The organism is Roseateles sp. (assembly GCF_039595295.1).
GTDB lineage: Bacteria > Pseudomonadota > Gammaproteobacteria > Burkholderiales > Burkholderiaceae_C > Roseateles.
The window spans coordinates 1-198,845 of record NZ_JBCNLU010000007.1 but is presented as its reverse complement, the minus strand read 5'-3'; the positions used below and the strand labels follow the sequence as shown (position 1 = coordinate 198,845).

Sequence of the window (198,845 nt, the reverse complement as noted above, 5' to 3'; positions counted from 1 at the left end):
CGGGACCTCAGGCCGATCAGGCCAGCAAGCCACGGGGCTGACATGACCCGTGCGCCTGCGCTCCGATAGACGCCACGCTTCCCCCCCGGCATTTCACGAAGCCCGCCCGACCAGCGGGCTTCTTTTTTTTTGGCGCGCCGCATGGCTGCGGCGTCTCTGTTTCGTGCGTGCCCGTGTCCGATCAGTGTCCGAAGTGTCCGCGGACACATTTCTCCGAATCGCTCAGATGCTCGATTCCATCGGGGTTCTGGGTGATCGATGGTCCGAGTTCATCCGTTCGTCGTCAGCCGGCGCAGTTCACGCCGTCACCCCGCGCATTCGTCGCGAGCGCCTCGCAATCGCGGGCCTGATTGCCGAAACTGATCTCACTGACACACGCAAGCCCTTCAAGGAGATCGACATGAGCACCACCACCGTTCGCCGCTCCGGCACCTCTTCCCCGCGCATCGGCATGAGCCGCGGCGCCAGCTTCAAGGCCTTCGCCTTCGGTATCGGCGCGACGCTCGCGCTGGCCCTGAGCATGGTCCACATTCAGGAGCAGCGCGAGCTGCGCGCCTCCGTCATCACGCTGGATCCGGTGGTCATCACCGTCAAGCGCGAACAGCTGCCGACCGTCTACATCACCGGTCGCCGCGACACCTCCGCCGACGGCCAGCAGTTGGCCGCCGCGCAGCTGGCCGCCACGCAGGTGGCGTGCACGACCCAGCTCTGCTGAGCTCCCGCGCTTGCGCTGTCTCAGCGGCGCTGCGTCGGCCTCGGCCGAACGGAGCGCCAACGAAAACGCCCGGCATTGCCGGGCGTTTTCTCTTGTGGGGACAGAACTTGTTGCGGCTGGACCGGTCGATCCCGTCTCAATCGCCATTCAGCACTTCCAGGATGGCCTCGCCATAGGCTTCGAGCTTCTTTGCGCCGATGCCGCTGATGCCGGACATCTCGTCCAGCGACGCCGGATGCACGCGGGCGAGCTCGGCCAGCGTCACGTTCTGCAGGATGACGTAAGCCGGCAGCCCGTGCGACTTCGCCACGCCGGAGCGCCAGGCCTTGAGCTGGTCGAAGCGCACTTGCGCCTCGTGATCCAGGTCCGCCTCCACCGCCGAACCGCGCGAGGGTTTGGACCCCGACGCGCCCGAGCCCGAACGTGAGCTGCGCGAGCGCCGCGTCGGCGCGCTCGCCTGGCGCATCGACAGCTGCACCTCGCCGCGCAGCACCGCGCGCGCCGACTCGGCCAGCGACAGCGTGTTGAACTCGCCCTCGGCGACGACGTAGCCCAGCGCGATCAGCTGCCGGACCACCGCGCGCCATTGCGCCTCACCCAGCGCCGCGCCCACGCCCCAGGTCGACAGCTGGTCGTGCGCGTACTGGCGGACCTTGTCGGTCTCCTTGCCGCGCAGCACGTCGATCAGATGACCGGCGCCGAAGCCGTAGCCATGGCTCTTGTGGAAGCGGTAGATGCAGGACAGCGCCATCTGCGCCGCCTGCGTCGCGTCCCAGGTCGCGGGCGGATTCAGGCAGTTGTCGCAGTTGCCGCAGGGCTTGCTCTCTTCGCCGAAGTAGGTCAGCAGCCGCACCCGGCGACAGTCGATGGCTTCGGCCAGCGCCAGCAGCGCGTCGAGCTTGCCGCGCTGCACCTGCTTGAACTCCTCCGTCGACGGGCTCTCGTCGATCATGCGGCGCTGGTTCACCACGTCGGCCAGGCCGTAGGCCATCCAGGCCTGGGCGGGCTCGCCGTCACGGCCGGCGCGGCCGGTCTCCTGGTAGTAGCCTTCGATGTTCTTGGGCAGGTCCAGATGGGCGACGAAGCGCACGTCCGGCTTGTCGATGCCCATGCCGAAGGCGACGGTGGCGCACATGACGATGCCGTCCTCGCGCAGGAAGCGGTCCTGATGCCGGCGCCGCACATCGGAGTCCATGCCCGCGTGATACGCCAGGGCGTTGATGCCTTCGCCACGCAGCCACTCGGCGGTCTCCTCGACCTTCTTGCGGCTCTGGCAATAGACGACGCCGGCTTCGTCCTCGTGCTCGTCCTGGATGAAGCGCAGCAGCTGCTCGCGCGGCTTGTCCTTCTCGACGATCAGGTACCGGATGTTGGGCCGGTCGAAGGACGCGATGAAGACGCGCGCCTCTTCGAGCTGCAGGCGCTCGATGATGTCGGCGCGGGTGATGTCGTCGGCAGTGGCGGTCAGCGCGATGCGCGGGATGTCGGGGAAGCGCTCGTGCAGCAGGCTCAGCGACAGATATTCGCTGCGGAAGTCGTGGCCCCACTGGCTCACGCAATGCGCCTCGTCGATGGCGAACAGCGCCAGCTTGCCGCGCTCGTACAGCGATTGCAGCTGGGCCAGGAAGCGCGGCGTGTTGACGCGTTCCGGCGCCGCGTAGAGCAGGGACAGCCGGCCGGCGAGCATCTCGCGCTCGATGTGCTGGGCTTCCTCGAGCGACTGCGAGGAGTTGAGGAAGGCCGCGGCGACGCCGGCTTCCTCGAGCGCGCCGACCTGGTCGTGCATCAGGGCGATGAGCGGACTGACGACCACGGTGACGCCATGGCCGGCGCGTTGGCGGGCGATGGCGGGGATCTGGTAACAGAGCGACTTGCCGCCGCCGGTGGGCATGAGCACCAGCGCGTCGCCGCCCTCGGTGACGTGGTCCACGATCGCGGCCTGCTGGCCGCGGAAGGCGCTGTAACCGAACACCTCTTGCAGGATGTCGAGCGGAACGGGATGATGGTTGGGCGACTTCATGGAGCCCCGGATTGTCCCGCACATCTCGGGGCCGGATTTTTGGCCGGGCGCGCGTGGCGCGTGGCGGTCTCCCTCCAACGCGGGATGAGCCACCGGACTGTTCATGATCGCTGCGCCGCTGCCTGTCGACGAGAACGCGCGCCTGGCCACCCTGCGGGTGCTGCAGGTGCTGGACACCAATCCGGAGGAGCGCTTCGATCGCATCACCCGGATGGTGAGACGGCTGTTCCAGGTCCCGATCGCGCTGGTGAGCCTGATCGACGCGGACCGACAGTGGTTCAAGTCGGCGCAGGGCCTGGACCTGCGCGAGACGCCGCGCGACATCAGCTTCTGCGGTCACGCCATCATGTCGGACGACCTGCTGATCGTGCCGGACGCCAGCGCCGACGCGCGCTTCGCCGACAACCCGCTGGTGACCGGCGATCTGCATCTGCGCTTCTACGCCGGCTGCCCGGTGCGGGCGCCCAGCGGCCATCGGTTGGGAACGTTGTGCCTGATCGACCGCAGCGCGCGCGGCTTCGATCCGGATGATCAGGCGACGCTGCGCGACCTGGCCTACATGGTGGAGCAGCAGTTCGCCGCGCTCTACATGGCGATGGTGGACGAGCTCACCGGCCTGGCCAATCGGCGCGGCTTCGAATCGCAGGCGGGTCACGTGCTGGCGCTGTGCCTGCGCAACCGCTGGCCGGCGACCTTGCTGTACTTCGACCTGGACCGCTTCAAATCGATCAACGACCGCTACGGCCATGCGGAGGGCGACTGGGCGCTGAAGTCCTTCGCGGAGATCCTGCGCTACTGCCTGCGGGCGTCGGACGTGATCGCGCGGCCGGGCGGGGATGAATTCGTCGTGCTGCTCAGCGGCACCGAAACCGCGAATCAGGAGCCCGCGCTCGCGCGGGTGCGGCAGCAGGTGGATGCGCTCAACCTGCGCGCGCAGCGGGGCTATGCGCTGGACTTCAGCGTGGGCTCGGCCGCGATGGCGGCGGACCGGCCGCTGACCTTGGAAGAGCTGATGCAGCAGGCCGACGCGGCCATGTACGCCAACAAGCAGGCGCGGCGCCGGATGGGGTGAGCGGGGCGGGACGCGGGCCGGGCCCGCGCCGGGGAGAAGTCAGTCCTTAGCGGGTTTCCGCCAACCGGATGGCCGATCCAAGGCAATGTGCGATCGGAGGTCAGGCGGCATAATCCGCCCCCTGCGCCGCCGAAATCGGGACCGGAAACGGGCGATTGGCGGCGCGCGATTCCCCTCTCCGAACCAACCACACGCAAGCGGACGGCAACCAATCATGGCCTCGGTCAATAAAGTCATCATCCTCGGCAATCTGGGCCGTGACCCTGAACTGCGTTACACGCCCAGCGGCAGCGCGGTGTGCAACGTCAGCATCGCGACGACCCGCAACTGGAAGAGCCGCGAAGGCGGCGAGCGCCAGGAAGAGACCGAATGGCACCGCGTGGTGTTCTACGACCGCCTGGCCGAGATCGCTGGCGAGTATCTGAAGAAGGGCCGTCCGGTCTACGTCGAAGGCCGTCTGAAGACGCGCAAGTGGCAGGACAAGGAAGGCAAGGACAACTACACCACTGAGATCATTGCCGAGCAGATGCAGCTGCTGGGCGGCCGCGACGGCGGCGATGACATGGGTGGTGGCGGCGGTGGCGGCGGCTACAGCCGCGAGCGCTCGGCCGAGCGCAGCGGTGGTGGCGGTGGCGGCAGCGGCCGTGACAGCGGCGACTTCGACGCCCCGCGCGCGCCGGCTCCCCGCGCCCCGGCCTCCCGCCAAGCTCCCGCGCCGAAGCCCGCGACCGGATTCGACGACATGGATGACGACATTCCGTTCTGATCAATAGCGATCCCGGCTGCGCCGGGATCGGATGATCCAAATGAAAAGGCCCGCTAGCGTCGACGCTGCGGGCCTTTTTGCATTTCTGCTCTGCTGAGCAGACGATGTCAGTCCTTCTTCTTCGTCTTCTGATCGCTTGCAGAGCCGCTCGTGCCTCGCTGTGACGGATAGGTCAGCGTGGCGACTCGTGCCGCTTCCTTCATGGTCTGGCGAAGTTCTTGCGCCTCCTTCTTTCCGGCGGCGATCTGTCCCATGAACAAGGTCTGTTGTTGGTTCATAGAGGGCTCCTGTCTAACTTTTCTCTCAGGGGGGGGATCTCGTCGATGGCAAATGCCTCGGCGTAGGTATAAGTGAAGACGAAGCGCTTGATCCTCGGCGTGGCCGACTGCTCATCCAACGGCCGGATCTTACCGTCGACGGTTTTGCGTCCGTCGAGCGCCTCGAAGAAATCGAGGTATCGGCGCGGCGCCACGCCGACAAACGCGCGAAAGTTTGTGCTCGTCGGTGAGGGTTCGACGGGTTCAACGCTGATCGAGTCGCCGAAGAGATCCTGAGCGCGACTCTTCTCATAGGGCTCAATGAAGACAACCTCTTTGATCCCGGATGCGACGATGTGTCTCGCGCAAATGTGGCAAGGGAACGTAGTGCAAAACAGGCGACCATCCTGGAGCCTGACACCGGCACGAGCGGCCTGAGAGATCGCGGCCATCTCCGCATGCACGGCGCGGCCAAACTCGATCACGTCGAATACTTGGGAGTCCTTCAGGTAGGCGCCGTTCTTGAAGAGCGCTTCGTCGCTGAGATCCTCACTCGACTTGAGCATCGTCTCGCTGGAGAGGAGTCCCTTGTCCTTCAATCGATCAAAGATGTCCTTGACGATCTCGCGTTTGACGCCGACGTTCGAGTCGAAGCCGCGTTCGTAATCTCGGTCCACCGACTCATCGCCAGCCCAGTAGAGGCCACCTCCGAACCTCGGCACTTCATTGCAGCCTGTCGTCAGAAGTTCGCCATCGTTCGAGACGATCGCGGCGCCAACTTGCCTCGAGAGATCGAGCGATCGAAGTGCGGCAGCCTTCGCGAAGAACATGGCCTGCTCATCTCGGGAGGGAGAGATGTACGGGTTCCCGAACGTGAGTTGCGCCAACCGTCGCAGATTCTTTTCAAGCTCGGGGCGGGATTCGCTGGTCACGAAGAAGTCCGCCAGAGGAAAGGTCTTGCCGACCTTCTGGCCCAGCTTCTTCCCTTCCTCGTCGTGGTCGATCGATATCAGCTCTGCGGCGTACTCGTCCGCGCGAGACTTGTCGCTCGATAGCGTCGACGCAATTGCCTTCTTAAGAAAATGCGTTCGCCATGACCGCGACGCGTAGACCGAAATGAGCGTGAAGGCCTTGCCGTAGACCTGGCGAAACAGGTCCACCTCTTCCGGGCGCTTGAACGAGCGCACCAAGTACGCTGTGCGCTGGGCTGGCTTGCGAACTCCGCCGGATCGAGAGATGCGTGCCCGCCGGATGTCTGCGATCGCCAAGCGAGCGACGATCTCTGCCTGCTGGGTGTCCTATCTGAGCGCGGTTCCTCGGGCCATGAGCGTCTTGGTGCGGACGTACGCGTTCTCGAAAGATGTCGAGGTCCCAAGGTAAGTCGAGATCAGATCGCTGAGACGGATCTCTTCGCAGTCATATCCGAACGATCTCAACTGGGACCGAAGCACGTCGCAGACCTTGTTCAGGTCGATTCCCGTCGGTCCCACAAAACCAAAGACGAGCTCGATGTTTGTCTCATCCGGCGTTGCGGGCAGGTCCTCGATCTCGCTACTCGATGGTGATCGCTTCGTCTTTGAGCGAAGCGACTTTCGAACGGGTCGATTGGTCTTGGCCATAGCCTTCCCTGTCTGTCGCTCATCGGGAACAGCGGGCGTGGCGACATGTTGTGCAGCGTTCGGCATTCAGTGTCCTCGCTTGGGTACGCAATGGATCGCGTGTTAACCCTCGAGCCAAGCCTCGGCTTGGCGTGTCGACGGACGCCTATTCTTCGTGCCTCCTCAGCTCTTGCGATAGCTTGCTGTACACGCCCCTGTCGCGATTCCTGTGGCGAAGAGTTGGTCCGCTGACTCGAAGGTATGAGTGCTGCATTCGCGGCGAACTTTTGAATGCCAACATCCTTCCTGCCGATCAAGCTAGGTCTTCGAAGCGCAGCGAGATATGAACGCCAATCAGCAACACGACGATGCGGCGCGGTGGGAGGCGACTTCGCCTACCTCCCCACGCCCCTCACAAACCCCGCCACGAACTCCACCACCCCCTCGGTGAGCACCGGCTCCCTGTACGCCGGCACGTCGCCCTTCTTCCCGTCCTTGAGCGCGTGGTTCATTCCCGGGAACACGCGCAGCAGCGCGTCGGGCTTGGCCTGCTTCAGGCGCTCGCCCTCCTCGGGCAGAACCTGGATGTCGTTGCCGCCTTGCACGATGGCCACGGGGATCTTGAGCTTGGCGATCTCCGCCACCGGCACCACCCGTCCCGCGGAGATCAGGTACGGCTGCACGCTCGCGCGGAACAGCCCTTGCAGGCCACCGAACTGCGGCACCTCGGTCGTCGTCTCGCCGCGCTTGAGCGACTCGAGCACCTTCTGTGTCTGCGCCCACACCGGCGGCACCGGCTCCAGCTGCCGCTTGAGCTGACGCTCCAGTGTCGTGACCAGATCGTCCGCCGGTCCCTCCAGCGACACGAACGCGTCCACCGGCTTGGCCTGCGCCACCAGCATGCCCAGCGCGCTGCCCTCGCTGTGGCCGATTACCGCCACGCGGCGGAAGCGTCCATCCCGGCGGATCCAATCGACCCAGGCCGCCGCGTCCTCGCTGAAGTCGGTGAAGCGCAGCTTCTCTTCGTTGAGCAGCAGATTCGCGCTCTCGCCGATGCCGCGCTTGTCGTAGCGCACGCTTGCGATGCCGGCGCGCGCCAAGCCCTCGGCCACCAGCCGCAGCGTGTCCGTCTTGAATCCGGGCGAGTTGCCGTTGCGGTCCGTCGGCCCCGAGCCCGCGACCAGCAGCGCCACCCAGCGGCCGTCGAAGTTCGACGGCTCCAGCAGCGTGCCGCGCAGGACGAAGTCGCCGCGGTCCACGCTGACGGGGGTCTCCTTGCCGACGGGAGCCGACAGCACCGGCGAGGACGCCGTCGCGCTCGCGGTCGATGGAGCGGATGCGGTGGGATTGGATACCGGCTCGACGGCGAGGGCCGTCGTGGTGAGGGCGGTTCCTGCGATCACGGCGATCGCAGCGATCCCCGCGAGGATGGCGCTTCGATTCCGTGCGCGCTTCGTGTATGGATGCTTGTCGTTCATGGCCTTCTCCCTGTGAAGCCGGCCATGCTATCGCCGGCCCTCCCGGGCCGGCGTCAAGCTTTCATCAAGAAGAGGGTCAGGGCTTGCCAGGCCCGCAGGCCGACAAGGCAGCCGGCCGACGGGCGCTCAGACCTTCTTGTCCGGCCGCACATCCATCACGACCAGCCCGATCAGCAGCGCCAGCGGCAGCAGCAGGGACCAGAAGCTCCAGCCCATGTAGGCCACGCCGCCCGCCAGCGCGCCTGCGCCGAAGGCGACCACCGGCCAGATGAAGCGCTTGAGCCGATCCTTGATGTCCGGCCCCGCCGCGCCGCGCAGCACATCGACCGTGTCGATCACCACCTGCGTGACGTTGCCGGTCATGACCGTCGTCGGCGTCAGCGCCGGCCAGGCCAGCCGGCCCGCCGCGTTCTGCACGCCCATCGCCGCCGTCATCAGCAAGCCCGTCGCCATCGCCCACGGCGCGCGCGGTCCTAGGTCGACGATGCCCAGGCTCGCCGCCAGGGCCGCCGTCAGGAACACCGCCTGCGTGATCAGCAGCGGCCGGCTCGCCACGGTGCCGGTGCGCTCGCAGCGCAGCGCGATCAGCCGCGCCAGCGCCACCGATGCGATGAAGGTCGGGAAGACCAGCAGCTTGAGCAGCACATGGCCCGTGCTGGGCCGGCTCAGCTCCGCGCCGATCAGTACGAAGTTGCCCGTCACATGGGCCGTGAATAGGCCGAACAGCGCGACGAAGCCCACCGTGTCCACGTATCCCCCGATGAAGCCCAGGGCCAGGCTGGCCCACAGCAGTCGCTTCGCGCCCGTCATTCCACGTCCTTTCGTTCCAGCACCGCCAGCCGCGCCGCCATCGCCAGCGCGCAGATCAGGCCGAGGTGCTCCAGGAAGGCGTTCTTCGCCATGAAGCGCGCCTGTCCTTCCATGTGCCAGAAATCATTGGCCACCAGCATCGCCACCAGCGTCAACACGCCCAGCGCGCCGGCCGCCAGCCAGACCTGCCGATTCACGATCAGCAGCAGCGAGGCCACGATCTCCACCGCGATCGCCAGCACCGCCCACAGCACGGCCGGCTGCAAGCCGAAGTGGGCCTGCTCGGCCACCGCGCCGTTGAAGTCCAGCAGCTTGTCCAGCCCGCCGATCAGGTAGGCCGAGGCCAGCCCAACCCGCAGCGCCAGCGCGAAGGCCGGCCACTGCAAGATGGCCCGCACCCAGCGCGGCGCGGCGGTGTTCGCCGCCGTCCGCAGAGGTCGCACGGCGCTCATCTCAGACCGCCCAGCAGGCGCAACCCAGCGCGCCCCAGAAGCTCTTCAGGTCCGAGGCCGGCACCGACGAGGCCCAGGCGTTCGCATGCGCATGGCCGTGCACGCCGCAAGACGTGTCGCAGCAGGCGACGCGCTGCATCGCCGCTTGCAGCGGCTTGCCCTCCGCGCCCCAGGCGCCGTAGCCGCCGAAGCGGCGCACCGGCGACCAATCCGGCATTGCCGGCGGCGGCGCCGATTCGTCCAGCGGCGCGAAGTCGCCCGCGCCCCACACGACCTTGCCGCCGACCACGGTCAGCAGCGCGCTCATGTCGGCGATCTCCGATTCCGGGCAGCCGAAGAAGTCGCGGTCCGGCACGATCAGGTCGGCCAGCTGGCCCGCGACGATCTGGCCCTTGTTGCCCTGCTCGTTCGAGAACCAGGTGACGTTCTCCGTCCACATGCGCAGCGCTGTCTCGCGGTCCAGGCAGTTGCGCTGCGGCGTGACCTGCAGCCCGCCGACCGTGCGGCCGGTGATCATCCAGGACAGCGACACCCACGGGTTGTACGAGGCCACCCGCGTCGCGTCGGTGCCGGCGGAGACCTTCATGCCGCGCTTGAGCATCTCGGCCACGGGGGGCGTCGCCTCGGCGGCGCGCGCGCCGTAGCGCTCGACGAAATACTCACCCTGATAGGCCATGCGGTGCTGCACCGCGACGCCGCCGCCCAGCGCGGCGATGCGGTCCATCGAGCGCGTCGAGATCGTCTCCGCGTGGTCGAAGAACCAGTTCAGGCCGTCGATCGGCGTGTCCTGATGCACCTTCTCGAAGACATCCAGCGCGCGCGAGATCGTCTCGTCATAGGTCGCATGCATGCGCCAGGGCCAGCGGTTCTGCGCCAGGATGCGCACCACGTCCTCGAGTTCGCCTTCCATCTGCTCCGGCATGTCCGGCCGCGGCTGGCGGAAGTCCTCGAAGTCGGCGGCGGAGAAGACCAGCATCTCGCCCGCGCCGTTGTGGCGGAAGTAGTCGTCGCCCTGCTTGTACTTCACCGACTGGGCCCAGTTGACGAAGTCCTCCTTCTCCTTGCCCGCCTTCTGGGTGAACAGGTTGTAGGCCAGACGGATCGTCAGCTGCCCGGCGTCGGACAGCTTCTGGATGATCTCGTAATCGTCGGGATAGTTCTGGAAGCCGCCGCCCGCGTCGATAGCGCCGGTGACGCCCAGGCGGTTGAGCTCGCGCATGAAGTGGCGCGTGCTGTTGAGCTGGTACTCGGGCGGGAGCTTGGGACCCTTGGCCAGCGTCGCGTACAGGATCGCGGCGTTGGGCTTGGCCAGCAGCAGGCCGGTGGGATTGCCGGCACTGTCGCGCAGGATCTGGCCGCCAGGGGGCTCCGGCGTGTTGCGGTCGTAGCCGACGGCGCGCAGCGCGGCACCGTTGAGCAGCGCCCGGTCGTAGAGATGCAGGATGAAGACGGGCGTGTCCGGCGCGACGGCGTTGAGCTCGTCGATCGTGGGCAGCCGCTTCTCGGCGAACTGGTGCTCGGTGAAGCCGCCCACCACGCGCACCCACTGAGGCGCCGGCGTGATGTCGACCTGCGCCTTGAGCATGGACATCGCGTCGGCCAGGCTGCGCACGCCGTCCCAGCGCAGCTCCATGTTGAAGTTCAGCCCGCCGCGGATGATGTGCAGGTGGTTGTCGATCAGGCCCGGCAGCACGCCGCGGCCCTTCAGGTCGATGCGGCGCGTGCCGGCGCCGGCCAGCGCGAGGATCTCGTTGTTGGCGCCGACCTTCAGGAAGCGCCCGTCCTTGATGGCGACGGCCTCGGCCTGCGGACGCGAGCGGTCCAGCGTGGTGAAGCGGCCGTTGAAGAGGACGAGATCGGGCGTGGCCGGGGATTGGCGTTCAGACATCTTTGGTCTCCACAGGGGCCGCCGCAGCGGGGGTGTTCGTCGAGGTCGCCGTCGTGGCCGTCGCCGTGGCGGTGGCCGAGCTCGCGGGACCGGTGCCGGCCTCGTTGCAGCCGGGCATGCGGCCGAACATGTGCGGCCGCACCTTCTGTTCCAGCCAGCTCACATGCGCGGGCGTGGCGTTGTCGCGGTGCATCCACTGGCGCACCAGGCCGGGGATCTGTTCCCCGGCGAGGATGCCCAGCAGGCCCACCAGCGCGATCACCGGCGGGGCCGGCGATCGCACGTTGAAGACGCCGTAGAGGACGCCGACAAGCAGGCCGACGGCGGCCGACAAGACGTATGCATTCATGATGGCCGCCTCGCTGCGATCAGCCCTCGTGGGCGTTGAACATGGTCTTGGCGTAATTGATGCCGATGCCGTACGAGCCGCCGACCTTCTTGGCAATGCCGGTGGTCATGTCGTAGGTGCCGGTGCGGGCCCAGTCACGCTGCAGCTCGAGCAGGTACTGCAGCGAGGTCATCGGCTGCGCGCCGGCCTGGACCATGCGCTCGACCGCGCGATTGTGGGCCTCGACCGAGACGTCGCCGCAGGCGTCGGTGATCACGTAGACCTCGAAGCCCTGGTCGATGGCCGACAGCGCCGGACCCACGATGCAGACGCTGGTCCACAGGCCGGCCAGCACGATGCGCTTCTTGCCGATGCGGTTGATCTCGTCGATGACGGCCTGGTCTTCCCAGGTGTTCATCGAGGTGCGGTCCAGCAGCTTCTGGCCGGGGAAGGGGGCGGTGACTTCCTCGAACATCGGGCCGGAGAAGCTCTTCTCGGCGACCGTGGTCAGGATGGTCGACACGCCGAAACCGGCGGCGGCCTGCGACACCAGCGAGGCGTGGGTGCGCAGGTCGTTGGCGCTGATCGAGTGCGTGGCGAAGGCCATCTGCGACTGGAAGTCGATCATGACCAGGGTGTGGTCGGTGGGGTTCAGCAGCTTGGCGCCGGGAACGGCCTTGGCGGTGATGGACATGGGGATCTCCAGGAAATGTCGCTATCGGAAGAGAAAGGGGCCGCGGGCGGCCCCTGATCGGCGCGGCGGGCGATCAGCCCTTGGCGAAGGCCAGCAGGTCGGCGTTGAGCTGGTCCTTGGCCGTGGCGGCCAGGCCGTGGCTGCCGCCCGGGTAGACCTTGAGCTTGGCGTTGGGCACCAGCTTGACCGACAGCTCGGCGGAGTTGCCGATGGGGACGATCTGGTCGTCGTCGCCGTGGATGATCAGCGTGGGCACGTTGATCTTCTTCAGGTCTTCGGTGAAGTCGGTTTCCGAGAACTGCTTGATGCAGTCGAACTGCGACTTCAGCGAGCCCTGCATCCCCTGCAGCCAGAAGCTGTCGCGCATGCCTTGCGAGACCTTGGCGTTCGGGCGGTTGGCGCCGAAGAAGGGCGTGGTCAGGTCCTTGTAGAACTGCGAGCGGTCGGCCGTGACGCCGGCGCGGATGCCGTCGAAGACGTCCTTGGGCAGGCCGTTGGGGTAGGCGGCGGACTTCATCATGGTCGGCGGCACGGCGCCGACCAGCACGACCTTGGCGACGCGCTTGGTGCCGTGGCGGCCGACGTAGCGGGCGACTTCGCCGCCGCCGGTGGAGTGGCCCACCAGGATGGCGTTCTTCACGTCCAGCTTGTCCAGCACCGCGGCCAGGTCGTCGGCGTAGGTGTCCATGTCGTTGCCGTTCCAGCTCTGGCTGGAGCGGCCGTGGCCGCGGCGGTCATGGGCGATGACGCGCAAGCCGTGCTGGCCCAGGAACAGCATCTGGTCTTCCCAGGCGTCCGCGCTGAGCGGCCAGCCGTGGGAGAAGACGACGGGTTGGCCGGTGCCCCAGTCCTTGAAGTAGATCTGGGTGCCGTCCTTGGTGGTGACGTAGCTCATCGGGGCTCCTGGTAGAGAGTGTTGGGGGTGGTGGGAGGAAGAGGGCGTGGCCGCCTCGGCGGCGCCGCCCAGCGCGAACGGCATGGCCGACGCGAGCGCGAGCTGGCCGCCGAGGGCCAGCACGTCGCGGCGCGTCGGGTCGGCCGGGGGAGTCTTGGTTGAGGTCATGAGGGTCTCCGAGGGATCCCTTGAATCCTAGGAATCGACCCGCCGCGGCGACAGCCGCGTAAGGCGCAAGACGCTCTCTCCCGTCGGAGGCAGAGCCCCGTTACCCGGTCGTCACAGATCCGCCACGGGCGCCCGGGCGAGCGCGCCGTGACCCGTGTTCATCGCGTCCGCCGGCCGGCGTCGGCTCACAGCCGCAGCAGGCCGCGTCGCAGCGCCAGCACCACGGCATGCGTGCGGTCGCGCGCGTCGAGCTTGGCGAGGATGGTCTTCACGCGGGCCTTGATCGTGTCCTCGGACAGCGACAGCACGCCGCCGATCTCGCGATTGCTCAGGCCCTGGGCGATCTGCTCCAGCACGTCGACCTCGCGCGTGGACAGGGTCTCGCGGCCGGCGTGGGCGGCGATCTCCTGGGCGATCTCGTTGGGGATCCAGCGGTTGCCGCGATGCACGGCGCGGATCGCGTCCAGCAGCTCGGTGCGCAGCTGGGTCTTGAGCAGATAGCCGGCGGCGCCGAGCTTGAGCGCCTCGTAGGCCTGGGCGTCGGCTTTGAATGTCGTCAGCACGATCACGCGGGCGGTGGGGCTGAGCGTGCGCAGCCGGCCCAGCGCCTCCAGACCGTCCATGCCGGGCATCTGGATGTCCATCAGCGTCACGTCCGGGCGCAGCCGGTCGTAGATCTGCAGACCCTGCCAGCCATTGCCGGCTTCGCCGACGGCCACCATGTCGGGCTGGTCGGCGATCACCGCGGCGATGCCTTCGCGCATCAGCGGATGGTCGTCGACGGTGAGCACGCGGATCTGCTCGAGGTTGGCGGCGTAGGGAACCATGGCGCGCCGATCATAGGGGTGGGTCCCGCGGAAAGTCCCCGTTGAGGGGGGCGACTACCCTTTCGGGTAGAGGGACTCGACTCGACCGGGGCTTCCGCCGTACGGCAGCGGTCTCGATGATCCGCGGCAGTTCAACGCAGGGAGTCAGAGATGTCCGTGACCGAGCGCTCGAATGCCCTCGCCTTCGCCGCCGCCCCCGGGAGCGCCGGCCTGGCGGCCGTCATGTCGGAGGCCGTCGTGATCCACCGCAACCCGCTGCTGCGCACGGGCCTCGTCACGGCGCTGTCGCCCTTCTTCCGGGCGCGCGACGGCGCGGAGAACGCCCCGGCGCAGACGCCGCCGATGCCTGCGCCGGAGCGCCCGCCGCTGATCGTGGCCGACCACGATGGGGCGCTTGCCGCGCTGGCCGCTGCCGCGACGCAGCCGCGCCGGGTCGGCACGGCGACGGCGCATTGGCTGGTGATCGGCGCGGTGTCGCACGGCGGGCGGGTGCGTGAGGCGATGTCCGCGGGCGTGCTGGGCTATGTGCACGCGGCCTGCTCGGTGGAGGAGCTGCGGGATGCGGCGCGCGCGGTCGCGGCGGGTCGGCGGTATCTGTGCCGCACGGCCGCGGGGCTGATCGCCGAGGGCTGGCTCGGTGATGACCTGACCCCGCGTGAGCACGACGTGCTGCGCATGCTGTGCACCGGTTTGGACAACAAGTCCATCGGCCAGCGGCTGGGCGTGGCGCCGGGGACGGTCAAGACCCATGTGAAGACGCTGCTGCAGAAGCTGGGCGCTCGCAGCCGGACGCAGGCGGCGACGGAGGCGCTGCGGCGCGGGCTGATCGAGGGCTCGGCGATGGACGATCCCTGTCCGCTGCCGGTGGCGGCGTGACCGGCCCCCCGTGAAGTCCCGGGGGGCGAGGGCAAATGGCGCTCCCTAGAATTTGCGCGCGGTCGCTGTCCGGCCGTTCACGAGGGAAGAGATATGAAGAAGTTCGCCGCGCTGAGCGCGCTGTGCCTGTCCTTGACCGCCGCGCTGCCGGCCTTCGCCGATCCCGCGCCGGTGCCTGACGCCGTCCAGGCGCAGACCCTGCGCGATGCCGTGCGCGCCGACCGCAAGGCGGTGGTGCTGAAGGCCATGCAGCTGGACGAAGCCCAGACCAAGCGATTCCTGCCGATCTACGCCGCCTACGAGCGCGAGCTGCAGGCGCTGAACCGCCAGTTCACCCGCATGTCGGTGGAATTCGTGTCGGTCGGCGACAAGCCCACCAACGCGCAATCGAAGTATTTCTCGCGCGGCTACTTGGGCTACGTGGACGCGGAGCAGAAGCTCTACAAGAAGTACCACCCACGCGTGGTCAAGGCGGTCGGTGAAGTGGGCGCGGCTCACTTCCTGTCGGTGGAGCGCCGCATCCGCGCGCTGCAGGATTACGACCTCTGGATCTGAGAGTCCGCCAAGACCGCTGCCGGCGCTAGCGGCCTGCTCGCGCTCTCTTACTCCCTCTCCCGCAGGGCGGGAGAAGGTGGGAGAGAGGGTGGGAGCGTGGCAGTACGCCAGACCCCGAAGACCCTCTCCCCCGCCCTCTCCCACTTCGTGGGCGAGGGAGTCCGACTTCAGCCGCTCGTGAGGGCGGCGCGGTCGGGCAGATCGGCCAGATCGACCTGCTCCGGTCGGGTCGGATTCGGGCAGATCAGATCCAACCCAAGTCGATCGCGCGCAGGACTGCCTGCGTGCGGTCGCGCACGCCCATCTTCGCGAACACCGCGGAGCAGTGGTTCTTGATGACGCCCTCGCTGTTGCCCAGCAGGGCGGCGATCTCGGTGTTGCTGCGGCCGCTGGCGACCAGGCGCAGCACCTGCAGCTCCTTCGGGCTGAGCGGCTCGGGCTCGGGCGTCGCGGAGAACGCGCGCTCCACCGGCGCGCGTTCCATGCGCTCGGTCAGCAAGGGCCGCAGCGCGGTCGATCCGCCCACCACGTCCCGTAGCGCCTGCACCAGCGTGTCCGGGCTGATCGCCTTGAGCAGGAAGCCCCGCGCGCCCGCCCGCACGGCCTCGTCGAACGCGGTGGTGTCGTCGAAGGTGGTCAGCAGCACCACCGGAATCTTCAGCGCCCGCGCCGCCAGCGCCCGGATCAGCCCGATCCCGTCCAGCCGCGGCATCCGCATGTCCGACAGGATCACGTCGGGCTGCTCGCGCGCCAGCAACTCCAGCGCCTCCGCGCCGTCGGACGCCTCGCCGATCAGGCGGATGTCCTCATGCAGCGCCAGCAGGCCCTTCAGACCCTCGCGCACCAGTTGCTGGTCTTCCACCAGCAGCAGCTTGATCGTGTTGTCGCTCATCTCGTCTCCTTGACGGACGCCTCGCGGCGCCGCCGAATGATCGGCGCCCTCATGCGCGCCGGGGGCAGTTCAGTTCGATCAGAAAGCCGGGGTGATGCCGCAGCACCTGCATCGTCCCGCCCAGTTCGGCCATGCGTTCCTGCATGCCCTTCAAGCCGTTGCCCTCGCGCAGCTTGCGCGTGCCGCGGCCATTGTCGTCAACCCGCACCTGGACCTGCGCGCCGTTTTCCGCCACGCCGCCTTGGTCGTCCACCGCCTGCAGGCTGACCCGAACCCGCGTCGCGCCGGCATGGCGCACCGCGTTGGTCACCGCCTCCTGCACGCAGCGCAGCAGCGCATGCGCGCAGCGCGGGGTCAGGTCTTGTGCCACCGGATCCAGCGCCAGCTCGATCTGCGTGCTGGCGATACCTTCCGCCAGCGTGCGCAGCGCCGCCTCCAGATTGATGCGCTGGCTGTCGCGCTCGCGCGAGACGGCCGCCCGCACCTCCGCCAGCAGCCCGGCCGCGCCCAGCTTGGCCTTCTCCACCGCCTGCGCGGCGCCGGACTCGTCGTGCCGCTGCAGCAGCGCCTCGCTCAGCTGCAAATGCAGATTGAGCGCGGTCAGGTGGTGGCCCATCACATCGTGCAGCTCGCGCGCCATGTGCATGCGCTCGGCATAGCGCAGCTGCTCCAGTTGCAGGCGTTCGCCGCTGTTCTTCTCGGCGAGCATGGCCTGGAACCAGCGTCGGCGCTCGGCCTCGGCCGCGGCCAGCCGGCCCAGGCCGAACGCCATCCCATGCAGCGCGACCATCGAGATCGCCAGCCCCAGCGTGTTCAGCCAGGCGGGCATGTCGGGCTGGATCTGTTCCAGCCGTTGGGCCTCGCTGGGCAGCAGCCAGTACAGCGCGACGTTGATGACCACCTGCGCCAGCGCGAAGACGAAAGCGCGCCGCACGTTCAGCAGCAGCGCCGCCAGCACGGTCACCAGGAAGGGCAGACCCGGCGTGACCAGCAGTGCCAGCAGATTCAACAGCAGCACGCGGGCGAGCGCGTCACGTGGCGGCTGGTCCAGGTGTTGCTGCCTGGCCAAGCGCCAGAAGTGCCAGGCGAAGAGCATCACCAGGCCCAGGCAGACCAGGACGAAGGGCGCGTCGTGCGTGTCGCCGCCGGTGCGGCGGTACAGGCTGGCGAGCACGCCGTCGTAGGGCTCGGTGGGATTGCCCATCAGGCCCCAGACCGCCGAGGCCAGTTCCAGCAGGCAGATCGCCAGCGCGGCGATGCGCAGCACGAAGGCCGGCTGGGCGATGCGGGCTAACAGGCGATCCAAGGCGGGAGGTCCAGGCGGATGACGACGGTCACAGGAAATCGGCCAGCAAATCCTATGACTTGCTAGCCGCAATGTGTGCATTGTCATGGCCCGCCCGCCCTCGACGACATCGGATGCGACGAGTACCCCAAAAGCGGGGATGAGTTGCAGGCCCGCCGTGCTGGCTATCCGCCCTCAAGAAGGGGCGGATTCCGCGATGGGTGGCGGTGCGCGGTCTGGCGGGACGCGATCAGGCGATCGCTTCGGAGATCACGCCGCCGCCCAGGCAGACCTCGCCGTCGTAGAGGACGGCGCTCTGTCCCGGCGTGACGGCCCATTGCGCCTGCGGGAAGTCCAGGCGGATGGTGCCGCTACCAGGCGTGAGGGCGCAGGCCGCGTCGGCCTGGCGGTAGCGGGTCTTGGCGCCGTAGCCGCCGAAATCGGGCGGCGTGTCGGTCCAGCTCAGGTCTTGCGCGACCACGCTGCGGCTGAGCAGCAGCGGGTGGTCGTGGCCCTGGACGACGACCAGGGTGTTGGTCTCCAGGTCCTTGCGGGCGACGAACCAGGGCTCGTGCGCGCCGCCGCCGCGTGGGGCGCCCTTCTCCTTGATGCCGCCGATGCCCAGGCCCTGGCGCTGGCCCAGCGTGTAGAACGAGAGGCCCACGTGCTCGCCCAGCTTGCGGCCGCGCTCGTCCTTGATGGGGCCGGGCTGATGGGAGAGGTAGCGGTTGAGGAACTCGCGGAAGGGGCGCTCGCCGATGAAGCAGATGCCGGTGGAGTCCTTCTTCTTGGCGTTGGGCAGGCCGATCTCCTCGGCGATGCGGCGCACCTCGGTCTTGGGCAGGTCGCCGACCGGGAAGACGGTTTTCTGCAGCTGGGCCTGGTTCAGGCGGTGCAAGAAGTAGCTCTGGTCTTTGAGCGGATCGAGGCCCTTGAGCAGCTGCGTGCGGCCGGCGACGTCGCGAACCCGGGCGTAATGGCCGGTGGCGATCTTCTCGGCGCCCAGGCGCATGGCGTGGTCGAGGAAGGCCTTGAACTTGATCTCGGCGTTGCAGAGCACGTCGGGATTGGGCGTGCGGCCGGCCTGGTACTCGCGCAGGAACTCGGCGAAGACGCGGTCCTTGTACTCGGCGGCGAAGTTGACGTGCTCGATCTCGATGCCGATGACGTCGGCCACCGCGGCGGCATCAACGAAGTCGATGTTGGAGGAGCAGTACTCGCTGTCGTCGTCGTCTTCCCAGTTCTTCATGAAGATGCCGACGACCTCATGGCCGGCCTGCTTGAGCAGCCAGGCGGAAACGGCGGAGTCGACGCCGCCGGACAGGCCGACGACGAGGCGTTGCTTGGGGCCGCCAGCAAGGGCGCCCGGAGGGAGGGACGACGGGGACATGGGGCGGGATTGTCCCAAAGGATGGCAAGACCTGTCCGGCGCGGGGCGACCGGTGCCCGGATGGGGGGCACACGCACGGGTGCCGCCGGGACGGGGAGTGATCGGGCGATCGGACCGTGGGCGCGGAGCGCGCGGCGTGTGCGGGATGGCTGACACGGGTTTACGCGTAGGCGCACATCGGCTGGCAGCAACGCCGACTGCCGGACGACCGGGGTCGGAAGAGACACTGCTTCCATCAGGGAGTAGCCGTCATGAACGTTGTCATCGTCGAAGGGTCGATCACGATCCGGATGCAGTTGCAGGCCTTGCTGGCGCGCGAACCGCGCTTGCATGTGGTGGGGGAAGCGGCGGATGAGCCGTCCGCGATCGAGGTGATCTCGCGGACCCAGCCGGACGTGGTGCTGATGGACCTGGCCCTGCAGCCTGGCAGCGGTCTGCGGGTGCTGCGGGCGGTGCGTCAGCTGGGCGTGGGCGCCCGGGTGGTGGTGCTGAGCAACAGCTATTACGAGGAGATGCGGCGCGCCTGCGCGGAGCACGGCATCTCGGGCTTCTTCGACAAGAGCCGTCAGGCCGAGCAGGCGCTGGAGCTGCTGCGGAGCTGGCTGCCGCCACTGTCCTGGGACGAGGGCGAGCGGCAGGCGGCGGTGGACGGGCTGGATGTGAAGCCGCAGATTCACGAGGCGTTCGATGAGCTGGCCGATCTGGCCTGCGATATCAGCGGCAGCGGGATGGCGGCGATCGGGCTGTTGGATCACGAGGATCACCGGCTGATCGGGGTGTCCGGGCTGGGGATGCGGGTGCTGCCGCGGGATCGGGGGTTCTGCTCGCACGTGGTGCAGCAGGGGCCGCTGATCGAGGTGCCGGACACCTGGCATGACGCGCGGTTCTCGGATCACCCGCTGGTGCAGGGGGCGCCGTATGTGCGCTTCTATGCGGCGGTGCCGCTGGCGCTGGCCAGTGGGGAGGTGGTGGGCAGCCTGTGCGTGATGGACCGCTTGCCGCGCCGGCTGCGGGAGCGTCAGCGCGAGGCGCTGGTAACGCTGGCCCGCTGCGCGGTCAATGAGCTGGAGACGCTGCGGCGCCTGCCCCGGCGCGCGGAACAGGCGATGAGCGCGGCGATGACGCTCTGAGCGAGGGCGACGGAACGCGTCGTCCCGAGTCGGATCGCGCGTCGCATCACACGACTTGAACCGCGCGTCGAATCACGAGTTGAATCACGCGTGGAATCACGAGACAGGCCCTGCGGGGCCTGTTCGCGTTTCTGGGCGCTTGCCCGGGATCAATTCGGCCAGGCGGCCGGCGCGTAGAGCGAGGGATGGCTGACGAGCGCCTCGAGCGGCAGTCGGCGGCCGGCGGCGTGGTCCTCGACGCATTGCAGGACCAGGGGGCTGCGATGGCGGTCGCGGGAGGCGCGGATTTCGTCGAGCGTCATCCAGAGGGTGCGCTGGATGGGTTCGTCAAAGGGTTGGCCGGGGATCTGCTCGCCGACGGAGCCGGTGAAGGCGAGGCGGACGTAGGTGACGTCGTCGCCGCGGTCGGGGCGCAGGAAGCGGGACATGTAGACGCCGAGGAAGGCGTCCGGCGTGAAGGGCCGGGCGGTTTCCTCGAGGACTTCGCGCAGGACGGCGTCGATGGGGGATTCGGCCTGTTCGAGGTGGCCGGCGGGATTGTTGAGCAGCAATCCGTCGCGGGTGAGCTCCTCGACCAGCAGATAGCGGCCGTCCTGCTCGATCACGGCGGCGACGGTGACGCTGGGCTTGAATCGTTCGGTCATGGTCCTTCCTGATGGGGGGCTCGTGTCGCCGCCGGAGGGCGGGATCGGCCACCTCGATGTGGGGTCGGGGCCGCATTGTGAGGGGGTTGGGTGACGAACCGAGCCGGAAGCCCACCTTTGTTTGCGATGGGTGTCCCGCCAAGGGGGGAGCTGGCGAGTCGCTGTGGTGGATGCGAGCTAGTGGCTGTTCGGTTTGTAGCCGGAAGACTTCGCGGTTTTCAACTGACGCGAAGCGAGCCCACGAAACATGGCCAACTCCAAACCCCTGCGGCAGATCGCCGCACAACAAGCGAATGCCGCGAAGCAGCAGCCGGTGAAACGTCCGGAGGACATGGACGAGCAGGTCGTCCCGGCGGAAGGCGCCGAAGCTTCCGCACAGCCGGTCGCCGAGGCGCCTCCGGTGGCCGAGACCTCGGGCGGCTCTTCGGGGAGCGGCCCTTCCTACGGCCTGGTCGGTGCCGGCGCGCTCGGCGCGCTGGGCTTGATCGCCGCAGTGGCGGGCGGTGGCGGCGGCGGCAAGTCGGGAGGCACGACCCCACCGGTAGCCGAAATCCCGAAGCCGGATCAGCCGAAGCCCCAAGAACCCAAACCCGAGGAGCCGAAGCCAGTCGAGCCCAAACCCGAAGGGCCGAAGACCGAGCAACCCCAACCGGTTGAGACGAAGCCCGAAGAGCCGAAGACCGAGCAGCCCCAACCCAAACTGCCCAAGCCTGAAGACCAAGGGCAAAAAGCCTTCCCAATCAAAACCCTCAGTGCCGCTCTTTCTGAGGATTCCGGTCAAAGCAACAGCGACAGATTCACAAAATATGCCAGCCTAACCGTTGATGGTCTTTCGGAAGGCTCGCTGCTGTGGTTTAGCACAGATGGGGGCAACAATTGGCGCGCGACCTCTGGGAGGAGAATTTACGACAGCGAATTCAGCGGAGATGGCCCTAAGAAGGTCTTGTTGGCTGAGAAAGGCCCCGCAGATGAGATCCTCGGAACAGGGGAGTTTGAGTTTGTGCTCGACCGGACGGCTCCGAAGAGTCCTGGAATTCATTTCTTTACTCATTACCTCGATCAAGTGCGCAGCAGCTACGAGGAGAAGATTGAGTTCTCGCTTGAGGAGGGCGCTCGATGGAGCCTGGCAGATGAAGTCTTCAATTTCCAAGAAGGAGGTCCGAATGATGCGGTGGGCAAGGTGAAAGGACCGATTTTTTACTTCTCGCAGACGGACGTGGCCGGAAATACTGCCGAATGGAAAGTGGCGAATCGGATCGCAGTTGGAGTGGATGAAGGTGCGGCCACGTTAACGAAGGACTCAAAACTTTTTGTCATTGGAGTTTATGGCAACGCGATCGGAGAATACTCGTTGGATGGAGGTAACAGCTGGATGGCTGTTGGGAATGAAATCCTGGGGTCTTCCTTTAGCGGGCCAGCTGGCCAAAAATCTGTCCATGTTCGATACACTGATGGAAATGTCACCTCCGAAGTGCAGTACGACTTCAAATGGGCCGGGGATCCAGTTGTCGCTACGAGTTCTGCGATTGATCCCTTGACTCTTCATCTCGCCGCGCCTCCAGTACTTTGATCGACATAAAGAAGAAAACCCCGGCAAGCCGGGGTTTTCTTCTTTATGCGCCTGAGCGATCAGCGCCGACCCGGACCGTGGTCGTCATCCCGGTCCTTGTCACGACCGTGTCCATGCCCGCGACCGCGGTCATGATCCCGATCCGGGCCGCGTCCAGGGCCACGGTCATCCCAATCCCGGCGCCCATCGGGACGCCAGCGGTATTCCGTATGCTCCTCGCGATAGCGCGGTGCGTACACGTCGCGATACCAGTCGTCCCTCACGAAATAAACCGGCCGCCCGCACGCGTTGTACCGCCCGCAATGCTTGGCCCAATTCTTCTGATGCCCCGGCGGCACCCGCAGATACACCGCCGGCAGCGGGCGTGCCACCCGCTCCACCAGAATGGGCCGCTCATAAACCACCTGGGGCCGCACATTCCCGATATCGATCGTCCCGTAGAACCCCGGTTCCCCGATGGTCACCGACACGCCCACATCCGCCGCGCGCGACGCCATCGGCGCCAGCGCGGCCGCAGCCAACGCACTGCTGAGAAGCATCTTCTTGATCATGGTCTGACTCCTTGTCGAACCCTCATTTAACGCCATCGTCACCGCTACCGACGACTGCTGTTCACCACTCGAAACAGCATTGCCTCGAGGTTGCCGCTTGGTGAAAACCCCTGTCTCGTGCGGGTCTCGCCCCGCCCGCCTCAGCGGCTAAGCTCCGCCCGACCCTGATTCAGAGCGAGGGAATCCAGATGCTGATCGGAGTGCCGCAGGAAACCGCGGCGGGGGAGGCGCGCGTGGCCGCGACGCCGGAGACCGTCAAGAAGCTGGTGGCGCAAGGGCATGCCTTGCGCGTTCAGCAATCCGCAGGCCTGAACGCCAGCGTGACCGACGAGGCCTACGCCGCCGCAGGCGCCGAAATCGTCCCGCGCGAGCAAGCCTTCGCCGCCGAGCTCGTGCTCAAGGTCCGCGCGCCCGACGCGCAGGAACTCACGCTGCTCAAGCCCGGCACCGTCCTGGTCGGCATGCTCAACCCCTTTGATCGCGACGGCCTGCAGCGCCTGGCCGACGCCCGCCTCACCGCCTTCGCGCTCGAGGCCGCGCCCCGCACCACCCGCGCGCAGAGCATGGACGTGCTCTCCAGCCAGGCCAACCTGGCCGGCTACAAGGCCGTCATGCTGGCCGCCTTCCATTACCAACGCCTGTTCCCCATGCTCATGACCGCCGCCGGCACCATCAAGGCGGCCCGCGTCGTCGTGCTGGGCGTGGGCGTCGCCGGCCTGCAGGCGATCGCGACCGCCAAGCGCCTGGGCGCGGTGATCGAGGCCTCCGATGTCCGGCCCTCGGTGAAGGAGCAGGTCGAATCCCTGGGCGCCAAGTTCATCGACGTGGCCTTCGAGACCGATGAGGAACGCCAAGCCGCCGAGGGCGTCGGCGGTTACGCCCGCCCAATGCCGCCCAGTTGGCTGCAGCGTCAGCAGCTGGAAGTCGCCAAGCGCGTCGCGCAGGCGGACGTCGTCATCACCACCGCGCTCATCCCCGGCCGCCCCGCGCCGGTGCTGGTCACCGAGGAGATGGTCCGCGCGATGAAACCCGGCTCCGTCATCGTCGACATCGCCGCCCCGGCCGGCGGCAACTGCCCGCTGACCGAGCCCGGCCAGACCGTGCGCAAGCACGGCGTCACGCTGGTGGGCGAGACCAACCTGCCCTCGCTGGTCGCCGCCGACGCCTCCGCCCTCTACGCCCGCAACCTGCTCGACTTCCTCAAGCTGGTGCTGACGAAGGAGGCCGGCTTCGCCCTGCCCGCCGACGACGACATCGTCACCGCCTGCCTCGTCGCCCACGAGGGCCAGGTCTTGCGCAAGGCCTGATGGCCAAGGAGCTCTGAGCATGGACGCCGTCTCCCACACCCTCATCAACCTGACCATCTTCGTGCTGGCCATCTACGTCGGCTACCACGTCGTCTGGACCGTCACGCCCGCGCTGCACACGCCGCTGATGGCCGTCACCAACGCCATCTCCGCCATCGTCATCGTCGGCGCGATGCTCGCCGCGGCGCTCACCGAGACCCCGCTCGGCAAGATCATGGGCACCTTCGCCGTCGCGCTCGCGGCGGTCAACGTCTTCGGCGGCTTCCTCGTGACCCGCCGCATGCTGGAGATGTTCAAGAAGAAGGAGCGCAAGCCCTCGGCCACCGCTTCCGCCACCGACGCCTCCGCGGCCAAGACGAAGGACTGACCGATGTCGATGAACCTCGTCGCGCTGCTGTACCTCGTCGCCAGCGTCTGCTTCATCCAGGCGCTCAAGGGCCTGTCGCATCCGACCACCTCCATCCGCGGCAACGTCTTCGGCATGGTCGGCATGACCATCGCCGTGCTCACCACCGGCGCGCTCATCCTCAAGCTGGCCGGCGGCCAGACCTTGGGCCTGGGCTACGTGCTGGGCGGGCTGGTCGTGGGCGGCGGCATCGGCGCATTCATGGCCCAGCGCGTGGAGATGACCAAGATGCCGGAGCTGGTCGCCTTCATGCACAGCATGATCGGCCTGGCCGCCGTGTGCATCGCCGTCGCCGCCGTCGCCGAGCCCCATGCCTTCGGCATCGCCGCGCACGGTGAGCCCATCCCGGGCGGCAACCGCATCGAGCTGGCGCTGGGCTGCTTCATCGGCGCGGTGACCTTCTCCGGCTCGGTGATCGCCTTCGGCAAGCTCAGCGGCAAGTACAAGTTCCGACTCTTCCAGGGCGCGCCGGTGACCTTCGCCGGCCAGCATTGGCTGAACCTGGCGCTGGGCCTGGGCGCCGCCTTCTTCATCTTCGGCTTCTGGCATTCGCAGAGCTGGACCGACTTCCTCCTCATCACCGCGCTGGGCTTCGCGCTGGGCGTGCTGCTGATCATCCCGATCGGCGGCGCCGACATGCCGGTGGTCGTGTCCATGCTCAACAGCTATTCCGGATGGGCGGCGGCGGGCATCGGCTTCTCGCTCAACAACAGCATGCTGATCATTGCGGGATCGCTGGTGGGCAGCTCGGGCGCGATTCTGAGCTACATCATGTGCAAGGCCATGAACCGGTCCTTCTTCAATGTGATCCTGGGCGGCTTCGGTGCCGAGGGCGCCACCACCGCCGCGTCCGCGCAGCAGCGCAACGTCAAGAGCGGCAGCGCCGACGACGCCGCCTTCATCCTGGGCAACGCCGAGAGCGTCATCATCGTTCCCGGCTACGGCCTGGCCGTCGCCCGAGCTCAGCACGCGGTCAAGGAACTGGCGCAGAAGCTGATCGAGCGCGGCGTGACCGTGCGCTACGCCATTCATCCGGTCGCCGGCCGCATGCCCGGTCACATGAACGTGCTGCTGGCCGAGGCCGAGGTTCCTTACGACCAGGTTCACGAGATGGAGGACATCAACGCCGAGTTCGGCCAGACCGACGTGGCCATCATCCTGGGCGCCAACGACGTCGTGAACCCCGCCGCGCTGCAGAAGGGCAGCGCCATCTACGGCATGCCCATCCTGGAGGCCTACAAGGCGCGCACGGTGATCGTGAACAAGCGCTCCATGGCGGCCGGCTACGCGGGCCTGGACAACGAGCTCTTCTACATGGACAAGACCATGATGGTCTTCGGTGATGCGAAGAAGGTGGTGGAGGACATGGTCAAGGCAGTCGAATGACCCCGATTGGCGGGGCGGCATGTTCTGATGTCGGTCCCGCATGGCCGACCCGATGCCGCCTTCCAGTCATCCAAGCAGGTGCACCACACATTCGAGTGGGAGACGCGATGAGGATGCACTAGCGGCGGTCGGTGCGTCGTCGCGATGACATGAACAGACTGTCGGGCTTGCAAGTTCCTGGTCATCCACCATGTCTCACAGCAACGCCTTGTCAGCCCTCACGCGGGAACCGTCACCCACGAAGAGCCATATTCCCCCCGAAACAGCGACCCCGGCCACCACCGAGCCTTCCTCGCGTTCCACGCGCCGACGCCGAACGGAAGAAGAAGACGTTCCCCCCGTCGACGACGCTGGCGGCGCCGACGACGATCGTTCCAGTCCCTTGCTGGCCAGCGGCCTGGGGCTGCTGGGCATCGCCGGCGCGGCGACGGGCACGGTGATCGTCGCGGCGGGCGGCTCGGGCGATTCAAAGCCGCCCGGCGGCGAGACGCCCCCGACGGAGCAGCGGCCCAAAGCCGACGACATCAAGCCTGATCCGCCCAAGCCCGAGCAGCCAAAGCCGGAGCCAACGACGCCCGAAGCGCCCAAATCTGAGCAATCCAAGCCTGAAGCGCCCAAGCTCGAGCAACCGAAGCTCGAAGAGCCAAGACCTGAGGCGCCCAAGCCCCAGCCGACTGACCCCGGCACGACCAAACCAGAGAAACCCAAAGCAGAGGACCCCAAACCGGAGGAGCCAAAGCCCGATACCGACGCACCGGACGCGCCGATCCTCACGCTGGCTGCCGACACCGGTGCCAGCGACGGGGACCGCGTCACTTCGCGCGCGACTGTGCGCGTCGGCGGACTCGAGGGCGGCGCGCGCTGGATCTACAGCATCGACGGCGGTTCGACCTGGCAGGACGGCACGGGCCACGAGATCCCCGCCGAGCGCTTCGGCGCCGACGGCCGCAAGGAGGCGCTGGTGCGGCAGATCGATGCCGCCGGCAACTACGGCCCCACCGCGCAATTGCGCTTCGATCTGGACACCCAGGCACCCGACCACGCGCTGCTCGCCACGACCAGCGGCAGTGCGCTGCTCGGCCGTGACGACGCCCTGCTCGTGACGGGTCTCGAAGCCGGCGCCGCCCACAGCTACAGCATTGACGGGGGCACGACCTGGCACCAGGCCGACAAACCCAAGCTCTCGGCGCTCAGCCTCGGCGGCGAAGGAGAACGCGTGGTCCTGGTCCGACAGACCGACCTGGCCGGCAACGTCGGGCCCGAGCTCTCGCGCACGCTCACGCTGGACCTGACGCCACCCAAGTCGCTGTGGGTCCGCCTGCCCGACGATCCGCTGGTCAGCGTGGATGCGCTTCAGGCCGGCGATGGCGTGGCCTTCACCAAGCCGGGCACGATCTACGTCGGCGTCGTCGACCAAGGCGCTCACGCCGAGTACAGCTGGAACGGTGTCGACTGGAAGCCTGCCGCGTCGTTGGAGGCCATCCCGACCTCCGCTCAGCCGGGCGACGGGCGGCACGGCCTCTTCATGCGCGTCACCGATGCCGCCGGCAACGAGACGCGTAGCGTCCGTGAGTTCACCATCGACGGCGTCGCGCCCGTGGCGCCGCGCCTGGCGCTGGTCCACGACACCGGCATCAGCGGTACCGATCGCATCACCGGCGACGGCAGCCTGCGCATCCTCGGCCTGGAGCCGGGCGCGAGGTGGGAGCTGACGTCGAATCGGCACGGCAACATCGCGCTCATCGGCACGGGGGACGTCATCCCGCAGTCGCTGTACGACTTCACAAGCCGGAAGGATGTGGTGGCGTTGCTTCGACAGATCGACGAGGCCGGCAATTACAGCCCGCAAACGCGCTTCGAGTTCACGCTCGATCCGGTCGCCGCCGCAGGAGGCGCGGTCTTCCAACTCTGAGTGCCGGGCGTCCGCCATCGCCCGCGGCAGGGGCGCCACGGTCGCCGCTCCCCTCGGCCCGAGTGGTTGCCGCGCGCCGGACCCATCGCATAGCATCGACCGCCGCCGGCCCGGCGCCCGTCCAGGCGGGCCCCGGGCCGGCATCCTGTTGCGCTGCGGGGAGTGCGTCGCTTGGCCGTCTTGATGCCGTCGAGGGAAAACCGCGCCGACTCGCCGGCCGGCCGGCTCCGGCGGCTGGTGCTGCTGGTCGCCTTGCCGCTGCTGCTGCTGGGCGCGGTGCACCTGCTGTCTCAGCAGTACGGCACCGTGCTGCCGCCGCAGGTGCTGCGCTTGTCGGAAGCGCGGCTGCTGAAGGGCGACGCCCTAGAACCCGCCGCCATGCCCGGTGCCATGCCCACCGACGCCGCGTCGGTCGGCACGCGCCGATCGCTCCCCTTGCAGATCAATGAAACGGAGGCGCCCGGCGCGCTCTGGTTGGTGATGGACTTCGAGCTGCGCGCAGGCGCGGCGACGCCTTTCTGGCTGGTGATCCAGCACCGGCCTGCGGCCGCGCTCTATCTGGACGGCCAGCTGATCGCCAATTCCGGACTCGGCAGCGGCTATGCCACCGAGGACGAGGACGACATCGCCCAGCGCGGGCTGTTGCTCGCGGGCCGGCGCCTGCAGGTCAGCATCCCGCCGTCGCTGCTGCAGGCCGGGCCGCATCGGCTCAGCGTGCGCCTGGCCCGTCCCGGCTTCGAAGGCGCCGGCCTGTCCGCGCCGCTGATCGGTCCCGCCTCGGAGATGCGCGCGCTGCAGGAGGGGCGGCGCTTCTGGCAGGTGCTGCGCGTGAGCACGGCTCTCGCTGGTCTCGTCATCGGCGCCTTCATGCTGATGGTCTGGCTGGCGCTGCGGCAGGAATGGCTTTATGGGGTTACCGGTCTCTTCTGCCTGTGCACCGCGCTGCTGCTCTCGCCCTATCTGCTCAACGGCGCCCTGCTGCCCGCGCCCTGGTGGCGGGTGACGCTGGACATCGCCGATGTCGTCAGCAAGGCGCTGCTGATGTTCCTGGTGGTGCGGCTGTTCGGCATTGCCGCGCGCTGGCCGATGCGGCTGTTCATCGGCTATCTGGCGCTGGGCGTGGTGATCGACGGCTGGGCCGCCTTCGCGGGCTGGAGCTGGACCGACTTCACGCATCCCTGGCCCTGGTGGGCGCTGGGCAGCCGCGCGCTGGTGCTGGCCGTGACCGCCGCGCTGGCCGTGCGGGCGGCGCTCGCGTCGGGGCGCCGCGCGCTGGCGGTCGGTGCCGTGGCGGTCGCGCTGTCGGGCTGGCTCTGGGGCTACGTGAGCTGGTTCGCGTTGGTCGCGTCGCGGCAGATGGGCGTCGTGGACGTGAACGTGATCGGCCACGCGGTGCTGATCGCCATCGCCGGCGTGGCCTTGCAGCGGCGCTTCGTCGGCTCGCTGCGCGATCAGGCGATGGCGCGGGTGCGGCTGGAGCAGGCGCTCGACGCCCGCACCCGCGAACTCCAGTCCCGCTGGGAGCAGCTGCAGGACAGCGAGCGCCAGCGCACCGCCGCGCAGGAGCGCGAGCGTCTGCTGCAGGAGATGCACGACGGCCTGGGCTCGCAGCTGGTGACCGCGCGGCTGTGCGCGGAACGCGGCGTGGCCTCGGAATCGCTGGTGGGCTTGCTCGACGACTGCATCCGCGAGATGCGGCTGACGGTCGATGCGCTGGCCGTCACCGATGGCGACCTGACGCTGCTGCTGGCCAATCTGCGTCACCGCATGGGGCCGCGATTGCAGGACGCGGGTCTGGAGCTGGACTGGCAGTTGGCCGACGTGCCGCTGGTGCCGGCGCTGCGCGGCGTCGGCGGACGCGAGCTGATCCGCATCGTGCAGGAGGCGCTCAGCAACGTGATCCATCACGCGGGCGCGACGCGGGTGCGCTTCGAGACCCGCGTCGTGGAGGGCGGGGCCGCAGTGATGCTGCTGATCGCGGACAACGGCCGAGGCCTGGATCCGGCTCGCCGGCCGGGCAACGGCTTGCGCGGCATGCGCCGCAGAGCCGGCCAGCTCGGCGCCCGCATCGACTGGCGCACGCCGCGGGATGACGGGCGCCATGACGGGGGGCATGACCGGGCCATGGCCGGGACCGAGATGGTCCTGATCCTGCCTCTGCGCTGAATCGGTGGCCGATCGCCTTCGAATCGCCGCCGAATCGACTTTTACCCGATGCGTTCTGGAGTCATCTCTCCACTTTGTGCGCTCTATCGAATCCCCTGATGGGGGGCGCATGGCGATCGGCGAGAATCCGCGCCGATACCTTGGAGACAAAACAATGGAGAAAAGCTGGCTGAAGCACTATTCGGCAGGGGTGCCCGCCGCGATCGATGCGGACGTTTACCCCTCGCTGGTGGAGCTGATGGAAACCGCCTTCAAGCAGTTTCCCGAGCGCGCGGCCTACAAGATGCTGGGCCGCTCCGTCAGCTTCGCGCAGATCGACGAAGCCTCGCGCGCGCTGGCCGCTTACCTGCAAGGGCTGGGACTGGAGAAGGGGGACCGCGTCGCCCTGATGATGCCCAACGTCCCGCAATACCCGGTCGCTGTCGCCGCCGTGCTGCGCGCGGGCTTCGTGGTGGTCAACGTCAATCCGCTGTACACGCCGCGCGAGCTGGAACACCAGCTCAAGGACTCTGGCGCCAAGGCCATCGTCATCATCGAGAACTTTGCCGCCACGCTGCAGCAGGTGCTCGCCAGCGTGCCGACCAAGCACATCGTGCTGGCCGCGATGGGCGACATGATGGGCTTCGCCAAGGGCCTGGTCATCAACTACGTGGTGCGCAAGGTCAAGAAGCTGGTGCCGGCCTTCGAGCTGCCCGGCGCCGTGCGATTCAACGACGCCGTGTCCAAGGGCCGCTCGCAGCAGTACAAGCGCCCGCAGACCGGTCCCAGCGACATTGCGGTGCTGCAGTACACCGGCGGCACCACCGGCGTGTCCAAGGGCGCGGTGCTGCTGCACCGCAACCTGGTGGCCAACACGCTGCAGTGCGAGGCCTGGTACCAGCCGGCGCTCAAGAAGATCCCGGCCGGCGAGCAGCTCATGAGCGTCTGCGCGCTGCCGCTGTATCACATCTTCGGATTCACCACGAATCTGATGCTGTCGATGCGCGTGGGCGGCTGCAACGTGCTCATCCCCAATCCGCGCGATCTGCCCGCCGTGTTCAAGGAGCTGAGCCACCACAAGGTGCACAGCTTCCCGGCGGTGAACACGCTCTTCATGGCGATGGCGCATCACGCGCAGTTCAGCACGGTGGACTGGAGCGGGCTGGTGATCTCGGTCGGCGGCGGCATGGCCGTGCAGCAGGCCACGGCCAAACTGTGGCTGGAGAAGACCGGCTGCCCGATCGTCGAGGGCTACGGCCTGTCCGAGACCTCGCCGGTCGCCTGCTGCAACCCGACCGACAGCACCGCCTACACGGGCTCGATCGGGCTGCCGCTGCCCAACACCGAAGTGAAGCTGCTGGACGACGACGGCAACGAAGTCCCGGCGGGCAATCCCGGCGAGATCGCGATCCGCGGTCCGCAGGTGATGGCCGGCTACTGGCAGCGTCCGGACGAAACCGCCAAGGTCATGACGCCGGACGGCTTCTTCCGCACCGGCGACGTCGGCACGGTGGACGAGCGCGGCTTCTTCCGCATCGTCGATCGCAAGAAGGACATGATCCTGGTGAGCGGATTCAACGTCTATCCGAATGAGATCGAGGACGTGCTGACGCTGATGCCGGGCGTGCTGGAATGCGCCGCGGTGGGCGTGCCGGACGAGAAGGCGGGCGAGACGGTCAAGGTCGTCATCGTGCGCAAGAACCCCGCGCTGACCGAGGCCGACGTGAAGGCCTATTGCGAGGCCAACCTGACCGGCTACAAGCGCCCGCGCATCATCGAGTTCCGCAATGAGCTGCCCAAGACGCCGGTGGGCAAGGTCCTGCGGCGTGAATTGCGCGACAAGAAGTAGGCTTTCGTCGCCCTGGCCCGGGAATGTTCCCGGGCGCATCGCGCCCATCCAGGCCTAAGCTCCGCTTCCTCAGGGGGAGGCAGGAGGCAAGGCCGTGCTCGAAGAACGCTACGAAAAGACCGAGGCCGGAAGGGCGGAGATCAAGTCGCGCGCGCTGGTGCAGGCCCGCGTGGCGCGCAATCTGCTGCTGGTGATCGACGCCGGTAAATCCGGTGGCGATTGGCTGGGCCTGGTGCAGGGCGCCACGCCCGCGGATCTGGAGCTGCTGGTGCAATACCAGCTGGTGCGAGCCACCGCTGGCGCGCCGCCTTCGCGACCGATGGGCTCGATGGCGACGCCGTCGCGGCTCGCGGGCGCGCCGACCACGACGCTGGACTTCTCGCAGCTCTACACGGCGCTGTCGGCCTTCGCCAAGGCGCAGGGACTGCTCAAGGGCTACAAGCTGACGCTGGAGGTCGAGCAGTGCGCCGACCTGCAGCAGCTGCAGACGCTGGCGCTGGACATCGTCGACCGCGTGCGGGCCAGCAAGGGCGACGCCGCCGCGCACGAGCTGCGTGCGACACTGGGCTTTCACTGACCTTCGACACCCGGGTTGAACGCGGGCGCGAAGGTCGCGGTCCGTTCGTCATCCATCGTCGGGGGAATTCACATGTCCACGTCCTATCGCGTCGCGGTGCTGGTCGGCAGCCTGCGCAAGGGGTCCTTCAATCGCAAGCTGGCGCTCGCCCTGGCCAAGTTGGCACCGGCCGAGCTGCAGCTGCAGATCGTCGAGATCGGCGATCTGCCTTTCTACAACGAGGATGAGGCCGCCGCGCCGCCGGCCGCCTGGACCCGGTTCCGCGAGGCCATCAAGGGCTCGGACGCGGTGCTGTTCGTCAGCCCCGAATACAACCGCTCGATTCCCGGCGCGCTGAAGAACGCGCTGGACGTGGGCTCGCGCCCCTACGGCCACAACGCTTTCGACGGCAAGCCGGCCGCGGTGTTCACGCTGTCGCCGGGCGCGCTGGGCGGCTTCGGCGCCAACCACCATCTGCGCCAGGTGCTGGCTTGCCTGAACACGCCGCTGCTGCCGTCGCCGGAGGTCTATCTGGGCGGCGCGGGCGAGATGTTCACCGCCGAGGGCGGCATCGCCAAGCCCGAGACCGAAGCCTTCCTGCGCAAGGTGCTGACCGCGTTCGCGAGCTGGGTGCGCAAGCACAAGGAGTGAAGCTTGGCGGTTCGACTGTTTGTGGAGGTGGCGCTGGCCACCTCGGGCGAGGATGCCGAGCTGGCGCTTCCGCCGGGCGCGGCGCGGCACGTGCAGGTGCTGCGGCTGCAGCCGGGAGAGGCGGTCACGCTGTTCGACGGCAGCGGCGAGGAATGGACCGCCGAGGTCACGGCCATGGGCCGCAGCGAGGTGCGGGTCGCGCTGAAGTCGCGCCAGGCGGTGGACCGCGAGTTGCGACGCGCGGTGACGCTGGCGGTGGTGATGCCGGCCAATGATCGGATGGACGGGATCGTCGAGAAGGCTTGCGAGCTGGGCGCGGTGGCGATCCAGCCGCTGATGAGCGAGCGCTCGGTGCTACGGCTCAGCGGCGAGCGGGCGGAGAAGAAGCGCGCGCACTGGCAGGGCGTGGCGATCGCGGCCGCCGAGCAATGCGGGCGGGCGAAGCCGTTGCAGGTCGCGGCGGTGAAGACGCTGAGCGCGTGGTTGGGGGAGCTTGATGCCGAGTCTCCGACCGATGGCGGCGAGCAGCGCTGGTTGTTGAGCCCGGTCGCCGCGCAGCCCCTGTCGGCGCTGACGGCATCGGCCGGCGATGCGGGACGCATCGTGGTCCTCAGCGGGCCCGAGGGCGGCCTCAGCGAGGCCGAGGAGCAATCCGCCCGCGCTCGCGGCTTCAGCGCCGCGAAGCTCGGCCCGAGGATCTTGCGAGCGGATACGGCGCCGTTGGCAGTGTTGGGGTGGTTGGCGCTGAGCGAGCCTCATTGACGCCACACCTACGCTCTCGGATCTCAGCCTGCCATTCATCGAAGAACTCGTTGGCAGGCCGGCCACGGCCGTTCTTCGAGTCTTCGATGCTCTGATCGAGCATGGCCTTGAAGGCGGAAAGCTGCTCATGCAGCAGATCCCCTGGGCGACTCGCGGTCTTGTCATTCACGGGGAACTCCTCGTTCGAAGTGGAGTAGCAACGGATCGGTATCGCGTGACGTGTGCAGGACACGCACCACGTGAACGACGTGTTGGGTGACATCGGCGATGTAGAAGATCTGACACGGCTTGTGAACGCGTCTGCGCAGGCCGCTTGTCGCGTACTGCGGGACCACACGGAACGATTCCGCCATCGTGGACAGCCCGAAGATCTTCCGCATCAGCTCGTGAACGAAGCTGCGCGCGCGTCTTGGGTTATGTCTGCGAATGTAGGCCGCGATGTCGTCGAGATCTGCCGATGCCTCGGTCAGGAGGCTGACTCGCATGCCGGTCGGCTACCTAAGGTCCGGGTACTTCTGGAACAAGCGCTCGAAGGCGTCTTCGGCGGGAACCCCGCCTCCGGCCTTGATTTCCGCGAGGCCGCGTTCAATGGACGCATCAAACGCCATCACTTGCGCCTCGCGCCACTCCCTCAACTCCTCACTCTCCCGCAGCACTTGCGCACGCGACGAGTACTTTCCGCTCTCGATCAGATTCAGCACGACGGTCTCCAATTCAGGTCCCAGGTCTGCATGAATCATCTCGGCCCTCCCATCGGAAAGAAATCGCATCGTCGGGGGTGACCCCATCCCCTACAAGGAGGGGCGGGTTGTTCGAAGTTACTCGTCCTTGTCAGCGCTCGGCTTGCGCGCGGAGCCCGCCACCAGATCGAAGCGGAACAGCCGGCATTCGATCGGCCCGTTCCACATCGGGATGCGGCGCGATTCCTTGAGTCGCATCTTGCTGGGGAGCTTCATCTCCGGGCACAGCAGCCAGGCCGTCCAGCCCGCCGAGTGCTGCGTGTACGCGCGCTTCCAGTGCGCAGACAGGCGCGGGAAGAAGTCGTCGCCCGCATCACGCTCTTCCGACAGCGCGCCCGCGTCCAGGCGGTGCGAGCCCGCCTTGCCGCGCACCTCGATCCGCTCCCCATATGGAGGGTTGAGCATCAGCGTGCCCGGCACGTCCTCGGGAAGCTGAGGAGCCGGGCGCTCCAGCGCGTCGCCGCCGTTGAACTGGATGTACTGCGCCACGCCCGCGCGCTCGGCATTGCGGCGCGCGAAGTCAACCATGCGGAAGGAGACGTCGCTGGCGTAGATCGGGACTTCGGGGGCGCGCTCGGCGGCGCGGGCTTCGTCCTTCATCGCGCGCCAGGCCGCGAGATGCGATTGGAAGGGCCGCAGCTTCTCGAACGCGAAGCGGCGCTGGATGCCGGGAGCGATGTTGGCGGCGATGGTCGCCGCCTCGACAGGGATGGTGCCCGAGCCGCAGCACGGGTCCAGCAGCGCGCCGCCCTCCTCACGCGTGCCCTTCCAGCCCGCGGCTGCGAGCATCGCGGCGGCCAGCGTTTCCTTCAGCGGCGCGTCGCCCTTGTCCTCGCGCCAGCCGCGCTTGAACAGCGACTCGCCGGAGCTGTCGACGTAGACGGTCGCCAGGAACTCGGTCAGGTGCAGCTGCAGCGGCAGGTCCGGCCAGCGCGTGTCGACGCTGGGGCGCTCGCCGCTGGCTTCGCGCAGCACGTCGCAGACGGCGTCCTTCACTCGCAGGGTCGCGAAATTCAGGCTGTGCAGCGGGGAGCGCTGCGCCGTCGTGTCCACGCGCAGCGTCTGGCGCGGGGTGATCCATTGCGTCCAGTCGACGGTGCGCGTGATGGCGTAGATGTCGTCCTCGTGGCGGTACTCCTGACGGGCGACCTCGATCAGCACGCGCTGCGCGAGGCGGCTGTGCAGGTTCAGGCGCAACACCGCTTCCAGCGTGCCGTACAGGCCGACGCCGCCGCGGAAAGCCTTCGGGCCTTCCAGGCACTCGCGTGGGCTCAGGATGTCGCGGACCTCGTCCTCCAGCCAGTCTTCGACGCCGGCGGCGCAGGGCAGGAACAGGTGATAGGCGGACTCGGACATCGTGGATAAGGGTGGAGCGGGCGTGGAGCGGGCGCTGAGGCGCCCGGGAGGCGAGGGACGATTGTCCCACTGCAAGAAATCAGCGCGTCTTGCGCAGATTCGCCGGGGCGAGCTTGAGCGCCTCGCGGTACTTCGCGACCGTGCGGCGCGCCACGGTGATGCCCTGCTCGCCCAGCATCGTCGACAGCTGGCTGTCCGACAGCGGGCTGGCCGTGTCCTCGGCTGCGATGAACTGCTTGATCAGCGCCCGCACCGCCGTGCTCGACGCATTGCCACCGGCCTCCGTCGAGAGGCTGGATCCGAAGAAGTACTTCAGCTCGAATGTGCCCCACGGCGTCGCCATGTACTTGGCCGTGGTCACCCGCGAAATCGTCGATTCGTGCAACCCCAGCTCATCGGCGATTTCGCGCAGCACCAGCGGCTTCATCGCCAGCTCACCATGCGTGAAGAAGCCGCGCTGGCGCTCGACGATGGCCTCGCTGACGCGCTGGATGGTGTCGAAGCGCTGCTGGATGTTCTTGATGAACCAGCGCGCCTCCTGCAGCTGACCCCCCAGCGGCGAGTTGCTGACGCCGCCGCGCGTGGCCCGCAGCGCCTGCGCGTACAGGTCGTTGATGCGCAGCTTGGGCAGCACGTCCGGATTGATCATCACGCGGAAGTTGCGGCCCGCCCTCTGCACGATCACGTCGGGCACCACCGGCCGGTTCTCGCTGCGCGCGTAGCGGCGGCCGGGCTTGGGCTCCAGACCGGCGATCAGCGATTGCGACCCGCGCAGCAGCTCCTCGTCCGCGCCCGTCAGCGACATCATCCGGCGCCAGTCGCGCTTGGCCAGCAGCTCCAGATGGCGGCGGCAGATCACGATGGCCAGGGCCTGCTCGGGCGATCGCGGCAGCGTGCGCAGCTGCAACTCCAGGCATTCGCCCAGGTCGCGCGCGCCGACGCCGGCGGGCTCCATCGACTGCAGCCACTTGAGCGCCACCTTGAAACGATCCAGCAACTCCTCGCGCTGCTCCTCGTCGGCCTCCTCGCCGAGGATGGCGGCGACCAGCTCCTCGAGCGGGTCCTCCAGATAGCCGTCGTCATTGAGCGACTCGATCAGCGCCAGCAGCGCGGCGCGGTCCAGCGCGTTCAGATTCATGCCCGGCATCTGCGCGCGCAGCACGTCCTGCAGCGATTCATCCGGGGCTTCGGTGTCGGGGCGTTCGTCGTCGTCGCCGCTGGGCGCGGCACTGGACGGGGTCTCGCGGATGCCGTCGAAGTCGTCGCCCTCGGTGCCGTTCTCCCAGTCGTCGCGCTCGGTGGTGCCGAACTCCTCGGCCCGCATCTCGTCGCCGGCCGGCGCCTCGCTGATCGACGATTCCGAATCGCTCTGCGCGACGCGCTCCTCGCGTTCCTCGCGCTCGGTCAGACGTTCCTGCGTGGGCGCCGCGAGCGGGGCGTCGAACTCCTCGTCCGTCTCCAGCAGCGGATTGCTCGCGAGCATCTGCTCCACCTCCTGGTGGAGCTCCAGCGTCGACAGCTGCAGCAGACGGATGGACTGCTGCAGCTGAGGCGTCAGCGCAAGATGCTGGGACAGGCGTACCTGTAGCGTCGGCCTCATGTCGACTCCCGGCCCTTACATCTTGAAGTGTTCGCCGAGGTAGACCCTGCGCACGTCCTGATGCTCGACGATGTGCTGGGGCGTGCCTTCGGCGAGCACCGCCCCCTCGCTGATGATGTAGGCCCGGTCACAGATGCCCAGCGTCTCGCGGACGTTGTGATCGGTGATCAGCACGCCGATGCCGCGCTGCTTCAGGAAGCGGATGATCCGCTGGATCTCCAGCACCGCGATCGGGTCCACGCCGGCGAAAGGCTCGTCCAGCAGGATGAAGCGCGGCTGCGTCGCCAGCGCCCGCGCGATCTCGACGCGGCGGCGCTCGCCGCCCGACAGCGCCGGGGCCGGCGTGTCGCGCAGCTTCTCGATGGAGAGCTCGTTGAGCAGCTTGTCCAGCTCCGCGTTGATGCGCGACGCCGGCCAGGCCTTGCCGTTCTGGTCCAGCTGCAGCTCCAGCACGGCGCGGATGTTCTCCTCGACGTTGAGCTTGCGGAAGATGGACGCTTCCTGAGGCAGGTAGCTCAGCCCCAGGCGCGAGCGCTGATGGATGGGCAGGTCCTGGACCGGGCGGCCGTCGATCTGGATCTCGCCGGCGTCGGCGCGGACCAGGCCCACGATCATGTAGAAGCTGGTCGTCTTGCCGGCGCCGTTGGGGCCCAGCAGACCGATGACCTCGCCGCTGTGCAGGTCCAGGTGGACGTCCTTGACGACCTTGCGCACGCCGTAAGACTTCTGCAGCCCCCAGGCCTGCAGGCGGCTGGCGGCGGTGTTCACGCGGGCTTGGCTCATTGCTTGGGCTGACGCGGCGACAGGTTGATGCTGGGCCGCAGCGGCAGCGGCGCGCTGCTCGCGGGGGCCGGCTCGACGGCCTCGTTGCGGGGCACCAGCACCACGCGGCCGCGGCCGCTCGGGTGCGGGGATCCTGCGCCGGTCTCGACCTGCAGGCGCTCGGTGCGGTTGTCGTAGTTCAGCGCCGCGCCGGACAGCGCCTGACGCAGCTGGTCGCCCTGCATCACCCGCGCCTCGGCATTGCCCATGAGGCGGATGGTGTCGGTGCGGGTGTCGTATTCGATCTGGTCGGCGCGGCCCTCGATGCGCTCGCCCGGGGTGTCGCGGTCCTGGCGGAACTGCACCTGCTTGCCGGTCGCGCCGTTGGCGTAGGCCTGGTAATAGCCGTCGGCCGTCTCCTGGACGTCCATGCGCTCGGCCCGCAGCACCAGCGAGCCCTTGGTCATGATCACGTTGCCGTTGAACTCGGAGCGCTGCTTGACCTTGTCGATCGCGCCCTCCCGGTCGAAGACCAGGTTCAGCGGCTTGGTGCGGTCATCCTTGGCCGCCTGCGCCATGGGGGCGAGCAGGCCCAGCGCGAGGGCGCTGCACAGCAGAAGGGGGCGACGAAGCGGCATGGGGGGATCCTGACGGCACAAAACTTGCAGGCCATTCTAGCCACGGCTCCCCCGTGGTGCAGGAGGTCCCCCCGCGCCAACGGGGGACAGGCTTCGCACTTGTGGAAAGTTGCCTTCCGTGCTGGCCCCTCAGGCTGCCGCCGTCTCCGCCGCGCCCTGATACCCGCGGGGGATCGCGCCCAGCAGGCGGCGGGTGTACTCCTCCTTCGGGGCGGCCAGCAGCGCGCGGGCGTCGTTCTGCTCGACCACGTCGCCGTGCTGCATCACCAGCACCTCGTCGGAGATGAACTTCACCACCGCCAGATCGTGGCTGATGAAGATGTAGCTCAGCCCGAACTCGTCCTGCAGGTCCTTGAGCAGGTTCAGCACCTGCGCCTGCACCGACACGTCCAGCGCCGACACCGCCTCGTCCAGCACCAGCACTTCCGGCTTGAGCGTCAGGCAGCGCGCGATCGCGATGCGCTGTCGCTGGCCGCCGGAGAACTCGTGCGGGTACTTGTGCAGCGCGCTCTCGTCCAGGCCGACCTTCTTGAGCAGCGCGCTGGCCGTGGCCAGGCGCTCGTCATGGTCCTTGCCGATGCCGTGGATCTCCATCGGCTGCAGCAGCGTCTGCGCGATGGTGAAGCGCGGATTCAGCGAGGCATACGGGTTCTGGAACACCACCTGGATGCGGCGGCGCATGCGCTGCCAATCCGGGCCGCTCATCTTGAGCAGGTCCTTGCCCTCGAAGAGCACCTCGCCGCCGGTGGGCTCGTGCAGGCGCAGCAGCGTCAGGCCCATGGTCGTCTTGCCCGAGCCTGACTCGCCCACCACGCCCAGCGTGTGGCCCTTGCGCAGCTGGAAGTCCACGCCCTTGACGGCCTTGAACTCGGTCTTGCTGAACAGGCCCGACTTGAAGAAGAAGCTCTTCTTGAGGCCCTTGGCCTCCAGGATCACCGGCGCGTCCGGGTCCTTGGCCTTGCCGGTGCCCTGCGCGCCGCGACCGGCGATGTGGTCGTCGATGACCATCAGCCGCGCCGGGTTCTCGTCGATCGAGGGGCGGCAGGCCAGCAGCGCCTTGGTGTAGGCGTCCCGCGGCTTGTGGAAGATGTCGGCCACCGGGGCCTGCTCGCGGATCTCGCCATGGCGCATGACCACGACGCGATCGGCGATCTCGCCCACCACGCCCAGGTCGTGCGAGATGAACAGCATGCTCATCCTGTGCGTGTCTTTGAGCTTGGCCAGCAGCTCCATCACCTGGCGCTGGATCGTGACGTCCAGCGCGGTGGTGGGCTCGTCGGCGATCAGCAGCTTGGGATTGCAGGCCAGCGCCACCGCGATCATCACGCGCTGCTGCTGGCCGCCGGACATCTCGTGCGGATAGCTCTTCAGGCGGCGCTTGGGATCCGGGATGCCGACTTCATTGAGCAGCTCCTCGGCGCGCACCAGCGCCTGACGGCGGGTCATGCCCAGGTGCTTGATCAGCGGCTCCATGATCTGGTCCGCGACCGGGAACACCGGGTTCAGCGAGCTCATCGGATCCTGGAACACGCAGGCGATCTCGCGCCCGCGCACCGACTGCAGCTCGCGCAACGAGGTCTTCAGCAGGTCACGGCCCTGGAACAGGATCTGCCCGGTCCGCTCGGCGTTGTCGGGCAGCAGGTTGAGGATGGACATCGCGGTCACGCTCTTGCCCGAGCCCGACTCGCCCACCAGCGCCACCGTTCCGTTTTCCGGGATGTCGAAGCTGACGCCCTTGACGGCCAGCTGCCGCTGCATGACGCCGTTCGTCTTGCCCATGCGGAAGGCGACCTTCAGGTCTTGAATGCTCAACAGCATGACTTACTCCAGACCGCGCAGTTTCGGATCGAGCGCATCGCGCAGCGCATCCGTGAAGAGGGCGAATGCGGTGACGAACACCGCCATGAAACCGGTCACCGCGGCCAGCTGCCACCAGTAGCCGAGGATCAGCTCGCTCTGGGCCTCGGCCAGCATCGTGCCCCAGGAGACCTGGTCCACGCTCACGCCCAGACCGAGGTAGGACAGGATCACTTCGCTCTTGATGAAGCTCACCACGTGCAGCGACAGCTGCACCAACGCCACGTGCGACACGTTGGGCAGGATGTGCTTGAACATGCGCGAGCTCTTGCTCGCGCCGATGGCCTCGGCGCTGCGCACGTACTCGCGCACCGAATGCTTCATGAACTCGGCGCGCACCAGGCGGTAGATGCCGGTCCAGCCCGCCAGGCCCAGGATCATCACCACCGGCATCACGCCGCGGCCGAAGACCACCGCGAAGGCGAAGATCAGCAGGATGTTGGGCATCGCCGTGAAGACGTTGTAGACCCACTCCAGGAAGTCGCCGACCTTGCCGCCGTAGAAGCCTGACAGCGCGCCCAGCACGGTGCCGATCACCGTCGCCACCAGCGCGGCCAGCAGGCCCACCATGATGGAAATCTCCGCGCCCTTGATGGCCTTGGCCAGCACGTCGCGGCCCAGACGGTCGCCGCCGAAGGGCAGCGTTTCGGCGCGCGGCGCCTCGTCGGTCTTGTACTGCTTGGCCTTCTCGGCCCACTCGGCGTACTTGGGCGCGAGCGGGTCGATGTCGCTCAGGTCGACGTTGGGACCCTTGGGCTGGGCGATCGCGCCCGAGGCCTCGGCCGGCATCGGACCGATGAAGGTCGGCGGCGCGTTGGGCACGCCGGTCTCCTTCTGCCAGTTGCCCGCCACCAGGCCCAGGCCCGCGGCGAGCACCAGCAGCAGCGACAGAATCACCACCACCATCGCGCCCATGCCGACCTTGTCGGCGCGCAGGCGGCGCCACGACGCGGCCCACACGCCTTGCGAGCGCTTGGGCTTCGCGGCGACCCCGGTTTGATTTGCCATCACTGCGCTCATTTCAGGACCACCCGCGGATCGACCAGCTTGTAGAGGATGTCGGTGACCAGGTTGACCACCATGGTCAGCGCCGCGATGTAGATCGCGAAGGCCTGGATCACCGGATAGTCGTTGCGGTTGACCGCCAGCAGGATCTCGCGGCCCAGGCCCGGGATCGAGAAGAACACCTCCAGGAGGAAGGAGCCGACGAACACGCCGGGCAGCGCCACGGAGATGTTGGTCATGATCGGGATCATCGCGTTGCGCAGCACGTGCTTGAGCAGGATGGTCTTCTCGGTCAGGCCCTTGGCGCGCGCGGTGCGCACGTACTCATGGCCGATCTCGTCCAGGAAGAAGGTGCGGTACAGCCGGGTGTAGGGGGACAGCGCCACGGCCACCGCGACGAACACCGGCAGCGGCGCATAGGTCGTCAGGTTGGTCCACAGCGAGTCGCTCCAGCCCTGCACCGGGAACCAGCCCAGGCGGAAGGCGAAGACGTACTGGAAGACGATCACGTAGACCAGCAGCGAGATGGACACCGCCACCGTCGTCACGATCATCACGGTGCGGTCGGTCAGGCTGCCGCGCATGTAGGCCACGGCCAGCGCGAAGGGGATGGCCAGCAGCACTTCCAGCACCAGGATCGGCAGCATCACCGTCAGCGTGGCGGGCATGCGGGTGGCGAAGAGGTGCGAGACGGACTCGTTGGTCGCCCAGCTCTTGCCCCAGTCGAAAGTCACGATCTGCTGCAGGAAGATCAGCAGCTGCTCCCAGACCGGCTTGTTCAAGCCGAGCTGATCTCGGATCGCCTCGATCTGATCGGCGCTGGCGTTCATGCCGCCGAGAACCTCGGCGGGATCGCCGCCGAACCACTTGAAGAGGAAGAACACCAGCAGCACGACGCCCAACAAGGTTGGGACCATCTGCCACAGGCGCCTGATGAGGTATGCCGCCATTGCCGCGGTACTCCGGTCAAGCGTCGCCATGTCCTCGCGAGCGCGAAGTCGGTCGACAGAGAAAAGCAAAACCCCGGACGCTCATGACGGCCGGGGCCTTGGGGTGCGAAAACACGCGGGAGTCTACGTGAGCGCTCCCTGGGGCCGCACCGGCATTTGCCCTGAATCCATCGAAGAAAACTGATGAAGCATGCCGGTCGCACCGGGGATTTGGTCCGCAGTGCGCCCCATCGCGCCGAGGACCGCCGAGCCTCCGGGTTGCCGGCATGGTCAGCGCACGCGGCGACCCCTAGACTGACGCGCTTTCTCGTTTGGCTTCTCTCCGAGGACAGCATCTTGATCCGACGCGGCATGGCCGGGGCAATCGCCCGGGCGCTCTCTCTTTCCGTCATCTCCGCCGCCATGGCCATGGGCACGGGCGTCGCGGTCGCCGCGGACGCGCCCGCCGACGCGACCCAGGCCGCGCCCAAGGTGCTGCGCTACGCGATCCGCGTGGCGGAGACCGGCTTCGATCCGGCACAGGTCACCGACCTGTACTCGCGCAATGTGACGGCGGGCATCTTCGACTCGCCGCTGCGCTACGGCTTTCTGGCGCGTCCCTATCGCCTGGAGCCGGCCGTCACCGACGGGATGCCGGAAGTCAGCGATGACGCGCGCCGCTTCGTCTTCAAGCTGCGCCCCGGCATCTACTTCGCCGACGACGCCGCGTTCAAGGGCAAGAAGCGCGAGCTGGTCGCCGAGGACCTGATCTACACGATCAAGCGCCACTACGATCCGCGCGTGAAGAGCGGTCACCTGTACCGCTTCGAGGGCGCCAAGATCCTGGGCCTGGGCGAAGTCCGCGCCGAGTCGATGAAGAACAAGACGCCCTTCGACTACGACCGTCCGGTCGAGGGCCTGCGCGCGTTGGACCGCTACACGGTCGAGATCCGCGTGGCCAACAGCGATCCGCGCTTCCTGCTGCACTTCGCCGATCCGATGGTGGGCATCATGGCGCGCGAGGTCGTCGAGACCTACGGCGACAAGATCATGGAGCACCCGGTGGGCACGGGCGCCTGGCGCCTGGGCGAATGGCGCCGGTCCTCGCGCATCGTGCTGGAAAAGAACCCCAACTTCCGCGACGAGCGCTATCACGAGCAGCCGCCCGCCGGCGCCGCGCCTGAGCTGGTCGAGGCCGCGCGCCGCTTCCAGGGCCGCAAGCTGCCGATGATCGACCGCGTCGAGATCGCGGTGATCGAGGAGAACCAGCCGCGCTGGCTGGCCTTCGTGCGCAAGGAGTTCGACCTGCTGGACGATCTGCCGGCGGAGTTCGCGCCCATCGGCATGCCGCAGAACCGCATCGCGCCCAACCTGGCCAAGGAAGGCGTGCGCGCCGTGCGCTACGAGCGCGCCGACGTGGCGATCTCCTACTTCAACATGGAAGACCCGGTGGTCGGCGGCTACACGCCGGAGAAGATCGCGCTGCGCCGCGCGATCAGCCTGGGCGTCAACCTGGACCAGGAGATCCGTCTGCCGCGCCGCGGTCAGGCCATCCCCGCGCAGGGCATCATTTCCCCGGGCGTGACCGGCTACGACAAGGCCTTCAAGTCGGAGATGAGCCAGTTCGACCGCGCCCGCGCCAAGGCGCTGCTGGACCTGTACGGCTATGTCGACAAGGACGGCGACGGCTGGCGCGATCAGCCGGACGGCTCGCCGCTGGTGATCGATTACTCGACCCAGCCCGACGGCGCGAACCGCCAGCTGGCCGAGCTGTGGCAGAAGAACATGGATGCGCTGAACATCCGCATCAAGTTCAAGATCGCCAAGTGGCCCGAGAACCTCAAGTCCGCCAACGCCGGCAAGCTCATGATGTGGGGCATGGGCTGGAGCGCCGACGTCCCGGACGGCGAGAACTTCCTGGGCCTGGGCTACGTCGGCAGCAAGGGCCAGTCCAACAAGGCGCGCTTCGATCTGCCCGAGTACAACGCCCTGTACCGCCAGCAGCACGGCATGCCCGACGGCCCCGAGCGACTCGCGGTGATCGACAAGATGCAGCGCCTCTTGATCGCCTACATGCCCTACAAGGTCCATGTGCACCGCATCTTCACCGACATGACGCAGGCCTGGGTGACCGGCTACGACAAGAACCTGTACCAGCGCGATTTCTATTCCTACGTCGACATCGACACGGACGCGCTGGCCAAGGCCCATCTCAAGTCCAAGTAAGCGAAGACCCGAGATCCCCAGAGATCCCCCGAGAGCCCCATGACCCAGCCGCGCGCGACGCCCGTCCCTTCGATCCTCCGTCGCGCGCTGCTCGCGTCCGCCCTGGGCGCGGTCCCGGCGCTGTCCGCGATGACGCCGCTCGCGGCTTTCGCGGCCGGTGCAGCGAGCGGGGCCTCATCGCCGGACGCCTCGAAGGCATCGGCCCTGCCGGCTGGCGCGTCCGCCTCGGCGAGCGTGGCCTCGACCTCGCCCAAGGTGCTGCGCTACGCCTTCCGCGTCGCGGAGACCGGCTTCGATCCGGCCAAGATCAGCGATCTGTACTCGCGCATGGTCACGCCCCACATCTTCGAGGGGCTCTACACCTACGACCATCTGGCGCGGCCCGCGAAGATGAAGCCGCTGACCGCCGCCGCGCTGCCGGAGGTGTCCGAGGACTACAAGCGGTGGACCGTCAAGCTGCGGCCCGGCATCTACTTCTCGGACGACGCTGCGTTCAAGGGCAAGCGGCGCGAGCTGACCGCCGAGGACTACGTCTACTCGATCAAGCGCTTCGCCGATCCGGCGGTGGCCTCGCCGGCCTGGAGCGAGATCGAGGAGCTGGAGCTCATCGGCCTGAACGAGTACCGCGACCAGGTCCGCAAGAGCGGCAAGCCCTTCGACTACGACAAGCCCGTCGAGGGCCTGCGCGCGCTGGACCGCTACACGCTGCAGTTCCACTCGCGGGCGACGCGGCCGCGCCTGATGGAGGTCTTCGCGCAGGGCGACCTGTACGGCGCCGTGGCGCGCGAGGTGATGGAGGCCTATCCGGGCGACTCCATGGCGCATCCGGTGGGCACGGGGCCCTTCGTGCTCAAGCAGTGGCGTCGCAGCTCGCTGATCGTGCTGGAGCGCAACCCCGGCTATCGCGACCGCTTCTACGACCAGGAGGTCGACCCCGCGCCGGACGACGTCGAGGGCCAGGCGCTCAAGCAGCGCTTCAAGGGCCGGCGCCTGCCCATGATCGACCGCGTCGAGGTCGGCATCATCCAGGAGAACCAGCCGCGCTGGCTGTCCTTCCTGGGCGGCGAGTACGACCTGATCGAACGCACGCCCGAGGACTTCATCAACCAGGCCATGCCCAACGGCAAGCTCGCGCCGAATCTGGAGAAGCGCGGCATGCACGCGTACCGGACGGTGGCGTCGGACGTGCTCTTCACCGTCTTCAACATGGAGGATCCGGTGATCGGCGGCTACACGGTGGACAAGATCGCGCTGCGCCGCGCGATCTCGCTGGCCATCGACGTGGAGCGCGAACTGCGCCTGGTGCGCCGCGGTCAGGCCATGCCGGCGCAGTCGCTCTACATGCCGGGGACCACCGGCTTCGATCCCAAGTTCAAGAGCGAGATGAGCCTGTACGACCCGGCGCGCGCCAAGGCGCTGCTGGATCTGTACGGCTATGTCGACAAGGACGGCGACGGTTGGCGCGAGCAGCCCGACGGCAAGCCGCTGGTGCTGGAAAGCCTGACCACGCCCGAGCAGTTCCAGCGCCAGATCGACGAGATCGTGCAGAAGAACCTCGCGGCCATCGGCGTGCGGCTGGTGTTCAAGACGGCGCAGTGGCCGGAGAACCTCAAGGCGCTGCGCGCCGGCAAGTACCAGATCTGGTCGCTGGCGACCTCGGCCTCCAAGCCCGACAGCCAGGACTCCCTGGCACGCATGTACAGCGGCCAGATCGGCGCTCAGAACTACGCGCGCTTCCGTCTCCCCGCGCTGGACAAGCTCTACGACGAGGCCTCGCATCTGCCCGACGGCCCCGAGCGGCAGCACCTGTTCGACGAGTCCTCGCGCTACGCGGCGGCCTACATGCCCTACAAGTACCGCGGCCATCGCTTCATCACCGACATCGCGCAGCCGCAGTTGATCGGCTACCGGCGCACGGTGTTCTGGCAGAACTGGTGGGAGTACGTGGACATCGATCCGACCTTGGCGAAGGCTGCGCATTGAACACACGCCGCGCCCTCCTCGCCGCCGCGCTGGCCGTGGGCGCCGCCGCGGCAGTCGCCCAGCCAGCGACCCCGGCGGCACCGGCGCCGCCCGAGAAGGTCCTGCGCTACGCTTTCCTGGTCGCGGAGACCGGCTTCGATCCGGCGCAGCTGAGCGATCTGTACTCGCGCATCGTCACCGCCCACATCTTCGACGCGCTCTACAACTACGACTACCTGGCGCGGCCCTTCAAGCTCAAGCCCAACACGGCCGCGGCGATGCCGGAGGTCTCGGAGGACTTCCGCACCTGGACGGTCCGCCTCAAGCCCGGCACCTACTTCGCCGATGACGCGGCCTTCAAGGGCCGGCGGCGCGAGCTGGTGGCCGAGGACTACGTCTACGCGCTCAAGCGCTTCTACGACCCGGCGGTGAAGAGCCCGCTGTACTCGACCTTCCGCCAGGAGGGCCTCCTGGGCCTGCAGGCGCTACGCGACGACGCGCTCAAGCACAAGCGCCCGTTCGACTACGACAAGCCGGTCGAGGGCGTGCGTGCGCTGGACCGCTACACCCTGCAGTTCAAGCTGGAGGGGCCGCGGCCGCGCTTCCTCTACAACCTCGCCAGCGGTGACACCTACGGCGCGGTGGCGCGCGAGGTGGTCGAGCACTATGGGGACCGCATCATGGAGCACCCTGTCGGCACGGGGCCCTTCATGCTGGACCGCTGGCGGCGCAGCTCGTTGATCCGGCTGGTGCGCAACCCCGGCTTCCGCGAGGTGGTCTACGAGGCGCAGCCCAACGCCGACGACGCCGAGGGTCAGGCCTTGCTCGCGCGATTCAAGGGCCGGCGGCTGCCGATGATCGACGCGGTCGAGATCAGCATCATCGAGGAGGGCCAGCCGCGCTGGCTGTCCTTCCTGAACCGCGAGTTCGACCTGATGTTCGGCCTGCCCGAGGAGTACGCGGAGGTGGTGGTGCCGCACGGGCATCTCGCGCCCAACCTGGAGAAGCAGGGCATGCGGCTGGCGCGCTCGCTGGCCAGCGACCGGACCATGTACTACTTCAACATGGAGGATCCGCTGGTCGGCGGCTACACGCCGGAGAAGGTCGCGCTGCGCCGCGCGATCGGCCTGGCGACGGACATCCCCACCGAGATCGCCTCCACGCGCAAGCATCAGGCGATTCCGGCGCAGTCGGTGGTGTCGCCGATGGCCTGGGGCTACGACGAGCACTTCAAGAGCGAGAACAGCGACTTCGACCTGCCGCGCGCCAAGGCCTTGCTCGACACCTACGGCTATGTCGACAAGGACGGCGACGGCTGGCGCGACCAGCCCGACGGCAAGCCGTTGGTGCTGGAGATCGCGTCCTCGCCGGACTCGCGCACCAAGCCCTACGACGAACTGTGGAAGCGCGACATGGACAAGCTGGGCCTGCGCATCCGCATCCGCACGGCGCAGTGGCCGGAGAACCTGAAGTCGGCGCGCGCCGGGCAGCTCATGATCTGGCAGCTGGGCTTCAACAACACGACGCCGGATGCGCAGATCGGTCTGGAGCTGATGTACGGCCCGGCCTCGGGCGGACAGAACCTCGGGCGCTTCAAGCTCGAGCGCTACGACGAGATCTACCGCCGCATGCTGGTGCTGCCCGACGGCCCTGAGCGCGAGGCCCTGCTGCGCGAGGCGCAGAAGCTGCTGACCGCCTACATGCCGCAGAAGTTTCGGGTGCACCGCATCCTCAACGACCTCGCCCAGCCCTGGCTGATCGGCTACCGCCGCCCCTACTTCAACCAGATTTTCTGGTCCTACGTCGACATCGACACGGCGAAGCAGCCCCAACGCTGAGCCCCGCATCCCTCATCGCCTTCGCGCAGGGCGCCCCAATGGCCCCCTCGCCCCAGAATCATCCCTTAGCCCTAAATCATCCCGTCGCCTCCGAATAGCTCCCTCGCCCCCGGGAGGGGGAGAGGGCGGGGGAGAGGGGGCGTTTCCCGGTCGCCTCCGTGACGGCGCGCTGCCCCCCCAGCGGCTATCGTCAAGCCTCCCCGACAAGGAGCCTCGCATGACCCCGCCCCCGCAGATCGATCACTACCTGCGCTTCCTGCGCGAGCAACGCGGCCTGGTCTTCGAGGACTTCCCTGCGCTGTGGCGCTGGTCGGTGACCGAGGTCGACGCCTTCTGGCGCAGCATCTGGGACCACTTCGACGTCCGCTCCGACACCCCGTTCGACGGCGCCCTCTGTGAGGAGCGCATGCCTGGCGCGGTGTGGTTCCGCGGCGCCACGCTGAACGTCGCCTCGCAAGCCCTTCGCCACGCCGACGCCGCGCACGCCGCCGGCCATCCTGCGATTGTCCACGCCGACGAATCCATGCTCGCGCGCGGCGAGCTCGGCGAGCTGACCTGGCCCGAGCTGCGACGCCAGGTCGGCGCGCTGGCTGCTTCCTTGCACGACCTGGGCGTGCGACGCGGCGACCGCGTCGTTGCCTATCTCCCGAACGTGCCGGCCACCGCGGTCGCCTTCCTGGCCGTCGCCAGCCTGGGCGCGGTGTGGTCGGTCTGCTCGCCCGACATGGGCCCGGTGGCCGTGCTGGACCGTTTCCGCCAGATCGAACCCAAGGTCCTGATCGCCGCCGACGGTGTGCGTTACGCCGGCCAATCCATCGATCGCCTGGGCATGCTCACGCAGCTGCTCGACGAGTTGCCGACGGTGCGCGACGTCGTCCTGCTCGGCAATCTGAACGCCTCAGCCGATCCTTCAGTGCTCGCGGCCTCCACCCGTCGCGCCCACCGCTGGTCCGATCTCATCGCCCACGCCGCGCCGCGCGCCCCCGAGGCCGTCCCCTTCGACCATCCGCTCTGGATCGTCTACTCCAGCGGCACGACCGGCCTGCCCAAGCCCATCGTCCACGGTCATGGCGGCGTGATGCTGGAGATGCTCAAGGGCGGCATCCACAACAACGTCGGCGCGACGGTGGATACGGGGGACCGCTTCCACTGGTACAGCTCCACGGGCTGGATCATGTGGAACTGCCAGGTCGGCGCGCTGATGGGCGGGACCACCATCTGTCTCTTCGACGGCAGCCCCGCCGGTCCCAAGGACGCGCCGGACTGGAGCACGCTATGGCGCTTCGCGGCCTTGTCCGGAGCGACCTTCTTCGGCGCTGGCGCCGCGTTCTACGCGAGCTGCCTCAAGGCCGACGTCCAGCCGATGAAGCACGGCGACTTGAGCCGCCTGCGCGCGATCGGCAGCACCGGCAGCCCGCTGGCGGACGAGAGCTATGACTGGATCTGGGCGAACTGCCCGCGCCCGGACGGCAAGCCGATCTGGATCTGCATCATCAGCGGCGGGACCGACTTCGCCGGCGCTTTCCTCACCGGGCTGATCACCGAGCCGCTGGTGCGCGGCCAGATGCAGGTGCGCAGTCTGGGTGCGGCGGTCCACGCCTTCTCCGAGGCCGATGAGCACGGGCAAGGCCGGCCGCTGGTCGACGAGGTCGGCGAGCTGGTCTGCACCCGGCCGATGCCGTCGATGCCCTTGTACTTCTGGGGCGACAAGGACAACGATCGCTACCTGTCCAGCTACTTCGACATGTACCGCGGCCCGAACGGAGAAGGGATCTGGCGCCACGGGGATTGGCTGCGCATCACGCCCACAGGCGGTGGGATCATCTACGGCCGCTCGGACGCGACGATCAACCGCCACGGCATCCGCATGGGCACGGCGGAGCTCTACCGCGCGGTGGAGACGCATCCGGAGGTCCTGGACAGCCTGGTCGTCGACCTGGAGTACCTCGGCCGTCCGAGCTGCCTGCTGCTCTTCGTGCACCTGCGCGAGGGCCTCGCGATGGACGACGCGCTGCAACGCCGGCTGCGGGAGTCGATCAAGAAGGCCTTGTCGGCGCGCCATGTGCCGGACGAAATCCATCAGGTCGAGGCCATCCCGCGCACGCTCTCGGGCAAGAAGATGGAGTTGCCGATCAAGAAGCTGCTGCTCGGCGCCGCCGCCGAGCAGGTCATGAAGCGCGATGCGATGGCGAATGCGGATGCGGTGGCTTGGTATCAGCGGTTCGCAGAAGGGCGGAGCTGACAGCGAAGCCTTTGATAGGCGTGCGTGACGATTGGACGATCGCACAGCGCCAAGATCTCTTGGGCAAGCTGCAACTGCTCTTCCAGCGCATCCGGCGGCAGCCGTCCCTTGATTCGGTAGTCCGCCATCGTTCGATGCCCTCGTTGCTTCTCCAGCTGTCCGCCGAGGTGTCGCGACTCATTGGCCGTGGCGGCATCGCAGGCGTGATGAGGATGCTTCAAGCGAGCGATCAGTCGCTCATGCGAGCCGTGAAGCTGCCCGTGGTCGCCGCGCCCAGGAAGCGCCTGCTCCCAATCGAGGCATCGGTGATACGCGGCGTAGTACGCGCGGCCGATCGCCGCCCGGCGCTTCACCTCCGAACTGCTTGCCGAGAGACTCATGGCAAGTCGCAGAAGATCGTTGCTGTTGATGGCTATGCTGTTCTCCGAGGCCGGTGTGGATCAAGCGTCCTCGACGTCAAGGACGCCGCGGACCGCGCTTGCGCAGGCTGATCGAGAAGGCTTCGTGGCGCAGATCGCGACTCGCGAGCATGTGCAGGTAGCGTTCGTGCCAGTCATTGGCATCCTCGCGACACAGGTCGAGATGGAGCACGTACGAGATCGTCGACACATCCTCATAGCGCAGCACGCACAGCCAAGGATGCCCGCACAGACGCAGCTGATGCAGGTGCAGGAACTCGGCGGTGGCCCGGAGCACCTTCAGCGGGTGCTCCGCCGTCAGCTCGAAGTCCGCGAGCACATCTTCCAGGTCGTGCGGAACGGCATCCCAGATGCCATCCTCGCACCGGGCCTCCGGCGCCATCGCCGCTGCGTCGCCGAAGACCTCTCCTGGAAAGCGCAACGCACGGACCAGAGCGTGCAGGTCTGAGTTGTCCGTATCGCCAGAGTCTTCGAGCTCCAATCGACGCCGATCCGGCGACGCGTGATTGATGCTGATGTCGATGGTCATGTTCATTCCTTGTTTCCCAGGCCCCACGGCCCGAAGCCCAAAGTCTCGGCAAAGAGATCACGCCTGTAACTCCTCCGAAATGCGGTCCTGATGGGGGAACTGATCCAGGGAGGTCAGTCCCCCCGCAGAGACTGATCAAGGTCATTGCGGACATTGCCAGCGAGCCGCGGCACGCCGCGCCGAATCAGCTCGTCACATCCCTCACCACTCTCGCCACATCCAGCGTTACATGACGCTCCCGCGGCGGTTTGGCGACGCGCCCCGCCTTCCGGCGACCTCCCCCCTCAGATGGAGGTCTGCGCCCGCCTCTGACACCGACCGTTCACCGGACTGTCACCCGGCCCTCCGACCATCCGCCGCGTCCGTCGCCCACCTCGTCTAGCAAGGCCTGACCCCGCGTGATCCCACGCGACCGCGACACCGTTCCGACGATTTTCTGGAGACCTCCTCATGCGCAAGCTCATCGCTCGCCCTGTCCGTTCCACTCGTGCCCTTGGCCTGGCCCGTCTGGCCGGCGCCGTCCTGCTGCCGCTCACGCTGGCCCTGGCCGCCCCGTTCGCGTCCGCCACCGTCGTCACCTTCGACGACCTCAAGGACGACGGCACCCTGCCGACCAATTACGCTGGCCTGGACTGGTCCGCCAGCTCCTGGTTCCAGTTCGCGGGCGAGCAGTCGCCCTACACCGCCCATTCCGGCGACCGCCGCGCCACGCTGGGCTTCGACGGCTCCAGCGCCACCAGCGCCATCGGCTTCCTCAGCCCCAGCACCTTCCAGGGCGCCTGGTTCGCGGGCTTCCAAGGCGTGAACGTCGCCATCGACATGTACTTCGCCGGCAGTCTGGTCGCCTCGACGCTGAGCCTGGGTCTGAGCGACGTGCCCACCTTCCTGGACAGCGGCTACGCCGGCTTGGTCGACCGCATCGTTTTCCGCAGCAACGATCCGGCCTTCTTCATCATGGACGACCTGACCTTCGCCGCCGCCGTTCCCGAGCCGGCCTCCGGCGCGCTCGCCCTGGGCGGCCTGGCCGTCGCCGCGCTGATCGTGCGCCGCCGCAAGGCCGGCGCCTCGCCTTCCACCGCCATCGCCGCCTGAGGAGCACCGCCATGACGCAACAGCATCCGCCCCGCCGCCAGTTCCTCCGCGCCGTCGCCACCGCGGCCGGCGCCACCGCCGCGATGACCAGCTTCCCGCCGGCCATCGCCCGCGCGCTGTCCATCAAGGCGGCGGTGCGCACCGGCACGATCCAGGACGTCGAGCACATCGTCATCCTGACCCAGGAGAACCGCTCCTTCGACCACTACTTCGGCACGATGAACGGGGTGCGCGGTTTCGGCGATCCCTTCCCGGCGCCGGTGGCCGACTCGACCAACATCAAGGGCCGCAACGTGTGGGTCCAGCCCACGGTCAACAACGCCGCGCCCGGCGCCATCGCCCCGTTCCACCTGAACACCGCGCAGAACTTCGCCTTCATGCGCGTGTCGGGCACGCCGCACTCGTGGACCGACGCGCAGGCCGCCTGGGACCACGGCCGCATGAACAACTGGCCCAAGGCCAAGCAGAACCATTCGATGGGCCACTTCAAGGAGCAGGATCTGCCCTTCCAGTTCGCCCTGGCCAATGCGTTCACGCTCTGCGACGCCTATCACTGCGCGACGCAGACCGGCACCAACACCAACCGCCTGTTCATCTGGACCGGCACCAACGATCCGCTGCGCAAGGGCAACGGCCCGTCTACGGACAACAGCCACGATTCCTTCAACTCGAATCCGGCCACCGACTACACCTGGACCACTTATCCCGAGCGCCTGCAGGCCGCCGGCATCAGCTGGCAGGTCTACGAGAACATGAGCGACAACTTCACCGACAACCCGTTGGCCGGGTTCAAGGTGTTCCGCGACGCGTGGTACGGGCGCGCGGGCTTCTCGCAGGTGCTGAAAGATCGCGGGGTGTCCACGCGCGATCTGGACATGCTGCGCGACGACGTCATCAACAACCGCCTGCCGGCCGTGTCCTGGATCGTCGCCACCGCCGAGGGCTCCGAGCACCCCGGCCCGTCCAGCCCGGCGCAGGGCGCGGACTACACCTCGCGCGTGCTGGACGCGCTGACGTCCAACCCCGAGGTCTGGAGCAAGACCGTCCTGTTCATCAACTTCGACGAGAACGACGGATTCTTCGACCACATGCCGCCGCCCGCCGCGCCGTCCTACGTCAGCTGGAATGCCGACCCGGCGCAGGCCGTGCTGGCGGGCGCCTCGACGGTGGACTTCACCGGCGAGCACTGCGAGATCCTGAACGGCGCCTCGGCCACCTATCTGCATCGTCCCTACGGGATGGGCCCGCGCGTGCCCATGTACGTGGTGTCGCCGTGGAGCAAGGGCGGCTGGGTCAACTCGCAGGTGGCGGACCACACCTCGGTGCTGCGCTTCATCGAAGCCCGATTCGGCATCATGGAGCCCAACATCAGCGCCTGGCGCCGCGCGGTCGCCGGCGATCTGACCTCGTGCTTCAACTTCGCGGATCCGGAGGACAGCGAGTTCTTCTCCAAGCTGCCCACCACCGTCGCGCTGGCCAACAAGGCGCGCGCGCTGCCCGGCACGACCACGCCGCCGGCGCCGACCGCGCTGCAGCTGCCCACGCAGAACAGCGGCGTGCGGCCGGCCCGCGCGCTGCCCTACGACCTGCAGGCGACCGCGGCGCTGGCCGCGGGCGCCGGTCCCAACGCGACCGCCGTCGCGGTGAGCTTCCAGAACACCGGCCGCGCCGCCGCCGTCTTCCACGTCTATGACCGACTGCGCCTGGGCGACATCCCGCGCCGCTACACGGTCGGGGCGGGCAAGGAGATCACCGGCAGCTTCGCGCCGTCGGCCACCGGCGCCTACGACCTGTGGGTGCTGGGTCCCAACGGCTTCCATCGCCACTTCGCCGGCAATGCGCGGCGCGTCGCGGCGGCCGGTCAGCCCAACCCGGACGTCATCGTCAAGGCCAGCCCGTCCACCGGCGAGCTGCTGGTGACGCTGGTCAACACCGGCCCCGTCGCGGCGAGCTTCAGCGTCGCGCACAACAAGTACCAGAGCACCGCGTCGACGACGGTCAGCGTGCCCGCGCGCAGCCGCAGCGAGCTGCGTCTTTCCATCGCGGCCAGCGCGTTCTGGTACGACGTGTCGGTGCGGGTGAACGGTCAGGCGGACTTCCTGCGCCGCTTCGCCGGCCACGTGGAGACCGGCGCGCCGTCGATCAGCGATCCGGCGATGGAAGGCCTGGCGCGCGCGGATCAATACCGCGTGCAGGGCTGAGGCCGTACGGCCTGCGAAGGGCGGGATCGCTGCTTGCCCGATGGGGGCCTCCCCATGACAACCCGGAGGTCCTCATGCCGGTTCTGCGATCCCGTTCCTCTTCCCGTTTCGCCGCGTCCGTCGCGGCGCTGTCTTGCGCCCTGGGCGGGGCTGCGTTCGCGCAGACCGGCGGCGTCCCGCACGACGCTGCCGGCTTCACGGAATACGTCGCCGCCCAACTGCGGCAGCAGCTCGGCGGCGAGACCGTCGCGGTGCGTGAGCCGCTGGTGCTGGGCATCGCGGCGCAGCGCACGAAGCTGGACAAGCTCTACGCGGGCTGCGAGTCCAATCGCGGCAACTGCGCCGACGACGTCAACGCCTTCGTGAAGAGCACCGCCGAGCAATTCCGCGCCTCGACGATTCCGGCCACGCGCGAGTCCTTGCGGCTGGCGGTGCGCACGGCCGCCTCGGTGCAGCAGGCGCAGCGCGACAACCGCGGCGACAGCACGACCTATCGGCCGCGGCCCTTCGTCGGTCCGCTGGTGACGGTGCCGGTCTTCGACACCACGCGCGCGACGCGGCTGATCAGCGAGCAGGATTACAAGACGCTGGGGCTGTCGGTGGACCAGGCGCGCGAGCAGGCGCGCAAGAACACCTACAACGCGCTGCCGCAGGTGCTGCAGACGGCCAAGCCCGCGCCCTCGGGCGAGGTGGGCCGGCTGGACGGCCCGGTGCCCCAGCCCAGCCGCTTGATCTTCATCGACGACTGGAAGCCGCTGGCCGACGCGCAGAACGGCGTGCTCATCGTCGCGGCGCCGGACAACGGCACGGTGCTCTATATCGGCGAGGACACGCCCGCCGCGCGCGACGCGCTGCGCGCGCAGGTGCGCGAGGTGATGGGCAAGTCCGCCAATCCGCTGACGGACGTGCTGCTGCGATGGCAGCCGTCGGGGTGGGTGGTGGTGCAGTGACCGTCTCCCCGCGCGCCGGGTCGACTTGAGTCGACGCCCGCGACGCGTCACACCCGAAGCGCCTGCTGACGCCGGCCCCGTGACACCTGTCCCGGGGCCGGTTGTCCTTCCGCACTTGACCCGATCCGTCCAAGTGTATTACTGTATGCATACACGTTGCCGGTGAGGCGACGCAACGAGGCGACGCGGCGGCGCGACGATGGACAACGATCTGCTCTTCAACATCAATCCGGGCTCGGCCGAGCCCATCTACCGGCAGCTGGTGGACCAGCTGCGCCGGCGCATCGCCAGCGGGCAACTGGTGGCCGGTCAGGAGATCCCGTCGGCACGCGAGTTGGCGCAGGCGCTGGCGGTGAATCCGATGACGATCTCCAAGGCCTTCGGGCTGATGGAGGCGGAAGGACTCGTTGAGCGTCGCCGCGGCCTGCCCATGGTGGTGGCCGCGCAGCATCAGAAGGCCATGAAGACGCGATCGCGGGTGGAGCTGCTGCGGCCCACGCTGGAGAAGGCCGCCGCCGAGGCGCGCCAGCTGGAGTTGCCTGCCGATCAGGCACTGGCGCTGTTCGAGGCGCTGTTGGAGGAACAGGGAGTGAAGCGATGAGCATGACGAACACCTTCGGCGCCACGAGCGCCACGAGCGCCACGAGCACCGTGAGCACCACGCACCAGGCCGCAGCGCACACGGAGCACGACGCGCTCTCCGCGCTCAGCGCGCCGCCGGTGCGAGCGACCGGGCTGCGGGTCGACTACAAGGGCCAACCGGGGGTGCTGGCCGGGCTGGACTGGACGCTGGAGCCGGGGCAGGTGGTCGGACTGCTGGGTCGCAACGGCGCCGGCAAGACGACGCTGTTGGAGACCCTGCTCGGCCTGCGCGAGCCGCAGGCCGGTGAGGTGCGCCTGTTCGGCCAGCCGGCGCTCACGCCCGACGACGCGCTGCGGGCGCGGCTGGGCTACGTGCCGCAGCACGCGGCGCTCTTCGAGGAGTTCAATGTCGGCGACCTGCTGCGCTACTTCCGCAGCTTCTATCCGCGTTGGAACGACGCCAAGGTCGACGGCCTGATGTCGCGCTGGGACATTCCACGGGACCGGCGCATCGCCGCGCTGTCGCAAGGCCAGCAGCAGCGCCTGTCCATCGTCCGCGCTCTGGCGCATGAGCCCGACCTGCTGGTGCTGGACGAGCCCGTCGCCAGCCTGGACCCCGCCGGCCGGCGCGACTTCCTGCGCGAGCTGGTCGACCAGGTGCTGGACCGCGGCACGACGGTGGTGTTCTCGACCCACATCCTGTCGGACCTGGAGCGGGTCGCTTTCAACCTGGCTTTCCTCAGCCAGGGCCGCATCGCGCTGCAGGCGCCGCAGGACGCGCTGTCGGAGGAAGTCCGGCTGCTCGCGGGTGCAGCCGCCGCGCTGGACGCCGCGGTCGCCGCGCACGGGGGCCAGGTCTTGCGCCGACGCGAGTCCGGCGGCCAGCAGCGCTGGCTGGTGCGCTTCCAGGGAGAGACGATGCCGGCGAACGACGCGATCGTGCGATGCGAGCGGCTGAGCCTGGAGGACCTGTTCCTGGAGCTGACGCAATGAGCGCCGCGACGCAGGCTCACGGCGGCTTGCCGCTGCCCGGCGTCAGCGGCCACGGCGCCATCCTTCGGGCGCTGGGGCGCTCGCTGCGCGGGATCTGGTGGCTGGCGCTGCCGCCGCTGGCCGTGGGGGCGATCGGGTCGATCCGCTCGTCGTCGGCGGCGCTGACCGCCTTCAGCGTCGCGGCGGCGGTCGCGCTGCAATTCGCCTGGTGGGTGCTGGCCAGCGGGCTGACCTGGCAGAACCATCCGCTGACGGCGCGGCTGGTGCCCTCGCATGTGCGTCAGCTGCGCGAGACGGCGGTGGGCCTGTTCATCGCGATGGCCGCGCTGTGCGGGCTGCTGATGTCGGCGCTGAACGGCGACGTCTGGGGCTGGATGCCGATTTTCGGGGTGGTGATGCTGGTCTTCGCGATGGCGCTGCGCTGGCCGGTGCTGTGGTTCTTTGTCTGGATCGTGCCGTCGCTGCTCTATGCGCAGATCAAGGACACCGTGCCTTGGCGCATGCTGCTGGGCGCGCTGACCGACTGGCACGCGCATCAGCCGCTGTCGATGGCAGCGGTGCTGATGCTGGCGATGAGCGCGCTGATGTGGCGCATGTTCCAGGAGGGCGGCCAGGCGCATGTCCGCACCTGGGAGGCGAATCGCCGCATGCGAGAGCGCCTGGCCAATGCCGGCGGCTCGCGCGCGATGTCGGTGCCGGGCAGCTGGGGCGATCGCTTGGGCCGATTCTTCAACTGGGGTCTGCCGGTCTGGCGCGAGCACCTGCTGCGCACCGCCAAGCCGACGCCGGCCAGCGTTGCCGCGCGCGCCGAGCTCGGTGTCCTGCGCGGGCTGCACTGGACCGCGCTGGGCGGCATGGTGGCCATCATGTACGGGGCCTTGCTGCTGGCGGGCGTGATCATGCGGCTCTGGCTCGGGTGGGACCGTGGCGCGCAGTTCCTGCACGGCGCGCTGCCGGGCGTGAGCTTCGGCCTGATGTGCTCGCTGATCGGGCCGGCGATGGGCGTGGCCGGCGCGCAGCACCGCATGCGGCGTGAGCAGGCCTTGCTGCTGCTGGTGCCCGGCATGCCGCGCGGCGAGGCGATGAACCGCATCCTCGCGCCGCGCCTGCTGCGCAACTTCCTGATCGCCTGGGGCCTGGGCGTGGCGGCGATGTCCTCGATGGTGCTGATGGTGCGCGGCGGTGCCGCGGATCTGCCGCTGATGGGTGTGCATTTCGCGGCGGTGTCGCTGCCCTTCGGCGTGCTGCTGTGGCAGGACTGGGCCAGCAAGCCCGCCCCGTCCTCGACCCGGGTGACGCTGCTGGTCCTGGTCGTGATGCTGCCGATGGGGCTGAGCCTGCTGCTGTGCGCGGTGACGGGGCTCTCGCCCTGGTGGGTGCTGGCGGGCTCGGTCGTGCTGACGTCGGGGCTGGTGGCTTGGCGCTGGCGCGCGGTGTGCCGCATGCCGCCGTTCTGGCCGGCGGGACGCAAGGCCTGACCCCGGCGCTGGGCCTTGCGCGGGCCTGCGTCCGCTCAGCTCAGCTCAGCTCAGCTCAGATCGGGAGCTCGGTGTAGTAGCGGCCGCCGTGGAAGATCAGCGGCTGCGCCTGCTCGACGCGGGTGACGGCCTCGACCTCGCCGACGAAGATGACGTGGTCGCCCTCCTCGTACTGGCTGCGGTTGGCGCACTCGAAGACTGCGGCGCAACCCTCCAGCACCGGCGCGCCGCCGCAGCCCTCGTGGAAGCGCACACCGGCGAAGCGGTCGATGTCGCGGGTGGCGAAGCGCTGGGCGAGTTCCTTTTGATCCGCCGCCAGGATGTGGATCGCATAGTGCGAGCCACGGCTGAACACAGGCATCGAGCCCGCCCGGCGCGCCAGGCTCCACAGCACCAGCGGCGGCGACAGGGACACCGAGTTGAACGAGTTGGCGGTCAGCCCGACCAAGGTGCCGTCCTCGGCGCGAGCGGTCACGATGGTGACGCCGGTGGCGAACAGGCCCAGCGCGGCCCGGAACTGTTGCGGATCGAGCGGAGAGGTCGCGCAGGCCGGGGACGGCGTGATCACGGGCGACGGGACAGGCGACTTGGGCGGCTGGGACATGATGCGCGGTATTGTCGCCTCCCTAGAATGCCGACATGGTTGACGCTGACTTCCCCTCCGATCCCATGCATGCCGATCTCGAAGACACGGCCCATCCGTCTTATGCGCTGAGCGCGTCCTTCGGCTTCGGCCGCTGCGATTGCCACGCCGATGCGCCGCGCAGCGCCGGAAGGCGCCTGTTCACCGGCCTGCTGGGCGTGGGCGGCGCGATGGCGCTGGTCCCGGCCTGGGCGCAGGAGGGTGTGAACGTCGGCAAGCAGAGCGCCTTCACCAAGCTGGTCTCCGCCGAGCAGGTCGAGGCCGGCGCGCTGCAGGAGTACACGCGCATGATGCGCGAGGCGCAGCGCCAGAACGCGCTGGCGCCCGCCAACCACCCGCAGGTGGTCCGGCTGCGCGCGATCGCGCAGCGCATCATTCCGTTCGCCGCGCCGTGGAACGCCCGCGCGCAGCAGTGGCGCTGGGAAGTGAACCTGCTGCTCTCCCGCGAGCTGAACGCCTTCTGCATGCCCGGCGGCAAGATCGCTTTTTACTCGGGCATCCTGCAGCAGCTGCAGCTGAGCGACGACGAGGTCGCGATGATCATGGGCCATGAGGTCGCGCACGCACTGCGCGAGCATGCCCGCGAGCGCATGGGCAAGTCGGCTGCGACCAACGGCGCAATCGAACTGGGCGCGGCGCTGTTCGGGCTGGGCAATCTGGGACGGGGCGTCGCCAATATCGGGGGCCAGTTGTTGAAGCTGACCTTCAGCCGCGAGGACGAGAGCGAGGCCGATCTGGTCGGCATGGAGCTGGCCGCGCGCGCCGGCTACAACCCGCGGGCCGGCATCTCGCTGTGGCAGAAGATGGGACAGGCGAGCAAGGGCGCGCCGCCGCAGTTCCTGTCCACCCACCCGGCCGGTCCGACCCGCATCCGAGACATCGAGCGTACGCTGCCGCGCGTCGAGGGGCTTTACGAGCGCGCGCCGAAGCCGTCGCAACGTTTCGAGCCGATGGCCGCGCCGCGGCGCTGATGCCGCCCGCGAGCGATGACCGCTCGCGTCCGTCAGCGTGCCGATCGTCGGGAACCCCGATGGCATCGGCCCTCCCGGCAGTAGCCGTGGCGCGCCGTCCCCCCTACATTTAGGCCCGTGGCGCCGCGATTGCCTTCGGCCAGTGGTCCACGATCACGCCTCGTGCAGTCGGGAGGCCCAGATGTCGAAGAAGGTCCAGTCCAGCAGCAGCGACGCGTCGGCATCGCGGCCCGATGACGTCGCGCAGGTCGGCGCGGCGCTCGATTTCGCGTCCGACGCGGTCATCCTGCTGCGCCACGACTGGCGCATCGCCTACGTCAACGTCGCGTTCGAGCGCGGCTGCGGCCATTCGCGCGAGACCCTGCTGGGCCGCGAGTACTGGACCGTCTTCCCCCACCTGCTGAACACGCGCTTCGAGACGGAGGCCAAGGCGGCGATGGCCGGCGGCGCGACCCATGTCTACGAGGAGTTCAGCCCACGGGTGAATCGCTGGTTCGAGTGCCGCGCCTATCCCTGCGCCAGCGGGCTGCTGATCCTGTTCATCGACGTGACGGTGCGCAAGTCCGACGAGCTCACCCGCGTCGACCTTGAGGAGAACCTGGTGCGCATCCAGCGCATGGAGTCGTTGGGGACCTTGGCCGGCGGCGTGGCGCACGACTTCAACAACATCCTGGCGGCCATCCTCGGCCACGCGGGGATGATGCTGGAGGCGCTGCCCAAGGACTCGCCGCTGTGCGAGCACATGCGGCAGATCAAGCGCGCCGGCGACCGCGCGCGCGAGATCGTGCAGCGCATCCTGGTCTACGCGCGCGGCGGGGCGCACGAGGTCTCCCAGCATCAACTGCGGCCGCTGGTCGAGGACAGCATCGGCTTGTTGCGCTCGACGCTGCCGGCGACGGTGCGGCTCACGGTGGACTTGAGCGGTGAGGGCTGCGTCGCGACGGTGGATCCGTCGGAGGTGCAACAGATGGTGCTCAACCTGTGCACCAACGCCTGGCAGGCGATGGTGGGGGGACGCGGGCACGTGCATGTCGCGCTGCGGGCGGTGCAATTCGACGTGCCGCATGCCTTCACCATCGGCCGCGTCGCGCCGACGAGCTATGCGGAGCTCAGCGTGCGCGACGACGGCCAGGGCATGCCGGCGGAAGTAGTGAAACGGCTGTTCGAGCCCTTCTTCACGACCAAGCCGCGCGGTCAGGGCACGGGTCTGGGGCTGCACATCGTCAACGGCATCGTGCATGCGCATGGCGGCGCGATCGACGTGCAGTCTGCGCCGGGAAAAGGGACGCTGTTCACCGTCTACCTGCCCGTGGTGGACGAGGCGGCGCCGTTGGATTCGGCGGCGCTGGCCAAGGTGGCCGAGCCCGGCGACGGAGAGCAGCTGATCTACGTCGACGACGATCCCATCGTGCTGATGATGGTGGAGGCGCTGCTCAAGAAGGCGGGTTACGACCTGCGGACCTATGCCGAGCCGCGCGATTGCCTCGACGACATCGAGGCCGGGCGCGTCACCGTGCAGCTTCTGGTGACCGATTTCTCCATGCCGGGGATGAACGGGCTGGAACTGGCCAAGGCCGTGCGTGCGGTCCTGCCGCGCGTGCCGGTGATCATCACGACGGGCTACATCTCCGATGAGCTCACGATCGAGGCCGATCGCATGGGCTCGGTGGCGGTGCTGCAGAAGGAGCGCAGCTTCGAGGAGCTGGTCGAGCTCGCCGCCCGGGCGCTGCGCGGGTTTCCGGAATCGCGCTTCCTGGACAGCGGCTTGGCGCCCTTGTGAGCGGGGCGCTCAGCCCCAGCGGCCGCCGACGAAGGGATTGCTGCGTCGTTCCTCGCCGAAGGAACTCTCCGGGCCGTGGCCGGGGATGAACACGGTGTCGTCGCCCATGGGCCAGAGGCGCTCGTTGATCGAGCGGATCAGCGTGTCGTGATCGCCGCCGGGGAAATCGGTGCGGCCGATGCTGCCGGCGAAGAGCACGTCGCCGACGAAGCAGCGCTGCGCGCTCGCCGAGTGGAAGACCACGTGGCCGGGCGTGTGCCCGGGGCAGTGGCGCACGGCCAGCGTCTCGTGGCCGATCTGGACGCTGTCGCCGTCCTCGAGCCAGCGGGTGGGGCTGAACATCTCCGCCGGCGGGAAGCCGAACATCGCGGCCTGCTGCGGCAGCGCGGTGATCCAGAACTGATCGCCCTGGTGCGGGCCGACGATGGGCAGGCCCTGCTCGCGCGCGAGCTGGCCGGTGCCGCCGGCGTGGTCGATGTGGGCGTGGGTCAGCCAGATCGCCTTGAGCGTCAACCCCAGTCGCGCGACCTCGGCCAGCAGACGCGGCACCTCGCCGCCCGGATCGATGACGGCGGCGTCCTTCGTGACGTCGCACCAGACGAGGGAGCAGTTCTGCTGGAAGGGGGTGACGGGGACGGTGTGGTAGCGGAGCGGCATGGGGCTGATTGCGGACGATTTCTGCGAGCTGGATTGTCAGCGCTCCTGCGTGCGACATGGCGCTTTGGCATCAGCGCGCTTACCACCTGGGGTGAGCAACATGCCGAGACTCCTCGGGGCTCTCTTGCGGATGGGCGGCAGTCTTCACTCGCTCTGCCAAGACAAGGTCGGCACCGAGGACGTTCAGCACCTTCAACAGCTTGCCGGAACAGGCAGCAGCTGCGTTTCTCTCCAAAGCGGAATAGGTCTGTTGAGTTACGCCAAGGCGCGACGCCACTTCGCGTTGGGTGAGCCCGGCCTGCCTGCGAAAGGCTTTCAAGAGGATTGAAAACTGACCGGAAGTGCGAACGGTGAAATGCGTCATACAGGTTAGGAGCTGTTCTTTGGGTTTACTGCATTTGGTCTGTTATCAGGCTAGCAACCAGGCCGCGTGAATGCAAAGACAAGAACTTGCCTGAACCGAAGGGTCTACGTCCCCATCCCATTCATGAGGCCTCCCCCTCGCCCGATCGGGCGAGCACAGCCGCCCCGGCCTGACGGACAGTGAACGGATCGATCGCCCTCGCGATCGCTCTCCGCTCTCACCGCCAAGGATCCGCCATGACCCGTCCGATCAGCCACGCCAGCGGCGCGCCCGTCGTCGACAACCTCAACATCCAGACCGCAGGCCCACGCGGCCCCGCGCTCCTGCAGGACGTCTGGCTGCTGGAGAAGCTCGCCCACTTCGACCGCGAGGTCATCCCCGAACGCCGCATGCATGCCAAGGGATCGGGCGCCTATGGCCGCTTCAGGGTGACGCACGACATCACGCGCTACACGCGGGCCAAGCTGTTCTCGCAAGTCGGCAAGACGACCGATGTGTTCCTGCGCTTCTCCACGGTGGCCGGCGAGCGCGGCGCGGCCGATGCCGAGCGCGACATCCGCGGCTTCGCCGTCAAGTTCTATACCGAGGATGGCAACTGGGACCTGGTGGGCAACAACACGCCGGTCTTCTTCCTGCGCGATCCGCTGCGCTTCCCCGACCTGAATCACGCGGTCAAGCGCGACCCCCGCACCAACCTGCGCAGCGCGCAGAACAACTGGGATTTCTGGACCCTGCTGCCCGAGGCCCTCCATCAGGTCACCATCGTCATGAGCGATCGCGGCCTGCCCGACGGCTACCGCCACATGAACGGCTTCGGCAGCCACACCTTCAGCTTCATCAATGCGGCCAACGAGCGGCATTGGGTGAAGTTCAGCTTCAAGACGAAGCAGGGCATCCGCAACCTGAGCGACGAGGCCGCCGGTCAGCTCATCGCCGGGGATCGGGAGAGTGCGCAGCGCGATCTCTTCGACGCCATCGAGCGCGGCGACTTCCCGCGCTGGACGCTCTACGTGCAGGTGCTGAGCGAGGCGCAGGCCCGCGCGCTCCCCTACAACCCCTTCGACCTGACCAAGGTCTGGCTGCACGAGGACGCGCCGCTGATCGAGGTCGGCGAGCTGGAGCTCAACCGCAATCCCGAGAACTACTTCGCCGAGGTGGAGCAGGCGGCGTTCTCGCCGGCGCAGGTGGTGCCGGGAATCGGCTTCTCGCCGGACAAGATGCTGCAGGCCCGGCTGTTCAGTTACGGCGACGCGCAGCGCTACCGGCTGGGCGTGAATCATCACCAGATCCCGGTCAATGCGCCCAAGTGCCCTTTCCACAGCTATCACCGCGACGGCGCCATGCGCGTGGACGGCAACGCCGGCGGCGTGCCGGCCATCGTGCCCAACAGCCGCGGCGACTGGGCCGACCACCCGCAGCTGCACGAGCCGCCGCTGGCCATCGACGGCGCGGCCGCGCATTGGGACCATCGCCTCGATGACGACTACTTCAGCCAGCCGGGGCGGCTGTTCCAGCTGATGAGCGAGGCGCAGCGGCAGGTGCTTTTCGAGAACACCGCCCGCGCCATCCACGGCGCGAGCGACGAGGTGCGGGAGCGCCACATCGGCAACTGCACGCAGGCGGATCCGGCCTATGGCGCGGGCGTGAGGCGGGCGATCGAGGCGCTGCTGGAGGCGCGCGCCAACCGGGTCTGAAGGGCGAGTCGCCGGCTCATGGACGACGCGTTTGTATGACTGTGTGTCGACAGGCGCGGGCCATACAGGCTCATGCGAACGGACGGGTGGATGACAAATGCCGGATACCTCCGAGGCATCAAATTCATTCCACGCAATCACCACCTGTTCAAGGAGCTTCTCATGTCCAAGTCCCTGTCCACCGCCCTGTTCTCCGCCACGCTGATCGCCGCCGCGCTCGGCGCCGTCGCGATGCCCGCCGCGGCGCAGTCCGCGCCGACCTCGCACCCCGTCGTCACCCGCGCGCAAGTCCTGGCCGACCTGCAGATCTATCGCGAATCCGGCCTGGCCGAGGCGGATCGCCCGGAAGGCCTCAGCTTCGAGAACGGCCGCCGCGCGCAGGCGCAGGCCCGCTACGACGCGCTGAAGGCGTCGCCGCGATTCGCGATGCTGGTGGCCCAGTACGCGGCGCAGGAGGGAAAGGGCGCCAAGGGCGCGGCCAATGAGGATGTGGCGGCGCGTTGATCCCAGCGGCCTCGCGGTTCCCGCAAAGAGAAATGCCCGGCTCGTGCCGGGCATTCTTCGTTTGGGCCTCCGATCGGTGGCTCAGCGATTCAGCGATTCAGCGGATCTGCCGATCAGCCGCTTGTCCGATCAGGGGCGACCGGTCGATCAATAGTGCACCACGCTCCGAATCGACTTGCCTTCATGCATCAGGTCGAAGGCCTCGTTGATGTCGGTGAGCGGCATGGTGTGGGTGACGAAGGGCGCGAGCTGGATGTCGCCGCGCATCGCGTCCTCGACCATGCCCGGCAGCTGCGAGCGGCCCTTCACGCCGCCGAAGGCCGTGCCCTTCCAGCTGCGGCCCGTCACCAGCTGGAACGGACGCGTCGAGATCTCCTGGCCCGAGCCCGCCACGCCGATGACGATGGACTGGCCCCAGCCGCGGTGCGCGCACTCCAGCGCGGCGCGCATCACGTTGACGTTGCCGATGCATTCGAAGGTGTGGTCCACGCCCCAGGTCGTCATCTCGACGATGACCTGCTGGATCGGCTTGTCGTGATCCTTGGGGTTCACGAAGTCCGTCGCGCCGAAGACCTTGGCCAGCTCGAACTTGGACGGGTTGGTGTCGATCGCGATGATGCGGCCGGCCTTGGCGAGCTTCGCCCCCTGGATCACCGCCAAGCCGATGCCGCCCAGACCGAAGACCGCGACGCTGTCGCCCGGCTGTACCTTGGCGGTGTTCTTCACCGCGCCCAAGCCGGTCGTCACACCGCAGCCCAGCAGGCAGACCTGCTCGGGGTTGGCGTCCGGATTGATCTTGGCGAGCGAGACCTCGGCCACCACGGTGTACTCGCTGAAGGTCGAGCAGCCCATGTAGTGATAGATGGGTTGGCCGTTGTAGCTGAAGCGCGTGGTGCCGTCAGGCATCACGCCCTTGCCCTGCGTGGCGCGCACGGCCACGCACAGGTTGGTCTTGCCGGACTTGCAGAACAGGCACTCGCCGCATTCGGCGGTGTAGAGCGGGATCACGTGGTCGCCGGGCTTGACGCTGGTGACGCCCTCGCCGACCTCGACGACGATGCCCGCGCCCTCATGGCCGAGCACCGCCGGGAACAGGCCCTCGGGATCGTCGCCGCTGAGCGTGAACGCGTCGGTGTGGCACACACCGGTGTGGGTGATCTTCACCAGCACCTCGCCCTTGCGGGGCGGGGCGACGTCGATCTCGACGATCTGCAATGGCTTTCCGGCTTCGAAGGCGACGGCGGCACGGGACTTCATGGGGGGACTCCTTGTGACGGGGCTCGTGTGCGAGCGTGTGACGGTGATGGAATGAAGCGAGGGCTACTTCAGATAGGTGCGCACGAGCGCGGTCATGTCCTGCGCGAGCCGGGCGGACCGACCCTCCTCATCCGCGACGGCGCCGAGCTCCTCCTGAATGTAGGACTCCAGGATCTCGGACATCAAGCCGTTGACGGCTCCCCGGATCGCGGCGATCTGCACCAGCACCGGCGCGCAGTCGGCGCCGTCCTCGAGCGCGCGCTGCAGCGCCTCGGTCTGGCCCAGGATGCGCTTCACGCGGGTGAGCGCCTTCTTCTTGGCCTGCGGGGAATGGGGCATGGCGGATACCGGCTGGGGGTATGAGGGAAGGGGCGGAGTGTATACCCCGTGGGGGTATGGGGCCAACCCTCATTCCCGAAGCGTGTGCGCGGGTCAGAGCAGCTGGGTGAGGTGCGCGGCGTTGCGCTCGGCGATGGCGCGGAAGGCGGCGCTGATGCGGGTGTCGTTGGCGGCGGAGCGCCAGAAGGCGACGGCCGCGATGGCGGCTGCGCCCCAGGACGTCACGTCCGCGGGCATCGGCAGCTTGGGGCGGAAGTCGCGCGGCGGTAGCTCCATGCCGCGCATCGGGGCGTAGACCATCGGTAGCATGTCGTAGATCGGCGCGGGCGCGAAGCCGATCGAGCCGTCGGCCCGCGTGACCGGGCGCAGCGACAGATTGCCGTCGTGCATGTCGGTGTTGGCGATCAGCTCGCCGAAGTGCCATGCGTGTTGGATGAGGGCCAGGTCTTGTGCGCGCAGCCAGCCGAGTGCTTGGAGCGGCCTAGCCGCTTCATGCCATGGGCGGCCGGCGCTGCCCACCATCGTCGCGTTGAGCGTGAACCACGAGATCAGCGGCGATCGGCCCAGGACGCCGTGTCGGTCGAATCGATCGACCTCCAGGAAGGTGCGGCCGCCGTGCTGGTGGATGCGCGAAGCCGCGGCGGGGATGTCCAGATGCGCGCTCAGGATGCGGCCGGCGAGGTGCTCGCAGATGAGGAGGTCGGACCAGCGGCGCGTGCCGGGCGCGTCGTCCGAGCCGGAGAACTTCACGATCACATGCTGATGCGTGCCATCGGCGAGCTGGCGGAGTGCAGTGAACTTCGGGAATTCGCCGCCTGCGGAGGAGTCGGGCAGGCCATCCATCATCACGAGCGACGCCTTGGTGGGAAAGGCCGAATCGAGCGCGTCGTCGGGCACGGCCTCGGGACCATGCGCGGTGATACGACGGAGGCGATCGAGCCATCGGCGGCAGGCGGGCTCTCCGACCAGCAGGTTGCCGGGTGTGTCGTCGCCCAGCAGCGTCATCACATGGAGCGCGTCATCGTCAGACCAAGCCGTCGGATCGTTCCCGACCTGCAGCATCGGTGCGTAGTGCTTGGCGAGGTTTCTGCCGAGGAATCCCTGGGGACGCATGTCTTGCATCGGATAGGGCAGGCCTTCGAACCAGCCATCGCGCATGGCCACGTCCATGGGCCACGCGAAGGCGTCGAGATAGCGCATGGCCGAGCCCTCCGGGTACACGAGGTCGAGGCGCGCCACGTCGCGGAGATTGCCGGACGGGTCGATCTCGAAGACAGGGAGTGATGAGCCGGCGCCGCGTAGCGGCCGGCGAGCGGCGTAGGTCCTCCGGCGCGCCTGCCCGCGAACGATCAGGGATTCGCTCGCGGCCCGTACGGCCCGCGACAATGTCGGTCGACTGATGCCGAGGAGCTCGGCCAAGCGTCCAGCCCGCAGGGGGGCGTGGGTGCGAAGGCGATGTTCGAGGTCGATGGGCATGAAACGATTCTGGGCGCGCCTGTCAATCGCGGCGCCGCGCAGATATCGGCCGGTGCTTTCCGGGGATGAAACGATTGTTGAAACGAAGGTGATGAAAATCGAAACCGACACGACCCCAGATCCCATCCCGCGAGAGGCGCGCTTGGAGATCCAGACGCGGCTTCAGGCCGCTCAGACGGAGCACGAATTACCGGAGCATGGCCAAGACCAATTTCCGTGGCTATCTCCAAGCGGAGCGAGTGCCTCTGAAGAAGTACTTCTACGTGTTGCGACCCTTGCTGTCGGTCCGCTGGCTGGAGCGAGAGCGGGAACCCGCGCCGATCGAGTTCCAAAGACTGCTTCATACCGTCGACGACGAGCCGGGGCTGTTTTCTGCCATCGACGACTTGTTGGAACTCAAGCGCAGGACGCCGGAACTCGGCCTGTCGCCCCAAGTCGAGCCAATCCAGCGCTTCATCGAACGCGAGCTGTCTCGGCTTGAGGGTGTCGCGCCCGTCCGCGCGGCGCGGACAGAGGTCGAGCCCTTGCTGTCGGCGCTGTTCCGGGATCTGCTTCGGGAGACCTGGGGCTGAGGGAGCAGCGCTCAGCGCGTCTCCACCCCCAGCAACTTCCCCAGCCCGTTCAGATCGATGGGCTTGGCGAAGTAGTGGTCGAAGAACTCGTCGTCATCGTCCTGCGGGCCGCGGTTGAAACCCTCGCCGCTGACCGCCACGATCACCACTTGCTGGCCGTAAGCGCTCCGCACCCGGCGCGCAAACTCGCGGCCGTCCATGCCTGGCATGTTGATGTCGGTGATCAGCACCTGCGGTGACCAAGTGTCCAGGAGATCGAGCGCGTCCTGCGCGCTGCGGCAACCCCGCACCTCGCACCCCCACGCGTCCAGCAGTGCGGTCAGGAACTCCAGCGAGTCGGCGTGGTCTTCGACGAGAAGCGCCTGAAGGCGGTCGGGGGACATGGCGGGCGGCATGAGGTCGGGGCAGGGGAAACCCCGCCACCGGCTTCCCGGATGGCGTGGTGCTCGCAACGCATTCGGCAAACGGGATGCCTGAAACTCCGGCCATCCCCGTCCCTGTCCCAGGGGCCCGGCTCAGCCCAGGTAATGCCCCATCCGCTTGCGCTTGGTCTCGAGGTAGCGCTCATTGTGCGGGTTGGCCGGGATCAGCAGCGGCACCAGCGCCTCGACCTCGATCCCGCCCTGCACCAGCGCGTCGCGCTTCTGCGGGTTGTTCGTGATCAGCCGGACGCTCTGCACGCCCAGCATGCACAGGATGTCGATGGCGTCGGCGTAATCGCGCGCGTCCTCGGCATGGCCCAGCTGCAAGTTGGCATCGATGGTGTCCACGCCGGCTTCCTGCAACGCATAGGCGCGCAGCTTCTCCACCAGGCCGATGCCTCGCCCCTCATGACCCCGCATGTAGATGACGATGCCGCCCTCATCCTTGAGCAACGCCAGCGCCTCCTGCAGCTGCGGACCGCAGTCGCAGCGCAGGGACTGGAACACGTCGCCGGTCAGGCACTCGCTGTGCACGCGCAGCAAGCCGCCGCGCGCCTGCAGCGGTCCGACCGACAGCACCAGATGTTCCGAGCCCGTCGTCGGGCTGCGGAAGGCGCGGGCCTGAAAATCTCCCAGGCTAGACGGCAGATGCACCACTTCCCAATCGGTCGCCCCTTGCGTCCCTAGCGGGATCTTCTCGCAGTGATTCACAGCCATCTCCAGAATGCGTCACGGGCGTCCGGCTCGGATCGCCCGCCAAGTCATGTCCTCAAACCGTGCGATCCGCGCCCTTGTTCATGCGAGGCGCGCGCCGCAAGGGCGCCAATTTAACCGGTCTCAGGGTTAACGCGCTGTCACCCATTGGAGAGGCCTCTCGGTCGCAGGGGCCTGGGCATGCACAATCGTCCGCACCCAACCCGCCCGCAGGGACGCCCATGACCGCTCTCCCGCCCGCCGCGCCCACCCCGACGCTGCCCCGTCCACGCTTCGACGAATTCCCTCGCTACGAGGCCTTGACGCAGTTGCTGTTCGGCTACGCGGAAGCCTGCCCCAACCTGGTCTCGGTGCGCTCCATCGGCCAGAGCTTCGAGGGCCGCGAGATCTGGGTCGTCATCCTGACCAACACCGCCACGGGCGCGGACGTCGACAAGCCGGCGTTCTGGGTCGACGGCAACATTCACGCCGCCGAGCTCACCGCCTGCACCACCGCGCTGTATTACCTGCACGACCTGGTCAGCAAGTACGGCAGCGATCCGCAGGCCACGCATCTGCTGGACACCCGCACGATCTATCTGGTCCCGCGCCTGAACCCCGACGGCGCCGAGCTGGCGCTGGCGGACCGGCCGCGCCACATCCGCTCGTCGACGCGCCCCTATCCTTTCGACGAGGAGCCGGTCGAGGGCCTGAGCGTCGAGGACATCGATGGTGACGGCCGCATTCTGACGATGCGCGTCCCCGACCCGCACGGCGGCTTCAAGAAACACGCCGCCGATCCGCGCCTGATGGTGCCGCGCGAGCCTGGCGAGTTCGGCGGCGAGTACTACCGCCTGATGCCCGAGGGTCTGGTCATCAACCACGACGGGCTGACCGTCAAGGTCAACAAGGACAGCGAAGGCCTGGACCTGAACCGCAATTTCCCGGCCGGCTGGCGGCAGGAGTTCGAGCAGGTCGGCGCCGGCCCCTATCCCACCAGCGAGCCCGAGGTGCGGGCGATGGTGGATTTCATGATCGGCCATCCCAACATCGGCGCGGCGATCAGCTTCCACACCCACAGCGGTGTGATCCTGCGCCCCTGCGGCACGCGCGGCGACGACGACATGGCGCCCGAGGACCTGTGGACCTTCAAGCGCTTCTCAAAGTTGGGCGAGCAGCACACCGGCTACCCGTCGGTGAGCATCTGGCACGAGTTCAAGTACCACCCCAAGGAAGTCATCACCGGCACGCAGGACTGGGTCTATGAGCACCTGGGCGCGCTGTTCTGGGTAGTGGAGCTGTGGTCCCCGAACAAGGAAGCGGGGATCGAGGGCTACAAGTGGATCGACTGGTTCCGCGATCACCCGGTCGAGGACGACCTCAAGCTGCTCAAGTGGAGCGACGAGCATTGCGGCGGCAACGCGCATGTGGCGTGGACGGCGTTCAAGCATCCGCAGCTGGGCGAGGTGGAGATCGGCGGCTGGGACAAGATGAACTACTGGCGCAACCCGCCGCCGCATCTGCGTGAGCGCGAAGCGGCGCGTTTCCCGGCCTGGATGAATCAGATCGCGCTGAGCCTGCCCAAGCTGGAGCTGCTGCGCACGGAGGTGCGGGCGCTCGGGCCGGATACGTGGCGGGTGCGGATGGCGGTGGGCAACAGCGGTTGGCTGCCGGCCTACGTGACCAAGCAGGCACTGGCGCGGGACCAGGTGCGCGGGGTGATGTTCGAGATCTTCCTGCCGGTGGATCCGGAGGTGGGGCTGATCAGCGGCAAGCCGCGGATGGAAGGGCCTCAGCTGGAAGGCCATGCGCCGAAGCAGACGCAGCTGGCCTTCCTGCCGGAGCGGGACATCACCGGGGATCGCGCGTATGGGGAGTGGGTGGTGCGAGCGCCGCAGGGGACTCGGCTGAGCTTGGTCGCGTGGGCGGATCGGGCGGGGACGGTGCGGACGGAGGTGACGTTGGATTGAGAGACAGAAGACCCTCTCCCCCGCCCTCTCCCGCAAGCGGGAGAGGGAGCAAGAGAGGAGCAGGGGCTCAATCGAGCTGCGACAGATCCCGCACCGCGCCCTTGTCCGCCGACATCACCAGCTTCGCATAAGCCTTCAGCGCCGCCGAGACCTTGCGCGGCCGCGGCTGCTCAGGCTTCCAGCCCTTCGCATCCTGCTCCGCGCGACGGCGCGCCAACTCCTCATCCGACACCAGCACGTCGATGGTCCGATTCGGAATGTCGATGCGGATCCGATCCCCATTGCGGACCAACCCGATCGCGCCTCCCGCCGCCGCTTCCGGCGAGCAGTGTCCGATCGACAGCCCCGAGGTCCCGCCCGAGAACCGGCCGTCCGTCAGCAGCGCGCAGGCCTTGCCCAGGCCCTTGGACTTGATGTAGCTCGTCGGGTACAGCATCTCCTGCATGCCCGGCCCGCCCTTCGGCCCTTCATAGCGCACCACGACCACATCCCCGGCCTTGACCTTGTCGGCCAGGATGTTCTCGACCGCCTCGTCCTGCGACTCGGTCACATGCGCATTGCCTTCGAAGACCAGGATGCTGTCGTCCACGCCCGCGGTCTTCACCACGCAGCCGTTGCGCGCGATGTTGCCGGTCAGCACGGCCAGCCCGCCTTCTTTCGAGAACGCGTGGTCATACGAGCGGATGCAGCCCTCTGCCCGATCCAGATCCAGCGACGGCCAGCGCGTGTCTTGGCTGAACGCGACCTGCGTGGGGATGCCGGCCGGGCCGGCCATGTAGAACTTGCGCACCGCCTCGTCTTGCGTGCGGACGATGTCCCACTGGTCCAGCGCGTCCTTCAGCGACGGCGCATGCACCGTCGGCACATCCGTGTGCAGCTTGCCCGCGCGGTCCAGCTCGCCCAGGATGGCCATGATGCCGCCGGCGCGGTGCACGTCCTCGATGTGGTACTTGTTCGTGTTGGGCGCGACCTTGCACAGCTGAGGGACGACGCGCGACAGGCGGTCGATGTCCTCCATCGTGAAGTCGATCTCCGCCTCCAGCGCGATCGCCAGCAGGTGCAGGATGGTGTTGGTCGAGCCGCCCATCGCGATGTCCAGCGTCATCGCGTTCTCGAAGGCCTTGAAGCCGACGGCGCGCGGGAGGATGCGTTCCTCGTCCTGCTCGTAATAGCGCCGGGCCAGATCGACGATCAGATGACCGGCGCGCTTGAACAGCTGCTCGCGGTCGGCGTGCGTCGCTACCACCGTGCCGTTGCCTGGCAGCGACAAGCCCAGCGCCTCGGTCAGGCAGTTCATCGAGTTGGCGGTGAACATGCCCGAGCAGGAGCCGCAGGTCGGGCAGGCGGAACGCTCGATCTCGGCGACGTCCGCATCCGAGTACTTCGGATCGGCCGCCGCGACCATGGCGTCGATCAGGTCCAGCTTCTTGATCTCGATCTTCTGCGTGACCGGGTTGGCCAGGCGCGTCTTGCCGGCCTCCATCGGGCCGCCCGAGACGAAGACCACCGGAATGTTCAGCCGCATCGCGGCCATCAGCATCCCCGGGGTGATCTTGTCGCAGTTGGAGATGCACACCATCGCGTCGGCGCAGTGGGCGTTGACCATGTACTCGACCGAGTCCGCGATGATGTCGCGGCTGGGCAGCGAATACAGCATGCCGTCATGACCCATCGCGATGCCGTCGTCGACGGCGATGGTGTTGAATTCCTTGGCGACGCCGCCGGCGGCCTCGATCTCGCGGGCAACCAGCTGGCCCAGGTCTTTCAGGTGGACGTGGCCGGGCACGAACTGCGTGAACGAGTTGACCACCGCAATGATGGGTTTGGAGAAGTCGTCATCTTTCATGCCGGTGGCGCGCCACAGCGAGCGCGCGCCCGCCATGTTGCGGCCGGAGGTGGAGGTCTTGGAACGATATGCGGGCATCTTGATCTCGGACTGATCGATGGAAGGGGCGTGTCGGTGATGTCGTCGGGCCTGGGAGTAGAGGCCCCTTCTCAAGCCCTCGCGTACAACCTCTTGAGCGGCGCTGCGGGCGGACAGACGTCGATTATTCCCCAGGCCCCTTCGCCCGTGGCGCTGCGGGCCTTCGCAATGAAAAAAGGGCGATGCATCGCTGCATCGCCCTGTGCGCCTTCCGGCATCGGGGGTATCGGGTGTCGCTCAGGAGCTCCCGGAAGGCACCCGGCGTCTGGTCAGGACGCCGTAACCGGTCATCGGTCGATCAGAACTGGTAGGCCAGGCCCACGCCCAGACGGTCGGTCTTCTTGTTGAAGCCGTTGGCGTCAGGCATGTTGTTGAAGCGGGTGGCCTCGGCGCGCAGCGACACGTTCTTGGTCAGCGCGTAGTCCACGCCCACGCCCAGCTTCAGGCCGGTCTTGTGCTCGCTGCCCAGGCCGCTGTCGAACTTGCGGTCGGCGTAGGCGATACCGACCTTGCCGTACACGCCGAAGCCGGCGCCCAGCGGCGCGCGGGCCACGCCGTCCAGGGAGTAGACCTTGTTCTTGGCGTTGATGCCGTTGAAGTGGATCTTGCCCAGGTCGGTGTAATTCGCTTCGACCGCGAAGTTGTCGTTGAACTTGTAGCCACCGAAGATGCTGTAGCTGTCGGCGCTGCGCTTCTGGTCGTTGCCGTCCACGCGCTGCGAGGACTTGCCCACGTCACCGCCGATGTAATACGGGGTGTCGGCGGCCTTGGCCAGACCCGAGCCCAGGGTCAGAGCCAGCGCGGCGGCGGCCAGGAGGGCGGTGCGATTGTTCTTGGTCATTCGAAACTCCTTCAAGAGGTTGTCGTCCGTCGGGCTCGGCGATCACCGTGACCGCTGCTTCGTTCGACATGGAGCTCATTGTGGGAAATCGGTTCCCTCGCGTCTGTGGACGGAGTGCAGGCCTTCTGTGACGGTCCATGACAGCCGGACCCGGCCCGCTTGACGCAGCTTCACACGGGCCAGTACAGCAGCAGGCGCGCGCCGCCCAGACGCGGCGCCTCCCCCAGGCGCGCATGACCGCCGTGCGCATGCGCGACGTGACGCACGATCGCCAGCCCCAGCCCGAAGCCGCGCGTGCCCCGGCCCTTGCGCTCGAGTCGCTTGAAGGGCTCGAACGCCGCCTCGCGCAGCGCCGGCGGCACGCCCTCGCCGTCGTCGTCGATGGCCAGCCACAGCTGACCGGCCTCGACCCAGGACGACAACGTGATCCGGCCCTTCGCATAGCGCGCCGCATTGCGCAGCCCGTTGCGGATGGCATAGGGGAGCAGGCGCTCGTCGAAGGGCAGCGCGGCGGGAAGCCGCAAGTCCGTGTCCAGCGCCTTGCCGTCGAGCAGCGGCGCCAGCGAACGCGCCTCGCGCGCCAGCATGTCGCCGAGGTCGCCCTGCGCCAGATGCGGCTGCAGCGCGCCCATGTCCAGCCGCGCCAGCGTCAGGCTGGCGTCGACCAGCTCGTCGAGCTCGTCGATGTCGCGCTCGCAGGCCTGCACCATGCGCTCGCGCTCGGCGCGATCGTCCTCGTCGACCAGCGCGTCGATCGCGAAGCGCAGCCGCGCCAGCGGCGTGCGCAGCTCATGCGAGACCGCGCCGGTGAGCTCGCGCTGCGTCGCCATCGCCGCCGCCAGTCGTTCCAGCATGGCCCGCGTCGCCGCCACCACCGGTGCGAACAGCCGACTCTTGAGCGCCGGCAGCTCCGTGTCCAGCCGGCCCGCGCTGAGCCGTTCCGCCGCGCGCTGCAGCCCGCGCAGATCTCGCCACAGCGGTCGCAGCTGCCACCAGGCCAGGATCGCCACCGCGAGCGCCAGCACCACCGCCACGCCCAGCTGCGCGGCCAGTTCCTTGGGCAGCTCGCCGCCGCGCTTGGAGTCGAGCGGCCCGAGCAGCAGCAGCTGATCGGGCTCGCCCGGCAGCGCCGCGTAGATGCGCCGGTTGAAGCCGGTGACGAGGATCTCGCCGCGCGCGAGCCGATGACGCTGATCGACGCCGAGCTTGGCCAGATCGGTGCGGATCAGGCGGACCGGATAGTCGAACTGCGCGTCGAGCTCCTGCACCCGCTCGCGCCGGGCGGAGGGATCGAGCGGCGAGAGATCGCGCACCAGCAGATCGACGGTGCCGCGCATGAAGTTGCGCACGTAGTCATCGGTGACCTCGGAGGCGCCGATCAGCACGAGGCTCTCGACCAGCAGCGCCAGCGCGAGCACCCCCAGCCCCAATCCCAGCGCCATCCGCAGCAGCGAGGCGCGCAGCGACAGGGCGGCCATCAGTCGATCGCGAACAGATAGCCCTGGCCGCGGACCGTCTTGATGCGGGCCGGGGCCTGCGCGTCATCGCCGATCTTCTTGCGCAGGCGCGAGATGCGCGCGTCGATGGCGCGATCCAGCCCGTCGAACTCCAGGCCGCGCAGGCCTTGCATGATGTCGTCGCGGCTGACGACCTGGCCGGCGCGATGGGCCAGGAAGTTCAGCAGCTCGTACTCGGCAGTGGTCAACGGCACCGGCTCGCCGTTGACGCGCAGCTCGCGCGATTGCGGCAGCAGTGTCAGCGGACCGAAGTGCAGGGTCTCGCCGACCGGCTGCGCGGCGGGCAGCGCGTCGCGGCGCAGCAGCGCCTTGATGCGCGCCAGCAGCACGCGGGGGGCGACCGGTTTGGTGATGTAGTCGTCGGCGCCGCCCTCGAGGCCGAGCACCTGATCGATGTCGTCGTCGCGCGCGGTCAGCATCACGATGCGGCCGGCGAAATCGCGGCGCGTATCGCGCAGCACGTCGAAGCCGTCCTTGCCGGGCAGATGGCCGTCGAGCAGCACCAGATCGAAGCTCTCCTGGCGCATCAGCGCCTCGCCGGCCAGGCCGTCGCCGCAGTGGGTGACGACGTAGTTGGCCTTCTCCAGCGCGTCCGCGACCAGTTGCGCCAAGCGGTCGTCGTCCTCGATGAGCAGGATGCGGGCGGCCGCCGGCTGTGCAGAAATGTCCATCCCACGAGCATAGGCGAGGCGCCCGGGAGCTGCCTTCAGGGATTCTTAAGCGCGCCCACGCACGCGCGTGTCACCCGCCTCCAGGCGAGGTCCGGAGGGGTCACCCGCGATTGGCGGGGATCTCCAGCCGCCAGCCCAGCGGCGTGCGCACCGCCCGCAGCGTCGGGTCGTCCCCCAGCGGTCGCCACCTGCGGGCCAGATGGTCGAAGGCCTCGGGCGACAGGTCGGTGCGCGAGGCCATCACCCGCTCCAACGTCTGCGGCGTGACGCAGGCGGTCAACGCCGGTCGCGCCGGCCCTTCGAGCGCTGCCCGCCAGCGCAGCCGCAAGGCGGCGAGGTCCTCCGCGTCCGAGCGCGGCGCCGGATCGTGCCAGCTGTAGACGCGGGACGGGCCCTCGTGCGCGTCGGTCTGCTGGATGCCGTCGTCATTCATGCCGATGGCCAGCAGGACGCGGCCCGAGGCGTGGTTCTCGGGCGAGGTGGTGCCCAGCAGATCGCGCAGGCCCAGCACCTGGCGGCAGTAGTCGAAAGTGCCGGACGCCGCCTCCCGCGCGTAGCCGTGGCCCCAGAAGCGCTCCGGGAAGCCGTAGCCGATGTCGGGATGGTCCAGACCCTCGCGCTTGATGACGCCGGCCAGGCCGACCAGTTCGCCGTCCTCCAGCCGCTCCACCGCCCAGAAGCCGTAGCCCAGCAACCAGTAGCGCGCCTCCAGCCGCTCGCGGATCCAGGCCGCGGCCTGCTCGTCGCTGCGCACCTGCGCGTCGTAGATGTTGGCGATCCAGGCCGGCTCGTTGAGCAGACCGCGCACGAAGGGCGCATCCTGCACACCGAACCAGCGCAGGCGCAGCCGCGCCGTCCTGAGCACTTCCATCGATCCCGGCCTCCCGCGGGGTCCTCGTCCGCGTGGGTGGGACAATACCGCACCCCGGCGGCCCGCCCGCCCGTCATCCCCAAGCCCGGACCCTTCATGAAATTCATGCAGAAACTGCAGGCCGCCGAGCGCCTGAACGACTCGCTGCTGTGCGTCGGCCTGGACCCCGACCCGGCCAAGTTACCCGCCCCGTGGAAGGGCGACGCCGGCCGCATCTACGACTTCTGCGCCGCCATCGTCGATGCGACCAAGGATCTGGTCAGCTCGTTCAAGCCGCAGATCGCCTACTTCGCCGCGCACCGTGCCGAGGACCAGCTCGAGCAGCTGATGGCCCACATCAAGCGCAACGCCCCGCACGTGCCGGTGATCCTGGACGCCAAGCGCGGCGACATCGGCGCCACCGCCGAGCAGTACGCTCGCGAGGCCTTCGAGCGCTACCAGGCTGACGCGGTCACGCTGTCCCCCTTCATGGGCCGCGACAGCGTCGAGCCCTACCTGCGCTATCCCGACAAGGGCGCCTTCCTGCTGTGCCGCACCTCCAATCCCGGCGGCGACGACTGGCAGATGCAACGCCTGGCCGACGTCCCGGGACAGCCGCGCCTGTTCGAGCACCTGGCGGCCATCGCCCAGGGCGACTGGAACACCAACGGCCAGCTGGGCCTGGTGGTCGGCGCGACCTATCCGAAGGAAATCGAGCGTGTACGCGAGCTCGCCCCCACGTTGCCCCTGCTGATCCCGGGCGTGGGCGCCCAGGGCGGCGACGCCGCCTCGACGGTGGCTGCGGGCTGGCGCAAAGGTGCCGGCACGGTCATCGTCAACTCCTCGCGCGCGGTGCTGTACGCCTCCTCGGGCGAGGACTTCGCCGCCGCGGCCCGCCAAGTCGCCCTGGCGACCCGCGACTCGCTGCGCCCGGTCGGCGGTCTGTGAGGTTCGCGCCGGGGGCTCTTCCGGCCGCCAATTAATTGGCAGAAACCCCGAACGCCTGTCGGGAGGCATGCGTTTCGGGTTTCCTCGACCCTTCAGAACGGCCACCGCTCGCCGAGACTGTGCGTAACCGGACGTTGCACGCCGGGCCCGTGGCGCGAGCGCCATGTCGGCCTCGGCGTCCGCGACGCCAAGGAACGACAACAACGTTCAGTTGGGCACATCAGAGTGAGCAAGCTTTCCCAGGACGATCTGAGCAGTCTGGTGGGGCAGGAGCTGTCGCCAGGCGACCGCCTGCCTCCGGGCCTGCAATGGCGCGCGGCGCGGCTGTTCATCGCCGCGTGCGTGGTGCTGTGCGCCGTCAGCGGCTTCCTGCTCGCGCTCAGCGCCTCGGCCGCCGAGCCGCTGGGCGGCTGGCTGCCGCCGCTGACCGCGCTGGTCGGCACCGTGTCGGGGCTCGCGCTGCTGTGGCGCCTGCCCTCCGAGCGCGGACCCGCGGGCGTGATGCTCATGATGTGCGTGTCCATCGCGCTGGCGCTGACGGTGGCGGTGTCGCGCCAGCTGGGGCTGAGCTCCAGCAGCCTGGGCATCATCGCGCTGATGGTCGCGCTGGGCACCGGCATGGTCGGCCTGGGCGCCGGGCTGTCGCTGTTCGGCCTGGGCCTGGCGGCGCTGGGCGCGCTGGCGACGGCGGAGCTCAGCGGCTGGGTGCAGATCGGCCATTCCACCGCCGGCCTCACCGGGCGGCTGCTGACGCAGCTGATGCTGCTGATCTCCGGCCTGGTCGTGGGTTTGGGCACGGCCAAGCTCATCCGCCGCGCGATGCAGGAGGTCAACGAGCGCCATGCCCGCTTCCGCCACCTGCTCAACATGGCGGCGGACTGGTATTGGGAGATGGACCGCCAGTTCCGCTTCACGCATCTGGCCGAGCACAACCCCGGTTCCTCCGGCCTGTCCGCGTCCGAGCGCCTGGGCCGCGCGCCCTGGGAGATCGAGCACCTGGGCCTCTCGGACGAGGACCTGGACGCCCACCGCGCCGACCTGGAATCGCACCGCCCCTTCCGCGGCCTGGTGATGCGCCGCGCCGGCGAGGACGGCGTGCTGCGCTACGTCTCCATCAGCGGCGAGCCGCGTTTCGACGCCAAGGGCAACTTCCGCGGCTACTGGGGCGTGGGCCGCGACGTCACCGACGAGGTCCAGACCGAGCAGGCCATGCTGGCCACCGAGACCCGCTATCGCGAGCTGTTCCGGCGCTCGCCCTCGCCGCTGGTGCTGCACCGCTGGGGCCGGGTGATGGACGCCAATCCGGCGGCGATGGCGATGTTCGGCTACACGCAGCGCTCGTCGATGATCGGCCAGGACCTCTTCTCGCATTACGAGCCGGGCGACGAGGAGCGCGCCCGTCAGCGCGCCGCCAAGATGGAGGCCATGCCGGTCGGCGCGATGCTGCCGATGACGGAATTCCGGCTGCGCACGCTGTCGCGCCGCCGCCGCCTGGTGCAGGCCACCAGCGTGCGCGTCGATGCCGCCAGCGGCGCCGCCACGCTGTCCTTCTTCATCGACCAGACCGAGACCTCGCGCGCGCAGGACGCGCTGCGGCGCTCGGAGGCGCTGCTGTCGCACCTGTTCGCGACCAGCCCCGACGTGGTCACGCTGACCGAGACCGCCAGCGGCCGCTACGTGATGGTCAACAAGACCTTCGAGGAGATGAGCGGTTACGGCGCCGACGAGGTGCTGGGCCGCAGCACCGAGGAGGTCGGCATCTGGCAGGACCAGTCCGACCGGCAGCGCCTGATCGACGCGCTGCGCCTGCACGGCCGCGTCAGCGACATGCCGGCGACCTTCATCAACCGCGCCGGCCAGCCCATCCCGATGCTGCTGTCGGCGGCGCCCTTCGTGATGGACGGGATGTCCTATCTGGTCGTGAACTCGCGCGACGTCTCGGACAGCGAGCGCACCCGGCTGGTCCATGCGGCGATCCTGGAGAACGCCTCCATCGGCATCGCGCTGACGCGCGACGCGCGCTTCGTGCAGGCCAACCGGCTGGTCGAGGAGATGTTCGGCTGGCCCGCGGGCGAGCTGATCGGGCAGGCGGGCAGCGTGGTCTGGCCGGGTGTCGAGGAGTACGAGGCGGTCGGCCGCGAGCTGGGGCCGCGTCTGGCCGCGGGCGAGCAGGTCGAGGTGGAGCGCCTGATGCGGCGCCGCGACGGCAGCCGTTTCCTGTGCCGGATCCTGGCGCGCGCGGTGGACCCGAATCACCCCAGCCGCGGCGGCACGATCTGGATCATGGAAGACGTGACCGAGCGACGTCGCGTCGAGGCGGCGCTGGCGCAGGCCAAGGACGAGGCGCAGGCGGCCAACCGGGCCAAGAGCGCCTTCCTGGCCAACATCAGCCACGAGATCCGAACGCCGCTGAACGGTCTGGTCGGTCTGGCGCGGCTGCTGCAGCAGCCCGACCTGGGCGACGACACGCGGCGGCATTATCTGGACCAGATGCTGGACAGCGCGGAGAGCCTGTCGGGCCTGATGTCCGACATCCTGGACCTGTCGAAGATCGAGGCCGGCCGGCTGACGCTGGAGACCGTGCCCTTCGCGCTGCGCGACATGCTGGCGACGATGCGCATGGGCTATCTGACGCTGGCGCAGGCGCGCGGGCTGGGCTTCAGCATCGACGTCGAGGACGAAGTGCCGGCCTGGGTGGTGGGCGATCCGGTGCGAACGCGCCAGATCCTGAGCAACTACCTGAGCAACGCGCTGAAGTTCACCGAGCAGGGCGCGGTCGCGGTGCGGGTGCGCCGGCAGGACGAGCGGCATCTGCGCATCGAGGTCAGCGACACCGGCCCGGGCATCGCCGAGGCCATGCACGAGCGGCTGTTCCAGCCCTTCACGCAGGCGGACGAATCGACCACGCGGCGCTACGGCGGCACGGGCCTGGGCCTGTCGATCTGCCGGGAGTTGGCGACGCTGATGGGCGGCGCGGTGGGCGTGGAGAGTCGGCCCGGCGCGGGCGCGACCTTCTGGGCCGAGCTGCCGCTGCCGGCGGCACCGACGCCGACGCCGCTGGGCGCGCAGCGCCGCGCGCCGGCACAGGAGGCTGGGCTGACGGGACGCCGGGTGCTGATGGTCGAGGACAACCCGGTGAACATGATGATCGCCGTGGCGATGCTGGAGCAATGGGGCGCGGAGGTCTCGCAGGCCAGCGACGGCAGCCAGGCGGTGGAGGCGGTGCATGCCGCGGCCAGCATGGGCAAGCCCTTCGACGCGGTGCTGATGGACGTGCAGATGCCGGTCATGAGCGGCCACGAGGCGACGCGTCAGCTGCGCCAGCGCTACGACCAGCAGCAGCTGCCGATCGTGGCCTTGACGGCCGCGGCGCTGGTCCAGGAGCGCGACGAGGCCCTGGCGGCCGGGATGAACGAATTCCTGACCAAGCCCATCGACGCGCAGCGGCTGCGGCAGGTGCTGGAGCGGTTGACGGCGGATTGACGACGGACGGATGGGGGCCGGTCCGGCGTTTCGGCCTCACCGCACGCTCAAGCTCGCCGCCTTCCACTCCGCCGTCTGCCAGCGCTGAAACGCGCCCAGCATCGCAGGTTCCGCGGCTTGGCGGCGGGCCTCCAGCGTGTCCAGATCCACCAGCTCGAAGGCCTTGCGATAGCGGCCTTCGGCGCGCGACTCGCGGGCGACCAGCAGCTCCTTGCCGCCGGGCACGAAGCCGGCGAACTCCGCATAGCCCAGGCCCGGTTGCGCCGGCGCCGGCGGCAGCACCGACAAGGTCCAGCCCTTGGCGCCGCGGCGCAGCAGCCACAGCTCGCGCCAGCCGTCGGCGGGGACCGAGGCGATCGCGATCGCGTTGCCCTCGCGATTGGCGCGCGCGGAGGCCGCGCTCACCAGACCCCATGCGCAGCGACGCAGCAGCGGCACGGTCGTCGTGCTGATCACGCCTGTCGCACCCGGCGTAGCCGACGTGAGCGTCACGCAGGTCTCGCCCGGTTCACCGGGTTGAACGTCCAGCTTCAGCGCGCCGAAGCTCTGCGTCATCGGGCCCGACGGCAGTGCCGCCCAGCGCATCGCGTTGCCGCGCATGGCCGCGTCGTTGTAGGCCGGCTGATCGTCCTCCGAGAGCTCCGCCGGGACGATCCGGGTGAAGGCCTCCAGCGCGCGTCGCGAGGCCGCGGACGACGCATCGACCTGCAAGCTCGCCGGCATCTCGGCGCCCATCGCCGCACGCCGCGCCCGGATGAAGGCCAGGCTGCTCCACACGCCCGTTTGCCGCATCAGCACGCGGTTGCGCCAGTGCGGGGCGAGCACGGGATCTTTCAGATCCACCTTGTCCAGCACGTCGGCGCGCCACTGGTCCCAGGCCTCGCGGCGCGGCGGCGGCGCGGCCGGATCGACGCAGTCCTGTCGCGTCAGTGCGAGCGCGGCCCGGGCCTTCTGCTCCGGTGTCGAGGCCGGCATCGCCAGCACGCGCCGGAACGCCGCGCCGTCGTAGCAGAGCTGCACCGCGCCCGAGTCGCGCTCCAGCGTGACGAAGCGCAGCCCGTAGCGCGCGGCGACGTCGAGTTGCGCGGCGATCTGCGCATCGGCGGCGGCCGAGGCCGGCGTCGGCGCGACATCGGTGCGCGGCTGCGCGCGCGAGGCGCGATCGGCGAGGCGCTCCGCCAGCGTGCCCATGGCGTCGAGCGCCTCGGCGCCGGTGGCGGCATTCATCTGGTCGGCGCTGGCGGCCTGCACATAGGCCGCCGCCAACCCGATGCCGAGCGACTCCCCGCCCGACTGCTGCCGCACCACCCGCAACGCGGCGAGCAGCGCGTCGGGCTGCGCGGCCGCGCCGGTCAGCGGCAGCAGAGCGCTCTTGCGGACGAAGCCACCGCGCTCACGGCGGTAGTCGTAGACCTGGAAATGATCGGGGCGCTCGCCGCGGATCTCCAGCGCCTCGCCGCGCCACAGCTGGGACTGGGCGGGCGCCGAGTCCTTGGCCGCCGCGCGCATCGCGACGTTGTCCCAGAGCACGATCGCCGTGCGTGAACCCGCCGAGGCCTCATCGGGCGCCGCACGCTTGATCGGCGGCTTGGGTGCCGAACCGTCGCTCGCGCCGACGACCAGCGGAGCGGCGGGGGGCGGCGGCGTCGCCGCATCGGCGGAATGGACGCACATCAGTTGAACGGCGACGGCGGCGATGGCGGCGGCCATCACGAGCTTCAGGCGGCGCATGTCGGACCTCCTCGGGCGCATGGACGGATGCTTGGACGGGTGCATGGACAGGGCCATGTCGTGGCGGGTGGCGCTCATCGCGCGCCGGCGCCTTGCGGCACCGCCTCGCCCTCGCCCTGCGGTTTGTCCGCGGGGGCGTCACGCCCGCCCAGCAGCGTCTTGCCGATGAACCCGCCATCCGCCGGCGGCGGCGCGATGATCACCTGCACCTTGTCCGACAGCTTGTCCGCCATCGCCTTCTGGATCAGCAGCGGATGGCGGCTCAGCAGCGCGCCCTCGGCGGCCATCTGCTCCACCGCGACCTTGCCGATGCGCGTCTGCCGATAGGCCTCGGCATCGGCCAGCTTCTCGCGCGCCTTGGCCTCGCCGTCGGCCTCGATGCCGCGCGCCTGCGCATTGCCCTCGGCCATCCGCACGCGGGCGACGCGCTCGGCCTCGGCCTCCAGCTGGCGCTGCTCGACCTGGCGCTGCTTGAACGGCAGCACATGCTTCATCGCCTCCTCCTGGCCCTTGGCGGCGATGACCTGCTCGCGCGCGGCGGCCTCGGCGGCGGTCTCGCGGCGCACCTTGTCGGCGGCCGCCTCGAGCTCCGTCTGCTTGACCTGCTTCTCCTTGAGCTCCAGCGTGTAGCGCATCTTCTCGCTGGCCAGGCCCTCGGACAGCAGGCGCTCCAGGCCCTGGCGGTACTCCATGGGCAGGTCCACGTTGCCGATCTCCAGCCCGCGCAGCACGATGCCGTCGGCGGCCAGCTTGCGGCGCAGCTCGCCCTCCAGCGCCGCCTGGATCGGGCCGCGCTGCGTGGAGAAGATCTCCCGTACCGTGTGCGTCGCGATCTGGCGATAGACGATGCCCTGCAAGGCCGGGGCGATCACCTCGCCCTCGATGTCCTCCGGCAGCGAGGCCGCCAGCTGCGGCAGCCGCGTCGCGTCCACGGCCCAGCGCACCGTCAGGTCCAGACCCAGCGACAGGCCCTCGACCGATTGCAGCGGCGCCTCGCCGTTGGCGCGGGCGAAGCGGGTCGGGTGGTAGCTGCGGTCGCGCAGCGGCAGATCGCGCACGTCGTGCAGACCGGGCAGGGCCAGCATCGAGCCGGAATGCGCGATCGACTGGCCGCCGGTCAGCGCGTTGGTCCGCAGGCTGACCTCGCCGCGCGGCACCTCATGGATCGGAGGATGCGCCACCAGCAGCGCCACCGCGCCAGCCACGGCCGTCAGACCTGCCAGCCACGGCAGCGCGCGCACCAGCCCGGAGCCGGCGCGGCGCATGGGTGCGCCGAAGTCGGTGCCGCCGCGCGAGCCGCTACCGTTGCCGGCGCCATCGGCGTTGGCGTCCACGTTGGCGGTGGCGCGACGCGAGAAGCCGGGCAGCCGAGCCCTCAGCCGGGCGGCGGCATCGCGGATCGATTGCAGGCGGTCGTTCATGAGGTCCTCCGGGAGTCCCGTGATCGGGTGTTGCGATGGCACGCATGGTCCGGCGCCAGGGCCGGAAGCCTCAATGCGGGCGGAGGTGCCTCCCTTCACGGTCCGGAAGAAAGCTTCCGGCCGAAGTCGCGGCCCAGGCGCGGCAATGCCGCGCGGGCTGTCCATAATCCGGCGCCATGGTCACCCCCGGAAACAAGGTCGCCGTCATCGAGGACGACCGCCCCACCAGCGAGCTGCTCGCCGGCTGGATCCGCGCCGCGCGCCCCGAACTGCAGGTCGACCAGTGGTTCGACCGCGATGCCGCCGAGGCAGCCCTGGCGCGCGAGCCCTACGAGATGGTCGTGCTCGACATCGAGCTCGGCCGCGAGCGCCATGCCGGCGTCGCGCTGATCAACGCGATCAACAAACTGAACGCGGGCACGCCGGTGCTGGTGGTGTCGGCCATGCCCGCCGCCATCTATCGCGGGATCATGAAGGCGCTGGACGCCTGGGACTACCTGCAGAAGACCGCCTTCGACGAGGCCGAGTTCATCGACACCTTCCTGGACATCCTGCGCGCCGCACGCGCCCGCGCCCCGGCCGCGCCGGCGGCGCCCGCCGCGGAGGCGCTGCAGCTGGACCCGCTGTGGCAGCGCAGCCCGCTGTGGAAGGGGCAGCGCATCAACCTGCCGCTGACCGCGCAGCGCATCCTCGCCACGCTGCATCAGCGCGCGCCGCAAGTCGTGTCCTATGAGGAGCTCTATGACGTCGTGAAGAGCGGCCGGACCCGCGACAACGTGCGCAAGCACGTTTCCACGCTGCGCGAGGCGATCAAGGAGGTCGATCCCGACTTCGACGCGATCGAGAACGTGCCGATGCGCGGCTTCCGCTGGACCGGCCCGCAATGAGCGCCACCGGCCCCGCGAGGCCCGTTCCATGAGACTGGGCCCGGTCGAGCTGCCCGCGCTGGCCGTGCCGCGGCTGGGGCCGGCGGCGTTCCGGCGCCGCGCGGTCGTGCACCTGGCTTTTCTCCTGCTGGCGCTGGCGACGGTCGGCCTGGTGGCCACCGTGCTCACTGACCAGAAGCAGCGCGCCTACCAGCGCTACGCGCAGGGCTTCCGCCAGTCGCTGGCCGAGATCGTCCTGCAGCTGCGTCATCCCAGCGGCCAGCTGGCGCTGCTCAACCCGACGATGACGACGGGCGACCGCGCCGGCCAGGCGCCGGTGCTGCTGCCCTTCGCCGCTATCGACTTCGACGACCAGAACAAGGCCCAGCGCGCCGTCGAGATGGCCGGCTGCGGCCTGCGCTGGCCCGACGGCGCCAGCCTGTGCGCCGCCGTCGGCGCGAACGCCTATGCGGGCGGCTTCCTCTACCTGGTCGGCAGCCTGGAGAGCGGCCCGCTGATCGGCCGCGAGCACGGCGCGCTGGCGCTCTCCGGCGTGCACCGCATGCGGGTCACGCTGACGATGCGCGGCCAGACGCAGACCTGGATCGCGCCCTTCGAGGGCATGGCCGCGCGCGACGGCGCGCAGCGCGGCCGGCTCACCGGTTTCGTCGGCGCGGGCCCGCAGTTGCCCGGCAAGGCGCGGCCCTCGCGCGAGTTCCGCGGCTGGCTCTGGCGCGAGGGACCTTGCGTCGAATCGACCAGCGGCCCCGAGTGCACCCGGCATGCGTTCTATTCGGTGCGACTGCCGGTGGAGGCTTTCCAGGAGGCGCTGTTCGAGCGCGCGCCGCCGGTCTGGCCGCCCGCCGATCTGGATCAGACGCGGGTGCGGGTGGAGCTGCTTGGCCCCGCGCCCGAGGGCGAGCCGGCGCCGGTGCTCTTCGACAGCACGCGGCCGGGCGCGTCGCTGGCGCTGTCGCTGGATCGCATCGGCGCGGCGCTGCAGCCGGGCGAGACCTTGCGCATCGAGAAGACCGGCCCGCGGCCGCAGGTCATCGCCGAGCGGCGCGGACCGGAGCTCTCCGAGCGCGCGCTGCCCTGGTTGATCCACGTGATCCGGCGCCTGCCGGTCGAGGGCGTGGGCGCGGATCGGGGCGAGGTGGAGGTGCGCTGGCTCACCGCCTCGGACGAGGTCGCGACGCCTCGCGGGCGTTATCGGCTGGAGCTGCGCGGCGATCTGCGCAGCCTGGATCGGCAGCTCGCGCTGGAGGCCCGGCCGCTGGCGATGCTGGCGGGCGCGATGCTGGCGGCGATCGCGGCGGCCTGGCTGATGGTGGAGCTGGGATTGATCCGCGGCATCGCGGCGCTGACCAAGCGGGCGGCGGCGGTCTCCTACAACATGCAGGATCCGCGCGCCGATCAGCGGCTGGGCGAGCTGGACGTGGCCGACCTGCGCGGCGGCGACGAGCTGGGCATTCTGGCGGGCTCGCTGGCCGACGCGCTGCAGCGGGTCAAGGACGGCCTGCGCCGCGAGCAGCTGCGCGCCGAACGCGAGCGCGAGATGTGGCATGCGGTGGGCCACGAGATCATGTCGCCGCTGCAGTCGCTGATGGTGCTGCACGGCGGCGCCGACGATCCCAGCCACCGCTACGTGCAGCGCATGCAGCAGGCGGTGAAGGTGCTCTACGGGAGCGCGCCGCCGAGCGAGGCGCTCGCGTCCGCGGACCTGCATCCCGAGGCGCTGGATCTGGCGGCCTTCTGCCGCGAGGTCGCCGCCAACGCGCATTACGCGGGGATCGACGAGGTCCGTTTCGAGTCCGCCTTGCCGGAGCCGCTGATGGTGCGCGCCGAGGCCTATGCGCTGGAGGACGCGGTGACGCACGTGCTGCGCAATGCCGATCGCTACCGACCCGTGGGAACGCCCATTGCTCTGACGTTGGAGGCGGGCGAGCCGGGCGAGGTGCTGCTGCGCATCCGCAACCAGGGGCCGCGCATCGATCCCGCGATGCTGGACAAGATCTTCGAGTACGGCGTCTCGGATGCCGCGCCGCAGCCCTCGGGCGAGCGCCGCGGGCAGGGGCTGTTCGTCGCCCGCAGTTACCTGGCCAAGATGGACGGCGCGATCCGGGCATTCAACCTGCCGGACGGGGTGGTCTTCGAGCTCACGTTGCGGCGCCTGCCCGCGTGAGGCCTCCGACCCTTCGCCGTTTCAGATCCAAGGAGTGGTCCTCATGCCGATGAATCCCCATTACGCGCTGACCGAGCCCATCCGCGATGCCGTGGACACGCTGTCGCGCGAGCGGCCGGTGCTGGTCGAGTTCGGCGCGCCGTGGTGCCCGCATTGCATCAACGCGCAGCCGCTTCTGGAGCAGGCCTTCGAGGGTCGGCACGAGAACGTGCAGCACATCAAGGTCGAGGACGGGAAGGGTCAGGCACTGGGCCGCTCGTTCAAGGTCAAGCTGTGGCCGACGCTGATCTTCCTGCGCGACGGTGTGGAGGTGGAGCGCCTGGTCAGGCCCACCGGCGCCGAGGACATCCGCGCCGCGTTGAGACGCGTGGACGGGGATTGATCGACAATCCCGCCCCATGATTCAAGCCCATGTGCTGCTGCCCAAGGATGGGCAGCCTGAACTGCTTTTCGTGCTGTTGCACGGCGCCGGCGCGGACGGTTTGCAGATGCGACCGCTGGCCGAGGCGCTGCATCGGCAGTACCCGCGCGCGGCGCTGGTGCTGCCGGATGCGCCGGATGTCTTCGATGCGATTCCGGGCGGGGGCGCGGGCTTCCAGTGGTACTCGGAGCAGGGGGATGACGCGGCGCGCGCGGCCGGGCTGACGGAGGCGTTGCCGGCGGTCGTCGAGCTGATCCGCTACTGGGCGGAGCGGCTGGAGCTGTCGTGGGAGCGGGTCGCGTTGGGCGGGTTCTCGCAGGGGGCGATCCTGGCGCTGGAGGCGCTTCAGCAGGAGGAGCAGCTGGCGGGTCGGGTGCTGGCCTTTGGCGGCGCGTATGCGTACTGGCCGCAGCATGCGCCCAAGGATGTGAGCATCCATCTGCTGCATGGGAAGAATGACGAGGAGCTGCCGTATGTGCCGCTGCTGAATGCGGCGCGGGAGCTGATGGGGCTGGGGGCGGACATCACGGCGGATGTGATGCCCGATATCGGCCATGAGCTGCATCCGGCGCTCATCGAGCGCGCGATGGAGCAGCTAAGGACCTTCATCCCCGCGCGCCTGTGGCGCGAGGCGGTGGTGGCGGCGGCGGAGCAGGAGAAGGCGCCGAAGCATTGAGGCGCTGGGTCGGTCGCGGGGGACCCTCTCCCCCACCCTCTCCCGCAAGCGGGCGAGGGAGCTGCCACCGCTCAGGCCTAGTCTTCGGTTGAAGTCGGTGAGCCCTCTTGCCCCCTCTCCCGCTTGCGGGAGAGGGCTGGGGAGAGGGTCTTCGGACGCCCTCAAATCCGCTTCGCCAGCTCCTCCGCCTTCCCCGTGTAATTCCCCGGCGTCATCGCCAGCAGCCGCTGCTTCTCCGCCTCCGGCAGCTCCAGTCCCTGGATGAACTGCTGAATCGATTCCCGCGTGATCGTCTTGCCGCGAGTCAGCTCCTTCAAGCGCTCATACGGGTTGGGCAGCGCGTAGCGGCGCATCACCGTCTGGATCGGCTCGGCCAGCACTTCCCACGACGAATCCAGATCCGCGTCCAGCGCGTCCTGGTTGAGCTCCAGCTTGTCCAAGCCCTTGCTGAGCGAGTCATACCCCAGCAGCGCATAGCCCAGCGCCACGCCCATGTTGCGCAGCACCGTCGAGTCGGTCAGGTCACGCTGCCAGCGCGAGATGGGGAGCTTCTGGCTCAGGTGCGTCAGCACCGCGTTGGCCAGGCCGAAGTTGCCTTCCGCGTTCTCGAAGTCGATGGGGTTGACCTTGTGCGGCATCGTCGACGAGCCGATCTCGCCCGCCTTGGTCTTCTGCTTGAAGTAGCCCAGCGACACATAGCCCCACACGTCACGCGACCAGTCCACCAGGATGGTGTTGGCGCGGGTCACCGCGTCGAACAGCTCGGCCATGTAGTCGTGCGGCTCGATCTGGATCGTGTACGGGTTGAACGTCAGGCCCAGCTGCTGCTCGATGACCGATTGGCTGAAGGCTTCCCAGTCCTGCTCGGGGTAGGCCGACAGGTGGGCGTTGTAATTGCCGACCGCGCCGTTCATCTTGGCCAGCAGCTTCACCTCCGCGATCACCGTGCGCGCGCGGCGCAGGCGCGACACGACGTTGGCGATCTCCTTGCCCACCGTGGTCGGGCTGGCGGTCTGGCCGTGGGTGCGGCTCAGCATCGGATTCGCGGCCATGGTCTTGGCCATGTCGCCCAGCTTGGCGATGACGCGATCCAGCGCGGGCAGGATGACCTCGTCGCGCGCGGCCTTGAGCATCAGGCCGTGGCTGGTGTTGTTGATGTCCTCGCTGGTGCAGGCGAAGTGCACGAACTCGCCGGCCTTCTCCAGTTCCGGCTTGCCCGCGAACTGCTTCTTGATCCAGTACTCGACCGCCTTGACGTCGTGGTTCGTGGTCTTCTCGATGTCCTTGATCGCCTGCGCGTCGGCCTCGGAGAAGTTGGCCACCAGGGCGCGCAGGAACTCGCGCGAGGCGGTCGGCAGCGGCTGCAGCTCGGCCAGGCCGGCGTCGGACAGGGCGATGAACCACTCGATCTCGACCTGCACGCGGCGGTGCATCAGACCGAACTCGGACAGCAGCGGGCGCAGCGCGGCCATGCGCGACGCATAGCGGCCATCCAGAGGCGACAGGGCGGAGAGAGCGGAGAGGTTCATGGCGCGCTGCGGCCAGGGATCCGGCCGGGACAGGGGTGGGACAAACCCGGGGATTCTACAGAGGGGGTCACAATAGCCCCGCTTCGAAGTTGTCAGAGGGAAGGCTGAGGGAAGGCATGAAGGACAAGAACCATCGCCGCGCGACCGGACGCATCACGATCCGCGCCGCCGCGACGAGCACCGCCGCCGCTTTGGCGATGCTGACGCTGCTGGCCGGCTGCAAGCCCGCCGCCCAGTCCCCGCAGCCGCTGGCCCCGACCGCGGCGGCCTCCGCCAGCCCCTCGGTCAGCGCGACGCTGCTCAAGCAGAGCGACGAGGTGCTGGGCCGTTACCGCCAGATGATCGTGCTGATGGATGGCGAGGCCGCGCTCAAGCCGGCCGAGCGCGAGGCGGTGCACGCCGTCGGCCTGATGCTCTTCCACGACATGCAGGAGAGCGTCACCGCGCTGGGCGACACCGCCTCGGGCATCGCCCGGAGCGCCGATCCCTCGGGCATCGCCGCGATCTCCGAGCTGCTCGACCGCATCGAGGGCGAGCCCGCGTGGTTCGACGCCGACCGGCTCGCGTTCAAGGAATTCCTGACGCTGCTGTCGCAGCAGTTCTCGACCTCGCAGAGCCTGGCCGGGCTCAAGCTGGCCAAGCGCGCCGGCGAGGACCTCACCGTGCTGGCCGACATCGAGCAGACCTACGAGCAGGAGCTGCGCGACACCTTCGGCCGTTTCGCGCAGCGCGGCATCGTGCCCAAGCGGGAGAAGTGGTCCGACTACGTCGCCAAGCTCAAGAGCCTGTACGGTCGCGACCGCATCCTCAAGGACTACGCGACCATCCTGCCCGACCTGCAGGCGCGTCCGACGGTGACCGAGGTCGCCGTGCCCGCCACGACCGCGGCCTCTGGCGCCACGCGCGGTCCGAGCAAGGAGGAGCGCGAGTTCTTCGGCCGTCAGCTGCCGCCCAAGACCGTGCTGCTGACCTTCGACGACGGCCCGCATCCGCGCTACACCGACGAGATCCTGGAGATCCTCAAGCGCTATCAGGCGCCGGCGGTGTTCTTCGAGCTGGGCCGCAACCTGGGCACGGTGGACGCCAAGGGAAAGATCAAGCCGGGCCCCGGCACGCAGGTCGCGCAGCGCGTGCTCGCCGCCGGCCATCCGATCGCGAACCACAGCTTCAGCCACGGCGTGATGTCCAAGTTCGAGCTGGACAAGGTCACGCAGGAAGCCTCGTCGACCGAGGCGTTGCTCGATGCGGCCGGCCGTAGCGGCCAGGCGCTGTTCCGCTTCCCCTACGGCGCGCGCAACGACGCGGCGCTGGGTGCGATCGAGGCGCTCAAGCTGCGCTCGATGATGTGGAACGTGGACTCGCTGGACTGGTCGGATCCGATTCCGAAATCCATCGCGGCGCGCGTGCTGGGCGAGCTCGGCAAGCAGCAGCGCGGCATCGTGCTCTTCCACGACATCCACGCCCGCACCGTCGAGGCGTTGCCGCTGGTGCTGGACCAGCTCAAGGCCGAGGGCTACCGCTTCGCGGCCTGGAAAGACGGCAAGATCGTGCCGGTCGATCCGCCCGCCGCCGATGCGGCCGCGCCCGATCTGGCCGGCGCGAATCTCTATCGCGAGAGCTATGCGCTGGTGATCGGCATCGACCAGTACAAGAGCTGGCCGCGCCTGCAGCATGCGGTGCGCGACGCGCGCGCCATCCAGGACACGCTGCAGACGCAGTTCGGCTTCAAGCCGGAGAACGTCACCGCGCTCACCGACGGCGAGGCCACGCGCGCCAACATCCTGCGCGCGCTCAATGCGATGGCGCGGCGCGGCGGCGACAACAAGCTCAAGCGCGACGACCGCGTCTTCGTCTTCTTCGCCGGTCACGGCAGCACGCGCAAGCTGCCCAGCGGGCGCGACGTCGGCTACATCATCCCGGTCGACGCCGGCACCGACGATCTGCAGACCGACGCGATCGCGATGCCGCAGCTGCAGGAGCTGGGCGAGGCGCTTCCCGCCAAGCACGCCTTCTTCGTCATCGACGCCTGCTACTCGGGCCTGGGCCTGACGCGCGGCGGCGCGCCGGGTGGCAACAACTTCGTGCGCGACAACGCGCGGCGCATGGGCCGCCAGATGATGACGGCCGGCGGCGCCGACCAGCAGGTCGCCGACGACGGCCCGGGTGGTCATTCGGTGTTCACCTGGACGCTGCTGCAGGCGCTGTCGGGCAAGGCCGATCTGAACGGGGACGGCCTCATCACCGCGACCGAGCTGGCGGCCTACGTCGCGCCGGCGGTCTCGGCCATCGCGCATCAGACGCCGGCCTTCGGCAGCTTGCCGGGCAGCGAGGGCGGCGAGTTCATCTTCGAGCTGGCCTCGGCGCAGGAGCAGGCCTTGAGCGGCGACAGCAACCAGCTCGACGCCAAGGCGAGCGCGCTGGCCAAGCAGGCCGACGCCGCGCGCGACGCGCAGCTGCAGCCCGTCGCGGCCGCCTCGGCGCCGAGCGGTGCGCCGCCCGCGAGCGCGACCGCGGTGCAAGTGACCTTGAAGAACCTGGACGGCACCGACACGGCCATCGCCACCAGTGCCGCACCGGCGCCGGTATCGGCGCGCATCGCGGCGCAGCGCGCCAACGATCGTGGGCTGCAGCTCTACAAGGAACGGCGTTACGACGAGGCCGAGGCCGCCTTCACCGAGGCTTTGAAGTTGCAGCCCAAGTTTGCGCTCGCCGCCAACAACCTGGGCTTCATCTACTACAAGCGCGACAAGCCGACCGAGGCTGCGCGCTGGTACCGCAAGGCCATCGAGATGGACGGCAGCCGCGCGCTCGCGCACCTGAACCTGGGCGACGCCTTGCTGCGAGCCGGCGAAGACGCGCAAGCGCAGGCGGCATACCGGACCTTCATCGAGCTCTCGCCGAAGCACCCGCGCGCCCCTGAACTGAAGGCCTGGATCGAGCATCCCGAGTCGACCAAGAAGCCCGAGCCGGCGCGGTAAGACGGAGGTGCCGATTCCACCCGCTCCCGCAGGTGGAATCGGCGAAGTCCGCCAATGTGTCGGTGTATGGGGGAAGGGTTTTCGCGGCGAAGCCGGGAAAACCTTTCTCCCATGCGGACCCAGAGAGAGGGCAGGTGGAATCGGCGAAGTCCGCCAATGTGTCGGTGTATGGGGGAAGGGTTTTCGCGGCGACGCCGGGAAAATCTTTCTCCCATGCGGACCCAGAGAGAGAGAGCAGGTGGAATCGGGCGATCAGCGCAAACGCGTCGAAGCACGCGCCAGGAGAGACCCGGAGAGCGGGCAGGTGGAATCGTCGACGTCCACCGAGCCGGGTTGTCCCTGATGCCGGGGTCAGGCGCTTGCTGCTTAATCCGGCCTTCCCTGCTCGGTTGACGTTTGGTTACCGCTCTTTGAGATGTTGTCCCTGGCTTCCGATGGCGTTGCACCGCGCCTGGTACGTGTGCATCAGATCGACCCGCTTGCTTGGGCGCCGTTGCTGGCGGCCAGCGAGGCCGAGGGCTGGCGGATGCTCCGCCGCCTGATGGATGAATGGCGCAGCGGCGCCAACCGCTACGAGCAGCCGGGCGAATCCTTGTGGGCGTGGTTCGACGATCACGGCCAGGTGATCGCCGTCGGCGGCCTCAACATCGAGCCGCCTCCCGGCCGACCCGGCACCGCGCGCATGCGGCGCTTCTACGTGCATCCCTCGTGGCGGGCTCACGGCCTCGCCAAGCGTCTCGTGAACGCGGTGCTCGCCAGCGCGCAGGGCCACTTCAATCGCCTGCACGTGAACTGCGAGAGCCCTGAATCCGCCGCGTTCTGGACGCATTGCGGCTTTGCTCCCGTTTCAAGCGCAGAGCAGGCCGAGCGCCCGGCCCGCTACACCCACGTGCGACTGCTGCCGCAGTACCAGGCGGCTTGATCGGCCGACGTCACCGGGCTTTCCGGTGAGGCCCGAGGTCCGCGCTCTCAGAGCACCGGCGACTCGCCGATCTTCACCGTGAACTGCATGGTGGGGCTCAAGGCGAGCAGACGCTTCTCCAGGCTGTCCAAGGGGACGGCCACGTTGTCGATCTCGACACGATCCTGGGCATCCAGTTGAATCGACAACTTCGTCACGTCCGTTGTGCTCAGCGCCGCGCCGGTGAGCTTGAGCGTGTTGGCCTGGCCGTTCTCCAGCCAGAACTGTTCGACGTGCTTCACCGCGCCGGAGAACTGGCTCAGGTCCAGCGTTGCCTGGTTCGAGACGTAGAGCGTGTCGTGGCCGTCCAGGCCGTCGATGCGCCGCAGATCCGTTTCTCCGGAATAGGTCAGCACGTCGTTCTGCGCAGAGCCCACCAGGCTTTGCGGCAAGGGGACGCTGTTGTCCTTGGCCAGATAGACGAGGAACTCATTGAACGTCACCTGCTGGTGAAACCTGCCGTTGTTCGCGCCCTCGTGCGAGGCGATGCGCCACGTCGATCCCGAGGAGAATCCATCGGGCAGGGAACTGTCCCAGGCGACCGCCCGTCCGTCCACATGGATGACCTGTTTGGCGTCCGTGTGATTGAGCGCCTCGGTCCCCGCCGTCTTGTTGTCGGCGTGCGCTTCGAAGACCAACTGGCGGGACGCCTTGAGCAGAGGATCACGCACATCGGGTCGCCATGCCAGGCGTTCTCTCCCGCTGTCCCCGTTCACGTCGAAAGTGACGCGCGCTCCTTCGGGGTAATGAACGCTCAGGCGTTCGTCCTCCGAGCCACCCAGGTTAAACAGGGTGCCTTCTCTCGGTCCTTCGGACTGGACCTTGGCGTAGATCATCGTGCTACGCCATCCGTCACCGGCTTCCCCCGTCGCCGCCATGGTGTTGAGAAAGCCGTTGGAGCCCGTGTTGAAGCTGATGGCCGGGGAGCCATCACTCCGCTTGACCAACTGGCCCTCGGTCACGATCATCCCTTGCCCGCCGGGAGCCTTCGCCTCCAGGTCTCCTTGAGCGTTGCCCGACTGGTCGTACCAGCGCGTGACGTAGCCATGGTTCGATTTCTCGCGTCCCACGAAATCCAGCAGCGCCTCGCGATCAAGCCGTCCGTGGGCATCGAAACCGATGTCGCGCTCCGTGTTGTCTGAAGAGCGACGGACGCGGATCGCCGGACGGTCGCTCTCGTTGTTGAGGTCGCGCAGGCCATAGGCGGCCTTCAGACGGGTGACGTCGACCTCGTGGATCGTCCCTCGCCCGGCGGCGCGGTCCAGCGTTCCGCCCGCGGGATCATGCAGCTGGACGGCGACCTGCTCGTCCGTCTCGCGCAGATGATCGCCATTGACCGAAAGATGGATGAACCGCTGCGACTCGCCGGGCTTGAACGACACCACGCCCGTCCACGGGCCGGAGAGTTCCTCCATGGTGACCGTGCTCTGATCGGGCTGCAAGGTGTAGCGCACCGTACCCGTGCCGCTCAGGTCGCCGCCGCGCTGGACGAGGAACACCAGCTCTCGGCTCCCTGTCACGGCCTCGATGACGTGGGCATCCGAGATGGCGTATGTCGTTGGGTCGGGCGTCACCGGGGCGACGGGCCGGGTGGGCGTGACCGATTCTGGCTCCACCGTCTTGGTCGGCTCCACCGTCTTCGTCGGCTCCACCGTCTTCGTCGGCTCCACCGGCTTGGTGCGGGGCACCGGCTGAGGCGCGTTGCCGCTCGATCCCAAGGCGACCGCCCCGATCAGCCCCGCGACGCCCAGACCCAGCACCGGCATCGCCGTGCCCGAACTGCTCGGTGGCGGCGCGGATCCGGCGGCGTCCGTGGGCGAGGCGTCGGACTGCGCACCCGCCTCCGCGTCATTCATCGGGGGGATGTGGCTGTCGTCGACGTCATCCGTCGCGGCGTTACCGACCTCCGGCCGAGCAACCTCGGAGGCGGCGTCCGCAGGGGCGGCGTCCGCGGGGGCGAGCGCGCGTCGGCGGAAAGAGGGGGCGTCACGATGGGCCGGCTGATGTGTCAGTCGATTCGTCGGCGAGGCGAGGGAGAGAGGGCTACGCATGAACGTCGTTCTCGAGGAGTCAATGAACCCCCGTACTGTCCCGGGCGAGCGCGTCTCTTGGAACTGCCGCCATGCGCAGACTGGCCGCGGCGGACCGGCCGATGCCAGTCAGCCTTGCGGCCTTCTGGGTAGGCCGGGTCCCGGTCCCGAACGGGAGCTGCCGCTTTCGCACCAGCGTGCGAGAGACAGAGGACCAAGTCCAGGCGTCGGCAATCCCCGTTCCGAGGGCCCTCCGATGCGTTGCATCGGCGACGCGGTCGCCCGGGGTCCACTCGTTAGAATCGCCGCTCAGAAACCCGAGGCCCTCGCTCTGTCCTCGTTCCGGATACGAATGAAACTCATCGGTTCCCTCACCAGCCCCTACGTCCGCAAGGTCCGCATCGTCATGGCGGAAAAAAAGCTCGACTACCAGTTCGAGCTGGAGGACGTCTGGGGCAGCGACAACATCCTCAAGATGAACCCGCTCGGCAAGGTCCCGTGCCTGGTGATGGAAGGCCAGGACTCGATCACCGGCGCGGTCTTCGACTCGCGGGTGATCGTCGAGTACGTGGACACGCTGTCCCCCGTGGGCCGCCTGATCCCCGATCGCGGCCGCGAGCGCTGCGAGGTGCGCACCTGGGAAGCGCTGGCCGACGGCCTGATCGACGCCTGCGTCGCCGCGCGTCTGGAACGCACCTGGTCCGGCCGAAAGGACGGCGAGCGCTCCGAAGCCTGGATCGAGCGCCAGATGGCCAAGGTCCACGCGTCGCTGCAGGCGATGGCCCACGGCCTGGGCGAGAAGACCTGGTGCTCGGGCAACCACTTCACCCTGGCCGACGTCTCGCTGGGCTGCGCGCTGGGCTACGTGGATTTCCGCTTCCCCGACATCGACTGGCGCTCGGCCTCCCCCAACCTGGCGCGCCACTTCGACAAGCTCATGACTCGCGCGAGCTTCCAGGACACGGTCCCGCCGGCCAACGCATGAGCCCATCCCCCATTGGGGGCAGACCGCGATGGACGAGGCCCTCTTCGGAGGGCTTCGCCGTTTCCGGGTGCCACAATCGCCCGGTCCCGGCGCGAGGATCCGTGCCGGTCCCATGTTCCTGAAGGGAGGATTGGATGGGCGTGAAGCGAGCGTTGGCGCCGATCGGGCGCTTTTTCGGCAAGCTGTGGTGGTTCGTCGACGGCACCCGTCGCGTGGTGCTGAACCTGCTGTTCCTGTTGATCGTCATCGCCCTGGTATGGGCGGCGACCCGCGGCGGCAAGCCGCTCAAGGACAAGACCACGCTGGTGCTGGACATCCAGGGCGAGGTGGTCGAGCAGTTCGCCGGTTCCGCGCGGGACCAGGCGCTGGCGCAGCTCAAGGGCGAGGACCGCGCCCAGACGCGACTGCGCGACGTGCTGCGCGCGCTGGACGCCGCGGCCAAGGACGACAAGATCACGCAGGTGCTGCTGGACCTGGATCAGCTCGGCGCGGCCACGCCCGCCTCGCTGCATGAGATCGAAACCGCGATCGTGCGCTTCAAGCAGTCCAAGAAGCCCGTCATCGCCTACGCCAATGCGTACAGCCAGCGCGCGTACTACATCGCCGCGCAGGCCGATCAGGTCTACGTCCATCCCATGGGCGAGGTCATGATCGAGGGCTACGGCCGCTATCGCAACTACTACAAGGACGCGCTGGACCGCGTGGGCATCACCGCGCACGTGCTGCGCGTGGGCACCTACAAGAACGCCGTCGAACCCTACTTCGCCAACGAGCCGTCCAAGGCCACCTTGGAGGCGGACCGCTATCTCTACGACGCGCTCTGGGCCACCTATCAGACCAGCGTGGAGACGGCGCGCAAGCTGCCCAAGGGCTCGATCGCGAAGGCGATCGACGAGCTGCCGCAGCGCCTGGCGGCGGTCGGCGGCAACGCCGGCAAGTTCGTGCTCGCCGAGAAGCTGGTCGACGGCCTGAAGACGCAGGACGAGGTCGAGGCGCTGCTGGAGAAGCAGGGTGCCAAGGACGAGAAGCACCTGCGCGCGATCCGCCTGGGCGCCTATGTCGCCCAGTTGCCCGCCAAGCTGCCCAAGCCGGAAGGCCAGATCGGCGTGATCGTGGCCGAGGGCGAGATCGTCGACGGCAACGCCGCGCCGGGCAAGATCGGCGGCGAGTCCATGTCCCGCCTGATCAAGCAGGCCCGCGAGGACGACAAGATCAAGGCCCTCGTGCTGCGCGTGAATTCGCCGGGCGGCAGCGCCTTCGCCTCCGAGCTGGTGCGCCGCGAGCTCGAGCTCACCCGCGCCGTGGGCAAGCCGGTGGTGGTCTCCATGGGCGGCGTGGCCGCGTCGGGGGGCTACTGGATCTCGATGTCCTCGGATGAAGTCATCGCCGATCCCTCGACGATCACGGGCTCCATCGGCGTGTTCGGCGTGCTGCCCACCGGCGAGAAGCTGATGGAGAAGCTCTCCATCCACAACGGCGGCTACACCACGACTTGGCTGGCCAACGGCTACGACCCGCGTCGTCCGCTGGATCCGCGCTTGGCGCAGGTGGTGCAGTCCTCGGTCGAGAACATCTACGCCGAATTCACCGGCAAGGCCGCGCAGGCGCGCAAGAAGACGCCGCAGGAGATCGACGCCGTCGGCCAGGGCCGGGTGTGGACCGGCGCGCAGGCGCTGGAGCGCGGCCTGATCGATCGCAACGGCCTGCTGGCCGACGCGATCGCCAGCGCCGCCAAGCGCGCCAAGCTGAGCGACGACCCGACCGTGCGCTACGTCGAACCCGAGCGCAGCACCGTCGACCGCCTGCTGAGCAGCGTGGGCGACGCGGCGGCGCCGTCGCTGCGCGGCATGGTGCTGCATGCGATGGGCGGCATCCCGTCCATTCCGGCACCGCTGCGCGAGGCGCAGGCCGATCTGAGCTGGCTGTCCGATCAGGCGCAGGCGGGCCCGGCCGGCTCGCGTCCGCCGGTGCGGGCGATGGTGCACTGCCTGTGCACGGCCCCGTAGCTATACTCGCGACTCATGGCGCCGATTTGTCCGGCTTGCGGGCGCCCAAGAAATGCAGCTAAAGAGGGACACCCGATCCACGGATCGAGACCCGGTGTTCCGCTTCAAGCAGCGGCGCCGGGTTTTGTTTTTTCTGGATGCGATCGAGGTGTTCCATGGGTTCTGTCGGTGAGGTCACACCGCAGCGGCTGCTGTTCGAGGAGCCGCTGACGCTGCGCAGCGGCGCCCGCATTGCCGGGTATGAGTTGATGGTCGAAACCTACGGCCGTCTGAACGAGGACAAGTCCAACGCGGTGCTGGTGTGCCACGCGCTCAACGCGAGTCATCACGTCGCGGGCACGCATGCCGGTGTCGACAAGAGCGAGGGTTGGTGGGACAACCTGGTCGGTCCGGGCAAGCCGCTGGACACGGACCGCTTCTTCGTCATCGGCGTGAACAACCTGGGCTCGTGCTTCGGCTCGACCGGGCCGATGCATCAGAACCCCGACACCGGTCGCGTCTACGGCTCGGACTTCCCGGTCGTCACCGTGCATGACTGGGTGGACGCGCAGGCGCGGGTGCTGGACCGCTTCGGCATCCGGCGTCTGGCGGCGGTGCTGGGCGGATCGCTGGGGGGGATGCAGGCGCTGGACTGGTCGCTGCGCTACCCCGAGCGCATGGGGCATTGCATCGCGGTGGCGACGGCGCCCAATCTGTCGGCGCAGAACATCGCGTTCAACGAGGTGGCGCGTCGCGCCATCATCACCGACCCCGAGTTCCACGACGGCTTCTTCTACGAGCACGGCGTGGTGCCGCGCCGCGGCCTGCGGGTGGCGCGGATGATCGGCCACATCACCTACCTGAGCGACGACGTGATGGAGGAGAAGTTCGGCCGCCAGATGCGCGCGACCGAGCTGGGCTATTCGACCTCGGACATCGAGTTCCAGATCGAGAGCTACCTGCGCTATCAGGGCGACAAGTTCAGCGAGTACTTCGACGCCAACACCTATCTGCTGATCACGCGGGCGCTGGACTACTTCGATCCGGCGCGCGACCACGGCGGCGATCTGAGCCGCACCTTCGCCAGCGCGCTGTGCAAATTCCTGGTGGTGAGCTTCACGACCGACTGGCGCTTCTCGCCGGCGCGCTCGCGCGAGATCGTCAAGGCCTTGCTGGACAACAAGCGCGACGTCTCCTACGCGGAGATCGACGCGCCGCACGGCCATGACGCCTTCCTGCTGGAGGACCCGCGCTATCACGGCGTGCTGCGCGCCTACTTCGAGCGCATCGCGGCGGAGTTCGAGCGCCCGCTGGGGGCCGCGATCGCGCAGTCCCATCGCCTGACGGGGGTGGCGGTATGAGCGACCTCAAGGTGATGGAGATGATCGCCGAGCTGGTTCCTGTGGGCTCGCGGGTGCTGGACCTGGGCTGCGGCAAGGGCGAGCTGCTGGCGCATCTGCAGGCGACCAAGGGCTGCACCGGCTACGGCGTGGAACTGGACGACGCGAACGTGCTCGCTTGCGCGCAGCGCGGCGTCAACGTGATCCAACTGAACTTGGAGGAGGGGCTGGCGATCTTCGAGGACCAGAGCTTCGATGTCGTGCTGCAGCTGGAGACCTTGCAGAACCTGCGCAACACGGAAGCGATGCTGCGCGAGACCGCGCGCGTCGGCCGCATGGGCGTGGTGAGTTTCCCCAACTTCGCGCACTGGCCGAATCGCTTGCAGATCCTGGCGGGCCGCATGCCGGTGACGCGCGTGCTGCCCTACCAGTGGTACGACACCCCCAACATCCGGGTGGGGACCTATGCCGACTTCCAGGTGCTGGCCCGCAAGTGCGGCCTGCGCGTGCTTGACAGCTTCGGCGTGCAGGATGGACGGCAGGTCCGCGTGATGCCCAACTTGATGTCGAGCATGGCGGTGTTCAAGTTTGACAGGGATTGAAGGCCTGGACGACGCTTGCCCTGCGAGCGTCGTCGTCAAGGTCCCGCGTGTCTATGACTGGTTTTTGGAGCGACTGGCAAGAACGTCAGTTTTCGTAGCGTCCCAGCCTCACCATGGTCTGCCCACCGCGCCCGGCGCGGCGCGACGGCATGATCAGCACGCAGTCGTCATGGGGCGTCAGCCATTGATGGCCGTCGTCTTCCGCCAGCGGCGTGCCGGCCTTGGGGAGGACCATGAGGTGATGCGTCGGCATCAGGAAGCGGAAACGCGGCGAGCGCGCTGTCACCCCCTCGCCCACGCGCACCAGCCGCTGCCGCGCCGGCGCCGCCACGCGCAAGCGCGCAAGCGCCCAGCCCGCATCCACCATCCCCAGCTGCAGCAGGAAGCGCAGCGTCACGTCGACCGCCATGTCGGCGGAGGCGCGCTCCCAGTGCGCGCCGCATTCGACCAGCACCGCCTTGCGCGGGCTCGCCGGATCGGAGAAGTCGCCCCGGTCGATCAGCCGCAGACCCGCCGCGTGGCCGGTGTCGACCAGCAGCGTCTCGGGCTGGCCCAGCGCGCGCGCCAGCGGCACGCTCTTGTCGGTCATGCCGCAGATGGTCAGCGCCGGCGCGCCCGCCTCCTGCATCGAGTGCAGATCCAGCAGCGCATCCGCCGAGTCGATGAAGGGCGCCAGCACCCGCGCCCGCCGCAGCTCCACCGAATCGCGCGGCCCGCGCAGCACGTCCTCGGCCCAGACGCGGTTCATGTCCTCGTCGACGCAGCGCGTGGCGAAAGGATCCTTGGGATCGAAGCGGCGGAAGGCCTCGACATTGGCGAAGGCCAGGATCAGGCGGCCGCGCGTCGGCCGCAGGCGCTGCGACAGCAGCTCGTCCAGCGCGATCGCGCCGCACAGCTCGTTCCCATGCGTGAGCGCCAGCACCATCGCCGTCGGCCCGGGCCGGCCGGCGTCGAGCACATGGACGAAGGGGACGCCGCTGCCGCCGTCGCGCCAGCGCTCGATGTCGGGCGGGGCCAGTTCCAGCGCGGAGACGTCGGCGTCCGAGGACGCGGGCGGGGCGGACCCGGAGTCCGGGGACGGCAGCGTGGCGGTCATGGCGGCCGATCCTACACTTCGCCCCCATGAAGACTCTGTCCGGCCATGACGGCCTGCCCCTGCACTGGCGCGAGTGGGGCGCCGATCTGTCGCTCCCGACCCGCGGCACCGTGTTGATCGTCCACGGCCTGGGCGAGCACATCGGCCGCTATGAACACGTGGCCCAGCGCCTGAACGACTGGGGCTGGCATGCGGCCGGCTTCGACCAGCGCGGCCATGGCGCCTCCGGCGGCCCGCGCGGCGACATCCCCGCCCACGACAGCCTGCTGCGCGACCTCGCCGCCGCCATCGACGGCCTGCGGGCCGACGACCGCAAGGGCCGCGGCCCGCTGGTGCTGCTCGGCCACAGCATGGGGGGCGCGATCGCCGCCCGCTTCGTTGCCGGCGCGCTGGAGCAGGCCTCGTGGTCGCGCCCGGTCGATGGACTGGTGCTCAGCTCCCCGGCGTTGGATGCAGGCCTGTCGGCCTTCCAGCGCGGCTTGCTGGGCGCGACGCTGCCGCTGGTGCCGCATCTGGCGGTGGGCAACGGGCTGAACCCGTCCTGGGTCTCGCGCAGCCCCGAGGTCGTCCAGGCCTACAAGGACGACCCGCTGGTGCACAACCGCATCACGCCCACGCTGGCCAAGATGATCGCCAGCTTCGGCCCTGAAACCCTGCCCTTCGTCGAGCGCTGGGCCACGCCCACGCTGCTGATGTGGGCCGAGGCCGACCGCTGCGTCAACCCTGCCGGCAGCGCGGCTTTCGCGCGCAGGGCGGCCGGCAACGGCGCGGTGCAGGCCGTCGGCTTCCCCGGGCTCTTCCACGAGATCCTGAACGAGCCCGAGCGCGAACAGGTCTTCGCCCGGCTGCGCCCCTGGCTGGGCGCGCGCTCCTAGAATCGACCGATCCGCCCCCTTTCCAGCCCCTTTCCGTCCGCCGTGGCCGCTCCCGTGCCGCCGGACTCGACATCAGCGGCGCACCCGCCGCGCAGGAGACCCGCATGAACGCACGTGACCCGTCGTTGCCGCTGCACAAGGATGAGATCGATGCCCTCGGCACCTTCGCCGGCAAGGTCTGGGACGAGCAGATCGTCCCCGCACTGACCGACTACATCGCCATCCCCGCCAAGAGCCCCATGTTCGACGCGGACTGGGCGTCCAACGGCTACATCGAGCGCGTCATCCGCGACGCCGCCCAGTGGGTCGAGAGCAAGAAGATCCCCGGCCTGAAGCTGGAGGTCATCCGCCTGGAAGGCCGCACCCCGGTCATCTTCTTCGAGCTGCCCGCGACCAAGGCCGACAGCACCGACACCGTCGTCCTCTACGGCCATCTGGACAAGCAGCCCGAGTTCAACGGCTGGCGCGCCGACCTGGGCCCCTGGACGCCCAAGTACGAGGACGGCAAGCTCTACGGCCGCGGCGGCGCCGACGACGGCTACGCGATCTACGCCTCGATCACCGCGCTGATGGCGCTGGACCAGCAGGGCATCGCCCGCCCGCGCTGCGTCGGCCTGATCGAGACCTGCGAGGAATCCGGCAGCTACGACCTGCCCGCCTACATCGACCTGCTCAAGCCGCGCCTGGGCAACGTGTCGCTGGTGGTGTGCCTGGACTCCGGCGCCGGCGATTACGACCGGCTCTGGATGACCACCTCGCTGCGCGGCATGGTCTCGGGCGTGCTCAAGGTCGAGGTGCTGACCGAGGGCATCCACTCGGGCGACGCTTCCGGGGTGGTGCCGTCCTCGTTCCGCATCCTGCGCCAGGTGCTGGACCGGCTGGAGGACTCCAAGACCGGCCGCCTGCTGCCCGAGTCCTTCCATTGCGACATTCCCGGCGTGCGTCTGGAGCAGGCGCAGGCCACCGCCGCGATCCTGAAGGAAGAGGTCTACAAGCGCCTGCCCTGGGCCTGCGGCGGCGACGGCGGCCCGGTCCTGCCGGTGACCTCGGATCCGGTCGAGGTACTGCTGAACCGCACTTGGCGCCCGACGCTGTCGGTCACCGGCGTGGACGGCTTCCCCGAGCTGAAGAACGCCGGCAATGTGCTGCGCCCCTACACGGCCTTCAAGTTGTCCCTGCGCCTGCCGCCGCTGATCGACGGCAACGAGGCGGCGCTCAAGCTCAAGGCGCTGCTCGAGGACAACGCCCCGTACAACGCCAAGGTCAGCTTCGTGCCGGACGGCCGCGCCGGGGCCTTCGGCGCGACCGGCTGGAACACGCCCGAGCTGTCCCCGTGGCTGAGCGCCGCGCTGGAGCAGGCCAGTCAGGCCCACTTCGGCCAGCCGGTGGGCTATATCGGCCAGGGCGGCACGATTCCGCTGATGAGCATGCTGCAGAAGGGCTTCCCGGCGGCGCAGATGATGGTCTGCGGCGTGCTGGGTCCCAAGAGCAACGCCCACGGACCCAACGAGTTCCTGCACGTGCCCTACGGCAAGCGCCTGACCGCCGCGGTCGCGCAGGTCGTCGCCGCGCACCCCTGAAGCCGGTCCCCGGCGCATCGCGAAGTCATACAGAGGCGGCTTGGCTCGCGGGACCTGGTCCCGCGGCACCCGCCCGGAGGAGACGGGATGGATCAGGTCAAGGCGATGCGGGTCTTCACCCGCGTGATCGACGAGGGCAGCCTCGCCGGCGCCGCGCGGGCCCTGGATCTGGCGCCGGCCGTGGTGACGCGGCTGGTGGCGGATCTGGAGGAACATCTCGGCGCCCGATTGATCAACCGCACGACGCGCCGGCTCTCGCTGACCGATGTGGGCGAGTCCTATCTGGAGCGCTGCCGCCGCATCCTCAGCGACATCGAGGAAGCCGAGGCCCTGGCCTCCGCGGCGACCAACGAGCCGCGCGGCAGCCTGCGTGTGCTGATTCCCCCGGCCATCGCCATCCACCAGCTGGCGCGCCACATGGTGCGCTTCCATGCGATGTATCCGCTGGTCAGCGTGGAGCTGGTCGCGCCCGGCCCGGTGGACACGCTGGACGAGAGCTTCGACATCACCGTCATCTCCACGCGCAGCCCGCTGCAGGGCGACTTCATCGCCCGCAAGCTGGCGCGCACCGAGGTCATCATGTGCGCGGCGCCCGAGTACCTGGCGCGGCGCGGCCGCCCGCAGCATCCGTCGGAGCTCAAGCAGCACGACCTGATGCTGCCGCCCATCCACGAGCTGTCGCGGGGCGTGACCTTCGAGCGCTGCGGCGCCGACGGGCTCACGGCGGAGAGCTTCTTCGCCATCCCGTCCCGGCCGGTGATGACCACCACCTCGACCGACACGAAATACGCTTGCGCCCTGCACGGGCTGGGCATCGCGGGGCTCCCGTCCTTCGTCGTCGGCGACGCGCTGATGGAAGGGGCGCTGGAACGCGTGCTGTCGCAGTGGCGCATCTACAGCTACTCGCTCTGGGCGGCGATGCCGACGCGCAAGTTCGTCCCGGCGCGCACCCGCGCCTTCATGGATTTCCTGCTGGAGATCTTCGGCGGCAAGGACGAGGACCCCTGGCTGGCCGCTGCCGGCTGCCCGAGCTATCGCGCGGCGCAGGACCTGCTGGCCGCGCAAGTCGCCAAGGACGCGAAAGACGCCAGCGTGCCGTATGCGCCGCTTACCTCAACGTGAAGCCGGTTTGGAGGAACTGGGGCTGCAGATCCTCGATCAGGCGCAGCAGCGGCGACAGCTCGACGTAGCGCGTCGCCGTCTTCACCACGTAGGCGTAGAAGCGCGGCAGGTCCTCGGCGTACTGGGGCTTGCCGTCCCGGTGCTTGAGCCGGCAGAAGATGCCCAGGATCTTGAGCTGCCGCTGCAGCACCGTCCATTCCAGCCGACGCCAGAACAGGCCGAAGTCCAGCGCCATCTCGTGCGGGTCCTCGCCGCTGGGGTCGGCCGGATCCATGCCGAACAGGCCCGCCTTGCGCGCGCCCTCCCAGTAGCGCACCGCCCAGTCCAGCTCTTCCGCTTCGTCCCAGGAAATGAAGGCGTCCCGCAGCAGCGAGGCGATGTCGTAGGTGATGGGGCCCATCACCGCATCCTGGAAGTCGATGACGCCCGGATTCCCGCCGGCCACACCTTGCGGGACGACCAGCAGATTGCGCGGCATGTAGTCGCGATGCATGGGCACCCGCGGCTGCGCGGCGATGTTGGCCGCCAGCAGCGTCACCGTGCGGTCCCAGTAGCCGCGCTGCTTCTCGTCCCACTGCTTGCCGTGGTGGGCCTGGACGCACCAGTCCACGAAGATCTGCAGCTCCCGGCGCACGAAGGCCTCGTCGAAGGGCGGGAGCGCGCCCTCGGCACGCGCCGCCGGGCAGGTCTGCCAGCGCAGCAGCGATTCGGTGGCGTCGCGCATCAGCGTATTGGCCGCGGCCAGGTCGCCGTCGCGCTGCGCGCGCAGCAGGGTGTCCAGATAGGACTGCTCGCCCAGGTCCTCCATCAGCGCGAATCCCGACGCGGCGTCGTGCGCCAGCAGTGCCGGCACATGCAGACCGCAGCCGGCCATCAGCGCGCCGACCTTGACGAAGGGCGTCAGCTGGTTCGGCTGGGCCGGATCGTCCATCACGATCAGGCTGCGGCCGTCCGCGCAGGCGATGCGCAGGTAGCGCCGGAAGCCGGCGTCGCTGCTGGCGGCGCTCAGCGTTTCGGGGCGCAGACCGTGGGGCGCCACCAGCGGGGCCAGCCAGTGGTCGAAGCGGGCGGCGCGATCGATATCGGGCCAGAGCGCCGGAGCGGCATGCGGAGCGGGAGCGGTCGTCATCGGGCGCGGGGCGGAGAAGCACAAGGGCCGCTGCTGGAGCGGCCCCGGGGAATGGTGGACGAGGCGGAGTCGACGGTCCTGCCGGCGTGCGAGCCTCGTGGATAATGATTCTACAAACCCCGGGCAGCGCGGCGCGATCCACGCGCGGCCGCCTGACTTCTGACGACGCTGCCCGCCTGATGCGCCACCCGGTTCCCCGCCCCCGTCCGCTGACCCTGACCGCCGCGCTCGCGGTCGCGCTGCCCGCTTTCGCGGCGCAGGCGCAGGAGACTTCCGGCGAGCCGCTGGTGCTCAAGCCTGCCAAGCAGCTGCACCAGGCCCGCCGCGAGGGCACCCGCCCGGCCATGGCGCTCAGCGCCGACCGCATCACCAGCATCCTTGACCAGACGTCCACCGCCGAGGGGGACGTGCAGCTGCGCTACGGCAACATGCTGCTGAAGTCCAAGACGCTGAACTACGACTACCCGCGCGACCTCGCCACCGCCGAGGGCGATGTCGAGCTCCACCAGAACGGCGCCGTGCTGCGCGGTCCCAAGCTGGAGCTCTTCGTCGACCGCTTCGAGGGCCAGCTCGAGAGCCCCACGTATTTCTTCGCGACCACCGGCGGTAGCGGCAGTGCCAAGGCGCTGCACTTCCTCGGCGACCAGCGCATGCGGGCCGACGACGCCACGTACTCGACCTGCCCGGTGTCGGAAGCAGGCGAGCGCAAGCGCGATTGGGAACTGGTCACCAGCAGCCTTAAGCTGGACTTCGACACCGGCGAGGGCGTCGCCACGAACGCGGTGGTGCGCTTCCTGGGCGTGCCCATCCTGGCTGCCCCCTCGCTGAGCTTCCCGCTGGGCGATCAGCCCAAGTCCGGCTTCCTTCCGCCCAACGTCAACGTCGACAACCGCAGCGGCTTCGAGTACGGCCAACCGTTCTACTGGAGCATCGCGCCCAACCGCGACGCGACCATCAGCCCCTTCATCATGACCCGCCGCGGCGCGGGCGTGGACAGCGAGTTCCGCTATCTGGAGCCCGGCCACCGCGGCACGGTCAGCTACGCGCTGCTGCCGCACGACCGGGTGACGGGGCGCTCGCGCTGGGATCTGCGGCTGAAGAACAGCGGCGACATCACGCCCGACTGGCGCTACGACGTCAACACCGAGCGCGTGTCCGACAACGACTACTGGAAGGACATGCGCAACCGCATGGACAGCCAGACGCCGCGCCTGCTGTCGACGGACCTGCGCACCCAGCGCGACTTCAATTTCAACTGGGGCGACCTGCAGACCTACGCCCGCGTCCAGCACTGGCAGCCGCTGCAGGTGCAGGAGACGCAGGACCAGTTCCTGGCCCCGTACCAGCGCTCCCCGCAGATCGGCATGCGGCTGCAGACCGGCGCGGACGAGTCGGTCCTGGCCGGCTATCTCCCGACCGGCCGCCGCGCGCGGCTGGAGGGCGGCGTCGAGGTCGAGTACAACCGCTTCGACCTGCCCGGCGGCAAGCTGGGCACGCAGACGCAAACCGGCGAACGCGTCCACCTGCTGGGCCACGTCAGCCTGCCCATGAGCGGCGCGGCCTGGTGGCTGATTCCCAAGCTCTCGCTGAACTCGGCCAGCTACAAGGTCGACGAGCCGCTGGACGCGTCGGGCCGGCGCTCGATCTCGCGCTCCATCCCGACTTTCAGCATCGACCACGGCTGGATCCTGGAGCGCAACACCACGCTCTTCGGGCAGGCCATGCGCCAGACGCTGGAGCCGCGCGTGCTCTACGTCAACACGCCCTTCCGCGACCAGAGCGCGATGCCCAATTTCGATTCGGCGCCGCGCGACTACAACTTCGATTCGGTCTTCGCGGAGAACCAGTTCTCCGGCGTGGACCGCGTCAGCGACGCGCACATGATCGCCTTCGGCGCGACCACGCGCTGGATCGAGGACGAGCGCGGCGAGGAACAGCTGCGCCTGGGCATGGTCCAGCGCTACCTGCTGCGCAACCAGCGCATCACGCCGGACGGCACCCCGCAGACGCACCGGCTCTCGGACGTGGTGCTGCTGGCCTCGGCGCACTTGAACCAGGCCTGGTGGACCGACAGCACGCTGCAGCTGAACTCGTCCGACGGCACCGTCGAGCGGACCGTGCTGCGCCTGCGTTACTCGCCCGGCCCGTTCCGGACGGTGAGCGCTTCGTATCGCCTCGCGCGCGGGCAGAGCGAGCAGGTCGAGCTGGCCTGGCAATGGCCGCTGTTCGGCCCGGACCGCAAGGCCATCAGCGGCGGCGCGGGCTGCGCCGGCGCCTGGTACGGCGCGGGCCGGCTGCAGTACAGCATGCGCGACAAGCGCTTCACCGATTCGGTCATCGGCGCCGAGTACGACTCCGGCTGCTGGATCCTGCGCATCGGCGCGGAACGCCAGGCCACCGGTCGCGCCGAGACCAACACCCGTCTGATCCTCCAGCTGGAGCTGGTCGGCCTGTCCCCGCTCGGATCCAACGCCCTGAAAGTGTTGAGAGACAATATTCCGGGTTACCGTTCGCTGAGCTCCGAGCGCTCGGCTTTTGGCACATATGACTGAATTGCGTTCGATGCGACATCTCAAGCCGGTGGCGGCCACCCTGATCCTCTTGTCCGCGGCCCTGGCCGGCACGGTGTCCCGAGCGCAGACGGCAGCCGCCGCCGCGGCGGCCGCTGCGGCCAAGCCGGCGGCGTCCGCGCCCGCGCAGCCCGCGCGTCCGGCCGTCGAGCAGCGCCAGCTCAAGCCCGGCGACTACATCGCCGCGGTGGTCAACTCCGACATCGTGGCCGCCTCGGAAGTCATCCAGCGCACCGAGCGCATGCGTGACGAGGCCCGCCGCCGCGGCGAGAACGTCACCAACGAGCTGCTGCACAAGCAGGCGCTGGACAGCCTGATCGACGAGCGCGCCATCGTCACCTGGGCGCGTGAGAACGGCCCGCGCGTGGACGAGCCCGAGCTCGATCGCGTGGTGGCCAACGTCGCGACGCAGAACAAGCTGACGATGGACGAACTGCGCAAGCGCTTGGCCGCCGACGGCATCGACTTCAAGCGCTTCCGCGAGAACCTGCGCGACCAGATGCTGAGCGAGCGGGTGCGCGAGCGCGAAGTGCAGAACCGCATCCGCATCACCGACGGCGACATCGACAAGTACCTGGACGACCGCAAGGCGGCGCTGCAGGGCCGCGAGCAGCTCAACATCGCCCAGATCCTGGTGCCGGTGGCCGAAGGCGCCGGTCCGGTGCTGGAAGCCGAACGCCGCGCCCGCGCCGAGGCCGCCCTGGCCCGCGTCAAGGCGGGCGAGGACTTCGCCAAGGTCGCCAAGGAGTTCTCCGAGGACGCCAACAAGGACCGCGGCGGCGAGATCGGCCTGCGCTCGGCCGACAAGCTGCCGGACGTCTTCGTCGAGGCGGTCAAGGGCCTGAAGAAGGGGGAGCTGCGTCCCGAGCTGCTGCGCAGCGCGGCCGGCTTCCACATCATGAAGCTGCTGGACCGCGAGACCGGCACGGCCTCGATCAACGTGGTCGTGCAGACCCACGCCCGCCACATCCTGCTGCGCCCCTCCGAGCAGCTGAGCCCCGAGCAGGCCGCCCGCCGCCTGAGCGAGTTCAAGCGCCAGATCGAAGCCGGCCGCGCCAGCTTCGAGCAACTGGCCCGTCTGAACTCCGAGGATGGCAGCGCCCAAGAGGGTGGCGATCTGGGCTGGGTGTCGCCGGGCGGCTTCGTGCCGGAGTTCGAGGAGGCGATGGACGCGCTCCCGCTCAAGGGCATCTCGAATCCGGTCCCGTCGCGTTTCGGCATCCATCTGATCCAGGTGCTGGAGCGCCGCGATGTGGTGCTGGACACCAAGCAGCTGCGCGAGCAGGCGCGCAGCGCCCTGCGCGAGCGCAAGTACGACGAGGCCTACAACGAGTGGATGAAGGAACTGCGCGCGCGCGCCTTCATCGAGACCCGCGAGTGGCTGGACTGATCACGCGGACCGGGCAGTACACATGGGACACGTCGCGCGCAAGCGCTTTGGCCAGCATTTCCTGACCGACAAGGTCATCATCGACGGGATCATCGACGCGATCGCGCCCGGTGAAGACCAGTCCATGGTGGAGATCGGGCCCGGTCTGGGCGCGATGACGCTGCCGCTGCTGCAGCGGCTTCCGGCGTCCAGCCAGCCGCTGACGGTGATCGAGCTGGATCGCGACCTGGCGGCCCGCATGCGCAAGCGCGGCGACGTCACGGTGGTCGAATCCGACGTGCTGAAGGTCGACTTCGCGGCGCTGGCCGCAGAGCGCGGCCGCAAGCTCAAGGTCGTGGGCAATCTGCCCTACAACATCTCGTCTCCGATCCTTTTCCACCTGCTGGGCTTCGTCGACCATGTCGTCGACCAGACCTTCATGCTGCAGAAGGAAGTCGTCGACCGCATGGCGGCCGGCCCCGGCGGCAAGGAGTACGGTCGCCTCAGCGTGATGCTGCAATGGCGCTACGACGTGGAGGCGCTGTTCGACGTGCCGCCCGAGGCTTTCGATCCACCCCCTCGGGTGGACTCGGCCATCGTGCGCATGGTCCCGCGTCGCGATCCGCCCCAGCTCGACGAAGCGCTGTTCAGCGAAATGGTTCAGTCGGCCTTCTCGCAGCGCCGCAAGCTGCTGCGGCATTCGCTGGGGCGCTGGCTGGAGGCTCGCGGCTTCCAGGGCCAGTTCGACCTGCAGCGTCGCGCCGAGGAAGTGCCGGTCGAGGAATTCGTGGCGCTGGCTCAGGCGCTCTGAGCTTCTTGCGACAGCAAACGCCCAGCAAAAAGGCCTTCCGTTTCCGGAAGGCCTTTTCTCTTCTCAACGAGAGAACCGGTCGCGATCCTCAGGAGATCCTCAGGCGGCGCTGAGCCACATTGAGGTGTCGAACGCGCTGCACATCATCGGCATGTTCATGCCGAAGTTGGGGTTCGGATTCGCTTTGGTGCTCTTGATCACCGGCTTCGCTTCGGGGGTCACTTCAGTCGCCCGCTCCCAGGACGCTTGGTCCTGAGAGCGGGCTACTGAAAAGAATAGAAGCACCTGAATGAGATCTTCCGCTCGCCCCAGAAATCGGCGGCCTCGCGGAAGACGTCGAGCAGCTGCTCGCGCGCCTCGCGGTCGAAGCGGGCATGGTCGGGGATCTGGTCCAGCACGACGACGAAGCCCGGCTGCGCGCCCGACTTGTGGACCAAGTCGGTCATGCAGTCAAACAGCGCGTCCATGCTTTTCCCGAAATGCGCCGGGAACAGGAAGCTGCTGGCGAGCAATTCCAACACGTCCTGTTTCGTCTCCGCCGATGACAGGTTGGCGTACAGGAAATGCTGGCCGGCATCCTGAGCGGCCTGCATCAAGTCCTCTACCCGGTAGGCTCTGATCGCCTGCACGATGTTGGGACGGACTGTCTGCAAAAGCATGGTCGCGTTCCTCCTTGATGGTCACAGATACGGTGGCGCCGCCGGTTCACGGGTCCGACCGCGCAAGCGAATCAGATCGTGGTCGTCGGTGTCGATTCAAGCCTCGGGATTCAGAGCTCGTCGAGCGGACGACCTGCGGTCGGGGCGGCTCGGAACGGGTGTCGCGGGGGGCTGGATCCTCACCGTGTGAGGACGGAGCGGCCCGTGAAAGCACGGGTTAACCCTGAATCCTGAAGCCAAGATGGTACAGAAACGGCCCCGAATGCTCAAGCCGGGGTCTGCCACAATGCTCAAAAATGCGGCATTGTTAGCATGTGCACACATTCACTGTGAGCCTATTAAACTGGAGCGATCATCAGGCGGAAATCCACTGGTGAGCCACTACAAACTTTTTCTATAGGCGTAAGCGGGGGTCGGGCATTGGGCGCCCGAATCGGCGAGTGTACGCGCAGAAACGCCCTCGTCCGGGCGGGAGCGAGGGCGTTTGGCGAGGCCCGCGATCAGGCCGATCGGCCCGGGATCAGCGCGCGGCGTTGGCGTCCGCGACCGTCAACGCGGTCATGTTGACGATGCGTCGCACCGTGGCCGAGGCCGTCAGCACGTGCACCGGCTTGGCCGCGCCCAGCAGGACCGGACCGATGGCGATGCCGCCGCCGGCCGCCGTCTTCAGCAGGTTGTAGCTGATGTTGGCCGCGTCGATGTTGGGCATCACCAGCAGGTTGGCTTCGCCGGACAGGGTGCTGTTGGGCATCAGCTGAGCGCGCAGGTTGGGATCCAGCGCGGTGTCGCCGTGCATCTCGCCGTCGACTTCCAGCCAGGGGGCCGTGTCGCGGATCAGCGCCAGCGCGTCGCGCATCTTGACCGCGGACGGGCAGTTGCTCGATCCGAAGTTGCTGTGCGACAGCAGCGCTGCCTTGGGGCGCAGGCCGAAGCGCATCATTTCCTCGGCGGCCATGATGGTGATCTCGGCCAGTTGCTCGGCGTTGGGGTCGTAGTTGACGTGGGTGTCGACCAGCATGACCTGGCGACCCGGCAGGATCAGCCCGTTCATGCAGGCGAAGTTCTTGACGCCGGGGCGCTTGCCGATGACCTGGTCGATGTACTGCAGGTGCATCGCGGTGTTGCCCCAGGTGCCGCAGAGCATCCCGTCCACTTCGCCCTTGTGCAGCAGCATGGAGCTGATGAGCGTCAGGCGGCGGCGCATCTCGATCTTGGCCAGCTGCTGGGTCACGCCCTTGCGCTCGGTCATGGCCAGATAGGTCTGCCAGTAGTCGCGGTAGCGCTGGTCGAACTCGGTGTTCACGACGTCGTAGTCGCGACCTTCCTGCAGGCGCAGGCCGAAGCGCTCGCAGCGCTGGGCGATGACTTGCGGGCGGCCGATCAGGGTGGGGCGGGCGACGCCCTCGTCGACCACGATCTGCACCGCGCGCAGCACGCGCTCTTCCTCGCCCTCGGCATAGGCGACGCGCTTGTGCAGCGCGCGCTTGGCGATCTGGAAGATGGGCTTCATCGTCGTGCCGGAGGCGTAGACGAAGCTCTGCAGCTTCTCCAGATAGGCCGGCATGTCCTGGATCGGACGCAGCGCCACGCCCGAGGCCTCCGCCGCCAGCGCCACCGCCGGCGCGATCTTCATCATCAGGCGCGGGTCGAAGGGCTTGGGGATCAGGTACTCGGGTCCGAAGCTCAGGTTGGCGCCGGCGTAGGCGGCGGCGACCACTTCGCTCTGCTCGGCCTGCGCCAGCTCGGCGATGGCGTGCACCGCGGCGATCTCCATCTCGTCATTGATGGTCGTGGCGCCGCAGTCCAGCGCGCCGCGGAAGATGTAAGGGAAGCACAGGACGTTGTTGACCTGGTTCGGGTAGTCCGTCCGGCCGGTGGCCATCAGCGCGTCGTCGCGGATGGCGTGCACGTCCTCGGGCTGGATTTCCGGATTCGGATTGGCCAGGGCGAAGATGATGGGATGGGCGGCCATGGTCGCGACCATGTCCTGCTTGAGCACCCCGCCCGCCGACAGGCCCAGGAAGATGTCCGCGCCGTTGATCACCTCGCGCAGGCTGCGCAGCTCGGTGGGCTGCGCGTACGCGGCCTTGTCCGGATCCATCAGCTCGGTGCGGCCCTCGTAGACCACGCCGGCCAGGTCGGTCACCCAGATGTTGGACTTGGGCAGCCCCAGCTTGACCAGCAGGTTCAGGCAGGCCAGCGCTGCGGCGCCCGCGCCCGAGGTCACCAGCTTGACCGAGCGGATGTCCTTGCCCGCGACCTTCAGGCCGTTGAGCAGGCCGGCGGCCACGACGATGGCGGTGCCGTGCTGGTCGTCGTGGAAGACCGGGATCTTCATGCGCTTGCGCAGCTCGCGCTCGACGTAGAAGCAGTCCGGCGCCTTGATGTCCTCGAGGTTGATGCCGCCGAAGGTCGGCTCCAGCGCGGCGATCACGTCCACCAGCTTGTCCAGATCCTTCTTCTCGTCGATCTCCAGGTCGAAGACGTCGATGCCGGCGAATTTCTTGAACAGGACGCCCTTGCCCTCCATGACCGGCTTGGAGGCCAGCGGGCCGATGTCGCCCAGGCCCAGCACGGCGGTGCCGTTGGAGATCACGGCGACCAGATTGCCGCGCGAGGTGTAGCGGAAGGCGTTGGCCGGATCGGCCACGATCTCTTCGCAGGCGGCGGCGACGCCGGGGGAGTAGGCCAGCGCCAGATCACGCTGGTTGATCAGCTGCTTGGTCGCGGCGATCGCGATCTTGCCCGGGGTCGGAAACTCGTGATATTCGAGAGCGGCCTGGCGCAGTTGCGCGCGTTTTTCTTCGGACGTGGTCATAGAGGCTCTGTCTGGTTGGCCGCGACCTCTCGAGGGGGTCCCGGGCTGTCTCTCAACGATGGCGATGCGCTGGCGGCGAGGGCTTCAACACGGGGATGAAGGGCTCGCGGCACGGCGGAAGCCGGGTCGGGCATTGTAGGAGTCCGACCGTCGCCGGACGTTGCGGACTATGCGTATGCCGCATGCGAGCCAGCCTCCTCGGGATGACCTCGGGCACGCCGGATCCCCTTGCGCACGCGCCTTCACGCGAGCGCGGCGCGGGCCACCCGCGCGGCCGGGGGATACGCGAAACTGCGCATCGTCCCGGCGGGGCGCCGCGCCATACTGCCTGCCCCGTTCCGGTCGTTCCCGGCCGATCCTGGCCGCTTCCCGCGCCGCTCCTGCTCCCGCTCTTCCATGAATGCCGTTCCCGCTCCGTTCCCGCCCGCGCGGCCGCGCCGTTGGCGCCGCGCGCTGCTGTGGGGCGCGCTGGTGGGCCTGCTGCTGGTGGCGCAGTCGCTGCTGCTGACGCTGACGGTGAGTCACGAGGCCGCCCGCGCGCAGGAGGCCTCCGACCTGGCCGCCGCCGAGGTCACCGCCCGCGGCAAGCAGCTGGTGAGCCGCGACCTGCAGGCGCTGCAAGGCCTGCTCTGGGCCCAGGACGACGAGTGGCGCACCAATGCCGCCGCGTTGATGCGCCAGACCCGCGTGCTGCTGCGCATCGAGCTGCGCGACCGCACCCGCGAGGTGGTCCGCGCCGTCGACACGCCCTACGCGCCGCCCCTGTTCTCGACGCTGTCGCGCAATCAGCTGCAGCTGGAGACCGAGCTCGCCTGCATCGCCGCGTTGCGCCAGGGCACACCGCTGTTCTCGCGCTCGTACTTCGTGCCGGGCTCGGGCGGCGACGGGTTGGAGGTCACCGACCTGTGCCTGCCCCGCGTGCGGGCGGGCGAGCCCGCCTCCTACGTCGTCGCCACCGTGGGCCTGCGGCCGCTGCTGGAGGAATCCATCTCGCAGGACCAGGCGCGCCGCTTCGAGATGTCCTTCGTCGAGGGCGACGGCACCCGGCTGGCGCGCACCGGCCTGACGCGTGGCAGCGGTTTCTATCTGTCCGAGCGCCTGCTGGACCTGCCCGGCCTGAGCCTGCAGCTGCGGGTGGACAACGCCACCGGCCGGCCGCAGCTGATTCCGAATCTGGCGACGGCGCTGGTGATCGGCCTGTCGCTGGCGCTGTTCGCGCTGGTCATCGTGCTGGCGCGCGACGGCCGCAAGCGCGCCGAGGCCGAGCATGCGCTGGCCGAATCCCTGGCCTTCCGCCAGGCGATGGAGAACTCGCTGATCACCGGGCTGCGCGCACGCGATCTGGACGGCAACATCAGCTACGTGAACCCGGCCTTCTGCGCGATGGTGGGGTACTCGGCGCAGGAGCTGGTGGGCAGCGGCCGGCCGCCGAATCCGCCGCTGTACTGGCCGCCCGAGTTCACCGACGAGTACTGGCGCCGCCACCGTGACCGCGAAGCGCGCTGGGAGGCCGGGCTGCCGCCGCGCGAGGGCTTCGAGACCGTCTTCGCGCGCGCCAGCGGCGAGCGCTTCCCCGTCATGATCTACGAGGCGCCGCTGCTCAATGCCGAGGGCCAGCAGACCGGCTGGATGAGCGCGGTGCTGGACCTGAGCGCGCAGCGCAAGGTCGAGGAGCTGTCGCGCCAGCAGCAGGACCGGCTGCAGGCCACGGCGCGTCTGGCGACGGTGGGCGAGATGGCCTCGCTGCTCAGCCACGAGCTGAACCAGCCGCTGGCGGCGATCGCCAGCTACGCGACGGCGTCGATCAACCTGATGGTGCGCGAGGCCGACGATCCGCAGACGCCCGCGATGGTGCGCCAGGCCGTGACCCGCATCGCCGAGCAGGCCGAGCGCGCCGGCCGCGTCATCAAGAGCGTGCACGACTTCGTCCGCCGCCGCGAGGCCGCGCGCGAGTGGACCGCCGTTGACCAGCTGATCGAGGCGGTGCTGCCCCTGGTGCGGCTGCAGGCGCGCAAGAGCGGCGCCCGCATCGAACTCGACATCCCGCGCGGCCTGCCGCGCGTGCGCTGCGATCGGACCATGGTGGAGCAGGTGCTGCTCAACCTGACCCGCAATGCGATCCAGGCGATGGACGGTCCCACGCCGCTGGCCGACCGCGCGCTGATCCTGCGCGTTCGCCGGCTGCAGCCCAAGTGGCTGAGCTTCGCCGTCATCGACCACGGACCCGGCATTCCGGCCGAGGTCGCGCGCCAGCTCTTCACGCCCTTCTTCACCACCCGCACCGAGGGCATGGGCCTGGGCCTGAGCCTGTGCCGCACGGTGGTGGAGCAGCACGGCGGCGCGATGGACTTCGAGAGCCGCGTCGCGCCTCAGTCGCCCACGGGCACCGAGTTCCGTTTCAGCCTGCCGTGCGAGGATGGCGCCGGCGCGCCCCGTTCGTCGGGCAGCAACACGCTTTCTGGAGAATCGTCCGCATGAAGCCGCAGTCCCTGCCCATGGTGTATCTGGTCGACGACGAGGAGGTGGTGCGGGACGCGCTGGCCTGGTTGCTGCGCTCGCGCCGCCTGCTGTCGGAGGGCTTCGGCAGCGCCGAGGCCTTCGAGTCCATGCTGGACACGCTGCCGCGCGGGGGCGTGGACTGGCCGTCCGCGCCGAGCTGCCTGCTGCTGGACGTGCGCATGCCCGGCATGAGCGGCCTGGCGCTGTTCGAGCGCATCATCGAGCGCGGCCTGCAGCAGACGCTGCCGGTGATCTTCCTGACCGGCCACGGCGACGTGCCCACGGCGGTGGCGGCGGTCAAGCGCGGTGCCTACGACTTCGTGGAGAAACCGTTCTCGGACAACGCGCTGGTGGACCGCGTCGAGCAGGCGCTGGCGGTGAGCTCCGCCGCGATCGAGGCGCGCGACAGCCACAAGGCGCTGGACCAGCGCGTGGGCGACCTGACCGAGCGCGAGCGTGAAGTGATGCAACTGGTGGTGCAGGGCCTGCCCAACAAGCTGATCGCGGACCAGCTCAACATCAGCGTGCGCACCGTCGAGGTCCATCGCGCGAGGGTCTTCGAGAAGATGAACGTGAAGTCCGCCGTCGAACTCTCCAACCTGCTGCGCGGCGACAATGCCGCCCATGGGTGAATTCGATCTGATCGCGCGCTATTTCGCGCGCGTCATTCCTGAGCTGGGCCACGCCGGCGCCGGCGCGAGGACCGTGGCCGTCGGCATCGGCGACGACTGCGCCGTGCTGACGCCGACGCCCGGCCACCAGTGGCTGGTCTCGGCCGACATGCTGGTCGAGGGCCGCCATTTCCTGTCCACCGTGTCGCCGCGCCGACTCGGCCACAAGGCCCTGGCGGTGAACCTGAGCGACCTGGCCGCCTGCGGCGCCTCGCCGCGCGCCTTCTTCCTGTCGCTGGCGCTGCCGCGCGTGGACGAGGCCTTCCTGGCCGGCTTCTCGCAAGGGATGTTCGAGCTCGCCGACGCGCACGGCATCGTGCTGGCCGGCGGCGACACGACCGCCGGGCCGCTCAACATCAACATCACCGTGATGGGCGAGACGCCCACGGGTCAGGCCTTGCTGCGCTCGGGCGCGCGGCCCGGCCACGAGGTCTGGGTCAGCGGCACGCTGGGCGACGCGCGGCTGGCGTTGGAGGTCTTCCGCGGCACGCTGTCGCTGCCCGGTGCTCAGTTCGACGAGGCACGCCTGCGCATGGAGATGCCCGAGCCGCGCGTCGCGCTCGGGCGCGCGCTGCGCGGCATCGCGAGCGCCGCCATCGACGTGTCGGACGGCCTGATCGGCGACATCGGCCATGTCCTCCAGCGCTCCGGCGTGGGCGCGACGCTGCGGCTGGCGGACCTGCCGCGATCGGCGATCCTCGGCGCGCAGCCTGAAGATGTGCAGCAGCTGTGTCTGCTCACCGGCGGCGACGATTACGAGCTGGTCTTCACCGCGCGCGCCGAGGACCGCGAGCGCGTCATCGCCGCCGGCCGCGAGTCCGGCACGCCGGTCTACCGCGTCGGCCGGATCGACGCCGAGCCGGGCCTGCGCGTCGTCGACGGCGCGGGCCGGCCGCTGGCGCTGACGGCGCTGAGCGCCTTCGATCACTTCAAGACCTGACTCTGATGAGCGACGACATTTCGCTGCCGCCGGTCCGCGCCACGCTGGGCTTCATGCTGCGCCATCCCGCGCACTGGATCGGCATCGGCTTCGGCTCCGGACTGGCGCCGCGCGCGCCGGGCACCGTGGGCACGCTGTGGGGCTGGGCCTCCTTCGCGGTGCTGAACCTGTGGCTCTCTCCGCTGCAATGGGGCTGGCTGATCGCGGCCAGTCTGGTCGTGGGCTGGTGGGCCTGCACGGTGACCGCGCGCCACATGCGGACCTGCGACCCCGGCGCCGTCGTCTGGGACGAGATCGTCGCCATCTGGCTGATCCTGTGGCTGGTGATGCCGGCGGGCTTCTGGTGGCAGCTGGCGGCCTTCGGCGTGTTCCGCTACTTCGACGCCGCCAAGCCCGGCCCGGTGCGCTGGGCTGACGGTCTCTTCAAGATCGAGCCCGGCAAGCCGGTGACGGTCTGGCAAGGCTTCGGCATCCTGTTCGACGATCTGGTCGCGGCCGGATGTACGCTCGTGGTGCTGGCCGTCGCCAAGGCCGCGTTGCCGCTGCTGGGCGGCTGATCATTCCTCAGGAGGCCCCATGCTGTTCCCCGACGAGTCTGAATTGATCGAACGCATCGCCCTCGCGCTGATCCAGCGCAAGGAACGCATGGGCACCGCCGAGTCCTGCACCGGCGGCCTGATCGCCGCGGCCTGCACCTCGCTGGCCGGATCGAGCCAGTGGTTCGAGCGCGGCGTGGTCAGCTACAGCAACGAGGCCAAGACCGAGCTGCTGGGCGTGCCCGCCGCGATGATCGCGCTCAACGGCGCCGTCAGCGGCGAGGTCGCGGAGCACATGGCCCGCGGCCTGATCGCGCATGCGCCGGTGGACTGGGCGTTGGCGGTGACCGGCGTGGCGGGCCCCGGCGGCGGCAGCGCGTCCAAGCCGGTCGGCACCGTGTGGCTGGCGCTGCTGCACGGCCGTCAGCCGGTGCGGGTGTGGAAGGAGCTCTTCCCGGGCGACCGGCATTCGGTGCGCGCGCAGACCGTGCGCGCCGGGCTCGAGGCGCTGTGCGACGCGCTCGAGGATCGCGAGGTCTGAGGCTGCCCGGCCGCTGAGCCGCCGAGCCCTCGGGCGGGATACAGCCGGTCACGCAATTGGCCAAGAGTCATTTGCGCGCGACTCCCTGATCGAGCAGGATGAGCCCTTCGCCGGCGGGCCGTCCCGTCGCGCCATCGATGGAGGGATCCCATGGCTCACGCCGTTCTTCCGGGGCCGCTCGGCACGGACACGCGCCAGACGCTGTCCGATGAAGGCACCTCGCTGCTCAGCCCCACGCCGCGGCCCGGCCCGGTGGGCCTGGACACGCCCTCGGGCGAGAACTGGACGCTGGAGGCGCCCGGCGTGGCCCAAGCCCAGCGCCCCTTCACGCCGGCCAAGCCGGCGGTGCCCGCCGTCACGCCCGAAGGCGAGGACCGCCCGCTCACCGCCGGCGAGATCGCGATGGCGCGGCTGATCTTCAAGGATTCGCTGGATTACTCGGACGTGCGCGTGCACAACGACGAGTACCTGCCCTTCGGCCTGCAGCCCGACAACACGGCCATGACGCCCAACGGCGAGCTGTACTTCAATCCGGACTACTTCAAGGAGGACTTCTCCAAGGAGGACAACCGGAACAAGCACTGGTTCATGCACGAGATGGTGCACGTCTGGCAGCACCAGCTGGGCTACTGGGTGCGGCTGCGCGGCGCCATCCGCATCGGGCTGGGCTACGACTACGAACTCAAGTCGGGCAAGACCCTGGGCGACTACAACATGGAGGCGCAGGGGGACCTGCTCTCGGACTACTTCGCGCTCAAGTTCCTGAACGATCCGCAGGCGATGATCCAGAGCCAGTACGCCAACCAGCTCGCCCTGTTTGAAGAGGTGTTGAATGCTTTCCTTCAGAACCCCGCGGACAAGAAGAATCTCCCTTGATGCCGCGCTCGCGCTGGCCTTTTGTGCCGCGCTGAACAGCGCTTGCGCCATGTCGCGCATGGGTGAGGCCGAGGTCGTCGAGAAGGACGGGCAACCGTGCTTCGCGCTCACCGCGAAGGAGGCCTCGCGCGGCCCGCATGTTCGTGTGCATGCGGTGGCCGTGTCCGACGAGTCGTCCAAGCCGGTGACGGACGTGTGGCGCGCCAGTCTCGATCCGGCGCGTACGCCGCTGTCGGCGTCGGCCTGCATCGCCTACGGCCAGGCCGACGGCGACGCCATCAAGCCGGCGTCGCTGAAGACGGGCCGCGTCTACCAGGTCTACTTGAACGGACGCTCGTCCGATCCGGGCGATTCGACCCAGGGCTACATCGCCAAGTTCTGTCTGATGCCGGGCCCGGGTGCCGGCGCGATCGAGGGCGGTGAAGCGAAGGAGGCTCGCAAGCTCGTGCCGGTCAAGCCCGGCATGCCGGCCTGGCGCAGCGGCGTCTGCCAGTGAGCCTCACAGGTTCGCGAGGATGGTGCTCGCGCGGGCGTCGCCCAGGTCCGGCGGCTGCCAGTTCTTGAGCCAGTCGGGGAACTGGTCGCCGGGCATGGGCCGCGCCAGCAGATAGCCCTGACCCTGATCGCAGCCCAGCGTCTGCAGCAGCGTCCAGGCCTTGGGCGTTTCCAGCCCCTCGGCGACCACGCTCAGCCCCAGGTTGTGGGCCAGCTCGATGGTGGAGCGCACGATCTTCGCGTCGTCGATGTCGCGCTCCATGTTCATCACGAAGCTGCGGTCGATCTTGAGCTCGTCCACCGACAGCTGCTTCAGATAGGCCAGCGAGGAGTAGCCCGTCCCGAAGTCGTCGATGGACAGCTTGAAGCCCAGCGCGTGCAGTTGTTCCAGCGTCTGCAGCGCACGCTGCGGATCGTCCATGATCGCGGACTCGGTGATCTCCAGGCACAGCGCCGACGGCGGCACCCCGGCCGCCAGATCCGCGACCTTGATCGCCAGATCCTGGTCCATCAGATCGCGGGTGGACAGGTTGACGCTGATGGGCACGGCCAGCCCCTCGCGCTCCAGGCCGATCCAGGCCTGCGCGGCCGCATGCAGCATCCAGGCGGTGATCTGGCGGATGAAGCCGGTCTGCTCGGCGAAGGGGATGAACTCCATCGGCGGCACCATGCCGCGCGTCGGATGCTGCCAGCGCACCAACGCCTCGGCGCCGGCGATGCGCTGGCTGTGCAGGTCCACCTTGGGTTGCAGGAACAGCCGCAGCTCGCCGGCATCGATCGCGTGGCGCAGCTCGCTCAGCAGCGACAGCGATTCCTGGCTGGCCGCATCCATGCTGGGCGCGTAGACCTCGCAGCCGCTCTGGCCGCGCTTGGCCGCGTGCATCGCGAGCTCGGCGCGCGCGAGCAGCATGGCCGAGTCACGCCCATGCTGCGGGTACAGCGACACGCCCATCCCGGCCGACAGGTCCACCGTCTGGTCGTCGATGCTGAGCGCGCGCTCGAAGTCGCGCTGGATGCGCTTGCAGACGGCCTCGGCGCGGGTCGCGCCGGCGTCCTCAATCAGCAGCAGGAACTCGTCGCCGCCCAGCCGCGCGATCAGACTCACCTCGTCCTTGAGCAGGTGTCGCAGCCGGTCCGCCACCGCGCGCAGCAGCCGGTCGCCGAAGCCGCGGCCCAGCACGTCGTTGACGTGCTTGAAGCGGTCCAGATTCAACATCAGCAGCGCGAAGCGCTGGTCGTTGTCGGCGATGCGCCGCGCCAGCGCCTGGCTGAACTGTTCGCGGTTGGGCAGGTCGGTCAGCGGGTCCCAGAAGGCGAGGCGGTGGACTTCCTCCTCGCGCGCGCGGATGCCCTGGCGCATGGCCTCGAAGGCCTCGGCCAGATCGCCGATCTCGTCGCGCGAGGGCCGCGTCACCGGCCGCGCGTAATCGCCCGCGCCCAGCCGGCGCGCCTCGCCTGCCAGGGCTTTGACCGGTTCGCTGATGCGCCGCGCCGTCAGCACGGCGCCGATCGCGAACACCGCCACGCCGGCCAGGCTCAGGCCCAGCAGCATCCATTGCAGCTGGCGATAGGGCGCGAGCGCGTCGTCCACCGAGCGCAGCAGCAGCACCGCCATCAGGCGCTTGTCGTCGCCGCCGTGGGCCAGCGGCTGCAGCCGGGCCTGGAACTGCTCGCCGTCGATGTGCATCTGGAAAGTCTGCGCCGCCGCTTGATCGACGCGATCACCGCCGCCCGCGCCGGGTTGCGCGATCGTGGGCAGCTCGCGCAGGACGAGCTCGGTGTTGGCGGTGTCCAGCACGCTGGCCAGCACGGTCCAGGCGCCGTGCTCGGGCCGGCTCAGCAGCACGCCCTCGATGTTGGCGATGCGGCGCAGCTCCCGCAGCTGGTCCTGGCGCATCTCGAAGCCCATGAACACCCAGCCGCCCAGACCCGCGGCGCGCATGCGCGCCACCACCACCTGATAGGCCTTGTCGCCCAGCAGCACGATCTGGCTCTGCGTGCGCCCCTGCTGCTGCCGGCTCACCCCGCGCAGCATCGGCGCGACCTGGCCGGCGATGGGGTCGGTGGCGGTGACCAACTGGAAGGCGTCGTTGGCGTAGCCGATGAAGGAGGCCTCGCCGCGCTCGCTCAGGTTCCTGAAGACGTCCTGCAGCGTCGAGCGCAGCTCGTCGCCCTGGATGCCCGCGCCCACCAGTTGGCGCAGGCCGTAATCGGACTGCAGCAGGTCGGCGATCAGGCCGCGCTGCTCGGCGTCCTGCTCGACCAGCTGGGTGAAGATGCGCTCGCCCGCGGCGAGTTCCTCGGCCACCGAGGCCCGCGCGTTGCGGCCGATGCCCTGGCTGATCAGCGCCAGGTTGAGCAGCTGCACCACCAGCAGCAGCGCCAGGAACAGCGCGACGATGCGCCCCTCCAGCCGCCGCAGGTTGAGGAAGTCGGGCCAGCGCATCGGCATGGCGTCAGTCGCGCAGTTCCACCTTCAGCACGCCGGGCGCGCCGGCGGCCACCGTCAGGGGCTGCACCGTCGGCGCGGCATTGCCCAGCCGCGCGGCCCACAGGCGCAGGCGGTGCTCGCCGGCCGGCAGGTCCAGCTTGACCTCGCCCTGCGCGTCGCTGCGGCCGAACACCGGCGTGTCGACGACGACGATGTGGGCGCTCATGCGGTCGTGGATGTTGCAACCCAGCTGGGCCACGCCGGACTTGTCGAAGACCACCGGCTCGGCCGGCGTGCCCGAGTACAGCTTCAGCTCGAAGCGCTTGGTCGGCGAGAACGAGTAGACGTGGTGTCGGACGGTGTCGAAGTTGGGGAAGTTCACCGCCGTGCCGGTCTGCACGATCAGCAGCTGCGGGGTGAACTGGCGGTCCTTCTGGCCCATGGTGGCGGTGACCCCGGCCGCGGCCTTGGCGGGCTGGCCACGCAGCTCGACGGCGACGACCGCATCGGGCACGGGCGCGCCGCTGGCATCGCGGACCTGGACGGTCCAGGGCGCCGCATGGGCGGTGCCGAACGCCAGGGCGCTCAGGCCCGCCAGGGCGATGGTCAGCAGGAGCGGTGGGAAACGCATCGACGGCGCCTGATGAACGACAAGGCGTCAACCATAGCGGGTTTTCTGGGCCGGCGGATGCAGGGCTTGCTCCAGCATCAGGGCCAATCGGGCCAGGGCTTCCCACGGATCGGTGGGCCATTCGGGATGGCGCAGGCCCTTGACGATGCCGTCGCAGATCTGCGCGGCCACCAGCAGCCGCGCCAGCGCGGCGCCGTGGAGTTGCGGAACGATGCGCTCGAACAGGCGCTCCTTCGGTCCCCAGACGCGCGCCTCGCGCAGCGCCATGGGCAGCGGCTTGCCGGCGCCGACGGCGTCATGCACGCGCTTGAGCGAGCGTATGTCCTCGGCCATGGTCCAGTGCACCAGCACCGCGGCCTCGCCCTCGGCCTTCAGACCGTCGAGCATGCGCAGGACGCGGCCGACCCGGCCGCTCAGCAGCGCCTCGCTGAGCTTGAAGACGTCGAAGCGCGCCACGTCCAGGACGGCCGCCTCGATCTGCTGCAGGCTGAGCTCGCCCGGCGGGTGCAGCAGCGCCAGCTTCTGCAGCTCCTGGTGCGCGGCGAGCAGATTGCCCTCGACCCGGTCGGCGAAGAACTCCAGCGCCTGCTGGCCGTCAGGACCGGACGCGACCGGCTGGCCCTGCTGCTGCAGGCGCCGCGCGATCCAGGCGGGCAGCTCGCGGCGCTCCACCGGATCGACCTTGACCGACACGCCCGCCGCGTCCAGCGCGGTGAACCAGGCGCTGCTCAGCTGCGTCTTGTCCAGGCGCGGGAGCGTGACCAGCGTCAGCACGTCGGGCGGCAGGCCCTCGACGTAGCGCTGCAGCGCCTCGGAGCCGTCCTTGCCGGGCTTGCCGCCGGGGATGCGGATCTCGATCAGCTGCTTGTCCGCGAACAGGCTCATCGCCTGGGACGCGGCGATCACCGGCGCCCAGTCGAAATAGCCGCCGACGACGGTGAAGACCTGGCGCTCGCTGTAGCCCTGCTTGCGAGCCTCGGCGCGCAGCAGGTCGGCGGCTTCCTGCGCCAGCAGCGGCTCGTCGCCGTGCACGACGTAGACCGCCTTCAGGCCCTTGGACAGATGACCCGCGAGGGCCTCGGCTTTGATCTGCATCGTGTCAGCGCGCCCGTCCTCAGGACGGCAGATGCACCGCGGCCAGGCGGCGCAGCAGCAGGCCGACGGCCTCGACCTGCATGGCCTTCTGCAGCGAGGCTTCCTCCTGCTCCTTGGCCAGGGCGGCGCTTTCGCTGTAGTTCATGTCGCGGGTCAGCCGCAGCTCGGTGCGGGGCAGCAGGATGTCCCCGCCGGCCGTGCGCAGCGAGTAGTCCAGCGACAGCCGCAGCTGCCATTCGGTGATCTGACCGGCGGCGGTGGTCGCCACCGAGGTCTTGTCGCGGACCTCGCGCTGGACCTCCAGGATGACGTCGGCGCGGTTGGGATCCTCGACCAGCTGCACGGTGCTGCGCGCCACCTGGCGACGCAGCTCCTGCGCGAGCGGGGAGTGCGGGATGAAGCCGGTCAGCGCCAGCGTCTTGAAGTGGTACACCGGCTCCTTGCGCAGCTCGAAGCCGCAGCCCGACAGCAGGGCTGCGGCGCCCAGCGCGCCGAAGGTTCCGAACGACAGCAGATCGCGGCGCTTCATGGCGTCAGACCACCAGGTTGACGAGACGGCCGGGGACGATGACGACCTTCTTGGGCGTCTTCCCCTCGGCGAACTTCTCGAAGTCGGGACTGGCCAGCGCGATCGCCTCGATCGCGGCCTTGTCGGCCGAGGCCGCGACCTTGATCGAGCCGCGCAGCTTGCCGTTGACCTGCAGCATCAGCTCGATCTGGTCCTGCACCAGGGCCGACTCGTCGACCGTGGGCCAGGCCGCGTCCAGCAGCTCGCCGAGCTCGGCCGCGAAGCCCAGTTCCGCCCACAGTGTGTGCGCGATGTGCGGGCAGGCCGGGTAGATCACGCGCAGCAGCACCGAGAAGCCTTCGCGCACCGCGGCCGACTGGCCCTCGGCCTTGAAGCCCTCGAGCGCGTTCAGCAGCTTCATCGCGCCGGAGACCACGGTGTTGTACTGCATGCGCTCGTAGTCGTACGAGACCTGCTTGAGCACCAGGTGCACCTCGCGGCGCAGCGCCTTGCCGTCGTCGTTCAGCGCGGCGAAGTCCGCGCCGCCGGTCTTGATCGCGTCGGCGTGCTTGGCGCCGAAGCCCCACACCCGCTTGAGGAAGCGATGCGCGCCCTCGACGCCGGCGTCGTTCCACTCCAGCGTCTGCTCCGGCGGAGACGCGAACATCACAAACAGACGGGCCGTGTCGGCGCCGTATTCGTCGATCAGGGCCTGCGGGTCGACGCCGTTGTTCTTGGACTTCGACATCGTCGTCATCTCGTACTCGAGCGGCTGACCGTCGGCCTTGAGCGTGCCGCCGGTGGGCTGGCCGTGCTCGTTGCGGGTGACGTCGACCTCGTGCTCCCAGTAATAGAGCTTGCCGGCGTCTTCCGGCTTGCGGAAGAAGGCGCCCTTGAGCACCATGCCCTGGGTCAGCAGATTCGTGAACGGCTCATTGAACTTGATGAGCTTGAGGTCGCGCATGACCTTGGTCCAGAAGCGCGCGTACAGCAGGTGCAGGATCGCGTGCTCGATGCCGCCGATGTACTGGTCCATCGGCATCCAGTAGTCGGTGCCGCTGGCGACCATCTGCTCCGGATTGGTCGCGTCGCAATAGCGCATGAAGTACCACGAGCTGTCCACGAAGGTGTCCATCGTGTCCGTCTCGCGCTGGGCCGGCGCGCCGCACTTGGGGCAGGCGCAGTTCAGGAAGTCGGCGCGCTTGTTCAGCGGATTGCCGCTGCCGTCGGGGATGCAGTCCTCGGGCAGGACCACCGGGAGGTCCTTCTCCGGGACCGGCACGGGGCCGCAGGTCTCGCAATGGATGATGGGGATGGGCGTGCCCCAGTAGCGCTGGCGGCTCACGCCCCAGTCGCGCAGGCGCCAGGTGGTCTTCTTCTCGCCCAGGCCCTTGGCGCCCAGCAGTTCAGCGACCTTGTCCACCGCCTGCTTGTGCGTCAGGCCGTCCAGCACGCCGGAGTTGATGCACAGGCCCTTGACCTTGTCGCCGTAGGAATCGGCCCAGGCGTCGGCGCTCCACGGCTCGTCGCCGACCTTCACGACCTGCTTGAGCGCGATGCCGTATTTGTTGGCGAAGGCGAAGTCGCGCTCGTCATGCGCGGGCACGCCCATCACGGCGCCGTCGCCATAGCTCATCAGCACGTAGTTGCCGACCCAGACTTCGATCTTCTCGCCGGTCAGCGGATGCGTCACGAACAGGCCGGTCGCCAGGCCCTTCTTGTCCTGCGTCGCCAGTTCGGCCTCGGTCGTGCCGCCTTGCTTGCATTCCTCGATGAACGCGGCCAGGGCCGGGTTCGTCGCGGCGGCGTGAGCGGCCAGCGGGTGTTCCGGGGCCACGGCGCAGAAAGTGACGCCCATGATGGTGTCGGCGCGCGTCGTGAACACGTACAGCAGGCCGCCCTGGATGGGTTGGCCGTCCGCGCCCTGGATGTCGTGCGGGAAGGCGAAGCGCACGCCCTCGCTCTTGCCGATCCAGTTCTCCTGCATCAGGCGCACGCGCTCGGGCCAGCCGGACAGGTAGTTCTTGTCCGAGGGATCGGCCACGGCGGCCAGCAGTTCCTCGGCGTAATCGGTGATCTTCAGGTAGTAGCCGGGGATCTCGCGCTTCTCGACCGTCGCGCCCGAGCGCCAGCCCTTGCCGTCGATGACCTGCTCGTTGGCCAGCACGGTCTGGTCGACCGGGTCCCAGTTCACGACCTGCGTGCGGCGCTCGGCGATGCCGGCTTCCAGCATCTTCAGGAACAGCCACTGGTTCCAGCGGTAGTAGTCGGGCTTGCAGGTGGCGATCTCGCGCGACCAGTCGATGGCCAGGCCCATCGCCTGCATCTGCGACTTCATGTAGGCGATGTTGTCGTAGGTCCACTTCGCCGGCGGAACCTTGTTCTTCATCGCCGCGTTCTCGGCCGGCAGGCCGAACGCGTCCCAACCCATGGGCATCAGCACGTTGTAGCCCTTCATGCGCAGCTGACGCGTCAACATGTCGTTGATCGTGTAGTTGCGGACATGGCCCATGTGCAGCTTGCCGCTCGGGTAGGGCAGCATGGAGCAGGCGTAGAACTTGGGCTTGGACGCGTCCTCGACGACGCGATAGGCGTCGCGGGCGTTCCAGTGATCGCGGGCGGCCTGTTCGACCTCGGAGGGGGCGTATTTCTCGTTCATGGGGGCTTCGGGCAAGGTAGCCGTCGATTGTATGTAGGTGGACGCCCGCCCGCGGCCGGCGTCGGCGCGGGTCAGCGGGAGGTGTCGGGCGTCGGATCCGCCGGACGCTTGGCCTTGGCCGGCGTGGTCCGATTGGCGCTCGGGGCGCCGCTGCCGGGTTCACCGCTCTCGCCGTTCTCCGCGACGAAGGCGATCCGGTTCAGCCCGGCCGCCTGCGCCCAGCCGATCAGTTGCGCCACGCGGCCGTAGGGCACCTCGCGGTCGGCGCTGAGGCGAAGTTCCGCATCGGGTTGGCGTTCGGCCAGCTGGGTCAGGCGCTCGCGGACGGTCTTGGCGTCGAGCTTGTTCTCGCCGACCAGGTACTCGCCCTCGGGCGTGATCGCCAGCGCGATGAATGTCGAGCCCGGACCGGGCGCGGCGGCATCGCTCTTCGGGAGGTTCAGCTTGAGCGCGCTGCCCATCAGCGGCGCCGCGATGATGAAGATCACCAGCAGCACCAGCATGACGTCGATCAGCGGCGTCATGTTGATCTCGCCCATGGGCTTGGGCGCTTCGCGTCGTTCGAGGCGGCCGAATCGCATGAGGCCCGGTGCGGTCGAGTGAGGGATGAACCAGCGCTCAGGTCGGAGCGCCGAGCAGCTCGCGCAGATCGTGCGCGAAGCCTTCGAGCTCGGCCTCGCAGGCGCCGACCCACTTGCCGAAGAGGTTGTAGGCCAGCACCGCCGGAATCGCGACGGCCAGGCCGGCGGCGGTCATGATCAGCGACTCGCCGACCGGACCGGACACCTTGTCCAGGCTGAAGTTGCCCGTCGACGAGATGCTGAGCAGCGCGTGATAGATGCCCCAGACGGTGCCGAACAGCCCGACGAAGGGAGCGGTGCTGCCGATGGTCGCCAGCACGACCTGACCCCGGCTGAGGCCGGCGATCACCGCATGCAGCGCGTCGCGCAGGCGGCGGGTCAGCTGCGAGTGCCGCTGGGCCGACGCGGCGAGCGTGCCGTCCGGGCTCTCCGACATCGCGGCATCGACCAGGGGCGCCATCAGGCCCTCCCGGTCCAGCGCCTGCAGCTGATCGCGGCCCTGCGCGAGTGCCGGGGCGGCCCAGAACACGGGCAGCCCGCGGGCGATGTCGCGGCGCGCGCGGGTCAGAAACCAGCCTCGCCAGAAGATCAGCACCCAGCTGCTCACCGACATCGCCAGCAGCAGCAGCGAAACGAAGCGGGCGACCGAGTCGCCCGCCTGCCAGAGAGAGATCAGCTCGCGCATCGGATCGCGGCGGTGCGGCTCAGGCGATGCCGAGCACGTCGTTCATGTCGAACAGGCCCGTCGCGCGCGTGCCAAGGAAGCGCGCGGCGCGCAGGCTGCCCTGAGCGAAGGTCGCGCGGCTGGAGGCCTTGTGGCTGATCTCGATGCGCTCGCCGATGCCCAGGTACATCACGGTGTGGTCGCCGATCACGTCGCCGCCGCGCACGGTGGCGAAACCGATGGTGGACGGGTCGCGCTCGCCGGTCACGCCCTCACGGCCGTAGACCGCGCAGGTCTTCAGATCACGGCCCAGCGCCTGGGCGACGACTTCGCCCATCTTCAGCGCGGTGCCGCTGGGGGCGTCGACCTTGTGGCGGTGGTGGGCCTCGACGATCTCGATGTCGTAGCCGTGCGAGAGCGCCTGGGAGGCCTGTTCCAGCAGCTTGAGCACGACGTTGACGCCGACGCTCATGTTGGGCGCCATCATGACGGCGGCGCGCTGGGCGTACTCGCCGATCTTGGCCTTCTCGTCGGGGCTGAAGCCGGTCGTGCCGATCACGGTCTTCACGCCCAGCTCCGCGCACAGCGCCAGATGCGCCATCGTGCCCTCGGGGCGGGTGAAGTCGATCAGCACGTCGGACCGGGACAGGCCGGCGCGGAGATCGCTGGTGATCTCGACGCCGGTCGCGCGGCCGAGAAACGCGCCGGCGTCCTGACCCAGCGAGGGCGTGCCCTCCCGGTCGATCGCGGCGCTCAGCTCCAGGTCGTCGGCGGCCAGCACGGCCTCGATCAGCATGCGGCCCATGCGGCCGGACGCGCCGGTGATGGCGATGCGCAGGCGGCTCATCGACGGGCTTCCAGCGGGGGATATTCGCGGGTGGGGCCGATCGGCTCGGGGGCGGTGGTCGCGGCCACCTTGGCTGGCGCGGGCAGCGCCTTGCGCTCTTCCTCGGTCAGCTCGAGCTTGGGCTCCGCGCCCTTGACCTTGAGCGTGTTGATCGAGGCGATGAATTCCTTCTCGGTCGGCAGGTCATCGGGGGCGTCGATCTTGGACAGCTTGTCGCCGTCGAAGGTCAGCAGGATGTGGCGGTTCTGCGGGGCTGCGCCTTGACGGCGGATCGTGAAGACGTAATCCCAGCGCGCCTCATGGAAGACGTCGGTCAGCAGCGGGGAACCCAGCGCGTCGCGGACCTGCGCGCGGGTCATGCCGGGCTTGACCTGGGCGAGCTGCTCCTTGGTCACGACGTTGCCCTGGACGATCTCGACGCGGTAGGGCGTCACCAGGCCCAAGACCTTGTCGCCGCTCACCGAGAGCGCATCGAACTTGGGCATCTGGGAGCAGCCGCCCAGCGTCAGGAGACCGGCCATGAGGCCCAGGGTCGTGCCGCGCAGAGAGGGCCGGCGGGCGAAGCGGGCGATTTGGGAATTCAATGACATGGCGCAACCGGGCCTAGGCGCAAGGGCTATGATCTGCGGATTCTAGCGGCTCGCACCCACGCTCTTCCGCAGGCGCAATCCCCATGAACCGGTCAGACGAAATCAAGAACAGCGGGCTCAAGGCCACGCTGCCCCGCATCAAGATTCTGGAGATCTTCCAGACCACCCAGCAGCGGCACATGACCGCCGAGGATGTTTACAAAGCTTTGCTGGATGAGCGCGCGGACATCGGTCTGGCCACGGTCTATCGGGTGCTGACGCAGTTCGAGCAAGCGGGGCTGCTGTCGCGCAACCACTTCGAATCGGGCAAGGCGGTCTTCGAGCTCAACGAGGGCCATCACCACGACCATTTGGTCTGCCTGACCTGCGGCGTGGTCGAGGAGTTCTACGACCCGCAGATCGAAGAGCGCCAGCACGCCATCGCGCTCGAGCGCGGCTTCCAGCTGCAGGAGCACTCGCTGGCTCTGTATGCCAATTGCGTGAAGAAGGACTGCCCGAACAAGTCGGGCCTGCGCTGAGGCGCGGAGCGTCGCGCCCGTCGCGGGCCGCGCTCAGTTCGAGTCGTTGAGGCCTTGCTCGATGGCGCGCTGGTGGCGCTCGACGAACTCGCGATAGGTGTCGATGCCGCGCAGCTGCAGGATGGTGTTGCGCACGGCGGCCTCGACCAGCACCGCCAAGTTGCGGCCGGCGTCCACCGCGATCACGACCTTGCGCACCGGCATGCCCAGCACGTCCTCGTAGAGCGGCTCGTAGGGCAGGCGCTCGAAGTCGCGCTCCATGGTCTCTTTGCGGACCAGGTGCACGATCAGCTTGAGCCGCATCTTCCGGCGCACCGCCGTCTCGCCGAAGATCGCCTTGATGTCCAGCAGGCCGATGCCGCGGACTTCCAGCAGATTCATCAAGAGCTCGGGGCAGCGGCCCTCGATCGCTTCCTGCGCGATGCGGAAGAAATCCACCGCGTCGTCGGCGACCAGGCCGTGGCCGCGACTGATCAGCTCCAGACCCAGTTCACTCTTGCCCAGACCGGACTCGCCGGTCAGCAGCACGCCCAGGCCCAGGATGTCCATGAACACGCCGTGGCGCGTCGTGCGATTCGCGCAGACATGCGCCAGATAGGCGCGCACCAAGTCGATGACGTGGCCGGCGGATTCGGCCGTGGTGAACAGCGGGATCTCGGCGCGGTCGCACATGGCGACCAGGCGGTCGGGCGCGGGCTGATCGTCGGCCACGATGATGACCGGCGGCTCCAGCGTCACGATGCGCGCGATGCGGCGGTCCAGCACGTCGCCGGAGGCCTGGCTCAGATAGCCGACCTCGCGCCGACCCACGATCTGGACGCGATAGGGGTGGATGTAGTTCAGGTAGCCGACCAGATCGGCGGCCGATTGTGCGTCGCGCAGCGCGGCTTCGTCGAAGCGGCGCTCAGGATGGGCGTGACCCGCGATCCACTCCCAGCGCAGGGCCTCGCGGTGTTCTTCGAACAGCCGGTCGGCGCTGATGGAGGTAGCTTTCACGAATCAGGTCGGAAGCGGAGTTGTAGAGAGCGCCTTGGCGTCTCAGGCGACCGATTTCATCGGTTCCCAATCGGCGATCAGACGGTGCACCGTGGCGGCGTCGGACTCGGTCTTGAGCCGTTCGCGCAGCTCGCGGTCGGAGAGCATCTCGGCGATCTCGGACAGGATCTCGAGATGGCGCTGGGTGGCGGCCTCGGGAACCAGCAGGAAGATCAGCAGCGTGACGGGCTCGTCGTCCGGCGCGTCGAAGCCAATGGGTTGCTGCACGCGCAGCACCGCGGCCAGCGGATTCTTCAGGCCCTTGATCCGGCCGTGCGGGATCGCGACGCCGTGCCCCAGTCCGGTCGAGCCCAGCCGTTCGCGGGCGAACAGGTTGTCGGTGACCGAGGCGCGGGAGATCGAATGGTTGTTCTCGAAGAGCAATCCGGCCTGCTCGAAGACCCGCTTTTTGCTGGAAGCGTCCACATCGACCAGCACGTTGCTGGCGGGAAGGATGGCGGCGAGACGGTTCATCGGGCAAGGCGCCGGTCGTTATGGATCGGCGAAGCTGGGAAAGTACTGCGCACCAGGTCGACGCGCAGATCCGGGGGTAAGGGTGGAGATTATAGGAATCACGCCGCCTTGACGGGCGTCATGGATGCGACGCACCTGTGAAAACGTCGCCATTGCTGTTGCATTGCAACAATTCTCGACAAAAAGGCGGCCTCATGGGGCCGCCTTGCTCGTGAACCTGGGGAAAGCCCCAGGGGCTTTCACTGCCGCCGGATCAGCCGGCGTTCAGGTCCAGCCGTTTGGCGGACGCGTGATGGTGGTTTTGCACTCGATCCTTGTGGCGGCAGACTTGCCGATCCAGCTTGTCCATCAGCTCGTCGATCGCGGCGTAGAGGTCTTCGTGCGAGTGCTCGCAGAAGATTTCCCGTCCCTTCACATGCAACGTCACTTCCGCGCGCTGGCGTCGATCCTTCTCCTTCTGCTTCTCCACGGTCAGCAGGACGTTGACGTCCACGACCTGGTCAAAGTGGCGGATCACCCGGCTGAGCTTGTTCAGCACGTATTCGCGCAGAGCCTGTGTCACTTCGAGATGGTGGCCGCTGATGGTCAGGTTCATAAAGCCTCCTTTCACAAGGGCTTGGTCGGAAACAAGTGAGGGCCGCTGGGGCCGGAACAAAGAGCGGAGGTGTCTAAGGGTGGGTGTGCTCGAAAGTAGGGGTGGAAGAATGCGGGGGAACGGAAAGAACGAGGGTCTTGAAGCGGCGCGCGGGGCGTCTGGGATCGAGGCTCGACGCAGGGAGCGCGGCATGCGCCGCGACGCGCTGGTCTGAGGATGAAAAGGCCGCGAGGGCCGATGGCATGCGGGTTCCGAAGGATCTGGTGATGAAAGGACGAGTTCAGTCTGCTCCCGAAAAGGGGCTCCGGCAAGTGATCAAAAGCAAGGTTTGGGGGTGAATATTCCCGCCTTGCGACATGGCGGGGTCCGTGTTGGAATGCTGGATGTTGCACGGCGGGCCCTGGCGCGGTTGCCGGTGCTCTCGGGGCGATGTGATAATCCTGCGTATCCCGATTACTGGAGTCCCTCTTGGACAGCGACCACCCTTGTTGGCCGTCCACTCCAGCGTCAATCCGCCGCCTCTTCTAAGCGCTCAGCGTTCCTGGCCGACGACGGTGCCGAACCCCTCGTTCCGCACGTCCGACCCTCTGCAGCGCCGCCGCGGCGCTTGTCCGGAGTGAGACGGGCCACATCCAAAGCCCTTGCTCCCGGACCGCCGCGCTGAACGGCCGTCCTCTCAGAAAACACCGCGCCGCGTCGCGACCCGCACACCGCTCCCCGGGTCGGTCAACGCGCATTCGAGCGTCCGCGTTCGCGCCTCTGCGCGACCGCACGCCGACGAAGGACCCGCATGCTGAATGTGTTCACGCTGGACAATGGCCGCCTCAAGGGCGGCATGCTCCAGGAAGAGATCTCGACCGCCCTGGATCTCGCGACCGTGACCGGCTCCGGCCGCGAACCCGTCTGGGTCGACCTGGAGTCCCCGACGCCGGAGGAAAAGGACTGGATCCGTGAGCGCTTCGGCCTGGTGATCCCCGAGGACATCGTCGACGAAGATCTGGAGGAATCGGCCCGGTTTTACGAGGAAGACAACGGTGAGCTGCACATTCGCTCCGACTTCCTGATTGACGACATGGAATCGCCGCGCAATGTGCGTGTGGCCTTCATCCTCTACGGGAAGGTGCTGTTCTCGATCCACAACGAAGATCTGCCCGTCTTCCGCCTGCTGCGCCTGCGCGCGCGCCGCATTCCCGCGCTGATCGAGGACGCCAAGGACGTGCTGCTCAAGCTCTACGACGCGGATGCGGAGTACTCGGCCGACGTGCTCGAGGGTATCTACGACAACCTGGAAAAGGTCAGCGCCCGAGTCTTGAAGAAGGACGTCAACGACACCGAGGCGGGCGAGGTGCTGTCGGCCATCGCGCGCGAAGAAGACTTGAACGGTCGCATCCGCCGCAACGTGATGGACACGCGCCGCGCGGTCAGCTTCATGATGCGCAGCCGCATGCTCAACGCGGAGCAGTTCGAGGAGTCCCGGCAGATCCTGCGCGACATCGATTCGCTGGACTCGCACACCGCGTTCCTGTTCGACAAGATCAACTTCCTGATGGACGCGACGGTCGGCTTCATCAACATCAACCAGAACAAGATCATCAAGATCTTCTCGGTGGCCAGCGTCGCACTGCTCCCGCCGACGCTGATCGCCAGTGTTTACGGCATGAATTTCGACGGCATGCCGGAATTGCATTGGAAGTACGGCTACTACTTCGCGATCGGCTTGATGGTGGCGTCGGTGGCCGCGCCGTTCATCTACTTCCGCCGCAAGGGCTGGTTGGCCTGAACGAGCGCTTCACTCGCCTCCAAGCGCGCCGTGAACGGCGCGCTTTTTCATTGGGCAAGCCATTGTGCGGGTGAAATGGAAAGGGCCTCCGCGATCGCGGAGGCCCTTGGAAGAAAAGAAGCCATCAAGACGCCCCGGGCCAACGAGGGAGGGAGGGAGGAGGAGGAGAAAGGCCTCGGGATTGCAGCTTCACGAGGAAGCAGGTCTTGCGGCTGAAATGCTGTGCTGAATGTACTCCCGTCGATGCCAGGATCGGTGGAAACCCGTTGGCCCCACTTCGTCTTCCGGCCCTTTAAGGTCGGTCAAAGCGAGCCCTGCTACGGACCGTTCCTCCAACGTGGCAAACGGCGTGCCCATCATCGGATGGGCGTCGTCGCGATCGAGGTCTCCTCCAGTCTTCATCGCGCCGCCGTGTTCAGCGAGGCATCATGGTGCAACGCATCGCAGGCGCTGTCATCCTGCCGATGAAGGAAAACGTGAGCATCTGTCACCACTGTCCCGCCTAGCCGGGACAGTTTTCAGGCCGATGACAGCAGGTGTTCCGCCGGCAACGCGTCGGCGTTCAAAGGCGCCCGGAAGGGCCGATGTCATCGGCCCTTCGAGACCGATCACTGGGGCGTCAGCAGCTTCTCCAGCGCCTGCGTGAACGCCGCGCTGTCCGGGGAGACATTGGAGCCGAAACTCATGACCTGCTTGCCGTCGCGGGAGATCAGGTATTTGTGGAAGTTCCACTTGGGCGCCTGGCCGGTGCGCTTGGCCAGATCGGCGAAGAGCGGGTTCAGATCAGCCTTGCCGGCGGCCACGCTGCTCTTGCTGAACATCGGGAACTTCACGTTGAAGGTGTTCTCGCAGAACTCGGCGATTTCCTTGTTGGAGCCGTACTCCTGGTTGCCGAAGTCACCGGACGGAAATCCGAGCACCACCAGGCCCTTGTCCGCATAGCGCGCGGAGATCGATTCCAACGCCTTGTACTGCGGCGTGTAGCCGCAGAAGCTGGCCGTGTTGACCACCAGCACCACCTTGCCGGCGTATTGGCACAGGGCCTGGGGCTTTTCGTCCTGCAGGCGCGGCATCTGCCGTTGGAGCAGGTCGGGGCAGGTGGCGGCGGAGGTCGAGGCCTCGGCGGCCGGCGCGGCCTGGGCGCTCCGGGCCGGCAGCGAGGCGAGCACCGACACGAGGGCCGCGGCGGCAAGGGCGGAACCGCCGGCGAAGCGACGGACGAAGAGGCCGAGGGTGGCGGACATGGGGGATCTCCTGATTCGATGTGATCCGGCTCCGCGCCCGACTGCGTAACAACCGAAGCTGGCGTGAGATCCGGCGGAAGCGGCATTAGGCCAGATCGCCCCCACGGCGCGGCGCCGTAAGGGATTGTCATGGTGCGACCGGTAGAATCCGCCGCGCTTAACAGGACGCTGACATGCTTTACCCCGAACTCTTCAAACAGCTCGAGGCTGTGCGCTGGAACATGGACACGGATATCCCGTGGGACAAGTTCGACGGCACGCTGCTGACGGACGATCAGGCGCGCACGATCAAGATGAACGCGATCACCGAGTGGTCGGCGCTGCCGGCCACCGAGATGTTCCTGCGCGACAACAAGGATGACAGCGACTTCTCGGCCTTCATGAGCGTGTGGTTCTTCGAAGAGCAGAAGCATTCGCTGGTGCTGATGGAATACCTGCGCCGTTTCCGTCCGGACATGGTCCCGACCGAAGCCGAGCTGCACGAGGTGCGCTTTGAGTTCGATCCGGCTCCCGCGCTGGAGACGCTGATGCTGCACTTCTGCGGCGAGATCCGTCTGAACCACTGGTACCGTCGCGCCGCCGAATGGCACACCGAGCCGGTCATCAAGGCGATCTACGAGACCCTGTCGCGCGACGAGGCCCGTCACGGCGGCGCCTACCTGCGCTACATGAAGCGCGCGATGACCAAGTTCGGCGATGAGGCGCGTGCCGCCTTCGCCAAAGTCGGGGTGCTGATGGCCAGCGCGCGTCGTACCGCCCAGGCGCTGCACCCGACCAACCTGCACGTGAACGCCAAGCTGTTCCCGCGCGACACCATCCAGAGCCGCCTGCCCGATCCCGAGTGGCTGGAGAAATGGCTGGACAAGCAGATCCAGTTCGACAGCGTCTGGGAGACCAAGGTCGTCGAGCGCATCCTGCACAACATGAGTCTGCTGATGGAGCGCAGCTTCGCCAGCGTCCAGGAGCTGAATCGCTTCCGCAAGGAGCTGACGCAGCGTCTGGCGCAAGCCGCCCAGAGCGGCGACGGCGCCGCGCCGCAAGCGACCTGAGCCTGAGCGCTCCGACTTCACGAGGGCCCGCCGATGCGGGCCCTTGTCGTTTCCGGGCGCTGTGATCGCGTTCGAGAAGGGCCGCTGTTGAAGAAGACCGCTACGGGTGCCGGGTCTTGCTCGGGCGCGCTGCTGATCGCACATGGCCCGGGTGCTGCACGCGAGGCCGAGCGCGGCCACAATGCAGCATCGATTTGTTTCACTTCGCCATCCGCCGAGCGCTCATGAAGTATCTGCACACCATGGTCCGCGTGACCGACATCGACGCCTCCCTGAAGTTCTACCGCGATGCGCTGGGTCTGGTGGAGGTCCGCCGCAGCGAGCACGAAGCAGGCCGCTTCACGCTGATCTATCTGGCCGCGCCCGGCGACGAGGATGCCCAGATCGAGCTCACCTTCAACTGGGATCCGGAGGTCTACGCCGGCGGCCGCAATTTCGGCCATGTCGCCTATGCCGTCCCGGACATCTATGCCGCCTGTCAGCGCCTGATGGACCATGGCGTGCTGGTCAACCGCCCACCGCGCGACGGCCGCATGGCGTTCGTGCGCTCGCCTGACGGCATCTCGGTCGAACTGCTGCAGGACGGTCCGGCCCTGCCGCCGGCCGAGCCCTGGATCTCGATGCCCAACACCGGCGCCTGGTAATCCCCGCGCCGCTGCCCCGCCCGTCGCTGAAGCCCGGCGATGCGCCTGACGATGTCGCCCTGTTTCCCGTCATGAAACCGCTTCTGCTTCGATTCGCCCTTTCCCTGCTGCTGGCCGCGCCCTTGGCTTGTATGGCGCAGGCGCAAGGCAAGCTGCTGTTGACCGGAGGCGTGAGCAGCATCGACGGCGCCGCGGGCGGCGGCTTGTCCCCGTGGGCGCTGACGGGCAGCTACGCGACCAACGGCCAGATCGGCGCCACCGCCTACTTCACGCGTTTGCCGCTGCAGGACTACAGCCTGACCGGCTACGGCGCCGCGCTGGGTTTTGGCGACCGGGCCGAGTTCTCGCTGGCGAAGCAGGATTTTTCCGCCTCGTCGACCGGCGCCGCGCTGGGGCTGCCGGGCTTGCGGCTCAAGCAGAGCATCCTGGGCGGCAAGTTTCGGTTGGTCGGTGACGCGGTGCTGGACGCCGACACCTGGATGCCGCAGATCGCGCTGGGCGTCGAGTACAAGCACCTGGACGCTGGCGGATTGGCGCCGACGCTCACGGCGCTCGGCGCCAAGCGCAACGGGGTCGACGTCTACGTGAGCGCGACCAAGCTCTTCCTCGCGCAGAGCACGCTGGTGAACCTGACGCTGCGCGCCAGCCGGGCCAATCAGAACGGTCTGCTGGGCTTCGGAGGGACGGCGAGCAAGAGCTACTCGCTGCTGCCGGAGTTGTCGGTGGCGTATCTGATCAACAAGCAGTGGGCCGTAGGCGTCGAGTACCGCGCCAAGCCTGACAAGCTGAATCCGTCCCTCCTTGGCGACGCGCTGCGCGAGGACGACTGGAAGGACGTGTTCGTTGCCTGGGCGCCGAACAAGCATCTCTCGCTGACAGCGGCCTATGTGGATCTGGGCCGCATCGTGCCGGGCATCCAGCCGCGCCGTCAGCGCGGCGTGTATGGCTCGATCCAGCTGGCGTATTGATCAGGGAGATCGCAGATGACGCGCATCGTTCGAGCCATCCCTTCGCTGGCGCTTCCCTTGCATGCGGCGATCGTCGCGCTGGCCTTGCTCAGCGGGGCGCCGTCACGGGCGGCGGAGGATGCGCTGTTCCAGGCGCTCGGCGGTGACGCGGGTATCACCCGCATCGTCGACGGCCTGATCGATCGCGCCTACGTGGACGATCGCATCAAGGCCAAGTTCGACGGCGTGAAGCCGGAGCCGCTCAAGGAATCCATCCGCAAGCAGATCTGCCAGCTCAGCGGCGGGCCTTGCGTTTACGACGGCGAGACGATGAAGAACTCGCATGCGCAGCTGGCGCTGACCAAGGCCGACTTCAATGCGCTGGTCGAGGACCTGCAGGCGGCGATGGATGAGCAGAAGGTCCCGTTCACCGTGCAGAACAAGCTGCTGGCCCTGCTGGCGCCGATGCATCGGGACATCATCACGCGGTAGGCGTGCGCCCTCAAGGCGCAGCCCACAAAGCAGAAAGCCCGGCATTGCCGGGCTTTCTTGATTCTGGTGGCCAAGGGCGGAATCGAACCACCGACACGCCATCGAATCGCTAAGCCATTGATTTGTATGGGTTGAATTCGAGAAGAAGAGCCGGCAGTGTACCAGTCCGGTGTACTCCTCGCCGGGAGATGTGCAAGAGCGGTCACGTTGCTTGCTTCCGCCAACGACATGAGTGCTCAAGGCGAAGGAGCCGCTTGGACGCAGGCCATGGCAAGCCTGGCGGAGGCCCGCGCGAGGGGTGTCTTTGGCGCCATGGCTCCTACCGATCTGGAAATGGTCTTCGTCAGAGCGGCGTTTCAGTCTCTTCAGTACACCCGCGAGCGACCTTATCGAGATGCAGTCTTGCTCCAAGCGTCCGCTCTCTGTGCACTCAACTCGCGGGCTTTATCAGGTTCGTCGAAGTGATCACCTGCTCGTACGCGACCTAAATTTGCTGCTGGCTTGCGAGGGGGCACCTTCAAGAACGGGCTGCTGTCCTCCCCCCTGGTGGGGCCCTGCGATGGCGACAGTGCCCCGCCAGTGATCTGGTACCGGATATAGGCTCACATCCGAGCCATGCACCCCCGACCGACGGCAACCTTGGCGGTCTGCGGGCGGAACGTTTGACAAATTCCCTAATCTACATACGTAGAGGGGAGGACTGAAGGATCGTGCTGATGAGTGAACGGAATGCAATTGACCTGCTTGACGCCGACATGGGCGACTTCTCGCTCGCTGAGAAAAAAACGGCTCCCGCATCGAAGCGTCGGCCCTTCGACCCAATAGACGCCCTGAAACGGGCTATGGCGGCCCGGTCAATGGCGGGCAACTCCACGTCCCCGACGATCTCAATAAATCGCTCCACGGTCGATCTGAAGGCTCCCACGGTGCGGCGCGTCGCCCTGTTGTCGCCGTCGTTCAGAATCTTCTCGGCGGCGTACGACTCGAACAGCGGCCCCAGCTTCATCGACTTCGATTTCTCCGGCTTCGCCGCCTCCAACTGCAGGGGCTGGATGGGGGTCAGGCCTTGCCCGGGCGGGACATAGTTGCCCTCCTGCCGCTGGAGCGCCCAGTCGGACAATCTATGCAGATGCTCGGCGAAGGCGCTCCTCAAACGCGACAGGCTCGCACCAGGTGCCGGCATCGGTTGGTTGAGAGCGCGAAGGCTTTTCCGAATGTGGGGATCGACAACTAGGCCCCAATCCTCGCCGGGGTCAATGTCGTCGTCGTTGTCGGCGCCTTCTTGAAGCGTCACGAACATCGGGCCGCCTACCGCAGGGCCGTCGGGTGGATCGAATTCCCAGCCGGGGCCTGTGGCGAGCATGGACTCGAAAGAGCCATCGCGCTCCATCCGGCTCTGTTCCTCGCGGAACCAGCGCGAAGCGATCTGCTGAGCGTCCTGGACGCTGATGGGTGTTGCGGCGCCTGTGGCGTTGGCTCGGGCGAGTGCAAAGACTTGGTCTGACGTGGCCCACGCCAGGACAAATGCTCCTTTGGCCGTGGCTAGATCGCGCGTCCCGAGGGAGCGCTTGTACTCACGGCCCAGCGCTTCTCGGAGTTCGCGCGGCACCTTGCGTCGGATGTAGTAGATGCCAGTGTCGGGGTGCTTAAACGGGTCGGCCATGAGAGGGCGGCGGCGAGGCTTGCGAGAGGTCGCGAGTCTAGGGCGAGAGGGCATTGGTGTACCTGTTCGGTGTACCAAACCAACGTGCTTAGCGATGCGCCGGAAAGCAAAAAGCCCCTGACTCCGTTAGGAATCAAGGGCTTAGCATTCTTGGTGGCCAAGGGCGGAATCGAACCACCGACACGCGGATTTTCAATCCGCTGCTCTACCAACTGAGCTACTTGGCCGTGAGACTGAGTCTCTCTTCGCTGTTCCGAGTCTCGCGACGCGCTTGCTGAACAGCGAAGACCACGACTATAACACTAAATTCCGGTCCCGCGCTTGTTTCTTGAAAGATCGACGCCGAGCTGCTTCAGCTTCCGATACAGATGGGTGCGTTCCAGCCCCGTCTTCTCGGCCACCCGGGTCATCGAGCCGTTCTCCTTGGCCAGATGGAATTCGAAGTAGCTCTTCTCGAACGCGTCGCGCGCCTCGCGCAGCGGACGGTCCAGCTCGAAGACCTGCTCCGAGGCCAGGCCCTGTTGATGCGGCATCGGCGTCACCGGCGCCAGTCCGGCCGACGCCATCGGCAGCACGCCAGGGACGGCTTGAGGCATCGCTTCCGGACGCGGATAGCTCGTCGGCGCCGCGCCCAGCACCGGGGTCGCGACCGGAGGGACCGGACGCGGCGTCGTCTTCACCAGCGCCTGCTCGACCGCGCGCAGCAGCTTCTGCAGGGTGATGGGCTTTTCCAGGAAGGCCATCGCGCCAAACTTGGTCGCCTCGACCGCCGTGTCGATCGTGCCGTGGCCGCTCATCATGATGACCGGCATGGTCAGCAGACCGGTGCTGCCCCATTCCTTGAGCAGCGTCACGCCGTCGACGTCCGGCATCCAGATGTCCAGCAGCACCAGGTCGGGCCGGCTGCGCTCGCGGCTGGCGCGCGCCTCCTGCGCGTTCTTCGCCAGTTCGATGGTGTGCCCCTCGTCCGAGAGGATTTCAGACAAGAGGGCGCGGATGCCCAGTTCGTCGTCAACAACAAGAATGGTTGCCATGTATGCCTACTGTTCACGCGGCCGAGGCGCGTCCTGCGCAGGGCTCGGTGCAGTCGCGAGTTTTGAAAATGATAACGAAACTTGCGCGCCGCTCGGCGGCTGTTCGCTGTCGCTCCCGGGGTGCAGATTCACGATGCGGATGCGCGCGCCGTGCTCATCAGCGATTTTCTTCACCACCGCCAGTCCCAATCCCGTTCCCTTGGTCTTGGTCGTGACGTAAGGCTCGAAGGCGCGCTGGAGCACGTTCTCCGCGAAGCCGTGACCGTTGTCGGTGATCACCAGCCGCAGCCCGCGCAGCTCGCCCGCCTCGTTGACCGCCTTCTGCGTGCGGACCGTGACGCGTCCGCCGGGGCGCTCGCTGACCGCGTCCAGCGCGTTCTGCACCAAGTTGTGGATGACCTGGCGCAGCTGCGGCGCGTCGCCCATGATCGCGGGCGGATCCGCCGCCAGATCGGCCACCAGCTGGCCCGCCTCCTGGGCCGGCGCATACAGCATCAGCACCTCGCCCACCAGCTCGTTCAGGTCGAGCGCCGCCAGCTTGGCCGCCGGCAGCCGGGCGTAGTCGCGGAACTCGTTGACCAGCTGCTTCATCGCCTGCACCTGGTTGACGATGGTGCCCACCGCGCGCACCAGCATCGCCTGGTCCGTGCCCTCGAGCTTGGACTCCAGCTTGAACTGCAGCCGCTCGGCCGAGAGCTGGATCGGCGTCAGCGGGTTCTTGATCTCATGCGCCAGACGCCGCGCCACTTCGCTCCAGGCCGCCGAACGCTGCGCCGACACGACCTCGCTGATGTCGTCGAAGACCAGCAGGCGCGCGTCCAGCGGCAGCGAGGCGCCGCGCACCAGCAGGGTCAGCGCGGTCTTCTCGTCGAGCTGCAGTTCGAAGGAGTCCTGCCAGTGCTCGCGCTCGCCGGATTCGGGGCCCTGCATCTCGAAGCGCTGCCAGATGTCGCGCGAGAACGCGACCAACGCGGGCAGCTCGTCCAGCGGCCGGCCGACGTAGGCAGACATCGGCAGCTTCAGGATGCGCGTGGCGCCGGGGTTGACGGTCTCGATGCGGCGCTCGCGGTCGAACACGATCACGCCGGCGGTCAGGTTGTCCAGGATGGTCTGCACATGCGTGCGCGCGCTCTCGAGCTGTGTCACGCTGAGCTCGACCTGCGCCCGCGCGTCCGCCAGCTGCTGCGTCATGTCGGCGAAGGAGCGTGTCAGCCCGCCCAGCTCGTCGCGGGAGCGGAACACCGGCTTGGCCTTGAGGTCGCCGGTCGCGACCTCGCGCATGCCCTCGGCCAGCAGCAGCAGCGGCTGCACCAGCTGGTTCGACAAGGCCACCGCCAGCAGCAGCGCGGCGAACACCGCCAGGATCAGCACCAGCGTCAGCGTTCCCAGATACATGCGCCGAAGCCCGTCGCGCAGCAGCGAGCGCTGCAGGTACTCCTGGTTGGCGGTGGAGACGTTCAGCGCGTTGCTGACCACCTTGCCGGAGATCTGCTTGACCACCATCAGGTAGCGGTCGCTGTTGGTCAGTTGCAGCGCGCTGCTGGGGAGCAGCGCCAGCGCCCTGATGCGCGCCTCGCCCAGTACGGCCTGTTGCTCGTCCTCCAGCCCTTCCAGCCGCGAGGCCACGCCGTTGGCGCGCGCCTGCGACAGCAGCGAGGCGGCGGGGCGCTGGGGGAGCTCGCTGGAATCGCCGCCGGCCGACAGCAGCACCTGGCCGTTGTTGCCCACCAGCGCGACGCTGCGCGCGCCCATCTGATCGCGCAGCCGCTCCAGCGCCAGCGGGGCGAGCGCGCCGTCCTCCCAGCGCTCGGCGGCGGCGCGGGTGCGGGTGACCAGCTCGCTGCGCAGGTTCTCCAGCGTGTCCTGGCCCAGCGCCAGGCCGGCTTCCAGCGCGCTGGCCAGGCGCTGGTCGAAGAGGCTCTCGATGCTGCGGTTCACGAATTGATAGCTGACCGTGTAGATCAGCAGTCCCGGCACTACGCCGACGAAGGCGAAGATGCCCGCCAGCTTGAGCAGCAGCCTCGAGCCGAAACGCCCGCGCTTGACCCGCAGCGCCAGTCGCGTGCCGGCCACGCCGATGACGATGATCAGCGCGGTGGCGACGGCGACGTTGACCCAGAACAGCCAGAGGTAGTGGCGCTCCAGGAAGCCGCGCTGCGCGGTGGTGCTGATGGACAGCAGGAAGGCCAGCATCCCGCTGGCACCCGCGATCGCGGCCACGGAGATCAACCACGCCAGGCGTGCCGACTTGGTCACTGGTCAGAGTCCTCGGTGTTCAGCACGGATCCGCGCTCAGGGCTGCGGCTTGTTGGGCGGAGGCGTGGAGGGCGCGTCCAGATTGAGCGTCAGCGTGTGGTCCGCCGACAACGTCCAGCCCTGGCTCCCGCCCAGTCCGATCTGCATCGGTCGAGGGAGCTGCGTGGTGTCAAGCTTGTAGCTGAACTCCAGGTAGTAGCGGCCGCCGTCCTCGATGTCCTTGGCATCGGCCACGCGCCAGCCCGAGACGCCGCGCAGCGAGGCGATGGCCTCGCCCAGCGTGTCGAAGCTCTGATGCAGGCCGCCGGTGCTGACACGGTACTGGCGGGTCAGGGGTTGCCAGGTCAGGCGCCAGGTGCGGCTGACCTGCGAGATGCGCGCGTCGCGCCAGTACCAGCGGCTGCGCAAGACCTGGACATCGGCGACGAAGTAGATCGCCACGCCCTTGAGCAGCGCGTCTTCGGCGGCCTTCGGGAGCTCGAAGCGCGTGCTGAAGCTCAGCGCCAGACCGTCCTCGACCCGCTCGGCATTGAGCAACTGCAGCGCCACGCCCTGCGCCAGCGCCCAGCCGTGCAACAGCAGCAGCGCCCCGACAAGAGTCAGGCGCCGCCACCAGGCACGCAGCGGATCGGGACGGTCGGAACGGCTCACGCGGGGTCGAGTCGGGGTTTACAGAGGAGACGAGGACGGCGATTTCTGCAGCAGGGCGTAGTAGAAGCCGTCGGTGACGGCCGGCGCGCCCCGCGGCGCGTCCTCGTTCGCGTCATTGTCGGCCAGCGGCAGCAGATGCCCGGCGCCCCGGTCGAACTCTCGTGAACGCGCATCGCCATGACGTTGCAAAAACGCGTCGATCTGGTCCTGGCCCTCGGCCTTGAAGACGGAGCAGGTGGCGTACAGCAGACGCCCGCCCGGCTTGAGCAGCGGCCACAGCGCCTCCAGCAGCTCGGCCTGGATCTTGGCCAGCGACGGGATGTCGCCCGGCCGGCGCAGCCATCGCACATCCGGATGGCGACGCACGATGCCTGAGGCGCTGCAGGGGGCGTCCAGCAGGATGGCGTCGAAGGGGCGACCGTCCCACCAGGCGGCGGTGTCGCGCGCGTCGGCCGCCTTCACGGCGCCGGTCAGCGAGAGCCGGCCCAGGTTCTGGCTGACGCGTTCCAGGCGCTTGGCGTCGGCGTCCACTGCCAGCAGATCGAGCGCGTTTCCCGCCAATTCCTGCAGATGCGCGGTCTTGCCGCCCGGCGCGGCGCAGGCATCCAGCACGCGGGCGCCGGCGCCGAGCTCGGCCCAGGTCTCGCCCGGGGCCAGGTCTTGCGGGCGGCGCCGACCCAGCAGCAGCGGCGCGGCCAGTTGGGCCGAGGCATCCTGCACCGAAGCATGGCCGGCGTCGAAACCGGGCAGGGCCTGGACCGGGCGGGGCTCGTCCAGCACCAGGGCCTGCGGGAAGAGCTCGCCGGCCGGGCGGGCGGCGATGCCTGCCTCGGCCAGACGCGCCAGATAGCCGGCGGCGTCGCCATGGGCCGGATTGACGCGCAGCGTCATCGGCGGGCGCTGCTGATTGGCCTCGAGCAGGCCGCGCCATGATTCGGGCCAATCAGCGGACAGGCGTTCCTGCCACCAGCGCGGATGGTTGTAGCGGGCGACCGGGTCGGACTCGATCTGGGCGACCAGCGCATCGCGCTCGCGCAGGAAGCGGCGCAGCACCGCGTTGACGAAGCCCGCGCTGTTGGCGGCGCGCTGGCGCACCGCGTGCACGGTCTGGTCGACCAGCGTGTGCTCGGCATAGGCGGTCTCGCCCGGCCAGAGCAGCGCGATCGCGGTGACCAGCAGAGCGTCGACGCGGGGCGGCGGATTCTTGGGCGCCAGCTTGGCGCGCACGGCCTGCGCGGCGCCCAGGCGGCGCAGCGCGGTGAAGCTCAGCGCCTGCGCGCCGGGGCGCAGATCGGGCGGGCAGCGGGACAGCCAGTCGGTCAGCGATTGGCCGTCGCGCACGGCCTGGACGGCATCGGCGCATTGGGCCAGCAGACGGTGCAGCGGCGGGGAGGAAGTCGGAGGGGCAGACACCGGCGGAGTTTAAAGGGGGCCTGCCCGCACGGTGCCGCGGATCGCCCGGTGCACCCGATGCGCCCCATGCGCCCGATACGGCCTTGCTTTCGCAATGCCATGCGGAACCGAAGACAATCGCCGCTTTCCTTCACGACGACCCGGATGCCGGCGGCCGCGACGGCGCGCCGGACACGCACTTCATGACAGGCACTCCCATCCTGAGCCCCGAGGACCTGGCGGCGCTGCCGGCCTCCGACCGCATCCGCTATCGCCTGGTCCAGGCCGGCCGCCGCCATCACGCCAACGACAACATCGCCGGCTTCATCGAGGACGGCGAACTCCAGCAGCTGCAGGACGAGGTGCAGGCCAAGATGCAGGAGGTCCTGCAAGCCCTGGTGATCGACACCGTCAGCGATCACAACACGCAGGAGACCGCCAAGCGCGTGGCCAAGATGTTCGTGCGCGAGGTCTTCGCGGGCCGCTACGCCGCGGCGCCGGCGGTCACGGAGTTCCCCAATGCCGAGCGGCTCAACGAGCTGATGATCGTCGGCCCGATCACCGTGCGCAGCGCCTGTTCGCACCACCTGTGCCCGATCATCGGCAAGGTCTGGATCGGCCTGCTGCCCAGCGAGCACTCGAATCTGATCGGCCTGTCCAAGTACGCGCGCCTGACCGAATGGATCATGAGCCGCCCGCAGATCCAGGAAGAGGCCGTCGTCATGCTGGCCAACGAGCTGGAGTCCCGCGTGAATCCCGACGGCCTGGCCATCGTGATGGACGCGGACCACTTCTGCATGCACTGGCGCGGCGTGAAGGACATGGACTCGACCATGATCAACAGCGTGATGCGCGGTTCCTTCCTGAAGGATCCGACGCTGCGGGCCGAGTTCCTCTCGCTGATCCGCAAGAAGGGCTGAAGCCCGAGGGCCGACGCGACGGCGGGATGCCGTCGCGGGCCCGGCGCGCGCTCAGAGGCTGCGCGCCTCGCCGAAACCGACGAAGCTCATCAGCACCCGCGTCGGGAACTGGCGCACCGCCTCGTTGTAGGCCGTCACGGCCTGATTGAAGACCTGACGCGAGAACGCCCGCTGACGCTCGATCAGCTTGAGCTCCTCGACCGCGCCGCCCAGGTCCGGGTCGGCGCTGAGCTCGGCGTGATGCTCGACCAGCGACACCAGCCGCGTCAGCGCCGCGCCGTGCACCGCGGCGGCCACCGCCAGCTGCGCCACGGGATCCGCCGCCTGCGGCCGCGCGCGCACCGCCTGCGCGGCGGTCTTGGCCTCGGCCTGAGCGGCGGCCAGCGCGTCCAGGCTGGCCTGCTCGCTGGGCAGCCGCTCGCGCAGCCGCTCCAGCAGCAGATCGGCCTGCGTGAAGCGACGGGTCAGCGCGTCGTCGAATTGGGCGAAGGCCTTGGCGATGTCATTGCGCAGCAGCATGACCCGGTTGTAGGCGCCGATGCACCAGAACAGCAGCACCGCGCCCAGGCCCCACAGCCACCAGTTCCAGTGCATCAGGCCCCCAGCGCGATGCCGGCCGCCTTGGCGTCCTGGAACTCGCGCCATCCCTTGGCGCGCAGCTCGCAGGCGGGGCAGTGGCCGCAGCCCCAGCCCCAGTCATGGCGCGTCTTGCGCTCGCCCAGATAACAGGTGTGGGTGTGCTCGACGATCAGGTCGTTGAGCGCCTCGCCGCCCAGGGTCTCGGTCAGGGACCAGGTCTGCGCCTTGGTCAGGAACATCAGCGGCGTGTCCAGCGTCATCGGCGTGTCCAGGCCAAGCGAGAGCGCCACCTGCAGCGCCTTGAGCGTGTTGTCGCGGCAGTCGGGATAGCCGGAGAAATCGGTCTCGCACATGCCGCCCACCAGGACCGACGCGCCGCGGCGGTAGGCCAGGGTCGCGGCGAAGGTCAGGAAGAGCAGGTTGCGGCCGGGGACGAAGGTGTTGGGCAGGCCGTTGGCCTGGAGCTCGATGGCGCGTTCCTGCGTCAGCGCGGTGTCGGAGATCTGGCCCAGCAGGCTCAGGTCCAGCAGATGATCCTCGCCCAGCTTGGGCGCCCAGTGCGGGAACTGCGCGGCGATCTCGGCGCGCACGGTCTTGCGGCAGTCCAGCTCGACGCGGTGGCGCTGGCCGTAGTCGAAGCCCAGGGTCTCGACCTCGGCGAAGCGCTCCAGCGCCCAAGCCAAGCAGGCGGTGGAGTCCTGGCCGCCGGAGAAGAGCACCAGCGCCTTGCGGCGCGAAGCGTGGACGGGAGGAATCGGGGAAGTGGCGTCGGACATGGGACAGCAGCGGGTTCTTGGGCAGCCGGAAGTGTGCCAGCACCGTGCTACCGTCGTCGGCCACAGGGAGGAAATCCAATGCAACGACGTATCCCCAAGCACCGCCCGACCGTGGGCCGCCGCCTCATGGCCCGGAGGGTGCCGGGCGGCGCCGCCGTGACCGCCATCGCCGCCATGACGGCGCTCACCGTCACCGGCATCGCGGCGCCCGCCGCCTTCGCGCAAGCAAGCCAGACTGGACAGACGGCGCAGTCATCGCCGATCTCGCAGGTGCTGCTCTATCCGGGCGGCGCGCAGATCGACCGCACGCTGAGCGTGGCCACCGGCGCGACGCAGCTGCGCCTGGCCTGCCTGCCCGCGACGCTGGAGCGCGACTCCATCCAGCTGCAAGGCCCCGCGCACATCGCGTTGGGCGAGCTGCAGCTGGAGAACGTCCCCCGCGCCCAACTGCCCGAGTGCCGCCCCGCCGATCCGCGTGTGCGCGAGCTGGAAGCGCAGCGCGCGACGCTGGAGGCCGAGCAGGGCGGGGTCGAGGTCTCGCTGGGCTACTTGAAGAACCTCTCGGACCGCGACGCCAAGGGCGGCCCGGCGCTGGGCGCGACGCTGGACTCGCTGCGACGCAATGCGCAGGACCTGCTCACCCGCCAGCAGGCCCTGAAGCTGAAGATGACCGAGCTGGACGCGCAGCTCGCCGCCGCCAAGGCCGATCTGGCGCAGCCCGAAGGCGGGCAGGTGTCGGTGCTGCGGGTGCGGCTGTCCGCGCCGCAATCCGGCGAGCTGCAACTGCGCTACCGGGTGCCTGACAGCGGCTGGAGCCCGCAGTACCGCGCCCGCCTGGACACGACCGCGGGCACGCTGCTCGTCGAGCGCGTCGCCCAGATCGCGCAGAACAGCGGCGAGGACTGGACCCAGGTCCGGCTGCGCCTGTCGACCGCCCAGCCGCGTCAGCCGGTGTCCTCGCGCAGCCTGGCGCCCTGGACGCTGGCCTTGCTGCCGCCGGTGCAGGCCGAGGCACGCGCCTTCGCCGCACCGGCCCCTGCGGCTCCCGCGGCGATCGAGATGCGTCCCTCCGCGCCGCTGCAGCGCGTGGCAGTCACCGGCAGCGCGGTGCGTTTCGATGCCAGCGTCTTCCAGGGCGAGTTCGCCACCGAGTACGAGCTGCCGCAGCGCGTCACGCTGCGCGGCAACGGCCAGAGCACGACGGTGAGCCTGGGCAGTCAGTCGATGACGGCGAAGGTGGTGTCGCGCGTGCAGCCGCAGATCGAGGCGGCCGCCTATCTGCTGGCCGAGGTCCCCCGCCCCGAAGGCGCCTGGCCGCGCGGCACGGTGCAGCTGTTCCGCGACGGGACGCTGATTGGCGAGACCTCGCTGGCGCTCGGCACCAACAAGACGCTGTACCTGCCCTTCGGCCGCGACGAGCGCCTGCGCGTGCGCGTGGATCCGGAGAAGCGTGAAGGGGCCGATGCCGGCTTCATCGGCGCGCGCCGCGACCAGCAGCTGACGCGCCAATGGCAGGTCGAGAACCTGGGCAAGCGACCGGTGACCTTGCAGGTGCTGGAAGCGGCGCCCGTGTCGCAGCACGAGGACATCCGCGTCGAGACCCGCTTCGCGCCGCCGGTGACCGAGGCCAACTGGCGCGAGCAGACTGGCATCCAGTTGTGGGAGCTGCCGCTGGCGGCCGGCGCGACGCAGGCCTTCCAGGCGGTCTACAAGATCAGCGTCCCGAAGGACGCGCGCGTCAGCGGCATGCGCTGATCGGCCAAACGCCATCCCGGGCCCGGCGCGGCCCGGGGGCGCCGCGGCGGGCTTCAGCGGCGGATCAGCGCCTGATCTCGCCCTGTCCCAGCACTACCCACTTCATCGAGGTCAGGCCTTCCAGCCCCACCGGCCCGCGGGCGTGGAACTTGTCGGTGGAGATGCCGATCTCCGCGCCCAGTCCATACTCGAAGCCGTCGGCGAAACGCGTGCTGGCGTTGACCATCACGCTGGCCGAGTCGACCTCGCGCAGGAAGCGCATCGCGTGGACGTGGTTCGTCGTCAGGATCGCGTCGGTGTGATGCGAGCCGTGGCGGTTGATGTGGGCGATGGCCTCGTCCAGCCCGTCCACCACCTTGATGCTGATGACGGGCGCGAGGTATTCGGTGTCCCAATCCTCGGGCGTCGCGGGCTTGAGCAGCTCGCGCGGGACGGCTTCCAGATGCGCGAGCGCGCGCTCGCAGCCGCGCATCTCGACGCCCTTGGCCGCGAAGACCATGCCGATGCGCGGCAGGAAATGCGCGGCCTGCGCGGCGTGGACCAGCAGTGACTCGGTCGCGTTGCAGGGGCTGTACTTCTGGGTCTTGGCGTTGTCGACGACGGTGACGGCCAGGTCGAGGTCGACCTCGGCGTCCACGTAGCTGTGGCAGTTGCCGTCCAGGTGCTTGATGACGGGCACGCGGGCCTCGCGGCTGATGCGCTCGATCAGGCCCTTGCCGCCGCGCGGAATGATCACGTCGACGAAGGCCGGCATCGCGATCAGCAGCCCGACCGCCGCGCGGTCGGTGGTGTTGATCAGCTGCACCGCGTCGCGCGGCAGGCCGGCTTCTTCGAGCGAGTCCGCCACCAGCGCGGCTAGCGCCAGGTTGCTGTGCAGCGCCTCGGAGCCGCCGCGCAGGATGCAGGCATTGCCGCTCTTGATCGCGAGCGAGGCGGCCTCGATGGTCACGTTGGGGCGGCTCTCGTAGATCATGCCGAACACGCCCAGCGGGACGCGCATCTGGCCGACGCTGATGCCGGTGGGGCGGCGCTTCACGCCGGTGATCTCGCCGATCGGATCGGGCATGGCGGCGATCTGCTCGCAACCTTCGGCGACCGTGGCCAGGACCTTGGGGGTGAGGCGCAGGCGGTCGACCATGGGGGCATCCAGGCCGGCTTGGACCGCGGCGGACAGGTCGCGTTCGTTGGCGGCGGACAGCGACGGACCGGCCTCGCGGAGGCGGCGGGCGAGCGCGAGCAGGGCGGTGTTCTTCGCGGCGGTCGGCGCGGCGGCCATCAGCGTCGCGGCCGCGCGGGCCGCCTCGCCGACGCCGGTCATGTAGGCGTTGAGGTCGGTCATAGGGCGTCGATTCTGACCGAAGGGCCATGGGGGCCCTCCCGAGGGGCCATCGCAAGCGGAAAGCGGAGCCTTCGTGCGGGGGGCGGAAAGGTGTCACCCATGTCCAGGCACAGCTGTCACCCATGTCCTGGCACATGTGCTTCATGCCCGCGATCCGCTTTTCTGGCCCCTCGCCCGCGGGGCGGGAGAGGGCGGGGGAGAGGGTGGGAGCGTGGCATCGCTCGGTCCCCGTCGGCTGCTTGCGTTGGAGCCCGAAGACCCTCTCCCCTGCCCTCTCCCGCAAGCGGGCGAGGGGGCCTCGGCGGCGAGGGGAGGCGCTCGGCGGCAAGGGGAGCTCCGCGGTGAGGGGCTCCCCGGTGAGGAGGCGCTCGGCGGGTGAGGGTGCCATTTCTCACCCCGGGAATGTCCCAGGATGGTGGTCCTTGCATCCGTCCGATTTCATCTTCTACAGTCGTAGTACGACAGCTGTAGAAGCGTAGGGATGGCGATGGACGAGATCAACGACGGCGACGGCAAGGGCGACGTCTCGCTCAGCGAGTTGCAACTCGCGCTGATGCGCGTGCTGTGGACGCGCGGGCAGGCCAGCACGGCCGAGGTGGCGGAAGCGCTGCGTGAGCAGCAGCGGCCGCTGGCCCACACCACCGTGGCGACGCTGCTGACGCGGCTCGAAAAACGCGGCCTGCTGCTGAGCGAGCGCGACGGCCGCGCGCTGGTCTACCGCCCCGCGGTGAGCGAGCCCGAGGTGCAGCGCTCCATGGTGTCGGGGCTGCTGAGCACGCTCTTCGGCGGCCAGCCCGCGGCGCTGCTCAGCCATCTGGTGGCCGAGGGCGAACTCGGCGATGACGACCTCGCCCAGATGCGGGCGCTGCTGAACAAGAAGGGCGGGCGCCATGCTTGAACTCCTCACCGGTTGGTTGCTGAACTACCTGCTGCACAGCACCGTGCTGCTGGGCGGCGTCTGGGCGCTGGAGCGTCTGGGCGTGCTCAAGCACCCCGCATGGCGCGAGCTCTGCTGGCGCTGGGCCTTCTTCGGCGCCGTGCTGACCGCGAGCGCGCAACCGCTGTTGCAGTTCTCCGGCGTGGGCCTGCCCGTGAAGGGACTGGGCACCAGCGTCGAGGCGCCGAGGAACTCGACCACGGGCCGCGATCGCGCGGTCCCGGGGGGCGTGACGGTCGTGACCAGTCAGGATGTGAACGGCGCGGCGGTCACCACCGTCACCGCGTCCGGCGAGCAAGCGGACGCGGCGGCGCGGAACTCGACCGAGAGCGAGTCTGGCGCGCCGACGTCAGCGCGCTACGCCGCCCCCGACGTCGAGGCCTCCCGTTCCACGCCGACCCCGACTCCGACGCCCACCGCGACCCCGACTCCGACCGGGGAGACACGCGCGGCCGACCGTCTGGCCGCCGTGACCGATCGCCTCTTCGATCTCTCCAGCGAGAACGCCCAGCGCCGCTGGGAAGACCTGCGCACCGCCGTGGCCGCTTTCGTGCTGGCCTGGCCGCTGCTCGCCGCCTGGGGCCTGTTGCTGACGCTGGCGCGCTGGATCGCGCTGCGCCGTCAGGTGCGGGCGTTGCCGCTGGCCGACGACGCCGAACTGCAAGCCGCCGCCGAGGACCTCGCGGGGCGCGCCGGCGTGCCGATGCCGACACTGCGCATCAGCCCGCTCTGGCCGAGCCCGCTGGTCGCGCCGGGTGCCCAGATCTGTCTGCCGGCGACGCTGATGCGGCGTCTGGAGGCCGGGCAGCGGGTGGCCGTGCTCGCGCATGAGATCGCGCATCTGCGCCGTCGCGATGTGGCGTGGCGGCTGGCCGCGCGCCTCGTCGCGCATGTGGGCTGGTTGCAGCCCTTGAACCGCCTGGCGCTGCGCCGACTGGATCTGCTGGCGGAGCTCGCCTGCGACGCCTGGGCCGCCGAGGAAGCCGGCGCGATGCCGCTGGCGCAAGGCCTGTACGTCTGCGCGAGCGACCGCGCCGCGCATGTCGCGAGCCGCGCGACTCGTCGTGCGAGCCGTGCCCCGCTGCTGCGCTGGATGCCCCTGCGCGGGGCGGCCCCGATGCCGGCGCTGGCCAGTGCGATGGCCGCCGCCCGTTCCCCGTTGATGCAGCGCATGCACGCGCTGCTGGAGGATGCCCCGATGAGCGATTCCCCTTCTCCCGCCAAGCGCCGTGCCGGTCGCTGGCTGCTGGCCGGCGGCCTGTGCGCCGTCGCGCTGGCCGTGCCGATGATCGTGATCGGCAAGGTGCCGCGCATCAGCCTGGACATCGGCGGCGCCGTGGCCAGCCTGTCCGGCGCCAAGGTCACGCGCCAGGTGAGCATCTCCAATGGACATGAGCGGCGCGTCAGCTACGAGGGCGAGCTGGTCTTCAACGACGAGGGCAATGAGCTGGTGTCGCTGGACCATCAGCTGGTGGTGACGGAGCGCACCGGCGGCGTGACGCGCAAGCTGGAGGTGATGCGCGACGGCAAGGACGGCATGACGCGCAAGTACTCGGTCGACGGCAAGTCCAAACCGATCGACGAGGAGGGGCGCCGCTGGATCGCGGAGCAGCTGTCGCTGGTGTCGGAATCGGCGCAGGGCAGCGAGAAGCGGGCGCGGCGCCTGATGGAGAAGGGCGGTGTCGAGGCGGTGCTGGCCGACGTGGCCAAGGCGCAGGAGCCGATGACGCGCCGCAGTCGCATCGAGGGCCTGCTCGCCACGGGGCCGCAGGACGACGCGACAATGGCGCGGTTGATCGCGATGACCGGCGATTTCGGCGGCGACGACTTCCAGCGTCGGACCGCGTTGATCGCGCTGATCGAGCATCAGGCGCTCAAGCCCGCGCATCAGCGGGAGGTGCTGCGGGTGGTGAATCAGCTGCACAGCGGCTTTGAGCGGCGGACCGTGCTGGTGGCGCTGGCGCCCAAGCTGGCGGGTGATCGCGAGGTGATGGCGGCTTGGCAGCAGGCGGTGCAGGGCGTGGATGGCGACTTCGACAAGCGGGTGGCGATCGTCGCGCTGATCGAGGAGGGCGAGGCGGCGGATCCGGTTCGGATGCGGGCGGCGCTGGATGCGAGCCAGTTGGTCGGCGGTGACTTTGACCGGCGCACGGTGCTGGAGGCGGTGAGCCAGCGCGATGGGGGCGTGCCCAAGGGCGAGGTGGCTCGGTATGCCGACGCGGTGCGCGGGATGTCCAGCGACTTCGATCGGCGGGTGGCCTTGAACGCCCTGATGGACGGGACCAAGGTCGATCGCGAGGTTGTCACGCAGGTGCTGCGCGCGGTGGACGGAATGAGCGGGTTTGATCGGACGGAGGTGCTGACGAATCTGGCGTCGCACATGCCGGCGGATCCGGCGTTGATCGAGCAGTGCCGCAAGGCGGCGCGTGGGTTGAGCACGCATGAGCGCGGGCGGGTCGAGGAGGCCTTGGATCAGTTGACGCCGGCTTGATCCAGAATGCGCCCCATGGCGCTGCACACCTGGACCCTCTATCTGCTGGCTGTCCTCGGCCTGTCCCTCACCCCCGGCCCGAACAGCCTGCTCGTACTCGCGCACGGCGCGTCGCACGGCAGCCGCCGCACGCTCTGGACCATCGCGGGCGGCGCCTTGGGCTTCGCCTCGCTGATCGGTCTCTCGATGCTCGGCATCGGCGCCTTGCTCCAGACCACCGCCAGCGCGCTTCTCGTGCTCAAGATCGTCGGCGGCGCCTACCTGATCTGGCTGGGCATCCAGCTGTGGCGCTCACCCTCCATCCAACTGCGCCCCGCCGATACCGGCGCGGCCGTTGCCCACGTGCGCGGCCGTGTGCTGTTCCGCCAGGGCCTGCTGTCCGCCGTCTCCAACCCCAAGGTGCTGCTGTTCTACGGCGCCTTTCTGCCCCAGTTCATCGACCCGCAGCGCGACCTCTGGATCCAGTTCGCACAGCTCGCCGCGACCTTCGTCCTCATCGAGGCTCTCGTCGAATTCGTGATCGCCAGCCTCGCCCACCGCGTGCGCCCCTGGCTGGAGCGTTCTGGCCGCGGCTTCAACCGCGTCTGCGGCGTGCTCTTCGGCGCGATGGGCGCCGCGCTGCCGCTGACCCGCTGACCCGCTGACCCGCTGACCCGCTGACCCGCTGACCCGCTGACCCGCTGACCCGCTGACCCGCTGACCCGCTGACCCGCTGACCCGCTGACGCGTTGACGCGTTGACGCGTTGACCCGCTGAGACGTCGTCACCGCCCGCTGTGCAAGCCGGAGCGCGTCTTACTCCCTCGCCCGCTTGCGGGAGAGGGCGGGGGAGAGGGTCTTCGGAAACGAAAAAGGGTGCCTCCCGGCACCCCTCGTCGTCGTCAGCGGGCCCTCAAGCCCGCGTGCCGATCAGCGCTTCAGACGCGCTTCGCCGATGGCGACCTTGACGGTGTCGGCAACGTTCTCAGCGGTGAAGCCGAACAGCTTGAACAGCACGTTGGCCGGGGCCGATTCCCCGTAGGTGTCGATGCCGACGACGGCCGACACGCCGTACTTCCACCAGTAGTCAGTCACGCCGGCCTCGACGGCCACGCGCGGCAGACCCGCCGGCAGCACGCTCTGCTTGTACTTGGCGTCCTGGCGGTCGAAGACCTGCGTGCAGGGCATGGAGACCACGCGCACCGCGATGCCGGCCACGGCCAGCTGCTGCTGCGCCTGCAGCGCCAACTGCACTTCCGAGCCGGTGGCGATGATGACGGCTTGCGCCTTCTTCTTCAGGCCGACGGCGGCCGGCTCGCTCAGGACATAGCCGCCCTGGGTGATGGCGTCCACCGCTTCGCCGGTCTTGGCGGCGTAGGGCAGGTTCTGGCGGCTCAGGGCCAGCACGCTGGGGCGCTGACCATTGGCCAGGGCCATGGTCCAGGCCACGGCGGTTTCCGCCGTGTCGGCCGGACGCCAGACATCCAGACCGGGGATCAGACGCAGGCTGGAAACGTGCTCGACGGACTGGTGCGTCGGGCCGTCTTCGCCCAGGCCGATGGAGTCGTGCGTGAACACGTGGATCACGCGCTGCTTCATCAGCGCGGCCATGCGGATGGCGTTGCGGCTGTAGTCGCTGAAAGTGAGGAACGTGCCGCCGTAGGGAATGAAGCCGCCGTGCAGCGCGACGCCGTTCATGATCGCGGCCATGCCGAACTCGCGCACGCCGTAGTTGATGTGGCGGCCGCCATTGGTGCTGCCGTCTTCCTCGATGCGGAAGGCGGGCGTGCTCTTGGTGTTGGTCAGGTTGGAGCCGGTCAGGTCGGCCGAGCCGCCCAGCAGCTCCGGCATCGCGGCGGTGAAGGCTTCCAGCGCGATCTGGCTGGCCTTGCGGGTAGCGACGGTCTCGGCCTTGTCGTGCGCGCCGATGACGGCTTGCGCGGCGACGTCGGCGAAGTTGGCCGGCAGCACGCCGGCGATGCGGCGCGAGTACTCGGCGGCCAGTTCCGGGAACTGGGCGGCGTAGGCGTCGAACTTGTCGTCCCAAGCCTTCTCGAAGCCCTCGCCGGCGGCCTTGGCGTCCCAGTCGGCATAGACCTCGGCGGGCAGCACGAAGGGCTCGTGGGTCCAGCCCAGGGCTTCGCGGGTCAGCTTGATTTCCTCGGCGCCGAGCGGCTCGCCGTGGGCCTTGGAGGTGTTGGCGCGGTTGGGGCTGCCCTTGCCGATGTGGGTCTTGGCGATGATCAGCGAGGGCTTGTCCTTGCTGGTCTTGGCCAGGGCGATGGCGGCGTCCACGGCGTCGACGTCATGGCCGTCGACCGGACCGACCACGTTCCAGCCGTAGGCCTGGAAGCGCTTGGCGGTGTCGTCGCCGAACCAGGGGCCCACTTGGCCGTCGATGGAGATGCCGTTGTCGTCGTAGATGGCGATCAGCTTGTTCAGCTTCCAGGAACCGGCCAGCGAGCACGCTTCATGGCTGATGCCCTCCATCAGGCAGCCGTCGCCCAGGAACACGTAGGTGTGGTGGTCGACGATGGCGTGGCCGTCGCGGTTGAACTCCTTGGCCAGTTGCTTCTCAGCCAGGGCCAGACCGACGGCGTTGGTGATGCCTTGGCCGAGCGGACCGGTGGTGGTCTCGACGCCCGGGGTGATGCCGACTTCCGGATGGCCGGGGGTCTTGGAGTGCAGCTGGCGGAAGGCCTTGAGCTGCTCGATCGGCAGGTCGTAGCCGGTCAGGTGCAGCAGGGCGTAGATCAGCATCGAGCCGTGGCCGTTGGACAGCACGAAGCGGTCGCGGTCGGCCCACTGCGGATTGGCCGGGTTGTGGCGCAGATGGCGCTTCCAGAGCGCCACGGCGATGTCGGCCATGCCCATGGGGGCGCCCGGGTGGCCGGAGTTGGCCTGCTGGACGGCGTCCATCGCCAGGGCACGGATGGCGTTGGCCATCTGGGTGGTGTTCGGGGTGACGACTGCGGCGCTGGTCTCGGACATGGCGGTCTCGGGCGGGAGTTGGGGCAAACCCGGCATTCTAGTGACTCCCCGCAAACTCGCTTTGGGCGCGGCGTGGTGTTGCGAATCCTCGCCATAGCTGGGCTATGGCTCCGGTTCGCGCCTAGCGCCGCATCCCAAAGCGAGTCCGCGGGGAGTCACTAGACCGAGCCTATGGCGAAGGGGCCTGCTGCGTCCTGTTGGCGGACCTAAACTGCCGGTCCAATCTCAGGACTTGATTGATGCGAGCCATGATTCTCGCGGCCGGGCGCGGCGAGCGCATGCGGCCGTTGACCGACCACACGCCCAAACCGCTGCTGAAGGTGCGCGGCAAGCCGCTGATCGAGTGGCACATCGAGGCCTTCGCGCGCGCCGGGATCCGGGACATCGTGATCAACACGGCCTGGCTGCACGAGCAGTTCGAGGCGACGCTGGGCAATGGATCGCGCTTGGGCGTGCGGCTGCATTACAGCCATGAGGGCGAGCGATTCGGACAGGCGCTGGAGACGGGCGGCGGCATCGCGACCGCGCTGGATCTGCTGTGCGCCGACGGCGACGACGCCTTCTGGGCGGTCTCGGCGGACATCTTCATGCCGCAGTTCGTCTTCGACCGGGCGCAGGCGGAGGCTTTCGCCGAGAGCGCGCTGCTGGCGCATCTGTGGTTCGTGCCGAAGCAGCCGCGGCATCCGGCCGGGGATTTCGGGATCGACGCGGAGGGCTTCGCGACCCTCGACGGCGACAAGCAGGTCTACAGCAACATCGGCTTGTACAAGCGCGCGTTCTTCGACGGCGTGAAGCCGGGCGTGCATGAGCGCATCCGGGTGGCGCTGGATCGGGCGATCGCGGCCCGCGCGGTCAGCGCGGAGATCTACGAAGGGCCGTGGGTGAACGTGGGGTCGGTGGAGCAGTTGGAGACGCTCAACGCGGTGGGTTGAGTCCACGCCGATTTGAGATCGCAGATTGCGATCTCAAACGTCTGCGGTCTAGAAAGAGATACCCGCCTTTTGCACGTCTGCTTGCGCAGAACCCTGATCGAAACCAGGACGTGTGGCGGGTGTGTTGCGACGCAGTCTAGTGTCGCTGCGGGCGCAATTGCAAGGCCATGTTGACGCTGTCTGTCGATGGCAACACGGGGCCTGACAAGCCCTGACCCCTACACGATCCACGAGCCCACGAGCTCGACATGGCTTAGCGTTTCCTGACGATGTGGCGTGAGCGCCGCATCCTGCTGATCGCGATGACGATGAGGAAGGCTCATCGACTTCGTCTGCGATCAATTGAACAGAGGCGAATGCCGGAAAGGCTTCGCGCGCGAAGCACGCTGCTCGAGATGAGCTGGCGCGAGCCTGACAAGGCCTGACCCCTTGGAGGGAGTCGGCATCCCCCATCGTTCCCCTTCACGGGTGGGGCAGTACTTTGAGTCATAGATCGGCCGAGTGATCGGTTGCACGATGAACGCAGGTGCTTCAAACACACCGGGTTGCCGAGGACTCGTCCAGCAAACGACTCCATCGTCCGTGCATTCCGATCATGGGCGAGATGGGCCATTCCGCGAGGGTGGCCGCACGTTGGCAGCTCACGTGGTTTGAACATCTCGCCCACCTCCTCTTCGATCGATGGCATGTCGCCATTCGGCAAGCGGCGTGGTGGTTTCAATGTTCACTGGAGCCGTACGACCATGGGAACGATTCAACATCCGCATCACCGCGAAGCTCGCCGACCCCTTCGCGATCGCCGTCCGCTGGCGGGCTGCGACCTGCGCGCGCTGATCAATCTTCAACACGAGTGGGGCATGAGCGATCCGCTCGTCTTCGGCCTGCGCCTCGGCGCTGACGCCGTCTGCCTGCGCGCGGACGTGTCGGTGGCTTCGGCCATCGCCAATCTGCGCAACACGCTGGTGTCCGCCGCGGCGACGCTGTCGATGGTCGAGGACAACTGCATCGAGGGCGATCCCTCGCGTCATGTGGTCCATAGCGTGCGGCAGTCGCTGCGCGAGGGCCTCGGGATGCTCGGGATCATGGGGCGTGCCGTCGATGACGATGAGGCCCGCGATGCCGATCCCGGCGCGGTGGACTTCCGGCCCAAGGCGCCAGCGCCCCGCGCTAACGAAGGAGCGATCGTCGCCGTATGACCCCAACGTTTGAGATCGCAAATTGCGATCTCAAACCTCTATCTCTCGTCCCTCGTCCCTGTCCCCTTCTGATTCGATCTGGAGAAGTACTCGTGGAAATCTTTCATCGCACCTCGCTGGCGGAAGAGCTGGCAACCCACATCCTCGACGACGATCTGGCGCCCGCAAGCTCCGGGCTCTTCCTCGGTGCGCGACGCCGCATCGGCAAGTCGACCTTTCTTCAGCAGGACCTTTGCCCAGAGTTGCGACGGCGTGGCGCGGTGGTGATCTATGCCGATCTTTGGGACAACAGGGATCGTGATCCCGGCGACGTCATCATCGACGCCATTCGGGAAGAGCTTGCTCACCACGAAGGGGTGGTTCTGCGCTTTGCGCGCGCCGCTGGCATGGAGAAGGTCAGCGTCGGCGGGGTGAGCTTCACCATGGACCGGGTGGGGCTCGGCCGAGAAGTGTCTCTGTCGAAGGCCTTGGCCATGTTGTCCGACGAGTCGAAAAGAATGATCGTTCTGATCGTTGACGAGGCTCAGCATGCCTTGACCACGGAGAAGGGCAGCAACTCGCTCTATGCGCTCAAGGCCGCCCGCGATCGGTTGAACATGGGCCCTCACCACGGCCTGCGGATCGTGGCCACGGGCTCGAATCCCGACAAGCTCGCCGTGCTCGTGGAGTGGAAGGATCAGGCCTTCTTCTGCGCGCCGCTGAGGGAGTTCCCAGCGATGGGGGCTGACTATCTCCGCTGGTTGGTCGGCCGTGCGCCGACCTCCGCAGGCTTGAGCATCGAGTTCCTCGATGGTCTGTTCCAGCGATCCGGTTGCCGGCCGGAATGGATGCAGGACGGCCTGAGCTCGATCGCGTATCGCAACGACTGGACTGAGGCCGAGGCCAGGCGCGTTTTCGCGGATACCGTCGAGTCGCATGCCCAGATGTGGGTCAACAAGCTTTTAGGCATGGTGGGACTGCTCAGCCCTCTGCAATCGGCCGTGTTGCGTGTTCTCGCGGCGCAGGGCCAGCGCTTCGTTCCGTTCTGGACCCGGACGATGGAGACCTATCGATTGGTGATCGAGCTCGACGACGGCAATGAGGCGACCGAGCCGATCAACATTCAGACCGTGCAGGAGGCTCTGGAGACGCTCAGGAAGAAGGGCTTCCTTTGGTGCTCCGTGCATGGCGCCTACGCGCTCGAGGAATTCGGCATCAAGGAAGCGCTGGAGGAGGGGGGACTGCTGACCGAGTCCACCAAGCGCGTCACCCGCATGGGTCGTCATCCGGCCTTGAGCGCCGAGGCGATCGATTGAGGTGACACCCGCTCGACCGAGGGCTCGCGGCCCCTATGCTGCGAGCCTCGCGTCCTCGACAAGAGTCGACCTGAAAGGCAGCTGATGGGCAATCTCCGCGTCACCGAGCTTCGCGCATTCATCCCCGCGCTCGACTTCGAGCGCTCCAAGCAGTTCTATCAAGAGCTTGGTTTCACGATGGACTGGGAAGCGGGCGAGCTCGCGTACTTCCACTTCGACGGCCAGTGCTGCTTCCTGCTGCAGGACTTCAATCAGCCGGCGTTTGCGACCAACTTCATGATGCACATGGTCGTCGAGGATGTGGATGCGTGGCTTCAGCGGGTCCATGAGAGTGGCGTCGCCGAGAAGTACGACGTGCGCGTCGGCGCGATTGAATCGCAGCCGTGGGGCATGCGGGACTTCGTCCTATACGACCCGGCGGGCGTGCTGTGGCGGATCGGCGCGGACGAGGAATGACGGGGGCTCTCAACTCCCCGGATGCCACCGCATCCACCCCGCCAGCAGCCCGGCGGCCGCGACGGTCCACGCCCAGCGTGTTCAGCGCGACGCTGCCGGCCTTCCGGCCCAGCGCTCGCATTGCTGACGCACCAGCTCGTTGAGCAGCTGCTCCCGCTCCACCACGCCGCGCGCCCAGGTCGCGTCGTTGCCCTGCCAGCGCATCTCCTCGCGCACGTAGCGCAGGGCCGGCTCGGCCTTCAGCGCCACCGCGTGCGGCTCCAGCGCGTGCAGCGTGACGTTCAGGTCCTCGCGCAGACTGCGGTGCTCCCCCGTTTTGGGATCGACGAAGGTCCCGTCGAGGCCGAAGCGGCAGGCCTGGAAGCGATTGAAGGTGTAGGGCAGGTAGTCGTCCTCCGCCAGCGCGAAGGGGTGATCGTGCGAGATCCATCGCGCCAGGCACTGGATCAGCGCCGCCAGCGCCGACGCCTTCTCGATCGTCAGCGGCGTGTCCAGCACCCGCACCTCGATGGTCCCGTACTCCGGCTTGGGCCGGATGTCCCAGTAGAAGTCCTTCATGCTCTTCACGACGCCGGTGTGGGTCATCTTCTCGAAGAACACCAGGAAGTCGTCCCAGGTCAGCACGAAGGGCGCGCGACCCGACAGCGGGAACGCGAACACCGAGTTCAACCGCGCCGAGTGGAAGCCGGTGTCATTGCCCTGGACGTAGGGAGACGACGCCGACAACGCGATCAGATGCGGGATGAAGCGCGACAGCCCGTGCAGCAGCCTCAGCGCGTGATCCGGGCCTTCGCAGCCGATGTGCACATGCTGGCCGAAGATCGTGAACTGCTTGCTCAGGTAGCCGTAGAGCCCGGAGATCTCCTGGAAGCGCGGCTTGTCGAAGATGCGCTGCTTGCTCCAGTGCTGGTACGGGTGCGTGCCGCCGCCCGACAGCCCCAGGTTGAGCTTGTCGGCCTGCCGCACCAGCGCGTCGCGCGTGATGGTCAGCTGCTCCAGCACCTGCTCGTAGTTCGTGCACACGTTGGTGCAGAGCTCGATCATGCTGTCGGTGATCTCGGGCGTCACATCGCCGGGCACGGTCTCGCCGGCCATCAGGCGCAGCAGGTCCTTGGAGCCCGGCATCAGGTCGTAGTCGTTGCGGTTGACGATCTGGAGCTCCAGCTCCACCCCCATCGTCAGCGGCTTCGAAGTGGCAAAGGCTTCCAGACTCATCGCTTGGCCTCCGGTGCCGTTTCATGCGGTTGATGCTCGCCCGCAAGGCGCAAGCCCCATTGCACGGCGATCGGTCCGATCAGCTCCATCAGCGCGATCGTCGACAGGATGATGGGCGCCAGTTGCGCCGCGACGGCGGGGTGATGGGCCTGCATCTCGGAGAACAGCACCAGCATCGTTCCCGACACCGGACTCAGGCAGACCGCCAGCGCGATGCCTTGGCGCGCGTCGATGCCGCTGATGCGGGCGGTGCCCACCAGCGCCAGCGACTTGGCCAGCAGCCGCAGCAGCACCAGCGCGATCGCCAGCACCGCGCCCGAGGCCAGCGCCTGCAGCGTCCACGCGGAACCGACCGCGACGAACAGCATCAGCACCAGCACGCCGCCGGCCGTTCCGAAGTGGCGCGGCCAGACCCAGGGACGCTCGGTGGTGTTGCGCAGGATCATGCCGGCCAGCAGCGGCACCAGCAGCGTGGACAGGTTCAGCACGCGTGCCACGCTCAGCGCCACCAGCACCAGGCCCAGCAGCATCAGTACCGAGTTCTCGTTGCGCAGGTCCAGGCGGCGCATCAGCCAGGCGGTCAGACGCGCCAGCAGGAAGGCCACGATGATGGATCCGATGAACGCGTACAGCGGTTGCGCGACGGCCTCCAGCCAATCGCCCTTCGTGTCCAGCTGCAGCCAGCCCAGCAGCAGCTTGTGCGCGAGCACGCCATAGATCGTGTTGAGCGAGGCCATCGCCAGCATGCGCTCGCTGACTTGGCCGGCCGCGCGCAGCTCCGCGCCGACGCGGCCGATCACCGCGGCGCTGGCCGCGGTGGTCAGCACCGCGCAGCTGATCGCCAGCAGCGGGCTCACGCCCAGCAGCGTCAGGCCGTAGCCGACGGCGACGAAGCTCAGCGCCGTCTCCGCCGCGCTGGCGGCCAGCAGCGCCTTGTTGTGCCGCAGCCAGCGCAGGTTCACGCGCGAGCCCATCTCGAACAGCAGCAGCGCGAGCGCGAGGTCCACCACCAGCCGCAGCCGCGCATCCAACGCGCCATTGGCAAAGATGCCGTGGCCCATCGCGGCCAGCACCATGCCGATCACGCTGTAGCCGACGACGCGGGGCAGGCCCAGACGGCGGTTGACGAATTCGCCGAGCAGCCCGGCGGCCACCATCGTCAGCGAGGCCCAGAACAGCCAGTCGGGCCGCGGGGGCCAGGCGCTGAACTGCAGAAAGGTCGCAAGGTCGTTCATCAAAACGAAGCTTCTCCTCGGTTCGTGGACGGCGGGCCATTCTAGGCCGCGGGTCCTTCGGGTTTTGTGCGGATGCCGATCGGGCGTCAAGGGCCCGCAAGGGCCCTCGTCGACCTCGAACAGACCCGTCGGCAGTCTTTACCGATCCAGCCACGCGCATGGCAATCGGCGATACCGAAGAGCGTGAAAATGCGGGTCAGTCCTTGCCGTCGGACTCGGCGTCCGACAGCGAGGCGGAGCGCACGAGGGTCAGCTCGCCGCCGGCCAGCCAGTCGGCGAGCGGTTCGCCCGCATGGCGGCGCAGTTCGAGCTCGTCGCCGGACGGTGCTTCCACCACGCCCTGCCAGCCGTTGCGTCCGCCGCGCTTGACCGCGTACAGCGCCTCGTCGGCCAGGCCGACCACGGTGGCCCAGTCCAGCGCGCGCGGATGAGCGGGAGATAGCGGGAAGGCCGCGAAGCCGACCGAGCAGGTGACCTCGATGCGACGTCCGTCGCCCAGGTCGAAGGGCCGGTCGCTGAAGCGCGCGCGGGCGCGCTCGGCCAGCTCGGCCGCATGGCGGCGCGAGGTGTCCCGCGCCACGATCAGGAATTCCTCGCCGCCCCAGCGCACCAGGTAGTCGGCCTCGCGGAAGACGTCGGCCAGACGCTCGCGCATCTGCGACAGCACCGCGTCGCCGGCGGCGTGGCCGAGCCGGTCGTTCAGCGCCTTGAAGTGGTCCAGGTCGAGCAGGAAGAAGATCAGATCCGCGTCGTCCGGCAGCGGCGCGCCGGTGTTGCGCGCCTGCTCGTGGCGGCGCACGGCCAGCGCCACGTCGGCGTCGATGTGCTGGGTCACGAAGCGCCGGTTGCGCAGCCCGGTCAGCGGATCCGACAGGCTGGACTCCTCCAGCGCCGCGGTCTTCACACGCAGGTCGGCGGAGACGCGTTCCAGCTCCGCCGTCCGGGAGCGGACCTTGAGCTCCAGCGCCAGTTGCGAGCGCCGCAGATACGAGGTCCGCATGGCCACCAGCAGATAGACCATCCCGATGACTACCGCGCCGCCCAGCATGCGTGCCCACCAGGTCTGCCACCAGTCGGGCATCACCTGCACCGGGATGCTCAGCTCCAGCGGGCTCCACACGCCGTTGCGGTTGGTACCGCGCACCCGCAGCACGTAGCGGCCCGGATCGAGGTTGGTGTAGCCGGCCACCCGCAGATTCGCGTCCGTGCTGACCCACACCGGATCGAAGCCCTCGAGGCGGTAGGCGTAGCGGTTGCGGCCGGGCTCGCTGTAATCCAGGGCGGCGAATTCGACGCTGAAGCTGCGGTTGTTGGCGGCCAGGGTCAGCCCCTCCTGCGGCAGCCGGCCCGCGGCCAGACGCTGTCCGTCCACGCGCAGCTCCGACACCGCCAGCGGCGGCTGATAGGCCCAGGGCTCGAAGCGCTCCGGCGCGACCACCAGCACGCCCTTGCTGCCGCCGAACAGCAGCCGGCCGTCTCGCATCTTCAGGTAGGCCCGGAACCAGCCGGTGCCGATGTCGACGCCGTCCGCATTGGTCAGCTCGTAATAGCTGTCGCGCGCCGGGTCGTAGACGAAGTCCTGCGTCCAGATGCGGCCGTCGCCGTCCTCCAGCAGGTTGGCGCCGAAGGCGCGGCCGATCACGCCGTGGCGCTCGCTGATGCGCTCGAACTCGGCTTCCTTGCCGTCCCATGCCGTCAGCCGATGCAGGCCCGAGGCGGTGTCTATCCACAGTCGCTGCTTGGAGTCCACCAGCAGACCGACGATGGAGTGATGGCTCATGTCCTTGCCCGGACGCGCTCGGGCCGCGATCAGCTCCTTCGCGCCGGGGTCCAGCCGGTACAAGCCCTTCTCGGTGCCGATCCACAGGCCGCCGTCCGCGGTCTCGGAGATCGCGTTCACATCGCCGGTCAGCGCGACGCCGCCGCGCTGCGTGAGCCGCTCGGGCTGCGCCGCGTCGGGCGCCAGCTTGTAGACGCCGTCCTGCGTGCCGATCCACAGCGTGCCGTCGCGGCCCGCGAGCAGCCGCCGCGCACGTCCGGCGCCGGCCTGGATCACGCGCAGCAGATGGCGGTCGCGGGTGTATTGATGAAGACCGCCGTCGCTGCCCAGCCAGACGGTGCCGTCCTTCATCTGGACCAGGCTGGAGATGCGTCCGCCCGAGAGTCCGCCGCGCTGGCCCGGCGCGGGCCGCAGCACGGCGACGGACTGCAGGCGCTCGTCGAGCACGGTGACGCCGCTCTCGTTGCTGCCCAGCCAGATCTCGCCGGTGTCCAGCTGGACCATCGCGCGGGTGCTGGGGTCGATCAGTTGCGGCTGCGTGCCCGGATCGCGGCCGCGGATCCAGGTGCTGGTGTTGGTCGGGTCGTGACGCTGCAGGCCGCCGCCGTAGCCGCCGGTCCAGATCCAGCCGGCGCGGTCGCGCAGCAGCGCGCGCACCTCGTTGCCGCCCAGGCTGGAGCGATTCAGCGGGTCGTGCTTCATCGCGCGCAGCAGCTCGCCGTCGGCGACGCGGCGCAGCTCCACGCCGCCGTTGCGGCCCAGCCAGAGGTGCTCCTTGTCCAGCGCGACGAAGCTGTTCACCGAGCCGCTGCGCGCATCCTGCGCGCGCTCGACGAAGCGGCCCGCGCCGGTCTTGGGATCGATGATGGCGACGTCGCCCTGCTGCGTGCCGGCCCAGATGCGGCCGTCGGGTGCCTCGAACAGACTGAGCACGATGCGGCCGGCGAGGCCGGGCTCGCCCGGCGTGGAGAACACCGGCTCGAAGCGGTCCGAGCCGGCGCGCTTGCGGGACAGGCCTTGCCAGGTGCCGGCCCAGAGCGTGCCCTCGTGGTCGACGACCAGCGCCTGCACCCGGTCATCGGGCAGGCTGCCGGGCTGGGCGCCGTGGCGGAAATGCTGGAAGCGGCCGTCGGCCGGGTCGTAGCGGTCCAGACCGTGGCCGATGGTGCCGATCCAGAGCTTGCCTTCGAGATCCTCGGCCAGCGCGCGGATGGTGCCGGCGGCGACCGCGCCGCGCGGCTGCTGCGGGCTGGCGTCGGAGCGGAAGAGGGACAGTTTCTCGCTGGCCGGGTCGTAGGCGGCGAGGCCGTCGGCCTCGGTGCCGATCCAGAGGCGGCCGTCGCGGGCCACCAGCAGGCAGCGGATGAAGCCCAGGCTGCGGGCGGAGCGCACGCCGTTCTCCAGCGGCGCGCCGGGAAGGCGGAAGTGGTAGCCGTCGAAGCGCACCAGGCCGGCGCCGGTGCCGATCCACAGGAAGCCGGCGCGGTCTTGCGCGAGCGCGGAGATCACGTTGAGCGGGACGGGGGCGTCGATGCCGATGGTGTCGAAGCGGGGCTCGGCCAGCGCCTGGGCGGCGCGGGCGGCTTCGTCGGACAGGGGCGCGCCAAGGCTCCGCGTCGCGGGTGCCAGGGTCAGCGCGACGACGGCGCACAGGACAGGCAGCAGGGAAACAGCACGTCGTCGCAGCATCGCGGCGCATGCTAGCCCGCCGTGTCCCCGATTTGCAGCGCGGGCGCGACAGGCGAGCCCCTTTGATCGGGGGCTTGGGGGGCGGTCTGCGGATAAACCCGTAGGGGCGCTCGAAGACCCTCTCCCCTACCCTCTCCCGCAAGCGGGCGAGGGGGCATCTGGCCCACCCGCGCCGCTCACTTCGCCAACGGCCGCGTGATCTCGTCGATCCGCTTGACGATCTCCGGCGTCAGCTTCGGCGTCACCGCCAGCGCGCCCAGGTTGTCCTGCAGCTGCGCCAGCTTGCTCGCCCCCAGGATCACCGTGGAGACGCGCGGATTCCGGTTGATCCACGCGATCGCCAGCTGCGCCAGCGTGCAGCCCAGCTCCTTCGCGATGGCGTCCAGCTGCCCCACCGCCGCATTGCGCTGCGGATCCTGCAGCTGCTCGCGCATCCAGGCCATGCTCTCCAGCGCGCCGCGGCTGCCTTCCGGGATCCCGTCCCGGTACTTCCCCGTCAACAGACCCGAGGCCAGCGGGCTCCAGGTGGTCAAACCCAGGCCCGTCTCGTCATACAGCCGGGCGTACTCCTGCTCCACGCGCTGGCGGTGGAAGAGGTGGTACTGCGGCTGCTCCATCACCGGCTTGTGCAGGTGATGCCGCTCGGCGATCTCCCAAGCGGCGCGGATATCGGCGGCGCTCCACTCGCTGGTGCCCCAGTACAGCGCCTTGCCCTGCGAAATGATGTCGCTCATCGCGCGCACGGTCTCCTCGATCGGCGTGTGAGGATCGGGACGGTGGCAGTAGATCAGGTCGATGAAGTCCAGCTGCATGCGCTGCAGCGAGCCGTCGATCGCCTGCATCAGGTACTTGCGATTCAGCGTGTCCTTGCGATTGGCGGTGGTGTTGCTCTCCCGGCTCAGGCCCCAGAAGAACTTGGTCGAGACGATGTAGTCCAGCCGGTTCCACTTCAGCGCCTTGAAGGCCTGACCCATCACCACTTCGCTCTCGCCCTGCGCGTAGACCTCGGCGTTGTCGAAGAAGTTGACGCCGGCGTCGAAGGCCGCGGCCAGCATCTCGGTGGCGGACTTGGTGTCGACCTGGTTGTGATACGTGACCCACGACCCCAGGGACAGCTCGGACACTTGCAGGCCGCTGCGGCCCAGTCGACGGTATTGCATTCGCTTCTCCTCGTTGAGGCGCGCAGCGTAGCCGAGCAGGCGGGGGACTGTCAGTCGGCACGCGGAATGCCCCCGCGAAGGCTGTCGTCGTGATGTCACCGTGACGACGAACACTGGCCGGCGCACGCGCCACTGCGCGCGGTTCACGTGTCACCCGACGCAGCAAGCCTGATCGCACGCCACGAACTCGCCATGACAGCCATGACCAAGAAGCCCCTGCACAACCTGCTCAAGAAGGACGAGGACGCCGTCGGCGCATCGCCTTCCTCGTCCGAAGCCATCGACCACACCCGGCGCCATCTGGTACGCGGTGCGCTGGCCGCCGGTGCGCTCGCCGGTCTGCCGCTGGCGGGCTGCGGCGGCAGCGACGACGACGCGCCGCAGGTCGCCGTCGTGTTCAGCCACGGCGTGGCCAGCGGCGATCCGCTGAGCGACCGCGTCATCCTGTGGACCCGCGTGCTGGCGCAGGACGGCGCCGACACCCGCGACGTTCCGCTGCGCTGGGAAGTCGCCAGCGACGCCAACTTCGCCGCCATCGTCTCGAGCGGGAACGCGACCGCGCGCGCCGCGAGCGACTTCTGCGTCAAGGTCGACGCCGCCGGTCTGCAGCCGGGCACGCGCTATTGGTATCGCTTCAAGGCCTATGCCGCGACCTCGACCGCGGGCCGCACCAGGACGCTGCCGACGGGCAGCGTGTCGCAGGTGAAGCTGGCGGTGTTCTCCTGCTCCAACTATCCGACCGGCTACTTCAACGTCTACGCCGAGGCCGCCAAGCGCGCCGAGTCCGACGGCTACGACGTGGCGGTGCACCTGGGCGACTACATCTACGAGTACGGTCCCGGGCAGTACGCCAGCGGCAACGCGTCGGCGCTGAACCGCGTGGTCGATCCTCAGAAGGAGATCGTGGCCCTGGCCGACTACCGGCGACGCTATGCGCAGTACCGCTCGGATGCGGATCTTCAGAAGCTCCATGCGCTGGTGCCGATGATCGCGGTCTGGGACGACCACGAGATCGCCAACGACACCTGGAAGGACGGCGCGCAGAACCATCAGCCGGCGACAGAGGGCGACTTCGCCGCGCGCAAGGCGGCGGCGGTGCAGGTCTGGCATGAATGGCTGCCGGTGCGGGACGGCAGCGATGCGCTGATCACCTATCGCAGCTTCAACTTCGGCTCGCTGCTGGCGCTGCACATGCTGGACACGCGGGTGATCGCGCGGGACAAGCAGCTGGACTATCAGGATTACTTCACCGCGACCGGCTTGGATGCCGCGAAGTTCCAGGCGGACATGGCGCGGACGGATCGGACGCTGCTGGGCGCGACGCAGGCGCAGTGGCTGCAGACGCAGATGCAGACCTCGACGGCGACCTGGCAGGTGCTGGGGCAGCAGGTGCTGATGGGGCGCATGAACATCCCGGCGCCCATCCTGATGGAGGTGAACGTGCCGGGCAGCGGGGTGACGGTGTCGCAGTACGCGGCGATCGTGGCGAAGCGGCAGACGAATCCGGCCGGACTGACGGCGCAGGAGCGGGCGGTGCTGGCGGCGCCTAGCATTCCCTACAACCTGGATGCGTGGGATGGGTATGCGGCGGCGCGCGAGACGCTGCTGGGGACGGCGCGGCAGTTGGACAAGAACCTGGTGGTGCTGGCGGGGGATACGCACAACGCGTGGGCGAATGATCTGGCGGATGCGGCGGGGAATGCGGTGGGGGTGGAGTTCGCGACCTCGTCGGTGAGTTCGCCGGGGTTTGAGGAATACCTGCCGACGGAGAACCCGCAGCAGCTGGCGGGCGCGTTGACGCAGTTGATCGGGCCGCTGGTGTATGCGGACACGTCGAGGCGGGGGTATGTGGTGGTGACGGCCACCGCGGCGGAGTGCCGGTGCGATTGGGTGTTTGTCAGCACCATCTTGAGCCGGGACTACACGGCCACGGTGGCGCAGTCGTTGAGGACCTTGCCGGGGCAGAGGAGGCTCGTGGGGGTTTGAACGGCAGCGGGAGAGGGGCTTCCATGCGCGGCGCATGAGGTTCGCACGCTCGCCCCGCTCCCGAAACCGCCGGCGCTATAGTCCCCCGCAGCCGGCCGCCTGACGCGACCGACACCAGCTTTCCCGGGTCGACGTCATGTCCCAAGCTCACGATTCCGGTCCGCTCGCCGGGCACTCCCACGCCGCGACCGACCAGCCTTCTCTTTCCGCGCCGGTCTTCGACCCCGCCGCGCCCGCGCTCCGCCTGGCCGTCATCGGCGCCGGCCCGGCCGGCCTGGCGCTGGCGCTGCTCGCCGCGCGCTACCTGCCGCAAGCCCAGATCAGCCTCTTCGACGCCCGCCCCATCGAGCGCGACGTCTCCGGCGACCCGCGCACCCTGGCGCTCTCCCTGGGCAGCGTGCAGCTGCTCCAACGCCTGCGCGTCTGGCCCGCCGCCCAAGCCCAAGCCATCCGCGAGGTCCACGTCAGCCAAGCCCCCCCGACGCTCTCCGGCGCCTGGTTCGGCGACGCCGGCGAGCCCGAGGTCAGCATCTCCGCCGCCGAGCAACGCGTCCCGCAACTCGGCGCGGTGCTCGCCTACGGCCAACTCGTCGCGCCGCTCCAAGCCGCCTGGCAGCAAGCCTGCGCGCGCGAGCCCAGGCGCTTGATCAGCCGCTTCGGCCAACCGGTCGACGGCATCAAGCAGGACCGCCCCGACGAGATCGAGATCGACGCCGGCATCGCCGAGCGCTACGACCTCGCGGTGGTCGCCGAAGGCGGCGTGTTCTCCGACCAGGCCCGCAAGGCGGTCACCCACGATTACAAGCAGAACGCCTGGGTGGGCACGGTGACGCTGTCGCCCGGCAGCGCGGCCGGCGTCGCCTACGAGCGCTTCACCCGCCGCGGTCCGCTGGCCCTGCTGCCGCTGCCCGATCGCGACGGTCAGCGCCGCGCCGCGCTGGTCTGGTGCCAGCCGCAGGACGAGGACGAAGTCGCCGAGCTCGACGACGCGCAGCGCCTCGCCGTGATCCAGCACCACCTGCCGGCGCGCGTCGGCAAGCTGGAGGCGATCTCCCCGCTCAAGTGCTTCACGCTGGGCCTGAACGCCGAGCGCACCCTGGTCGAAGGCCGGCGCATCCGCATCGGCAATGCGGCGCAGACGCTGCATCCGGTGGCCGGGCAGGGCCTGAACCTGGGCCTGCGCGACGCCTTCGCGCTGGTGGACGCGCTGCGACGCGATCCGCGGGTCGACGCCGCCTTGCGACGCGTCGAATGGCAGCGCGCGCCGGACCGCTGGACCACCATCGTCACTACCGACTTCCTGGCCCGCACCTTCGCCTGGCGCTGGCCGGGCCTGCCGGCCGCGCGCGGCCTGGGCCTGGCGGCGCTGCAGGCGCTGCCGCCGCTCAAGCGCGCGCTGGCGGGGCAGATGATGTTCGGCCGACGCTGATGTCCGCGTCCCCGTCGGACCACGCCCGGCCGGGCACGCCGGCCTATCGGCGCATCACCTTCGCGCTCTTCCTCGCCGGCTTCACGACCTTCTCGCTGCTCTACAGCGTGCAGCCGCTGCTGCCGCTCTTCGCCGCCGAGTTCCACGTCGGCGCCGCCGCGAGCGCGCTGTCGCTGTCCCTGGCCACCGGCGCGCTCGCCTTCGCGATCCTCTGCGCGGGCGCGCTGTCCGAGAGCATGGACCGGCGCCGCCTGATGTTCGGCTCCATGCTGATGGCGGCGCTGCTGAACCTGATCGCCTCGGTCGTGCCCAGCTGGCACGCGATGCTGATCGCGCGCGCGGTCGAGGGCCTCGTCCTGGGCGGCGTCCCAGCGGTCGCGATGGCTTATCTGGCCGAGGAGATCGACGCCGGCGGCCTGGGCCGCGCGATGGGGCAGTACGTCGGCGGCACGGCCTTCGGCGGGATGATGGGCCGCGTCGGCGTGAGCCTGCTCAGCGACCACTTCGGATGGCGTCCCGCGCTGTTCGTCGTCAGCGTGATCGGGCTGGCGGCGGCGATCGGCTTCTGGTTCCTGCTCCCGCCGTCCAAGCACTTCGTGCGGCGCAGCGGGGTGAAGCTGTCGGAGCATGTGGCGGCCTGGCGCGGCCATCTGACGCATCGCTCGCTGCCGCTGCTGTTCGCGATGGGCTTTCTGATGATGGGCATGTTCGTCGCGGTCTACAACTACGCCGGCTTCCGGCTGATGCGGCCGCCGTTCTCGCTCAGCCAGAGCGCCATCGGACTGATCTTCTGCGCCTACCTCTTCGGCATCGCGGCCTCGACGGCGGCGGGCACGCTGTCGGACCGCTTCGGCCGCGCGCCGGCGCTGCTCACGGGCATCGCGCTGGCGATCACTGGTGTGCTGCTCAGCCTGTCGACCTGGCTGCCGGCGGTGATCCTGGGCATCGTGCTGCTGACGATCGGCTTCTTCGTCGCGCACTCGGTGAGCAGCGCCTGGGTCGGCGCGCTGGGCGGGCGCAGCAAAGGGCATGCGGCCTCGCTGTACCTGCTGGCGTATTACATCGGCTCCAGCACGCTGGGCGCGATGGGCGGCTGGTTCTGGGACCACAGCGGATGGGGCGCGCTGGCCGGCTATGCGCTGGCGCTGCTGGCGGTTGCGGCTGCGGCGGCGTGGACGCTGCGGGCGCGCACGACGAGCGCATCAGCCTAAGGTTTGGCTCAACCGGAGTTGAAGGCGAGGCGGATATGTCTGACGTCGAGCCAAAGAAAACGTATTACGAGATAACGGCTTAGCGCCATCTCAACAGAAAACTACAGTTGATTTTTGGTTCACGCGACTCCGATTCGGCCGGATTTGAGCCAAATCAGGGCAAGCTGTACCGCGTGCCCTTTCGCTGCCCAGAGGAAACGATCCGTCCATCTTGCACGAGCTGAGAAACGCTGCGCCGAATTCGAGAGCGTGGAATCTCCAGACCAACGCGCCCATGAATCTCGCCGATCGCTGATGCTGGATAGCGTTGAATGTCCTCTAGAAGCAGGGCCAGCAGGCGATGAGGTTCTATACGCTGCAGCGTCGTTGCGCCGACGAAGCTCAGGCTGCGCAGCGTTCCTGGGTCGACGTAGTAGCGCACCGCCTGTGTCCGCCCCGAGCTTTGAACGAGGTCGATGGCAAGCAGACGTTTGATCCAGATCTGCAAGGCCTCAACGGACTCGAGTTCTAGCGCGCGCATCAGCTCTCGAGCGGTCATGCCGTCATGCTGAGCAAGTAGAGCCAATGCAATTTGAGCCAGCCAGTCTAGCCACCCGAAGAGGGCTCTCGAATGAGCGCCTCGCCCCGTCCACCTACCTGACACCAGGCTGAATACGCCGCTCGGGGTTTCCGAGTACGTAGTCGCATGCGTGCATTTCCCGGTGCTTGATGCACCATGTTCCGAGAAGGCTGACGCCGGGCGTCCGGCTGTTTGTTGTACCGACGCTCTCGGGTTGGCTTCCGACCCCCACGTGACCAAGATCTACGGAGACAAACATGAAGTTCAGCGCGCGTTGGATGACCGCTTCCGTACTGGCCGCCGCCAGCCTTTCCGCCCTCGCGGCCGACCCGATCAAGATCGGCGTCGCCGGCCCCTTCACCGGCGGCTCCTCCTCCATGGGCGTCAGCATGCGTGACGGCGTGCGATTGGCGACCGAGGAAATCAACAAGAGCGGCGGGGTCTTGGGCCGCCAGATCCAGCTCGTCGAACGCGACGACGAGGCCAAGAACGAACGCGGCGTCCAGATCGCCCAGGAGATGATCAACCGCGAGAAGGTCGTCGCCACCGTCGGCTTCATCAACACCGGCGTCGCCCTCGCGGCCCAGCGCTTCTATCAGGACGCCAAGATCCCGGTGATGAACAACGTGGCCACCGGCTCCGTCATCACCCAGCAGTTCAAGGACCAGCCCGACAACTACGTCTTCCGTAACGCCGCCCACGACTCCATCCAGGCGCCGATGATCGTCGAGGAAGCCATCACCCGCCGCGGCTTCAAGAAGGTCGCGATTCTCGCGGACTCCACCAACTACGGCCAACTCGGCCGCCAGGATCTGGAGAAGGCGCTGGAGCTCAAGGGCATCAAGCCGGTCGCCGTCGAGAAGTTCAACATCAAGGACGTCGACATGACGGCCCAGCTGCTCAAGGCCAAGGAGGCCGGCGCCGAGGCCATCCTGACCTACGGCATCGGCCCTGAACTCGCGCAGATCGCCAACGGCATGACCAAGCTGGGATGGAAGGTCCCCATGGTCGGCAGTTGGACGCTGTCCATGGCCAACTACATCGACAACGCCGGCCCCGGCGGCGAGGGCGCGCGCATGCCGCAGACCTTCATCCAGGAGCCGACCACGCCCAAGCGCCAGTCTTTCATCGTCAACTACCTGAAGACCTTCAACCCGAAGAACAGCCGCATCGACTCCCCGGTGTCGGCCGCGCAGGGCTATGACTCGATCTACCTACTGGCCGCCGCGATCAAGCAGGCCGGCAGCACCGACGGCCCCAAGATCAAGGCCGCGCTCGAGGACCTGAAGGCGCCGGTGGACGGCGTGGTCACCACCTACAACAAGCCCTTCTCCAAGACCGACCACGAGGCCATCACCGCCAACATCCCGGTGTTCGGCGAGGTCAAGGGCCAGCGCGTGGTCTACGCCTATCCGGAGGACTTCAAGAAGGCCTCCGAGGTGCGCGTCAAGGACGTCAACGCCAAGGGCGCCCTGACCCAGAAGAAGTGACCCCGGAAACGGCCGCCGCGAGCGGCCGTTTTTTCGGACGTCTTTCCGGGCGCCGCCGCGGTGGCGGCGCCTCCTCTCCCTCCAGCAGTACCGGATTCGTATGCAGATCCTGACCCAACTGGTGTTCAGCGGCATTGCGCTCGGCATGATCTACGCGGTCATCGCCTTCGGCTACCAGCTGACCTTCTCGACCTCCGACACCCTGAACTTCGGCCAGGGCGACGCGCTGATGCTGGGCGCCTTGGTGGGCCTGACCCTCGTCGGACACGGCGTCAACTACTGGCTCATGGTCCCGCTGGTGTGCCTGTTCGGCGCGCTGCAGGGCGCCTTCGTCGAGCGCATCGGCGTGCGGCCCGCCATCAAGATCAAGTCGGAGTTCGGCTGGATCATGTCCACCATCGCGCTGGGCATCATCTTCAAGAACGTGGCCGAGAACGTCTGGGGCCGCGACGACCTGAAGTTCCCTTCCCCGCTGCCGGAAGCCCCGATCAAGTTCCTCGGCGCCAACGTGCTGCCGATGGAGATCCTCGTGGTCGTCGGCGCGCTGCTGATGATGCTGGCGGTGGAGCTGTTCAACCGGCGCTCGATCTACGGGCGCGCGGTCGTCGCGACCTTCAACGACCGCGACGCCGCCAAGCTCATGGGCATCAACACCGGGATGGTGATCACCTTCTCCTACGCGCTGTCCTCGCTGACCGCGGCCTTCGCCGGCGTGCTGATCGCGCCGCTCACGCTCACGGGAGCGACCATGGGCGCGGTGCTGGGCTTGAAGGCTTTCGCCGTGGCCATCATCGGCGGGCTGACCTCGGGCATGGGCATCATCGTCGGCGGGATCATCCTGGGCATCGCCGAGACCACCACCGGCTTCTATCTCTCCACCGGCTACAAGGACGTGCCGGGCCTGGTGCTGCTGCTGATCGTGCTGGCGCTCAAGCCGGCCGGCCTGTTCGGCAAGACCGCGATCAAGAAGGTCTGACGACATGAGCACCACGTCCTCCAACTCCTCCTCGTCGTCGTCCACGGCCACCGCGAGCCCGATCGCCGCGCGTCCCCGCATCGATCCGAAGAAGGCGGTCGGCGCGATCCTCGCGGTGATCGCGCTGTTCGCCTTCCCGCTGGTCTCCGGCAACCCGTATTACATCCACCTGGTCGAGACCATCATGATCTACGCGATCGTGCTGTTCGGCCTGGACATCGTGGTGGGCTACACCGGGCAGGTGTCGCTGGGCCATGCGGGTCTGTTCGGCATCGGCGCCTACACGGCCGGCGTGCTGATCACCAAGTTCAACCTCTGGGTGCTGGTGACGCTGCCCGTCGCGGTGGGCGTCACCGCGGGTTTCGGCGCGCTGCTGGCGCTGCCGGCGCTGCGCGTGACCGGCCCGTATCTGGCGATGGTGACCCTGGCCTTCGGCACCATCATCCAGATCCTGATCAACGAGATGGACTTCCTGACCAACGGGCCCATGGGCATCACGCTCACCAAGCCCAAGCTGCTCGGTCACCAACTCGACGAGACCGAGTTCTACTGGCTGGTCGCCGTGCTGCTGATCGCGTCGCTGGTCTTCGTGCACCGGGTCTTGCGATCCCACCTGGGCCGGGCCTTCGAGGCGCTGCGCGGCAGTCCGGTGGCCTCGGACTGCATGGGCGTCTCGGTCTACCGCTACAAGGTCTACGCCTTCGTGATCAGCGCCGGACTGGCGGGGCTGGCCGGCGCGCTGTACGCCTACTCGGAGCAGTACATCTCGCCCAACACCTACAACTTCGAGCTCACGGTGATGTTCCTGCTGGCCATCATCATGGGCGGCCGCAAGACCCGCACCGGCGCGCTGCTGGGCGCCGCGATCATCGTGCTGCTGCCCAAGCTGCTCGACGACCTGCAGCTGTTCCGCTACGTGTCGGTGGCCTTCGCGGTGCTGGTGACGGTGGTGACGGTGATCGCGCTGCGGCGCGGCAAGATCGGCGCGACGCAGGCGGCGATTCCGGTGATCGGCAGCATCGCGCTGGCGGGGCTGTCCTTCGTGCTGCAGACCATGACCGACTGGCGGCTGTCCATCTTCGGGCTGATCACGCTCTTCGTCGTGTACTACCTGCAGGACGGCATCGTGGGCTTCGTGCGCGGCGCGCTGCACCTCAAGGCCAAGCCCGTGGGCGAGGGCGGCCCGGTGAGCCGCAAGCCCGCCGACGCGATTGCCGAGGCGGACGCGGGCCGCGGCTCGGCCGAGGTGCTGATCGACGCGCGCGGCGTCCTGATGCAGTTCGGCGGCCTGAAAGCGCTGAACAACGTCGACCTGCAGGTGCGGCGCGGCACGGTGCACGGCCTGATCGGGCCGAACGGCTCAGGCAAGAGCACGATGATGAACGTGCTCACCGGCATCTACGTGCCGACCGCGGGCGATCTGAAATTCGGCGCGCGCTCGCTGGTGGGGCGCACGTCCTCGGACATCGCGTTGTCGGGCATCGCGCGGACCTTCCAGAACGTGCAGCTCTTCGGCGAGATGAGCGCGCTGCACAACGTGATGGTGGCGCTGCATCACAGCTTCGGCGCGAATCTGCTGCAGGTGGCGCTGCACTCGCCGCGCTACAACGCGGAGGACGCCAAGGCCCGCGCCCGCGCGCTGAGCCTGCTGGAGTTCGTCGGCCTGGCCGACCTGGCCTTCGAGGAGGCGCGCAACCTGCCGTACGGCAAGCAGCGGCTGCTCGAGATCGCGCGCGCGTTGGCGCTGGATCCGCAGCTGCTGCTGCTGGACGAGCCGGCGGCGGGGCTGACCGCGCCCGACATCAAGGAGCTGATGCGCATCATCGGCAAGATCCGCGACCACGGCGTCACGGTGATCCTGATCGAGCACCACATGGACGTGGTGATGGGCATCTGCGACACGGTGTCGGTGCTGGACTTCGGCCAGAAGATCGCCGAGGGCAAGCCGGCGCAGGTGCAGGCCGATCCCAAGGTGATCGAGGCCTACCTCGGCGGCCAGGCGGGTTGAGGAGGGCGCGACGACATGCTGAAGATCGACAAGCTGCAGGCCGGCTACGGCAAGGTCGAGGTGCTGCACGGCATCTCGGTGGAAGTGCCCAAGGGCAAGGTCGTGACGCTGATCGGCTCCAACGGGGCGGGCAAGACGACGACCATGCGCGCGGTGTCCGGGATGATCGCGCCCACGTCGGGGGAGATCACGCTCAACGGCAAGCGCATCGACGGGTTGGAGTCGTATCACATCGCGCGGCTGGGGCTGGCGCATTCGCCGGAGGGCCGGCGGGTGTTCGCGACGATGAGCGTGACGGACAACCTGAGGCTGGGGGCGTTTCCGCGCTACACGGGGGCGAGGCCCAAGGGGGATGTGGCCGCGGATCTGGAACGGGCGATGGAGCTGTTCCCGCGCTTGAAGGAGCGGCGTCAGCAGCTGGCGGGGACGCTGTCCGGCGGGGAGCAGCAGATGCTGGCGATGGCGCGGGCGACGATGCTCAATCCCGAGGTCGTGCTGTTGGATGAACCGTCGATGGGGTTGGCGCCGATCCTGGTGGACGAGGTGTTTCGCATCATCGAGCGGCTCAAGGGGCAGGGCGTGACCATGCTGCTGGTGGAGCAGTTCGCGGCCGCGGCGCTGGCGGTGGCGGATTACGGGTACGTGCTGGAGAACGGCAGGATCTCGCTGCATGGGCCGGCGGAGAAGCTGCGGACGGATCCGGCGGTGAAGGCGGCTTATCTGGGCGGGGGGCATTGAGGGCTTGCGGGGAGCCTGATGGGGCTCGCTGACTGCACCGGCCCTCACCCCAACCCCTCTCCCGCGCAGCGGGAGAGGGGCTCCATACGGCATTGGCTCCATACAGCGGCGAATCGGAGCCCCTCTCCCATGAAGTGGGAGAGGGGTTGGGGTGAGGGCCGCCGCACACCAGAGCGCCCCAGCCAGCCCAAGTTCCCCCTGCGAAACGTCACCCCTTATTTGAGGGGGTCAATGAGTCATCTCTGATACTTTTGCCTCCAAAAGTGTCAGTTCATGTACTAGACGGCGATATCGGCGATACGCTCTGCGGCTCGAATGCGCGGATGTCGCGCGGCGATCGCCGTGCATGCGCAGACCTTGACCCCGATGCTGACCCTCCCCACCCGTCCCCGTCGAAACCTCGTGATCCTGCGCGCGGGCGACCGCTCGCTGCACTCTCAATGGATCGCGAGCGCCGATCGCAACTTCGACCTGCTGGTCTCCTATTACGGCACCGTGCCGGACCTGTACCGCGACGGCAGCGACCTCTACGAGGCGCGCCGCGGTCCCAAGTGGCCCTGCATCGCCGAGCTGCTGGACGAGCATCCCGAACTGGTCGAGGCCTACGACGCCATCTGGCTGCCCGACGACGACCTCTCGGTCGACACCGCAACCGTCTCGCGCATGTTCGACCTCTTCCACGGCCACGGCCTGCAACTCGCGCAGCCGGCGCTGACCCGCGAGTCCTACTTCACCTTCGACACGCTGCTGCGCCATCCCGGCTATCTGCTGCGCTACATGGGCTTCGTCGAGGTGATGGCGCCGCTGTTCTCGCGCGATGCGATGCGCCGCTGCCGCGCCACCTTCCATGAGAGCCGCATCGGCTGGGGCCTGGACTTCGTCTGGCCCACGCTGATCGAGAACGCCGACGGCCACCGCATCGCGGTGATCGACGCCACCCCGGTGTGGCACACCCGTCCGGTCGGCGGCGGGGACCTCTACAAGAACAACCCGGATGCCAATCCGATGAACGACGCCCGTCGCCTGCTGGCCAAGTACGGCTGCAAGGAAACGCGCGTGCGGGCGAAGTACCAGTTCCACGGCGGCATCCGCGTGGTCGAGCCGGCCTGGCGCGAGCGTCTGGTGCTGGCGCTGCGCGGGCTCAACGCGCGGCGGCGCTTCAAGCGCCGCGAGCGCGCCGAGGCGCGTCAGGCGGGGCAACCCGCGCCGTCGGCGCCCAAGGCCTAGGCTCAGACGAACATCCCGCCCGACGCCTCGATGCGCTGCGCGGTGATCCAGTGGTTGTCGTCGGCCAGCAGCGAGGCCACGACCGGGCCGATGTCGTCCGGCAGGCCCGCGCGGCCCAGCGCGGTGACCGACGCCACCATCCGATTGACCTCGGCGTTGTCGCGCACGGCGCCATGGCCGAAGTCGGTCTCGATCGCGCCGGGCGCCAGCGTGTTGACGCGGATGCCGCGCGCACCGAATTCCTTGGCCATGTAGCGGCTCATGACTTCGACGCCGCCCTTCATCGTCGCGTAGGCGCCGTAACCCGGGAGGGCGAAGCGGGCCAGACCGCTGGAGACGTTCAGGATGCTGCCGCCGTCGCGGATCAGCGGCAGCAGCGTCTGCGTCAGGAAGAACGGTCCCTTCAGGTGGACGCGCATCAGCTCGTCGAACTGCGCCTCGGTCGTCTCGGCGATGCTCGCGTGAGCGCCGATCCCGGCGTTGTTGACCAGGTGATCGATGCGGTCGCGCTGCCAGTGCTGGCGCAGCGCGCCGCGCAGGGCCTCGGCGAAAGCGGGGAAGGAGGCGCTGTCGCCCGTATCCAGCTGAAGTGCGGCGGCGTGGGCGCCCAGGCCGCGGATCTCGTCGACCACCGCTTGGGCCTCGTCGGCGCGGCTGCGGTAGGTGATGACGCTGTCGACGCCGCGACGCGCCAAGTGCAGCGCGGCGTTGCGGCCCAGGCCGCGGCTGCCGCCGGTGATCAGGACGATGCGGGACGCGGAAGCGGAGGAGGGGGGCGTGGTGCTCATGACGGATCCTGGTGAGGTCGGGTTGCGATGGAAGGCAGTCTATTGATCGCGTCTTGGCGTATAAATTGCCTTGGAACGATTTGACCGTTCGTTCAGGATGAACAAATGAGCGATGACAGCATGACCTACGCGCCGCCCCTGCCCTCGATCGAGACCCTGCAGGTCTTCGTCCGCGTGGCCGAGCTGGCCAGCTTCACGCAGGCGGCGCAGAGCCTGGGCCTGCCCAAGGCCAGCGCCTCCACCGCGGTGCAGCGGCTGGAGGCCAGCCTGGGGACGCGGCTGTTCCATCGCACGACGCGCCGCGTGCAGCTGACGCAGGACGGCCAGGCCTGCTACGAGCGCTGCAAGGACCTGCTCGCCGACCTCGACGACATGCAGACGCTGTTCCAGCCGGCGGCCAGCGGGCTGCGCGGCCGCCTTCGAGTCGACATGCCGATGCGGGTCGCGCATGACGTGGTCATGCCGCGCCTGCCGGAATTCCTGGCCGCGCATCCGGCGCTGGAGCTGGAGCTCAGCAGCACCGACCGCCGCGTCGACCTGGTCCGCGAGGGCTTCGACTGCGTCTTGCGCGTCGGGCCGCTGAGCGACTCGACGCTGGTGGCTCGGCCGCTGGGCGCGATGGAGATGGTCAACCTCGCCAGCGTCGAGTACCTCGCCCGCCACGGCGAGCCGCGCACGCTGGAAGACCTGGCCACCCACCGGCTGGTCCAGTACGCGACGACGCTGGGCCAGCGCTGCCCGGGCTTCGAGTGGCGCGACGCGGCCGGCGTGACGCATTTCCTGCCGATGTCGGGCACGCTGACGGTGAGCGACTCCGGCGCCTACACGGCGGCCTGTCTGGCGGGGCTGGGGATCATCCAGGTGCCGCGTCACGGGCTGGAGCGGGAGGTGCTGGACGGCCGGTTGCGCGAGCTGCTGCCCGACTTCCTGGCCGCGCCGATGCCGGTGCATCTGCTCTATCCGCACCGGCGTCAGTTGCCGCGGCGCGTCCATGTCTTCATGCAATGGCTGGCCGAGCTGCTGAGTCCGCGGCTGTTGCCGCTATCCTCTGCGACTCCGGACGTCTCGACGTCCTGAGAGGGCCTGCGGCGCGACACCCTTCGGATCGTCGCTTGCCGAGACCGGGTCCCCCTCATCTTCCGCGTCAGCCTTTGTTCGACCCCTTGGACCTGCATCACCTCTCCCAGATCGCCCGCGCCGCGCTGCAGTCCGGCGACGCCGCCGCCGCGCAAGCGCCGGGCGAGGAATGGCTGCTGCTGGCCCTGGAGCAGCAGGACCTGGCCGCGCAAGCGCAGGCGCTGCTGCACCTGGCGCGCTGCGATCGCGCGCTGCATCGCCCCGGCGACGCGCGCGGCCGCAGCGAGCTGGCGGCGCGGCTGTTCCGGCAACTGGGCGACGCCTCGGGCGAGGCGGGCGCGCTGTCGGTGCTGGCGCACAGCGCGTCCTTCGCCGGCCATCACGAGGAAGCGATCGAGGCGGCCTTGCTCGGCCTGCGCCTGGCGCAGCTGCGCGGCGATGGCGCGGCGCTGGTGGTGGCGCTGCAGGACCTGGGCGCCTGCCACGTGTGGGCGCGCAATTTCGACAAGGCGGCGGAGGTATTGCGGCAGGCCGCGGACGCGGCCAATGCCTGCAAGCCGCGGCTGAGCCCGCTCGGCGCCTGCCTGTGGCTGGCGATGGGGACGCTGCTGGCCTACGCCGGCGAGCGCGAGCAGCGCGGCCAGCTGCCGCCGCTGGGCGCGCTGGAAGGACACCTGATCAATGCGCGTCATCTGCTGCCCGAGGGCGGCGCGGAGTCGCAGTGCTGGTGGACGCTGATGCAGACGCTGGCGCAGATCTGGAAGGGCGCGTCGGCGCTCGCGCAGCCGGAATTGCAGCAGGCGCTGACGCTGCTGCCCGAGCAGGAACGGCACTGGCTGGCCGCGCTGGCCGGCTGGGTGCAGACGGAGCTCGCCTGGGCGCGCCGCTTGTGGCCGCAGGCGCGGCGCGCGGCATCGCAGCTGGTGATGCAGGCGGACGCGGTGCAGCACGAGCCGCTGGCGCAACTGGGCGAGCTGATCGCCAGCCAGATCGAGGAACAGCAGGGCCAGCCGCAGCGCGCTCTGCAGCGCATGCGCGCGCTGCGCGAGCGCGAGACGCGGGTGCGGATCGCCAGCCTCGCCAGCCGCGAGGAGGCGGTGCAATGGCAGCTGGACGCGCGCCGCAGCGAGCGCGATCGGGCGCAGCTGGCGGACGAGGCGCAGCGGCTGGAGAAGCTGTCGATGGAGGATCCGCTGACGGGTCTGGCCAACCGGCGCAGCTTCGAGGCGCATGCCCGCGCGCAGCTGAAGGCGGGCGGGGTGGTGAGCCTGGCGCTGATCGACGTTGACCACTTCAAGCAGGTCAACGACCGGCACTCGCATCTGGTCGGCGATCAGGTGCTGAGCCAGATCGCGCGGTTGATGCGCCAGCACGTGCGGGAGCACGACATCGCGGCGCGCCTGGCCGGCGACGAGTTCGTGCTGCTGCTGCGCGGCGCGAGCGAGGAGATCGCGCAGGCGGCCTGCCGACGTCTGGACGAGGCGGTACGCAAGCATGACTGGACGACGGTGTCGGACGGGCTGCGGGTCAGCATCAGCATCGGCGCCGCGCAGCGCCAGGACGGCGACACGCTGGAGACGCTGATGGCGCGCAGCGACGCGGCGATGTACGCAGCCAAACGCGAGCGTCAGGGCGCCGCGATCGAGGGCGCGTGGCTCACCGACGAGAGCGAGGGCGAGGGCGACGCGCCTGACTGAATCGAGTCACCGGTTCTGAGCGATGGACGGCCGGGATGGCCGTGTTCATCGGGGTTGTGAGGATTCGCCACACGCGGAGAAATGCAGATTCGTGCATGCGGAGGTGGTCAAGTGAGTGCCTAGACTCAATGCCTTCCCGTTGACCAAGCCTGTAAGGAGGCTTCATGACCACCCTTGTTGAATGCGCATCCAGCGCGCGTCACATCATCCCTCCGCCGATCAAGGTCGAGCCAGGAAAACGACTCGACGCCTTTGATGTGATCCCGGGACCGTACTCTGAGACCGCTCGTTGGAAACTCGAGTCGCTCAACCGCAAGATCCGGCTGCGAGACGCTCGTCCTCCCCGGTCGCCGGCCGAGCGGCGTCGGAAGGGCTTCATGGCCCATGACTTCCCCGAACAGTTGCTGGCGCTGTATCTGAAGTACCCGCATCTCCTGGAGCCGCCGCCCGGTGGCGGTGACATGACGTCTTGGCCAGAAAGGGACCGCGATGAAGACAGTCGTCGTTGACCCCAACGTGGCCCTCGGATGGCTGCTTCTTGAGAAGGATAAGGAGTCGCTGCATCAGTACGCCGACCGACTCGCTGATGCCTCCGCGAACGAAGAGGTGGAGCTGGTCGCGCCGTACGTCTTCGACGCGGAGTGCGCTTATGCTTTGCTGAAGCGCGGTCGTGCTCAAGGCTGGACCGAAGACACCATTCAGGCCTATGCCTGGGTGATCGACAGCTATCAGGTCGATCTGGCCGACGAAAGAGCTCCACTCCCTGAGCACGTGGAGCTTGCAATCGACCACAACGTCCAGGGCTACGACGCGCTCTACCTCGACATGGCGATCGAGAAGAAGGCGGTGCTCGCGACGACTGACAAGGGGCTTCGCGCCGCCGCCGAGCGTGCCGGTGTCGAGCTGTTCTGACCCGCAGGGGCCTCAGTGCCCCTGCTCCCTCGCCCGCTTGAGCAGCAGCTCTTTCTCCCGCTCATTGGCGGTCATCGACGCGGCGCGCTCGAACTCCTCTTTCGCTTCGGCATTGCGGCCCAGCTTGGCCAGCAGATCCGCTCGCACGCTCGGCAGCCAGTGGTACTGCTTGAGCGCCGGCTCGTCCATCAACTGGTCGACCAGGTCCAGCCCCACCGCCGGCCCATAGGCCATCGCCAGCGCGACCGCGCGGTTGAGCTCGATCACCGGCGACGGGATGCGATCGACCAGCTCCTCGTAGATCGCCGCGATGCGCTTCCAATCCGTGTCGTCCGCCCGGCGCGCCCGCGCATGGCAGGCCGCGATCGCCGCCTGCAGCGCATACGGCCCGACCTGCGGCTCCTGTCCCAGCGCCGCGCCGGCTTCGGCGGCCAGTCGGTCCGCCATCTCCAGCGCTTCCAGCCCGCGCGCGATCGCCGCCGCATCCCAGCGCTCGCGGTCCTGCTCCAGCAGCAGTACCGGCTGTCCCTGCGCATCGACGCGCGCCGCCGATCGCGAGGCCTGCAGTTCGAGCAGCGCGAGCAGGCCCAGCACCTCGGACTCCCGCGGCGCCAGCCGTACCAGCATGCGGGCCAGCCGCAGCGCCTCGTCGCACAGGTCCTGGCGGATCCACTGCTCGCCGCTGGTGGCCGTGTAGCCCTCGTTGAAGATCAGGTAGATGACCTCCAGCACCGAGCCCAGGCGCTCGGTCAGTTGCGCGCCCAGCGGCAGTTCGAAGGGGACCTTGGCCTCGCCCAGGGTGCGCTTGGCGCGGACCAGCCGCTGCGCCACCGTGGGCTCTGATTGCAGATAGGCCCGCGCGATCTCGCCGGTCGTGAAGCCCGCCACCATCTTCAGCGTCAGCGCGACCCGCGCCTCCAGCGACAACACCGGGTGGCAGGCGCAGAACATCAGCCGCAGCACGTCGTCGCCGATCTCGCGCGCGGCGCGGTCGTCGTCAAGGCTGTCGACGAAGTCCGGCACGATCATGGCCTCGCGGGCGTCGAGCTCATGACCCAGCTGCTCCAGCTTCTCGCCGCTGAGCTTCACATGCCGCAGCCGGTCCAGCGCCCGATGCTTGGCCGTGGTCATCAGCCAGGCGGCCGGCTTGTCGGGCAGCCCTTGTTCCGGCCAGGTCTCGAGCGCCGCGATCAGCGCGTCCTGGGCCAGCTCCTCGGCCAGCGCGACGTCGCGCATCAGGCGAGTCAGGGCGCCGATGATCTTGGCCGACTCCTGCCGCCAAGTGGTGGTGATCGCGCGATGGATGTCCTCGGTCATGCGCGCGATCGTACGGCCAGGGCGGGCCGCTGGACGCCCGTAATGGGGTGCGCCCGGCCCGGCGCCCTGCCGCAGTCGGTCGAGATGAAGACATCGAGCCCTCCGACGATCATGCCCCGCGAGCGGAGGCTTCATCGGGACGACGATGCAGGACGGTCGATTTCGACAGCGGCCGGAAAACGGCGCTGCTGATGCTCCCGGATCAGCCCTTGGCCGCGGCCTTCGATTCCTCGAAGCAGGGCACCATCGAGCGCACCTCCACCTCGCACCACTCGGCCGCCGGGCACTCGCGAGCGATGGCGAGCGCCTCCTCGCGGGTCTTGACGTTCAGCCAGAAGAAGCCGCCCACCATCTCCTTGGCCTCGGCGAAGGGGCCGTCGATGGTGGCCACGCGGCCGGCGCGCTTGGTCACGCGCGTCGCGCCGTTGACCGACTGCAGCGACTGCGCGCCGTGCAACAAGCCTTGCGAGGCGAGCTGCTCGGCGTAGGCGGTCATCGCGGCGTAGGCGGCCTGACCTTCCTCCAGTGTGCGGGCTTCGCGTTGGCCCACGGGTTCGTTGATCAGCAGGATGTAGCTCATCGGATGTCTCCCTGGCGGTTGCCGGCAAAGGGTCGCCGGACGGCGTTTGCGGGCTATTGGACACCAGGAGGATGGAGGACTGCGGAGAAAGACCCTCTCCCCCGCCCTCTCCCGCAAGCGGGCGAGGGAGCAACATCGGCAAGCAGGCGAGGAAGCAGCAGCGGCAAGCAGGCGAGGAAGCAGCAGCGGCAAGCGGGCGAGGGAGTAACACCGGCAAGCGGGTGAGGGAGTAACACCGGCAAGCGGACGAGGGAGTGACACCGGCATGCGGGCGGCGGGGCGCGCACGAAACGCCGCGCACGCCGATGGCTGTCGATCCGCGACGCCGGCTCGCCATCCGTCGTTTCCCGCCCCGGGGCCGCCACCTGCCGTCCCTACACTGCGCCGCATGAGTCCCGATACCAAGCTCCCCCTCTGGCGCGACGCCCGCCGGCTGCGCGCCTCCTGGCATTCGTGGATCAGCAGCGAAGCGATGCCCAGCGGCCCGGAATGGCTGCAATGGGTCTGGACGCTGCTGTTCTCGGCCGGGCTGGCGGTGGGCTTCACCCTGCTGGGCTTCGTGATGAACGCGCGGTCCTTCGAGGACTGGTTCAACCTGGGCTCCTGGATGCGCTGGTACGGGCGCAACCTGATCGTGTGCGTGACCATCGGCGTCGTCATCCATACGATGTTCTCGATCCTGATCCCGCTGGTCGGCGGCCGGGAACGCATCCTGACCTGGCCGCGCTGGGCGCGGACCATGTTCTTCTCGGGCATGCCGCTGGTCGGCGTGGCGATCGGCTGGGTGCCGGGCATGTGGCTGGCCGGCATGCGGAGCTGGATGCAAATGGACTGGGCCCATGGCGGGCGGATCCTCGGCATCACGGCCTTGATCGGGATGATCCTGACGGTGCTGATGCACTTCTGGTTCGCGGCCAAGAACCGCGAGCTGGTCGCCGAGCGCCGCGCCACCGAAGCCCAGCTGCGCCTGCTTCAAGGCCAGATCGAGCCCCACTTCCTGTTCAACACCCTGGCCAACGTGCACTCGCTGATCGACTACGACGCGCCCAAGGCCAAGGCGATGCTGGGCGCGTTCACCGCCTATCTGCGAGCGTCGCTCGGCGGCCTGCGGCGCGAGAGCGGTCCGCTCGACGACGAGCTGGCGCTGGCCGAGGCCTACCTGACGGTGCTTCAGACGCGGATGGAAGACCGGTTGCGCTTCGAGATCCACGCCGACGCCGACGCCCGCGGCGTCGCGCTGCCGCCGATGCTGCTGCAACCGCTGGTGGAGAACGCGGTCCATCACGGCCTGGAGCCCAAGATCGAAGGCGGCACGGTGCGCGTGGACGCGGTGCTGCGCGACGGCATGTTGGTCGTCGAGGTGCGCGATGACGGCGTGGGCCCTGGCGCCTCGCGCCGCGGCGGCAACGGCATCGCGCTCGACAACATCCGGGAGCGCCTGATGACGCAGTACGGCGACCGTGCCTCGCTCACCCTGACGGCCGCCGACCCGGGTTGCCGCGCCACCCTGCGCGTGCCGGTCGACGCCTGAACCCGCCGCCATCCCATCGCCTTCACGACCATGACCGCATCGACTTCCATGACCGCTTCGATCGCCTCGACCGCCGCCCCCACCGCCCTGATCGCCGACGACGAGCCGCATCTGGCCCGCGCCCTGGCCGCGCAGCTGGAGGCGGTCTGGCCCGAGCTGAGGATCGTCCACGTCGCCCGCAACGGCCAGGAGGCCGCCGAGCGCATCGCGGCTTTGCAACCAGATCTGGCCTTCCTGGACATCCAGATGCCGGGCCTGACCGGGCTGGAAGTGGCCGAGGGCATCGAGGGCGCGACCCGCGTGGTCTTCGTCACTGCCTACGACCAGTACGCGGTGCAGGCCTTCGAGCAGGAGGCCATCGATTACGTGCTCAAGCCGGTGGAGACCGATCGGCTGGGCCGAACGGCGGAACGCATCCGGCGCGCGTTGGCGAAGACCGGTGCCGACAACGACGGCGATGCGCCTCTGCTGGCGGCGTTGCAACGGCTTCAGCGGGCTCAGTCCACGGCTGGCGAGGGCGGCGCGCGTCCGGCCTTGATGCGTTGGGTGCGGGCTACGCAGGGCGACGTGACGCATCAGGTGCCGGTGGGCGAGGTGATGTTCTTCCGCGCTGACGACAAGTACACCTGCGTCCAGACCGCGACCACGGAGTATCTGATCCGCACGCCCATCCACGAGCTCGCCGCGCAACTCGACGGCGAGCGCTTCTGGCAGGTGCATCGCTCGACCATCGTGAATCTGGATCACGTCGCCAGCACGCGGCGCGACGAGCTGAGCCGGCTCTTCGTCCGCATCCGCGGCCATGCCACCGAGCTGCCGGTGAGCCGCGCCTACGTGCACCTGTTCAAGGCGATGTGAACGTCAGTCGGAGCGCAGTGCGTGGGGGCGACGCCAGTCCACTGACAAGTGCCGCGCCTTCGCGGTGCCCATCCCGAGACAGAGATGACTTTGAAGCTGCTGACCGCGACTATCGTCGCGGCCTTCTCCGCGCTTTCGCCGCTCCCCGTTGAGGCGGCCTACAACGGCACCGTACTCTTCGACCAGAAGGTGCCGGTCTGGGCCGTCGGAAACTTTAGCTGCCAAGGGACGCTGGTCCTGCCCAAGGTCGTCGTGACCGCGGCGCATTGCCCTAGCAATAACGGCCGGACCGGCTTTTTTCGGCGTGCGGATCGGCAACTGTTCTACGGCACTCAGTTCAATCCCGAGCGTCAGTTCGGACCGTTCGGGGACTTCAGCGTCGTCATCCTGGACCAGCCGATGGCCAAAGTGCCGGCCCTGGTGCCGTCTTACTGGCGCGAGGAACTTATGCTGAGGCGTGGCAGTCCGCTGACGTTCTACGCTCGCGATCATTCAACACACGATGCCTTCAAGGACCGGGCGCGCCGCATCACGCACTTCCGACATCTTGACCACGGGGATTCGAAGGACCAGCCCTTGGTATATCGCGGGATTCGCGCCATCCGTGAGCAGATGCCCAACGTGACATCCGCAGGGTCGACGATCTTCAACGAGAACCTGCGGTCGGTGATCTTCAGTGGCAGCGCTCAATCACCCGGATTGCATCTGGAGGATCGGGACGTCGACGACGCCGTGTTCGTGGTGACGCCCGGTCCCAAGGCGGCTCGGCGAGAGGTTCCCCCCATCTTTGCCGGAGACAGCGGCTCCGGCCTCTTTGGACGCCATCTGTTAGGGCACGAATGGTTTGTCGGCGTGGCATCCGGCCATGAAGTGCACGCCCGCGCCAGCCTCTTCTGGCCGTGGGTCTACGACACCCTGATGAAGCAAGGGGCTCGAGATCAGGCGCTGATGTTGGCCAAGCGCGTCCTCAATCCGTGGGAGCGGAGCAGGTTCGGTCGACGGGACTATGCGGCGCCGATCGCGGCCGCGCTTGCGCCGGAGCGAATGAGCGTCGACGAGTTCGATCGTCGCGGATGCGTGGGCTGCATCTTTCCTCACGAAAATCCGAGGTCCGGCGACGTCGAGTTTTATCGACTCGTGAGTCTTGACGAGCAGGGACGTCACGCCGACCTGCCTTCGGATTCCCGTGACGGAAATGGATGGGAGTACCTTGGCACATCGCTGCCTACGCGCGCACAGGCGTTGGCCCGTGTGTCGACCTGGTCCGCAGACGACGAGTCTGCCGAGGTCGGAGATGTCTTCGTCCGGGTGGACTCGATGACCGGCGGGGTCGAGTACTTCGAGTTGGCCGAGCTCGACCCCGACGGCAAATACGGCGCCCTGCCGGTCAACCGGACCCACAGCAGACATTGGACCTATCTGGGCGTGGACATCCCTGCTCGCGAGCCGAAGTTCAAGCCTTGACGAACGCCGGGCGGGTCCTGATCGGCAGGTGACGGTCACCAAGACGTGTCTTGGCCCGCCTACACTGCCGGCCTCATGCAGTCGTCCCTGGATCCTCGCTCGATCACCATCATGACCGCGCTGATGGCGGCGGTCCTGGGCGCGGTGCTGCTCGGCGTGCGCCGCAACTATCCGGCCGGCATCCGCGGTCTGCTGCCCTGGGCGCTGGCGCCGATGACCTGCGCGGCCGCGGCCGGCGTCTACGCCATGCAAGGCTTGGCGCCGGACTTCGTCATCGCGCAGACCGGCAATGCACTGCTGCTCACCGGCTGCGGGCTCTTCTACTTCGGTACGCAGCGCTTCCACGGCCGGCGCGCGACCTGGCGCTTCTGGGGCGGCATCGCGCTGGCCTCGCTGGCGGTGCTGACCTGGTTCCTGATCCATCCCGATTACCGCATCCGCCTGCTCGTGTTCACCGCGACCATGAGCGCCTGCGTGCTCGCGCATGCGCGGCTGCTGCTGCGCGAAGGCCGCGGTTTCGCCGCGCGGCTGGTGGCGGTGACCCTGCTGCTGCAGGCGTTGGTGCTGGTGTTGCGTGGGGTGGCGGCGGTCTGGGTCGACGGGGCGGCGTCCTCGCGCTTCGCCATGACGACGGTGCAGACGGCCTACATCGCGAGCTACTGCTTCTGCGTGCTGCTGCTCAGCGTGGGCGTGCTGCTGATGGCCAGCGAGCGAGTGCGCGAGGAGTTCGAGCTGCTCGCCACGCGGGACGCGCTCACCGGCGCGCTCACGCGCCGCGCGGTGCTGCAGGCGGGGGAGGATGAGTTCGCCCGCTGGCTGCGCTACGGCCAACCGCTGTCGCTGCTGCTGCTGGACATCGACCACTTCAAGCAGATCAATGACCGTCACGGCCACCTGATCGGCGACCGCGTGCTGGCGGAGGCGGTGGCTGCGATGCGCGAGGAGATGCGCCTGAACGACCGGCTGGGCCGCTATGGCGGCGAGGAGTTCGTGATCCTGTTGCCCTCGACCACGCCGGAAGCGGCGCGCGCCTCGGCGGAGCGCATCCGCGCGGCGCTGGCGGCGCATGAGCCGGCGCCGGGAATCCCGCCGTGCTCGGCCAGCATCGGCGTGGCCTGGACGCAGGCGGGGGATGTCGGCCTGGACGCGCTGCTCGCGCGAGCGGACGAGGCGCTCTATCGCGCGAAGGCGAACGGGCGGAACCGGGTGGAGTGAAGGGTGTCGGCCAGGCGCGTCGCGGGCCTGAACGTTCGATGACTCAGGCCGCGCTTGCCACCGCCGTCGCGGTGGCGCAAGACCTGACCCTGTCATGACATTGAGACCTTTCTTGACCTTGTGCGCCGGTCTGGGCGCGGCGTGCTCCATCACCACCAGCTTCGCGACCGTCAACGCGGACAATCCGCCGCCGACGGACACCGCGCCTCCCTGGGCGGTCGGAAACGAGCACTGCTCCGGCATGCTGATCGGCAGCAGCATCGTTCTGACCACCGGGTACTGCGCGTTCCTCACACAATTTGAGGTGAACAACGACACGCAGAATTTGAAGCGCCGCTTCGATCAGCAGACGCTGCATGTCCGTGAGGCGGCGAACTCGGAGCGTGCACCTGGGCATTGGCTCGGGAAGCTCGGCCTCTTGTTCTTGAATGGAGGAGCGATCGACGACGGCATGCCGCGTCCGGCCTCCTATCTGCACGAGAGCGATGTCGGGGAGTGGCGCATCGAGTCGGACGGCGTGAACGCCGGGGCGGCGCCGGTGTCCGACGATGACCTGCGGTGGATCTATGGCACGGTGAGAGACATTGGCGGGCTACAGGCCTCGTACGAGATGGCCATGCAGCTCGCCTATGGCACACGGTTCCGATCGCGCATCGGCACATCCTCCCCTATCGGCGCATTGCACGTCCATGCCTTCTATGTGGGTGACGACGATTCGCGCCGACCGCAAGTGGCGTTCTTCAGGCAGATCAGGGACCGTTTGGACACCGGCCTCGAGCCACCAAGGGCCGCGGTGGACTTCACACACCTTGAATACCTCGGCACGGAGCTCCCCGCGAGACGCGACGTGCTGCGCGGGCTGAAGCTCAAGAGCTGGCCTGCCGACCGCGAGGGCGGCAAGACCGGCGATGTCTTCGTACGCTCACGCGACGTCGACGGACGCGGGAACTGGACCGTCGAGTACTTCAAGCTGGTCGCGCGGGACGGCGAAGGGAAGTACGAGCCGCTTCCGGCCAACGCGACGAACAGCAGCCACTGGCAATACCTGGGCACCGACCTGCCGCCCGAGTGAGCGTCCGGCTGCGCCGCGTCACTTGAAGAACCAGTACCCCACCACGATCGCGCCGACCAGCCCGGCCAGATCCGCGAACAGTCCGCAGGTCAGCGCGTAGCGGGTCTTCTTGATGTTGACGCTGCCGAAGTACACGGCCAGCACGTAGAACGTCGTCTCGGTGGAGCCCTGGATGATCGCGGCCAGCTTGCCCTCGAAGCTGTCCACGCCGTAGGTCTTGAGCACGTCCACCATCAGGCCGCGCGCGCCGCTGCCCGACAGCGTCTTCATCAGCCCGATGGGCAGCGCAGGCACGAAGTCCGTCGGCAGGCCCAGCGCGCCCACGCCCAGCGCGATGCCGCGCACCAGGAAGTCCATGCAGCCCGTCGTGCGGAACACCGAGATCGCCACCAGGATCGCGATCAGGTAGGGAATGATCTGCACCGCGACGCCGAAGCCCTCCTTGGCGCCCTCGACGAAAGCCTCGTAGACGTTGATGCGACGCCACGCGCCCACCGCGATGAACATCACGATGATGCTGAGGATCACGCCGCTGCCCAGCAGGCCGATCAGTTTGGACATGACGTCGGGCGGGTAGCTGTGCAGCCAGGCGAAGACGCCGCCCATGATCGCGATGAAGCCGCCGACGAAGGCCAGCACCGGCGCGCTGAACAGGTTGATGCGCTGCACCCAGGCCACGGCGATCAGGCCGGACATGAAGGAGATGAAGGTCGCGATCAGCGTGGGCAGGAAGATGTCGGCGGCGTTGAATCCCACCAGGCCCTGGTCCACCGCCATGGCCTGGCGGATCGCGATCACCGAGGTCGGGATGAGCGTGATGCCGGCGGTGTTCAGCACCAGGAACATGATCATCGCGTTGGACGCGGTGTCCTTCTGCGGGTTCAGGTCCTGCAGCTCCTTCATCGCCTTCAGGCCCAGCGGCGTGGCGGCGTTGTCCAGGCCGAGCATGTTGGCCGAGAAGTTCATCACCATCGAGCCGCCCGCCGGATGGCCGCGCGGCACGCCGGGGAAGATCTTCCCGAAGAAGGGCCCCATCGCGCGCGCGAAGAGCTGGATCACGCCGGCGTTTTCGCCGACCTTCATCAGGCCCAGCCACAGGCTCATCACGCCGACCAGACCCAGCGAGATGTCGAAACCGGTCTTGGCCGTGTCGAAGATTCCCGTCAACACCTGCGTGAAGATGGTCGTGTCGCCCTGGAACAGACGCACGACGGCGACCGCGAAGCCGATCAGGAAGAACCCGATCCAGATGAAGTTCAGCACCATGGGCGCGCATTATTCCGGCGCCGCGCCGCCCGCGCCGCAGGACCGGGGTTTGCGATCATCACCTTCTGAGGGACGGTCATAACCGCGGCGCGGGCGACACGACCGGGATGGGGCGCCGCGCGCCTGACGTCGCCGGTCGCGACCGCGGCGCGCGCAGGGCCGTGGCATTGAGCGGCGCAGATGGCGCTCGAAGAATCGTTCGGCCCTTCATTCCTCGGAGGGTTGGAGTTCCGCATGTCTTCCGTCGTTCGCCCCGCCACATCCTATTCACCGAGACCGGCCCCGTGCCGCCGATGGATCGCCGCCTTGCTGTTGTTGCCCGCCGCCGTGCTCGCGCAGGCGGTGGACTCGGACGAGGCACGCACGCCCAGTTGGGCCTTGGGGGACGATCGCTGCTCCTACACGCTGATCTCGTCCCGCGTGGCCTTGACGACGTTGGCGTGCGCGGAGGAGGCGATGTATCCGACCCGCGCGTCGGCGCTGGTCTTCACCCAGCGCCGGTCCGGCCATCGCTTTCCGGGCAAGGTGCTGCTACCGAAGCGGCTCATCCACCTACCACCCGCCGGACTGGCCCTGGCGACGTTCGATGCCGACGTGTTCGTCGACAGCCAGCGCAAGCCCACTGCTGGCGCGCCCATCCCCAGCTATTCCCTTGAGGCCAACCTGCTGAAAGACCCCTTGCCGACGGCCCCTCGGACAGCAGGCACGCGTTTCGTCGTGGTCAAGGGTGAATTCATGATCCATGGTTACCCGACGCGCGGCGTTCAGAACGGCCCGATCTACCACTCCATCGATCGGCCACTGGTCTATCGATCGCTGAACTACCTCCGGCAGACGGAGCGGCAGCGATTCAAACGCATGAAGGGCCCGGAGCTCTCGTCGGACGATTTGCTGGGCGAGCAGCTGAAGGAACTGAAGCTGGAGCGAATCCGGGGAGGACATCGACACGACGATTTCGTGATCACCCTGGCCGGCACACTGACGGACGAGATCACGATGCGCAGGCCTGCACCGGATGCCATGCGTCCGTTCGAGGCCCATCTGGGGGGCTCGGCCTTGATGGCCTCTCTCCGGGAGGATCCCTACCCAGGCGTCAAACAGGGCGTGTACATGGTCGGGCTGATCAGCGGAGACGGGTTGTTCCATACCCGCCTCAGCGCGCACTGGCCGGCCATCTACGAGGCACTGGTCAAAGCGAAGCAGATCGACGCCGCGCGTCGGGTCGCCACGCAGGTGCTCGATCTGAAGTTCTGGAGCGCCGATCGCCTCGGGACGGTTGGCGACCTGTACGGGCGGGTGCATCCCACCACGGGCGCCTTCGAGTTCTTCCGCCTTCGCAAGCTCACTGACGGCGGCACCTACTGGGACCTGCCGGTCGACGGACGCGACAACGAGTGGTGGGAGTTCCTTGGCACGAAGCTGCCCACGCGGGCCGAGGTGCTCGGCCTGAAGTCACCGCCCAAGCGCGCCCCGGCGGCAAGCGCCTCGCTCACTCCTCCTCGAGGAAGCGCTCCCTGACCTCGACCACCTTGGGCAGCACCGACACGAACAGCTCCACCAGCGCCGGGTCGAAGTGCCGGCCCGCCTGTGCGCGCAGGTGCTCCACCGCTTGCTCGACCGGCCAGGCCGGCTTGTAGGGGCGGATGCTGGTCAGCGCGTCGAAGACGTCGGCAATGGCGACGATGCGGGCCTCGATGGGAATCGAGTCGCCCGCCAGTCCTTCCGGATAGCCGCTGCCGTCCCACTTCTCGTGATGCGCCAGCGCGATGCGCCGCGCCATGCCCAGCAGACCGCCGGTGTGCTCGCCCAGGATCTCCGCGCCGATCGCGGGAT

171 protein-coding genes and 1 tRNA gene are annotated in these 198,845 nt (G+C 68.5%); 90 read left to right on the top strand and 82 right to left on the bottom strand.

Translation table 11 applies throughout. The annotated features are described in order from the left end of the window. The first annotated feature begins 400 nt into the window (after nucleotides 1-400). The gene (locus ABDW59_RS08090; protein ID WP_343629115.1) at nucleotides 401-715 is read left to right on the top strand and encodes a hypothetical protein; all 315 of its coding nucleotides are present in this window, start codon (nucleotides 401-403) and stop codon (nucleotides 713-715) included. Between the two features lie 136 nt (nucleotides 716-851). Here the strand turns inward: ABDW59_RS08090 and recQ are convergent, their stop codons facing one another. Then, nucleotides 852-2,735 carry a DNA helicase RecQ gene (gene recQ, locus ABDW59_RS08085; protein ID WP_343629113.1) on the bottom strand — a complete coding sequence of 628 codons (1,884 nt, stop codon included), beginning with the start codon at nucleotides 2,733-2,735 and terminating at the stop codon, nucleotides 852-854. Between the two features lie 103 nt (nucleotides 2,736-2,838). Between recQ and ABDW59_RS08080 the strand changes: the two genes are divergently transcribed. Together ABDW59_RS08080 and ssb are read left to right on the top strand one after the other, a co-directional pair. Then, nucleotides 2,839-3,807, top strand: a complete 969-nt coding sequence (locus ABDW59_RS08080) for a sensor domain-containing diguanylate cyclase (protein ID WP_343629112.1) — start codon at nucleotides 2,839-2,841, stop codon at nucleotides 3,805-3,807. Between the two features lie 214 nt (nucleotides 3,808-4,021). Then, nucleotides 4,022-4,573: a single-stranded DNA-binding protein gene (gene ssb, locus ABDW59_RS08075; protein ID WP_343629111.1), complete on the top strand. Its 552-nt coding sequence runs from the start codon at nucleotides 4,022-4,024 to the stop codon at nucleotides 4,571-4,573. Nucleotides 4,574-4,680: 107 nt separating this feature from the next. Here ssb and ABDW59_RS08070 read toward each other — a convergent pair whose 3' ends face one another. The 11 genes from ABDW59_RS08070 to ABDW59_RS08020 all read right to left on the bottom strand — a co-directional run bounded on the left by ABDW59_RS08070 (nucleotide 4,681) and on the right by ABDW59_RS08020 (nucleotide 13,968). Beyond that, entirely contained in the window at nucleotides 4,681-4,851 is a 171-nt protein-coding gene (locus tag ABDW59_RS08070) for a hypothetical protein (protein ID WP_343629110.1), read from the bottom strand. Then, nucleotides 4,848-6,098, bottom strand: a complete 1,251-nt coding sequence (locus ABDW59_RS08065; protein ID WP_343629109.1) for a deaminase — start codon at nucleotides 6,096-6,098, stop codon at nucleotides 4,848-4,850. The genes ABDW59_RS08070 and ABDW59_RS08065 overlap by 4 nt, the downstream gene beginning before the upstream one ends. A gap of 30 nt (nucleotides 6,099-6,128) precedes the next feature. Further along, nucleotides 6,129-6,515, bottom strand: a complete 387-nt coding sequence (locus tag ABDW59_RS08060; protein ID WP_343629107.1) for a hypothetical protein — start codon at nucleotides 6,513-6,515, stop codon at nucleotides 6,129-6,131. A 308-nt stretch (nucleotides 6,516-6,823) separates the two neighbouring features. Continuing rightward, nucleotides 6,824-7,906 carry an alpha/beta fold hydrolase gene (locus tag ABDW59_RS08055; protein ID WP_343629105.1) on the bottom strand — a complete coding sequence of 361 codons (1,083 nt, stop codon included), beginning with the start codon at nucleotides 7,904-7,906 and terminating at the stop codon, nucleotides 6,824-6,826. A 126-nt stretch (nucleotides 7,907-8,032) separates the two neighbouring features. Continuing rightward, nucleotides 8,033-8,716 (bottom strand): YoaK family protein, encoded by a 684-nt coding sequence (locus ABDW59_RS08050; protein WP_343629103.1) that lies wholly within the window; start codon nucleotides 8,714-8,716, stop codon nucleotides 8,033-8,035. Continuing rightward, the gene (locus tag ABDW59_RS08045) at nucleotides 8,713-9,168 is read right to left on the bottom strand and encodes a DoxX family protein (RefSeq protein WP_343629102.1); all 456 of its coding nucleotides are present in this window, start codon (nucleotides 9,166-9,168) and stop codon (nucleotides 8,713-8,715) included. The genes ABDW59_RS08050 and ABDW59_RS08045 overlap by 4 nt, the downstream gene beginning before the upstream one ends. 1 nt (nucleotide 9,169) lies before the next feature. Beyond that, nucleotides 9,170-11,056, bottom strand: coding sequence for an amidohydrolase (locus tag ABDW59_RS08040; RefSeq protein WP_343629100.1), 1,887 nt, complete (start codon nucleotides 11,054-11,056; stop codon nucleotides 9,170-9,172). Continuing rightward, nucleotides 11,049-11,405, bottom strand: a complete 357-nt coding sequence (locus ABDW59_RS08035) for a XapX domain-containing protein (RefSeq protein WP_343629098.1) — start codon at nucleotides 11,403-11,405, stop codon at nucleotides 11,049-11,051. The genes ABDW59_RS08040 and ABDW59_RS08035 overlap by 8 nt, the downstream gene beginning before the upstream one ends. A gap of 19 nt (nucleotides 11,406-11,424) precedes the next feature. Beyond that, the gene (locus ABDW59_RS08030) at nucleotides 11,425-12,078 is read right to left on the bottom strand and encodes a hydrolase (protein WP_343629096.1); all 654 of its coding nucleotides are present in this window, start codon (nucleotides 12,076-12,078) and stop codon (nucleotides 11,425-11,427) included. Nucleotides 12,079-12,151: 73 nt separating this feature from the next. Next, nucleotides 12,152-13,141, bottom strand: coding sequence for an alpha/beta fold hydrolase (locus tag ABDW59_RS08025; RefSeq protein WP_343629094.1), 990 nt, complete (start codon nucleotides 13,139-13,141; stop codon nucleotides 12,152-12,154). A gap of 185 nt (nucleotides 13,142-13,326) precedes the next feature. Beyond that, the gene (locus tag ABDW59_RS08020; RefSeq protein WP_343629092.1) at nucleotides 13,327-13,968 is read right to left on the bottom strand and encodes a response regulator transcription factor; all 642 of its coding nucleotides are present in this window, start codon (nucleotides 13,966-13,968) and stop codon (nucleotides 13,327-13,329) included. A gap of 150 nt (nucleotides 13,969-14,118) precedes the next feature. Between ABDW59_RS08020 and ABDW59_RS08015 the strand changes: the two genes are divergently transcribed. Both ABDW59_RS08015 and ABDW59_RS08010 read left to right on the top strand, forming a co-directional pair. Beyond that, nucleotides 14,119-14,844: a response regulator transcription factor gene (locus tag ABDW59_RS08015; RefSeq protein ID WP_343629090.1), complete on the top strand. Its 726-nt coding sequence runs from the start codon at nucleotides 14,119-14,121 to the stop codon at nucleotides 14,842-14,844. Between the two features lie 93 nt (nucleotides 14,845-14,937). Beyond that, the gene (locus ABDW59_RS08010) at nucleotides 14,938-15,399 is read left to right on the top strand and encodes a hypothetical protein (RefSeq protein WP_343629088.1); all 462 of its coding nucleotides are present in this window, start codon (nucleotides 14,938-14,940) and stop codon (nucleotides 15,397-15,399) included. Between the two features lie 244 nt (nucleotides 15,400-15,643). Here ABDW59_RS08010 and ABDW59_RS08005 read toward each other — a convergent pair whose 3' ends face one another. From ABDW59_RS08005 to mnmA, 3 genes are all read right to left on the bottom strand, one after another. Further along, entirely contained in the window at nucleotides 15,644-16,291 is a 648-nt protein-coding gene (locus ABDW59_RS08005) for a response regulator transcription factor (RefSeq protein ID WP_343629086.1), read from the bottom strand. 49 nt (nucleotides 16,292-16,340) lie between these two features. Beyond that, complete coding sequence (locus tag ABDW59_RS08000; RefSeq protein ID WP_343629084.1) at nucleotides 16,341-17,597, bottom strand: histidine kinase; 1,257 nt, start codon at nucleotides 17,595-17,597, stop codon at nucleotides 16,341-16,343. Between the two features lie 229 nt (nucleotides 17,598-17,826). Beyond that, complete coding sequence (mnmA, locus tag ABDW59_RS07995; protein ID WP_343629082.1) at nucleotides 17,827-18,966, bottom strand: tRNA 2-thiouridine(34) synthase MnmA; 1,140 nt, start codon at nucleotides 18,964-18,966, stop codon at nucleotides 17,827-17,829. A 251-nt stretch (nucleotides 18,967-19,217) separates the two neighbouring features. Between mnmA and ABDW59_RS07990 the strand changes: the two genes are divergently transcribed. Next, a complete protein-coding gene (locus tag ABDW59_RS07990) occupies nucleotides 19,218-20,096 on the top strand; it encodes a response regulator (protein WP_343629080.1) in 879 nt (292 codons plus the stop codon). A gap of 149 nt (nucleotides 20,097-20,245) precedes the next feature. Here the strand turns inward: ABDW59_RS07990 and ABDW59_RS07985 are convergent, their stop codons facing one another. Then, nucleotides 20,246-20,740: an NUDIX hydrolase gene (locus ABDW59_RS07985; RefSeq protein ID WP_343629078.1), complete on the bottom strand. Its 495-nt coding sequence runs from the start codon at nucleotides 20,738-20,740 to the stop codon at nucleotides 20,246-20,248. Nucleotides 20,741-20,987: 247 nt separating this feature from the next. Between ABDW59_RS07985 and ABDW59_RS07980 the strand changes: the two genes are divergently transcribed. Continuing rightward, the gene (locus ABDW59_RS07980; protein ID WP_343629075.1) at nucleotides 20,988-22,310 is read left to right on the top strand and encodes a hypothetical protein; all 1,323 of its coding nucleotides are present in this window, start codon (nucleotides 20,988-20,990) and stop codon (nucleotides 22,308-22,310) included. 59 nt (nucleotides 22,311-22,369) lie between these two features. Here the strand turns inward: ABDW59_RS07980 and ABDW59_RS07975 are convergent, their stop codons facing one another. After that, the gene (locus tag ABDW59_RS07975) at nucleotides 22,370-22,861 is read right to left on the bottom strand and encodes a hypothetical protein (protein WP_343629074.1); all 492 of its coding nucleotides are present in this window, start codon (nucleotides 22,859-22,861) and stop codon (nucleotides 22,370-22,372) included. A 188-nt stretch (nucleotides 22,862-23,049) separates the two neighbouring features. Here ABDW59_RS07975 and ABDW59_RS07970 point away from each other — a divergent pair, with 188 nt between their 5' ends. The 9 genes from ABDW59_RS07970 to ABDW59_RS07930 all read left to right on the top strand — a co-directional run bounded on the left by ABDW59_RS07970 (nucleotide 23,050) and on the right by ABDW59_RS07930 (nucleotide 33,835). Continuing rightward, entirely contained in the window at nucleotides 23,050-24,168 is a 1,119-nt protein-coding gene (locus ABDW59_RS07970) for a Re/Si-specific NAD(P)(+) transhydrogenase subunit alpha (protein ID WP_343629072.1), read from the top strand. A gap of 19 nt (nucleotides 24,169-24,187) precedes the next feature. Further along, a complete protein-coding gene (locus ABDW59_RS07965; protein WP_343629071.1) occupies nucleotides 24,188-24,535 on the top strand; it encodes an NAD(P) transhydrogenase subunit alpha in 348 nt (115 codons plus the stop codon). A 3-nt stretch (nucleotides 24,536-24,538) separates the two neighbouring features. Further along, a complete protein-coding gene (locus ABDW59_RS07960; RefSeq protein ID WP_343629069.1) occupies nucleotides 24,539-25,960 on the top strand; it encodes an NAD(P)(+) transhydrogenase (Re/Si-specific) subunit beta in 1,422 nt (473 codons plus the stop codon). A gap of 208 nt (nucleotides 25,961-26,168) precedes the next feature. Beyond that, complete coding sequence (locus ABDW59_RS07955; RefSeq protein ID WP_343629068.1) at nucleotides 26,169-27,872, top strand: hypothetical protein; 1,704 nt, start codon at nucleotides 26,169-26,171, stop codon at nucleotides 27,870-27,872. 183 nt (nucleotides 27,873-28,055) lie between these two features. Next, entirely contained in the window at nucleotides 28,056-30,038 is a 1,983-nt protein-coding gene (locus ABDW59_RS07950; RefSeq protein ID WP_343629067.1) for an ATP-binding protein, read from the top strand. Nucleotides 30,039-30,192: 154 nt separating this feature from the next. Continuing rightward, the gene (locus tag ABDW59_RS07945; protein WP_343629066.1) at nucleotides 30,193-31,866 is read left to right on the top strand and encodes a long-chain-fatty-acid--CoA ligase; all 1,674 of its coding nucleotides are present in this window, start codon (nucleotides 30,193-30,195) and stop codon (nucleotides 31,864-31,866) included. A 94-nt stretch (nucleotides 31,867-31,960) separates the two neighbouring features. After that, a complete protein-coding gene (locus ABDW59_RS07940; protein WP_343629065.1) occupies nucleotides 31,961-32,443 on the top strand; it encodes a hypothetical protein in 483 nt (160 codons plus the stop codon). 72 nt (nucleotides 32,444-32,515) lie between these two features. Further along, on the top strand, nucleotides 32,516-33,073 hold the full coding sequence (locus ABDW59_RS07935; RefSeq protein WP_343629064.1) for an NAD(P)H-dependent oxidoreductase: 558 nt from the start codon (nucleotides 32,516-32,518) through the stop codon (nucleotides 33,071-33,073). 3 nt (nucleotides 33,074-33,076) lie between these two features. Continuing rightward, nucleotides 33,077-33,835, top strand: coding sequence for a 16S rRNA (uracil(1498)-N(3))-methyltransferase (locus tag ABDW59_RS07930; RefSeq protein WP_343629062.1), 759 nt, complete (start codon nucleotides 33,077-33,079; stop codon nucleotides 33,833-33,835). Nucleotides 33,836-33,996: 161 nt separating this feature from the next. Here the strand turns inward: ABDW59_RS07930 and ABDW59_RS07925 are convergent, their stop codons facing one another. The 9 genes from ABDW59_RS07925 to ABDW59_RS07885 all read right to left on the bottom strand — a co-directional run bounded on the left by ABDW59_RS07925 (nucleotide 33,997) and on the right by ABDW59_RS07885 (nucleotide 42,743). Beyond that, nucleotides 33,997-34,320, bottom strand: coding sequence for a type II toxin-antitoxin system RelE/ParE family toxin (locus ABDW59_RS07925; RefSeq protein ID WP_343629060.1), 324 nt, complete (start codon nucleotides 34,318-34,320; stop codon nucleotides 33,997-33,999). A 9-nt stretch (nucleotides 34,321-34,329) separates the two neighbouring features. Then, nucleotides 34,330-34,536, bottom strand: coding sequence for a type II toxin-antitoxin system ParD family antitoxin (locus tag ABDW59_RS07920; RefSeq protein ID WP_343629059.1), 207 nt, complete (start codon nucleotides 34,534-34,536; stop codon nucleotides 34,330-34,332). A 117-nt stretch (nucleotides 34,537-34,653) separates the two neighbouring features. After that, nucleotides 34,654-35,931, bottom strand: a complete 1,278-nt coding sequence (locus tag ABDW59_RS07915; protein ID WP_343629058.1) for a THUMP domain-containing protein — start codon at nucleotides 35,929-35,931, stop codon at nucleotides 34,654-34,656. 79 nt (nucleotides 35,932-36,010) lie between these two features. Further along, nucleotides 36,011-37,531, bottom strand: coding sequence for an RNA polymerase factor sigma-54 (locus ABDW59_RS07910; RefSeq protein ID WP_343629057.1), 1,521 nt, complete (start codon nucleotides 37,529-37,531; stop codon nucleotides 36,011-36,013). Between the two features lie 15 nt (nucleotides 37,532-37,546). Beyond that, nucleotides 37,547-38,314 (bottom strand): LPS export ABC transporter ATP-binding protein, encoded by a 768-nt coding sequence (lptB, locus tag ABDW59_RS07905; protein WP_343629056.1) that lies wholly within the window; start codon nucleotides 38,312-38,314, stop codon nucleotides 37,547-37,549. Further along, a complete protein-coding gene (gene lptA / locus ABDW59_RS07900; RefSeq protein WP_343629055.1) occupies nucleotides 38,311-38,931 on the bottom strand; it encodes a lipopolysaccharide transport periplasmic protein LptA in 621 nt (206 codons plus the stop codon). Before lptA ends, lptB begins: the two co-directional genes overlap by 4 nt. A 129-nt stretch (nucleotides 38,932-39,060) precedes the next feature. Further along, on the bottom strand, nucleotides 39,061-40,749 hold the full coding sequence (locus ABDW59_RS07895) for a dipeptide ABC transporter ATP-binding protein (protein ID WP_343629054.1): 1,689 nt from the start codon (nucleotides 40,747-40,749) through the stop codon (nucleotides 39,061-39,063). Nucleotides 40,750-40,752: 3 nt separating this feature from the next. Beyond that, a complete protein-coding gene (locus ABDW59_RS07890) occupies nucleotides 40,753-41,796 on the bottom strand; it encodes an ABC transporter permease (protein ID WP_343629053.1) in 1,044 nt (347 codons plus the stop codon). Nucleotides 41,797-41,804: 8 nt separating this feature from the next. Further along, nucleotides 41,805-42,743 carry an ABC transporter permease gene (locus tag ABDW59_RS07885; protein ID WP_343629052.1) on the bottom strand — a complete coding sequence of 313 codons (939 nt, stop codon included), beginning with the start codon at nucleotides 42,741-42,743 and terminating at the stop codon, nucleotides 41,805-41,807. A gap of 402 nt (nucleotides 42,744-43,145) precedes the next feature. On the opposite strand from ABDW59_RS07885, the gene ABDW59_RS07880 reads away from it, so the two are divergent. From ABDW59_RS07880 to ABDW59_RS07865, 4 genes are all read left to right on the top strand, one after another. Continuing rightward, on the top strand, nucleotides 43,146-44,948 hold the full coding sequence (locus tag ABDW59_RS07880) for an ABC transporter substrate-binding protein (protein ID WP_343629051.1): 1,803 nt from the start codon (nucleotides 43,146-43,148) through the stop codon (nucleotides 44,946-44,948). 39 nt (nucleotides 44,949-44,987) lie between these two features. Beyond that, nucleotides 44,988-46,931, top strand: a complete 1,944-nt coding sequence (locus ABDW59_RS07875; protein WP_343629050.1) for an ABC transporter substrate-binding protein — start codon at nucleotides 44,988-44,990, stop codon at nucleotides 46,929-46,931. Continuing rightward, entirely contained in the window at nucleotides 46,928-48,748 is a 1,821-nt protein-coding gene (locus ABDW59_RS07870) for an ABC transporter substrate-binding protein (RefSeq protein WP_343629049.1), read from the top strand. The genes ABDW59_RS07875 and ABDW59_RS07870 overlap by 4 nt, the downstream gene beginning before the upstream one ends. 217 nt (nucleotides 48,749-48,965) lie before the next feature. Next, the gene (locus ABDW59_RS07865) at nucleotides 48,966-50,990 is read left to right on the top strand and encodes an acetoacetate--CoA ligase (protein WP_343629048.1); all 2,025 of its coding nucleotides are present in this window, start codon (nucleotides 48,966-48,968) and stop codon (nucleotides 50,988-50,990) included. Here the strand turns inward: ABDW59_RS07865 and ABDW59_RS07860 are convergent. Then, nucleotides 50,963-51,370 carry a hypothetical protein gene (locus ABDW59_RS07860; RefSeq protein ID WP_343629047.1) on the bottom strand — a complete coding sequence of 136 codons (408 nt, stop codon included), beginning with the start codon at nucleotides 51,368-51,370 and terminating at the stop codon, nucleotides 50,963-50,965. The genes ABDW59_RS07865 and ABDW59_RS07860 overlap by 28 nt on opposite strands. Before the next feature lie 76 nt (nucleotides 51,371-51,446). Continuing rightward, a complete protein-coding gene (locus ABDW59_RS07855) occupies nucleotides 51,447-51,938 on the bottom strand; it encodes a hypothetical protein (RefSeq protein ID WP_343629046.1) in 492 nt (163 codons plus the stop codon). 450 nt (nucleotides 51,939-52,388) lie between these two features. On the opposite strand from ABDW59_RS07855, the gene ABDW59_RS07850 reads away from it, so the two are divergent. The 6 genes from ABDW59_RS07850 (at nucleotide 52,389) to ABDW59_RS07825 (ending at nucleotide 59,234) form a co-directional block, all read left to right on the top strand. After that, nucleotides 52,389-53,030: a PEP-CTERM sorting domain-containing protein gene (locus tag ABDW59_RS07850; protein WP_343629045.1), complete on the top strand. Its 642-nt coding sequence runs from the start codon at nucleotides 52,389-52,391 to the stop codon at nucleotides 53,028-53,030. A gap of 11 nt (nucleotides 53,031-53,041) precedes the next feature. Continuing rightward, nucleotides 53,042-55,231, top strand: coding sequence for a phospholipase C, phosphocholine-specific (locus ABDW59_RS07845; protein WP_343629044.1), 2,190 nt, complete (start codon nucleotides 53,042-53,044; stop codon nucleotides 55,229-55,231). Nucleotides 55,232-55,305: 74 nt separating this feature from the next. After that, nucleotides 55,306-56,181 (top strand): hypothetical protein, encoded by an 876-nt coding sequence (locus ABDW59_RS07840; RefSeq protein WP_343629043.1) that lies wholly within the window; start codon nucleotides 55,306-55,308, stop codon nucleotides 56,179-56,181. Between the two features lie 199 nt (nucleotides 56,182-56,380). After that, a complete protein-coding gene (locus ABDW59_RS07835) occupies nucleotides 56,381-56,782 on the top strand; it encodes a GntR family transcriptional regulator (protein WP_343629042.1) in 402 nt (133 codons plus the stop codon). Continuing rightward, nucleotides 56,779-57,756 carry an ABC transporter ATP-binding protein gene (locus tag ABDW59_RS07830; RefSeq protein ID WP_343629041.1) on the top strand — a complete coding sequence of 326 codons (978 nt, stop codon included), beginning with the start codon at nucleotides 56,779-56,781 and terminating at the stop codon, nucleotides 57,754-57,756. The genes ABDW59_RS07835 and ABDW59_RS07830 overlap by 4 nt, the downstream gene beginning before the upstream one ends. Continuing rightward, nucleotides 57,753-59,234 (top strand): hypothetical protein, encoded by a 1,482-nt coding sequence (locus ABDW59_RS07825; protein WP_343629040.1) that lies wholly within the window; start codon nucleotides 57,753-57,755, stop codon nucleotides 59,232-59,234. The genes ABDW59_RS07830 and ABDW59_RS07825 overlap by 4 nt, the downstream gene beginning before the upstream one ends. A 55-nt stretch (nucleotides 59,235-59,289) precedes the next feature. Here ABDW59_RS07825 and ABDW59_RS07820 read toward each other — a convergent pair whose 3' ends face one another. Then, nucleotides 59,290-59,838 carry a flavin reductase family protein gene (locus ABDW59_RS07820; RefSeq protein WP_343629039.1) on the bottom strand — a complete coding sequence of 183 codons (549 nt, stop codon included), beginning with the start codon at nucleotides 59,836-59,838 and terminating at the stop codon, nucleotides 59,290-59,292. 35 nt (nucleotides 59,839-59,873) lie between these two features. Between ABDW59_RS07820 and ABDW59_RS07815 the strand changes: the two genes are divergently transcribed. Further along, nucleotides 59,874-60,848 carry a M48 family metallopeptidase gene (locus tag ABDW59_RS07815; RefSeq protein ID WP_343629038.1) on the top strand — a complete coding sequence of 325 codons (975 nt, stop codon included), beginning with the start codon at nucleotides 59,874-59,876 and terminating at the stop codon, nucleotides 60,846-60,848. Nucleotides 60,849-61,029: 181 nt separating this feature from the next. Beyond that, nucleotides 61,030-62,628 carry an ATP-binding protein gene (locus tag ABDW59_RS07810; protein ID WP_343629037.1) on the top strand — a complete coding sequence of 533 codons (1,599 nt, stop codon included), beginning with the start codon at nucleotides 61,030-61,032 and terminating at the stop codon, nucleotides 62,626-62,628. Nucleotides 62,629-62,637: 9 nt separating this feature from the next. Here ABDW59_RS07810 and ABDW59_RS07805 read toward each other — a convergent pair whose 3' ends face one another. Continuing rightward, nucleotides 62,638-63,285, bottom strand: coding sequence for an MBL fold metallo-hydrolase (locus ABDW59_RS07805; protein WP_343629035.1), 648 nt, complete (start codon nucleotides 63,283-63,285; stop codon nucleotides 62,638-62,640). 79 nt (nucleotides 63,286-63,364) lie between these two features. Next, the gene (locus ABDW59_RS07800; RefSeq protein WP_343629034.1) at nucleotides 63,365-63,649 is read right to left on the bottom strand and encodes a helix-turn-helix transcriptional regulator; all 285 of its coding nucleotides are present in this window, start codon (nucleotides 63,647-63,649) and stop codon (nucleotides 63,365-63,367) included. Nucleotides 63,650-63,885: 236 nt separating this feature from the next. On the opposite strand from ABDW59_RS07800, the gene ABDW59_RS07795 reads away from it, so the two are divergent. Beyond that, nucleotides 63,886-65,343 carry a catalase gene (locus ABDW59_RS07795; RefSeq protein ID WP_343629033.1) on the top strand — a complete coding sequence of 486 codons (1,458 nt, stop codon included), beginning with the start codon at nucleotides 63,886-63,888 and terminating at the stop codon, nucleotides 65,341-65,343. 162 nt (nucleotides 65,344-65,505) lie between these two features. Continuing rightward, entirely contained in the window at nucleotides 65,506-65,847 is a 342-nt protein-coding gene (locus ABDW59_RS07790; protein ID WP_343629032.1) for a DUF4148 domain-containing protein, read from the top strand. Between the two features lie 147 nt (nucleotides 65,848-65,994). On the opposite strand, the gene ABDW59_RS07785 is transcribed toward ABDW59_RS07790, so the two are convergent. The 3 genes from ABDW59_RS07785 to yjjJ form a co-directional block, all read right to left on the bottom strand. After that, nucleotides 65,995-67,104, bottom strand: a complete 1,110-nt coding sequence (locus ABDW59_RS07785) for an S-(hydroxymethyl)glutathione dehydrogenase/class III alcohol dehydrogenase (RefSeq protein ID WP_343629031.1) — start codon at nucleotides 67,102-67,104, stop codon at nucleotides 65,995-65,997. A gap of 63 nt (nucleotides 67,105-67,167) precedes the next feature. After that, nucleotides 67,168-67,443 carry a metal/formaldehyde-sensitive transcriptional repressor gene (locus ABDW59_RS07780; protein WP_343629030.1) on the bottom strand — a complete coding sequence of 92 codons (276 nt, stop codon included), beginning with the start codon at nucleotides 67,441-67,443 and terminating at the stop codon, nucleotides 67,168-67,170. 93 nt (nucleotides 67,444-67,536) lie between these two features. Further along, complete coding sequence (yjjJ, locus tag ABDW59_RS07775) at nucleotides 67,537-69,030, bottom strand: type II toxin-antitoxin system HipA family toxin YjjJ (RefSeq protein WP_343629028.1); 1,494 nt, start codon at nucleotides 69,028-69,030, stop codon at nucleotides 67,537-67,539. 8 nt (nucleotides 69,031-69,038) lie between these two features. Here yjjJ and ABDW59_RS07770 point away from each other — a divergent pair, with 8 nt between their 5' ends. Further along, nucleotides 69,039-69,491 (top strand): nucleotidyltransferase domain-containing protein, encoded by a 453-nt coding sequence (locus ABDW59_RS07770; protein ID WP_343629122.1) that lies wholly within the window; start codon nucleotides 69,039-69,041, stop codon nucleotides 69,489-69,491. A gap of 11 nt (nucleotides 69,492-69,502) precedes the next feature. Here ABDW59_RS07770 and ABDW59_RS07765 read toward each other — a convergent pair whose 3' ends face one another. Both ABDW59_RS07765 and ribA read right to left on the bottom strand, forming a co-directional pair. Further along, on the bottom strand, nucleotides 69,503-69,874 hold the full coding sequence (locus ABDW59_RS07765) for a response regulator (RefSeq protein WP_343629027.1): 372 nt from the start codon (nucleotides 69,872-69,874) through the stop codon (nucleotides 69,503-69,505). Nucleotides 69,875-70,006: 132 nt separating this feature from the next. Next, nucleotides 70,007-70,630 (bottom strand): GTP cyclohydrolase II, encoded by a 624-nt coding sequence (gene ribA, locus ABDW59_RS07760; RefSeq protein WP_343629026.1) that lies wholly within the window; start codon nucleotides 70,628-70,630, stop codon nucleotides 70,007-70,009. A 218-nt stretch (nucleotides 70,631-70,848) separates the two neighbouring features. Between ribA and ABDW59_RS07755 the strand changes: the two genes are divergently transcribed. After that, nucleotides 70,849-72,576: a M14 family metallopeptidase gene (locus ABDW59_RS07755; protein WP_343629025.1), complete on the top strand. Its 1,728-nt coding sequence runs from the start codon at nucleotides 70,849-70,851 to the stop codon at nucleotides 72,574-72,576. A 67-nt stretch (nucleotides 72,577-72,643) separates the two neighbouring features. On the opposite strand, the gene ilvD is transcribed toward ABDW59_RS07755, so the two are convergent. From ilvD to ABDW59_RS07730, 5 genes are all read right to left on the bottom strand, one after another. After that, complete coding sequence (gene ilvD / locus ABDW59_RS07750) at nucleotides 72,644-74,500, bottom strand: dihydroxy-acid dehydratase (protein WP_343629024.1); 1,857 nt, start codon at nucleotides 74,498-74,500, stop codon at nucleotides 72,644-72,646. A 298-nt stretch (nucleotides 74,501-74,798) separates the two neighbouring features. Then, a complete protein-coding gene (locus ABDW59_RS07745) occupies nucleotides 74,799-75,341 on the bottom strand; it encodes an outer membrane beta-barrel protein (RefSeq protein WP_343629023.1) in 543 nt (180 codons plus the stop codon). Nucleotides 75,342-75,511: 170 nt separating this feature from the next. Continuing rightward, nucleotides 75,512-76,819, bottom strand: a complete 1,308-nt coding sequence (locus ABDW59_RS07740; RefSeq protein WP_343629022.1) for an ATP-binding protein — start codon at nucleotides 76,817-76,819, stop codon at nucleotides 75,512-75,514. Further along, on the bottom strand, nucleotides 76,819-77,529 hold the full coding sequence (locus ABDW59_RS07735) for a response regulator transcription factor (protein WP_343629021.1): 711 nt from the start codon (nucleotides 77,527-77,529) through the stop codon (nucleotides 76,819-76,821). Before ABDW59_RS07735 ends, ABDW59_RS07740 begins: the two co-directional genes overlap by 1 nt. A gap of 100 nt (nucleotides 77,530-77,629) precedes the next feature. Further along, nucleotides 77,630-78,400, bottom strand: a complete 771-nt coding sequence (locus ABDW59_RS07730) for a GNAT family N-acetyltransferase (protein WP_343629020.1) — start codon at nucleotides 78,398-78,400, stop codon at nucleotides 77,630-77,632. Between the two features lie 96 nt (nucleotides 78,401-78,496). Here ABDW59_RS07730 and pyrF point away from each other — a divergent pair, with 96 nt between their 5' ends. Next, nucleotides 78,497-79,327 carry an orotidine-5'-phosphate decarboxylase gene (pyrF, locus tag ABDW59_RS07725; protein WP_343629019.1) on the top strand — a complete coding sequence of 277 codons (831 nt, stop codon included), beginning with the start codon at nucleotides 78,497-78,499 and terminating at the stop codon, nucleotides 79,325-79,327. Between the two features lie 225 nt (nucleotides 79,328-79,552). Continuing rightward, nucleotides 79,553-82,810, top strand: a complete 3,258-nt coding sequence (locus ABDW59_RS07720; protein ID WP_343629018.1) for a PAS domain S-box protein — start codon at nucleotides 79,553-79,555, stop codon at nucleotides 82,808-82,810. A 36-nt stretch (nucleotides 82,811-82,846) separates the two neighbouring features. On the opposite strand, the gene ABDW59_RS07715 is transcribed toward ABDW59_RS07720, so the two are convergent. Together ABDW59_RS07715 and ABDW59_RS07710 are read right to left on the bottom strand one after the other, a co-directional pair. Then, nucleotides 82,847-84,541 (bottom strand): hypothetical protein, encoded by a 1,695-nt coding sequence (locus ABDW59_RS07715; RefSeq protein ID WP_343629017.1) that lies wholly within the window; start codon nucleotides 84,539-84,541, stop codon nucleotides 82,847-82,849. Between the two features lie 74 nt (nucleotides 84,542-84,615). After that, nucleotides 84,616-85,962: an SPFH domain-containing protein gene (locus ABDW59_RS07710; protein WP_343629016.1), complete on the bottom strand. Its 1,347-nt coding sequence runs from the start codon at nucleotides 85,960-85,962 to the stop codon at nucleotides 84,616-84,618. Nucleotides 85,963-86,138: 176 nt separating this feature from the next. On the opposite strand from ABDW59_RS07710, the gene ABDW59_RS07705 reads away from it, so the two are divergent. Genes ABDW59_RS07705 through ypfH form a run of 4 tightly spaced genes read left to right on the top strand, consistent with a single transcriptional unit; the run spans nucleotide 86,139 to nucleotide 90,110 of the window. After that, nucleotides 86,139-86,849, top strand: coding sequence for a response regulator (locus ABDW59_RS07705; protein WP_343629015.1), 711 nt, complete (start codon nucleotides 86,139-86,141; stop codon nucleotides 86,847-86,849). Nucleotides 86,850-86,877: 28 nt separating this feature from the next. Further along, nucleotides 86,878-89,013, top strand: a complete 2,136-nt coding sequence (locus ABDW59_RS07700; protein ID WP_343629013.1) for a HAMP domain-containing sensor histidine kinase — start codon at nucleotides 86,878-86,880, stop codon at nucleotides 89,011-89,013. Nucleotides 89,014-89,056: 43 nt separating this feature from the next. Next, nucleotides 89,057-89,395 (top strand): thioredoxin family protein, encoded by a 339-nt coding sequence (locus tag ABDW59_RS07695; RefSeq protein WP_343629012.1) that lies wholly within the window; start codon nucleotides 89,057-89,059, stop codon nucleotides 89,393-89,395. A 16-nt stretch (nucleotides 89,396-89,411) separates the two neighbouring features. Further along, nucleotides 89,412-90,110 carry an esterase gene (ypfH, locus tag ABDW59_RS07690; protein ID WP_343629011.1) on the top strand — a complete coding sequence of 233 codons (699 nt, stop codon included), beginning with the start codon at nucleotides 89,412-89,414 and terminating at the stop codon, nucleotides 90,108-90,110. Nucleotides 90,111-90,271: 161 nt separating this feature from the next. Here ypfH and purB read toward each other — a convergent pair whose 3' ends face one another. After that, the gene (gene purB, locus ABDW59_RS07685) at nucleotides 90,272-91,639 is read right to left on the bottom strand and encodes an adenylosuccinate lyase (RefSeq protein ID WP_343629010.1); all 1,368 of its coding nucleotides are present in this window, start codon (nucleotides 91,637-91,639) and stop codon (nucleotides 90,272-90,274) included. A 116-nt stretch (nucleotides 91,640-91,755) separates the two neighbouring features. On the opposite strand from purB, the gene ABDW59_RS07680 reads away from it, so the two are divergent. Continuing rightward, the gene (locus ABDW59_RS07680) at nucleotides 91,756-94,617 is read left to right on the top strand and encodes a polysaccharide deacetylase family protein (RefSeq protein WP_343629009.1); all 2,862 of its coding nucleotides are present in this window, start codon (nucleotides 91,756-91,758) and stop codon (nucleotides 94,615-94,617) included. A 460-nt stretch (nucleotides 94,618-95,077) separates the two neighbouring features. After that, nucleotides 95,078-95,539, top strand: a complete 462-nt coding sequence (locus ABDW59_RS07675; protein ID WP_343629008.1) for a GNAT family N-acetyltransferase — start codon at nucleotides 95,078-95,080, stop codon at nucleotides 95,537-95,539. 47 nt (nucleotides 95,540-95,586) lie between these two features. On the opposite strand, the gene ABDW59_RS07670 is transcribed toward ABDW59_RS07675, so the two are convergent. Beyond that, nucleotides 95,587-97,344: a hypothetical protein gene (locus ABDW59_RS07670; RefSeq protein ID WP_343629007.1), complete on the bottom strand. Its 1,758-nt coding sequence runs from the start codon at nucleotides 97,342-97,344 to the stop codon at nucleotides 95,587-95,589. Nucleotides 97,345-97,960: 616 nt separating this feature from the next. Between ABDW59_RS07670 and ABDW59_RS07665 the strand changes: the two genes are divergently transcribed. From ABDW59_RS07665 to metW, 4 genes are all read left to right on the top strand, one after another. Beyond that, nucleotides 97,961-98,593, top strand: a complete 633-nt coding sequence (locus tag ABDW59_RS07665; protein ID WP_343629006.1) for a glutathione S-transferase C-terminal domain-containing protein — start codon at nucleotides 97,961-97,963, stop codon at nucleotides 98,591-98,593. 134 nt (nucleotides 98,594-98,727) lie between these two features. Further along, nucleotides 98,728-100,599 carry a signal peptide peptidase SppA gene (gene sppA / locus ABDW59_RS07660; protein WP_343629005.1) on the top strand — a complete coding sequence of 624 codons (1,872 nt, stop codon included), beginning with the start codon at nucleotides 98,728-98,730 and terminating at the stop codon, nucleotides 100,597-100,599. 155 nt (nucleotides 100,600-100,754) lie between these two features. Next, on the top strand, nucleotides 100,755-101,939 hold the full coding sequence (locus tag ABDW59_RS07655; RefSeq protein ID WP_343629003.1) for a homoserine O-acetyltransferase: 1,185 nt from the start codon (nucleotides 100,755-100,757) through the stop codon (nucleotides 101,937-101,939). Further along, entirely contained in the window at nucleotides 101,936-102,520 is a 585-nt protein-coding gene (metW, locus tag ABDW59_RS07650; RefSeq protein WP_343629002.1) for a methionine biosynthesis protein MetW, read from the top strand. Before ABDW59_RS07655 ends, metW begins: the two co-directional genes overlap by 4 nt. 85 nt (nucleotides 102,521-102,605) lie before the next feature. On the opposite strand, the gene ABDW59_RS07645 is transcribed toward metW, so the two are convergent. Beyond that, nucleotides 102,606-103,616 carry a succinylglutamate desuccinylase/aspartoacylase family protein gene (locus ABDW59_RS07645; RefSeq protein WP_343629001.1) on the bottom strand — a complete coding sequence of 337 codons (1,011 nt, stop codon included), beginning with the start codon at nucleotides 103,614-103,616 and terminating at the stop codon, nucleotides 102,606-102,608. A 26-nt stretch (nucleotides 103,617-103,642) separates the two neighbouring features. On the opposite strand from ABDW59_RS07645, the gene ABDW59_RS07640 reads away from it, so the two are divergent. From ABDW59_RS07640 to ABDW59_RS07630, 3 genes are all read left to right on the top strand, one after another. Then, nucleotides 103,643-104,491, top strand: coding sequence for a lysophospholipase (locus ABDW59_RS07640; protein ID WP_343629000.1), 849 nt, complete (start codon nucleotides 103,643-103,645; stop codon nucleotides 104,489-104,491). A 104-nt stretch (nucleotides 104,492-104,595) separates the two neighbouring features. Further along, a complete protein-coding gene (locus tag ABDW59_RS07635; RefSeq protein ID WP_343628999.1) occupies nucleotides 104,596-106,071 on the top strand; it encodes a M20 family metallopeptidase in 1,476 nt (491 codons plus the stop codon). An 87-nt stretch (nucleotides 106,072-106,158) separates the two neighbouring features. Continuing rightward, a complete protein-coding gene (locus tag ABDW59_RS07630) occupies nucleotides 106,159-107,193 on the top strand; it encodes a LysR family transcriptional regulator (protein ID WP_343628998.1) in 1,035 nt (344 codons plus the stop codon). On the opposite strand, the gene ABDW59_RS07625 is transcribed toward ABDW59_RS07630, so the two are convergent. Continuing rightward, the gene (locus tag ABDW59_RS07625) at nucleotides 107,180-108,322 is read right to left on the bottom strand and encodes a phosphotransferase (RefSeq protein ID WP_343628997.1); all 1,143 of its coding nucleotides are present in this window, start codon (nucleotides 108,320-108,322) and stop codon (nucleotides 107,180-107,182) included. The genes ABDW59_RS07630 and ABDW59_RS07625 overlap by 14 nt on opposite strands. 179 nt (nucleotides 108,323-108,501) lie before the next feature. On the opposite strand from ABDW59_RS07625, the gene lptD reads away from it, so the two are divergent. The 3 genes from lptD to rsmA are packed head-to-tail and all read left to right on the top strand — an operon-like array spanning nucleotide 108,502 to nucleotide 113,072. Beyond that, a complete protein-coding gene (gene lptD / locus ABDW59_RS07620; protein ID WP_343628996.1) occupies nucleotides 108,502-110,874 on the top strand; it encodes an LPS assembly protein LptD in 2,373 nt (790 codons plus the stop codon). Between the two features lie 10 nt (nucleotides 110,875-110,884). Then, entirely contained in the window at nucleotides 110,885-112,282 is a 1,398-nt protein-coding gene (locus ABDW59_RS07615) for a peptidylprolyl isomerase (protein ID WP_343628995.1), read from the top strand. 22 nt (nucleotides 112,283-112,304) lie between these two features. After that, the gene (gene rsmA, locus ABDW59_RS07610; RefSeq protein ID WP_343628994.1) at nucleotides 112,305-113,072 is read left to right on the top strand and encodes a 16S rRNA (adenine(1518)-N(6)/adenine(1519)-N(6))-dimethyltransferase RsmA; all 768 of its coding nucleotides are present in this window, start codon (nucleotides 112,305-112,307) and stop codon (nucleotides 113,070-113,072) included. Between the two features lie 263 nt (nucleotides 113,073-113,335). Here the strand turns inward: rsmA and ABDW59_RS07605 are convergent, their stop codons facing one another. Together ABDW59_RS07605 and ABDW59_RS07600 are read right to left on the bottom strand one after the other, a co-directional pair. Then, entirely contained in the window at nucleotides 113,336-113,731 is a 396-nt protein-coding gene (locus tag ABDW59_RS07605; protein WP_343628993.1) for a barstar family protein, read from the bottom strand. Between the two features lie 520 nt (nucleotides 113,732-114,251). Further along, nucleotides 114,252-116,609 (bottom strand): NADP-dependent malic enzyme, encoded by a 2,358-nt coding sequence (locus tag ABDW59_RS07600; protein WP_343629121.1) that lies wholly within the window; start codon nucleotides 116,607-116,609, stop codon nucleotides 114,252-114,254. Between the two features lie 336 nt (nucleotides 116,610-116,945). Between ABDW59_RS07600 and ABDW59_RS07595 the strand changes: the two genes are divergently transcribed. The 7 genes from ABDW59_RS07595 (at nucleotide 116,946) to ABDW59_RS07565 (ending at nucleotide 123,108) form a co-directional block, all read left to right on the top strand. Beyond that, nucleotides 116,946-119,027, top strand: a complete 2,082-nt coding sequence (locus ABDW59_RS07595) for an ATP-binding protein (protein ID WP_343628992.1) — start codon at nucleotides 116,946-116,948, stop codon at nucleotides 119,025-119,027. Further along, nucleotides 119,024-119,680 carry a response regulator gene (locus ABDW59_RS07590; RefSeq protein ID WP_343628991.1) on the top strand — a complete coding sequence of 219 codons (657 nt, stop codon included), beginning with the start codon at nucleotides 119,024-119,026 and terminating at the stop codon, nucleotides 119,678-119,680. Before ABDW59_RS07595 ends, ABDW59_RS07590 begins: the two co-directional genes overlap by 4 nt. Next, nucleotides 119,673-120,659 carry a thiamine-phosphate kinase gene (thiL, locus tag ABDW59_RS07585; RefSeq protein ID WP_343628990.1) on the top strand — a complete coding sequence of 329 codons (987 nt, stop codon included), beginning with the start codon at nucleotides 119,673-119,675 and terminating at the stop codon, nucleotides 120,657-120,659. Before ABDW59_RS07590 ends, thiL begins: the two co-directional genes overlap by 8 nt. Before the next feature lie 5 nt (nucleotides 120,660-120,664). Beyond that, nucleotides 120,665-121,216 carry a phosphatidylglycerophosphatase A gene (locus ABDW59_RS07580; RefSeq protein WP_343628989.1) on the top strand — a complete coding sequence of 184 codons (552 nt, stop codon included), beginning with the start codon at nucleotides 120,665-120,667 and terminating at the stop codon, nucleotides 121,214-121,216. A 19-nt stretch (nucleotides 121,217-121,235) separates the two neighbouring features. After that, a complete protein-coding gene (locus ABDW59_RS07575) occupies nucleotides 121,236-121,736 on the top strand; it encodes a CinA family protein (protein WP_343628988.1) in 501 nt (166 codons plus the stop codon). A 150-nt stretch (nucleotides 121,737-121,886) separates the two neighbouring features. After that, nucleotides 121,887-122,612 carry a hypothetical protein gene (locus ABDW59_RS07570; RefSeq protein WP_343628987.1) on the top strand — a complete coding sequence of 242 codons (726 nt, stop codon included), beginning with the start codon at nucleotides 121,887-121,889 and terminating at the stop codon, nucleotides 122,610-122,612. Between the two features lie 49 nt (nucleotides 122,613-122,661). After that, nucleotides 122,662-123,108: a hypothetical protein gene (locus ABDW59_RS07565; RefSeq protein WP_343628986.1), complete on the top strand. Its 447-nt coding sequence runs from the start codon at nucleotides 122,662-122,664 to the stop codon at nucleotides 123,106-123,108. A gap of 3 nt (nucleotides 123,109-123,111) precedes the next feature. On the opposite strand, the gene ABDW59_RS07560 is transcribed toward ABDW59_RS07565, so the two are convergent. The 9 genes from ABDW59_RS07560 to ABDW59_RS07520 form a co-directional block, all read right to left on the bottom strand. Beyond that, on the bottom strand, nucleotides 123,112-125,559 hold the full coding sequence (locus ABDW59_RS07560; protein WP_343628984.1) for an EAL domain-containing protein: 2,448 nt from the start codon (nucleotides 125,557-125,559) through the stop codon (nucleotides 123,112-123,114). Nucleotides 125,560-125,563: 4 nt separating this feature from the next. Then, a complete protein-coding gene (locus tag ABDW59_RS07555) occupies nucleotides 125,564-126,169 on the bottom strand; it encodes a methylamine utilization protein (protein ID WP_343628982.1) in 606 nt (201 codons plus the stop codon). Between the two features lie 27 nt (nucleotides 126,170-126,196). Then, on the bottom strand, nucleotides 126,197-127,264 hold the full coding sequence (holA, locus tag ABDW59_RS07550; protein WP_343628981.1) for a DNA polymerase III subunit delta: 1,068 nt from the start codon (nucleotides 127,262-127,264) through the stop codon (nucleotides 126,197-126,199). 19 nt (nucleotides 127,265-127,283) lie between these two features. Further along, nucleotides 127,284-127,793, bottom strand: a complete 510-nt coding sequence (lptE, locus tag ABDW59_RS07545; RefSeq protein WP_343628980.1) for an LPS assembly lipoprotein LptE — start codon at nucleotides 127,791-127,793, stop codon at nucleotides 127,284-127,286. Between the two features lie 4 nt (nucleotides 127,794-127,797). Beyond that, the gene (leuS, locus tag ABDW59_RS07540) at nucleotides 127,798-130,431 is read right to left on the bottom strand and encodes a leucine--tRNA ligase (RefSeq protein WP_343628978.1); all 2,634 of its coding nucleotides are present in this window, start codon (nucleotides 130,429-130,431) and stop codon (nucleotides 127,798-127,800) included. A 71-nt stretch (nucleotides 130,432-130,502) separates the two neighbouring features. Further along, nucleotides 130,503-131,012, bottom strand: coding sequence for a biopolymer transporter ExbD (locus ABDW59_RS07535; RefSeq protein ID WP_343628977.1), 510 nt, complete (start codon nucleotides 131,010-131,012; stop codon nucleotides 130,503-130,505). 37 nt (nucleotides 131,013-131,049) lie between these two features. After that, on the bottom strand, nucleotides 131,050-131,697 hold the full coding sequence (locus ABDW59_RS07530) for a MotA/TolQ/ExbB proton channel family protein (RefSeq protein WP_343628976.1): 648 nt from the start codon (nucleotides 131,695-131,697) through the stop codon (nucleotides 131,050-131,052). Nucleotides 131,698-131,716: 19 nt separating this feature from the next. After that, the gene (gene dapB, locus ABDW59_RS07525; protein ID WP_343628975.1) at nucleotides 131,717-132,523 is read right to left on the bottom strand and encodes a 4-hydroxy-tetrahydrodipicolinate reductase; all 807 of its coding nucleotides are present in this window, start codon (nucleotides 132,521-132,523) and stop codon (nucleotides 131,717-131,719) included. After that, a complete protein-coding gene (locus tag ABDW59_RS07520) occupies nucleotides 132,520-133,113 on the bottom strand; it encodes an outer membrane protein assembly factor BamE (RefSeq protein ID WP_343628974.1) in 594 nt (197 codons plus the stop codon). Before ABDW59_RS07520 ends, dapB begins: the two co-directional genes overlap by 4 nt. 83 nt (nucleotides 133,114-133,196) lie before the next feature. Here ABDW59_RS07520 and fur point away from each other — a divergent pair, with 83 nt between their 5' ends. Further along, nucleotides 133,197-133,631, top strand: a complete 435-nt coding sequence (gene fur / locus ABDW59_RS07515; protein WP_343628973.1) for a ferric iron uptake transcriptional regulator — start codon at nucleotides 133,197-133,199, stop codon at nucleotides 133,629-133,631. Nucleotides 133,632-133,664: 33 nt separating this feature from the next. On the opposite strand, the gene hprK is transcribed toward fur, so the two are convergent. From hprK to raiA, 3 genes are all read right to left on the bottom strand, one after another. After that, nucleotides 133,665-134,627, bottom strand: coding sequence for an HPr(Ser) kinase/phosphatase (hprK, locus tag ABDW59_RS07510; protein WP_343628972.1), 963 nt, complete (start codon nucleotides 134,625-134,627; stop codon nucleotides 133,665-133,667). Nucleotides 134,628-134,669: 42 nt separating this feature from the next. Next, nucleotides 134,670-135,140, bottom strand: a complete 471-nt coding sequence (ptsN, locus tag ABDW59_RS07505; RefSeq protein WP_343628970.1) for a PTS IIA-like nitrogen regulatory protein PtsN — start codon at nucleotides 135,138-135,140, stop codon at nucleotides 134,670-134,672. Between the two features lie 253 nt (nucleotides 135,141-135,393). Continuing rightward, on the bottom strand, nucleotides 135,394-135,735 hold the full coding sequence (raiA, locus tag ABDW59_RS07500; protein ID WP_343628969.1) for a ribosome-associated translation inhibitor RaiA: 342 nt from the start codon (nucleotides 135,733-135,735) through the stop codon (nucleotides 135,394-135,396). A 790-nt stretch (nucleotides 135,736-136,525) separates the two neighbouring features. Here raiA and corA point away from each other — a divergent pair. Beyond that, nucleotides 136,526-137,515 carry a magnesium/cobalt transporter CorA gene (gene corA, locus ABDW59_RS07495; protein ID WP_343628968.1) on the top strand — a complete coding sequence of 330 codons (990 nt, stop codon included), beginning with the start codon at nucleotides 136,526-136,528 and terminating at the stop codon, nucleotides 137,513-137,515. Between the two features lie 608 nt (nucleotides 137,516-138,123). On the opposite strand, the gene ABDW59_RS07490 is transcribed toward corA, so the two are convergent. Further along, nucleotides 138,124-138,759, bottom strand: a complete 636-nt coding sequence (locus tag ABDW59_RS07490; protein ID WP_343628967.1) for a glutathione peroxidase — start codon at nucleotides 138,757-138,759, stop codon at nucleotides 138,124-138,126. Between the two features lie 173 nt (nucleotides 138,760-138,932). Here ABDW59_RS07490 and ABDW59_RS07485 point away from each other — a divergent pair, with 173 nt between their 5' ends. The 4 genes from ABDW59_RS07485 to ABDW59_RS07470 all read left to right on the top strand — a co-directional run bounded on the left by ABDW59_RS07485 (nucleotide 138,933) and on the right by ABDW59_RS07470 (nucleotide 141,891). Beyond that, nucleotides 138,933-139,808, top strand: coding sequence for a ferritin-like domain-containing protein (locus ABDW59_RS07485; RefSeq protein ID WP_343628966.1), 876 nt, complete (start codon nucleotides 138,933-138,935; stop codon nucleotides 139,806-139,808). Nucleotides 139,809-140,032: 224 nt separating this feature from the next. Continuing rightward, nucleotides 140,033-140,452: a VOC family protein gene (locus ABDW59_RS07480; protein WP_343628965.1), complete on the top strand. Its 420-nt coding sequence runs from the start codon at nucleotides 140,033-140,035 to the stop codon at nucleotides 140,450-140,452. 71 nt (nucleotides 140,453-140,523) lie between these two features. Then, nucleotides 140,524-141,420 carry a DUF3034 family protein gene (locus ABDW59_RS07475; protein ID WP_343628964.1) on the top strand — a complete coding sequence of 299 codons (897 nt, stop codon included), beginning with the start codon at nucleotides 140,524-140,526 and terminating at the stop codon, nucleotides 141,418-141,420. A 15-nt stretch (nucleotides 141,421-141,435) separates the two neighbouring features. Continuing rightward, nucleotides 141,436-141,891: a group 1 truncated hemoglobin gene (locus ABDW59_RS07470; protein WP_343628963.1), complete on the top strand. Its 456-nt coding sequence runs from the start codon at nucleotides 141,436-141,438 to the stop codon at nucleotides 141,889-141,891. A gap of 679 nt (nucleotides 141,892-142,570) precedes the next feature. On the opposite strand, the gene ABDW59_RS07465 is transcribed toward ABDW59_RS07470, so the two are convergent. The 6 genes from ABDW59_RS07465 to rsmB form a co-directional block, all read right to left on the bottom strand. Further along, the gene (locus ABDW59_RS07465; RefSeq protein WP_343628962.1) at nucleotides 142,571-143,554 is read right to left on the bottom strand and encodes a DUF6538 domain-containing protein; all 984 of its coding nucleotides are present in this window, start codon (nucleotides 143,552-143,554) and stop codon (nucleotides 142,571-142,573) included. Between the two features lie 151 nt (nucleotides 143,555-143,705). After that, nucleotides 143,706-143,781, bottom strand: a tRNA-Phe gene (locus ABDW59_RS07460). Nucleotides 143,782-143,856: 75 nt separating this feature from the next. Beyond that, entirely contained in the window at nucleotides 143,857-144,588 is a 732-nt protein-coding gene (locus ABDW59_RS07455) for a response regulator (RefSeq protein WP_343628961.1), read from the bottom strand. Between the two features lie 6 nt (nucleotides 144,589-144,594). Further along, nucleotides 144,595-146,844 carry an ATP-binding protein gene (locus tag ABDW59_RS07450; RefSeq protein WP_343628960.1) on the bottom strand — a complete coding sequence of 750 codons (2,250 nt, stop codon included), beginning with the start codon at nucleotides 146,842-146,844 and terminating at the stop codon, nucleotides 144,595-144,597. A gap of 36 nt (nucleotides 146,845-146,880) precedes the next feature. Continuing rightward, nucleotides 146,881-147,495, bottom strand: a complete 615-nt coding sequence (locus ABDW59_RS07445) for a DUF4390 domain-containing protein (protein WP_343628959.1) — start codon at nucleotides 147,493-147,495, stop codon at nucleotides 146,881-146,883. Between the two features lie 18 nt (nucleotides 147,496-147,513). Next, a complete protein-coding gene (rsmB, locus tag ABDW59_RS07440; RefSeq protein WP_343628958.1) occupies nucleotides 147,514-148,908 on the bottom strand; it encodes a 16S rRNA (cytosine(967)-C(5))-methyltransferase RsmB in 1,395 nt (464 codons plus the stop codon). A gap of 182 nt (nucleotides 148,909-149,090) precedes the next feature. Here rsmB and folE point away from each other — a divergent pair, with 182 nt between their 5' ends. Next, complete coding sequence (gene folE / locus ABDW59_RS07435) at nucleotides 149,091-149,807, top strand: GTP cyclohydrolase I (protein ID WP_067069428.1); 717 nt, start codon at nucleotides 149,091-149,093, stop codon at nucleotides 149,805-149,807. Between the two features lie 51 nt (nucleotides 149,808-149,858). Here folE and ABDW59_RS07430 read toward each other — a convergent pair whose 3' ends face one another. Both ABDW59_RS07430 and queC read right to left on the bottom strand, forming a co-directional pair. Continuing rightward, nucleotides 149,859-150,401, bottom strand: coding sequence for a LemA family protein (locus tag ABDW59_RS07430; protein WP_343628956.1), 543 nt, complete (start codon nucleotides 150,399-150,401; stop codon nucleotides 149,859-149,861). Beyond that, on the bottom strand, nucleotides 150,401-151,162 hold the full coding sequence (gene queC / locus ABDW59_RS07425) for a 7-cyano-7-deazaguanine synthase QueC (RefSeq protein WP_343628955.1): 762 nt from the start codon (nucleotides 151,160-151,162) through the stop codon (nucleotides 150,401-150,403). Before queC ends, ABDW59_RS07430 begins: the two co-directional genes overlap by 1 nt. Before the next feature lie 78 nt (nucleotides 151,163-151,240). Between queC and ABDW59_RS07420 the strand changes: the two genes are divergently transcribed. Next, a complete protein-coding gene (locus ABDW59_RS07420) occupies nucleotides 151,241-152,917 on the top strand; it encodes a DUF4139 domain-containing protein (RefSeq protein WP_343628954.1) in 1,677 nt (558 codons plus the stop codon). A gap of 64 nt (nucleotides 152,918-152,981) precedes the next feature. On the opposite strand, the gene ABDW59_RS07415 is transcribed toward ABDW59_RS07420, so the two are convergent. Further along, nucleotides 152,982-154,256 carry a glutamate-5-semialdehyde dehydrogenase gene (locus ABDW59_RS07415; protein WP_343628953.1) on the bottom strand — a complete coding sequence of 425 codons (1,275 nt, stop codon included), beginning with the start codon at nucleotides 154,254-154,256 and terminating at the stop codon, nucleotides 152,982-152,984. A gap of 481 nt (nucleotides 154,257-154,737) precedes the next feature. Here ABDW59_RS07415 and ABDW59_RS07410 point away from each other — a divergent pair, with 481 nt between their 5' ends. From ABDW59_RS07410 to ABDW59_RS07400, 3 genes are read left to right on the top strand one after another with little or no spacing between them, the layout of a single operon-like run. Then, a complete protein-coding gene (locus ABDW59_RS07410; protein ID WP_343628952.1) occupies nucleotides 154,738-155,154 on the top strand; it encodes a BlaI/MecI/CopY family transcriptional regulator in 417 nt (138 codons plus the stop codon). Then, entirely contained in the window at nucleotides 155,147-157,684 is a 2,538-nt protein-coding gene (locus tag ABDW59_RS07405; RefSeq protein WP_343628951.1) for a M56 family metallopeptidase, read from the top strand. Before ABDW59_RS07410 ends, ABDW59_RS07405 begins: the two co-directional genes overlap by 8 nt. Nucleotides 157,685-157,699: 15 nt before the next feature. Continuing rightward, the gene (locus ABDW59_RS07400; RefSeq protein ID WP_343628949.1) at nucleotides 157,700-158,320 is read left to right on the top strand and encodes a LysE family translocator; all 621 of its coding nucleotides are present in this window, start codon (nucleotides 157,700-157,702) and stop codon (nucleotides 158,318-158,320) included. A gap of 272 nt (nucleotides 158,321-158,592) precedes the next feature. Here ABDW59_RS07400 and tkt read toward each other — a convergent pair whose 3' ends face one another. Then, a complete protein-coding gene (gene tkt / locus ABDW59_RS07395; protein WP_343628948.1) occupies nucleotides 158,593-160,653 on the bottom strand; it encodes a transketolase in 2,061 nt (686 codons plus the stop codon). Between the two features lie 239 nt (nucleotides 160,654-160,892). Here tkt and murU point away from each other — a divergent pair, with 239 nt between their 5' ends. The 4 genes from murU to ABDW59_RS07375 all read left to right on the top strand — a co-directional run bounded on the left by murU (nucleotide 160,893) and on the right by ABDW59_RS07375 (nucleotide 164,532). Next, nucleotides 160,893-161,585 carry an N-acetylmuramate alpha-1-phosphate uridylyltransferase MurU gene (gene murU, locus ABDW59_RS07390; RefSeq protein ID WP_343628947.1) on the top strand — a complete coding sequence of 231 codons (693 nt, stop codon included), beginning with the start codon at nucleotides 160,893-160,895 and terminating at the stop codon, nucleotides 161,583-161,585. 650 nt (nucleotides 161,586-162,235) lie between these two features. Then, nucleotides 162,236-162,781, top strand: coding sequence for a hypothetical protein (locus ABDW59_RS07385; RefSeq protein WP_343628945.1), 546 nt, complete (start codon nucleotides 162,236-162,238; stop codon nucleotides 162,779-162,781). A gap of 92 nt (nucleotides 162,782-162,873) precedes the next feature. Continuing rightward, entirely contained in the window at nucleotides 162,874-164,076 is a 1,203-nt protein-coding gene (locus ABDW59_RS07380; RefSeq protein WP_343628944.1) for an ATP-binding protein, read from the top strand. Between the two features lie 84 nt (nucleotides 164,077-164,160). Beyond that, on the top strand, nucleotides 164,161-164,532 hold the full coding sequence (locus ABDW59_RS07375) for a VOC family protein (RefSeq protein ID WP_343628943.1): 372 nt from the start codon (nucleotides 164,161-164,163) through the stop codon (nucleotides 164,530-164,532). Between the two features lie 81 nt (nucleotides 164,533-164,613). Here ABDW59_RS07375 and ABDW59_RS07370 read toward each other — a convergent pair whose 3' ends face one another. The 4 genes from ABDW59_RS07370 to ABDW59_RS07355 all read right to left on the bottom strand — a co-directional run bounded on the left by ABDW59_RS07370 (nucleotide 164,614) and on the right by ABDW59_RS07355 (nucleotide 171,611). After that, nucleotides 164,614-165,747: a YbdK family carboxylate-amine ligase gene (locus ABDW59_RS07370; RefSeq protein ID WP_343628942.1), complete on the bottom strand. Its 1,134-nt coding sequence runs from the start codon at nucleotides 165,745-165,747 to the stop codon at nucleotides 164,614-164,616. After that, nucleotides 165,744-166,982: a cation:proton antiporter gene (locus ABDW59_RS07365; RefSeq protein ID WP_343628941.1), complete on the bottom strand. Its 1,239-nt coding sequence runs from the start codon at nucleotides 166,980-166,982 to the stop codon at nucleotides 165,744-165,746. The genes ABDW59_RS07370 and ABDW59_RS07365 overlap by 4 nt, the downstream gene beginning before the upstream one ends. A gap of 196 nt (nucleotides 166,983-167,178) precedes the next feature. Further along, complete coding sequence (locus ABDW59_RS07360; protein ID WP_343628940.1) at nucleotides 167,179-170,451, bottom strand: two-component regulator propeller domain-containing protein; 3,273 nt, start codon at nucleotides 170,449-170,451, stop codon at nucleotides 167,179-167,181. Nucleotides 170,452-170,627: 176 nt separating this feature from the next. Next, complete coding sequence (locus ABDW59_RS07355) at nucleotides 170,628-171,611, bottom strand: aldo/keto reductase (protein ID WP_343628939.1); 984 nt, start codon at nucleotides 171,609-171,611, stop codon at nucleotides 170,628-170,630. A 192-nt stretch (nucleotides 171,612-171,803) separates the two neighbouring features. Here ABDW59_RS07355 and ABDW59_RS07350 point away from each other — a divergent pair, with 192 nt between their 5' ends. From ABDW59_RS07350 to ABDW59_RS07340, 3 genes are all read left to right on the top strand, one after another. Beyond that, entirely contained in the window at nucleotides 171,804-173,597 is a 1,794-nt protein-coding gene (locus tag ABDW59_RS07350; RefSeq protein WP_343628938.1) for an alkaline phosphatase D family protein, read from the top strand. Nucleotides 173,598-173,733: 136 nt separating this feature from the next. Next, entirely contained in the window at nucleotides 173,734-175,026 is a 1,293-nt protein-coding gene (locus tag ABDW59_RS07345; RefSeq protein WP_343628937.1) for an FAD-dependent monooxygenase, read from the top strand. Then, a complete protein-coding gene (locus ABDW59_RS07340) occupies nucleotides 175,026-176,237 on the top strand; it encodes an MFS transporter (protein ID WP_343628936.1) in 1,212 nt (403 codons plus the stop codon). Before ABDW59_RS07345 ends, ABDW59_RS07340 begins: the two co-directional genes overlap by 1 nt. Nucleotides 176,238-176,391: 154 nt before the next feature. Here the strand turns inward: ABDW59_RS07340 and ABDW59_RS07335 are convergent, their stop codons facing one another. Beyond that, a complete protein-coding gene (locus ABDW59_RS07335; protein WP_343628935.1) occupies nucleotides 176,392-176,775 on the bottom strand; it encodes a hypothetical protein in 384 nt (127 codons plus the stop codon). A 299-nt stretch (nucleotides 176,776-177,074) separates the two neighbouring features. On the opposite strand from ABDW59_RS07335, the gene ABDW59_RS07330 reads away from it, so the two are divergent. From ABDW59_RS07330 to ABDW59_RS07310, 5 genes are all read left to right on the top strand, one after another. Then, nucleotides 177,075-178,286 (top strand): ABC transporter substrate-binding protein, encoded by a 1,212-nt coding sequence (locus tag ABDW59_RS07330; RefSeq protein ID WP_343629119.1) that lies wholly within the window; start codon nucleotides 177,075-177,077, stop codon nucleotides 178,284-178,286. A gap of 100 nt (nucleotides 178,287-178,386) precedes the next feature. Beyond that, nucleotides 178,387-179,262: a branched-chain amino acid ABC transporter permease gene (locus ABDW59_RS07325; RefSeq protein ID WP_343628934.1), complete on the top strand. Its 876-nt coding sequence runs from the start codon at nucleotides 178,387-178,389 to the stop codon at nucleotides 179,260-179,262. Between the two features lie 79 nt (nucleotides 179,263-179,341). Further along, a complete protein-coding gene (locus tag ABDW59_RS07320; protein WP_343629117.1) occupies nucleotides 179,342-181,270 on the top strand; it encodes an ATP-binding cassette domain-containing protein in 1,929 nt (642 codons plus the stop codon). Nucleotides 181,271-181,285: 15 nt separating this feature from the next. After that, nucleotides 181,286-182,008: an ABC transporter ATP-binding protein gene (locus tag ABDW59_RS07315; RefSeq protein ID WP_343628933.1), complete on the top strand. Its 723-nt coding sequence runs from the start codon at nucleotides 181,286-181,288 to the stop codon at nucleotides 182,006-182,008. A gap of 366 nt (nucleotides 182,009-182,374) precedes the next feature. Continuing rightward, nucleotides 182,375-183,235 (top strand): DUF707 domain-containing protein, encoded by an 861-nt coding sequence (locus tag ABDW59_RS07310; RefSeq protein WP_343628932.1) that lies wholly within the window; start codon nucleotides 182,375-182,377, stop codon nucleotides 183,233-183,235. 2 nt (nucleotides 183,236-183,237) lie between these two features. Here ABDW59_RS07310 and ABDW59_RS07305 read toward each other — a convergent pair whose 3' ends face one another. Next, nucleotides 183,238-184,023, bottom strand: a complete 786-nt coding sequence (locus ABDW59_RS07305; protein ID WP_343628931.1) for an SDR family oxidoreductase — start codon at nucleotides 184,021-184,023, stop codon at nucleotides 183,238-183,240. A 105-nt stretch (nucleotides 184,024-184,128) separates the two neighbouring features. Between ABDW59_RS07305 and ABDW59_RS07300 the strand changes: the two genes are divergently transcribed. From ABDW59_RS07300 to ABDW59_RS07285, 4 genes are all read left to right on the top strand, one after another. Next, nucleotides 184,129-185,100 carry a LysR family transcriptional regulator gene (locus ABDW59_RS07300; protein WP_343628930.1) on the top strand — a complete coding sequence of 324 codons (972 nt, stop codon included), beginning with the start codon at nucleotides 184,129-184,131 and terminating at the stop codon, nucleotides 185,098-185,100. Nucleotides 185,101-185,186: 86 nt separating this feature from the next. Continuing rightward, nucleotides 185,187-186,797, top strand: coding sequence for a GGDEF domain-containing protein (locus ABDW59_RS07295; protein ID WP_343628929.1), 1,611 nt, complete (start codon nucleotides 185,187-185,189; stop codon nucleotides 186,795-186,797). Nucleotides 186,798-186,961: 164 nt separating this feature from the next. Continuing rightward, a complete protein-coding gene (locus tag ABDW59_RS07290; protein ID WP_343628928.1) occupies nucleotides 186,962-187,306 on the top strand; it encodes a hypothetical protein in 345 nt (114 codons plus the stop codon). Next, entirely contained in the window at nucleotides 187,287-187,709 is a 423-nt protein-coding gene (locus ABDW59_RS07285; RefSeq protein WP_343628927.1) for a type II toxin-antitoxin system VapC family toxin, read from the top strand. Before ABDW59_RS07290 ends, ABDW59_RS07285 begins: the two co-directional genes overlap by 20 nt. A 12-nt stretch (nucleotides 187,710-187,721) precedes the next feature. Here ABDW59_RS07285 and ABDW59_RS07280 read toward each other — a convergent pair whose 3' ends face one another. Then, nucleotides 187,722-189,026, bottom strand: coding sequence for a DUF6596 domain-containing protein (locus ABDW59_RS07280; protein ID WP_343628926.1), 1,305 nt, complete (start codon nucleotides 189,024-189,026; stop codon nucleotides 187,722-187,724). Nucleotides 189,027-189,228: 202 nt separating this feature from the next. Beyond that, on the bottom strand, nucleotides 189,229-189,606 hold the full coding sequence (locus ABDW59_RS07275; RefSeq protein WP_343628925.1) for a YciI family protein: 378 nt from the start codon (nucleotides 189,604-189,606) through the stop codon (nucleotides 189,229-189,231). Nucleotides 189,607-189,994: 388 nt separating this feature from the next. Here ABDW59_RS07275 and ABDW59_RS07270 point away from each other — a divergent pair, with 388 nt between their 5' ends. The 5 genes from ABDW59_RS07270 to ABDW59_RS07250 all read left to right on the top strand — a co-directional run bounded on the left by ABDW59_RS07270 (nucleotide 189,995) and on the right by ABDW59_RS07250 (nucleotide 195,746). Continuing rightward, a complete protein-coding gene (locus ABDW59_RS07270) occupies nucleotides 189,995-191,137 on the top strand; it encodes a histidine kinase (RefSeq protein ID WP_343628924.1) in 1,143 nt (380 codons plus the stop codon). A gap of 48 nt (nucleotides 191,138-191,185) precedes the next feature. Next, nucleotides 191,186-191,995 (top strand): LytTR family DNA-binding domain-containing protein, encoded by an 810-nt coding sequence (locus ABDW59_RS07265; RefSeq protein WP_343628923.1) that lies wholly within the window; start codon nucleotides 191,186-191,188, stop codon nucleotides 191,993-191,995. An 84-nt stretch (nucleotides 191,996-192,079) separates the two neighbouring features. Further along, a complete protein-coding gene (locus tag ABDW59_RS07260) occupies nucleotides 192,080-193,459 on the top strand; it encodes a trypsin-like serine protease (protein WP_343628922.1) in 1,380 nt (459 codons plus the stop codon). A 75-nt stretch (nucleotides 193,460-193,534) separates the two neighbouring features. Next, on the top strand, nucleotides 193,535-194,674 hold the full coding sequence (locus ABDW59_RS07255; RefSeq protein ID WP_343628921.1) for a GGDEF domain-containing protein: 1,140 nt from the start codon (nucleotides 193,535-193,537) through the stop codon (nucleotides 194,672-194,674). A gap of 112 nt (nucleotides 194,675-194,786) precedes the next feature. Beyond that, nucleotides 194,787-195,746 (top strand): hypothetical protein, encoded by a 960-nt coding sequence (locus ABDW59_RS07250; RefSeq protein ID WP_343628919.1) that lies wholly within the window; start codon nucleotides 194,787-194,789, stop codon nucleotides 195,744-195,746. 18 nt (nucleotides 195,747-195,764) lie between these two features. Here the strand turns inward: ABDW59_RS07250 and ABDW59_RS07245 are convergent, their stop codons facing one another. Further along, a complete protein-coding gene (locus tag ABDW59_RS07245; protein ID WP_343628918.1) occupies nucleotides 195,765-197,012 on the bottom strand; it encodes a nucleoside recognition domain-containing protein in 1,248 nt (415 codons plus the stop codon). A 306-nt stretch (nucleotides 197,013-197,318) separates the two neighbouring features. Between ABDW59_RS07245 and ABDW59_RS07240 the strand changes: the two genes are divergently transcribed. Beyond that, entirely contained in the window at nucleotides 197,319-198,530 is a 1,212-nt protein-coding gene (locus tag ABDW59_RS07240; RefSeq protein ID WP_343628917.1) for a hypothetical protein, read from the top strand. Here the strand turns inward: ABDW59_RS07240 and ABDW59_RS07235 are convergent. Next, nucleotides 198,502-198,845: HD domain-containing phosphohydrolase (locus ABDW59_RS07235; protein ID WP_343628916.1), on the bottom strand; the 344-nt coding region annotated here is incomplete at its 5' end. The two genes, ABDW59_RS07240 and ABDW59_RS07235, sit on opposite strands and share 29 nt — an antisense overlap.

What these genes read in the sequence shown, in the direction of transcription:
- pyrF (WP_343629019.1), top strand. Translation starts at nt 78,497, where the DNA reads ATGAAATTCATGCAGAAACTGCAGGCCGCCGAGCGCCTGAACGACTCG.
- ABDW59_RS07455 (WP_343628961.1), bottom strand. Translation starts at nt 144,588, where the DNA reads ATGGCAACCATTCTTGTTGTTGACGACGAACTGGGCATCCGCGCCCTC.
- ABDW59_RS07565 (WP_343628986.1), top strand. Translation starts at nt 122,662, where the DNA reads ATGTCGCGCATGGGTGAGGCCGAGGTCGTCGAGAAGGACGGGCAACCG.
- ABDW59_RS07645 (WP_343629001.1), bottom strand. Translation starts at nt 103,616, where the DNA reads ATGACCGCCACGCTGCCGTCCCCGGACTCCGGGTCCGCCCCGCCCGCG.
- ssb (WP_343629111.1), top strand. Translation starts at nt 4,022, where the DNA reads ATGGCCTCGGTCAATAAAGTCATCATCCTCGGCAATCTGGGCCGTGAC.
- ABDW59_RS07805 (WP_343629035.1), bottom strand. Translation starts at nt 63,285, where the DNA reads ATGCCGCTCCGCTACCACACCGTCCCCGTCACCCCCTTCCAGCAGAAC.
- ABDW59_RS08030 (WP_343629096.1), bottom strand. Translation starts at nt 12,078, where the DNA reads ATGTCCATCACCGCCAAGGCCGTTCCCGGCGCCAAGCTGCTGAACCCC.
- ABDW59_RS07730 (WP_343629020.1), bottom strand. Translation starts at nt 78,400, where the DNA reads ATGGAAGTGCTCAGGACGGCGCGGCTGCGCCTGCGCTGGTTCGGTGTG.
- ptsN (WP_343628970.1), bottom strand. Translation starts at nt 135,140, where the DNA reads ATGAACCGTCTCGCCGCCATCCTTCCCGCCAGCAACGTGCTGGTCGAT.
- ABDW59_RS07695 (WP_343629012.1), top strand. Translation starts at nt 89,057, where the DNA reads ATGCCGATGAATCCCCATTACGCGCTGACCGAGCCCATCCGCGATGCC.
- ABDW59_RS08080 (WP_343629112.1), top strand. Translation starts at nt 2,839, where the DNA reads ATGATCGCTGCGCCGCTGCCTGTCGACGAGAACGCGCGCCTGGCCACC.
- thiL (WP_343628990.1), top strand. Translation starts at nt 119,673, where the DNA reads ATGGGTGAATTCGATCTGATCGCGCGCTATTTCGCGCGCGTCATTCCT.
- holA (WP_343628981.1), bottom strand. Translation starts at nt 127,264, where the DNA reads ATGCAGATCAAAGCCGAGGCCCTCGCGGGTCATCTGTCCAAGGGCCTG.
- murU (WP_343628947.1), top strand. Translation starts at nt 160,893, where the DNA reads ATGCGAGCCATGATTCTCGCGGCCGGGCGCGGCGAGCGCATGCGGCCG.
- ABDW59_RS07365 (WP_343628941.1), bottom strand. Translation starts at nt 166,982, where the DNA reads ATGAACGACCTTGCGACCTTTCTGCAGTTCAGCGCCTGGCCCCCGCGG.
- ABDW59_RS07415 (WP_343628953.1), bottom strand. Translation starts at nt 154,256, where the DNA reads ATGACCGACCTCAACGCCTACATGACCGGCGTCGGCGAGGCGGCCCGC.
- ABDW59_RS07375 (WP_343628943.1), top strand. Translation starts at nt 164,161, where the DNA reads ATGGGCAATCTCCGCGTCACCGAGCTTCGCGCATTCATCCCCGCGCTC.
- sppA (WP_343629005.1), top strand. Translation starts at nt 98,728, where the DNA reads ATGGGCGTGAAGCGAGCGTTGGCGCCGATCGGGCGCTTTTTCGGCAAG.
- ABDW59_RS07860 (WP_343629047.1), bottom strand. Translation starts at nt 51,370, where the DNA reads ATGAGTCTCTCGGCAAGCAGTTCGGAGGTGAAGCGCCGGGCGGCGATC.
- ABDW59_RS08020 (WP_343629092.1), bottom strand. Translation starts at nt 13,968, where the DNA reads ATGGTTCCCTACGCCGCCAACCTCGAGCAGATCCGCGTGCTCACCGTC.
- queC (WP_343628955.1), bottom strand. Translation starts at nt 151,162, where the DNA reads ATGTCCGACGCCACTTCCCCGATTCCTCCCGTCCACGCTTCGCGCCGC.
- ABDW59_RS07405 (WP_343628951.1), top strand. Translation starts at nt 155,147, where the DNA reads ATGCTTGAACTCCTCACCGGTTGGTTGCTGAACTACCTGCTGCACAGC.
- ABDW59_RS07615 (WP_343628995.1), top strand. Translation starts at nt 110,885, where the DNA reads ATGCGACATCTCAAGCCGGTGGCGGCCACCCTGATCCTCTTGTCCGCG.
- recQ (WP_343629113.1), bottom strand. Translation starts at nt 2,735, where the DNA reads ATGAAGTCGCCCAACCATCATCCCGTTCCGCTCGACATCCTGCAAGAG.
- ABDW59_RS07875 (WP_343629050.1), top strand. Translation starts at nt 44,988, where the DNA reads ATGACCCAGCCGCGCGCGACGCCCGTCCCTTCGATCCTCCGTCGCGCG.
- ABDW59_RS07300 (WP_343628930.1), top strand. Translation starts at nt 184,129, where the DNA reads ATGAGCGATGACAGCATGACCTACGCGCCGCCCCTGCCCTCGATCGAG.
- ypfH (WP_343629011.1), top strand. Translation starts at nt 89,412, where the DNA reads ATGATTCAAGCCCATGTGCTGCTGCCCAAGGATGGGCAGCCTGAACTG.
- ABDW59_RS07745 (WP_343629023.1), bottom strand. Translation starts at nt 75,341, where the DNA reads ATGACCAAGAACAATCGCACCGCCCTCCTGGCCGCCGCCGCGCTGGCT.
- ABDW59_RS07925 (WP_343629060.1), bottom strand. Translation starts at nt 34,320, where the DNA reads ATGCGAGTCAGCCTCCTGACCGAGGCATCGGCAGATCTCGACGACATC.
- rsmA (WP_343628994.1), top strand. Translation starts at nt 112,305, where the DNA reads ATGGGACACGTCGCGCGCAAGCGCTTTGGCCAGCATTTCCTGACCGAC.
- ilvD (WP_343629024.1), bottom strand. Translation starts at nt 74,500, where the DNA reads ATGCCCGCATATCGTTCCAAGACCTCCACCTCCGGCCGCAACATGGCG.
- ABDW59_RS08025 (WP_343629094.1), bottom strand. Translation starts at nt 13,141, where the DNA reads ATGACCTCAACCAAGACTCCCCCGGCCGACCCGACGCGCCGCGACGTG.
- ABDW59_RS07835 (WP_343629042.1), top strand. Translation starts at nt 56,381, where the DNA reads ATGGACAACGATCTGCTCTTCAACATCAATCCGGGCTCGGCCGAGCCC.
- ABDW59_RS07680 (WP_343629009.1), top strand. Translation starts at nt 91,756, where the DNA reads ATGAAGGACAAGAACCATCGCCGCGCGACCGGACGCATCACGATCCGC.
- ABDW59_RS07655 (WP_343629003.1), top strand. Translation starts at nt 100,755, where the DNA reads ATGGGTTCTGTCGGTGAGGTCACACCGCAGCGGCTGCTGTTCGAGGAG.
- ABDW59_RS07965 (WP_343629071.1), top strand. Translation starts at nt 24,188, where the DNA reads ATGGACGCCGTCTCCCACACCCTCATCAACCTGACCATCTTCGTGCTG.
- ABDW59_RS07915 (WP_343629058.1), bottom strand. Translation starts at nt 35,931, where the DNA reads ATGTCCGAGTCCGCCTATCACCTGTTCCTGCCCTGCGCCGCCGGCGTC.
- ABDW59_RS07595 (WP_343628992.1), top strand. Translation starts at nt 116,946, where the DNA reads ATGAATGCCGTTCCCGCTCCGTTCCCGCCCGCGCGGCCGCGCCGTTGG.
- ABDW59_RS07780 (WP_343629030.1), bottom strand. Translation starts at nt 67,443, where the DNA reads ATGCCCCATTCCCCGCAGGCCAAGAAGAAGGCGCTCACCCGCGTGAAG.
- ABDW59_RS07410 (WP_343628952.1), top strand. Translation starts at nt 154,738, where the DNA reads ATGGCGATGGACGAGATCAACGACGGCGACGGCAAGGGCGACGTCTCG.
- ribA (WP_343629026.1), bottom strand. Translation starts at nt 70,630, where the DNA reads ATGGCTGTGAATCACTGCGAGAAGATCCCGCTAGGGACGCAAGGGGCG.
- ABDW59_RS07275 (WP_343628925.1), bottom strand. Translation starts at nt 189,606, where the DNA reads ATGAGCTACATCCTGCTGATCAACGAACCCGTGGGCCAACGCGAAGCC.
- ABDW59_RS07765 (WP_343629027.1), bottom strand. Translation starts at nt 69,874, where the DNA reads ATGTCCCCCGACCGCCTTCAGGCGCTTCTCGTCGAAGACCACGCCGAC.
- ABDW59_RS07245 (WP_343628918.1), bottom strand. Translation starts at nt 197,012, where the DNA reads ATGGTGCTGAACTTCATCTGGATCGGGTTCTTCCTGATCGGCTTCGCG.
- fur (WP_343628973.1), top strand. Translation starts at nt 133,197, where the DNA reads ATGAACCGGTCAGACGAAATCAAGAACAGCGGGCTCAAGGCCACGCTG.
- ABDW59_RS08045 (WP_343629102.1), bottom strand. Translation starts at nt 9,168, where the DNA reads ATGAGCGCCGTGCGACCTCTGCGGACGGCGGCGAACACCGCCGCGCCG.
- mnmA (WP_343629082.1), bottom strand. Translation starts at nt 18,966, where the DNA reads ATGTCCCCGTCGTCCCTCCCTCCGGGCGCCCTTGCTGGCGGCCCCAAG.
- ABDW59_RS07970 (WP_343629072.1), top strand. Translation starts at nt 23,050, where the DNA reads ATGCTGATCGGAGTGCCGCAGGAAACCGCGGCGGGGGAGGCGCGCGTG.
- ABDW59_RS08005 (WP_343629086.1), bottom strand. Translation starts at nt 16,291, where the DNA reads ATGAGCGACAACACGATCAAGCTGCTGCTGGTGGAAGACCAGCAACTG.
- ABDW59_RS07530 (WP_343628976.1), bottom strand. Translation starts at nt 131,697, where the DNA reads ATGCGCGAGCTGATCTCTCTCTGGCAGGCGGGCGACTCGGTCGCCCGC.
- lptA (WP_343629055.1), bottom strand. Translation starts at nt 38,931, where the DNA reads ATGCCGCTTCGTCGCCCCCTTCTGCTGTGCAGCGCCCTCGCGCTGGGC.
- ABDW59_RS08060 (WP_343629107.1), bottom strand. Translation starts at nt 6,515, where the DNA reads ATGCCGAACGCTGCACAACATGTCGCCACGCCCGCTGTTCCCGATGAG.
- ABDW59_RS07640 (WP_343629000.1), top strand. Translation starts at nt 103,643, where the DNA reads ATGAAGACTCTGTCCGGCCATGACGGCCTGCCCCTGCACTGGCGCGAG.
- ABDW59_RS07755 (WP_343629025.1), top strand. Translation starts at nt 70,849, where the DNA reads ATGACCGCTCTCCCGCCCGCCGCGCCCACCCCGACGCTGCCCCGTCCA.
- ABDW59_RS07520 (WP_343628974.1), bottom strand. Translation starts at nt 133,113, where the DNA reads ATGTCATTGAATTCCCAAATCGCCCGCTTCGCCCGCCGGCCCTCTCTG.
- ABDW59_RS07555 (WP_343628982.1), bottom strand. Translation starts at nt 126,169, where the DNA reads ATGCGTTTCCCACCGCTCCTGCTGACCATCGCCCTGGCGGGCCTGAGC.
- ABDW59_RS08055 (WP_343629105.1), bottom strand. Translation starts at nt 7,906, where the DNA reads ATGAACGACAAGCATCCATACACGAAGCGCGCACGGAATCGAAGCGCC.
- ABDW59_RS07480 (WP_343628965.1), top strand. Translation starts at nt 140,033, where the DNA reads ATGAAGTATCTGCACACCATGGTCCGCGTGACCGACATCGACGCCTCC.
- ABDW59_RS07735 (WP_343629021.1), bottom strand. Translation starts at nt 77,529, where the DNA reads ATGGACATTTCTGCACAGCCGGCGGCCGCCCGCATCCTGCTCATCGAG.
- ABDW59_RS07575 (WP_343628988.1), top strand. Translation starts at nt 121,236, where the DNA reads ATGCTGTTCCCCGACGAGTCTGAATTGATCGAACGCATCGCCCTCGCG.
- ABDW59_RS07280 (WP_343628926.1), bottom strand. Translation starts at nt 189,026, where the DNA reads ATGACCGAGGACATCCATCGCGCGATCACCACCACTTGGCGGCAGGAG.
- raiA (WP_343628969.1), bottom strand. Translation starts at nt 135,735, where the DNA reads ATGAACCTGACCATCAGCGGCCACCATCTCGAAGTGACACAGGCTCTG.
- ABDW59_RS07830 (WP_343629041.1), top strand. Translation starts at nt 56,779, where the DNA reads ATGAGCATGACGAACACCTTCGGCGCCACGAGCGCCACGAGCGCCACG.
- ABDW59_RS07795 (WP_343629033.1), top strand. Translation starts at nt 63,886, where the DNA reads ATGACCCGTCCGATCAGCCACGCCAGCGGCGCGCCCGTCGTCGACAAC.
- ABDW59_RS07355 (WP_343628939.1), bottom strand. Translation starts at nt 171,611, where the DNA reads ATGCAATACCGTCGACTGGGCCGCAGCGGCCTGCAAGTGTCCGAGCTG.
- ABDW59_RS07350 (WP_343628938.1), top strand. Translation starts at nt 171,804, where the DNA reads ATGACAGCCATGACCAAGAAGCCCCTGCACAACCTGCTCAAGAAGGAC.
- ABDW59_RS07270 (WP_343628924.1), top strand. Translation starts at nt 189,995, where the DNA reads ATGAGTCCCGATACCAAGCTCCCCCTCTGGCGCGACGCCCGCCGGCTG.
- ABDW59_RS08015 (WP_343629090.1), top strand. Translation starts at nt 14,119, where the DNA reads ATGTCCGTGACCGAGCGCTCGAATGCCCTCGCCTTCGCCGCCGCCCCC.
- dapB (WP_343628975.1), bottom strand. Translation starts at nt 132,523, where the DNA reads ATGAGCCGCCTGCGCATCGCCATCACCGGCGCGTCCGGCCGCATGGGC.
- ABDW59_RS07885 (WP_343629052.1), bottom strand. Translation starts at nt 42,743, where the DNA reads ATGGCGGCATACCTCATCAGGCGCCTGTGGCAGATGGTCCCAACCTTG.
- ABDW59_RS07785 (WP_343629031.1), bottom strand. Translation starts at nt 67,104, where the DNA reads ATGAAGTCCCGTGCCGCCGTCGCCTTCGAAGCCGGAAAGCCATTGCAG.
- ABDW59_RS07980 (WP_343629075.1), top strand. Translation starts at nt 20,988, where the DNA reads ATGGCCAACTCCAAACCCCTGCGGCAGATCGCCGCACAACAAGCGAAT.
- ABDW59_RS07800 (WP_343629034.1), bottom strand. Translation starts at nt 63,649, where the DNA reads ATGACGCATTTCACCGTTCGCACTTCCGGTCAGTTTTCAATCCTCTTG.
- ABDW59_RS07255 (WP_343628921.1), top strand. Translation starts at nt 193,535, where the DNA reads ATGCAGTCGTCCCTGGATCCTCGCTCGATCACCATCATGACCGCGCTG.
- corA (WP_343628968.1), top strand. Translation starts at nt 136,526, where the DNA reads ATGCTGAATGTGTTCACGCTGGACAATGGCCGCCTCAAGGGCGGCATG.
- ABDW59_RS07315 (WP_343628933.1), top strand. Translation starts at nt 181,286, where the DNA reads ATGCTGAAGATCGACAAGCTGCAGGCCGGCTACGGCAAGGTCGAGGTG.
- metW (WP_343629002.1), top strand. Translation starts at nt 101,936, where the DNA reads ATGAGCGACCTCAAGGTGATGGAGATGATCGCCGAGCTGGTTCCTGTG.
- ABDW59_RS07950 (WP_343629067.1), top strand. Translation starts at nt 28,056, where the DNA reads ATGCCGTCGAGGGAAAACCGCGCCGACTCGCCGGCCGGCCGGCTCCGG.
- ABDW59_RS07305 (WP_343628931.1), bottom strand. Translation starts at nt 184,023, where the DNA reads ATGAGCACCACGCCCCCCTCCTCCGCTTCCGCGTCCCGCATCGTCCTG.
- ABDW59_RS07630 (WP_343628998.1), top strand. Translation starts at nt 106,159, where the DNA reads ATGGATCAGGTCAAGGCGATGCGGGTCTTCACCCGCGTGATCGACGAG.
- ABDW59_RS07705 (WP_343629015.1), top strand. Translation starts at nt 86,139, where the DNA reads ATGGTCACCCCCGGAAACAAGGTCGCCGTCATCGAGGACGACCGCCCC.
- ABDW59_RS07865 (WP_343629048.1), top strand. Translation starts at nt 48,966, where the DNA reads ATGACCCCGCCCCCGCAGATCGATCACTACCTGCGCTTCCTGCGCGAG.
- ABDW59_RS07485 (WP_343628966.1), top strand. Translation starts at nt 138,933, where the DNA reads ATGCTTTACCCCGAACTCTTCAAACAGCTCGAGGCTGTGCGCTGGAAC.
- ABDW59_RS07400 (WP_343628949.1), top strand. Translation starts at nt 157,700, where the DNA reads ATGGCGCTGCACACCTGGACCCTCTATCTGCTGGCTGTCCTCGGCCTG.
- ABDW59_RS07985 (WP_343629078.1), bottom strand. Translation starts at nt 20,740, where the DNA reads ATGACCGAACGATTCAAGCCCAGCGTCACCGTCGCCGCCGTGATCGAG.
- leuS (WP_343628978.1), bottom strand. Translation starts at nt 130,431, where the DNA reads ATGAACGAGAAATACGCCCCCTCCGAGGTCGAACAGGCCGCCCGCGAT.
- ABDW59_RS08040 (WP_343629100.1), bottom strand. Translation starts at nt 11,056, where the DNA reads ATGTCTGAACGCCAATCCCCGGCCACGCCCGATCTCGTCCTCTTCAAC.
- ABDW59_RS07715 (WP_343629017.1), bottom strand. Translation starts at nt 84,541, where the DNA reads ATGCGCCGCCTGAAGCTCGTGATGGCCGCCGCCATCGCCGCCGTCGCC.
- ABDW59_RS07840 (WP_343629043.1), top strand. Translation starts at nt 55,306, where the DNA reads ATGCCGGTTCTGCGATCCCGTTCCTCTTCCCGTTTCGCCGCGTCCGTC.
- ABDW59_RS07470 (WP_343628963.1), top strand. Translation starts at nt 141,436, where the DNA reads ATGACGCGCATCGTTCGAGCCATCCCTTCGCTGGCGCTTCCCTTGCAT.
- ABDW59_RS08070 (WP_343629110.1), bottom strand. Translation starts at nt 4,851, where the DNA reads ATGAACCAACAACAGACCTTGTTCATGGGACAGATCGCCGCCGGAAAG.
- ABDW59_RS07850 (WP_343629045.1), top strand. Translation starts at nt 52,389, where the DNA reads ATGCGCAAGCTCATCGCTCGCCCTGTCCGTTCCACTCGTGCCCTTGGC.
- ABDW59_RS07700 (WP_343629013.1), top strand. Translation starts at nt 86,878, where the DNA reads ATGAGACTGGGCCCGGTCGAGCTGCCCGCGCTGGCCGTGCCGCGGCTG.
- ABDW59_RS07740 (WP_343629022.1), bottom strand. Translation starts at nt 76,819, where the DNA reads ATGGCCGCCCTGTCGCTGCGCGCCTCGCTGCTGCGGATGGCGCTGGGA.
- ABDW59_RS07465 (WP_343628962.1), bottom strand. Translation starts at nt 143,554, where the DNA reads ATGGCCGACCCGTTTAAGCACCCCGACACTGGCATCTACTACATCCGA.
- ABDW59_RS07845 (WP_343629044.1), top strand. Translation starts at nt 53,042, where the DNA reads ATGACGCAACAGCATCCGCCCCGCCGCCAGTTCCTCCGCGCCGTCGCC.
- ABDW59_RS07790 (WP_343629032.1), top strand. Translation starts at nt 65,506, where the DNA reads ATGTCCAAGTCCCTGTCCACCGCCCTGTTCTCCGCCACGCTGATCGCC.
- ABDW59_RS07330 (WP_343629119.1), top strand. Translation starts at nt 177,075, where the DNA reads ATGACCGCTTCCGTACTGGCCGCCGCCAGCCTTTCCGCCCTCGCGGCC.
- ABDW59_RS08090 (WP_343629115.1), top strand. Translation starts at nt 401, where the DNA reads ATGAGCACCACCACCGTTCGCCGCTCCGGCACCTCTTCCCCGCGCATC.
- ABDW59_RS07535 (WP_343628977.1), bottom strand. Translation starts at nt 131,012, where the DNA reads ATGCGATTCGGCCGCCTCGAACGACGCGAAGCGCCCAAGCCCATGGGC.
- ABDW59_RS07430 (WP_343628956.1), bottom strand. Translation starts at nt 150,401, where the DNA reads ATGCACTGGAACTGGTGGCTGTGGGGCCTGGGCGCGGTGCTGCTGTTC.
- ABDW59_RS07880 (WP_343629051.1), top strand. Translation starts at nt 43,146, where the DNA reads ATGGCCATGGGCACGGGCGTCGCGGTCGCCGCGGACGCGCCCGCCGAC.
- ABDW59_RS07290 (WP_343628928.1), top strand. Translation starts at nt 186,962, where the DNA reads ATGACCACCCTTGTTGAATGCGCATCCAGCGCGCGTCACATCATCCCT.
- ABDW59_RS07890 (WP_343629053.1), bottom strand. Translation starts at nt 41,796, where the DNA reads ATGGCAAATCAAACCGGGGTCGCCGCGAAGCCCAAGCGCTCGCAAGGC.
- ABDW59_RS07560 (WP_343628984.1), bottom strand. Translation starts at nt 125,559, where the DNA reads ATGCCGATGCGCTGGCCCGACTTCCTCAACCTGCGGCGGCTGGAGGGG.
- ABDW59_RS07895 (WP_343629054.1), bottom strand. Translation starts at nt 40,749, where the DNA reads ATGCTGTTGAGCATTCAAGACCTGAAGGTCGCCTTCCGCATGGGCAAG.
- ABDW59_RS07670 (WP_343629007.1), bottom strand. Translation starts at nt 97,344, where the DNA reads ATGCCGGTGCTGGGTCTGGGCGTCGCGGGGCTGATCGGGGCGGTCGCC.
- ABDW59_RS07815 (WP_343629038.1), top strand. Translation starts at nt 59,874, where the DNA reads ATGGTTGACGCTGACTTCCCCTCCGATCCCATGCATGCCGATCTCGAA.
- lptE (WP_343628980.1), bottom strand. Translation starts at nt 127,793, where the DNA reads ATGAAGCGCCGCGATCTGCTGTCGTTCGGAACCTTCGGCGCGCTGGGC.
- ABDW59_RS07945 (WP_343629066.1), top strand. Translation starts at nt 30,193, where the DNA reads ATGGAGAAAAGCTGGCTGAAGCACTATTCGGCAGGGGTGCCCGCCGCG.
- ABDW59_RS07960 (WP_343629069.1), top strand. Translation starts at nt 24,539, where the DNA reads ATGTCGATGAACCTCGTCGCGCTGCTGTACCTCGTCGCCAGCGTCTGC.
- ABDW59_RS07935 (WP_343629064.1), top strand. Translation starts at nt 32,516, where the DNA reads ATGTCCACGTCCTATCGCGTCGCGGTGCTGGTCGGCAGCCTGCGCAAG.
- ABDW59_RS07605 (WP_343628993.1), bottom strand. Translation starts at nt 113,731, where the DNA reads ATGCTTTTGCAGACAGTCCGTCCCAACATCGTGCAGGCGATCAGAGCC.
- ABDW59_RS07360 (WP_343628940.1), bottom strand. Translation starts at nt 170,451, where the DNA reads ATGCTGCGACGACGTGCTGTTTCCCTGCTGCCTGTCCTGTGCGCCGTC.
- ABDW59_RS07710 (WP_343629016.1), bottom strand. Translation starts at nt 85,962, where the DNA reads ATGAACGACCGCCTGCAATCGATCCGCGATGCCGCCGCCCGGCTGAGG.
- ABDW59_RS07625 (WP_343628997.1), bottom strand. Translation starts at nt 108,322, where the DNA reads ATGACGACCGCTCCCGCTCCGCATGCCGCTCCGGCGCTCTGGCCCGAT.
- ABDW59_RS07340 (WP_343628936.1), top strand. Translation starts at nt 175,026, where the DNA reads ATGTCCGCGTCCCCGTCGGACCACGCCCGGCCGGGCACGCCGGCCTAT.
- lptD (WP_343628996.1), top strand. Translation starts at nt 108,502, where the DNA reads ATGCGCCACCCGGTTCCCCGCCCCCGTCCGCTGACCCTGACCGCCGCG.
- ABDW59_RS07590 (WP_343628991.1), top strand. Translation starts at nt 119,024, where the DNA reads ATGAAGCCGCAGTCCCTGCCCATGGTGTATCTGGTCGACGACGAGGAG.
- ABDW59_RS07420 (WP_343628954.1), top strand. Translation starts at nt 151,241, where the DNA reads ATGCAACGACGTATCCCCAAGCACCGCCCGACCGTGGGCCGCCGCCTC.
- ABDW59_RS07635 (WP_343628999.1), top strand. Translation starts at nt 104,596, where the DNA reads ATGAACGCACGTGACCCGTCGTTGCCGCTGCACAAGGATGAGATCGAT.
- ABDW59_RS07310 (WP_343628932.1), top strand. Translation starts at nt 182,375, where the DNA reads ATGCTGACCCTCCCCACCCGTCCCCGTCGAAACCTCGTGATCCTGCGC.
- ABDW59_RS07910 (WP_343629057.1), bottom strand. Translation starts at nt 37,531, where the DNA reads ATGAGGCCGACGCTACAGGTACGCCTGTCCCAGCATCTTGCGCTGACG.
- ABDW59_RS07260 (WP_343628922.1), top strand. Translation starts at nt 192,080, where the DNA reads ATGACTTTGAAGCTGCTGACCGCGACTATCGTCGCGGCCTTCTCCGCG.
- ABDW59_RS07975 (WP_343629074.1), bottom strand. Translation starts at nt 22,861, where the DNA reads ATGATCAAGAAGATGCTTCTCAGCAGTGCGTTGGCTGCGGCCGCGCTG.
- tkt (WP_343628948.1), bottom strand. Translation starts at nt 160,653, where the DNA reads ATGTCCGAGACCAGCGCCGCAGTCGTCACCCCGAACACCACCCAGATG.
- ABDW59_RS07810 (WP_343629037.1), top strand. Translation starts at nt 61,030, where the DNA reads ATGTCGAAGAAGGTCCAGTCCAGCAGCAGCGACGCGTCGGCATCGCGG.
- ABDW59_RS07855 (WP_343629046.1), bottom strand. Translation starts at nt 51,938, where the DNA reads ATGACCATCGACATCAGCATCAATCACGCGTCGCCGGATCGGCGTCGA.
- ABDW59_RS07825 (WP_343629040.1), top strand. Translation starts at nt 57,753, where the DNA reads ATGAGCGCCGCGACGCAGGCTCACGGCGGCTTGCCGCTGCCCGGCGTC.
- lptB (WP_343629056.1), bottom strand. Translation starts at nt 38,314, where the DNA reads ATGAGCCAAGCCCGCGTGAACACCGCCGCCAGCCGCCTGCAGGCCTGG.
- purB (WP_343629010.1), bottom strand. Translation starts at nt 91,639, where the DNA reads ATGAACCTCTCCGCTCTCTCCGCCCTGTCGCCTCTGGATGGCCGCTAT.
- ABDW59_RS07370 (WP_343628942.1), bottom strand. Translation starts at nt 165,747, where the DNA reads ATGAGTCTGGAAGCCTTTGCCACTTCGAAGCCGCTGACGATGGGGGTG.
- ABDW59_RS08050 (WP_343629103.1), bottom strand. Translation starts at nt 8,716, where the DNA reads ATGACGGGCGCGAAGCGACTGCTGTGGGCCAGCCTGGCCCTGGGCTTC.
- ABDW59_RS07345 (WP_343628937.1), top strand. Translation starts at nt 173,734, where the DNA reads ATGTCCCAAGCTCACGATTCCGGTCCGCTCGCCGGGCACTCCCACGCC.
- ABDW59_RS07335 (WP_343628935.1), bottom strand. Translation starts at nt 176,775, where the DNA reads ATGACCGCTCGAGAGCTGATGCGCGCGCTAGAACTCGAGTCCGTTGAG.
- ABDW59_RS07285 (WP_343628927.1), top strand. Translation starts at nt 187,287, where the DNA reads ATGAAGACAGTCGTCGTTGACCCCAACGTGGCCCTCGGATGGCTGCTT.
- ABDW59_RS07325 (WP_343628934.1), top strand. Translation starts at nt 178,387, where the DNA reads ATGCAGATCCTGACCCAACTGGTGTTCAGCGGCATTGCGCTCGGCATG.
- ABDW59_RS07820 (WP_343629039.1), bottom strand. Translation starts at nt 59,838, where the DNA reads ATGTCCCAGCCGCCCAAGTCGCCTGTCCCGTCGCCCGTGATCACGCCG.
- ABDW59_RS07580 (WP_343628989.1), top strand. Translation starts at nt 120,665, where the DNA reads ATGAGCGACGACATTTCGCTGCCGCCGGTCCGCGCCACGCTGGGCTTC.
- folE (WP_067069428.1), top strand. Translation starts at nt 149,091, where the DNA reads ATGACAGGCACTCCCATCCTGAGCCCCGAGGACCTGGCGGCGCTGCCG.
- ABDW59_RS07990 (WP_343629080.1), top strand. Translation starts at nt 19,218, where the DNA reads ATGAACGTTGTCATCGTCGAAGGGTCGATCACGATCCGGATGCAGTTG.
- ABDW59_RS07475 (WP_343628964.1), top strand. Translation starts at nt 140,524, where the DNA reads ATGAAACCGCTTCTGCTTCGATTCGCCCTTTCCCTGCTGCTGGCCGCG.
- ABDW59_RS07265 (WP_343628923.1), top strand. Translation starts at nt 191,186, where the DNA reads ATGACCGCTTCGATCGCCTCGACCGCCGCCCCCACCGCCCTGATCGCC.
- ABDW59_RS07490 (WP_343628967.1), bottom strand. Translation starts at nt 138,759, where the DNA reads ATGTCCGCCACCCTCGGCCTCTTCGTCCGTCGCTTCGCCGGCGGTTCC.
- ABDW59_RS08010 (WP_343629088.1), top strand. Translation starts at nt 14,938, where the DNA reads ATGAAGAAGTTCGCCGCGCTGAGCGCGCTGTGCCTGTCCTTGACCGCC.
- ABDW59_RS07665 (WP_343629006.1), top strand. Translation starts at nt 97,961, where the DNA reads ATGAAACTCATCGGTTCCCTCACCAGCCCCTACGTCCGCAAGGTCCGC.
- ABDW59_RS07570 (WP_343628987.1), top strand. Translation starts at nt 121,887, where the DNA reads ATGGCTCACGCCGTTCTTCCGGGGCCGCTCGGCACGGACACGCGCCAG.
- ABDW59_RS08035 (WP_343629098.1), bottom strand. Translation starts at nt 11,405, where the DNA reads ATGAATGCATACGTCTTGTCGGCCGCCGTCGGCCTGCTTGTCGGCGTC.